This window comes from Ruegeria sp. SAZD013 (genome assembly GCF_059612525.1).
The window spans coordinates 170,060-395,247 of record NZ_JBXWQT010000020.1 but is presented as its reverse complement, the minus strand read 5'-3'; the positions used below and the strand labels follow the sequence as shown (position 1 = coordinate 395,247).

The 225,188-nt window shown below is 56.5% G+C and carries 225 protein-coding genes, 5 tRNA genes, 1 other RNA gene and 1 pseudogene (1 of these 232 cut by a window edge); 108 read left to right on the top strand and 124 right to left on the bottom strand.

What is annotated here, in order from left to right; genetic code table 11:
- The 3 genes from AC2FLU_RS08220 to AC2FLU_RS08210 form a co-directional block, all read left to right on the top strand.
- Positions 1-988, top strand: the 3' portion of a protein-coding gene (locus tag AC2FLU_RS08220; RefSeq protein ID WP_496808509.1) for an NADPH:quinone oxidoreductase family protein. It extends 14 nt beyond the left edge of the window; the window shows 988 of its 1,002 coding nt (coding positions 15-1,002); the start codon falls outside the window, past its left edge; it ends in the stop codon at positions 986-988.
- A gap of 123 nt (positions 989-1,111) precedes the next feature.
- Entirely contained in the window at positions 1,112-1,561 is a 450-nt protein-coding gene (aroQ, locus tag AC2FLU_RS08215; protein WP_496808510.1) for a type II 3-dehydroquinate dehydratase, read from the top strand.
- Complete coding sequence (locus tag AC2FLU_RS08210; protein ID WP_480493168.1) at positions 1,558-2,313, top strand: autoinducer binding domain-containing protein; 756 nt, start codon at positions 1,558-1,560, stop codon at positions 2,311-2,313. The genes aroQ and AC2FLU_RS08210 overlap by 4 nt, the downstream gene beginning before the upstream one ends.
- Before the next feature lie 354 nt (positions 2,314-2,667).
- Here AC2FLU_RS08210 and tsf read toward each other — a convergent pair whose 3' ends face one another.
- The 5 genes from tsf to AC2FLU_RS08185 all read right to left on the bottom strand — a co-directional run bounded on the left by tsf (position 2,668) and on the right by AC2FLU_RS08185 (position 6,453).
- The gene (gene tsf / locus AC2FLU_RS08205) at positions 2,668-3,543 is read right to left on the bottom strand and encodes a translation elongation factor Ts (protein ID WP_480517012.1); all 876 of its coding nucleotides are present in this window, start codon (positions 3,541-3,543) and stop codon (positions 2,668-2,670) included.
- 77 nt (positions 3,544-3,620) lie between these two features.
- Positions 3,621-4,403: a 30S ribosomal protein S2 gene (gene rpsB, locus AC2FLU_RS08200; RefSeq protein ID WP_480553493.1), complete on the bottom strand. Its 783-nt coding sequence runs from the start codon at positions 4,401-4,403 to the stop codon at positions 3,621-3,623.
- Between the two features lie 168 nt (positions 4,404-4,571).
- Positions 4,572-5,447 (bottom strand): lyso-ornithine lipid O-acyltransferase, encoded by an 876-nt coding sequence (gene olsA, locus AC2FLU_RS08195; RefSeq protein ID WP_480517010.1) that lies wholly within the window; start codon positions 5,445-5,447, stop codon positions 4,572-4,574.
- A complete protein-coding gene (gene olsB / locus AC2FLU_RS08190) occupies positions 5,413-6,168 on the bottom strand; it encodes an L-ornithine N(alpha)-acyltransferase (RefSeq protein ID WP_480517008.1) in 756 nt (251 codons plus the stop codon). The genes olsA and olsB overlap by 35 nt, the downstream gene beginning before the upstream one ends.
- Before the next feature lie 102 nt (positions 6,169-6,270).
- On the bottom strand, positions 6,271-6,453 hold the full coding sequence (locus tag AC2FLU_RS08185) for a DUF3553 domain-containing protein (RefSeq protein WP_050602459.1): 183 nt from the start codon (positions 6,451-6,453) through the stop codon (positions 6,271-6,273).
- Positions 6,454-6,495: 42 nt separating this feature from the next.
- On the opposite strand from AC2FLU_RS08185, the gene AC2FLU_RS08180 reads away from it, so the two are divergent.
- Complete coding sequence (locus AC2FLU_RS08180; protein ID WP_496714215.1) at positions 6,496-7,092, top strand: histidine phosphotransferase family protein; 597 nt, start codon at positions 6,496-6,498, stop codon at positions 7,090-7,092.
- Here the strand turns inward: AC2FLU_RS08180 and AC2FLU_RS08175 are convergent.
- From AC2FLU_RS08175 to AC2FLU_RS08135, 9 genes are all read right to left on the bottom strand, one after another.
- Entirely contained in the window at positions 7,089-8,351 is a 1,263-nt protein-coding gene (locus AC2FLU_RS08175; protein WP_496808511.1) for a glutamate-5-semialdehyde dehydrogenase, read from the bottom strand. The genes AC2FLU_RS08180 and AC2FLU_RS08175 overlap by 4 nt on opposite strands.
- Before the next feature lie 32 nt (positions 8,352-8,383).
- A complete protein-coding gene (gene proB / locus AC2FLU_RS08170) occupies positions 8,384-9,490 on the bottom strand; it encodes a glutamate 5-kinase (protein WP_480472734.1) in 1,107 nt (368 codons plus the stop codon).
- Entirely contained in the window at positions 9,478-10,512 is a 1,035-nt protein-coding gene (obgE, locus tag AC2FLU_RS08165; protein ID WP_496808512.1) for a GTPase ObgE, read from the bottom strand. The genes proB and obgE overlap by 13 nt, the downstream gene beginning before the upstream one ends.
- Before the next feature lie 37 nt (positions 10,513-10,549).
- Positions 10,550-11,086 (bottom strand): GNAT family N-acetyltransferase, encoded by a 537-nt coding sequence (locus AC2FLU_RS08160; protein ID WP_480472732.1) that lies wholly within the window; start codon positions 11,084-11,086, stop codon positions 10,550-10,552.
- Positions 11,083-11,691: a LysE family translocator gene (locus AC2FLU_RS08155; RefSeq protein WP_480472730.1), complete on the bottom strand. Its 609-nt coding sequence runs from the start codon at positions 11,689-11,691 to the stop codon at positions 11,083-11,085. The genes AC2FLU_RS08160 and AC2FLU_RS08155 overlap by 4 nt, the downstream gene beginning before the upstream one ends.
- Positions 11,692-11,787: 96 nt before the next feature.
- On the bottom strand, positions 11,788-12,057 hold the full coding sequence (gene rpmA / locus AC2FLU_RS08150) for a 50S ribosomal protein L27 (protein WP_050602452.1): 270 nt from the start codon (positions 12,055-12,057) through the stop codon (positions 11,788-11,790).
- A gap of 11 nt (positions 12,058-12,068) precedes the next feature.
- Positions 12,069-12,680 (bottom strand): 50S ribosomal protein L21, encoded by a 612-nt coding sequence (locus tag AC2FLU_RS08145; RefSeq protein WP_480517002.1) that lies wholly within the window; start codon positions 12,678-12,680, stop codon positions 12,069-12,071.
- 220 nt (positions 12,681-12,900) lie between these two features.
- Complete coding sequence (locus tag AC2FLU_RS08140) at positions 12,901-13,704, bottom strand: DUF2059 domain-containing protein (RefSeq protein ID WP_496811929.1); 804 nt, start codon at positions 13,702-13,704, stop codon at positions 12,901-12,903.
- Positions 13,704-14,546 carry a DUF2059 domain-containing protein gene (locus AC2FLU_RS08135; RefSeq protein ID WP_480517740.1) on the bottom strand — a complete coding sequence of 281 codons (843 nt, stop codon included), beginning with the start codon at positions 14,544-14,546 and terminating at the stop codon, positions 13,704-13,706. Before AC2FLU_RS08135 ends, AC2FLU_RS08140 begins: the two co-directional genes overlap by 1 nt.
- A 123-nt stretch (positions 14,547-14,669) precedes the next feature.
- Here AC2FLU_RS08135 and AC2FLU_RS08130 point away from each other — a divergent pair.
- From AC2FLU_RS08130 to AC2FLU_RS08090, 9 genes are all read left to right on the top strand, one after another.
- Positions 14,670-14,759, top strand: a tRNA-Ser gene (locus tag AC2FLU_RS08130).
- Between the two features lie 249 nt (positions 14,760-15,008).
- Positions 15,009-15,563, top strand: coding sequence for a hypothetical protein (locus AC2FLU_RS08125; RefSeq protein ID WP_480553481.1), 555 nt, complete (start codon positions 15,009-15,011; stop codon positions 15,561-15,563).
- A 208-nt stretch (positions 15,564-15,771) separates the two neighbouring features.
- Positions 15,772-16,800: an alcohol dehydrogenase catalytic domain-containing protein gene (locus AC2FLU_RS08120; protein ID WP_480603636.1), complete on the top strand. Its 1,029-nt coding sequence runs from the start codon at positions 15,772-15,774 to the stop codon at positions 16,798-16,800.
- A 75-nt stretch (positions 16,801-16,875) separates the two neighbouring features.
- Complete coding sequence (locus AC2FLU_RS08115) at positions 16,876-17,751, top strand: branched-chain amino acid ABC transporter permease (protein ID WP_480603638.1); 876 nt, start codon at positions 16,876-16,878, stop codon at positions 17,749-17,751.
- A 3-nt stretch (positions 17,752-17,754) separates the two neighbouring features.
- The gene (locus tag AC2FLU_RS08110) at positions 17,755-18,852 is read left to right on the top strand and encodes a branched-chain amino acid ABC transporter permease (RefSeq protein WP_496811928.1); all 1,098 of its coding nucleotides are present in this window, start codon (positions 17,755-17,757) and stop codon (positions 18,850-18,852) included.
- A complete protein-coding gene (locus tag AC2FLU_RS08105) occupies positions 18,849-19,613 on the top strand; it encodes an ABC transporter ATP-binding protein (protein WP_496808514.1) in 765 nt (254 codons plus the stop codon). Before AC2FLU_RS08110 ends, AC2FLU_RS08105 begins: the two co-directional genes overlap by 4 nt.
- Positions 19,610-20,383, top strand: a complete 774-nt coding sequence (locus AC2FLU_RS08100; protein ID WP_496808515.1) for an ABC transporter ATP-binding protein — start codon at positions 19,610-19,612, stop codon at positions 20,381-20,383. The genes AC2FLU_RS08105 and AC2FLU_RS08100 overlap by 4 nt, the downstream gene beginning before the upstream one ends.
- Positions 20,384-20,388: 5 nt before the next feature.
- Positions 20,389-22,275, top strand: coding sequence for an AMP-dependent synthetase/ligase (locus AC2FLU_RS08095; protein ID WP_496808516.1), 1,887 nt, complete (start codon positions 20,389-20,391; stop codon positions 22,273-22,275).
- Positions 22,276-22,300: 25 nt separating this feature from the next.
- Positions 22,301-23,461 (top strand): ABC transporter substrate-binding protein, encoded by a 1,161-nt coding sequence (locus tag AC2FLU_RS08090; protein ID WP_480472708.1) that lies wholly within the window; start codon positions 22,301-22,303, stop codon positions 23,459-23,461.
- Positions 23,462-23,529: 68 nt separating this feature from the next.
- Here AC2FLU_RS08090 and rpsI read toward each other — a convergent pair whose 3' ends face one another.
- From rpsI to AC2FLU_RS08075, 3 genes are all read right to left on the bottom strand, one after another.
- Positions 23,530-24,015, bottom strand: coding sequence for a 30S ribosomal protein S9 (gene rpsI, locus AC2FLU_RS08085; protein WP_209503959.1), 486 nt, complete (start codon positions 24,013-24,015; stop codon positions 23,530-23,532).
- A gap of 6 nt (positions 24,016-24,021) precedes the next feature.
- On the bottom strand, positions 24,022-24,480 hold the full coding sequence (gene rplM, locus AC2FLU_RS08080) for a 50S ribosomal protein L13 (protein WP_480472706.1): 459 nt from the start codon (positions 24,478-24,480) through the stop codon (positions 24,022-24,024).
- A 161-nt stretch (positions 24,481-24,641) separates the two neighbouring features.
- Positions 24,642-26,045, bottom strand: a complete 1,404-nt coding sequence (locus AC2FLU_RS08075; RefSeq protein WP_480472704.1) for an aminotransferase-like domain-containing protein — start codon at positions 26,043-26,045, stop codon at positions 24,642-24,644.
- Positions 26,046-26,143: 98 nt separating this feature from the next.
- Here AC2FLU_RS08075 and AC2FLU_RS08070 point away from each other — a divergent pair, with 98 nt between their 5' ends.
- The gene (locus tag AC2FLU_RS08070) at positions 26,144-26,371 is read left to right on the top strand and encodes a DUF1127 domain-containing protein (RefSeq protein WP_480472702.1); all 228 of its coding nucleotides are present in this window, start codon (positions 26,144-26,146) and stop codon (positions 26,369-26,371) included.
- Between the two features lie 60 nt (positions 26,372-26,431).
- On the opposite strand, the gene AC2FLU_RS08065 is transcribed toward AC2FLU_RS08070, so the two are convergent.
- Positions 26,432-26,875 (bottom strand): PaaI family thioesterase, encoded by a 444-nt coding sequence (locus AC2FLU_RS08065; RefSeq protein ID WP_496808517.1) that lies wholly within the window; start codon positions 26,873-26,875, stop codon positions 26,432-26,434.
- A gap of 58 nt (positions 26,876-26,933) precedes the next feature.
- Between AC2FLU_RS08065 and AC2FLU_RS08060 the strand changes: the two genes are divergently transcribed.
- The 4 genes from AC2FLU_RS08060 (at position 26,934) to gluQRS (ending at position 30,845) form a co-directional block, all read left to right on the top strand.
- Entirely contained in the window at positions 26,934-27,719 is a 786-nt protein-coding gene (locus tag AC2FLU_RS08060) for an enoyl-CoA hydratase (RefSeq protein WP_496808518.1), read from the top strand.
- Positions 27,720-27,974: 255 nt separating this feature from the next.
- The gene (gene trmFO, locus AC2FLU_RS08055) at positions 27,975-29,327 is read left to right on the top strand and encodes a methylenetetrahydrofolate--tRNA-(uracil(54)-C(5))-methyltransferase (FADH(2)-oxidizing) TrmFO (protein ID WP_496714511.1); all 1,353 of its coding nucleotides are present in this window, start codon (positions 27,975-27,977) and stop codon (positions 29,325-29,327) included.
- A 25-nt stretch (positions 29,328-29,352) separates the two neighbouring features.
- Entirely contained in the window at positions 29,353-29,967 is a 615-nt protein-coding gene (locus AC2FLU_RS08050) for a class I SAM-dependent DNA methyltransferase (RefSeq protein WP_480505215.1), read from the top strand.
- On the top strand, positions 29,964-30,845 hold the full coding sequence (gene gluQRS, locus AC2FLU_RS08045) for a tRNA glutamyl-Q(34) synthetase GluQRS (protein ID WP_496808519.1): 882 nt from the start codon (positions 29,964-29,966) through the stop codon (positions 30,843-30,845). Before AC2FLU_RS08050 ends, gluQRS begins: the two co-directional genes overlap by 4 nt.
- A gap of 3 nt (positions 30,846-30,848) precedes the next feature.
- Here gluQRS and hisI read toward each other — a convergent pair whose 3' ends face one another.
- Positions 30,849-31,238 (bottom strand): phosphoribosyl-AMP cyclohydrolase, encoded by a 390-nt coding sequence (gene hisI, locus AC2FLU_RS08040; RefSeq protein WP_480516981.1) that lies wholly within the window; start codon positions 31,236-31,238, stop codon positions 30,849-30,851.
- A gap of 48 nt (positions 31,239-31,286) precedes the next feature.
- Here hisI and AC2FLU_RS08035 point away from each other — a divergent pair, with 48 nt between their 5' ends.
- Positions 31,287-31,739 (top strand): iron-sulfur cluster assembly scaffold protein, encoded by a 453-nt coding sequence (locus AC2FLU_RS08035; RefSeq protein ID WP_496808520.1) that lies wholly within the window; start codon positions 31,287-31,289, stop codon positions 31,737-31,739.
- A gap of 58 nt (positions 31,740-31,797) precedes the next feature.
- The gene (locus tag AC2FLU_RS08030; protein WP_209596212.1) at positions 31,798-32,436 is read left to right on the top strand and encodes a MarC family protein; all 639 of its coding nucleotides are present in this window, start codon (positions 31,798-31,800) and stop codon (positions 32,434-32,436) included.
- A 184-nt stretch (positions 32,437-32,620) separates the two neighbouring features.
- On the opposite strand, the gene AC2FLU_RS08025 is transcribed toward AC2FLU_RS08030, so the two are convergent.
- The 5 genes from AC2FLU_RS08025 to sciP all read right to left on the bottom strand — a co-directional run bounded on the left by AC2FLU_RS08025 (position 32,621) and on the right by sciP (position 38,414).
- Entirely contained in the window at positions 32,621-32,743 is a 123-nt protein-coding gene (locus tag AC2FLU_RS08025; protein WP_267366389.1) for a hypothetical protein, read from the bottom strand.
- A 112-nt stretch (positions 32,744-32,855) separates the two neighbouring features.
- Positions 32,856-34,946: an ATP-dependent DNA helicase RecG gene (gene recG / locus AC2FLU_RS08020; protein ID WP_496714509.1), complete on the bottom strand. Its 2,091-nt coding sequence runs from the start codon at positions 34,944-34,946 to the stop codon at positions 32,856-32,858.
- The gene (ligA, locus tag AC2FLU_RS08015) at positions 34,943-37,195 is read right to left on the bottom strand and encodes an NAD-dependent DNA ligase LigA (protein WP_496808521.1); all 2,253 of its coding nucleotides are present in this window, start codon (positions 37,193-37,195) and stop codon (positions 34,943-34,945) included. Before ligA ends, recG begins: the two co-directional genes overlap by 4 nt.
- Before the next feature lie 123 nt (positions 37,196-37,318).
- A complete protein-coding gene (ctrA, locus tag AC2FLU_RS08010; protein WP_267364745.1) occupies positions 37,319-38,035 on the bottom strand; it encodes a response regulator transcription factor CtrA in 717 nt (238 codons plus the stop codon).
- A gap of 85 nt (positions 38,036-38,120) precedes the next feature.
- Positions 38,121-38,414 carry a CtrA inhibitor SciP gene (gene sciP, locus AC2FLU_RS08005; RefSeq protein WP_480624924.1) on the bottom strand — a complete coding sequence of 98 codons (294 nt, stop codon included), beginning with the start codon at positions 38,412-38,414 and terminating at the stop codon, positions 38,121-38,123.
- 128 nt (positions 38,415-38,542) lie between these two features.
- Here sciP and mnmA point away from each other — a divergent pair, with 128 nt between their 5' ends.
- Positions 38,543-39,688, top strand: a complete 1,146-nt coding sequence (gene mnmA / locus AC2FLU_RS08000; RefSeq protein ID WP_496808522.1) for a tRNA 2-thiouridine(34) synthase MnmA — start codon at positions 38,543-38,545, stop codon at positions 39,686-39,688.
- Here mnmA and AC2FLU_RS07995 read toward each other — a convergent pair.
- The 19 genes from AC2FLU_RS07995 to AC2FLU_RS07905 form a co-directional block, all read right to left on the bottom strand.
- Positions 39,685-40,230, bottom strand: coding sequence for a carboxymuconolactone decarboxylase family protein (locus AC2FLU_RS07995; protein ID WP_480516969.1), 546 nt, complete (start codon positions 40,228-40,230; stop codon positions 39,685-39,687). The two genes, mnmA and AC2FLU_RS07995, sit on opposite strands and share 4 nt — an antisense overlap.
- A gap of 99 nt (positions 40,231-40,329) precedes the next feature.
- Entirely contained in the window at positions 40,330-40,905 is a 576-nt protein-coding gene (locus AC2FLU_RS07990) for a hypothetical protein (RefSeq protein WP_496714505.1), read from the bottom strand.
- Entirely contained in the window at positions 40,898-42,064 is a 1,167-nt protein-coding gene (gene lpxB / locus AC2FLU_RS07985) for a lipid-A-disaccharide synthase (RefSeq protein ID WP_480516965.1), read from the bottom strand. Before lpxB ends, AC2FLU_RS07990 begins: the two co-directional genes overlap by 8 nt.
- Positions 42,064-42,858 (bottom strand): LpxI family protein, encoded by a 795-nt coding sequence (locus AC2FLU_RS07980; protein ID WP_480553451.1) that lies wholly within the window; start codon positions 42,856-42,858, stop codon positions 42,064-42,066. The genes lpxB and AC2FLU_RS07980 overlap by 1 nt, the downstream gene beginning before the upstream one ends.
- A gap of 4 nt (positions 42,859-42,862) precedes the next feature.
- Positions 42,863-43,648, bottom strand: a complete 786-nt coding sequence (lpxA, locus tag AC2FLU_RS07975; RefSeq protein ID WP_496714503.1) for an acyl-ACP--UDP-N-acetylglucosamine O-acyltransferase — start codon at positions 43,646-43,648, stop codon at positions 42,863-42,865.
- Positions 43,645-44,118: a 3-hydroxyacyl-ACP dehydratase FabZ gene (fabZ, locus tag AC2FLU_RS07970; RefSeq protein ID WP_267364735.1), complete on the bottom strand. Its 474-nt coding sequence runs from the start codon at positions 44,116-44,118 to the stop codon at positions 43,645-43,647. Before fabZ ends, lpxA begins: the two co-directional genes overlap by 4 nt.
- A 73-nt stretch (positions 44,119-44,191) precedes the next feature.
- Positions 44,192-44,770 (bottom strand): OmpH/Skp family outer membrane protein, encoded by a 579-nt coding sequence (locus tag AC2FLU_RS07965; RefSeq protein WP_496714502.1) that lies wholly within the window; start codon positions 44,768-44,770, stop codon positions 44,192-44,194.
- 6 nt (positions 44,771-44,776) lie between these two features.
- Positions 44,777-47,137, bottom strand: a complete 2,361-nt coding sequence (gene bamA, locus AC2FLU_RS07960) for an outer membrane protein assembly factor BamA (protein ID WP_496808523.1) — start codon at positions 47,135-47,137, stop codon at positions 44,777-44,779.
- Positions 47,138-47,265: 128 nt separating this feature from the next.
- Entirely contained in the window at positions 47,266-47,394 is a 129-nt protein-coding gene (locus tag AC2FLU_RS07955) for a hypothetical protein (protein WP_267364732.1), read from the bottom strand.
- 79 nt (positions 47,395-47,473) lie between these two features.
- Positions 47,474-48,826, bottom strand: a complete 1,353-nt coding sequence (gene rseP, locus AC2FLU_RS07950) for an RIP metalloprotease RseP (RefSeq protein ID WP_496808524.1) — start codon at positions 48,824-48,826, stop codon at positions 47,474-47,476.
- A 4-nt stretch (positions 48,827-48,830) separates the two neighbouring features.
- Positions 48,831-50,003, bottom strand: a complete 1,173-nt coding sequence (dxr, locus tag AC2FLU_RS07945; RefSeq protein ID WP_480603673.1) for a 1-deoxy-D-xylulose-5-phosphate reductoisomerase — start codon at positions 50,001-50,003, stop codon at positions 48,831-48,833.
- Positions 50,003-50,785 carry a phosphatidate cytidylyltransferase gene (locus AC2FLU_RS07940; protein WP_480545597.1) on the bottom strand — a complete coding sequence of 261 codons (783 nt, stop codon included), beginning with the start codon at positions 50,783-50,785 and terminating at the stop codon, positions 50,003-50,005. Before AC2FLU_RS07940 ends, dxr begins: the two co-directional genes overlap by 1 nt.
- Positions 50,782-51,513: an undecaprenyl pyrophosphate synthase gene (gene uppS, locus AC2FLU_RS07935; RefSeq protein WP_480472659.1), complete on the bottom strand. Its 732-nt coding sequence runs from the start codon at positions 51,511-51,513 to the stop codon at positions 50,782-50,784. The genes AC2FLU_RS07940 and uppS overlap by 4 nt, the downstream gene beginning before the upstream one ends.
- Before the next feature lie 9 nt (positions 51,514-51,522).
- Positions 51,523-52,086: a ribosome recycling factor gene (gene frr, locus AC2FLU_RS07930; protein WP_480472657.1), complete on the bottom strand. Its 564-nt coding sequence runs from the start codon at positions 52,084-52,086 to the stop codon at positions 51,523-51,525.
- A gap of 181 nt (positions 52,087-52,267) precedes the next feature.
- Positions 52,268-53,263, bottom strand: coding sequence for an acryloyl-CoA reductase (gene acuI, locus AC2FLU_RS07925; RefSeq protein WP_480553443.1), 996 nt, complete (start codon positions 53,261-53,263; stop codon positions 52,268-52,270).
- Positions 53,264-53,369: 106 nt separating this feature from the next.
- Entirely contained in the window at positions 53,370-54,473 is a 1,104-nt protein-coding gene (locus AC2FLU_RS07920) for a dimethylsulfoniopropionate demethylase (protein ID WP_496811927.1), read from the bottom strand.
- Positions 54,474-54,608, bottom strand: coding sequence for a DinB family protein (locus AC2FLU_RS07915; protein ID WP_480623060.1), 135 nt, complete (start codon positions 54,606-54,608; stop codon positions 54,474-54,476). It abuts the gene before it with no gap.
- A gap of 153 nt (positions 54,609-54,761) precedes the next feature.
- Positions 54,762-55,466, bottom strand: a complete 705-nt coding sequence (locus tag AC2FLU_RS07910) for a DUF1326 domain-containing protein (protein WP_480553439.1) — start codon at positions 55,464-55,466, stop codon at positions 54,762-54,764.
- 4 nt (positions 55,467-55,470) lie between these two features.
- Positions 55,471-56,235, bottom strand: a complete 765-nt coding sequence (locus AC2FLU_RS07905; RefSeq protein WP_496808541.1) for a DUF2182 domain-containing protein — start codon at positions 56,233-56,235, stop codon at positions 55,471-55,473.
- Between the two features lie 115 nt (positions 56,236-56,350).
- On the opposite strand from AC2FLU_RS07905, the gene AC2FLU_RS07900 reads away from it, so the two are divergent.
- The 8 genes from AC2FLU_RS07900 to AC2FLU_RS07865 all read left to right on the top strand — a co-directional run bounded on the left by AC2FLU_RS07900 (position 56,351) and on the right by AC2FLU_RS07865 (position 63,094).
- Positions 56,351-57,082 carry a FadR/GntR family transcriptional regulator gene (locus tag AC2FLU_RS07900; RefSeq protein ID WP_496808526.1) on the top strand — a complete coding sequence of 244 codons (732 nt, stop codon included), beginning with the start codon at positions 56,351-56,353 and terminating at the stop codon, positions 57,080-57,082.
- Between the two features lie 117 nt (positions 57,083-57,199).
- Complete coding sequence (locus AC2FLU_RS07895) at positions 57,200-58,600, top strand: selenium-binding protein SBP56-related protein (RefSeq protein WP_480516949.1); 1,401 nt, start codon at positions 57,200-57,202, stop codon at positions 58,598-58,600.
- Positions 58,601-58,613: 13 nt separating this feature from the next.
- On the top strand, positions 58,614-59,264 hold the full coding sequence (locus AC2FLU_RS07890; protein ID WP_480472643.1) for a hypothetical protein: 651 nt from the start codon (positions 58,614-58,616) through the stop codon (positions 59,262-59,264).
- 217 nt (positions 59,265-59,481) lie between these two features.
- Positions 59,482-59,828, top strand: a transfer-messenger RNA (tmRNA) gene (ssrA, locus tag AC2FLU_RS07885).
- A gap of 99 nt (positions 59,829-59,927) precedes the next feature.
- The gene (locus AC2FLU_RS07880; RefSeq protein WP_480472641.1) at positions 59,928-60,359 is read left to right on the top strand and encodes an ester cyclase; all 432 of its coding nucleotides are present in this window, start codon (positions 59,928-59,930) and stop codon (positions 60,357-60,359) included.
- A gap of 131 nt (positions 60,360-60,490) precedes the next feature.
- On the top strand, positions 60,491-61,306 hold the full coding sequence (locus AC2FLU_RS07875; RefSeq protein ID WP_480516947.1) for a chromate resistance protein ChrB domain-containing protein: 816 nt from the start codon (positions 60,491-60,493) through the stop codon (positions 61,304-61,306).
- Positions 61,303-62,556, top strand: a complete 1,254-nt coding sequence (chrA, locus tag AC2FLU_RS07870; protein ID WP_480553436.1) for a chromate efflux transporter — start codon at positions 61,303-61,305, stop codon at positions 62,554-62,556. The genes AC2FLU_RS07875 and chrA overlap by 4 nt, the downstream gene beginning before the upstream one ends.
- A gap of 76 nt (positions 62,557-62,632) precedes the next feature.
- On the top strand, positions 62,633-63,094 hold the full coding sequence (locus AC2FLU_RS07865; protein ID WP_480472635.1) for an SspB family protein: 462 nt from the start codon (positions 62,633-62,635) through the stop codon (positions 63,092-63,094).
- A 27-nt stretch (positions 63,095-63,121) separates the two neighbouring features.
- Here the strand turns inward: AC2FLU_RS07865 and AC2FLU_RS07860 are convergent, their stop codons facing one another.
- A complete protein-coding gene (locus tag AC2FLU_RS07860; protein ID WP_480472633.1) occupies positions 63,122-63,685 on the bottom strand; it encodes a hypothetical protein in 564 nt (187 codons plus the stop codon).
- Positions 63,686-63,891: 206 nt separating this feature from the next.
- On the opposite strand from AC2FLU_RS07860, the gene fumC reads away from it, so the two are divergent.
- Genes fumC through AC2FLU_RS07840 form a run of 4 tightly spaced genes read left to right on the top strand, consistent with a single transcriptional unit; the run spans position 63,892 to position 66,342 of the window.
- Complete coding sequence (fumC, locus tag AC2FLU_RS07855) at positions 63,892-65,286, top strand: class II fumarate hydratase (protein WP_480472631.1); 1,395 nt, start codon at positions 63,892-63,894, stop codon at positions 65,284-65,286.
- Positions 65,286-65,462 carry a DUF4169 family protein gene (locus AC2FLU_RS07850; RefSeq protein ID WP_480472629.1) on the top strand — a complete coding sequence of 59 codons (177 nt, stop codon included), beginning with the start codon at positions 65,286-65,288 and terminating at the stop codon, positions 65,460-65,462. The genes fumC and AC2FLU_RS07850 overlap by 1 nt, the downstream gene beginning before the upstream one ends.
- On the top strand, positions 65,459-65,680 hold the full coding sequence (locus AC2FLU_RS07845) for a ribbon-helix-helix domain-containing protein (RefSeq protein WP_209504003.1): 222 nt from the start codon (positions 65,459-65,461) through the stop codon (positions 65,678-65,680). Before AC2FLU_RS07850 ends, AC2FLU_RS07845 begins: the two co-directional genes overlap by 4 nt.
- Before the next feature lie 59 nt (positions 65,681-65,739).
- Positions 65,740-66,342 carry a DNA-3-methyladenine glycosylase I gene (locus tag AC2FLU_RS07840; protein WP_496811926.1) on the top strand — a complete coding sequence of 201 codons (603 nt, stop codon included), beginning with the start codon at positions 65,740-65,742 and terminating at the stop codon, positions 66,340-66,342.
- A gap of 3 nt (positions 66,343-66,345) precedes the next feature.
- Here AC2FLU_RS07840 and AC2FLU_RS07835 read toward each other — a convergent pair whose 3' ends face one another.
- The 4 genes from AC2FLU_RS07835 to AC2FLU_RS07820 all read right to left on the bottom strand — a co-directional run bounded on the left by AC2FLU_RS07835 (position 66,346) and on the right by AC2FLU_RS07820 (position 70,664).
- On the bottom strand, positions 66,346-67,227 hold the full coding sequence (locus AC2FLU_RS07835) for a fructose bisphosphate aldolase (RefSeq protein ID WP_496714495.1): 882 nt from the start codon (positions 67,225-67,227) through the stop codon (positions 66,346-66,348).
- A 73-nt stretch (positions 67,228-67,300) separates the two neighbouring features.
- Positions 67,301-68,650 (bottom strand): cytochrome P450, encoded by a 1,350-nt coding sequence (locus AC2FLU_RS07830; RefSeq protein ID WP_496811925.1) that lies wholly within the window; start codon positions 68,648-68,650, stop codon positions 67,301-67,303.
- Positions 68,647-69,849 carry a hypothetical protein gene (locus AC2FLU_RS07825; RefSeq protein WP_480516935.1) on the bottom strand — a complete coding sequence of 401 codons (1,203 nt, stop codon included), beginning with the start codon at positions 69,847-69,849 and terminating at the stop codon, positions 68,647-68,649. The genes AC2FLU_RS07830 and AC2FLU_RS07825 overlap by 4 nt, the downstream gene beginning before the upstream one ends.
- Positions 69,850-69,911: 62 nt before the next feature.
- The gene (locus tag AC2FLU_RS07820; RefSeq protein ID WP_480493245.1) at positions 69,912-70,664 is read right to left on the bottom strand and encodes a cytochrome c biogenesis CcdA family protein; all 753 of its coding nucleotides are present in this window, start codon (positions 70,662-70,664) and stop codon (positions 69,912-69,914) included.
- 106 nt (positions 70,665-70,770) lie between these two features.
- Between AC2FLU_RS07820 and AC2FLU_RS07815 the strand changes: the two genes are divergently transcribed.
- Positions 70,771-71,004 carry a sulfurtransferase TusA family protein gene (locus AC2FLU_RS07815; RefSeq protein WP_480472617.1) on the top strand — a complete coding sequence of 78 codons (234 nt, stop codon included), beginning with the start codon at positions 70,771-70,773 and terminating at the stop codon, positions 71,002-71,004.
- Between the two features lie 43 nt (positions 71,005-71,047).
- Here AC2FLU_RS07815 and AC2FLU_RS07810 read toward each other — a convergent pair whose 3' ends face one another.
- From AC2FLU_RS07810 to purC, 7 genes are all read right to left on the bottom strand, one after another.
- The gene (locus tag AC2FLU_RS07810; RefSeq protein WP_496808532.1) at positions 71,048-73,831 is read right to left on the bottom strand and encodes an Rne/Rng family ribonuclease; all 2,784 of its coding nucleotides are present in this window, start codon (positions 73,829-73,831) and stop codon (positions 71,048-71,050) included.
- A 505-nt stretch (positions 73,832-74,336) separates the two neighbouring features.
- The gene (locus AC2FLU_RS07805) at positions 74,337-75,671 is read right to left on the bottom strand and encodes a sigma-54-dependent transcriptional regulator (protein ID WP_480553879.1); all 1,335 of its coding nucleotides are present in this window, start codon (positions 75,669-75,671) and stop codon (positions 74,337-74,339) included.
- 12 nt (positions 75,672-75,683) lie between these two features.
- On the bottom strand, positions 75,684-77,429 hold the full coding sequence (locus AC2FLU_RS07800; protein ID WP_480481076.1) for a sensor histidine kinase: 1,746 nt from the start codon (positions 77,427-77,429) through the stop codon (positions 75,684-75,686).
- A 69-nt stretch (positions 77,430-77,498) separates the two neighbouring features.
- Complete coding sequence (gene purQ, locus AC2FLU_RS07795) at positions 77,499-78,167, bottom strand: phosphoribosylformylglycinamidine synthase subunit PurQ (RefSeq protein ID WP_480493251.1); 669 nt, start codon at positions 78,165-78,167, stop codon at positions 77,499-77,501.
- An 11-nt stretch (positions 78,168-78,178) separates the two neighbouring features.
- The gene (locus AC2FLU_RS07790; RefSeq protein WP_496808533.1) at positions 78,179-79,222 is read right to left on the bottom strand and encodes a zinc-dependent alcohol dehydrogenase family protein; all 1,044 of its coding nucleotides are present in this window, start codon (positions 79,220-79,222) and stop codon (positions 78,179-78,181) included.
- Positions 79,223-79,225: 3 nt separating this feature from the next.
- The gene (purS, locus tag AC2FLU_RS07785) at positions 79,226-79,456 is read right to left on the bottom strand and encodes a phosphoribosylformylglycinamidine synthase subunit PurS (protein ID WP_117872765.1); all 231 of its coding nucleotides are present in this window, start codon (positions 79,454-79,456) and stop codon (positions 79,226-79,228) included.
- A 285-nt stretch (positions 79,457-79,741) separates the two neighbouring features.
- Positions 79,742-80,497 carry a phosphoribosylaminoimidazolesuccinocarboxamide synthase gene (gene purC / locus AC2FLU_RS07780; protein WP_209504015.1) on the bottom strand — a complete coding sequence of 252 codons (756 nt, stop codon included), beginning with the start codon at positions 80,495-80,497 and terminating at the stop codon, positions 79,742-79,744.
- Between the two features lie 186 nt (positions 80,498-80,683).
- Between purC and AC2FLU_RS07775 the strand changes: the two genes are divergently transcribed.
- Positions 80,684-81,004, top strand: a complete 321-nt coding sequence (locus AC2FLU_RS07775; protein WP_496714490.1) for a DUF1476 domain-containing protein — start codon at positions 80,684-80,686, stop codon at positions 81,002-81,004.
- A gap of 124 nt (positions 81,005-81,128) precedes the next feature.
- Complete coding sequence (gene bmt, locus AC2FLU_RS07770; protein WP_480472607.1) at positions 81,129-82,142, top strand: betaine--homocysteine S-methyltransferase; 1,014 nt, start codon at positions 81,129-81,131, stop codon at positions 82,140-82,142.
- A 6-nt stretch (positions 82,143-82,148) separates the two neighbouring features.
- On the opposite strand, the gene AC2FLU_RS07765 is transcribed toward bmt, so the two are convergent.
- From AC2FLU_RS07765 to AC2FLU_RS07720, 10 genes are all read right to left on the bottom strand, one after another.
- Positions 82,149-82,925, bottom strand: coding sequence for an enoyl-CoA hydratase-related protein (locus tag AC2FLU_RS07765; RefSeq protein WP_480472605.1), 777 nt, complete (start codon positions 82,923-82,925; stop codon positions 82,149-82,151).
- Between the two features lie 75 nt (positions 82,926-83,000).
- Entirely contained in the window at positions 83,001-83,456 is a 456-nt protein-coding gene (locus AC2FLU_RS07760; RefSeq protein WP_480472603.1) for a cytochrome c-type biogenesis protein, read from the bottom strand.
- A complete protein-coding gene (locus AC2FLU_RS07755) occupies positions 83,453-85,417 on the bottom strand; it encodes a heme lyase CcmF/NrfE family subunit (RefSeq protein WP_480472601.1) in 1,965 nt (654 codons plus the stop codon). The genes AC2FLU_RS07760 and AC2FLU_RS07755 overlap by 4 nt, the downstream gene beginning before the upstream one ends.
- Positions 85,418-85,492: 75 nt before the next feature.
- Complete coding sequence (locus AC2FLU_RS07750; RefSeq protein WP_496808534.1) at positions 85,493-86,071, bottom strand: holin family protein; 579 nt, start codon at positions 86,069-86,071, stop codon at positions 85,493-85,495.
- Positions 86,062-86,673 (bottom strand): holin-associated N-acetylmuramidase, encoded by a 612-nt coding sequence (locus AC2FLU_RS07745; protein ID WP_496808535.1) that lies wholly within the window; start codon positions 86,671-86,673, stop codon positions 86,062-86,064. The genes AC2FLU_RS07750 and AC2FLU_RS07745 overlap by 10 nt, the downstream gene beginning before the upstream one ends.
- A 117-nt stretch (positions 86,674-86,790) precedes the next feature.
- Positions 86,791-87,237: a cytochrome c maturation protein CcmE gene (gene ccmE / locus AC2FLU_RS07740; RefSeq protein WP_209504023.1), complete on the bottom strand. Its 447-nt coding sequence runs from the start codon at positions 87,235-87,237 to the stop codon at positions 86,791-86,793.
- A gap of 7 nt (positions 87,238-87,244) precedes the next feature.
- The gene (gene argC, locus AC2FLU_RS07735) at positions 87,245-88,273 is read right to left on the bottom strand and encodes an N-acetyl-gamma-glutamyl-phosphate reductase (RefSeq protein WP_480553420.1); all 1,029 of its coding nucleotides are present in this window, start codon (positions 88,271-88,273) and stop codon (positions 87,245-87,247) included.
- Between the two features lie 94 nt (positions 88,274-88,367).
- Positions 88,368-89,177 (bottom strand): glutamate racemase, encoded by an 810-nt coding sequence (locus tag AC2FLU_RS07730; protein WP_480472593.1) that lies wholly within the window; start codon positions 89,175-89,177, stop codon positions 88,368-88,370.
- Positions 89,178-89,185: 8 nt separating this feature from the next.
- Positions 89,186-90,064, bottom strand: a complete 879-nt coding sequence (locus tag AC2FLU_RS07725; protein ID WP_480553418.1) for a lysophospholipid acyltransferase family protein — start codon at positions 90,062-90,064, stop codon at positions 89,186-89,188.
- A 78-nt stretch (positions 90,065-90,142) separates the two neighbouring features.
- Entirely contained in the window at positions 90,143-93,562 is a 3,420-nt protein-coding gene (locus tag AC2FLU_RS07720) for an indolepyruvate ferredoxin oxidoreductase family protein (RefSeq protein WP_496808536.1), read from the bottom strand.
- Positions 93,563-93,731: 169 nt separating this feature from the next.
- Here AC2FLU_RS07720 and AC2FLU_RS07715 point away from each other — a divergent pair, with 169 nt between their 5' ends.
- From AC2FLU_RS07715 to grxD, 6 genes are all read left to right on the top strand, one after another.
- On the top strand, positions 93,732-94,640 hold the full coding sequence (locus AC2FLU_RS07715) for a LysR family transcriptional regulator (protein WP_480472587.1): 909 nt from the start codon (positions 93,732-93,734) through the stop codon (positions 94,638-94,640).
- Between the two features lie 271 nt (positions 94,641-94,911).
- Complete coding sequence (locus tag AC2FLU_RS07710; protein ID WP_480623079.1) at positions 94,912-97,158, top strand: mechanosensitive ion channel family protein; 2,247 nt, start codon at positions 94,912-94,914, stop codon at positions 97,156-97,158.
- Between the two features lie 180 nt (positions 97,159-97,338).
- Complete coding sequence (gene purL, locus AC2FLU_RS07705) at positions 97,339-99,498, top strand: phosphoribosylformylglycinamidine synthase subunit PurL (RefSeq protein ID WP_480493260.1); 2,160 nt, start codon at positions 97,339-97,341, stop codon at positions 99,496-99,498.
- Between the two features lie 135 nt (positions 99,499-99,633).
- Positions 99,634-99,870: a BolA/IbaG family iron-sulfur metabolism protein gene (locus tag AC2FLU_RS07700; RefSeq protein ID WP_480472581.1), complete on the top strand. Its 237-nt coding sequence runs from the start codon at positions 99,634-99,636 to the stop codon at positions 99,868-99,870.
- Between the two features lie 185 nt (positions 99,871-100,055).
- The gene (locus AC2FLU_RS07695) at positions 100,056-100,346 is read left to right on the top strand and encodes a hypothetical protein (protein ID WP_480553410.1); all 291 of its coding nucleotides are present in this window, start codon (positions 100,056-100,058) and stop codon (positions 100,344-100,346) included.
- Entirely contained in the window at positions 100,333-100,695 is a 363-nt protein-coding gene (gene grxD, locus AC2FLU_RS07690; protein ID WP_496714477.1) for a Grx4 family monothiol glutaredoxin, read from the top strand. Before AC2FLU_RS07695 ends, grxD begins: the two co-directional genes overlap by 14 nt.
- 6 nt (positions 100,696-100,701) lie before the next feature.
- Here the strand turns inward: grxD and AC2FLU_RS07685 are convergent, their stop codons facing one another.
- From AC2FLU_RS07685 to AC2FLU_RS07675, 3 genes are read right to left on the bottom strand one after another with little or no spacing between them, the layout of a single operon-like run.
- Positions 100,702-101,049 carry an MliC family protein gene (locus AC2FLU_RS07685; protein WP_480553408.1) on the bottom strand — a complete coding sequence of 116 codons (348 nt, stop codon included), beginning with the start codon at positions 101,047-101,049 and terminating at the stop codon, positions 100,702-100,704.
- Entirely contained in the window at positions 101,046-101,441 is a 396-nt protein-coding gene (locus AC2FLU_RS07680; protein WP_480472573.1) for a cell division protein ZapA, read from the bottom strand. The genes AC2FLU_RS07685 and AC2FLU_RS07680 overlap by 4 nt, the downstream gene beginning before the upstream one ends.
- Entirely contained in the window at positions 101,441-102,184 is a 744-nt protein-coding gene (locus tag AC2FLU_RS07675; RefSeq protein ID WP_480553407.1) for a hypothetical protein, read from the bottom strand. The genes AC2FLU_RS07680 and AC2FLU_RS07675 overlap by 1 nt, the downstream gene beginning before the upstream one ends.
- A 236-nt stretch (positions 102,185-102,420) precedes the next feature.
- On the opposite strand from AC2FLU_RS07675, the gene tkt reads away from it, so the two are divergent.
- Entirely contained in the window at positions 102,421-104,445 is a 2,025-nt protein-coding gene (gene tkt, locus AC2FLU_RS07670; protein WP_480553405.1) for a transketolase, read from the top strand.
- Positions 104,446-104,490: 45 nt separating this feature from the next.
- Here tkt and AC2FLU_RS07665 read toward each other — a convergent pair whose 3' ends face one another.
- Positions 104,491-104,913, bottom strand: a complete 423-nt coding sequence (locus AC2FLU_RS07665) for a hypothetical protein (RefSeq protein ID WP_480516907.1) — start codon at positions 104,911-104,913, stop codon at positions 104,491-104,493.
- Entirely contained in the window at positions 104,900-105,859 is a 960-nt protein-coding gene (locus AC2FLU_RS07660) for a DUF808 domain-containing protein (protein WP_480553404.1), read from the bottom strand. The genes AC2FLU_RS07665 and AC2FLU_RS07660 overlap by 14 nt, the downstream gene beginning before the upstream one ends.
- Positions 105,860-106,040: 181 nt before the next feature.
- On the opposite strand from AC2FLU_RS07660, the gene gap (AC2FLU_RS07655) reads away from it, so the two are divergent.
- From gap (AC2FLU_RS07655) to gap (AC2FLU_RS07645), 3 genes are all read left to right on the top strand, one after another.
- Positions 106,041-107,042 (top strand): type I glyceraldehyde-3-phosphate dehydrogenase, encoded by a 1,002-nt coding sequence (gene gap / locus AC2FLU_RS07655; protein WP_480493266.1) that lies wholly within the window; start codon positions 106,041-106,043, stop codon positions 107,040-107,042.
- 71 nt (positions 107,043-107,113) lie between these two features.
- Positions 107,114-107,257, top strand: coding sequence for a hypothetical protein (locus AC2FLU_RS07650; protein WP_480493268.1), 144 nt, complete (start codon positions 107,114-107,116; stop codon positions 107,255-107,257).
- 82 nt (positions 107,258-107,339) lie between these two features.
- Positions 107,340-108,344, top strand: a complete 1,005-nt coding sequence (gene gap / locus AC2FLU_RS07645) for a type I glyceraldehyde-3-phosphate dehydrogenase (RefSeq protein WP_480493270.1) — start codon at positions 107,340-107,342, stop codon at positions 108,342-108,344.
- Here gap (AC2FLU_RS07645) and coaD read toward each other — a convergent pair.
- The 3 genes from coaD to AC2FLU_RS07630 all read right to left on the bottom strand — a co-directional run bounded on the left by coaD (position 108,336) and on the right by AC2FLU_RS07630 (position 110,292).
- On the bottom strand, positions 108,336-108,827 hold the full coding sequence (gene coaD / locus AC2FLU_RS07640; protein WP_209596116.1) for a pantetheine-phosphate adenylyltransferase: 492 nt from the start codon (positions 108,825-108,827) through the stop codon (positions 108,336-108,338). The genes gap (AC2FLU_RS07645) and coaD overlap by 9 nt on opposite strands.
- 85 nt (positions 108,828-108,912) lie before the next feature.
- Entirely contained in the window at positions 108,913-109,350 is a 438-nt protein-coding gene (locus AC2FLU_RS07635; protein ID WP_496808538.1) for a CBS domain-containing protein, read from the bottom strand.
- Between the two features lie 60 nt (positions 109,351-109,410).
- Positions 109,411-110,292 carry a LysR family transcriptional regulator gene (locus AC2FLU_RS07630; protein WP_496808542.1) on the bottom strand — a complete coding sequence of 294 codons (882 nt, stop codon included), beginning with the start codon at positions 110,290-110,292 and terminating at the stop codon, positions 109,411-109,413.
- A gap of 125 nt (positions 110,293-110,417) precedes the next feature.
- Here AC2FLU_RS07630 and AC2FLU_RS07625 point away from each other — a divergent pair, with 125 nt between their 5' ends.
- Positions 110,418-111,917: a CoA-acylating methylmalonate-semialdehyde dehydrogenase gene (locus AC2FLU_RS07625; protein ID WP_209596112.1), complete on the top strand. Its 1,500-nt coding sequence runs from the start codon at positions 110,418-110,420 to the stop codon at positions 111,915-111,917.
- 239 nt (positions 111,918-112,156) lie between these two features.
- Positions 112,157-112,702: a L,D-transpeptidase gene (locus AC2FLU_RS07620; protein WP_480517736.1), complete on the top strand. Its 546-nt coding sequence runs from the start codon at positions 112,157-112,159 to the stop codon at positions 112,700-112,702.
- Between the two features lie 68 nt (positions 112,703-112,770).
- On the opposite strand, the gene AC2FLU_RS07615 is transcribed toward AC2FLU_RS07620, so the two are convergent.
- Both AC2FLU_RS07615 and AC2FLU_RS07610 read right to left on the bottom strand, forming a co-directional pair.
- The gene (locus AC2FLU_RS07615) at positions 112,771-113,247 is read right to left on the bottom strand and encodes a fasciclin domain-containing protein (RefSeq protein WP_480516897.1); all 477 of its coding nucleotides are present in this window, start codon (positions 113,245-113,247) and stop codon (positions 112,771-112,773) included.
- A gap of 71 nt (positions 113,248-113,318) precedes the next feature.
- Positions 113,319-114,170, bottom strand: coding sequence for a class I SAM-dependent methyltransferase (locus AC2FLU_RS07610; protein ID WP_496811924.1), 852 nt, complete (start codon positions 114,168-114,170; stop codon positions 113,319-113,321).
- A 137-nt stretch (positions 114,171-114,307) separates the two neighbouring features.
- On the opposite strand from AC2FLU_RS07610, the gene AC2FLU_RS07605 reads away from it, so the two are divergent.
- The 5 genes from AC2FLU_RS07605 (at position 114,308) to AC2FLU_RS07585 (ending at position 119,031) form a co-directional block, all read left to right on the top strand.
- Positions 114,308-115,423, top strand: a complete 1,116-nt coding sequence (locus tag AC2FLU_RS07605) for a carboxylate-amine ligase (RefSeq protein ID WP_480472551.1) — start codon at positions 114,308-114,310, stop codon at positions 115,421-115,423.
- A 110-nt stretch (positions 115,424-115,533) separates the two neighbouring features.
- Positions 115,534-116,676, top strand: coding sequence for an acyl-CoA dehydrogenase family protein (locus AC2FLU_RS07600; RefSeq protein WP_480493274.1), 1,143 nt, complete (start codon positions 115,534-115,536; stop codon positions 116,674-116,676).
- A 7-nt stretch (positions 116,677-116,683) separates the two neighbouring features.
- Positions 116,684-117,724 carry an enoyl-CoA hydratase/isomerase family protein gene (locus tag AC2FLU_RS07595; RefSeq protein ID WP_480553388.1) on the top strand — a complete coding sequence of 347 codons (1,041 nt, stop codon included), beginning with the start codon at positions 116,684-116,686 and terminating at the stop codon, positions 117,722-117,724.
- Between the two features lie 3 nt (positions 117,725-117,727).
- The gene (mmsB, locus tag AC2FLU_RS07590; RefSeq protein ID WP_480493278.1) at positions 117,728-118,600 is read left to right on the top strand and encodes a 3-hydroxyisobutyrate dehydrogenase; all 873 of its coding nucleotides are present in this window, start codon (positions 117,728-117,730) and stop codon (positions 118,598-118,600) included.
- 107 nt (positions 118,601-118,707) lie between these two features.
- The gene (locus AC2FLU_RS07585; protein ID WP_496808539.1) at positions 118,708-119,031 is read left to right on the top strand and encodes a hypothetical protein; all 324 of its coding nucleotides are present in this window, start codon (positions 118,708-118,710) and stop codon (positions 119,029-119,031) included.
- 16 nt (positions 119,032-119,047) lie between these two features.
- Here AC2FLU_RS07585 and uvrA read toward each other — a convergent pair whose 3' ends face one another.
- The 3 genes from uvrA to AC2FLU_RS07570 all read right to left on the bottom strand — a co-directional run bounded on the left by uvrA (position 119,048) and on the right by AC2FLU_RS07570 (position 122,282).
- Positions 119,048-121,906, bottom strand: a complete 2,859-nt coding sequence (uvrA, locus tag AC2FLU_RS07580) for an excinuclease ABC subunit UvrA (protein ID WP_496808540.1) — start codon at positions 121,904-121,906, stop codon at positions 119,048-119,050.
- A 177-nt stretch (positions 121,907-122,083) separates the two neighbouring features.
- Positions 122,084-122,160: transfer RNA gene (locus AC2FLU_RS07575), tRNA-Asp, on the bottom strand.
- A 45-nt stretch (positions 122,161-122,205) separates the two neighbouring features.
- Positions 122,206-122,282, bottom strand: a tRNA-Asp gene (locus AC2FLU_RS07570).
- Positions 122,283-122,463: 181 nt separating this feature from the next.
- On the opposite strand from AC2FLU_RS07570, the gene AC2FLU_RS07565 reads away from it, so the two are divergent.
- Positions 122,464-122,538, top strand: a tRNA-Val gene (locus AC2FLU_RS07565).
- Positions 122,539-122,676: 138 nt separating this feature from the next.
- On the opposite strand, the gene lon is transcribed toward AC2FLU_RS07565, so the two are convergent.
- The 3 genes from lon to AC2FLU_RS07550 all read right to left on the bottom strand — a co-directional run bounded on the left by lon (position 122,677) and on the right by AC2FLU_RS07550 (position 127,469).
- Positions 122,677-125,085, bottom strand: coding sequence for an endopeptidase La (gene lon, locus AC2FLU_RS07560; protein ID WP_480472539.1), 2,409 nt, complete (start codon positions 125,083-125,085; stop codon positions 122,677-122,679).
- Positions 125,086-125,364: 279 nt separating this feature from the next.
- On the bottom strand, positions 125,365-126,495 hold the full coding sequence (gene tgt / locus AC2FLU_RS07555; RefSeq protein WP_496808543.1) for a tRNA guanosine(34) transglycosylase Tgt: 1,131 nt from the start codon (positions 126,493-126,495) through the stop codon (positions 125,365-125,367).
- 62 nt (positions 126,496-126,557) lie between these two features.
- Complete coding sequence (locus AC2FLU_RS07550) at positions 126,558-127,469, bottom strand: nucleoside hydrolase (RefSeq protein WP_496714457.1); 912 nt, start codon at positions 127,467-127,469, stop codon at positions 126,558-126,560.
- A 175-nt stretch (positions 127,470-127,644) separates the two neighbouring features.
- Here AC2FLU_RS07550 and AC2FLU_RS07545 point away from each other — a divergent pair, with 175 nt between their 5' ends.
- The 3 genes from AC2FLU_RS07545 to AC2FLU_RS07535 all read left to right on the top strand — a co-directional run bounded on the left by AC2FLU_RS07545 (position 127,645) and on the right by AC2FLU_RS07535 (position 129,270).
- Positions 127,645-128,535, top strand: a complete 891-nt coding sequence (locus tag AC2FLU_RS07545; protein WP_480472533.1) for an SPFH domain-containing protein — start codon at positions 127,645-127,647, stop codon at positions 128,533-128,535.
- Positions 128,535-128,813, top strand: a complete 279-nt coding sequence (locus AC2FLU_RS07540) for an NfeD family protein (protein ID WP_496808544.1) — start codon at positions 128,535-128,537, stop codon at positions 128,811-128,813. The genes AC2FLU_RS07545 and AC2FLU_RS07540 overlap by 1 nt, the downstream gene beginning before the upstream one ends.
- A 94-nt stretch (positions 128,814-128,907) precedes the next feature.
- Positions 128,908-129,270, top strand: a complete 363-nt coding sequence (locus AC2FLU_RS07535) for an SUF system Fe-S cluster assembly protein (protein ID WP_209504059.1) — start codon at positions 128,908-128,910, stop codon at positions 129,268-129,270.
- 230 nt (positions 129,271-129,500) lie between these two features.
- On the opposite strand, the gene AC2FLU_RS07530 is transcribed toward AC2FLU_RS07535, so the two are convergent.
- On the bottom strand, positions 129,501-129,917 hold the full coding sequence (locus tag AC2FLU_RS07530; protein ID WP_480516876.1) for a hypothetical protein: 417 nt from the start codon (positions 129,915-129,917) through the stop codon (positions 129,501-129,503).
- A 142-nt stretch (positions 129,918-130,059) separates the two neighbouring features.
- On the opposite strand from AC2FLU_RS07530, the gene AC2FLU_RS07525 reads away from it, so the two are divergent.
- A complete protein-coding gene (locus tag AC2FLU_RS07525; protein WP_480476725.1) occupies positions 130,060-130,425 on the top strand; it encodes a HesB/IscA family protein in 366 nt (121 codons plus the stop codon).
- 148 nt (positions 130,426-130,573) lie between these two features.
- Positions 130,574-131,323, top strand: coding sequence for a triose-phosphate isomerase (gene tpiA / locus AC2FLU_RS07520; protein ID WP_480472529.1), 750 nt, complete (start codon positions 130,574-130,576; stop codon positions 131,321-131,323).
- 9 nt (positions 131,324-131,332) lie between these two features.
- Here the strand turns inward: tpiA and AC2FLU_RS07515 are convergent, their stop codons facing one another.
- The 7 genes from AC2FLU_RS07515 to AC2FLU_RS07485 all read right to left on the bottom strand — a co-directional run bounded on the left by AC2FLU_RS07515 (position 131,333) and on the right by AC2FLU_RS07485 (position 138,776).
- Positions 131,333-131,779 (bottom strand): nucleoside deaminase, encoded by a 447-nt coding sequence (locus AC2FLU_RS07515; RefSeq protein ID WP_480516872.1) that lies wholly within the window; start codon positions 131,777-131,779, stop codon positions 131,333-131,335.
- A gap of 65 nt (positions 131,780-131,844) precedes the next feature.
- Positions 131,845-132,156 (bottom strand): DMT family transporter, encoded by a 312-nt coding sequence (locus AC2FLU_RS07510; protein ID WP_480516870.1) that lies wholly within the window; start codon positions 132,154-132,156, stop codon positions 131,845-131,847.
- A 153-nt stretch (positions 132,157-132,309) separates the two neighbouring features.
- A complete protein-coding gene (locus AC2FLU_RS07505; protein ID WP_480516868.1) occupies positions 132,310-133,686 on the bottom strand; it encodes a TRAP transporter large permease in 1,377 nt (458 codons plus the stop codon).
- Positions 133,686-134,363 (bottom strand): TRAP transporter small permease, encoded by a 678-nt coding sequence (locus AC2FLU_RS07500; protein ID WP_209504065.1) that lies wholly within the window; start codon positions 134,361-134,363, stop codon positions 133,686-133,688. Before AC2FLU_RS07500 ends, AC2FLU_RS07505 begins: the two co-directional genes overlap by 1 nt.
- A gap of 116 nt (positions 134,364-134,479) precedes the next feature.
- Positions 134,480-135,481: a DctP family TRAP transporter solute-binding subunit gene (locus AC2FLU_RS07495; RefSeq protein WP_209504066.1), complete on the bottom strand. Its 1,002-nt coding sequence runs from the start codon at positions 135,479-135,481 to the stop codon at positions 134,480-134,482.
- Between the two features lie 287 nt (positions 135,482-135,768).
- Positions 135,769-136,998 carry a sigma-54-dependent transcriptional regulator gene (locus tag AC2FLU_RS07490; protein WP_480553379.1) on the bottom strand — a complete coding sequence of 410 codons (1,230 nt, stop codon included), beginning with the start codon at positions 136,996-136,998 and terminating at the stop codon, positions 135,769-135,771.
- Positions 136,995-138,776 (bottom strand): sensor histidine kinase, encoded by a 1,782-nt coding sequence (locus tag AC2FLU_RS07485; RefSeq protein WP_496811923.1) that lies wholly within the window; start codon positions 138,774-138,776, stop codon positions 136,995-136,997. The genes AC2FLU_RS07490 and AC2FLU_RS07485 overlap by 4 nt, the downstream gene beginning before the upstream one ends.
- Between AC2FLU_RS07485 and AC2FLU_RS07480 the strand changes: the two genes are divergently transcribed.
- Positions 138,775-139,956, top strand: coding sequence for a cytochrome P450 (locus AC2FLU_RS07480; RefSeq protein WP_496808545.1), 1,182 nt, complete (start codon positions 138,775-138,777; stop codon positions 139,954-139,956). The genes AC2FLU_RS07485 and AC2FLU_RS07480 overlap by 2 nt on opposite strands.
- A 45-nt stretch (positions 139,957-140,001) precedes the next feature.
- Here the strand turns inward: AC2FLU_RS07480 and AC2FLU_RS07475 are convergent, their stop codons facing one another.
- Positions 140,002-140,484, bottom strand: coding sequence for an Lrp/AsnC family transcriptional regulator (locus AC2FLU_RS07475; protein ID WP_480472511.1), 483 nt, complete (start codon positions 140,482-140,484; stop codon positions 140,002-140,004).
- Positions 140,485-140,658: 174 nt separating this feature from the next.
- Here AC2FLU_RS07475 and cobA point away from each other — a divergent pair.
- The 7 genes and pseudogenes from cobA to infC form a co-directional block, all read left to right on the top strand.
- Positions 140,659-141,405, top strand: a pseudogene (gene cobA / locus AC2FLU_RS07470) (uroporphyrinogen-III C-methyltransferase); the annotation flags it as partial.
- The gene (locus AC2FLU_RS07465; protein ID WP_480472509.1) at positions 141,405-141,719 is read left to right on the top strand and encodes a DUF2849 domain-containing protein; all 315 of its coding nucleotides are present in this window, start codon (positions 141,405-141,407) and stop codon (positions 141,717-141,719) included. The pseudogene cobA and the gene AC2FLU_RS07465, both read left to right, overlap by 1 nt.
- Positions 141,720-141,784: 65 nt before the next feature.
- Positions 141,785-143,449, top strand: a complete 1,665-nt coding sequence (locus tag AC2FLU_RS07460) for a nitrite/sulfite reductase (protein ID WP_480516860.1) — start codon at positions 141,785-141,787, stop codon at positions 143,447-143,449.
- Positions 143,439-144,200, top strand: a complete 762-nt coding sequence (locus AC2FLU_RS07455; RefSeq protein ID WP_480909271.1) for a phosphoadenylyl-sulfate reductase — start codon at positions 143,439-143,441, stop codon at positions 144,198-144,200. Before AC2FLU_RS07460 ends, AC2FLU_RS07455 begins: the two co-directional genes overlap by 11 nt.
- Positions 144,197-144,604, top strand: a complete 408-nt coding sequence (locus tag AC2FLU_RS07450; protein WP_267365587.1) for a DUF934 domain-containing protein — start codon at positions 144,197-144,199, stop codon at positions 144,602-144,604. Before AC2FLU_RS07455 ends, AC2FLU_RS07450 begins: the two co-directional genes overlap by 4 nt.
- A gap of 107 nt (positions 144,605-144,711) precedes the next feature.
- On the top strand, positions 144,712-145,545 hold the full coding sequence (locus AC2FLU_RS07445; protein ID WP_209504075.1) for a ferredoxin--NADP reductase: 834 nt from the start codon (positions 144,712-144,714) through the stop codon (positions 145,543-145,545).
- Positions 145,546-145,661: 116 nt separating this feature from the next.
- Entirely contained in the window at positions 145,662-146,252 is a 591-nt protein-coding gene (gene infC, locus AC2FLU_RS07440; RefSeq protein ID WP_480476723.1) for a translation initiation factor IF-3, read from the top strand.
- Positions 146,253-146,310: 58 nt separating this feature from the next.
- Here infC and AC2FLU_RS07435 read toward each other — a convergent pair whose 3' ends face one another.
- The 3 genes from AC2FLU_RS07435 to AC2FLU_RS07425 form a co-directional block, all read right to left on the bottom strand.
- The gene (locus AC2FLU_RS07435) at positions 146,311-146,700 is read right to left on the bottom strand and encodes a hypothetical protein (protein WP_496808546.1); all 390 of its coding nucleotides are present in this window, start codon (positions 146,698-146,700) and stop codon (positions 146,311-146,313) included.
- Positions 146,701-146,776: 76 nt separating this feature from the next.
- On the bottom strand, positions 146,777-148,093 hold the full coding sequence (locus tag AC2FLU_RS07430) for an aspartate aminotransferase family protein (protein ID WP_496808547.1): 1,317 nt from the start codon (positions 148,091-148,093) through the stop codon (positions 146,777-146,779).
- Positions 148,090-148,863, bottom strand: coding sequence for a beta-keto acid cleavage family enzyme (locus AC2FLU_RS07425; protein WP_496808548.1), 774 nt, complete (start codon positions 148,861-148,863; stop codon positions 148,090-148,092). The genes AC2FLU_RS07430 and AC2FLU_RS07425 overlap by 4 nt, the downstream gene beginning before the upstream one ends.
- Positions 148,864-148,950: 87 nt before the next feature.
- Between AC2FLU_RS07425 and AC2FLU_RS07420 the strand changes: the two genes are divergently transcribed.
- The gene (locus tag AC2FLU_RS07420; RefSeq protein WP_496811922.1) at positions 148,951-149,850 is read left to right on the top strand and encodes a MurR/RpiR family transcriptional regulator; all 900 of its coding nucleotides are present in this window, start codon (positions 148,951-148,953) and stop codon (positions 149,848-149,850) included.
- A gap of 64 nt (positions 149,851-149,914) precedes the next feature.
- Here the strand turns inward: AC2FLU_RS07420 and AC2FLU_RS07415 are convergent, their stop codons facing one another.
- Both AC2FLU_RS07415 and AC2FLU_RS07410 read right to left on the bottom strand, forming a co-directional pair.
- Positions 149,915-150,916, bottom strand: a complete 1,002-nt coding sequence (locus tag AC2FLU_RS07415; RefSeq protein WP_480603802.1) for a molybdopterin-binding protein — start codon at positions 150,914-150,916, stop codon at positions 149,915-149,917.
- Positions 150,913-151,881, bottom strand: a complete 969-nt coding sequence (locus AC2FLU_RS07410; protein ID WP_480516848.1) for an XdhC family protein — start codon at positions 151,879-151,881, stop codon at positions 150,913-150,915. The genes AC2FLU_RS07415 and AC2FLU_RS07410 overlap by 4 nt, the downstream gene beginning before the upstream one ends.
- A gap of 224 nt (positions 151,882-152,105) precedes the next feature.
- On the opposite strand from AC2FLU_RS07410, the gene AC2FLU_RS07405 reads away from it, so the two are divergent.
- Positions 152,106-152,612 (top strand): hypothetical protein, encoded by a 507-nt coding sequence (locus AC2FLU_RS07405; RefSeq protein WP_480472487.1) that lies wholly within the window; start codon positions 152,106-152,108, stop codon positions 152,610-152,612.
- 4 nt (positions 152,613-152,616) lie between these two features.
- On the opposite strand, the gene AC2FLU_RS07400 is transcribed toward AC2FLU_RS07405, so the two are convergent.
- Positions 152,617-153,876: a vWA domain-containing protein gene (locus tag AC2FLU_RS07400; RefSeq protein WP_496808552.1), complete on the bottom strand. Its 1,260-nt coding sequence runs from the start codon at positions 153,874-153,876 to the stop codon at positions 152,617-152,619.
- A gap of 58 nt (positions 153,877-153,934) precedes the next feature.
- Entirely contained in the window at positions 153,935-154,843 is a 909-nt protein-coding gene (locus tag AC2FLU_RS07395) for an AAA family ATPase (RefSeq protein ID WP_496808553.1), read from the bottom strand.
- Between the two features lie 163 nt (positions 154,844-155,006).
- Between AC2FLU_RS07395 and pyrC the strand changes: the two genes are divergently transcribed.
- Positions 155,007-156,044, top strand: a complete 1,038-nt coding sequence (pyrC, locus tag AC2FLU_RS07390) for a dihydroorotase (protein WP_496808554.1) — start codon at positions 155,007-155,009, stop codon at positions 156,042-156,044.
- Here the strand turns inward: pyrC and AC2FLU_RS07385 are convergent.
- Together AC2FLU_RS07385 and AC2FLU_RS07380 are read right to left on the bottom strand one after the other, a co-directional pair.
- Positions 156,041-157,333 carry an MmgE/PrpD family protein gene (locus AC2FLU_RS07385; RefSeq protein WP_480553361.1) on the bottom strand — a complete coding sequence of 431 codons (1,293 nt, stop codon included), beginning with the start codon at positions 157,331-157,333 and terminating at the stop codon, positions 156,041-156,043. The genes pyrC and AC2FLU_RS07385 overlap by 4 nt on opposite strands.
- 37 nt (positions 157,334-157,370) lie before the next feature.
- Entirely contained in the window at positions 157,371-157,817 is a 447-nt protein-coding gene (locus AC2FLU_RS07380) for a type II toxin-antitoxin system RatA family toxin (RefSeq protein ID WP_480553360.1), read from the bottom strand.
- A gap of 72 nt (positions 157,818-157,889) precedes the next feature.
- On the opposite strand from AC2FLU_RS07380, the gene hpt reads away from it, so the two are divergent.
- Positions 157,890-158,432, top strand: coding sequence for a hypoxanthine phosphoribosyltransferase (gene hpt, locus AC2FLU_RS07375; protein ID WP_480516838.1), 543 nt, complete (start codon positions 157,890-157,892; stop codon positions 158,430-158,432).
- 120 nt (positions 158,433-158,552) lie between these two features.
- Positions 158,553-158,909 carry a hypothetical protein gene (locus tag AC2FLU_RS07370; RefSeq protein WP_480553359.1) on the top strand — a complete coding sequence of 119 codons (357 nt, stop codon included), beginning with the start codon at positions 158,553-158,555 and terminating at the stop codon, positions 158,907-158,909.
- An 11-nt stretch (positions 158,910-158,920) separates the two neighbouring features.
- Here AC2FLU_RS07370 and AC2FLU_RS07365 read toward each other — a convergent pair whose 3' ends face one another.
- On the bottom strand, positions 158,921-160,072 hold the full coding sequence (locus tag AC2FLU_RS07365) for an amidohydrolase (protein WP_496808555.1): 1,152 nt from the start codon (positions 160,070-160,072) through the stop codon (positions 158,921-158,923).
- A complete protein-coding gene (gene lipA / locus AC2FLU_RS07360; protein ID WP_480472469.1) occupies positions 160,069-161,019 on the bottom strand; it encodes a lipoyl synthase in 951 nt (316 codons plus the stop codon). The genes AC2FLU_RS07365 and lipA overlap by 4 nt, the downstream gene beginning before the upstream one ends.
- 261 nt (positions 161,020-161,280) lie before the next feature.
- Here lipA and AC2FLU_RS07355 point away from each other — a divergent pair, with 261 nt between their 5' ends.
- The gene (locus tag AC2FLU_RS07355; protein ID WP_496808556.1) at positions 161,281-161,829 is read left to right on the top strand and encodes a peroxiredoxin; all 549 of its coding nucleotides are present in this window, start codon (positions 161,281-161,283) and stop codon (positions 161,827-161,829) included.
- A gap of 51 nt (positions 161,830-161,880) precedes the next feature.
- On the opposite strand, the gene AC2FLU_RS07350 is transcribed toward AC2FLU_RS07355, so the two are convergent.
- Complete coding sequence (locus AC2FLU_RS07350; protein ID WP_480472465.1) at positions 161,881-162,963, bottom strand: DUF6456 domain-containing protein; 1,083 nt, start codon at positions 162,961-162,963, stop codon at positions 161,881-161,883.
- Between the two features lie 241 nt (positions 162,964-163,204).
- Between AC2FLU_RS07350 and AC2FLU_RS07345 the strand changes: the two genes are divergently transcribed.
- Complete coding sequence (locus AC2FLU_RS07345) at positions 163,205-163,504, top strand: DUF6477 family protein (protein ID WP_480472463.1); 300 nt, start codon at positions 163,205-163,207, stop codon at positions 163,502-163,504.
- Here the strand turns inward: AC2FLU_RS07345 and AC2FLU_RS07340 are convergent, their stop codons facing one another.
- Positions 163,505-165,049 (bottom strand): trimethylamine methyltransferase family protein, encoded by a 1,545-nt coding sequence (locus AC2FLU_RS07340; RefSeq protein ID WP_480472461.1) that lies wholly within the window; start codon positions 165,047-165,049, stop codon positions 163,505-163,507.
- Between the two features lie 301 nt (positions 165,050-165,350).
- On the opposite strand from AC2FLU_RS07340, the gene guaA reads away from it, so the two are divergent.
- The 9 genes from guaA to AC2FLU_RS07295 all read left to right on the top strand — a co-directional run bounded on the left by guaA (position 165,351) and on the right by AC2FLU_RS07295 (position 174,752).
- Positions 165,351-166,910 carry a glutamine-hydrolyzing GMP synthase gene (gene guaA / locus AC2FLU_RS07335; RefSeq protein WP_480553353.1) on the top strand — a complete coding sequence of 520 codons (1,560 nt, stop codon included), beginning with the start codon at positions 165,351-165,353 and terminating at the stop codon, positions 166,908-166,910.
- A gap of 211 nt (positions 166,911-167,121) precedes the next feature.
- Complete coding sequence (locus tag AC2FLU_RS07330; RefSeq protein ID WP_480553352.1) at positions 167,122-168,027, top strand: DMT family transporter; 906 nt, start codon at positions 167,122-167,124, stop codon at positions 168,025-168,027.
- A gap of 124 nt (positions 168,028-168,151) precedes the next feature.
- The gene (locus tag AC2FLU_RS07325) at positions 168,152-169,291 is read left to right on the top strand and encodes an OmpP1/FadL family transporter (RefSeq protein WP_496808558.1); all 1,140 of its coding nucleotides are present in this window, start codon (positions 168,152-168,154) and stop codon (positions 169,289-169,291) included.
- Between the two features lie 100 nt (positions 169,292-169,391).
- Positions 169,392-170,288 (top strand): DMT family transporter, encoded by an 897-nt coding sequence (locus tag AC2FLU_RS07320; RefSeq protein ID WP_496714418.1) that lies wholly within the window; start codon positions 169,392-169,394, stop codon positions 170,286-170,288.
- 47 nt (positions 170,289-170,335) lie between these two features.
- Entirely contained in the window at positions 170,336-171,208 is an 873-nt protein-coding gene (locus AC2FLU_RS07315) for an ATPase (protein WP_480516818.1), read from the top strand.
- Positions 171,209-171,244: 36 nt separating this feature from the next.
- Positions 171,245-172,162 (top strand): homoserine O-acetyltransferase MetA, encoded by a 918-nt coding sequence (gene metA / locus AC2FLU_RS07310; RefSeq protein WP_480516816.1) that lies wholly within the window; start codon positions 171,245-171,247, stop codon positions 172,160-172,162.
- On the top strand, positions 172,152-173,105 hold the full coding sequence (locus AC2FLU_RS07305) for an alpha/beta fold hydrolase (RefSeq protein WP_480516814.1): 954 nt from the start codon (positions 172,152-172,154) through the stop codon (positions 173,103-173,105). The genes metA and AC2FLU_RS07305 overlap by 11 nt, the downstream gene beginning before the upstream one ends.
- Before the next feature lie 49 nt (positions 173,106-173,154).
- Positions 173,155-174,024, top strand: a complete 870-nt coding sequence (gene ppk2 / locus AC2FLU_RS07300) for a polyphosphate kinase 2 (RefSeq protein ID WP_480553346.1) — start codon at positions 173,155-173,157, stop codon at positions 174,022-174,024.
- 113 nt (positions 174,025-174,137) lie between these two features.
- On the top strand, positions 174,138-174,752 hold the full coding sequence (locus AC2FLU_RS07295; RefSeq protein ID WP_480476721.1) for a TetR/AcrR family transcriptional regulator: 615 nt from the start codon (positions 174,138-174,140) through the stop codon (positions 174,750-174,752).
- Positions 174,753-174,758: 6 nt separating this feature from the next.
- Here the strand turns inward: AC2FLU_RS07295 and AC2FLU_RS07290 are convergent, their stop codons facing one another.
- From AC2FLU_RS07290 to pyrH, 11 genes are all read right to left on the bottom strand, one after another.
- A complete protein-coding gene (locus tag AC2FLU_RS07290; protein WP_480472441.1) occupies positions 174,759-175,817 on the bottom strand; it encodes an adenylate/guanylate cyclase domain-containing protein in 1,059 nt (352 codons plus the stop codon).
- Entirely contained in the window at positions 175,814-176,182 is a 369-nt protein-coding gene (locus tag AC2FLU_RS07285; protein ID WP_480493317.1) for a group I truncated hemoglobin, read from the bottom strand. The genes AC2FLU_RS07290 and AC2FLU_RS07285 overlap by 4 nt, the downstream gene beginning before the upstream one ends.
- 232 nt (positions 176,183-176,414) lie before the next feature.
- Positions 176,415-176,504, bottom strand: a tRNA-Ser gene (locus AC2FLU_RS07280).
- Positions 176,505-176,646: 142 nt separating this feature from the next.
- Complete coding sequence (locus tag AC2FLU_RS07275) at positions 176,647-179,073, bottom strand: DUF3772 domain-containing protein (RefSeq protein ID WP_480553344.1); 2,427 nt, start codon at positions 179,071-179,073, stop codon at positions 176,647-176,649.
- On the bottom strand, positions 179,073-180,107 hold the full coding sequence (locus AC2FLU_RS07270; RefSeq protein WP_496808559.1) for a cysteine synthase A: 1,035 nt from the start codon (positions 180,105-180,107) through the stop codon (positions 179,073-179,075). The genes AC2FLU_RS07275 and AC2FLU_RS07270 overlap by 1 nt, the downstream gene beginning before the upstream one ends.
- A 68-nt stretch (positions 180,108-180,175) precedes the next feature.
- Positions 180,176-181,282: an NUDIX domain-containing protein gene (locus AC2FLU_RS07265; protein WP_496811984.1), complete on the bottom strand. Its 1,107-nt coding sequence runs from the start codon at positions 181,280-181,282 to the stop codon at positions 180,176-180,178.
- 36 nt (positions 181,283-181,318) lie between these two features.
- Entirely contained in the window at positions 181,319-181,759 is a 441-nt protein-coding gene (locus AC2FLU_RS07260) for a TrgA family protein (RefSeq protein ID WP_480493323.1), read from the bottom strand.
- Between the two features lie 11 nt (positions 181,760-181,770).
- Positions 181,771-182,982: a class I SAM-dependent methyltransferase gene (locus AC2FLU_RS07255; protein ID WP_480472431.1), complete on the bottom strand. Its 1,212-nt coding sequence runs from the start codon at positions 182,980-182,982 to the stop codon at positions 181,771-181,773.
- A gap of 69 nt (positions 182,983-183,051) precedes the next feature.
- Complete coding sequence (locus tag AC2FLU_RS07250) at positions 183,052-184,476, bottom strand: cryptochrome/photolyase family protein (protein WP_496808561.1); 1,425 nt, start codon at positions 184,474-184,476, stop codon at positions 183,052-183,054.
- Positions 184,477-184,524: 48 nt separating this feature from the next.
- The gene (locus tag AC2FLU_RS07245; RefSeq protein ID WP_496808562.1) at positions 184,525-185,751 is read right to left on the bottom strand and encodes an aminotransferase class V-fold PLP-dependent enzyme; all 1,227 of its coding nucleotides are present in this window, start codon (positions 185,749-185,751) and stop codon (positions 184,525-184,527) included.
- 263 nt (positions 185,752-186,014) lie between these two features.
- On the bottom strand, positions 186,015-186,767 hold the full coding sequence (gene pyrH / locus AC2FLU_RS07240; protein ID WP_209504110.1) for a UMP kinase: 753 nt from the start codon (positions 186,765-186,767) through the stop codon (positions 186,015-186,017).
- A 97-nt stretch (positions 186,768-186,864) separates the two neighbouring features.
- Here pyrH and miaA point away from each other — a divergent pair, with 97 nt between their 5' ends.
- The 5 genes from miaA (at position 186,865) to AC2FLU_RS07215 (ending at position 194,609) form a co-directional block, all read left to right on the top strand.
- The gene (gene miaA / locus AC2FLU_RS07235) at positions 186,865-187,758 is read left to right on the top strand and encodes a tRNA (adenosine(37)-N6)-dimethylallyltransferase MiaA (RefSeq protein WP_496808563.1); all 894 of its coding nucleotides are present in this window, start codon (positions 186,865-186,867) and stop codon (positions 187,756-187,758) included.
- Between the two features lie 352 nt (positions 187,759-188,110).
- Positions 188,111-189,781 (top strand): ABC transporter substrate-binding protein, encoded by a 1,671-nt coding sequence (locus AC2FLU_RS07230; protein ID WP_480472425.1) that lies wholly within the window; start codon positions 188,111-188,113, stop codon positions 189,779-189,781.
- Between the two features lie 123 nt (positions 189,782-189,904).
- The gene (locus tag AC2FLU_RS07225) at positions 189,905-190,951 is read left to right on the top strand and encodes an ABC transporter permease (protein WP_480472422.1); all 1,047 of its coding nucleotides are present in this window, start codon (positions 189,905-189,907) and stop codon (positions 190,949-190,951) included.
- Positions 190,952-190,964: 13 nt separating this feature from the next.
- Positions 190,965-192,428 carry an ABC transporter permease gene (locus AC2FLU_RS07220; protein WP_480472420.1) on the top strand — a complete coding sequence of 488 codons (1,464 nt, stop codon included), beginning with the start codon at positions 190,965-190,967 and terminating at the stop codon, positions 192,426-192,428.
- 93 nt (positions 192,429-192,521) lie between these two features.
- Positions 192,522-194,609: a dipeptide ABC transporter ATP-binding protein gene (locus AC2FLU_RS07215; RefSeq protein ID WP_480472418.1), complete on the top strand. Its 2,088-nt coding sequence runs from the start codon at positions 192,522-192,524 to the stop codon at positions 194,607-194,609.
- 111 nt (positions 194,610-194,720) lie between these two features.
- On the opposite strand, the gene AC2FLU_RS07210 is transcribed toward AC2FLU_RS07215, so the two are convergent.
- The 3 genes from AC2FLU_RS07210 to AC2FLU_RS07200 all read right to left on the bottom strand — a co-directional run bounded on the left by AC2FLU_RS07210 (position 194,721) and on the right by AC2FLU_RS07200 (position 197,475).
- The gene (locus AC2FLU_RS07210; RefSeq protein WP_480516796.1) at positions 194,721-195,707 is read right to left on the bottom strand and encodes an MBL fold metallo-hydrolase; all 987 of its coding nucleotides are present in this window, start codon (positions 195,705-195,707) and stop codon (positions 194,721-194,723) included.
- A 130-nt stretch (positions 195,708-195,837) separates the two neighbouring features.
- On the bottom strand, positions 195,838-196,800 hold the full coding sequence (locus tag AC2FLU_RS07205) for a LuxR C-terminal-related transcriptional regulator (protein ID WP_480516794.1): 963 nt from the start codon (positions 196,798-196,800) through the stop codon (positions 195,838-195,840).
- 96 nt (positions 196,801-196,896) lie between these two features.
- A complete protein-coding gene (locus AC2FLU_RS07200) occupies positions 196,897-197,475 on the bottom strand; it encodes a lytic transglycosylase domain-containing protein (RefSeq protein WP_267363904.1) in 579 nt (192 codons plus the stop codon).
- A 201-nt stretch (positions 197,476-197,676) separates the two neighbouring features.
- Between AC2FLU_RS07200 and ssb the strand changes: the two genes are divergently transcribed.
- Both ssb and AC2FLU_RS07190 read left to right on the top strand, forming a co-directional pair.
- Positions 197,677-198,165, top strand: a complete 489-nt coding sequence (ssb, locus tag AC2FLU_RS07195) for a single-stranded DNA-binding protein (protein ID WP_480472412.1) — start codon at positions 197,677-197,679, stop codon at positions 198,163-198,165.
- Between the two features lie 18 nt (positions 198,166-198,183).
- The gene (locus AC2FLU_RS07190) at positions 198,184-199,254 is read left to right on the top strand and encodes a site-2 protease family protein (protein ID WP_480516792.1); all 1,071 of its coding nucleotides are present in this window, start codon (positions 198,184-198,186) and stop codon (positions 199,252-199,254) included.
- A gap of 8 nt (positions 199,255-199,262) precedes the next feature.
- On the opposite strand, the gene aroB is transcribed toward AC2FLU_RS07190, so the two are convergent.
- Together aroB and AC2FLU_RS07180 are read right to left on the bottom strand one after the other, a co-directional pair.
- Complete coding sequence (gene aroB, locus AC2FLU_RS07185) at positions 199,263-200,375, bottom strand: 3-dehydroquinate synthase (protein WP_496808564.1); 1,113 nt, start codon at positions 200,373-200,375, stop codon at positions 199,263-199,265.
- Complete coding sequence (locus AC2FLU_RS07180; RefSeq protein ID WP_480472406.1) at positions 200,375-200,962, bottom strand: shikimate kinase; 588 nt, start codon at positions 200,960-200,962, stop codon at positions 200,375-200,377. Before AC2FLU_RS07180 ends, aroB begins: the two co-directional genes overlap by 1 nt.
- A 79-nt stretch (positions 200,963-201,041) precedes the next feature.
- Here AC2FLU_RS07180 and AC2FLU_RS07175 point away from each other — a divergent pair, with 79 nt between their 5' ends.
- The 9 genes from AC2FLU_RS07175 (at position 201,042) to AC2FLU_RS07135 (ending at position 212,586) form a co-directional block, all read left to right on the top strand.
- Positions 201,042-201,191, top strand: coding sequence for a hypothetical protein (locus tag AC2FLU_RS07175; protein ID WP_480472404.1), 150 nt, complete (start codon positions 201,042-201,044; stop codon positions 201,189-201,191).
- Positions 201,181-202,701 carry a hypothetical protein gene (locus AC2FLU_RS07170; protein ID WP_496808565.1) on the top strand — a complete coding sequence of 507 codons (1,521 nt, stop codon included), beginning with the start codon at positions 201,181-201,183 and terminating at the stop codon, positions 202,699-202,701. The genes AC2FLU_RS07175 and AC2FLU_RS07170 overlap by 11 nt, the downstream gene beginning before the upstream one ends.
- Before the next feature lie 2 nt (positions 202,702-202,703).
- The gene (locus AC2FLU_RS07165) at positions 202,704-203,660 is read left to right on the top strand and encodes a site-specific tyrosine recombinase XerD (protein ID WP_480553326.1); all 957 of its coding nucleotides are present in this window, start codon (positions 202,704-202,706) and stop codon (positions 203,658-203,660) included.
- Positions 203,661-203,723: 63 nt separating this feature from the next.
- Positions 203,724-205,031, top strand: coding sequence for an HlyC/CorC family transporter (locus AC2FLU_RS07160; RefSeq protein WP_480493337.1), 1,308 nt, complete (start codon positions 203,724-203,726; stop codon positions 205,029-205,031).
- Positions 205,032-205,127: 96 nt separating this feature from the next.
- Entirely contained in the window at positions 205,128-207,545 is a 2,418-nt protein-coding gene (locus tag AC2FLU_RS07155; RefSeq protein WP_496811921.1) for a GcvT family protein, read from the top strand.
- Between the two features lie 31 nt (positions 207,546-207,576).
- Positions 207,577-208,176, top strand: coding sequence for a nucleotidyltransferase family protein (locus AC2FLU_RS07150; RefSeq protein ID WP_480472395.1), 600 nt, complete (start codon positions 207,577-207,579; stop codon positions 208,174-208,176).
- A 749-nt stretch (positions 208,177-208,925) separates the two neighbouring features.
- Entirely contained in the window at positions 208,926-210,362 is a 1,437-nt protein-coding gene (locus AC2FLU_RS07145; protein WP_480516778.1) for a DegQ family serine endoprotease, read from the top strand.
- Positions 210,363-210,542: 180 nt separating this feature from the next.
- Positions 210,543-211,223, top strand: coding sequence for a response regulator transcription factor (locus AC2FLU_RS07140; protein ID WP_209504130.1), 681 nt, complete (start codon positions 210,543-210,545; stop codon positions 211,221-211,223).
- Positions 211,216-212,586 carry a sensor histidine kinase gene (locus AC2FLU_RS07135; RefSeq protein ID WP_496811920.1) on the top strand — a complete coding sequence of 457 codons (1,371 nt, stop codon included), beginning with the start codon at positions 211,216-211,218 and terminating at the stop codon, positions 212,584-212,586. Before AC2FLU_RS07140 ends, AC2FLU_RS07135 begins: the two co-directional genes overlap by 8 nt.
- On the opposite strand, the gene AC2FLU_RS07130 is transcribed toward AC2FLU_RS07135, so the two are convergent.
- From AC2FLU_RS07130 to AC2FLU_RS07120, 3 genes are read right to left on the bottom strand one after another with little or no spacing between them, the layout of a single operon-like run.
- Entirely contained in the window at positions 212,583-213,050 is a 468-nt protein-coding gene (locus AC2FLU_RS07130) for a CYTH domain-containing protein (protein WP_496808569.1), read from the bottom strand. The genes AC2FLU_RS07135 and AC2FLU_RS07130 overlap by 4 nt on opposite strands.
- Positions 213,050-213,802, bottom strand: coding sequence for a ParA family protein (locus AC2FLU_RS07125; protein WP_480472387.1), 753 nt, complete (start codon positions 213,800-213,802; stop codon positions 213,050-213,052). The genes AC2FLU_RS07130 and AC2FLU_RS07125 overlap by 1 nt, the downstream gene beginning before the upstream one ends.
- 3 nt (positions 213,803-213,805) lie before the next feature.
- On the bottom strand, positions 213,806-215,326 hold the full coding sequence (locus AC2FLU_RS07120; RefSeq protein ID WP_496808570.1) for a CHAD domain-containing protein: 1,521 nt from the start codon (positions 215,324-215,326) through the stop codon (positions 213,806-213,808).
- A 211-nt stretch (positions 215,327-215,537) separates the two neighbouring features.
- Between AC2FLU_RS07120 and AC2FLU_RS07115 the strand changes: the two genes are divergently transcribed.
- Positions 215,538-215,885, top strand: a complete 348-nt coding sequence (locus tag AC2FLU_RS07115) for a TfoX/Sxy family protein (RefSeq protein ID WP_480472383.1) — start codon at positions 215,538-215,540, stop codon at positions 215,883-215,885.
- Positions 215,886-215,944: 59 nt separating this feature from the next.
- Here the strand turns inward: AC2FLU_RS07115 and ndk are convergent, their stop codons facing one another.
- Complete coding sequence (ndk, locus tag AC2FLU_RS07110) at positions 215,945-216,367, bottom strand: nucleoside-diphosphate kinase (protein WP_008757405.1); 423 nt, start codon at positions 216,365-216,367, stop codon at positions 215,945-215,947.
- A gap of 115 nt (positions 216,368-216,482) precedes the next feature.
- On the bottom strand, positions 216,483-217,685 hold the full coding sequence (locus tag AC2FLU_RS07105; protein WP_496808571.1) for a multidrug effflux MFS transporter: 1,203 nt from the start codon (positions 217,683-217,685) through the stop codon (positions 216,483-216,485).
- Between the two features lie 107 nt (positions 217,686-217,792).
- On the opposite strand from AC2FLU_RS07105, the gene AC2FLU_RS07100 reads away from it, so the two are divergent.
- From AC2FLU_RS07100 to AC2FLU_RS07065, 8 genes are all read left to right on the top strand, one after another.
- Positions 217,793-219,643, top strand: a complete 1,851-nt coding sequence (locus tag AC2FLU_RS07100; protein ID WP_480553312.1) for an ABC-F family ATP-binding cassette domain-containing protein — start codon at positions 217,793-217,795, stop codon at positions 219,641-219,643.
- A complete protein-coding gene (locus tag AC2FLU_RS07095) occupies positions 219,640-220,032 on the top strand; it encodes an ACT domain-containing protein (RefSeq protein WP_496714390.1) in 393 nt (130 codons plus the stop codon). Before AC2FLU_RS07100 ends, AC2FLU_RS07095 begins: the two co-directional genes overlap by 4 nt.
- A complete protein-coding gene (locus AC2FLU_RS07090; protein WP_480472375.1) occupies positions 220,029-220,649 on the top strand; it encodes a MarC family protein in 621 nt (206 codons plus the stop codon). Before AC2FLU_RS07095 ends, AC2FLU_RS07090 begins: the two co-directional genes overlap by 4 nt.
- 42 nt (positions 220,650-220,691) lie before the next feature.
- Complete coding sequence (locus AC2FLU_RS07085; RefSeq protein ID WP_480472373.1) at positions 220,692-221,273, top strand: retropepsin-like aspartic protease family protein; 582 nt, start codon at positions 220,692-220,694, stop codon at positions 221,271-221,273.
- A gap of 48 nt (positions 221,274-221,321) precedes the next feature.
- The gene (locus tag AC2FLU_RS07080; protein ID WP_480553311.1) at positions 221,322-221,942 is read left to right on the top strand and encodes an ImuA family protein; all 621 of its coding nucleotides are present in this window, start codon (positions 221,322-221,324) and stop codon (positions 221,940-221,942) included.
- A 62-nt stretch (positions 221,943-222,004) separates the two neighbouring features.
- On the top strand, positions 222,005-223,219 hold the full coding sequence (locus AC2FLU_RS07075) for an MFS transporter (RefSeq protein ID WP_496808572.1): 1,215 nt from the start codon (positions 222,005-222,007) through the stop codon (positions 223,217-223,219).
- A complete protein-coding gene (locus tag AC2FLU_RS07070) occupies positions 223,216-223,851 on the top strand; it encodes a YceI family protein (protein ID WP_496808573.1) in 636 nt (211 codons plus the stop codon). Before AC2FLU_RS07075 ends, AC2FLU_RS07070 begins: the two co-directional genes overlap by 4 nt.
- A 41-nt stretch (positions 223,852-223,892) precedes the next feature.
- Positions 223,893-225,113: an MFS transporter gene (locus tag AC2FLU_RS07065; protein ID WP_480472365.1), complete on the top strand. Its 1,221-nt coding sequence runs from the start codon at positions 223,893-223,895 to the stop codon at positions 225,111-225,113.
- Positions 225,114-225,188: the final 75 nt, after the last annotated feature.

The window sequence follows — 225,188 nt, the reverse complement described above, 5'->3', positions numbered from 1 at the left end:
CAGCGTCGCACCGGGTGGTCCCGAAACCCTGGAGCTTACGACCCTACCCGACCCGAAACCGGGCAAAGGTCAGCTTTTGATCGGTGTGAAAGCAGCGGGCGTGAATTTTCCGGACACGTTGATTATCCGCGATCTGTACCAGATGAAGCCGCCACGGCCCTTTGCTCCGGGCGGTGAAATTGCGGGTGAAGTTCTGGCTGTGGGCGAAGGCGTCAATGGATTTAAGCCAGGCGACCGTGTTTTGGCCCTAACCGGGCATGGTGGGTTTTCGACCCATGTCACACTCAAGGCGGACACTGCAATCCGAATTCCTGATGCGATGCCCTATGAAGATGCCGCCTGTTTCATTTTCACCTACGGCACGTCCTACCACGCGTTGAAGGATCGGGCGGAGATTCAACCCGGTGAAACCCTGTTGGTACTGGGTGCCGCCGGAGGTGTGGGGTCAGCCGCCATTGAACTGGGCAAAGCCATGGGTGCCAGGGTGATCGCAGCCGTTTCATCACCTGAAAAGGCCGAATTCTGTAGCCAGATTGGTGCCGATGACGTGGTGATTTACCCGCGCGACATGGACAGGGATGCACAAAGAGCCTTCTCAACCGAAGTTAAGAAACTCGCAGGTTCTGACGGCGTTGACGTCGTCTACGACGCCGTTGGGGGTGCGCTGGCCGAACCGTCCCTGCGCAGCATGGCTTGGAACGGTCGTTACCTTGTCGTCGGTTTCCCAGCGGGCATTCCGCGGATTCCCTTGAATCTGGCCCTTTTGAAAGGATGTCAGATCGTTGGTGTGTTTTGGGGCGCGTCAGTATTCCGCGACCCGATCGGCCATGCTGACAACGTCAAGAACCTGTTCGATCTGAACACAGCCGGGAAAATCAAACCGCGGATTAGCGCCCGGTTCCCGCTTGCCCGCGCGCACGAGGCGCTTGAACAATTGTCGCAACGATCCGTTCTGGGAAAAATCGTTGTCACCATGGAGGAAAATTGAGGCCGGGAACAAAATGGCGGCCCGATTCCCACACCGGTTTTTCGACTGTACTCGATCCGGCAAAGGCAGGTAGACAACCCAACCTCAAGGCGTCTATGTACCATTAATGGGGATCGTGAAGACATGCACAACGTTTTGGTATTGAATGGCCCAAACCTCAACCTGCTTGGCACACGGCAGCCCGAGGTTTACGGCAGCACCACTCTGAAGATGATCGAGGACGAGTGCCAGCGACATGGCGCGTCCATTGGCCTAGAAGTCTCGCATCTGCAATCCAACCATGAGGGTGTGTTAATTGATGCGATCCACGGCGCACGCGGTGTGCAGGATGGCCTTGTGATCAATGCGGGGGCGTTCACACACACGTCGGTTGCGCTGATGGATGCCATCGCGTCAGTTGAACTGCCGGTTGTCGAAGTTCACCTATCCAACATCCATGCAAGGGAAGCATTCCGTCACAAGTCCTATATCGCGCCTGTCGCTCTGGGGCAGATCTGTGGATTTGGCGCCCAAGGTTATGTTCTTGCACTGAACGCACTGGCCGCCCATCTGAAAGCAGGTGATACGGCATGACCCTCAGGGAATATCTGCGATTTGTCAGCTATGCCAAAACCCTGGAAGACCTGTGGGATGCGCATTGCCGACAAATGGCGGAATACGGGCTTGATCGTTTAATCTACGGCCATACGCAATACAGGACGGCAACCTCATTGGGCGATCCAGAGGATTTTGTCATCCTGACCAATCATAACCGCGCCTATGTGGACGGTTTCATCAAGGACGGTTTGTATTTTCACGCCCCCATGTTGAAATGGGCGCTGGACAATGAAGGCGCCGCCAGCTGGAGAATGTTGCTGGACATGCACTCTCGCGGGTCGATGACCGATAAAGAGCGCGAGGTTTTCGAGTTCAACAAGTCCATGGGTGTTGTTTCTGGTTACACCATCAGCTTCAACTCAGTCTCGGTGCGCTCCAAAGGGGCGATTTCCTTGTCCGCCAAGGAAGGGATGAGCCAGGAAGACATTGACGCAATCTGGCAGGAGCACGGCGAAGACATTCTTTTGATGAACAACGTTGCGCATCTGAAGATCCTGACGTTGCCTTTCAACCCTCCGAACCGGGCCCTGACAAAGCGTCAGCGCGAGGCTTTGCAATGGGTCGGTGACGGCAAAACCACGCAGGACATAGCCCTGCTGATGGGCCTGACAGCGGCAACTGTCGAAAAGCATCTTCGACTCGCCCGTGAGGCGTTGTCGGTCGAAACGACGGCTCAGGCTGTTTTAAAGGCATCTTTGCATAATCAGATGTTCATTATGGAAGTTTAGGAGTGTTTTTGTGATGCCATCCAGCGTCAGTTTACCCTAGGTAAGGAAATCACTACTTTTCAAATCTAACCTAAAAGTTGCAAAGTGAGAGTGTTCCGTGAGTGGTGGCTTTAGCCAGGGAACATTCGATTGGATCTTTGCGATTTCAAAGCTCTCCAATCACTCTGACAAGGGGGCGCCTATTCGTCCGCGTACCTGTGTCGGAATTTTGGGGGGCCTCGACCATCCCCATCATGCGGGGCCCTCCAATCCTTCACTTCTTTGCGAATTCTATGATGTGCCACTAACAAAAAAGGGCTACGCAATGCGTAACCCTTTCATTTTGTTCAGCAAGGCCCCAGTCGGAGCCGTTCTTTAGCCCTGAGCGGCTTTTGCGACTTCGGCAGCGAAGTCTTCTTTTTCCACAACGATGCCTTCGCCAACCTCCAAGCGAACGAAGCCGGTGATGGTTGCGCCTGCTTCTTTTGCAGCGGCTTCAACGGTCAGATCAGGGTTCACAACGAATTGCTGGCTCAGCAATGTCGATTCGGCGACGAATTTCTTCATGCGGCCTTCGATCATCTTCTCGATCACCTGCTCCGGCTTGCCGGATTCGCGGGCGATGTCCATCTGAACCTGCTTCTCCTTCTCGACAATTGCCGGGTCCATGTCGGCCTCAGATAGGGCAGCCGGGTTCACAGCGGCGATGTGCATCGCAACCTGCTTGCCGATAGCCTCATCACCACCCGACAGTGCAACCAGCACACCGATTTTGCCCATGCCGTTGGTCGCAGCGTTGTGCACATAAGACACAACAGTGTCGCCAGACAGTTTGGCCATTCGGCGCACCGACATGTTTTCGCCAATGGTGGCGATCTTGTCGGTCAGGGTATCGGCAACGCTTTTGCCGCCCAGATCAGCCGCCATCAGCGTGTCAATACCGTCCACGCCTTCAGCCGCGTTTGCGATCTTGCCGACCATTTCCTGAAACTCAGCGTTTTTCGCAACGAAGTCGGTTTCCGAATTCACTTCGACAGCAACGCCGTTGCCACCGCTGACGTGAACAGCAACCAAACCCTCTGCCGCGGTACGACCAGATTTTTTGGCTGCTTTGGCCAGGCCTTTGGTACGCAGCCAGTCAACGGCGTCGTCCATGTTGCCGCCGGTTTCGGTCAGCGCTTTTTTTGCGTCCATCATGCCTGCGCCGGTCGAGTCGCGCAGTTCTTTAACCATTGCTGCTGTGATTGCCATCTTTTGGCTCTCCTCAATTCAAACGGAATTGGGGCAGGTCATACCCTGCCCCATATGTCATTTACGTGACGGGCAGCTTACGCTTCGGCAGGGGCTTCTGCGGCTTCTTGCGCAAGAGCTTCTTCAACCGGAGCTTCTTCGAATGCGCCTAGGTCTACGCCTGCTGCGCCCATCTGTGCGGTCATGCCGTCCAGAGCGGCGCGTGCGACCAGATCGCAGTACAGAGCGATTGCGCGTGCTGCGTCGTCGTTGCCGGGGATGATGTAGTCAACGCCATCGGGCGAGCAGTTGGTGTCGACAACAGCCACAACCGGAATACCCAGTTTGTTGGCTTCTGCGATGGCCAATGCTTCTTTCTTGACGTCGATGACGAACAGCAGGTCCGGAACGCCGCCCATTTCGCGGATACCACCTAGCGACGCCTGAAGTTTGCCCTGGTCACGTTCCATGCCCAGACGCTCTTTCTTGGTCAGGCCTTCTGCGCCCGATTCCATGGCTTCGTCGATCTGGTTCAGACGGTTGATCGACTGGGAAACGGTTTTCCAGTTGGTCAGCGTGCCGCCCAGCCAACGGTGGTTCATGTAGTACTGAGCCGACTTTTCAGCCGCTTCAGCGATCGGGCCAGCGGCCTGACGCTTGGTACCAACAAACAGAATGCGGCCACCCTTTGCGACGGTGTCACGAACAGCCTGCAAAGCCTGATCCAGCATCGGAACGGTCTGGGTCAGGTCCATGATGTGGATACCATTGCGCGAGCCGTAGATGAACGGGCCCATGCGGGGGTTCCAACGCTGTGTCTGGTGACCAAAGTGAACGCCAGCTTCCAGCAGCTGACGCATGGTGAACTCGGGAAGAGCCATGCTATGTTTTCCTTTTCCGGTTTACGCCTGGGCGGGGGTGAAAGAAGCGAACGCTCCAACCGGCGGTCTTGATGAGGATGTCTCCCTCAAAAAGGCCAAACCCCGCCTGCGGGTTTGAATGGCGCGCGTATAAGGCAGGTTTGCGCGCTACGCAAGGCCCAATCGCCCTTATTTTTCAAGCTGCGCCAATGCGTGCGCATGCCTGACAGCGTCTTCACAATGGGCGGCCAGAGCCTTGCGGTTTTCAAAGTCGCTGACCCGCGCTGGCGCATGATAGATTAGTTCAACAGTTCCTTGCCGACGTGCGCCAAGGGTCTTCAGCAAATGCGGCCCGAACTCCATATCCCCCCACCAGCCATAAAAGCGTTTTGGCTGGCCTTTGGGCGCGTGAAACACCACGGAAACGGGTTGGATATACATGAAATCACGCAATTCATCCGCGAAGAACGCAGCGAAAAGCGTTGTTTTAAAAGGTAAAATTCGAAGTCCATCTGTTGAGGTGCCTTCGGGGAAGAACAACAGTTTGTGACCCACCTTCAGGCGGGTTTCAAAAAGTTTGGTTTGTTCCTTGGCTTTCTTGCGATCCCGTTCGATGAACAGGGTTCCGGTCGCACGGGCCAGCCAGCCGATACCGGGCCATTTGGCGACTTCTGCCTTGGAAACAAAATAGACCCTCTTGCGCGCGTTCAGAGCAAAAATATCCAGCCAGGATGTGTGGTTTGCCACCACTGCCCCCCTCTCTTTCATCAGCGCGCCTGATGTGCGAAACCCGATGCCAAGAATTCGAAACGCGTTGCGGCAGACAAACTGCGTGATGAACGGCGTGACAGGTCGCCGGACGCCGAAAAACGGATACTCTATCAAGCGAACAGTCAGAAGGATGATCAGGCCACCAAAGACAAGGGCCGCTAGCGGTACTCCACGCAGAATGGCCAGAACCCATCCAATAAAGCCCAGCTCGATCGGGTCGGGCGCGTCTTCACTATTCCAGAGCGGGTCGTTCACAGCGTCACGCCCCGCCATAAATTCGACGCTGCCGTTCATTCATGCGCGTCGTGTCGAGGATCAGGCAAACATCCGTTGTGTTGAAGGTGTGGTCGATAAAGGCACCCTCGCCCACGAAACCACCCAAGCGCAGGTAGGCTTTGATCAATGCTGGCACCTGAACCATGGCGGCGCGGCGGTCCAAAGCCTCTGGTTTCACAAGGTCCATCGACTGAAAAACATCGGGCTGCGCCCGTACGCGCAACTCTGGCGGAGCCAGATGGTTGTGGTGAAGCATCGACAAGGGTTGCGCCAATGTGGCCACGTTTGTTCCGTGAAAACTCGCAACGCCGAACAAGACTTCAATTTCACGTTCCGCTACATAAGCGGCCAAACCGTTCCACAGGTGGTACATTGCCGTACCCCCACGGTAGTCGGGATGCAGGCACGACCGTCCCAACTCCAACAGTTTGCGCCCACTGTTCTTGAGAACGGTCAGATCATATTCATCTTCGGAATAGAATTGCCCCAGTTCCGCAGCACGTTCGCCCGGTAACATCCTGTAGACGCCAATAATTTCGCCGGTGTGATCATCATACGCCAACATATGATCGAAATACGGGTCGAAACGGTCTTTCTCGAGGCCAGCATCGTGATCAACCATCTCTCCGCCGCCCCCCAACTCACGCACGAAGACGTCATAGCGCAGGCGTTGAGCTGCTTGCAGGTCGGCTTCGGTCTCGGCCAGTTTTACGGTGAAAGAAGGGCCAGTATCCGGCATATGGGGTGATCCGTGTTCTATTGGCTGCTGATACCGCAGTTATTCGGCCAAAGGCAACAAGCCCCGCTTCGGTCAGCGCTGTTAACATTTCCTAAACCACTTTCACGGATCAAAGACCGGCATCAGGGCGATGCGCGTACCGTCGATCACCACTTTCCCCTGCTCGCGAAAGTTCACGGTGATCTTGCCTGCAATGTTGGACTGAACCTGTCCGACGCCCCATTCGGGAAAATCCGGGTGGCGGACGAACATGCCCGGTGCAAGTATAGCATTCATGTCTGTCATAGGGGCCTCCGGGACGTGCGGCAGATACAGTCGGAGGTACGCATGGGCGAGAGCAACGTCAACCTGGCCGAATTGATCGGTTCGCGGATTTGCCATGATCTGATCAGCCCGATCGGGGCGATCACCAACGGGCTTGAGCTGTTGGATATGGTGGGCTCCGTACAGGGGCCCGAGATGGAGCTGATCTCGGGCAGCGTCGGAAGTGCCGGGGCACGTATTCGCTTTTTCCGTGTTGCCTTTGGCTCGAGCAGTGATCACCCGCTTGGTCGGGCCGAAGTAACCGAACTGCTGAAAGATATCGAGCGTGCGGGGCGGATACGGGTCAATTGGAACCTGACCGGGCCAGTGCCCCGTAATCAGGTCAAACTGGCCTTTCTGGCGCTTATGTGCTGTGAAAGCGCCATGCCGCTTGGCGGCGCGGTCGAGATCGTTAATCAGGGCAACAAGTGGATCGTGACCGGGGTTGCAGACAGGTTGAATGTCGATGGTGATCTTTGGAAGAACGTCGTGACAGGTCGTTTTCCCACCAAAATCACGCCCGCGCACGTTCAATTCGCGTTGCTGCCTGAAACGGCGGCTGCGATGGGTCGGCGGATTGCCGTTGAAACCTCGGCAACCCGCGTGTCACTTCGGTTTTAAGCCCGGATCGTTCCGTTCCCGCGTACGAGATATTTGAAACTGGTCAATTGCGCCGCCCCGACCGGCCCGCGCGCGTGCATCTTGCCCGTCGCGATTCCGATTTCTGCCCCCATGCCAAATTCACCGCCATCCGCAAACTGGGTCGAGGCATTATGCATCAGGATTGCGCTGTCGAGACGCTCAAAGAAACGGGCTGCTGCTGCGTCATCCTCGGTCATGATGCAATCAGTGTGGTTTGAGCCGTATTGCTGAATATGAGCAATCGCAGCGTCGATATCGGCAACGGGCTTCGCAGCGATCACGTTGTCGAGGAACTCTTTTCCCCAGTCATCCGCCGTAGCAGCAACTGTACTCTCTCCAGCGAGAACACCATCGGCGTGAACCTCGACACCTGACTGGACCAGTGCCGCAACGACGTCACGCCCCAGTGTGTCGGCGATATCCTGATGAACCAGCAAGCATTCAGCGGCTCCGCAAATACCAGTGCGGCGGGTCTTGGCATTCAGTACCACTTCCAGCGTTTTCTGCGGATCAGCAGCCTTGTCGACGTAAATGTGCACGATGCCTTCGAGATGAGCAAAGACCGGCACACGGGCCTTTCGTTGTACAAGGCCCACCAGTCCCTTGCCACCGCGTGGAACGATGACGTCGACATAGTCGGTCAGCGTCAGCAACTCCTGCACTGCAGCGCGGTCGCGTGTGGGCACCAGTTGGATGGCGTCTTCGGGCAGGTTCGCGGCCTTCAGCCCTTCGACCAGACAGGCATGGATCGCGGCTGAGGAATGAAAGCTCTCGGATCCGCCGCGCAGGATTACCGCATTGCCCGATTTCAGACACAGCGCCCCGGCATCCGCAGTCACGTTGGGTCGGCTTTCGTAGATCACGCCAATAACCCCTAACGGTGTCCGGACGCGTTGGATGTTAAGGCCCGTGGGCATATTCCATTCTGACAAAACCTCACCCACCGGGTCGGCCTGATCTGCGACGGTTCTCAGCCCGTCGACCATGCCCTGAATACGCGCCTCATCAAGCATCAGGCGATCCATCATTGCGGGGCTCAGACCCTTGTCGCGGCCGAATTCCAGATCTTTTTGATTGGCTGCGATGATCCGTGCCCGATTGGCCCAAACCGCATCTGCGGCTGCAATCAGCGCTGCGTGCTTTCGTTCAGCTGTTGCGAAAGCCAGTTCACGCGAAGCGGCTTTGGCACGTTTCCCAAGATCTTCCATCAGAGCAGGAATGCTGTCGAAGTCTTTCATATCGCGTGCCTTTCAGATCATCTTATTGAAAGTTAAAGGGCCAGGTCGTCCCGGTGGATGAGGGCTGCGCGGCCTGGATAGCCCAGCGTCGCTTCAATCTCAGAAGACTTACGCCCCTTGATCGCATCGGCTTCCTGCGCCGTATACCGGCTGATCCCCTGAGCCAGACGACGGGACTCCAGATCAAGGATGGCGACAGGATCGCCACGACCGAAATCTCCGGTCACTTCCACAATCCCGGCAGGTAGCAGGCTTTTGCCATTGGCCAGTGCCTTGGCCGCCCCCTCGTCCACTGTGATCTCACCCCGAGGTTTCATTGCCGAAATCCAGCGTTTGCGGGCTGCATGTGGATCCAATGTCGCAGTAAACCATGTGGAATTGGCACCGTTTTCGAGCATTTTCAAAGGGTTAAGAACCGACCCTTCAGTAATTGCCATGGCGCAACCACCAGCGGTTGCCATCTTGGCCGCCAACAGCTTTGTCTTCATCCCACCTTTGGATAGGCCCGATCCCGCATCACCAGCCATGGCTTCAATCTCGGGTGTGATCCTGTCGATTGTCTCGAAGCGCGTCGCGGAGGAATCTTCTTTTGGATTACCGGAATAGAAACCATCCACATCCGACAGCAGAATCAGTTGGTCGGCCCCTACTGTCACGGCGATTTGCGCGGCCAGGCGGTCATTGTCGCCATAACGGATTTCGTCCGTTGCAACCGTGTCGTTTTCATTGACGATCGGTACGACGCCTAACCCCAGCAGAGTTTCCAAGGTCGCGCGTGAGTTCAGATACCTGCGGCGATCTTCGCTGTCTTCAAGCGTCACCAGAACCTGCGCTGTAGTGATCCCATGGGGTGCCAACGCCTCTTCGTAGGCGCGTGCAAGCCGGATTTGCCCAACCGCAGCAGCAGCCTGCGACTGTTCCAAAGGCAGTGCCGCCATCGGCAGGCCCAATACTCCGCGGCCAAGTGCAATCGAACCGGATGAAACAAGGATCACATCTTTCCCCTGCCCCTTGAGCCAGGAAACATCTTGCGCCAACGACAGCAGCCAGTCAGACCGCAGCAGGCCAGTATCGCGATCAACCAGCAAAGCCGACCCGATTTTTACCACCAGACGGCGTGCCGAGGTCAGGGTAGCCAAGGCTGTGCCTCCTCAGCGGGTTTCTGACGCACACGGTTGTCGTCAATCTGGCTGCGCAGCGCCCGCAGAACTTCGGTTACACCCAGATGCGCCACACCGGACATCGTCATGACGGGGCCGCCCACGGCCTCCTCAAGCTCTGCGACGGCAAGGGCACGTTCTTCGTCATCCAGCGCGTCAATCTTGTTCAGAACAGTGATCCTGGGCTTTTCAGCCAGCTCGCCGCCATAGGCTTCCAACTCGTGAATGATCGTGCGGTAATCATCGGCGACCGTTGCAGAGGTGCCGTCGACCAGATGCAACAACACGGCACAGCGTTCCACGTGACCCAGAAAACGGTCACCAATGCCACGGCCTTCATGAGCACCTTCGATCAGGCCCGGGATATCGGCCACAACAAATTCGACGTTGTCCACGCCGACAACGCCAAGATTGGGGTGCAGCGTGGTAAACGGATAGTCGGCAATCTTGGGCCGCGCATTCGACGTGGCCGCCAGAAAGGTCGACTTGCCTGCATTCGGCATACCCAAAAGACCCACATCGGCGATCAGCTTGAGCCGCAGCCAGATTGTGCGGTCAATCCCCGCCTGCCCCGAATTGGCGCGGCGCGGGGCCTGATTTGTGGCAGATTTGAAATGCAGGTTGCCAAACCCGCCATTGCCGCCCTTGGCCAGCAGAACACGTTGCCCGACTTCGGTCAGGTCGCAGATGACGGTTTCTTCGTCTTCGTCCAGGATTTCAGTGCCAACCGGCACACGCAGAACGATATCGTCCCCATCCTTGCCGGTGCGTTGCTGCCCCCGGCCCGGTTGCCCGTTTTTGGCGAAGAAGTGCTGCTGATAGCGGAAGTCGATTAGGGTGTTTAGCCCATCCACAACTTCGGCCCAAACAGACCCGCCTTTGCCGCCGTCCCCGCCATCGGGGCCGCCGTATTCTATAAACTTTTCGCGTCTGAAGCTGACGCAGCCGCTACCGCCGGCCCCGGACCGGATGTAGACCTTTGCGAGATCGAGAAATTTCATGTGTGTCCCCTACTGCAAAGGCCCCATCGGCCACAAGTCAGAGTTTTTTACTGTAAGTCCAGGTGGGCACATTCGCATCGCGCGCCACCGAATAGCTTTCCGCATCGCCCAGATACTGGAACCCGCAATGGGTCAGGACCCGGGCCGAGGCCGGATTATCCTGAAACACACTGGCGAACATCGTCGCGTTCTCCAGCGGGTTGGCGTTAACAAGTGCTTCGACAGCCATCGAGGCAATGCCCGTGTTCCAATAGATCGGCGCGACCCAATAGCCGACTTCAGACTGATTCCGATCAAGCCGTTTCAGCGAAATCACACCGATCAGTTCCGGGCCACCGTCCTTGGTGGCATCCATGACCCAGACGTCCTCGTCCCGGTTGTCAGCCATCGAACGGGTTACAAAGGCTTCGATCGATCCGGGGGCCAGTGGATGTGCGATACTGGTGGTCATCCGCGCCACGCGCTCATCACCTGCATAATGCTCGATAAGGCCCATGTCCGACCGGCGCAGGGGGCGCAGATCGAACCGCTCGGTTTCAATGACCGGCTGATTAATTATTGTCTCAAGCTTCATTGGTGTGTTCCTCCTCCGAACAACACGAATAGTACGGACGCGACCGTAAGACCCGCCAACGTCCACATCAGATATTTTTCCGCCGGGCGACCTTCAACCGCATGCGCGATTCTATCCCCGGCAAAAGTCCAGATCGGGTGCAAAACGATCTGGCAGATCAACAAACTAAGAGCGATCGTGAGCGTTGCATCAAAGCTGGACGTCCCCGCCGCGACAAAGCCGGTAAAACCCGCAACAATCATGGCCCAGGCTTTTGGGTTCAGCGGATGCACGATCAACCCCGCCCAGAATCCCGGAACATCACCGACCGCATTTTCGCGCGACAATCGCAAATTCGCGATCTTCCACGCCAGCCAGCAAATATATGCAGCCGAAGCATATTTCAGCGCCGCGAAGACTGTCGGAACCTGTTCCGCCAGTTGCAGCAGGCCAAAGCCCACGGGCCAGATAATCAGCTGCTTGCCAAGCACGACACCGGCCACAAAAGGCAATGCGGCGCGAAACCCATAGCGCGCACCTGTTCCCAGCAGGACCATGTTGGCCGGCCCTGGCGTGCCGACCTGAGAGGCGGCAAATATCAGGAAACTGGTGGTTGCGACTGTCATTGGTTCTTTCGATCACGACTGCGTTAAAACGAGAAAGGGGACCGGCACTTTGTGCCGGTCCCCCATGAATTTTTCTTAAACCTTCTGGGTCTCGGCTTACTCTGCGGCCTCCGCCACTGGCAGGACCGAAATAAAGGTGCGGTTTTTAAGTCCCTTGTGGAACTTCACGGCGCCATCGACAGTTGCAAAGATGGTGTGATCTTTGCCAATGCCTACGCCTTCGCCCGGCCAGAACTTGGTGCCGCGCTGACGCACGATGATGTTGCCTGCGATAGCGGCCTGGCCACCATACAGTTTTACGCCAAGGCGACGACCAGCTGAGTCGCGACCGTTACGGGAGGAACCGCCAGCTTTTTTATGTGCCATTCTCTCTCTCCTTAGCCTTTAGCCAATTCTTTGGCTTGCTCAACCCATTCGGGTTTCACTTTGACCGTTTCGATAGCAGCAATCTGCTCATCCGACAAGGCGGCCAGAGCGGCAAAGCTCGCGATACCGGCCTCAACCAGCTTCTTGGCGGCGGCAGGGCCGACACCGTTCAGTTGGGTCAGATCGTCAGCAGCGGCAGCAGCGGGTGCTTCAGCCTTGGCTACTGCTTTCTTGGCAGGCTTTGCAGCAGGTACCGCTTCGCCAGCCGGAGCTGAACCGATTGCAGCTTTGATGCCCGATTTGTCAGCGCCCGACGCCAGAATGTCGGTGATTTTGACCAGTGTCAGTTTCTGACGGTGGCCAACGGTACGCTTCGAGCTGTGCTTACGACGGCGCTTGACGAACTTGATGACCTTGTCACCTTTGATCTGTTCGATCACTTCGGCCTGAACGCCTGCGCCTGCAACGAATGGTGCGCCAACAACCGGAGCGTCACCCCCCAGCATCAGAACATCGTTGAATTGAACTTTTTCACCTGCGTCGGCAGCCAGCTTTTCAACGCGGAGGATATCGCCCGCCTGAACCTTGTACTGCTTGCCGCCAGTCTTGAGGACCGCAAACATGCGTTTTTCCTTTTCTAACCCGCGTTCTGTGGTCCCCTTTGCGGGTGTTTTGGCCCCAAGAAACTTGAATGCCACCTCGAACAGCGCGCCCTTTTCGGGCTGTGTGAATGACCCCTGACAATGTCATGCAGGCCAAATAATAACGATACCCGGCGCGGAAAACCGGCCGGGATGCGCGCTTATCCATAGAATGCAGGTAAAAGTCAACACCAAAGCGGCGTTAAAGATCGGACGCCCTCAGCGCCTGTGCAACCGCCTGCCCCAGGCGATAGGAAATATCATTGAACATGCGGTCAAAGCCGTCAAACACGGCGTCATTCAGGGCCCGTCCCGTTTCGGTTCTGGAAAACGCGATATTTTCGCGCATCTGAGCCTCGTCCAACGGGCGGTAGGCCATAAGAAGAAACGAGAAAAGCCACTCTTCGGTGTCCTCGCTCCGACTGTCCTTCTGCAACAAAAGCTCGGCCAGCAGTTCCTGATCGTCGGTCCGCGCATCAACATCAAGACCCCGAAAGAAGCTGTAGTCTGACGTCAATGCCCCCTGAACATTCTTTTCAATCAGGTTATTTGCCTCGATATATTCCTTGACCAAAGCGAACTGAGCGGTGCTGCGTTCTGCGGATTTATAGGCTTCTCGGGCCATGTCTTCGATTGCCTGATCCGACATGGCGCGCCGGGCCGAATTTTCCAGCGTTACGATGGTCTGGCCAAGATCGCTTTCAAAAAACAAGATGGCCTGATCAAGCTGAACATCGGACATGCCCGCCACGAAGGCGTCCGTCAAATGTTTCCGCATCCAAAGGGGATCGTAGATACGATTGACCTGCGCCTCGAAATAAGCGCCGCCCTTGTTGTCCAAAAAGGTATCATCAAGAGTCTCGCGATGGCCCTGCCCCTCGTGAACAAGGATTTCCATCACCTGCGTCAGACGCATGGCTTTTGCCAGTCGGTCGACTTTTCCATCGGCATACAGCGGCAGTGCCCAACTCAGAGTGACCACAAATGCCAGAACTACGCGCTGCATCAAATGTCCTGTGCCGGGTGCAATTCGGCCATCCGTGCGGCAAGAACCTCGAACCTCATGGCCATGATCTCATATTGGATGGCGTTCAACAGCTCGTAGACTTCCTGCATCAGCGGCTGTTCCAGCGCGTCAACATATGTATCCAAATCAGCGTCGGAAAAACCTTGATAGGTGTAAGCCGCACCGGCCAGATTAGACAGTTGCAGCGACTGGCGCATTGCCGGTTCATTTTGCTTCATCAATTCGCGCAGTTCATCCCCGCCCAACTGCAGCTCGATGACCCCCGATGCGCTGGCCGCCAGAAGGAAACGCACCTGAATTTCCTGCAAGGCACGCAGTGCCGTGCCTGTGGAATCAATCGCGTTGTTCATGCGTTTAAAACTTTCGACCCGTTTCGAACCGCTCTTGATCAGGTCAGAGATAATCCTTTGACCTGCCAATTGCTTGACGTCATCGTCTTCTTGCATGTGTGAGGCATTCTCGGCCTCGACCAGACGTTGCCCCAGATCAGACGCGTAAAACTCGACAGCGTGTGCCAGGGCCTCGTCGCTTAGGGTCTGCTCCAGAATGGAAACAGCGGTGTCGTGCATTGCATCGACTTCAAAAACCTCGTCCGTCAAACGGGTCCAGTCCGAGCCGAACCCCTCTGGGTCAACACCCAACATCTGCGGTGCGGATCGTGAGCTCAGGGCGATGCTTTCAAGAGCCACGTCAAACCCGGTTGTGGTCAGAAAGGCCTCGATCCGATCTCGGTTCGCTGCGGAAAGCTCCAGAGGAACTAGAACAAGTGCCAGAAACGGGGCGAGAAACCAAATGGCGATGCGGTGTGCAAACTGTGTCATAGCAATCAGAGTAGGTGTTTTACGCTGGCAGGCAACGGAAAATCCCGGCATTCACGATTTCCGGAATTTTCTGCTTGCACCCCCGTTCGTTCCTGACTAAATCCCCCCCTCACAGACCCCCGCGGAGAGGTGCCGGAGTGGTCGAACGGGGCGGTCTCGAAAACCGTTGTGGGTGCAAGCCCACCCAGGGTTCGAATCCCTGTCTCTCCGCCACAATTCCAATATCGAAAGCCGTTAGAAAACGTCTTCCGGTCGGATCTGGGTTCTCAGCAAAATTGCAAGTGGTCCGTTGTCAGAAACTGTAGTGGCTTAGGTCACCCGGCGTGTTCTTGCCGTGAAATCGGGTGCAATCAGCGTAGCCCGGCTCAAACCTCTATTCTGCTGAGAATTCACAGGAATTCCCCTTTGTATATCCGCTACATTTAACGCATCCCGGCGACACATTTTCCAAAGGAGACACACATGTCGCGTATTCTCATCCTCCTCATCATCGCCGCTGTCGGTGTTGGTGGTTACTACTATCTCAACCAGTCCGAACAAACCCCGGCTGAACAAGTGCAATCCGCAACGCAGGAGGCGGGCGATGCAGTGGCTGATGCCGCGGCAACCGCTCAGGAAGCTGCGACTGACGCGCTTGAAGACGCAACAGAACAGGCCAGCGAGGCAGCTTCATCCTTGACCGAACAGGCTCAGGAAGCCGCGTCGTCGGTTGCCGATCAAGCCAGCGAGGCGGCTTCTTCTGTCGCGGAACAAGCATCCGAGGCAGCACAGCAAGCCGGTGATCAGGTGGCGGCGCTGGCGGGTCAGGGACAGGAATTGCTGAACTCCTGGATTCAGGAAGGCAAGCTGGATCCCACCAATTTCGACTATGAAGGCATCATGACCTCGATTCAGGACAGCACATTGGCCACGGATCTGAAAGAACAGGCGATCAAGATCGTAGATGACATTAAAGAGTCGCCTGAAACCATCGCCTTGAAGATTCAGGAACTGACCGCGCTGTTGACGCAGCAATAACAAAGAAGGGGCCGGTAGCCCGTTCCCGGCCCCTACCCCTCACGCCTATTTTTCGGGCGTGCCCTTACGTTATCGTTTCTCTGAATTGACCCAGTGTGCGGCATTTGATTGGCTGCTCCGACACGATATCCGCGCTCAATGTCACCAGTCGGCAGTTTCCTGTTTAGACAAGTGTGCGCTTTGAACACGCCATCTAGAGGATGATCCCATGACTGACCTGCCCAAAACAATGAAAGCTGCTATCCTGAAACACGGCGGGTACTCGGACACTTCGACCGGACCAGTCATCGAGGATGCGGCTGATTGGCTTGAAGCAGCGGAACTGCCCGTTCCCAATCCCGGCCCCGGTCAGGTATTGATCCGCCTGCGCGCGTCGTCGGTCAATCCGTCCGACCTCCACTTTATCAAGGGTGAATATGGCCAGCCGCGTGTCAAAGGTGCCGCGGCCGGATTCGAAGGCTGTGGCGACGTCGTTGCAACCGGAAAAGGTGCCGAGGCGCTGAAGGGGCTGCGTGTCGCTTTCGTGGCCGCTGGATCCGGTGCCTGGGCGGAATACATAGTGACGCAGATGCAAATGTGCATCCCCTTGCGTCCGGATATTTCAGATGATGACGGGGCCGCGCAAATCGTCAACCCGCTTACCGCGATGGCGATGGTGGACATGGCAAGGGAAGACGGCGATGCATTTGTGATATCCGCTGCGTCCAGCCAGTTGGGAAAACTGATGTGCAGCCTCGGGCGTGATCTGGGGTTGAAACCCATCGCGCTGGTGCGCCGGGCCGAGACAGTCGAAATGCTGAAAAGTCTTGGAGCAGCCGAAGTGCTTGTGACGTCCGATCCTGAAGTCGTCGAGAAGTTTGCCGCGATAAGCGCCACGCTGAAACCTCGGGTCTTCCTTGATGCGGTGACGGATCAACTGTCCGAGAAACTGTTCTGCACCATGCCAAACCGGGCGCGCTGGGTCAGCTACGGCAAACTTTCGACCCAAGCGCCAACGCTTTCTCAGACAGGTCAGCTGATCTTCATGGGCAAACGGATCGAAGGTTTCTGGCTGACGCAATGGATGATGTCGACGCCGCCCGCTGACCAGGTGCGGGTTGTGGCCGAAGTTCAGGCCCGCTTTGCCGATGGTCGCTGGAAAACGGATGTTTCCGAACACCTTACGCTTGAAAATCTTGTGCCGAATCTGGCTGACGCGCTGAAAAAGAGTGACGGAAAGGTGATTATCACCCCATAGTAGAACTCACCTGCGTTACCGGAGGATATACGCGGGCGGAACAAGACGCTGGAACACCGGTGGAGGGAGGACAGTGTGGATAACGCGCAGCTGCTGATTAGCGGGCTGGCGAACGGGTGTGTCTACGGCCTGATCGCGCTTGGCTTTGTTCTGATCTACAAGGCTTCCGAAGCGGTTAACTTTGCGCAGGGCGATTTCATGATGCTGGGCGCATTTGTGACCATCGGCCTGACAAATACCGAATATATGGGGTTGCCGTTCTGGCTCGCTCTGCCGGTATCATTGGGAATAATGGCCGCGCTCGGTTATCTTCTGGATCGCCTGATCATTCGCCGCCTGTTTGGTGAAAGCCAGACCGCCGTTGTCATACTGACCATTGCTTTGGGCTTTGTGATCCGTTTCATTGCCGGTTTGATCTGGGGGCACGAGCCGCAAACGCTGCAAAACCCGCTTGCGGGCAAAGAAGTGCGTATGGGCGGTCTTGTTCTGGGGATGGAAGATGTCGCGATAATCGTCGTCACGGTGCTGCTGACATGGGCACTCTATGTTTTCTTTAGCCGCACCAAAATGGGGCTGGCGATGCAGGGCGCCTCGCAAAACCAGCTGGCAGCATATTACATGGGCATTCCCGTCAGGCGTGTTCAGGGATGGGTCTGGGCTCTGGCCGGAAGTGTTGCGGGAATTGCCGGAATTCTCTTTGCTGCAAAAGGTGCTGTGGATCCGACAACCGGATTGCTGGGTATCAAGGCGTTTGCCGCCGCCGTTATCGGCGGGTTCGGCAGTTTGCCGGGTGCATTGGCCGGAGGGCTGATTGTCGGTGTTATCGAACCCTTCGCCAGCCGGTACATTGCGGCAGGTTATAGCCAGGTCGCGCCATACGCTTTGCTGCTTGCCGTCCTGATCTTCCGACCAAACGGGCTGTTCAGTCAGGTCCGGGTCAAGAAAGTCTGAGCCATGCGTATCGTTTTCAAAACCGACTACATGCAGGATATCCGCCCGTGGAAAGACGGGTTCCAGTTGCGCCTTTATCTGCTTCTTCTGTTTGTCGTCGCGGCTGCGCCTCTCGTGCTGGACGATTTCTATCTGGGTGAACTGACAAACGTTCTGATCTGGACCATTGCCGGTCTGGGTCTGATGATCCTGACTGGACATACAGGGCAAGTCAGTCTGGGCCATGCGGCCTTTCTGGCCTTCGGCTGTTACGCCAACGTGGCCCTGATTGAGGCAGGCGCGCCTTTTCTGGTCGCTTTTCCGCTGGCCGGAATTCTGACCGGGATCGCGGGCGTGACCGTCGCAGTCCCTGCCCTGAGGCTTCATGGTATCTACCTGGCGATCTTTACCATGGCGCTGTCCATCCTGATGGATGACATCATTGTTCTGTCCGAGCCGATCACTGGTGGTGTCGCGGGTAAATATATCGGCGGGGTCGAGGTCTTTGGCCTTACGGTTGACCGCTGGGGGACGCCTGATCTTTTTTTTTGGCTGGTTCTGTCTGTCACCATTCTGGTCACGTTGGGTTACGTAAACCTGCTGCGTGCCCCTTTGGGACGCAGCTTCATCGCCGTGCGCGACTCCGAGGTTTCGGCGCAGGCAATGGGTATCGATATCGCGCGAACAAAGATGATTTCGTTTGCCCTGTCCTGTGCGGTTACAGGTTGGGCCGGCGCGTTGATGGGGCTGTTTGCTGGTGCGTTTAACAATGAAACCTTCAGCGTCCTGATCTCGATCCAATTGCTGATGATGATCGTCATAGGCGGGCTGGGCTCGATTCATGGCGCGTTTCTGGGCGCGATTGTTATCGGATTTTTGCCGCAGTTTCTATCGATTTCAAAGGAATATGTCGGCGCGATCATCGGCGGAAACACCGTTGCCATTCCGGGGCTGGAGTTCGGCATCTTTGGCATGATCCTGATCGGTTTCATCCTTTTCGAACCCATGGGCATCTATGGCCGTTGGCTGAAAATCCGCACCTGGTTCGAACTGTTTCCCTTCTATCGCAAGGACATGTTCAAACGGCAGAAATCCTATCTCAAGACGGAGCGTCTGAGATGAACTTGCTGGAATTTGAAAACGTTACCCTGAAATTTGGTGGTCTGACAGCCGTGGACAACTTGTCCTTCGAGGTTCAGCAGGGCGAAGTCTTTGCCATAGTCGGGCCGAATGGCGCGGGCAAATCGACGGTCTTCAATCTGATCTCGCGCTTTTACGAACCGTTTTCAGGGTCGATCCGGTTTGATGGTCACGATCTGCTTCAGGTCAAACCGTCTGGCGTGGCTGCCTTTGGGGTGGCGCGGACGTTCCAGAATATCGAGTTGTTCGAACACGCAACTGTCCTGCAAAATTTACTGGTCGGAAGACACAGGCATCGGACAACGAACCTGATTTCAGAACTTTTGTTCACCCCTGCGGTCCGACGGCAAGAGTTGGAGAGCCGGGAAAAAGTCGAACAGATCATCGATTTCCTCGACCTGCAGGCCTATCGCGACAAGATGATTTCAGGGCTGCCTTATGGCGTACGCAAAGTGGTCGAAGTAGCACGTGCCCTGGCGACCGATCCCAAGCTGCTGTTGATGGATGAACCAGCCTCGGGACTGTCGGTGGAAGAGACGACCGATATGCGCTGGTGGATCGACGATATCCGGCGCCAAATGGGAATTACCGTGCTGATGGTCGAACACGACATGGGATTGGTATCGGGCGTGTCCAACCGGGTCCTGGCCATGGCAGATGGGGCAAAGCTGGCCCTCGGGTCTCCGGCAGACGTGCAATCGCATCCAGCCGTGATCGAGGCATATCTGGGGAAAGCCTCATGAACGCCCCGATCTTGCAAGTCCGCAATATCGAAAGTTTTTATGGCCCAATCATGGCCATTCGGGGCGTTTCGCTGGATGTTCACGAAGGAAAAATCGTGTCGATCCTTGGCGCTAACGGCGCGGGCAAGACCACATTGATGAAAACCATCTCTGGCGTGATGGACCCGGAAAAGGGAACAATCACCTTTGATGGCGGCGACATTCAGGGCTGGGAACCGCACAAGGTTGTCCAGCGCGGGTTGGTTCACATCCCGGAAGGGCGCGAAGTTTTTCCACTGCTGACGGTTGATGAAAACCTAAGCCTCGGCGCCTACACCCGCAAAGACAAAGACCAGATCGAACAGGATCGTGAGCTGGTCTTCCGTTATTTTCCGGTTCTGAAAAACCGTCGGTCGCAAGAGGCCGGAACCCTTTCGGGCGGACAGCAACAGATGCTGGCCATAGGGCGCGGATTGATGGCCCGGCCTCGTATCATGTTGCTGGATGAGCCGTCTTTGGGCCTGTCCCCTCTGCTGGTGCAAGAGATCTTCGGCATTCTCAAGCGCTTGAACGAAGAGCAGAATATGACGATGTTGCTGGTTGAACAAAATGCCAATGCGGCGTTGGAACTGGCGCATCACGGCTATGTCATGGAGGTGGGTCGCATCGTCATGGACGGTGCCGCGGATGCGCTTTTGCGATCCGAGGATATTCAAAGCTTCTATCTTGGAAAACAAGAAGAAGGCGCGCGCGAAAGCCGCCGCTGGAAGCGGAAAAAGACGTGGAGGTAAAACGGATGGACGCCACGCCCCTCCCCCCTCAGGTCGTGATAAACGGCGTTCAGTTCAACGCAACGGCAGGACAGCGCCCGGTACGCGTTGATGGCTGCATCACAATTGCTGAGTTGTTCCAACGCCGATGTGCCGAACTGGGCAGCCGAACGGCGCATCGCGAAAAAGACCTGGGTATCTGGAAATCCTATTCCTGGGCCGATTACTGGCAGCATGCCAAATGGATCGGGCTGGCCTTGCGCAAGCTGGGACTGGAACGCGGCGACGTGGTCTCAATCCTGTCCGAGGACCGCAAGGAATGGGCATGGCTCGACATGGGCATTCAGGGCGTTGGCGGTATCGCTTCCGGCGTCTATACCACGGATTCCGCCAGTCAGTTGCAATACCTGGTCAACGACAGCGGCACCAGGTTTCTGATTGTCGAGGATGAAGAGCATCTGGACAAGTTTCTGGGAATTGAGGCCGAGGTTCCTGATCTGATCAAGGTGATCATCCTCGAGGACGAAGGGCTGCATGACCTGAACCATCCGCGCTGCATGATGATCGACGAGCTGTTCGCCTTGGGCCAAGAGGCGGAACTGGCCGAGCCCGGGCGCTTCGAAGCGGAAATCGCATTGGCCAAACCGCAGGACATTGCCTTGCTGGTCTATACGTCGGGTACAACCGGTCAGCCGAAAGGCGCAATGCTTAGCAATGAAAACATCCTGGCCGCCATCGAATCCGCTGCACGGGTGCTGCCAGCGCTGCCCAGCGATGAACAGCTGTGTTTCCTGCCTCTGTGTCACATTCTGGAACGTAATGTCTCGGTCTATTTCCCCTTGGCGGCCCGCTGCACTGTCAATTTTGCCGAAAGCCCTGAAACTGTTTTCGCAAACCTTCAGGAGGTTTCGCCCTCAACCTTCACAGCGGTGCCAAGGGTTTGGGAAAAGATCTACTCACACGTCCAGATCCTGACACAGGAAGCCACGCCTTTGGGGCGGCTGGCATTCGGCCTGGCATTAAAAACTGGTGCGCGCCGTGCCGGATATCTGAGCGCAGGCCAACCAGTTCCATCCGGCGTCGCCACCAGATTCTGGTTCTGGGATCAGCTGGTTTTGAAAAACCTGCGCCGAATGTTGGGTCTGGACAAACTGCGACGAGGCGGAACAGGCGCCGCGCCAATCTCGACCGATCTGCTAAAATGGTACTGGTCCATCGGCGTGCCGTTGGTGGAAGGGTTCGGGATGACCGAAACTTCGGGCCTCGCCACGCTCAACACCACAGACAGCAATAAGATCGGAACCATAGGCAAAGTTGTCGAAGGGTGCGACATTCGCATCTCGGACGATGGCGAAATCCAACTAAAGGGCCTGAACATTTTTCAGGGATACTGGCGCAACAACGCGAAGACAGCAGAAACCTTCACCGCCGATGGCTGGCTGCGTACCGGGGATATGGGGTCAATAGATAAGGATGGCTATGTCACCATCACGGGCCGCCTGAAGGATATCATCATCACCGCAGGTGGTAAGAACATCACCCCAGCCGAGATCGAAAGCCGCCTTAAGTTCAGTCATTATGTCGCGGACGCAATCATCATCGGGGACAGGCGCAAATTTCTGACGGCACTGATCATGATTGATCAGGAAAATGTCGAAAAATACGCGCAGGGCCATAAAATCCCCTTCTCGAATTTTGCCTCGCTATGCGCGGCACCGGAAATCAGGCAGTTGATCAGTTCGGAAATTGCCGCTGTTAATGCAGAATTTGCGCGGGTCGAACAGATCAAGGATTTCCGTCTGATCGACGTCCTGCTGACCGCTGAAGACGACGAACTGACTGCGACGATGAAGCTGAAACGCGGACTGGTTGAAAAGAAACACGGGCATCTGATCGAAGACATGTACACTTGACCAAAAGATTAACGGGAGGAAAGAGATGAAGAAATTACGCAACAGTCTGGCGGCTGCATCACTGCTGACAGCATCGGCAACACTTGGTTGGGCGCAAACACAGGGCGTGACCGATGATGAGATTGTAATTGGTTCTGTCAACGACCTGAGCGGGATATTCGCCGCAGTGGGTGTTCCGGCAACCAAAGGTGCAAATGTCGTCTTTGATCGGGTGAATGCAGCCGGTGGCGTGCACGGGCGAAAAATTCGTTACGTGGTCGAAGACAACGGCTATCAGATGCCACGTGCGATGCAGGGCTATAACAAACTGCTCAATCGCGACAAGGTATTTGCCATGCTGCAATCGCTTGGCACGCCGATGAACATGGCAGGGTTCAAGCTGTTGGATCCCAAAGGCATTCCCAACGTAGCGCCTCTTACAGCTGCGCGTCAGATGTTGCAGGAACCCATGCGGAACAAGTTCACCTCCTTCTCGACCTATTTCGATCAGGCGCGTGTCGGTGTGAACTATCTGGCTGGCGAGTTTGGCTCAAAGACGGTCTGCACCATGTACCTGCCGACAGATTTTGGTGAGGAAATTCTAGAAGGCAGCAAGGCCGGAGCCGAAGAAGCCGGGCTCACTTTTGGATCAGAAACCACCCATAAACCGGATGAGACAGATTTCGTCGGATCGCTGAGCAAGCTCAAGGAAGAGGGTTGTGATATCGTCACCATGGCGCTTGGGGTGCGGCAGGCGATCACTGTCGTGGGCACCGCTAAGAAAATGGGCCTGACCGATATGAAATTTCTCGGCACATCAGCCAGTTTCCTGACGGTCGTGGCGCAGGTTCCTGGTGGCGTGACCGATGGATTCTACGCGGCAGCCTCATGGCAGGACCTTTGGGCACGCGCGGATCAACCTGCCCCGGCCGCATTTATCGAGGAATACAAGGCAGCTACAGGCGAAGATCCGGTCGGATTTGCCATGCTGGGTTATTCGGCGGCTGAAATGATGGTTAAGGCGTTGGAGGCCGCAGGCCCTGATCTGACGCAGGACAGTTTCATCGCAGCGATGGAAACGCTGGATTATCAGGACGATCTGGTTGGCAACCACATAACCTATGGTCCTGAAGACCATCAGGGCGCGGATACTGTGTTCGTCAACGTTGTTGAAAACGGTGCGTGGAAACTCGTTTACGAAGAATGAATCCCTGACCCGCGCAAAGCAAAAGGGCTCGCAAGTGCGAGCCCTTTCTTTTGGGTATTCCCGGCGAATTAACGCTTCGAGAACTGGAACGAACGGCGGGCTTTGCGCTTACCGAATTTCTTACGTTCCACAACGCGGCTGTCGCGGGTCAGGAAGCCAGCGGCTTTCAGTGCGCCACGCAGGTTCGGATCATAGAGTTGCAGCGCTTTCGAGATGCCGTGCTTAACCGCACCGGCCTGACCGGTCAGGCCACCGCCTTTGACGGTTGCAACAACGTCGAATTCACCTTCTACGCCGGCAACCTGGAACGGCTGGCGCAGGATCAGCTGCAGAACGGGGCGTGCAAAATAGACGTCCTGATCTTTGCCGTTTACGGTGACTTTGCCGGAACCCGGCTTGATCCAAACGCGGGCAACAGCATCTTTACGCTTGCCAGTGGCATAGGAGCGGCCCAACTCGTCACGTACGGGTTCACGTACGATGACTTCTTCGGCCACGGTTTCAACGCCTGCGACGGCGCTCAGCTCTTCGAGAGTATTGATCTGATCAACCATCGGTCATTAGCTCCGGGTGTTTTTCTTGTTCATGGACTTGACGTCCAGAACTTCGGGGGCCTGGGCCTCGTGCGGGTGCTCGGCACCGGCATAGATACGCAGGTTGGTCATCTGCTGGCGCGACAGGCGGTTGCCTGGCAGCATACGCTTGACGGCCTGGAAGACAACACGCTCGGGGTGTGCGCCATCCAGGATCTGCTGTTTGGTGCGCGACTTGATGCCGCCCGGGTGGCCAGTGTGCCAGTAGAAGTTTTCTTCGCGCTTCTTGCCGGTCATCTGGATTTTGTCAGCGTTGATCACGATGACATTGTCGCCCATGTCCATGTTCGGAGTAAACGACGCTTTGTGCTTGCCACGCAGGCGCATGGCGACGATCGAAGCAAGACGGCCCAGAACAACGCCTTCAGCGTCGATCAGGATCCACTTCTTGTCGATGTCTGCAGGTGTTGCAGAAAAGGTTTTCATGGCAGGATAGTCCTGTTTGATGTGAAAGACCGCCCCAGCGGAGCGGCCCGAATTCGATGGACGGGTTTTATGAGGTGCCTGCACGCAGGTCAAGCGGCATTAGTCTTATTTATGCATGTAAAACCAAATACTTAGAAAATAGGTATTATAATACCCCATATTCAAACGCTGATTTGTTCAGGCGGATTGTCCAATAGAACACGCAGGCGCTGCATCGCGTCCTCGAACCGTTCCAGTGACACATGACCATTCATGGCAATACGTACCGCGTTCGGCGCGCGTCCATCGCGCAGCGCGAACTCGTCGGCGGATCGGAGTTGTATCCCTTCCCGCTCGGCCGCGCGACTGAATGCAGCCGACCGCCAGCCAGACGGAAGGCTCAGCCAGACAAAGGGAACGTCCGGGGCCCAGTTCAGATCAAACCCACCCAGGGTATTGACGGCAACGCGTAGATAATCCCCCATCCGCGTGCGCACATCCTTGGCGATCTGACGCGTACGCGGATCGGACAGCAGAAGGCGGGTCAATTCCGCCAAGGGCTGGGCCAATCCGAAATATCCGTATTCAGCGGACCGGCGCAGATCCACACTTTTTTCTCTGGGGGCGATAGCAAAACCCACACGCAATGCCGGTGTCAGAATCTTCGAGATTGATGACACATGCCATCCCCGTTCAGGCGCCAGTGCCCGAAAGCTGGGCTCTCGGGCATCGCCCATGCGATAGCAATCATCTTCAATGATCTGCAAATCAAAGCGACGGGCAATCTCAACGATCTCTTTCCTCCGCTCCAACGGTGTGTGTGCGCCCGTTGGGTTTTGAACTTCTGGCGACACGCAGACGGCCTGCGCTGTCGTGTGGCGCAGAACATGTTCTAACGCTGCCGGATCGACACCCCATCTGTCCATCTTCACACCGACCACTTCCGCGCGCATCAGTTCGCCTGCGCGACGGAACCCGGCATAAGACAGGTCCTCGACCAGTACGACAGGTTTGGGCCCGCGCAGGATCGTCTGAAACACAACGCAAAGCCCGTTCTGGCCGCCATGTGTCAACACAATATCATCATGGGTCAGTGCGCCCAGCGGAAGGTCTGACAACCAGTCCACAACCGCCTGTCGCACGGGCTGGTACGCGTCACGCGTCGGGTAATTCAGAAACAAACCCGGATCGGCTTGCGACACTTTTTTCAGACATTCACGGATCAGGGACACCTGCCCCATATCTGCCAACCTAGGGCTGAACAGACTTACATTGGCATTGTATTTGTCGTCCCGAAGATGCAGTTGCCGCGCCCAAACGTCGTCAAGAATGGGCGATTTTGGCGGCGCAACAAATGTACCACGCCCGACTTCGGCTTGTAACAACCCCTCATCTGTCAGGATTGTATAGGCGCGCGCGACTGTACCAGGCGTTATTTGCAGGCGATACGCCAGTTCGCGCACCGGAGGAAGTTTGACGCCCACTTCCAAAGATTTGTTATCTATGGCTTTTCGAATTGTGTCAGCAACCAGAGTGTATTTCGGTCCTTTGGATTTCGGTAGCGCCTCTGGCCAAATTGTATCCATTACAATTCTTCCTTTGCTTTTGACACAATTTCAAATGTATCAGTCACGTGTACCAAGTACAACTGATTTGTGTCAATACAATTGAAAGGAATTCCGAGATGACACGCACAATGCACACCCCCGCCCTTCTGCTGCTGACCGACAGCCCCCGGCTGCCTCTGGCCGCTGCACTGGCCGTGCGGTTTGCGGCAGCGGTCACTCAATGGGAGCGTCGTCGCCGTAGCCGCGTCAATCTTAGTTATCTGGATGACCGCTTGCTGAAAGACGTCGGTCTGACACGCCATGATGCGCGCCGCGAGGTAAAGCGCCATTTTTGGCAGATTTAACTGATCCCCAGTCCCATTATTGGGACCTCTTCCTGGGCCGGGGCTTGTCCCCGGTCTTTTTTATCCGAATTTCGCGGCCGCGGACCCTGCAGGTGGCAGGGAATAGGTCATCGTCGCTCTGGCAACAGGGTCTTCCGCGCCATCGGAATACATAAGTACGTCACCGACGGCCAAAGTCCGGCCCAGTTTCAGCAGGCGACATATAGCAATCATGTCCGTGTTGCCTGCTGGTTTGCTTAGAAAATCCAGGGAACTGTTCGTTGTGACCGCCAGGGATTGACGCCCTTTTCGCGCCAGAACCATCGCGTATACACAAACATCAGCCAGCCCAAACATGGATGGTCCCGAAACCGTACCGCCCGGCCGCAGATGCTGATCCTTCACAACAAGGCGCATGGTGATTGTATCTTCGGTCAGGTCCTCGACGACAAAGTCTTTATGCACCTGCGGGAAAACCTCCTTTAGGTATTGTGACAGTTCGTCCCGGTTCATTGCCAAAGCCATGCTTTCCCTCCTGCTCATACCGACCTAGAGTTGGCCCAACATGGGATCGGAGGGCAAGATGGCAATTCTGGAACGTAACGACACCGGCGCTGTTGCACGGCTTACAATGAACGCCCCAGAGCGGCTGAACGCGCTGAGTGACGAGATGCTGTCGGCGTTTCAGGCTGAACTGGACACGTTGCGTGAAGACACGTCGATCCGGGCTGTGATCCTGGCGGGTCAGGGTAAGGTTTTTTGCGCCGGGCACGACCTGAAACAGATGACGGCCGGACGCCAGTCCGAAGATGGTGGCAAAGCTTATTTCAATGACCTGTTTTCGCGCTGCGCGAAAGTGATGATGTCGATCCAGTCCCTACCCCAGCCCGTCATCGCACAGGTCCACGGCATTGCAACCGCCGCCGGGTGTCAGCTGGTAGCCACCTGTGACATGGCCGTCGCCGCGGAAGGCACAAGGTTTGGGGTGAACGGCGTCAATATCGGTTTGTTCTGCTCGACACCAATGGTGGCCCTCAGCCGCAATATCCCCAGAAAGCAGGCATTTGAAATGCTGACGACTGGTGAATTCATATCAGCCGAACGTGCTGCCGATTTGGGTTTGGTCAACCGCGTTGTCCCCGAGACGCGTCTTGAACACGAAACCAATGCGCTGGCAGAACTGGTTGCTTCCAAGCTGGGAGCCGCTGTCAAAATCGGTAAAGAGGCGTTTTATCAACAGCTTCTTATGCCGCTGGATCAGGCTTATGCCTATGCCGGTGACGTAATGGCGCAGAACATGCTGTACCGGGATACAGAAGAAGGCATTTCAGCCTTTATCGAAAAACGTCCCCCAAATTGGTCCCAATAATGCAATTGTTTTGCACATTTTTCGCCACTGTTTTGAATTTAGCACTTTCCAAAAGGGCGACACTGTGGCAAAGCTGGGTCGAGGCCAAGGCCTCAGGACACTTTTGGGTCGCCGTGGGCGGAAGGTCCCTCCAGCTGGTCTCTCTCACCAGCGCTGACAATCCCGCAGCGGCGACCCCAAGACCCCTTCCATAAAATTCGTGAAACCGCTTTGCCTCAGTTGCGCCCGATTGTGGTCTGCCCTATGTGGCATCGCATGACACAAGTTTTGCATATTGTAGGCGGCGGCATGGCCGGGTCAGAGGCGGCCTGGCAAGCTGCTGAAATGGGCGTGGATGTTGTGATTCACGAAATGCGTCCGATCATCGGCACCTTTGCACATCAGACCGGCAATCTGGCGGAAATGGTGTGCTCGAACTCGTTCCGCTCGGATGATGATGAGCAGAACGCAGTGGGTCTGCTGCATTGGGAAATGCGTGCCGCCAATGGGTTGATCATGACAACAGCCGATGAACACCGCCTGCCAGCCGGTGGCGCGCTGGCTGTGGACCGTGACCCGTTTGCAGAAAGTGTGACCACAAAACTTCGCGCCCACCCACGCGTGACGGTAACCGACGAAGAAGTGACGACCCTGCCCAGCGATGGCCAGTGGATCTTTGCGACCGGCCCCCTGACGTCGCCCGCGCTGGGTCAGTCCATCCAGGCCGAGACAGGGTCTGACGCACTTGCCTTTTTCGACGCCATCGCACCGATCGTCTATGCCGAAAGCATCGACATGAGCAAAGCGTGGATGCAATCACGCTACGACAAGGGCGAGACCGAAGAAGAGCGGACGGCCTATCTGAACTGCCCGATGGACCGGGATCAGTACGAGGCCTTCATAGACGCGCTTCTGGCAGCAGAAAAAACCGAATTTCACGAAGGCGAGGCAACAGGTTACTTCGACGGCTGTCTACCCATCGAGGTTATGGCCGAACGCGGTCGCGAAACGCTGCGCCATGGTCCGATGAAACCGGTCGGGCTGACCAACCCGCATGAGCCCGGCGTGAAACCACATGCAGTGGTGCAGTTGCGCCGCGATAACGCATTGGGCACCTTGTTTAACATCGTGGGTTTCCAGACAAAGATGAAATACGGCGCCCAGACCGACGTGTTCCGTATGATCCCTGGCTTGGAAAATGCCAGCTTTGCCCGGTTGGGCGGCATTCACCGCAATACGTTCATCAACTCTCCCACGCTTCTGGATTCGCAAATGCGGTTGAAATCCAAACCCAACATTCGGTTTGCTGGACAGATCACGGGTGTGGAAGGCTATGTAGAAAGCGCCGCGATGGGGTTGCTGGCTGGTCGGTTTGCCGCTGCTCAGATTTTGGGGCGTGACCTGCCCGCTGTTCCGCAAGACAGCGCAATGGGTGCTTTGATTCACCACATTACGGGTGGTGCCGAGGCTAAGACCTTTCAGCCGATGAACGTGAATTTCGGCCTGTTTCGCCCCGTGGATGGCCTGAAAGGCGGGCGTCGGGGTCGTAAAGACCGGTACAAGGCCTATACCGACCGGGCCAAAGCTGAATGGAGTACTTGGTTGGAACATTGCTGTCTGGACGCGTAATGCGGACTCGGCCTAGCATGCTGGAATGAACGACACGTTTCTGAACAGCACATACAACCTCGGCACGCCTGAAGCGACTGAAGCGCACTATCAGAACTGGGCTGCAACCTATGAAAAGGAAGTCGGTGAACACGGTTACGCCACGCCGGGCCGTGTAGCAGCGGCTTTGTGGTCTTTCGCACCGAAGCCGCAGACCCCAATTCTGGACTACGGCTGCGGCACCGGGTTGTCGGGGCTTGCCCTGCGCGCTGTTGGCTTTGAAGTCATCGATGGGATGGACCCAACAGAGAACATGCTTCAGGAAGCCGCCAGCAAGGGCGTTTATCGAACACTGACCGGATTCGATATCGCCAAGCCCGCGCCGTTGAAGCGTGGGGAGTACACGATGATTACTGCCATAGGAGTGATCGGAAAAGGTGCTGCCCCGCCCGAGACACTGGATTTGTTGATGCACGCGTTGCCCAAGGGTGGTTTGCTTGGCTTTTCGCTGAACGATCATGCGTTGGCGGACCATAAATTCACCTGCCGTCTGACGGATTGGGTCGACATGGGGGCCGCACGTTTGTTATTTCGTGAACACGGCCCCCACCTGCCCGGTATCAACCTTAACTCTGACGTGTATGTATTAGAAAAAGCGTGACTCTCGTAACGCGCTTTGCGCCATCCCCAACAGGCCCCCTTCACCTTGGGCACGCATATTCTGCGCTGGTTGCCAGCGATCGGGCTGCTTCTGAAAGCGGCCGGTTCCTGCTGCGAATTGAGGATATCGATCAATCCCGCTCGCGACAGCTATGGGAGGATCAGATTTACCACGACCTCAGATGGTTGGGGCTGACATGGCCGGAGCCCGTGATGCGCCAATCGGATCGTTTGGGCTTTTACCACAAGGCGCTGGATCAGCTATGGGCGCAGGGTCTTTTGTATCCATGCACGTGTAATCGCAAAGATATCGCCGCTGCAACCAGTGCGCCGCAGGAAGGCGCACCTATGCTTGGACCCGACGGGCTTGTTTACCCTGGGACTTGTGGAAAAAGGTTTGTTGGCAAAGATTTATCGGAACTTCCTCGTCCAACTCAGGACCCATTGCGATTGGACGTGGTCAAGGCGTGTCAGGCGGTCCGCAACCCCGACAGGTATCAGTTTCTTGAGCTGGGTTCGGGTCCGGGCGGCGAAACCGGCATTGTCACCTTTTCGCCTGATGAGTTGATTGCCACCATAGGTGATGTTGTTCTGTCCCGCCGTGACATGGGGACGTCGTATCATTTGTCCGTCGTACTTGACGACGCGGGTCAGGGTATAACACAGGTGGTACGGGGACGGGACTTGTTTGACGCGACCCGCATCCACGTTCTGTTGCAGGTGTTACTGAACCTGCCGACACCCGAGTATTTCCACCACGACCTGATCCGCGATGATGCAGGCAAACGGCTGGCCAAACGCGATGATGCCCGCGCGATCTCAAAATACCGGGCCGAAGGGGCTAGCCCGGGCGACATACGCCGAATGGTTGGGCTTTGACCCCTACTCCATTGGCGCCATCAGTTCAGCCTCGACCCCATCCCGAACGGCGGTAAAAAAACAGGTTCGTCGGTTGGTATGGCAGGCTGCACCGGTTTGACGGACCAGAACCAATAGACAATCCCGGTCGCAATCGATCCGGAAATCCACCAGTTCCTGCACATGGCCCGAGGTTTCGCCCTTGATCCAGAAGGCCTGCCGGGAGCGCGACCAATAGGTTACCCGCCCGGTTTCGAGGGTCTTTTCAACCGCCTGCACGTTCATCCAGGCCATCATCAGAACCTCGCCTGATGCTTCATCCTGCGCAATCGCCGGGATCAGACCCGCCTCATTAAATCTCAATTTGGAGGGGTCAAACACGACTGGGTCAGACATCTGAAAAACCTTTTGCATCCGGTGGGCTGGCCACTATGTATGGGTAACACACGACGAGGGAAAGCCATGAGCGGCGAGAACGACCTGATTAAGCTGTATTCCGGGCGCATTCTGGCGCTGGCTGCGGATATTCCGCATCTTGAACGACTGGAAGATCCCGATGCAACCGTCAAGAAACGCTCACCTTTATGCGGATCGACTGTAACTGTCGACATCAAGGTTCGCGACGGTCAGATCAGTGCCTTTGGTCAGGACGTCAAGGCCTGTGCTTTGGGGCAAGCGTCTGCCTCGGTCGTTGGGGATGTAATAATTGGAGCGTCGCGGGCGCAGGTCGAAGCTGCGCGCGATCAGTTGGCGGCCATGCTCAAGAATGGCGGTCCTGCACCCGATGCACCTTTTGACGGGCTTGAGGTGCTGATGCCCGCTCGGGATTATAAGAACCGCCATGCGTCGATCTTGCTGGTACTGGATGCCACGGCTGAGGCCATGGCGAAGGCTGAACAGGCAAACTGCGCCTGATTATAGCTATTTGGCGGAAACCCGTTTACCCTCTGCCAAGATTTCAGGAGGGATGGGTTTGAATAATTTGCTCGAGCATTTCGTGACGCTTTGGGTCGTTATCGACCCGATTGGAACAATTCCCGTGTTCATCGCCGTTACTGCGGGATTGGACGCGGCAGGCCGGCGGCGGACAGCGCTGTTAGCAGCCGTGATAAGTGCTGCCGTATTGCTGTTTTTCCTTGTATTTGGTCAGGTGCTGATCGAAGCGCTGGATATCGGGCTGAATTCGTTTCAGGTCGCTGGCGGCATTATCCTGTTTCTGTTTGCCCTGACGATGATCTTTGGTGAAAGCAAACAAGAGGTCGAACAACGGCAAGCCGAAGAAGATCGTGAAGACGCGTATCACCAGCAGAACCCGGCGATATTCCCGCTGGCCGTGCCTTCATTGGCATCCCCTGGCGCGATGCTGGCAATCGTTATCCTGACCGACAACCACCGTTACAGTATCGCTGATCAGGGTATCACAGCGCTTGTCATGCTTTCTGTATTGCTGGTTGCGTTTGTACTGATGCTATTGGCCGAGCCCATCATTCGGCTGATCGGCCATTCAGGCGCGGCGATCATCAGCCGTGTAATGGGGATGATTTTGGCCTCGGTTGCTGCCAACTCAGTCCTGTCCGCACTGTTGGAAATCTTCAAAACCGGCCAATTGTAAAAAAAGCCGCCGCGCTTTCCGGGCGAAAGGGCGGCGGCAGGTATTGCGTGTCTCGCGTGGGGTCCGGTGTACCGCGCGGGGCCGAGGCATGGCCCCTCAAGGGGTTTGGGACAGGCAGGTCACCCTTGACTGAAATGGGGATGACAGCGCGGATATTTCGGCACGAGATCGCAGGCAGAAAGGCTTAGAAACCAACTGGCAGGTGAAGGGCCACCATCAGCATCACGACCAAGGACAACACGCCAACGGCATCTTGCAGGATGGTCGATTGCGCGCGGCTGAAAGCGGTCTTGATCTGGGTCAGCATAGGGTCCCCTCCGGTCAGAGTTTTAATCCTTTGTTGACCTTTTGTTCTCATATTTCCAAGCGCAGGTAAAGAACTTTTAGAGAACAGTTGTGAACCTTAGAGAACATTACAGCTAACCCACTGAAATCAAACGGATCGCCTGATCCTGTTTCATCAACCACAACAGTACGCGTGCGGCCCGTCCCCTGTCCGAGGTCAGTTTGGGATCGGTCGTTAGCAGCGCCCGCGCATCGGATTGGGCGACGGCCATCAATCCTGCCTGACGTTCCAGGTCCGCGATATGGAATTTTGGCAACCCGGATTGCGCAGTCCCGATCAGATCGCCCGCGCCTCGCATGTCAAGGTCAGTTTCCGAGATTCGGAAGCCATCTTCTGTCTCGCGCAGAACCTCCAGCCGCTTGCGCCCTCCCTCGCTGAGCGGTGGTTGATACATCAGCAAACAAGTGGATTCCGCATCCCCGCGCCCGACGCGCCCCCGCAACTGGTGCAATTGCGCCAGCCCAAAGATCTCGGCCCGTTCAATGACCATGATCGTTGCGTTGGGTACGTTCACGCCGACCTCGATCACCGTCGTGGCAACAAGGACCTTTGTTTGCCCGTTCTGAAACGCGCTCATCGCGGCGTCTTTGTCGGCGGGTGGCATCTGTCCGTGAACCAGTCCCACCACTCCCTCGCCTAAAATGGCCCGCAAACGTTTGAAGCGTTCCTCGGCCGCCGTCAGGTCCGAAACTTCGGATTCGTCGACCAGAGGGCACACCCAGTAACACTGTCGCCCTTCATCAATCGCTCGCCGCAGGTGGGCGATGACTTCGTCCATGCGCTGTGTGTTGACAATCGCCGTTTTGATCGGTTTTCGCCCCGGAGGCTTTTCATCCAGCACCGAAACATCCATGTCGCCATATTGCGCCAGCGCAAGACTACGTGGGATCGGAGTGGCGGTCATTACCAGAACATCGGCCCCCTTGCCTTTTTCCGACAATTCCATTCTCTGCCGCACGCCAAACCGGTGCTGTTCGTCGACGATGGCCAATCTCAGCGCCTTGAATTCAACATCACTTTGAAACACTGCATGTGTGCCAACCAGAATGTGAATATCGCCTTGTTTAAGTGCCTCAAGCTTGGCACGCCGCTCCGCGCCCTTATCACGTCCGGTAAGCAGTTCCAGAACCACTCCGGCCTGCTCGGCCAGTGGGCGCAACCCTTCCAGATGCTGGCGTGCCAGAATTTCGGTCGGGGCCATCATCACGCCCTGCCCGCCTGCCTCAACGGCGATCAGAAGCGCCATGATGGCCACCAGCGTCTTACCGGCGCCGACGTCGCCCTGTAACAGTCGGTTCATTCGGGCGTCAGACGCCATATCAGCCGAAATCTCATCAATAGCGCGCGTTTGTGCATCAGTCGGGCGATAGGGAAGGCTTGCCAGCACTTTAGATTGCAGTGCCCCGGTTCCCACGCTGACTATCCCCCGCGACTTGCGCTCTCGCTGCCGGGCCAGAGCGAGCGTCAGCTGATGCGCAAACAATTCGTCATACGCCAATCTCTGACGCGCAGGGGCAAACGGCGCGACATCATCAGCGCCGCGCGGATTGTGACCGGCGTGAATGGCCGCACACCAGCTCGGCCAGTTTTGCTGTGACACCTGCGCCGGATCGATCCATTCCTCTAGCTTGGGTGCGCGTGCCAATGCGCTGCGGCTGGCCTTGAACGCTGTTTTCTGGGTCAGCCCTTGCGTCAGGTGGTAGACCGGTTCGAATTCCGGGATATCGCCGGCTTGTTCAACGGGCAGCATGTGGTCAGGGTGCACCATCTGCGCCATGCCGTCGAACAGTTCCAACTTGCCGGAAACCACGCGGCGAGATCCTTGCGGCAAAACTTTTTTCAGATATTCACCACGTGCGTGGAAAAAGACCAGCTGGAAATCGGCCTGACTGTCTTCGACATGAACGCGATAAGCCCCTCCCTTGTTGTGAGGCGGCCTGTGCGGGCCGACTGTCACTTCCACGGTCAGAGTGGCTGGCAGGTCCACCCCCTGAATTGTATCCCGCCTGCGCCGGTCCACCACGGCATAAGGCAGGCTGAACAGAACATCGCGCGGGGATTCCACCCCGGTCTGCGCCATGGCCTGTGCCGTCTTGGGACCGACGCCATCCAACGTTTCCAGCCCTGCAAATAGCGGGAAAAGCTGTTCGGGGCGTCCGCTCATGCGCCTTCTATCAGCTGAAGCCAGCCATCCTCGTCCAAAGTTTCGATCCCAAGTTCCGCCGCCTTTTTCGCCTTTGACCCGGCCCCGGGACCCGCGACCAGAATATCGGTTTTCTTGCTGACAGATCCGGAAACCCTCGCGCCCAACGCCTCGGCTCGCGCTTTGGCTTCGGCGCGGGTCATCTTTTCCAGCGTTCCGGTGAACACTACGGTTTTACCCGCCACCGGACTGTCCGAGGCTGGCGCGTCGGGGGCGATAACCGTCAATTCGCTGCGCAGCGTGTCGAAAGCCCGTCGTTCCTCTACATTGGCAAATGCGTCCGACAGTGAAAGGCCAAGCGTTGCGCCAATTCCGTCGATCCCGATCAGCTCTGCCCAGGCGGCATTGGCATCGGCTGCGACATTGGCCTCCGCGATGGCTGCGTCCCGCACTTCTTTCACGCGCGCTCGACGCCCTTCAAGCTGCGCTGCCGCACGCTCTGCATCTTCCACCTCATCGGCCTGCCGTTGGGCCAGCGCGGCCGGGCGCGCAGTGTCCAACGCGAGTGCCATCGCATCCCAGTCGCGGTAAAAAAGCGCCAGATCGCGCGCACCCACTTCGCCAACATGCCGAATGCCCAGTGCGAACAACAAGCGCGCAAAGGGAATTTTCCGCTTTTCATCAATGGCTTCGAACAGGTTCCTGGCGGATGTTTCGCCCCACCCGTCCCGGTTTTTTAACCGCGTCAGACTGGCTGCGTCCCGTTGTTCCAGCGTGAAGATATCAGCTGGCGCATTGATCGGAAGGGTTGGATCCCCATAGAATATTTCAATCTGTTTTGCACCCAGCCCTTCTATATCAAAGGCTTTGCGCGACACGAAATGTTTTAGTTTTTCAACGGCCTGCGCGGGACAGATCAGGCCGCCGGTGCATCGTCGAACCGCGTCGCCTTCTTCGCGGATCGCATCACTCCCGCATTCGGGGCAATGTGTCGGAAAGGCAAAGCGGCGTGCATCGGCGGGGCGTTTGGACAAGTCGACATCCGACAGTTTGGGGATCACATCGCCAGCGCGATAAACCTGAACCCAATCGCCCACTCGGATATCTTTTCCTTCACGAATCGCGCCGCCCTTGGCATCGCGCCCTGCGATGTAATCTTCGTTGTGCAATGTGGCATTGGAGACGACCACTCCGCCAACCGTTACAGGATGCAACCGTGCCACGGGGCTAAGCGCCCCTGTTCGACCAACCTGAATGTCGATCGCCTCCAATCTGGTCCAGGCCAGTTCGGCTGGGAACTTATGCGCAATTGCCCATCTTGGCGTCGTTGAGCGGAAACCCAGACGTGCCTGCAAAGACAGATCGTTTACCTTGTAGACGACCCCATCGATGTCATACCCCAAGGTCGCACGCTGCGCTTCGATATCCCGGTAATGAGCGATCATGTCCTCAGTCGTGGCACATAGGCGCGTCAAGGAATTCGTGGGAAAGCCAAGGGTCGCAAGACGCTCAATTGCTCCAATCTGAGTATCTGCCAAAGGTTCTGACAGTTCACCCCATGCATAGGCGAAGAAGCGCAATGGGCGGGAACGGGTAATTTCCGAATCCAGCTGGCGCAGTGACCCTGCCGCTGCATTGCGCGGGTTGGCAAAGGGTTTGCCCCCCCGTTCAGCCTGCCGCTCATTCAACGCTTCAAAATCGGAATGAGACATGTAAATCTCGCCCCGGACCTCAAGAATTTGGGGCGCGTTCTCGATCAGCTGTGGAATATCAGAGACTGTGCAGGCGTTGGCCGTCACGTTCTCGCCAACTTCACCGTCACCCCGCGTCGCGGCCTGAACCAGCTGTCCGTTCTCATATCGCAAGGACAAAGACAGGCCGTCAATCTTGGGTTCAGCTGTGAAAGCCAGTGGCGCGCCTGCATCAAAGCCCAGATATTTTCGAATCGAGATGTCGAAATCGGCAATGTCCCCATCGTCGAACGCATTTCCCAGTGACATCATTCGGACGGCATGAGTAACTTTTGAAAACCCGTCCGCCGGTTTGGCCCCGACTTGCTCTGTCGGGCTGTCAGCACGTTTCAGGTGGGGGAAACGCGCCTCGATCTCGGCGTTTCTGCGTTTGAGGGCATCATAATCCGCATCCGACAACTCGGGCGCATCTTCTGCGTGATACAGAGTGTTGGCTCGCGACAGGATGTCCGCCAACCGCGCCAGTTCGGCACGCGCCTCATCATCCGTCAGGTCTGATATGGGAATGGAATTGCTCATGGCCTCGCCCTGTCACGCGTTCTTGGACCTCAGTGATAGGGCGAGGCCATGGCCAGGTCCAGATGTGCTGAGCCGTGAGTGCAAAGTGCCGCCCTGGACTACCAGCGACACAAACGGTTCAAATCAGAGGCCGACCGCCATTCGCGTCTCGTCCAATGTGTTGCTTTGCGGGTCGCGCAACACGTAGCCCCGCCCCCAAACGGTTTCGATATAATTCTCACCACCAGTTGCGTTGCTGAGCTTTTTGCGCAGTTTGCAGATGAAGACGTCGATGATCTTCAGCTCGGGTTCGTCCATGCCGCCATATAGGTGGTTCAGAAACATTTCCTTGGTCAGAGTCGTACCCTTGCGCAAGCTGAGCAATTCCAGCATCTGGTACTCTTTTCCTGTCAGGTGCACGGTTTTTCCGTCCACCTCGACGGTTTTGGCGTCCAGGTTAACGGCCACGCGACCTGTGTGGATGATGGACTGCGAATGCCCTTTCGACCGGCGGATGATGGCATGGATACGGGCCACCAGTTCTTCACGGTGGAAGGGCTTGGTCAGGTAGTCATCCGCGCCAAACCCGAAGCCTTTGATCTTGCTGTCCGTATCATCTGCACCCGATAGAATCAGGATCGGTGTTTCCACCCTGGCAATCCGCAACTGGCGCAACACTTCATGCCCGTTCATGTCCGGCAGATTTAGGTCCAGCAAGATCAGGTCGTAATCGTAGAGCTTTGCCAGATCGATACCTTCTTCGCCAAGATCCGTTGCATAGACGTTAAGGTTCGCATGCGTCAGCATCAGTTCGATGCTTTTGGACGTGGTCGGATCATCCTCGACAAGAAGTATACGCATTTTCACTGCTCCAATTCGGGTCAATAATTCCAATTAAAATTAAACCTGACCAAGAATGGTTAATCTGACGTTACCGTTGAATCATTTATTCTCGCTCTCCTATAGGTTGTCGATACTTTTTTAAGGCCGTGGCTTTCAAAGCCTCGACACCGTGTTCCGCGACCAGGGAAACCCAGCCGTTGAATTCTTCGTCGCTGATCCCGTATTTCTGTTTTGCCTCAGACAGGCTGATCAGCCCGTAAAGTACCCCACGCACGACCAGAATCTTGCGCGAGGCCACCCACCGCCGTGTGCTTGTCGGCGGCAGATCGGCGCGTGTCAGTATGGACCCATCCGGCAGAGAAACAGACCTTGGCCCTTCCACTTTGTGCAAATACATCGCTTTACCCTCTTTGCTGCATCAAAGCTGGCACCAGCCTACTTAAGGTCGTATGAAACCGCCCCTTGAGAGTGTGTAGAATTTTCCTATATTCTGCCGGTCTTTCTTAACCCGGACAGGAACCGCCAATGGCCCTCGACACCGAGACCCCGCTGAACTCGCTTGGCTTTGCCAAACCGCCCTCGGAAACGCGGGTGGTTGTGGCCATGTCGGGGGGCGTCGATAGCTCTGTTGTCGCAGCCTATCTGGCCGATCAGGGCTATGACGTGGTCGGTGTGACACTGCAACTCTATGATCATGGAGCGGCTCTGGCCAAGAAAGGGGCGTGCTGTGCCGGGATCGATATCCACGATGCGCGCCGCGTGGCAGAAGAGCGTGGGTTTCCCCACTATGTTCTGGACTACGAAAACATCTTCAAGGACGCGGTGATCGATGAGTTTGCAGAAAGCTATCTGGCAGGCGCAACACCCGTACCCTGCATTCGCTGCAACGAGCGGGTAAAATTCAAGGACCTGCTGGAAACCGCCAAGGATCTTGAGGCCGACTGTATGGCCACCGGACACTATATCCAGCGCAAGATGGGGCCAAACGGCCCGGAACTGCACAGCGCCGAAGATGCCAACCGGGATCAATCCTATTTCCTGTTCTCGACAACGCCGGAACAGCTTGATTTCCTGCGCTTCCCGCTTGGCCACCTGCCCTCAAAAGACGCGACCCGCGAAATGGCGGCTCAATATGGGTTGTCTGTGGCGGACAAGCCTGACAGTCAGGACATCTGCTTTGTGCCCAACGGCAATTATGCCAGCGTCATTGAAAAGCTGCGCCCCGGTGCTGCGGAGCCGGGCGAGATTGTTCATGCCGATGGCCGCGTTCTGGCACAGCATAACGGGGTGATACATTACACGATCGGCCAAAGGCGCGGCTTGGGCATCGGCGGTCTGAGCGAACCGCTTTATGTGGTCAAGCTGGACGTGGACAAGAAACAGGTCGTTGTCGGCCCCAAAGAGATGCTGGCAACGCGTGTCGTCCCCGTGCGTGAGATCAACTGGCTGGGCGATGAACCCTTCACTTCTCGCGAAGAATGGCACCTGTCAGTCAAGGTCCGTTCGACCCGCCCCCAGCGTGAAGCCATTATTCGACCGCTGTCCGACACCACTGCCGAGGTTGAATTGCTGACACCCGAAGAAGGCATCTCGCCCGGTCAGGCCTGCGTCTTCTATGCCTCAGAAGGCAGCCGCATCTTTGGCGGCGGTTGGATCTGGCGCGGGTACTAGGCTGAAACCGGTTCAACCTCCGGTTCGATCTGGATCTGAAGCGCATCGTTGAACCGGTTGAATGCACCGCACAAAGCGATGCGCCAGGTTAACTCGACAATCTGGGCATCGCTGAACCAATCCCGCAAGTTGGAAACCTCGGCGTCGCGCATGCGGCCTGATCGTGTCGTTACCGCCTCGGCGTATCGCACGACGGCCTTGTCGCACGCGTCCAGCTCGGGGTGGTTGTCAACATCTGGCAAACGCGCCGCGCCTTCGGGGCTGAGACCAGCAACTGTCAACAGCGGAGTATGATGCGAGACGCAGTAGTCACAGGCGTTCAGTTTGGAAACCGTCACCATGGCCAGTTCCAGCGCACGACGCGGCAAGGTCTGCTGTTCCCGTAACGCTGTTAGCATCCCTGCGACATGTTCCAGAACCGGTGGACAATGTGCGGCGACCCGGGCCCAATTGTCGAACGGACCATAAGCGCCCAAAGCCGCATGAGACGCGCGTGTCTCGTCTGCCATCTCGGCGTCTGACAAAGGGGGAATGCGGGTCATGATGAAAGCTCCTTTTTTAGAGAGGATACTTTAAGTCCGCACCGCTGCAACAGATGGTCGCGGATCACAAACCCGAGACGGAACGCCGGAACAAATTTCTTACAGGGCGTCCGTAGGCGAATTGAAGAGGATATAGAGCCCAACGCAGACCATGATATATGGGGCGACCCTATCCATTCGGGCGACGCGTGGCCCCAGGCTTTTGGCCCGAGGGGCGCCCCAGGCGGCGGTAAGGACCAGCACGGAAGCGGCCAGTGCTGCGCCAATCAAGGCGGCAACGCGGTATGAGGGGGTAGAATCCGCCAATAACGGTGTCATGACCGCGAAACTGTCAATCGACAGGCTCAGGAACAGGGTAACCACCGAGGTCACGGCCCCTTTTGCCTCGGTTCCTTCAGAATTGGCCCCGAAAAGCTGCCTCCAGATACCGCGCAGACCAAAGGCCAGTGGCACAAGACCCAGAAACCCGATCCAAAACGGCGCGCCGCTCTGGTCAACGCCCAAAGCGACGGTCATGGCCAATGTCAGAACAATTGTTTGCGCGACGGCAAAGCCAATGATGGCGCGGCGCTGCTCGATCACCAGTATCAAACCCAGCAAGACGGCCAGATTGTCCAGATTGGTGGAAATCATGGCAATCCCGGCTGAAGCGGCGAACAGCGTGTGATCAAGCATGCTCAATCTGCATTCTGTCCAGCACAGCTCGTGCCGCCCGCAATCCCGGAGCTTCTCCTCCGCGCCCCAACCTTTCCATTGTCAGGTTCATCGCAAGTTGCTGAGCGTCGGGGGCATTGGTCACATCATGCAGGGCCTTGGCGATCTTTTCTGGCTGGCAATCGTTCAGCAGGCATTCAGGCACGGCGCGTGTTTCAGATACCAGGTTGACCAATGTAACAGTGTCCAGCTTGACCATGCGTTCAGCCATTTTCTGGGTCAGCCAATTGAGCTTGTAGGCGATCACCATGGGTGTATTCTGCGCGGCCAGTTCCAAAGAAACCGTACCCGAAGCGGCCAGCGCAATACGTGCTGTGCCAAAGGCCGCGCGTTTTTCGATGGTGGCTTGCCCGGCCCCGATTTGGCGCGGGTCGAGCACTATTGGTGCGCCCGGCCAGTTTTGCGTCATATCGTTGACCAGATCAGTTGTTGCACCTACGGTTGGAACCACGACGCGATAACTGGGATGATCCGTCAAAAACAGCCGCAATGCCTCACCAAACGTGTCTGCCAGACGCTCGATCTCACCCCGGCGCGATCCGGGCAGAGCCAGCAGGACTGGTGCATCCCCTAGGTCGTACCTGCTCCGGATTGCTGCAATCTCAGCCTGTGTTGCCGTCGGTTCGCTGGCAACTGGATGGCCAACAAAGTCACACTCCATCCCTGCCCGCTCCATGTATGGCGGCTCGAACGGAAGCAGTGCCAGCACATGGTCGATGACCTTTGCCATTTTATCCGCTCGCCCCGGACGCCAGGCCCAGACACTGGGCGCGACGTAATGCACGGTGCGGATATCACTGGCGGCTTTGACGATTTTGGCGACACGCAGGCTGAAATCGGGGCTGTCGATGGTTATCAGAACGTCCGGCCGCGTGTCCAACACTGCTTGCGCGGTCTCCGAGATTCGACGCTTGAGGTGGAAAAACTTCGGCAGAACCTCGATCAAACCCATCACCGAAAGTTCCGACATCGGAAACCGGCTGGTCAGCCCCTGAACCGCCATCAAAGGTCCGCCCACCCCGTCGAATTCAATATCGGGGATCAGGGTCTTCAGCCCCTCCATCAACGCGGCGCCCAGCCGGTCGCCCGAAGGTTCACCGGCGACCAGAAAAACACGCATCAGACCGCTCGCTCGCGAATATACAGGAACAGCCCAAGACGGTTACATTCGGCGATGACCTGTTCTTTTTCCAAAACCAGCACACCGCCCTTTTCCAGAACGATGCCAGACAAACCTGCCGCGACCGCATCCGTGATGGTATCCGGTCCTATGACGGGCAGGTCGGCACGACGGTCCTGATCGGGTTTTGGACCTTTGAACAGTATGCCGCCCCCCGCATCCGGGCGTTGTGTCAGGGACTGAAGCATCCAGGCGGTTCCAAAGATGCCTTCGATTGCCAACACCTGCCCTTTTAAAACGGCACAGGCCTGACCTATATCCGCAGTTCCCATGGCCCGTAGAATTCCGGCAGCGCGGTCTGCATCTGCCATATCACTCTCGGATGGGTGCACATCAGTCAGACAGCCCAAAGGCGGCAACAGGCCAGGGGCGATTTCATGCGCGGCAGACACCCGCAATCCTGCGCCTTCCAACAGGCCAATGACAGCCCGCAATGCTCCGTCATCACCCGACAGCATGGCCTGCTGGATCACCGGAACCAATGGCATCGTTGCCGCGTCAATACGTTTAGGATCAACCTTCGGGCGCCGAACTGCGCCGGCCATGCAGATCTCGGTCACGCCCTTCGCCTGAAGCCCGGCGATAAAACTGCCAAGCTGTTCAAGCGGAAACACGATATCTGCGACCAGATCATCCGGCAGGAAACCTTCCATCGCGCAGATCAGCGGACGTTCCGCCAATTGGGCAACCAATTCGGTCGGCAGCGCCCCGGTTCCCGCAATCAACGCAAGCATGTTCCTATTTCCTCGGTGTCAGGAACGACCGATCGCTGTGTCCGGTGACAAAATCAACGATCCGCTGCACATAGTCGCTGTCGTTACCCTGACCAAGACGGTTGGCGCGATCCATGAACGTTCCTTCGCCTTCAGACAACTCCTTGAACGCGGCACGCAATGCCGAGATGTCTTCGCGCGAAACACCTTTACGCTTGAGACCCACGAGGTTCAGACCTTCAAGCTCACCCCTGGATGCTTGTACCAGTCCGTAGGGAATGACGTCTTTGGGCACCATGGTGAGCGCACCGATGATCGCCCCACGTCCAACGCGCACCCACTGGTGCAGGCCCGAAATGCCACCGATGATTACTTCATCCTCGACGATACAGTGACCGGCTGCGCCCGCGTGGTTCACCATGATTACCCGGTTGCCGATCTGCACGTCATGGGCCACATGAACACCTGCCATCAGCAGGCAATCATCCCCGATCCGGGTTACGCCACCGCCGCCTTCGGTTCCGGTGTTGATCGTTACATGCTCGCGAATGCGGTTGCGCTGACCGATTTCAAGGCGCGTATTTTCACCGCCGAATTTCAGGTCCTGAGGAATCTCACCGATCACCGAAAAATTAAAGATCACGGTGTCTTCGCCAATCGATGTATCACCGGTCACAACGACATGAGACTTCAACTCGACCCGATCAGCCAGTTTTACATTGGCGCCCACATAGCTGAAAGGACCGATGATGCAATCCTGCCCGATCTGCGCCCCATCTTCGATAATCGCGCTGGGATGGATACCGCTCATGTTGTTTTTTCCATATCCCAATCGACATAGGCCGAGAATTCTGCCTCGGCGGCTACTTCACCATCAACAGTTGCGCGGCCGTTGAATTTGAAAAGCTTCCCACCCTTCTTGCCGCGAACCGTTTCGACATGCATTTCTAGCACGTCGCCAGGAACAACTTTCCGGCGGAATTTACACTTGTCGATGCTCATGAAATAGATCAGCAACTCGGTGTCGATGACATCCATACCCACGCCCAGCATCACGCCTGCGGTCTGCGCCATCGCCTCAACGATGGTAACACCTGGCATGATCGGAGTTCCCGGAAAATGCCCCTGGAAATGCGGCTCGTTCATGGTGACGTTCTTGATACCGCGGGCCGATTGATAGCCAGAGATGTCAACCACCTTATCGACCAGCAAAAACGGATAACGATGCGGCAGGATCCTTTGGATCAACTGAATATCGGCGCTTTTGGGTTCCGTTGTCATGATGCAGGTATCCCGTTCTGAATGTTTCTTTTTCAGCGTGGTTAGCAATACAGCCTCGTAAGGGCAAGCGAACCTATTCGCTCTTGTCTTTTTGCAGCCCGCTGCCATCGCCAATTGCCGTGTTTACACGGGTTATCGCAGCTTCTGTGATATCTGACGTGCTTACAACGACATTGGAACGTTCGATGATCACGCTGGCCCCAAATTCGCGCAGCAAATCAACAAGGATCGGTCGAACTATTTCAAAGAACGTCTGTTGCGCCTCTTCGCTGCGACGCGCCAACGCGTCAAGCTTTGCTCTTTGCCCGTCACGGTGGGACTGCACCTTGACATCGAACGCTTCGGCCAGAGGTCGAAACTCTTCGGCTGGCATGGTTGCACGCTTTTCAGTCAGGTCTTTTTCCTCGCGGCTGAGTTCCGCGACGATCCGCTCATTTTCTTCCGCAAGCATCGCGCTTTCTTTTTCGATCTCGCGCAGCACGCGCTGCCCGAATGCCGAGTTCTTGAACAGCTGCTCGCCGGACAATGTGACCACGCTGGCTTGCGGAACACCCAGTTGCTGTGCTTCAGCCGAAGGGGCCTGAAACAGCATCAGAAATGCACACAGGGCCCAAAGCGGGCCCTGTATCAAGGTAAAGAACCTGTTCGTCATCGCAGATCAGAACCGAGCCTGAATGGTCAGGTCAAAGTTCTGTTCCTTGTCGAACGTTTCCTTTTTCAGAGCCTTCGAGAAGTTGAACTGCAAAGGTCCAAACGGTGTTTCCCATAGGACCGAGATGCCGATTACGTGACGAATGGACCCGTCTGCACCAACGATATTTGCCCCTGCGGTGTTCACATCGTTGATGTTGTATAGGTTTCCAACATCATAGAACAGACCGCCCCGCAGGCCCAGCTCCTCGGGCAGACCCAAGGGGAAATCGGTTTCAAAACGCGCGACCCAGTAATAGTTGCCACCGATGGCATCATCCTGGCCATTGGACAAATCACGCGGGCCAATACCGGCCGGTTCAAACCCGCGGAAGGTACGAGGCCCCAAAACAAAGCGGTCAACAGCGCGGCTGAAACCATCGCCAGTCCAATTAAACGCACCCAGTTCCAGTGTTGCACGCAGAACGACTTCTTCGTTCCAGACCCGTGTTTGGGCGATCCCGCGAGCGGTGGTTTTGAAGTATTTGTTATCGCCACCAAGACCCGCCGCGTCGACGCCAACCTCGAACAGAACGCCTGAATTCGGGTCCAGACCACCGATCCGGCTGTCATAGATGTATGACAGTCCCAGCGAGCTGGATGTCCGTTTCCCCTGCGCAATCTCAGACGCAATCACCGCACCGTTGACCTGATCGCTCTGCTGGGTCATCTCGCTGCGGTCCCAGTCATAGCGCAACCGAAGAGCAGAAAGTTCGCCGATTGCATAGGTCAGTTGAGGTGTGAAAAACAACGAGCTCGTGTCGTAACTTGCAAAGCCGGAATTGGTTGCCGACAGACCCAGTCCAAGGTCGAAACGCAGCTTTCGGCCCAGCAAATAGGGCTCGGTAAAGTTAATCGTGTACTGTTCTGAATCCTGTGCTGTCGAGATGGACACACCAAGATTCTGACCGCGTCCCAGGAAGTTCGCCTCGTTCAGGCCGATTGCAATCCCGAAGCCGTCTGTGACCGAGTAGCTGCCGCCAAGGCTCAGAGAGCCTGTAGGCTGTTCTTCGACATCAACATCCAGAATGACCTGGCTGGGTGACGACCCTTCCCGAGGCTCAACTTCCGCAACCGCAAAGAACCCAAGCGCATTGATGCGTTCCGCGGCCTGACGGATTTCACGCGGGTTGAACGGGTCACCTTCGACGGTGTCGAACTGACGGCGGATCACACGGTCCAGCGTGGTGGTGTTGCCTTCGATATCGATCCGCTCAACAAAAATACGCGGACCCTTCGTCAGAACAAATTCGACGTCCAGGGTAAGATCTCGGTCATTGCGCGTCACACGCGGTTCAACACGCAGGAAATCAACGCCCTGCTTCAACCCAAGGCGCTCTTGCCGCGCGATCGAGTTTTCCACCAGCGTCGGCGTATAGGTCACGCCAGGTTTGATTTTCAGCGCATCCTGATACGGCGCCGCATCGACCCCGGGGATTTCGCTAACCGTCGTTATCTTTCCAAACGAGAACTTTTGGCCTTCGGTGACGTTCATCACCAGAAAGAAGGCATCCCGTTCGCGGGTAAATTCGACGTTGGCGCTGTTCACACGGAAATCGATATAGCCCCGCGACAGGTAGAAATCACGAATGACTTGTTTGTCGAATTCGATGCGGTCGCCGATAAACGTGTCGTTGCGGAAGAATGTCCGCAGAAACGTTGCCTGTTTGGTTTCCAGTACCCGGCGCAGCCTCCGGTCCGAAAAGGCGCGGTTGCCGACAAAGCTGACGCGCTCGACCTCAATGGTCGTGCCTTCTGCCACTTCAAAGACCAGATCGACCCGGTTGTCGCTGCGACGGATGATGCGAGGAATGACAGTTGCCGCGACACGACCCTGGGCCGAATACACTTCGGCGATCGTGTCAGCATCCGCTTCGGCCGCCTGAGGCGTAAAAACCCGGCGTGGTTGCGACGAGATCACGTCCAGAAGAACGTCGTCTTTGACGCGAGCATTCCCTTCAATGCTGATCTGGTTGATCGTTGGGTATTCCTGAACCTGAATGACCAGAGTCGTGCCGCGCGGTGTCAGTTCGACTGTTTCAAATACACCACTGTCAAGCAAACGCTGATAGGCATCGTTAAGCTGTCCGGCCGTTACGGTCTGGCCCGGTTCTATTCCGGTACGAGCGATGATTGTCCCGGTTTCGATCCGGCGATTCCCCTCAACATCAAACGAGTTGATCGTGTAGCTTTGCGCCGATGCCGCATGTGGAAACGCCAGTAAGCTTACCGCAACAAAAAGGAAAAAAACCGTTAGCGCCTGCCACAAAATATTGTTTATCGGCTTATGCCCCCCGCAGGATGTGCCTGCGTCTCGCCTGTCAGTCATTTTATGCTCTACCCAGAATTTTGAGACTTTAATGCTGAGTAACGGGATTGAATGAGCTTGTCAAAAGGCGATATCGAAGCAGTCAGGCAGACAGCCACGGGACAACAGACCTACGATTTAGCCGAGAATCACATTCCCGCCAGATAGGCGGCCCCAGCCATTGCCAACGCTGTAACGGCAAAGCTCAGCATAACGTCCCAATTCAACATGAACAGGAAGCTAAAGCTTTGATACGATTTTTTCAGCGTTTTGGACATGACTGTTCCCTTTTGACGGAAATACTCTAGCGCTGAAATATGGCGGGAATGCGGCTGGAATTTGCTCCAGCCGCCACATTCAGCAGAACAGGTCGTTGCTGACCGAAAACAGCATCAGCGTCAGAATGATCGCAATTCCAATGCCCATGAGTATGCGCAACGCCCGGTCGCTGGGTGGTTTCCCGGCAATGGCCTCGTAGGCGTAGAAAATCAGATGCCCGCCATCCAGCGCCGGAATGGGAAACAGGTTCAACAAGCCTACGGCCGTCGAAAGGACAGCAATGAAGAAGATAAAGTTCTGCGCCCCCTGGCTGGCCATCGCCCCCGAGGTTTCGGCAATTCCGATTGGCCCCGAGATGTTGCAGGTGCTGATTGCGCCCGTCACCATGTGCCACATGCCGGACAAGGACCCTTCGATGACGCGGCCTGTCTGGATGACACCGCCCTTTAGGGAATCGAAAAGACCAGCCGGTACCGTAGCAGGCTCCAGCATCATGCCACCGACGATTCCGATGCGCCAATGGGTGACAAAACCACCATCAGGCTGCGGTTCATCCGTGCGCCGGGGCGCTAGGGCAAATTCCAACTCGGACCCATCCCGCCAGACTTCAAGCAGCAAGACGCGGCCGTCCGATCCTTCGACATGATCCTTTAGCTGTTCGAAGGCAAAGATCGGTTCACCATTGACCGAGGTGATGACATCCCCTTGCTTCAGTTGGATATCCATAGCCGCGCTACGCGGAGCAACCTGACGGATCAGCGGCGGAAGCATCCAGGGGGCCTGAACCTCAAGGGGGTGGCCATCGCGGATCACGGAATAATCCAGAACCGGTTGAACAGGCAGTTGGTCGATGAATTCCTTCCATGCGACTTCTTCGTCATAGTCCGGTGTCGGACGACCGGCGATAGCCGTAATCACATCTCCCTCGCGCAATTCCTGCACGGTGCCTGGCAAAGGCTGCAACGCGCCAACGGTCAGGGGTTCACGCGAAACGCCCTGTGACCAGAAGATCAGGCCAAAAACCAGAATGGACATGGCGAAATTAAAGACCGGGCCAGCCGCGACAGTTGCTGCCCGTGCCCATAGCGGGGCGCCGTGCATGGTGCGGCGCAACTCCTCAGGATTTTGGGTCGCGATGTCTTCCATCGCCTCTTCATCCTTGCCCGAGGCCGCATTGGCATCGCCCAGAAACTTTACATATCCACCAAAAGGCAATGCTGCGATCTGCCACTTGGTTCCGCGCTTATCCTTGCGGCTCCAGAGCACCGGCCCGAACCCGAGCGAGAAGACTTCGGCATGGATACCCGACCACCTGCCCACAATGTAGTGGCCATATTCATGAACGGCCACAATGACCGACAGCGCAATAACAAAGGCAACAATCGTCCACAGCAGATTGCCGAATTGCGGGATCAGGGAAAGTACGTCCAAAATTCTATCCTGCTCGTTCCATCACAGTGTTATCGACCCACTGACGTGCCAGATGGTCGGTTTGCTGTACGTTATCAAGTGTCATCGGGGCATCAATAAGGCCACCCGTTGCGTCAAACCTGTCCAATACGGCAGAAACGGTGTCCGCCATATCAAGAAAGCCGATCCGGCGCGCAATGAAGTGATCCAGCGCGCGTTCCTTGGCGGCATTGAATACCGCGCCGGCCAGCCCACCGCGCTCCATAACGTCCCAAGCAAGTTTTAGGGCTGGATAGCGTGTGAGATCCGGTTCGTTAAAGCGCAGCTGAGCCAGCTTTGCCAGGTCCAGCCGCTGAACCGGCAGCTTCTGCCTTTCCGGCCAGTGCAACGCATACCCTATGGCATGGCGCATATCGGGGGCGCCCATATGTGCCATCATTGCGCCATCTCGAAACCCGACCATTGCATGGACAATGGATTCGGGATGAACCAAAACTTCGATTTGATCCGGAGATACTCCGAAATATTCTTTTGTTTCTATTACTTCCAACGCCTTGTTGAACATCGAGGCACTGTCGATTGTGATCCGCTGTCCCATATCCCAATTCGGATGGCTGGACGCTTGTTCGACGGTGGCGTTTGCCAGATCCTTCAGCGGCCAGTCGCGGAACGCTCCGCCACTTGCGGTGATAATCACGCGTTCGACCGTTTTGATATCTTCGCCAACCAGCGCCTGAAACACGGCAGAATGCTCACTGTCGACCGGAAGCAAACGCGCGTCATGGTTTTTTGCAGTTTCCAGAACCAGTGATCCGGCGCAGACCAGTGTTTCCTTGTTGGCCAAGGCCAGTGTCGTCCCTTGTTTCAGGGCTTCGATCCCAGGCGCAAGGCCCGCTGCCCCGACGATTGCTGACATGACCCAATCCGCCGGACGCGCGGCAGCCTCGGCAATTGCGTGCGGCCCGGCCGCCACTTCGACCCCACTGCCTGCCAAGGCGACGCGCAGGTCCTCCAACCTGTCTTCGTGTGCCGTGACAGCCAGATCGGCGCGCAACCGACGAGCGTCATCGGCAAGTTGTTGAATATTCGCACCGCCGGTAAGCGCCACCACATCATAGCCTTCGGGATTACGCGAAATCAGATCAAGCGTGTTTTGCCCGATCGAACCCGTGGCGCCAAGAACGGAAATCCGTCGCATTACATCTCACCCGGCGTGTACAGAAGCCCTGCGATCAGAACAAACACCGCAGCCCCCATCATGCCGTCGAACCGATCCAGAAAGCCGCCATGGCCGGGGATCAGGTTCGAACTGTCCTTGACCCCGAACTTACGTTTGATCGCGCTTTCGATTATGTCACCCGCCTGGCTGGCCATTGATGCGAAAACGGAAACAACAACAAAGGCAAATCCGAAACCCGCGTGGCTTGCGAAGGCGATACCGACACAGGCCGCGGCAGCCCATCCGCCTGCCGTTCCAGACCATGTTTTCTTGGGGCTGACCTTTGGCCAGAACTTGGGCCCTCCGACCATTTTGCCCACAAAATAGCCCGCCACATCCGTGGCCACCACCACCGCTATCAGCCAGACCATCCAGCCAAATCCCGAGTTTTCGCGAATGGAAATGAATCCCAGACCAGCCGCAACAATCCAGACCGCGAACAAGCCGTATAAGGTTTTCGAACGACCGATCTGTCCCATACCCACCAAAGCTGGCGCAAGCACGACAGGGAGCGTGTATAGCGCCGGCAGGTGGTAGCTGAGGATAACGGCAAACGCAGTCAGAACGCCCAACTGCACGGCCACACCCTGGCTTTCAGGGTCAATCATCCGGACCAGTTCCCAGGTCATCAGGCCACAAGCAGCTGCAATGAAGACCTCGAACCAGAGACCGCCAAGCCAGACTTCGATCGCCCCTATCGCAACCAGAACGGCGGCAGAAAGGACCCGGCTCGTCAGATCAGACCACCGGCCATCACTCATGCCAGAACCGCCCCGTACCGGCGCTCTCTGGCCCCATAGTTGCGACATAGCCTTTCGAGTTCTGCTGCGGTGAAATCCGGCCACAACGTATCTATAAATTCATACTCGGAATAGGCGGACTGCCACAGCAGAAAATTTGAAATCCGTGCTTCGCCACTGGTTCGAATGACAAGGTCGGGATCCGGAAGAACGCGTGTATCCAGATACTTAGGCAACGTTTCTTCATCCACATCCTCGGGTTTAAGCCGCCCGTCGGCCACATCCCGCGCGAGACGTTTGGTGGCGCGCGCTACCTCGTCCCGACCGCCATAATTCAGGGCGACCGTCAGATGAACAAGGTCGTTGTCCTTGGTTTCTTCTTCCAGTGAATCCATCAATTCGATCAGTTTTGAATCCAACCTTACCCGATCACCTATGAACCGAACCCGGATGCCATTATCCGCCAGGGTCCGTGTCTCCTTGATGATGTAGCGCCGAAACAGGCTCATCAACCCGGCCACCTCAACCTGCGTTCGCTTCCAGTTCTCAGTCGAGAATGCAAACACAGTCAGATACTTGATCCCCAGATGTGGGCAGGCCTCAACAACCTCGCGAACACGGCGCGCACCGGCATGGTGCCCAAACAGCCTGGGGCGACCACGCGCCTGTGCCCAGCGGCCATTGCCATCCATGATGATAGCGACATGGCGCGGGCCGCAGACCGGATCGGTTTGGGGATCTTTCGGCATCAGACCAGATCAGACCTGCATGATTTCAGTTTGCTTGGTTTCAAGCGCCGCATCTACAGCCTTGATCATCGCATCCGTCAGATCCTGCACTTCGCTTTCCCACAGCTTCTGGTCGTCTTCAGACATACCGTCCGCTTTTGCCTTCTTGATCTGATCCATGCCGTCCCGGCGCACATTGCGGATCGCGATCCGGGCGCTTTCCGCATATTGGCCAGCGACCTTGCCCAGTTCACGGCGACGCTCTTCGTTCAACTCGGGAATCGGCAGCATTATGATTGTGCCGTTCAGCTGCGGGTTGATGCCCAGTCCGCTTTCGCGAATGGCCTTTTCAACCTTTCCTACCAATGACTTATCCCACACATTTATAGTGACCATGCGCGGCTCTGGGACGTTGACGGTGCCCACCTGGTTGATCGGTGTCGTCGAGCCGTAAGCGTCTACCATAATAGGCTCAAGCATCGAAGCCGATGCGCGCCCGGTTCTCAGCGAGGCAAATTCGGTTCTCAGATTGGCCATTGCGCCATCCATGCGGCGTTTCAGGTCATCGGTGTCCAGTTCGAAGTCGTCAGACATGCTGCTCACTCCCCGTATTCAGGTACTCTTTGGATGGGTCTTACGCCATCACATTTGGGATGTATAGCAATCATGAGGCGGTTTTGTACCAATGGCCAGAGGTGTTGCGATCAATTTGTACCAAACGCACCTTCGCAAAACCCGACACGGCATCGTATCGGGTTTAGGCTGTCATCTGCGCTCAGGCATTCAAATCGACAACAACGCGCCCTTTGACCTGCCCTTTCAGGATATCGGCACCCAGTTGCGGAAGATCAGACAAGGCCGCCGGTTGAACCATCGACTCGAGCTTGTCCATGGGCAGGTCGGTTGCGATCCTTTGCCAGGCACGAACCCGGTTTTCATAGGGTTGCATGACACTGTCGATGCCAAGAAGGTTCACACCGCGCAGCAGGAAAGGAATCACCGTTGCAGGCAACGCCGCACCGCCCGCCAGACCCACGGCCGCGACCGAGCAGCCGTATTTCATTTGCCCAAGCACACGCGCCAGCATCGCACCGCCCACGGCATCCACGCAACCCGCCCAGGTTTCACTTTCCAACGGGCGCTTGGTAGTCTCATTCAGCTCATCGCGGGGCACTATTGTCGTTGCACCCAGCGATTTCAGATAATCTCCGGTTTCGGGTCGCCCGGTCACGGCAGCCACCTGATAGCCGAGATGACCCAGAATGGCAGTGGCCACCGACCCGACACCACCGGCCGCCCCGGTTACCAGAACCGGGCCGCGATCGGGGGTCAGCCCGTGATCCTCCAACGCCATCACGGCCAGCATCGCGGTAAACCCGGCGGTACCAACAGCCATCGCCTGCCGGGTATCAAGCCCATCCGGCAGAGGAACCAGCCAGTCCGCCTTGGCACTGGCTTTCTGCGAATAACCACCCCAATGCGCCTCGCCTACCCGCCACCCGGTCAGAACAACCTTGTCACCCGGCTTGTAACGCGCATCGGTCGATGCCTCGACAGTACCGGCATAATCAATTCCGGGGACATGCGGATACGCCCGCACCAAACCGCCCCCCTTGGGGGACAGACACAGACCGTCCTTGTAGTTCACTGTGGAATATTCAACCGCGACCGTGACGTCGCCATGCGGCAGATCATCCAGCGTGAGTTGCCTGACCGACGCGCTCGCCAAACCGCTTTCTTCGTCCTTGTCCATCACAAGTGCATTGAACATCTCTCAATTCCTTTCGTGTTTCTGTAACCGGCCCGTTGTTTCACCTGGCCCCAAATATCCCGGGGGAGTCGCGCAGCGACGGGGGCAGCGCCCCCAAAACCCCCCTTTAAATCCAGAAATGCGGCTGCACGGTCGCGCGGCGCATTCCATCTGGTGTTTCTACGTCCAGCTCCGTTCCCGCATCCCAATGGCTCAGGCGTACCATGCCAATGGCGACGTTGGTGTTGAAATCGGGTGACCACGCGGCCGAGGTCACCTGCCCCACACGCTTGCCGTCCGCGTAAAGGCCCCATGGGCGGTCGCAGCCCGGTACAGGATCGCCGGCAATGGCGACGGGGCGGATTTGCTGAACAGGCCCTTCCTTGGCCACACGCAGCAACGCGTCCCGACCGATACAGCCAATCGCAGTATGTGTGTTGCAGAACTTGCCCAAACCGCACTCATGCGGGGTGTTGTCGTCGGTCATGTCATTGCCATAAGACAGCAGACCACCTTCAATCCGTTCGATCAAGTTCGGGCATCCGGCGCGCACCTGCAAATCTTCCCCTGCTGCAAACAGGGCGTTCCACAGGGGCATGCCGATATCGCTGCCTTCCACATAAATCTCGAACCCGCCCTGTTTGGAATAACCGGATCGCGCCACAGCCAGATCGCGACCTTCAAACTGGAACATATCGAATTTGAAGAACCGGATGTCGCGCACCCGGTCGCCAAAGACACGCGCCATCAGGTCGTCGGCTTTGGGACCCTGAACAGCAAGAGGTGACACATCCGGTTCGTCCACCAGCACATCCAGACGATATCCAACGGCGATTCCCTTGACCCACAACAACAGGTCGCTGTCAGCGATTGAAATCCACCAGCGGTCTTCGGACAGTTTTACCGCAACCGGGTCATTCAGCATGCCTCCGGTTTCGTCCACGATGGGGACATAGAAACATTGCCCCGGCAACATCCCCCGTAAATCGCGCGGGGTCAGCATCTGCATCAGACGCGCGGCGTCCGGTCCGCGTAGCTCGATCTGCCGCTCGCATGCGACATCCCAGACCTGCACGTGGGATTTCAGGTGCCGGTAATCGGCTTCGACGCTGTCGAAGACCGTGGGCAACAGCATACGGTTATAAACCGTGTATCCCTTGACCCCTGCGGCCTCGACCCCTTCTGAAAACGGTGTGCGCCGCAAGCGGCGAGAGGCGGAAATCTGCGGCATTCAAACCTCCTTGGGCATAAAGACGATGTCGCTGACGGGCGTTTGCGAACCAACTTCGGTCAGCATTTTGTGCAATTGATCCCGGTGGTGGGTCTGATGGTTGAAGAAATGGATGACACAGTTTTCGTAAGACATTGTGATGTCGACCTCTTTTACGACTAAGCACCTTTTGATTGGCCCAAGCAACAGACAGTTTCTGATGCGACAACTATTGCAGAAACTCGGCCAACTGCGAGTTTTGCCAGTGATTTTACCGCGCCATCTCTTGCGCAAGTGCGCCTGAGATCATCACTTGGGCCCGTGCCAATCAATCGGACAGATTTCAGCGGACTTGCCGCCAAAATCCCAAACGCGCCCGTAGTCGCGCACTTTCGACTTGGTGCCGCGGGCCACGATGATGTCAGGACCCATCCAGTATTTTGAGTTTGAAACCATCACGGGATGTTCGGGGTCTTTGCCCGCCAGCATCTCGATCTCACCCTGAATCTTGCGGCCGATCATGATGCGGCGCTTGGTGCCGTCACGCTCGATCTGAACCGGCGCCCGTTCGGCCCCGATGATTTCGCTGACGAGCATGGTGAACAGACCGGTGGTACCGCCCGCCTGCCCGCTGAAGATTTGCAGCAGCCCGTTATAGGCTTTGCCGCTGGCGCGCTCATCTACGTAAGCCGCCACTTTCCACTGGCCTTCGCCCATCCGGCCGGGAATATCGACCAGCAGGCCGACATTCAGACCCGACAGGTCCTCGCCCTCGTAATGGCCCTCATCAACGACAATACCCATCCAGGCATGACAATGCCCTTCGGTCGGAGGGTGCGCGCCCAGTGAAACGACGCAGGGACAGAACACATCGCACGAGCAGTTCAGGATCAACTCCCCCTTGATGGCCCAGTCCGTCGGGCTCATCTCGCGACGTTTGGGATTGGGCATCCGGCTGTCGATACGCTGGCTGACGGGCAACCGGTCGGCATCCGGTTTTCTGTTCTTTGCCATTGGCTTATCCTCCGTAGTTAATAGGGTAAACGAGCAGGACAAGACCGCCCGCAATCAATACAAATCCCACCGGTCGGGTTACAGCATGACCGATCTGGGGAAGTTTCTCCAAAACCATGAATAGGGTCGCAAGACCCATCCACAAAAGGCTCATGACACCGCCCACAAAACCAAGCGCCATGAAACCCCAGCAGCATCCGACGCAGAAGGCACCAAGGTCCAGCCCCATGCGGACGCCGCCCGCAAATCCAGTTCTCCAATGGCCCAGGAAATAGGCCATAGGGGCGTGGCACACACCATGGCAGACCTCTTTGACGCGCGAGAACTGAAACGCGCCAACTACGATCATCAACCCGCCCGCAACCCAGCCGGACCTGGCAATGCCCAGCATATCAATCACGCCACCAAACAGCAGGGCCCGCTGCGTTCCCGCGATCACAGCCGCAAACCCGACCCAAACCAACGAATACCCTGCAAGTACACCCAGCCAACCGGCACGGGTGCCATTGGCACCGCGGATCAGGTCGTCATAGCTGCGCAGGGTTGGCACAAGTGTCGGCAGCATCATGGCCGCCATCATGATCGCCCACATCCAGAACAGCGTGCCAAACTCGGCCATCGGCATGTACATATCCATGCGCGGGTCCATCGCAGCCATCGCCTGCCCCATGGGCCCCGGACGACCAATCAGGTCAAGGTCCATGTCGCGGCCCATCGCGAACATGACCCACCACGCCCACAGGATCAGGACATAAAAGCCCAGCCACATTCCGCTGCGCAGCCAAGTACGACTCACTTCGGCCTCCCGACTCAACTCTCTTGCTTTTCAAATGTCAGACTTTTAAATGTCAGACAAATAAAAATTTGCTCAGGGTCTTCTGAACATGAAAACCGCACCTCGGAAAACCGCCGACCTGTCTGCCCAGATTGCGCAAGCCTTCCGGGACGCGATTGTTTCAGGCGAGTTGATCGTGGATGCGCGCCTGCCCTCGGAAGCGGAACTTTCCGAGCAATTTCAGGTCTCGCGCCCAACGGTGCGTGAGGCTTTGAAACGACTGGCGGCGCAGTCCCTGATCCGCACGCAGCGTGGCGCTACCGGAGGTGCGTTCGTGAACCGCCTGAGTTTCGAAGATGCCTATTCGCAGCAGATCACAACCTCGACCCTGCTGCTGTCGATGAACGCGGTCAGCTTTGATACGGCCTGCGAGGCCCGCTATGCGCTGGAGCGCGCCTGTGCCCCCCTGTCTGCCCAAAGACGAACGGCGGATCAGCTTGCCACGATGCGGGCGGAAATTTTTCGCCAGTCCCAGCCCGGCCTGACGGATGAGGCATTTTGTGCCTCAGACGTCACGTTCCACAGGGCCCTGGTGGACGGGGCCGACAACCCGGTCCTGTCCTATCAACTGGCTGGCGCGGTCGAGGCGATGCAGCCTTTGATGAACATGATTACCTTCACGGCACGTTCGCGCGAAGAAATCATCGCATTGCACACCAGAATTGCAGACGCGCTTGAGGCCAGAGACGCAGATACCGTCGACGCCGCGCTGGTCGATCTGGAACATTACACACAGCAACTGGCCCACGATGTGGCCGAACGCAAACGGAAACCGGCCTGAGGGCTTAAACGGAAACAAACTTTCAAAGGCAAAGGTACGAGCAGGCAGAATGTCATCCGGCGTCAAGACCGGAACTCTCAATATGAATTGAATGACAATGACTTACGGGAGGACGTTATGAACAAAAGACCGGACCCAACCTTTTATCCGTCAGCCAAGCTGGCAATGGAAGGCCCTGCTGAAACGCTTGCTTTCACGCTGATGCTCAGCCCCGATTTTTCGCAACCTGACGGGCTGGCAGTTGTGAATGTCGATCCAACCTCGGCCGATTTCGGGAAGATCGTGCATCAGGTGATCATGCCCGAAAAAGGCGACGAGTTTCACCATTTCGGCTGGAATGCCTGTTCCTCATCGCTGTCACCGCTCAGCGGTCATGCGTTTCTGGAACGTCGCTATCTGATCATCCCCGGTATCCGTTCTAGCCGGATATACATCATCGATGTAAAGAACCCGCTTGAGGCGAAGATTCACAAGATCATCGAACCCGAGGAAGTCTTTGATAAAACCGGGTATTCACGACCGCACACGATCCATTGCGGGCCGGAAGGCATCTATGTCAGCACGCTGGGCGGCGGCGGCGAGGACGGCACGGATGGTCCTCCGGGTATTTTCATCATGGATTGTGAAAGCTTCGAGATCATCGGGCGCTATGAGATCGAGCGCGGCGTGCAGGACAAGCATTATGATTTCTGGTGGAATCTGCCGCGCGATTACATGGTCAGTTCCGAATGGGGCCTTCCCCCACAATTTGAAAACGGGCTGGTGGCAGAGGATCTGCTTTCGAACAAATACGGTCATCGCATCCATTTCTGGAACCTGCGCAACCGGACCAATATTCAGACCATCGATCTGGGCGAAAACCACCAGATGGCGTTGGAAATCCGGCCCGCGCATGACCCGGTCAAACAACACGGGTTCTGCGGCGTTGTCGTTGATACCACCAACCTTCAAGGCGCAATCTTTACGTGGTGGCGCAATGACGACGGCACGTTCGAAGCCAAGAAAACGATCACCATCGACCCGCAACCCGCTGATCCAGATGATCTTCCTGATCTTCTCAAGGGGTTTGCCGCCGTACCACCACTGGTCACCGATATCGACCTGAGTCTGGATGACAAATACCTATATGTCGCCTGCTGGGGCACCGGCGAGATGCATCAATATGATGTGTCCGATCCGATGAACCCGACCCTTGCCGGGAAGGTCGAAATCGGAGGGATTGTCAAAAAGACCAAACATCCGAACGGTCAGACTTTTGGCTATGGGCCGCAAATGGTCGAGATCAGCCGCGATGGTAAACGCGTCTATTGGACCAATTCGCTTTATTCCACGTGGGACGATCAGTTCTATCCCGAAGAAGGCGGCGCGGCCATGGTCAAGGCGGATGTGGGCGAGAATGGCGGGCTGGTTTTGGACCCGAAATTCTGGGTCGATTTCCCCAAAGGATATCGCAGCCACCAAATCCGGCTGGAGGGCGGAGATTGTTCAACCGACAGTTTCTGTTACCCCTCGGTCTGAATTGGAAACCCTGATGACATCAACGGCTGGCCTTTGGCTGGCCGTTGTTCTGAGCGGCGCGTATCACGGGCTGAACCCCGGGATGGGCTGGCCGCTGGCGGTTTCCTCTGCCCTGATGGAGCAGCGCCAATCCGCCCTGTGGCGCGCACTGGCGGCCTTGGCCGGTGGGCATTTCGTTGCCATGCTGGGTGTCCTTCTGCCCTTTGCGCTGATGGCCGTTCTGGTCGATTATCAAAAGGAAATCCGCATCTGGGCTGCGTTGATTGTCATCGCGATGGGGCTTTACATTGCAATCACCCGCCGCCATCCCCGTTTTCTGTCGCGTATACCACCCAGCAAACTGGCTCTGTGGTCGTTTCTCGTGGCTCTTGCGCACGGGGCCGCCCTTATGCTGGTTCCGATCTATCTGGGCCTGTGCCAGCTGGATGAACTGGATGCCGGTCATCAGGCGATTTCCAAAATCATGACAACAAACGGTCTGCTGGTTCTGGGAGTTGCGGCCTTGCATACCGCCGCCATGGTTCTGGGCGGAGGGTTTCTGGCCTTCGCCGTTTATCGTTGGCTGGGGCTGCGTTTCCTGTCCCGCAGCTGGTTCAACCTTGAACTCATCTGGGCGCTGAGCCTTGTTTTGGTTGGTCTTTTGGGGCTGTGGTCGGCGGTTTGATCGCTTTCCTTTGAGCCGGAACACACTGTCCTTGGGCGTAATCAATGCCGGTGCCGCGCTAGACCAGTTCCTGCCATTGGCGCTGGATAACCCGCCTTTCTTGAAGGCAGCTACTTTCGGTGGAATCGAACGGGTGCTGGTGATATGGTTGATCGCTGGAAACTTCAATAGGGTCGCGTAACGCTCTGTAATTAAAGACAACAAAGATGTGCAATCCGGGTTTGCATCCGCCGCTCACCTCACCTATATATGAGATGTCCTTCGGGACTATGGACATAAACGCGCTCGTAATAAGCGGATCGGACCCGGGGGCGGTACCCGGCGGCTCCACCAAAATCCTTCGTTTGAGGATCATGGGGCCGAAACAGGATCGACGAACGTCTAAAGGGGTAAGCTTTGTCTCGGCTGTCTGCCACCGTTACCGGCGAAAACAGTACAATTGCAAACGACAATCGTGCTCCGGTTGCAGTTGCTGCGTAAGCAGTAACAAGACCGAAACTTAAGTCCTTGCGCCTAGCCGCGTAAGGCGGGGTTCGCAGGTACCTGGCAACAGAAACCTGCACTTCCCCCCAATATGTCTGATATTTATGCCGCCTTTGCGCAGATTCAGAGTTTGTTCATTCCTTTTTGCCATCGTGTTCGCAGTTGGACAGGAGCGTTGGGATGACGAATTCAGAGATACTCAGATCCTGGTATTCTGAGGTTTGGGAAAACGGAAACACCGAGGCGATCGATCAGTTCTTTGCACCCGAAACCATGGCCGAGGGGCTGATCCCCGAAATGCAGGTGGGTGCGGACGATTTTCGGGACCTCGTCACGGCGTTTCGTCATGTCTTAGGGGATATCAAGGTGGATTTGCCCAAGATCATCGAGAATGGCGATTGGGTATCCGCAATCCTGCATGTGCAGACGTGCCGGGCCGATAACGGTGCCCCTTTGGAGGTGACCGGTCAGGTCATGGCCCGGTTCAAAGACAATAAGATGGTCGAAGCGTATAATCATTTCGATTTCATCTCGTTTTTTGAAGAGATGGGTCAGTTTCCCGCCGATACCCTTCCCGTGTGCATGACCGGTCAGCGGCTCGACTGGTCCTGACGGTTCAAACCGCAATCTTGACCCCCTATGTTCTTGCGCGGTAGCACTGACTCAGGGGGTCAGCTTGCGAACACCCCGTGAGGCGTCAGCCCAAGCTTCGCATGGATCCGAATGACTAAAGGAGACATGCTATGGCTGCTCTTAACGCCATTACACCGACCCAATTGAGCCGGTTAATCGGAACGCCTCAGGCGCCTGTTCTGATCGATATACGCACTGATGCGGATTTCAGTAAGGATCCGCGGCTGATTCCGGGATCAATTCGCTGTCCGCACACGGAAATCGACGCGATGAGTCGTCTGATTGGTAACGACCCTTGTGTAATAATCTGCCACAAGGGCAAAAAGCTCAGTCAGGGGGTAGCGTCCTGGCTACGAGGGGCGGGCAAAAACGCCGAACATCTGGAAGGTGGGTTTGAAGGGTGGCACGAACAGCGTGAGGCGCCGTTGATCCCCCAGTCGGTATTACCGGCGCGCGTTAATGGCAGCACATTGTGGGTTACGCGCCAAAGACCCAAAATTGACCGCATCGCCTGCCCCTGGCTGATCCGCCGGTTTGTTGACCGCAAGGCACGGTTCCTTTTCGTCGCGTCGGAAGAAGTTCAGGGAGTCGTTGATCATTTTGATGCCACCCCCTTTGACGTTCCGAGTACATTTTGGACGCATCAGGACAGCGGCTGCACATTTGACACGATGATCCGGGCATTTGACCTGCGAACCGAGGCGCTTGAGCGTATGGCCCGGATCATTCGCGCTGCGGATACCGACCAGCATGATCTGGCCCCGGAAGCCGCTGGGTTGCTGGCGTTCTCGGTAGGTTTGTCCCGCCAGTATCGCGATGACCATGCTCAACTTGAAGCCGGATTGCACCTTTATGATGCTCTGTTCCGCTGGGCACGCGACGGGTTTGATGAAAAGCATGACTGGCCATCGGGTCATGGCGCATGAGACCTTCGGCACTGGACCTTTTCAAGGTATTCGGACGGATCGGCCTGTTGTCATTTGGCGGCCCCGCCGCCCAGATCTCGCTGATGCATCAAGAACTGGTCGAGCGCAGGCCCTGGCTGGATGAACAGACCTATCTGCGCGCGCTTTCCTTGTGCATGTTGCTGCCCGGTCCAGAGGCAATGCAATTGGCAACCTATGCTGGCTGGCGCTTGCGCGGTGTCGTGGGCGGGCTGATTGCGGGCAGCCTGTTCGTTTTGCCAGGGGCGTTTGTGATTGCTGTTCTAGTCGCGCTTTATTCAGCATTTGGCGACGTTCCACTGGTGCAATCCGCATTTACCGGCATCAAGGCGACCGTCATCGTGATCGTCCTGCAAGCCCTGCGCAAGCTGTCAGGTAAGGCGCTGACGGATATGGAACATCGTGTCATCGCGGGCCTGTCGTTTCTGTCGATCTTTCTGTTCAACCTGCCCTTCCCGCTGATCATTCTGATCGCGGCCCTGTGGGGGTATTTGCGTCATCAAGGACCCGCTGAGGCAGCCACGGCTCAGGACACGCCGCACCTTGCCCGCTCGGCCCGGACGATAGCGATCTGGTTGCCGCTTTGGCTGGGGCCGCTTGTTGCGTTGACACTCAGCGGGCATCAATTGCTCAGCGATTTGGGGTGGTTCTTTGCCCGTCTGGCCGTTGTGACCTTTGGTGGTGCCTATGCCGTTCTGGCCTATATGTCGCAAACCGTTGTGGATCGGTACCACTGGATCAGTGCAGACCAGATGATCGACGGATTGGGGCTGGCGGAAACCACCCCCGGACCATTGATACTGGTTACGCAGTTCGTCGCCATGCTGGCGGGGCAGATCAACGGTGGATTCTCACTGGCGCTTGCTGCGGGCGCTGTCGCACTATGGGCAACGTTCGTGCCCTGCTTTTTGTGGATTTTCCTGACGGCCCCCTATCTTGACCGTCTGGCCACGCGTCCGCGCCTGTCTGCCGCCCTTCACGGCATCACCGCCGCTGTTGTCGGAGTGATTCTCAACCTTTCCGTGTGGTTTGCCCTGAATGTTCTTTTCGAATCGGTGCCAGATATGAATTTGGGTCCGGCGGCAATACCCGTGCCCCGACTGTCCTCGCTCGATATCCCGGCGCTTGCGTTAACCTTTATTGCTGGAATATTGATATTTAGACTAAAATTGGGGATCGGTACGGTGCTGGTTCTGATGTCAATGGCAGGGCTGGCTGCGCATAATATCTGATCAATCCGATCATACCTGCCCTTTCGTTTCCGAACAAAACCCCTATGCTGAGCTTAACCACTTTTGAGGATGACACATGTCGCAAGGCATCGACTATGGCAACCTGATGCACACCGCCATGCGCGGGCTTATCAAGACTGTGCTGACGGATGTATCGAAATCCGGTCTGCCCGGAGCGCATCACTTTTTCATTACCTTCGACACACGCGAAGATGGCGTGGACATCGCGGATTGGCTGCGCGACCGGTATCCGGAAGAAATGACAATCGTCATGCAGCACTGGTTTGAAAACCTCGAAGTCGGAGAGAACGGGTTCGCCATTACTCTCAATTTCGGGGACGCGCCGGAACCGCTCTATATTCCTTATGGCGCGATCAAGACCTTTGTCGATCCATCGGTGGAATTTGGACTGCGGTTCGAAAGCCCGGACGACGAAGATGATGACGATTATGTTGCAGATGACTTGATCGAGGTCGAAGAGGAAGAAGAGGCACATCACGACGCCGATGTCGTGTCGCTGGACAGCTTCCGCAAATAAGCCTTTGAGCCCCGCCCGGCGCGGGGTTCAGCGTTTCATCAGAAATGTTTCGACTGATCGGGATTTCTGGCCGTCTATGAAGCGTGAAAATGACAGGTTCAGCCCGTCTTCGGCTAGTGTTCGGTCGAACTGCTGCAATTCATATCCGCCGTCCACGTCGATGAACAACGAAAACACGGTCAGTGTGTCGCCAACGATACGTCCCCATACGAAGGGTTCACCTTTCATCGGGTCCAGCGGAACCTCATGACCGAACACATTGCGTTTCATCGCGGCCGAGAACACATCCGGGCGGTCCGAGGGCACGAAGTCAATCGAGAACTGCTGTTCTTTTACCCGCCCGTCTAGCTTGTAGGTGGTGGTTTGCCAGCTGACGTTGAACCCGTTTTTGGTCTCGAAAATTGAAACGCTCATATCCCTTGGAGTTGAGGTTCCGTCCGCATCCACGACATTTGCCGAGCCCACATAATCCCCCAGGAACGGGGTAATGTCCGCGGCGCGCGCAGATGCGCCCAAAACGGACAGCCACAAAGCACAGACAGCAAATAACACGATCGCTTTTTCAAGCGTAATGCGATGGAAATTCGACATCTTGTCCTCCAAGGCGGCTACTAACCTATTGTAGCTGAGAGGGGGCCGCGCACAATGGCACATTCCCCGACGATAACAATAAAAGTGACGCACCCCGCGCCTATACCTTTGACGCCCTTGGGTTTAAGGTGCGCGCAACTGGCCGATTGCGTCACGGCTTAGCTGCGGCTAAACGGCATACAACAGCATACCAGACGGAGTGACAGATGTCTCAGACCCGCACCGAATCCGACAGCTTTGGCCCGCTCGAGGTTCCTGCCGACAAGTATTGGGGCGCGCAAACGCAGCGTTCGATCATGAACTTTCCGATCGGTTGGGAAAAACAACCCATTGCCATTGTGCGTGCGCTGGGCGTGATCAAGCAAGCCTGCGCGATGGAGAACAAGGCAACCGGCAAGCTGGATGCCAGAATTGCCGATGCCATCATTCAGGCTGCGGGTGAGGTGATCGACGGCCAGTTTGACGACAACTTTCCGCTGGTCGTCTGGCAGACGGGTTCCGGCACCCAGTCGAACATGAACTCGAACGAGGTCATCGCGAACCGCGCCATCGAAATTCTGGGCGGTGTCATCGGTTCAAAAGACCCCGTGCATCCGAACGATCACTGCAACATGGGTCAGTCGTCGAATGACACCTTTCCAACTGCGATGCACATTGCCACGGCGATGAGTGTTCGTGACGTCCTTCTGCCCGGGCTTGAAAAGCTGGCCTCTGGTCTTGAGCAGAAGGCTGATGAGTTCAAGGACATCATCAAGATTGGCCGGACCCATACACAGGATGCAACGCCTCTGACACTGGGGCAGGAATTCAGCGGTTATGCCCACCAGATCCGTCAGGGGATTGCACGCGTTCACGCAGCGCTTCCCGGCATCTATGAGCTGGCGCAGGGCGGCACTGCCGTAGGCACCGGCCTGAACACCCAAAACGGTTGGAGCGAAGCTGTGGCGGGCCATATGGCGCAGATCACCGGCTTGCCCTTTGTGACCGCGCCAAACAAGTTCGAAGCGCTGGCTGCTCATGACGCCATGGTCTTTATGTCCGGGGCTTTGGCGACCATCGCGGGCAGCTGCTATAAGATCGCCAACGACATCCGTTTCCTGGGCTCTGGCCCGCGTTCGGGGCTTGGCGAACTGATCCTGCCCGAGAACGAGCCCGGCTCGTCCATCATGCCCGGCAAGGTGAACCCGACCCAGGCCGAGGCGCTGACACAGGTTGCTGCGCATGTAATGGGCAACAACGCCGCGATGAATTTTGCAGGCAGTCAGGGCCATTTCGAGCTGAACGTCTATAACCCGATGATGTCCTACAACCTGTTGCAATCGATCCAGCTGCTGGGCGACGCCGCCGACAGCTTTACCGAGCGGATGTTGCTGGGCATCAAGGCCAATGAGCCGCGCATCGACAAGCTGATGAAGGAATCGCTGATGCTGGTGACGGCGCTGGCCCCGACCATCGGCTATGACAATGCCACCACGGTCGCCAAGACCGCGCATAAGAACGGCACAACCCTCAAGGAAGAAGCCATTGCGCTGGGATTTGTGGACGAGGCAACCTTTGATGCCGTTGTACGCCCCGAACAGATGATCGGCCCGAAAGACTAATGGGCAAGCCGGTCAACCTGAACCGGTATCGAAAAGAAAAGGCGCGGGCCGAGAAGAAGGCCCGCGCAGATGAGAATGCCGTCGCCTTTGGGCGCACCAAGTCCGAGAAAGCAATCGTCAGGCTTCAGCAGGACAAGCAGAAGCGTGAACTCGACAATCACGAGCTGGATGAATGAGCGGTCGCCCGGTAAAACGTTCATTGACCCTCAAGGGCCACCGGACATCTGTCTCGCTTGAAGATGAATTCTGGCGCGCATTTCGCGACATTGCGAAAGAAAAAGATCAGCCAATCAATGCACTGGCCGCGCAAATTGATGTTGACCGCGACCCGGAAACCGGATTGGCCTCGGCTATTCGCGTGTTTATTCTGAACTGGTACCGAGACAAGGTTTAACACTTGTCAGATCTTGGTCGTTGGGTGTAACGTCCCCGAGGAACAAAAGGGGTACATTCATGAGCAACACAGTATTGGGGCCAGACGGTCAACCTCGGTGTTCCTGGTGCCAGGCCGCGCCGGAATTCTTTGACTATCATGACAACGAATGGGGCTTTCCGGTCTCGGATGATCAGCGGTTATTCGAGAAACTGTGCCTGGAAAGTTTTCAGTCGGGTCTTAGCTGGCGCACGATCCTGAACAAGCGCGAGAATTTCCGAGAAGCGTTTTACGGTTTTGATTTCAACAAGATGGCCGAATTCTCTGAAGTTGATGTTGAACGTCTGCAGCAAAATGATGGGATCATTCGCCACCGAGGCAAGATCGAGGCGGTGATCAATAACGCCCGCCGCGCGCAGGAACTGGTGGCGTCGGAAGGATCGCTGGCAGCTTATGTCTGGCGGTATGAGGCGGAAACCCCGCCGCCCCCGCAATCGGCATCCACATCGCCCGAGTCGGTGGCGATGTCGAAGGACCTCAAGAAACGGGGCTGGAAATTTGTTGGCCCCACGACGGTGTTTGCGTTCATGCAGGCCATGGGACTGGTCAATGACCATGCCGAGGGCTGTATCAGCAGAAAAAAAGCGGCACAGTTGCGCCGCTCTTTCACGAAACCCGTCTGAGGATCAGACAGAGGCTTTGAAAATCTTGTCGATATTGCCGCCCAAAGCGGCGTTGAATTCGGCGTCCGATTGCTGTTTCGAGAGACCTTCGGTTAGTGCGCGAGAGAAAGACGCGATCATTTTGCCGTTTTGAATCAGCAGGTTACAGGCCTCTTCGGTCGAATACCCGCCTGACAGCGCGACAACGCGCAGAACGCGCGGATGGTCGGCCAGTTCGTCATACAGGTTTGCCTGTGTCGGGATCGTCAGCTTCAGCATGACCTCCTGCCCTTCGACCAGCTGGTCGAGGTTCTTCAGGATTTCAGCTTTCAGAATCTCCTCGGCCTCGGCCTTAGTTTCTGAATGAATGTTGACCTCCGGTTCGACGATTGGAACCATCCCGGCGTCAGTCACTTCACGGGCTACGTCGAATTGCTGGGCGACCACGGCCGCGATGCCTTCGGCATTAGCCTCGTGGATGACCGAACGTTCCTTGGTGCCGAATACGCCTTCTGCCTTTGCCAGCGTGTCGGCCAGACCGGGGATCGGCTTCATCAGCTGAACGCCGTTGGCCTGATCCTCGAGGCCCTTGTCGATTTTCAGAAAAGGCACGATGCCTTTGACCGACCAAAGGTAATCTGCGACCTTGCGGCCCTCGATCTCTTCCCCGAGGGTGCGTTCGAACAGGATCGCACCGATGACTTTGTCCTTGGTGAAGTCATTTGCCAGAATGATCCGCGCGCGCATCTTTTGTATTTCACCGAACATCTCAGCGTCCGAACTGTAGGTCGACGCGTCAACGCCGTACAACGCCAAAGCTTTCGGGGTCGAGCCGCCGCTTTGATCCAATGCCGCGATAAAGCCTGCTCCGTTGATCATCTGCGCGCGCTGTTCTGCTTTGGCCATAGTGTTTTCCCGTTCAATGATGATTCCGATGTCTCCCCCCGCATACATCACAGTCAGGACCGATGGTAGTTTGTTAGCGCTCAATCAGCCGCAACCATATGCCATCCCTGGATCGAACGGTCAGGTGGGCCACCGGAACCGGCGTTTTGCCGCTGATTGTTTCGAATTTGAAATTTCGCACCAGCATCGACAGGATCAGCGGCCCTTCGACCATGGCAAACCCGGCCCCGGTACAAACGCGGGGACCTGCGGAGAAAGGGATATATGCTTCGCGCTGGCATGTCTTGCCGTTTTCACTGTTCCAGCGATTCGGGTCAAAGCCGTCGGGATTGTCCCATAACCGTTCGTGACGGTGCAGGTGCCAAGGGCTGATGACGATTTGTGACCCGTTGGGAACGTCCCTGTTTCGGAAACGGTGTGGGCCCGTGGCCTCTCGCACCATCATGGGAACCGGTGGGTAAAGGCGCAGTGCCTCGCGAAACACGTCGCGGCTGATCTTGAGTTTGGAAACCGAGGCAAATGTCGGATCGTCCAGAGTGGCAGCTTCGTCAGCAATCCTTTCCTGCCATTCGGGATAAATTGCCAGCAGATAAACTGTCCACGCCAGAGCCGATGCGCTGGTCTCATGGCCTGCCAGAAAGAAGATCGCAACCTGATCAACCATCTCCTCGGGCCCGAAAAACTGGCCGGTTTCAGGATCAGCGGTCGTCATGATCTTGGTTGCCAGATCATCGGGGGCGGTTCCGGCCTTGATCGCCTCAGCCCGCTCATGGGTCAGGTCAGTGATCAGGTTACGAATGTCTTCGGCGTTTTTCCGTGTCGTCCGGGAGTGAAACCGAGGCATCCATTTGGGCAGCGGAACGAAGGCTGCAAGGTTCAGCAGAGGTTGTTCGCGCTGGTAGTTGCGGAACTTTTCAAACACCTTGCTGGCTATGGCGTGGTCAATTGGCACCGAAAACAAGGTGCGAAAAATCACATCCGCTGCGGCGTGGCTTGTTTGTTCTTCGACTTCGATCTGTTTGCCGACATGGGGCCGCAACCGCTCAACACATGCGTCTGCCGCGGCCAGCATGGCGGGAAACGTGTCTTTCAGCCGCCCGCCCTCAAATGCCGGGTCAATGATGCGCCGCTGACGTTTCCACGTCTCTCCATTGGTTAGAAACACCGAATTTCCAAGCAAGGGGCGCAGGCCTTCGCTGATCCGGCCCGATTTAGGGAAATCTTCGGGGCGTTTCCTGAGGACGGTGTCAATCAGGTCCGGTTGATTGATCAGGAAAGATCGAAAGAAGGGTGTCCTGAATTCGGCCATCCACGCGCGATAAAGGCGCGCTGGCTGCGCAGACAGCAGATCCTGACGAAACAGTTTCAGATAGCGCAGTAGGGAAACCTTGTCTGCGCGTGGCTGGGGCTTGGGCGGGGTCATGGGCGCACCGACGTGTATTTGGACACTGGCGTCTCAATCCGGCTGCGCGAAGGTGTGCGCCCAAGGAACCGCTGCTTTAGCGTCAAAGGGCCTGCCGTTATCCGAAAATAGTCGTACAGACCCGGCTTATCGAAGGCGCAAAGGTACTGAAAATGCAGCCGGAAAAACCGCCAGCGCAAGGCTTTCCAACGTTCAGGTAACAGGGTTTGGGTAAAGGCCGCCGACAGGACAAGCGGCCAGCGTTTCTCTGGTCCGGCCACCCCTGTAACGGCCACCGGATCACACAGCGCAAATGCACAGCCATCCCCGGGGGCCGAGACATCGACCCACGTGATGTCTGAACTGGAGGACAGGAATTGAAGGTCGGACCGAAGGCCATGCGCATTTGGCAGAAAGGATACCATAGGCATCACCTGCCCCAGGCTTAGGAACGACAACTCTGCCCCCTGTTTCGGCACAGCCCTGTCGCGGATCAGGTCGGCCAGAACAGACACCCCCATATGCGCGCCCGAACTGTGGCCCACGACCAGTACCTCATCCACACCGGATATCAGAGCGGCTTCAATCGCCTTGCGGAATACGGCCAGTCTGTCCTTCAGTTTAAGCGGAGTTTCCCCCTTCAGCTGCGCGGAATAGGCGTAATCATGCATCAGGTAATAGGCAAACAGCCGGTTGTCGATCTTGCGGAACCACAGCATCAGCGCAACCGCAACGGCGATACCCGGAAACAGACCCCACCAGCCAGCCATCGCCACACATGCCCACACGACTGCAAACGCAACCAGCAGCTGAGACACCAACATCGCCACCGGATAGAGCGCCGCAATCACCGGGCCCTTGCGCAACCGCATCAGGCGCCACAAAGCGCCGGTCGAAATGTATATCCACGCCGTGTGGGCCAACTGCGCGTAGGTTGCAGGGATCGACGCGGACATGCTGTCGCGCACGATGTCTGACCAGACCAGAACTTCGATTTCTGTCTCAACAGACGCACCGTCCTGCAATGATGTCACGGACCAGCCGAACAGACCTTTTGCGGACTTGGGGGCCATGGCGATCTCATATCCCGAGATCCGGGCCTGCGCCTGCGACTCGGTTCGGTAAAGCTCGCGATATCGTCGCGGCGGCATCGGGTCATAACCGGGGATGTAGAACACCCGGCGTTTGCGAACCTGTGACTGATTTCTCTGACTGCTCATGCCTTTACCTTCTGCCGCGCAGGTTAACGCAGGCTTTAGGTCAAGGTAAGGGGGGCAGACGCTCAGCCGAAATTCGCAAGCGCCGGGAAGGTTTCAAGCAACCACCAGCTGAAGCGGGTGAACAGGCCTGTGATCAGCATGATGCCCACGAACAGCAGCAGCCCTCCCATGACCTTTTCGATCACGCCCATATAGGGCTTGATCCGGTTCATCACGGTCATAGAGCGGTTGAGAAACATGGCTGCCAGCAGAAACGGAATACCCAATCCGGCTGCATAAACACCCAGCAACAGCGTGCCGCGCGCCACCGAGGCCTCGGTTGCCGCAAGGGACAGGATCGCGCCCAGCTGGGGGCCGATACAGGGCGTCCAGCCGAAAGCAAAGGCCAACCCAAGAATATAAGCACCAAAGACCGAGCCACCGGAATCGCCGGTTTCGATCCGCGCTTCGCGGTCCAGAAAGGGGATGCGGAAGACATTCAGGAAATGCAGACCAAAGACAATGACAACGGCACCGGACAGTTTGGCAAAAAGAACCTGATTTTGCAGCACGAACACTCCAAAGGCAGATGCGGTAAATCCCAACAGCAGAAAAACCGTCGACAGGCCCAGCACAAAGAACAGCGCTGACATGGTTGCCTTGCGCCGGGCGCGGGCCTCATCCTGCATTTCGTTGATCGTGACGCCGCTCATATATGCCAGATAGGGCGGCACGATGGGCAGCACACAAGGCGACAGAAAGCTAATCAGGCCACCCAGCAGGGCAACAAACATGGCGGGCAGCAGCCCCGCGTCTATGATTTCTATTCCGAACATGTCTAAGCACATAAGTGATGAATGGCGGTCCGTCACGGGGCCAATGAGTCACATCCTCGTGCTTGGAATCTGGACAATATTACAACTTCGCCCTATCCCGAAAATCATGTCAGAGATTACAGATACGCTGGATGCGCTGGGCCTTCTTTGCCCCCTGCCCGTCCTCAAGGCCCGCAAACGGCTGAAATCCATGCCGCAAGGTTCTGTGTTGCGTGTACTGGCTGATGACCCGGCAGCCATCATCGATGTCCCGCATTTTTGCGCCGAAGCTGGCCACACATTGCTGTCTCAGGATTTGGATGGCGAACATCAGGTCTATCTGATCCGAAAAACCGACTGACTTTGTGATATAAAAAAGGCGGGCAAATCTGCCCGCCCATTCATCAGTTGCCCAGCGACCACCATCCGCGCCGTTTGGGCCTGTCGGATTCTGGCTCAGGTTCATCTGCCACAGTTTCAAGCACCGGTTCAGGTTCTGCTGCCATGGGTGTTTCTTCCACCGGTGCGTCTTCGACCGGCTCATCGGCAGATTGAACTTCAGGTTCTTCCATCGCAACGACCGCTTCTGCTTGTGCGACTTCGTCAGTCTGCTCGGCTACGTCTTTTGCTTCCGGCGCAGCGTCAGCAGTCTCATCGGCTTCGCTTTGCTCGGCGACAGCCGCCTCGGCAGGTTCGGCTTCTGCGTCTGAGGCCGCCTCTTCAACCGCCGGTGCATCGGCCCCGGCATCGGTGTCCGGTGCTTCCGACTGTTCCGCACCCTCTTCTGCTACCGCATCTTTCTTACGACGACGCGGAGCGCGCTTACGCTTGGGCTTGGCGGGTTTTTCCTCTTCCGTTGCTTCGGCTTCGGTTGTCTCGACAGCGGTTTCCGTTTCAGCGGATTCGCCTACGGCATCCTCCTGCTCTGACCCTTCGCCGTCATCCGCGCCCTGTTCCGCCGCGTCACCGTTGCCCGCGCCTTTCTTGCGACGACGACGGCGGCGCTTGCGCTTGGGTTTGGTATCATCTTCAATCGACGCGATATCCTCTTCGGCTTCCTCCTCTTCCGAAGAATCCACCAGATCCATCAGCGAGGCATCGACCGACACGACAGGAGCTGTCGCTTCGGGAACAATGCGGCTGGCGGTCTTGAATTTCTCCATCGAGAAATCCGGGCTGACCAGATGCACATCGCCTTCGATCCGTACAGACAGACCATAGCGCGATTCGATCTGGGCAATATGCTCGCGCTTCTGGTTCATCAGGAAGTTCGCGATACTGACCGGGCAGCGCACCAGAACCTCGCGCGAGCGGCGGCGCGTGCCTTCTTCTTCGATCTGACGCAGGATCGACAGCGCCATGTTGTCGTCCGAACGGATCAGGCCGGTGCCATGGCATGCCGGGCATGGCTGCGTGGTCGCCTCGATCATACCCGGGCGCAGCCTCTGACGGCTCATCTCGAGCAGGCCAAAACCCGAAATCCGGCCGACCTGAATGCGGGCACGGTCGGTTTTCAGCTTGTCCTTAAGACGCTTTTCAACCGACGCATTGTTCTTGCGCTCGTCCATGTCGATGAAATCGATGACAATCAGACCGGCAAGGTCACGCAGACGCAACTGACGCGCCACTTCTTCCGCGGCTTCCAGATTGGTTTTCAGCGCCGTTTCCTCGATCGAGCCTTCTTTCGTGGCCCGGCCCGAGTTCACGTCGATTGCCACCAGCGCTTCGGTCACGCCGATCACGATATACCCGCCAGATTTCAGCTGAACGGTCGGGTTGAACATCCCCGCCAGATAGCTTTCCACCTGATAGCGCGCAAACAGCGGCAGCGCGTCCTCGTACCGTTTCACATTCTTGGCATGGGACGGCATGATCATCTTCATGAAGTCCTTGGCGATGCGGTATCCGCCCTCGCCCTCGACCAGAACCTCGTCGATATCGCGGTTATAAAGGTCCCGGATCGACCGTTTGATCAGATCGCCTTCTTCATAGATCTTCGCAGGTGCAATGGATTCCAGGGTCAATGCCCGGATCTGCTCCCACAGGCGTTGCAGGTATTCATAGTCGCGCTTGATTTCCGATTTTGTGCGCTTGGCGCCTGCAGTCCGGATAATCAAACCCGCCCCTGTCGGAACATCAATATCCGCGGCGATCTCTTTCAGCTTTTTGCGGTCAACTGCGTTGGTGATCTTGCGGCTGATCCCACCGCCACGCGCGGTGTTCGGCATCAAAACACAATAGCGACCTGCCAGCGACAGATAGGTCGTCAGGGCTGCCCCCTTGTTGCCGCGTTCTTCCTTGACGACCTGCACCAGCAGCACCTGGCGCACTTTGATCACTTCCTGAATCTTATACCGGCGTGGGCGTGGCTTGCGCTGAGGGCGGATGTCCTCGCTGTCGTCTTCCTCGGCTACGGTTTCAATCGTGTCATCTTTCGCGGCTGCGTCAGCGTGTTCCTCATCCGCATCGCCATCATCTGCGTCCGGGTCATCCTCAGACAATTCAGACGCTTCATCGCCATCGTCAGCGATTGAAGCATCCGCCGAGTCATCAGAATCCCCTGCTGCATCGTCTTGTGAAGACACAACCGTTTCAGCCTGAGCCTCGTCTTCCGAAGCCGTTTCCTCAGCAGTGTCATCTGACACAGCTTCCGGCGCTTCGTTGTCCGCAGGCTCCTCAACAGGTGTTTCACCGACGATTTCCATAGGCGATGTCCCCTCGGGCACCTCCATGTCGGCATCGTCAAGGTCGATGGTTTCCATACCGGTCGGCTCGGTCGAAACTTCCATCGTTTCGACCAGATCGTCCGATTTAAGATCCGCGGCCTTTGATCGGGCGCGCGAACGCCGCTTTTTCGGCTTGCCCTCGTCGGCCTCATCCCGCGCCTTCATGGCCTCGGCATAGGCGCGATCTTCCTCCATCAGCGCCTCGCGGTCGGCGATGGGGATCTGGTAATAGTCCGGGTGAATTTCCGAAAACGCCAGGAAGCCGTGCCGGTTCCCGCCATAATCCACAAAGGCCGCCTGGAGCGACGGCTCAACCCGTGTTACTTTTGCAAGATAGATGTTGCCAGCAAGCTGGCGCTTGTTTTCGGATTCAAAATCGAACTCCTCGACCTTGTTTCCGTCGACCACCACGACGCGGGTTTCCTCCGCGTGGGTGGCATCGATAAGCATTTTCTTAGCCATGAGTCCTTGGTGCACCGCGCCAAACGCGTTGTCCTGACCCGTCCAGGTGGACAGGCACATTTGGGGAGGTGTCTTGTCAGGGCGATATCGGACGGCGCGCGGCAGGGTCTGGCGCTGTGGCCCCCTGCCCGGTCACTCAATCGTTGCGCGCGCGTCATCGCGGTTCTTCTCCGACAGGCGCGTTAGCCGCAGCCTGCCCATTTATTCCTTTCGCCCAGACGTTCCGGGCTCAGGTACTACATTGCCCCGAAAGGGGCACAATCGGTCTGCTTTGCGGCGAATAATATGTCATCACCTTCAGCAAAGCAGCGAAACTCAATGATTCGGGGCTTATGGACACAAAACTGGCCCGGCCCGTCCGGACACAATAAAAGCAGTCCTGTGGAAAAGACAATGGGCAAACTGCACCGCCCCCAACCGTGGCATGCGGGATCGCCTTCATCTGGCCAAAAATATCCCGGGGGAGTCGCCAAAGGCGACGGGGGCAGAGCCCCCGTCACAAAGTTTACAGATAGTCCGACCGCTGGAGGCCGTATTTGGCCATCTTTTCATTCAGCGTTCGGCGCGGCAGGCACAGTTCATCCATCACAGACGCGATAGATCCTTTGTGCCGCCGCATCGTGTTGTCGATCAGCATCCGTTCAAAGGCTTCGACATATTCCTTCAGCGGCTTGCCTTCGGTGGTCATGACCGGCTGCATTTCCTCGTGATCCGACATCAACAGCGAGGCGATCGTTCCGGACCCACGGCGCGATTGCAGTACCGCGCGTTCGGCAATGTTGATCAACTGGCGCACGTTCCCCGGCCAGGGCGCCTGCAACAGCTGCGCGGCTTCCTGAGCGCTTACCTGAGGCGCATCACAACCGTATTCTTCGGCGAACTGCTCGCTCAGACGGGTAAACAGGGTCAGGATGTCCTCGCCCCTCTGGCGCAGGGGCGGCATGGTGATGCGCAAGGCGGCCAATCGATAGAACAGATCAGGCCGCAAGACATCTTCGGAGGTTTTTCCGGCCTCTTGCAGGTTCGAGATCGCTACGATGCGTGTCTCGGCCGGCGTGCCCTGCTCGTTCATCACGCTGAGCAGCTTGGCTTGCAGGGAATCGCTGAGCGCTTCGACATCTTCCAAAACCAGCGTTCCGCCCCGCGCCTCTTCGATGGCGGGCAATTGGGCGTCTTCAGGCATCATCGGCCCAAACAGACGTTTGGCCAACGCGTCTTCCTCGTGCGCCGCGCAGGACACCAGCACGAATTTCTTGCCGGCACGGCTTCCAACCGCGTGCAGGGCGTGTGCGACAAGCGTCTTTCCGGTCCCTGTCTCTCCGTCGATCAGCACATGGCCATCCGCCTGACCTAGATCGAGGATATCCTCGCGCAGGCGTTCCATAACCGGGCTGGCACCGATCAGTTTGTTCATGATCTGGGTGCCGCCGGACAATTCCCGGCGCAGCGCGCGGTTGTCCAATGTCAGACGCCGCGCATTGCTGGCCCGTTTGGCCAGTTCAGACATGCGGTCGGGGTTGAAGGGTTTTTCAAGGAAATCGAATGCACCGACACGCATCGCCTCGACAGCCATCGGAACATCGCCGTGACCGGTGATCATGATCACGGGCAAGGTGCTGTCAGCGCCCATCAGCTTTTTGAGAAGCTGAATGCCGTCCATTCCGGGCATCTTGATGTCCGAAATCACTATCCCCGGATAATCCGGACCCAACACCTTGAGCGCATCTTCCGCGCTGGCGAAGGTTTCCGTGTCATAGCCGGACAAAGCGAGCCACTGGCTGATCGATTGGCGCATGTCCTGTTCATCGTCAACAATGGCAATTTTCATGGCTTGTGCCATAGTCATTCCTCGTTATTCCGCGGCTTCAAGGCCGTCGCTTCCCAGTGCAGGCAACTGCATTTCAAACACCGCACCGCCATATTGGCCGTTGCGTGCAGTCAGCCGTCCCCCATGGTCGTTCACGATCCCCGACGAGATGGCAAGCCCCAGACCAACACCGTCTCCGGGCTGTTTGGTTGTGTAGAACGGCTCGAACAGGTTTTCGATATCCTCGATTCCGTGCCCGTTGTCGCGTACGGTCAGCACAGCCGTGTCACCAGCTGCCAGGATGATTTCCACATCCGGCTCCGCCACTGATTTGGTGGCGTCCAGCGCGTTTCGCAAGAGGTTGACCATGACCTGTTCGATGCGCATTCGGTCCCCCATCACGATCACGGGTTCCTCTGGTACGATCTGTGTGATCTTCACGTGTCGCTGACGCAATTGCGGCTCCATCATCGACAGGGACGAGGCCAGCGCTTCACCAAGATTTACTGGTGAAAACGCATCCGCACCCTTGCGCGCATAAGACTTGAGCTGCCGGGTAATTGCCCCCATCCGTTCGATCAGACCATCGATGCGGCCAAAGCTGGCAAGGGCCTCTTCCGGGCGGTTGCGGCGCAGCAACAGGCGGGCCCCGGCCAGATAGGTTTTCATTGCCGCCAGAGGCTGGTTCAACTCGTGACTGACCGCTGCCGACATCTCGCCCAGGGCAGCCAGTTTCGAGCTTTGCGCAAGAGTCTGTTCTGCCAAATCCAGCGTCTTTTCAACCCGTTCACGTTCAGCGATTTCCCGCTGCAGCCGCGCGTTCAATGCGCGAAGCTCTGCCGACTCGCGCTGGAACAGGGTCATGCGCAACGTGGCACGGCGGCTCAACGCATAGAACGCGAGCGCCAGAAGAATCGCAAACCCCATGATTTCCAGCGCCAGAACGCTGTTCACCTTTTCCCGGATCGAGGCATAGGTCGTGAACGAGGTCATCTGCCAGCCGCGGAACGGAATGCGCGTCTCGATCCGCATCACCGCTTCGCCCTGAAGATAGGCATCAGGCGGCAGCGCGGTCCAATCGGTTGTTGCCCGGATGGCGCGCTGGATCGCCCCTTGTGGCGGTTGGCGCAGCATCGCCGTGTTCTCATCCAGCCCGCGCCAGCGGGGTTCCGTGGACAAAATGATGTTGCCGGTGCTGTCGGTAACCATCACCGCATCCGAGATACCTGCCCAAGCGCGTTCGAACTTTTGCAGGTCAACCTCGACGACGATTACGCCCAGGAACTCGGCCCCGTTCTCCAACCGGCGCGAATACACAAAGCTGTACCCGCCTGCGTCCTTGGGAATAACAGAGAAGATCGTCGCGTTCGAGCGGATCGCATCCACAAAATATGGCGTGTTCCGATGTCCTTCGCCCAACCTGTTTCGGTCGGTCGCGGCAACTGTGCGCCCGTCGCTGTCCAGCAAAACCAGTGAGGCCGCGCCGATCTCTTCCACGAATGAAATAAGGCGTTGGGTAGACAGGGTGTAATCGCCTGACTGCAATGCCGAAATCAACGTCGGGTCGCGGGCCAGCAATTGCGGAACAATCGAGTTGCGGCGCAATTCACTCAGCAAGTTGCCCGAATACAGCGTCAGTCGCAGCTCTGCCCGGTTGCGCGTGGATTCGGTGAACCTGTCAGTCAACAGCCGGTTCGTCACCCAGACCGTTGCAATTGTCGCGACCAGCAGAACAAGAACCGCCAGCCGCAACCGCCAGCCCAGCGGCGCACCACGAAACGGTTTCAACATATTTGACCAGCCAGATCGAACTTCTGTGTTCATGGCAAAAGGTTACGCCCCGGCGGGCGAGACCTCAAGTCACGCCGCTTCAAACACACCTGACAATGCGCGGAACAACGCCACCCCGTCTGTGCCGCCATGACCCTGATCGGCTGCGCGTTCGGGGTGCGGCATCATTCCAAGAACGCGGCGGTTTTCCGACAGGATTCCGGCGATATCCCCGATCGAGCCGTTCGGGTTTTCGGCATAGGTAAAAGCGATCCGGTCCTGATCTTTCAGCGCGGCCAGCGTCGCGTCATCCGCAAAATAGTTGCCATCGTGGTGCGCAATCGGAATACCGATCACATCGCCTGCGTTGTAGCCGCTGGTAAACGCGCAGTCGCTGGTCTCAACCCTTAGGCCAACGGTCTTGCAGATGTATTTCAGCCCAGCATTGCGCAGCAATGCGCCCGGCAAAATGCCGGTTTCGGTCAGAACCTGAAAACCGTTGCAAATGCCTACGGCATAACCGCCGCGCTGCGTGTGTTCGACGACGGCCTTGCAAATCGGCGATTGGGCCGCGATTGCGCCGCAACGCAGGTAATCTCCATAAGAGAACCCGCCCGGCACGCCCACGATATCAATACCTTCGGGCAAAGCCGCGTCTTTGTGCCAGACCATATCGACCTGAAAACCGGCCTGCTCAAAGGCGACGGCAAGATCTCGGTCACAGTTGGATCCGGGGAAAACGATTACGGCTGCACGCATGGCGGGCCCTCCTACGAGACAAAATCTGTGACAACCGCAACACCCGGAGGCGTTGGATGGTCAAAAGCGGCAAGCTCGGCGCTTACCTGGTTTAGGGTTATTTTCCGGGTCACCAGCGGGCTCAGGTCGACCCCTTGACCCGCGATCAGCGACAACAGCGACGGATAGCGCCAGCTTGGCATCCCACGGGTGCCAAATACGGAGAGCTGACCAGAATAGAGCACATCCATCGGCAACGACATCTGTGCATGGTCCCCCGTGGGCATTCCGATTTGCACCATGCGCCCCATTTTGCGCAGGGATCGCATGGCGGAAACGGTCGTGGCTTCGACGCCAAGCGCCTCGATCGCAACATCGGCGCCGCCACCGGTGATGTCTTTCACCGCCTGTGGGGCATCACATGTCGCGGCATTGACCACCGCGTCGGCGCCCAGAGTTTTGGCATAGGCCAGCTTGTCCTCGGTGATATCGACAACGATTACACGCGTGCCGAGCGCCTTGCCAAGAAGAAGCGTTGATATTCCGACACCGCCGCCGCCAAATACAGCGATCCACTCGCCACCCTGCACCTGCGCCCGGCCAACAAGCGCCTGCCATGCTGTGGTTACGCGGCACCCCAATGCGGCGGCGATTTCAGGCGCGATACTGTCGGGCAAAGATGTCAGGTTGGCATCGGCATGAGCCACGACAACATATTCAGCAAAAGCCCCGTCACAGGTAAAGCCGGGCACGACCTGGTTCGGACAGATTGTCTGATGACCCTTTGCGCAGTCCGGGCAATGCCCACAGGCAAGGATAAAGGGCGCAATCACCCGGTCCCCAACACGCCACCGTTTAACGCGCGCACCGACCGAGACCACCTCGCCGCAAAACTCGTGACCGGGTGTCATGGGCAGGACAACGTCCGGGTCTGAGCCCGACCACGCGTGCCAGTCGGACCGGCACACACCGCAGGCCAGCACTCGCACCACAACACCGTCTTCGGCGGGAACCGGATCGGGGATCGTCGACACCTCAAGCGGTTGACGATAGGTGATCAGACGCGCGGCCCGCATCAATCAGACCAGTTCGATCTCATAGCGTTCGATGACGGTGTTGGCCAAAAGCTTTTCGCACATCTCGGTCACGTCTGCCTCGGTTGCGCCATCGGCAAGCTCAAGATCGATGACTTTGCCCTGACGTACGCCTTCGACCTGATCAAAGCCCATTGCACCCAATGCGTGCCGTACTGCTTCGCCCTGCGGGTCCAGCACCCCGTTCTTGAGCATCACATGAACCCGTGCTTTCATTTTGGCAACTCCACCTGAGGGCCGCATACAAGGCCCATTTCGTTGCGCGGGGGATAGCGCGCCTGATGGGTTTCGACAACCCTGTTTCAAACGCAGTTTGCCGCAGGTAGGTGACGATCCTGCGCCGTCAGTTGGACCCGAGTAGTTTTGCCGGCACAGCAGCTGGAAGCTTCGGAATGGTCATCTGATCAAACGGCCCGGCCACACGCAAACACCCTGCTCTACCAACAACTTGGCAAAGACAAAACGCCGCCCTGAGGGGGCGGCGCTGCTAAGGCGTGGTATTTAGTTGATCAGCGTCGGCTTGGTGACGTTGCTGGCAGGCAGCACACCCAGTCTTCGGGCGACCTCGGAATAGGCATCTGTCAGGCTGCCCAGATCGCGGCGGAATACATCCTTGTCCAGTTTCTGACCGGTCTTGATATCCCACAGGCGGCAGCTGTCCGGGCTGATTTCATCCGCAACGACCAGCCGCTGATAGTCGCCTTCAAACACGCGCCCGATTTCGATCTTGAAGTCAACCAGACGAATACCCACCGCCAGCATCACGCCGCTCAGGAAATCGTTCACGCGCAGTGCAAGGCTGAGGATGTCGTCCATGTCCTGCTGGCTGGCCCAGCCAAACGCGGCGATGTGTTCCTCGGTGACAAGAGGATCGCCCAAAGCATCATCCTTGAAGCAATATTCAACGATCGGACGTGGCAATTGCGTCCCTTCTGCGATGCCAAGACGTTTCGACATCGAACCGGCCGCGTAATTGCGCACGATCACTTCCAGTGGAATGATCTCGCAATTGCGCACCAGCTGTTCGCGCATATTCAGGCGCCGGATGAAGTGGTTCGGAATGCCAATCTGGGTCAGCCCGGTCATGAAGAACTCGGACAAACGGTTGTTCAGCACGCCTTTGCCGTCAATCACGTCTTTCTTCTCGGCATTGAACGCGGTGGCGTCATCCTTGAAATACTGTACGATGGTGCCCGGCTCTGGGCCTTCATACAGAATTTTGGCCTTGCCTTCGTAGATTTTCTTGCGACGCGCCATAAGCGACCTTTCCAGACTGGCGAAAGGGAATGAGTCCCTTCACGTTGGCGTCCTCATAGTGCAAGCCCTGCGTTCCCGCAAGTTCGCTGCCCCGAGGGCCTTTGACGCAGCGCAAATACCTTGCACCCAGAGTGTCCTATTGTCATATCATCAGTGAGAAACGGTAATCCAAGGGGTCCCCAACCAATGACCACATTCGACGAACGTGAAGCCGCGTTTGAAAGCAAATTCGCCCATGACGAAAAGATGCAGTTCATCGCTCGGATGCGCCGCAACCGCTTTATGGCTGTCTGGGCGTCTGCGCTGAAGGGCGAAACTGTTGAACAGGCACGGAAATACGGCCAGGAACTGGTTCATACCGACCTACAGCATGTCGGCGAAGACGATGTTGTCGAGGCGGTCAAAACCTACTTGGGTGATCTTGCGGATGAAGCCACGATCCGTTCGAAAATGGCCGAGCTTCTGGTTGAAGCCAAAGAACAGGTGATGGTGGAAGGCGAGCACTGATTGCCTGAAATGCAAAATTCATGATCTTCATGAGTTTTATGAAATTGATTTGACGCCCTGGTCATGAGACACGGGGCGTCTCTGTTTTTTTGCAGCGTTTATACGCTTTTTCTGGAATAACCCTATGACAAACGCGCTGAGCAAACTTCTGGACACCAAAGACGCCATCCTTGCGGACGGTGCAACGGGGACCAATTTATTTAACATGGGTCTGCAATCAGGTGACGCGCCTGAGCTGTGGAATGTGGATGCTCCGGACAAGATCAGGGCGCTTTACCAGGGTTCCGTCGACGCGGGCAGCGACCTGTTTCTGACCAACACGTTTGGAGGCACTGCGGCGCGTCTGAAACTGCATGATGCGCAGAACCGCGTGGGCGAGCTAAACCGTATCGGCGCAGAACTTGGACGTGAAATCGCGGACAAAGCCGGGCGGCCTATTGTCGTGGCCGGATCGGTTGGACCCACCGGCGAGATTATGGAACCGGTCGGCAGCCTATCGCATTCCGACGCGGTTGAAATGTTCCATGAACAGGCCGAGGCTTTGAAAGCGGGCGGAGTTGACGTTCTTTGGGTGGAAACCATCAGCGCGCCAGAGGAATTCCGCGCGGCAGCCGAGGCCTTTGCGCTGGCCGACATGCCCTGGTGCGGCACGATGAGCTTTGACACGGCCGGGCGCACGATGATGGGTGTCACCTCGGCCGATCTTGCGCTTTTGGTTGAAACCTTGCCAAACCCACCGATCGCTTTTGGGGCCAATTGTGGCACCGGTGCGTCTGATATCCTGCGCACGGTTCTGGGTTTTGCAGCGCAAGGCACCGAGCGTCCGCTGATCTCAAAGGGCAATGCGGGCATTCCGAAATACGTGGATGGCCATATCCATTATGACGGGACACCCGAACTGATGGGTCGGTATGCTGCCATGGCACGGGATTCGGGCGCAACAATCATCGGCGGGTGCTGCGGGACCATGCCTGATCATCTGCGCAAAATGCGCGAAGCGCTGGATACCACTTCGCGCGGCGAGCGCCCGACACTGGATCAGATCACCGAGGCACTGGGGCCGTTCTCGTCGGCTTCGGACGGAACCGAGGACGACGCAGGCCCCGAACGCCGCACGCGTCGCCGTCGCCGCGCCTAACGCTTATCAACGCCCTTCGAATTTCGGAGGGCGTTTTTCCATGAACGCCACCACACCTTCTGCAAAATCCCGCGACCGGCCACATTCACCTTGAAGATGCGCCTCGGTTGCAAGCTGCTGCTGCAATGTGTTTTCGTAGGTCCCGCGGATGGCACGCTTGATCGCGCCATAGGCGGCGGTTGGACCTTTGGCCAGATATTCTGCCCTTTTGTGCCAATGTGCGGCAAACGCATCATCGGGGACAGCTTCCCAGATCATGCCCCATTCTTCGGCCTGCCGGGCGCTGATCTTGTCAGCAAACAAGGCGGCCCCCATTGCTTTGGCCAAGCCCATCTGACGCGGCATGAACCAAGTGCCCCCGGCATCGGGCAGCAAGCCGATACGTGCAAAAGCCTGCAGGAAATACGCACTCTCCGTTGCAATAACCACGTCCGCACACAGCGCAAGGTTGGCCCCTGCCCCCGCAGCAGGTCCGTTTACAGCCGCGATCGTCGGAACAGGACAGCTGTGGATGGCTTCCAGCATCGGCTCGTACTCGTCGCGCAATGATCGTTCCAGATCGATCTTGCCGGTCGATGATGCATCTCCCAGATCCTGCCCGGAACAAAACGCCGGCCCCGCGCCGGTGATAACGATACAGCGCGCTTTAACCGCGGCATCTTTCATCGCGTGGGTAATCTCTGCCCGCATCCGAGTGGTCAGCGCGTTCATCTTGTCCGGTCTGTTCAGGGTCAGAACCGCCAGACCATCCGATATGTCCAATAGAACCGTTTCGTAATTCATGAAAACTTTTCCCTCGCGCCACGTGTTTCAGCACACTTACTTGTCCGGGCAGGATGGGAAAAGCAGAACCAAACGTCAGTCTTCAAGAATTTGGCGAAGGCGTTCCTGTTCTTCCGCACTTAGAGCTTCGGTTTCACCCGAAACCTGCGCCCTTGCGCGTGTGCGAAGAAAGTTCAGCCCGACTGCGGCAGCGATCAGCAGCATGATCGGCCCGGCAAGCCACAACAGCAGGTTCGAACCACTGGTGGTGGGCTTGAGCAGGACATATTCGCCGTAGCGGTCAACGATAAACGAGATGGCCTCTTCGTCGCTGTCACCCGCAACCAAACGTTCGCGCAAAAGCAGACGCAGATCGCGCGCCAGATCGGCGTTGCTTTCGTCAATGCTTTCATTGCGACACACCAGGCACCGCAATCCAACACTCAGGTCGCGCGCCCGCTGCTCCAGAACCGGGTCGTCCAGAACTTCATCAGGTTGTACCGCAAACACGGGTGCTGCAAGCAGCAGCAGGATCAGAACAAGGCGCTTCATTCTGCGGGTACTCCGCCAGCGGGGGATTTACGCGCGCCTGCGGCGACGCGGAAGCGCCTGTCGCTCAGGCTGAGGACACCGCCGAGCGCCATCAGGATACATCCACCCCAGATCCAGTTCGCCAGCGGTTTGATATAGGTTCTCATGACCCAGCCACCGTCTGCCTGCTGATCCCCGATGACGACGTAAAGGTCACCAAGAAAACGATAGTCAATCGCGGCCTCGGTCGTCGGCATGCGTGCGACGGGATAATCCCGTTTCTCGGGATGCAGCGTTCCGATGGCGCGACCGCCCTTTTCCACCAAAACATCAGCCGTGGTTGAAAAATAGTTCGGCCCCTGTACCCGTCGCACGTCCTGCAACGTCAGTGTAAACTGACCTACTTCGAACGGCTGGTTCAGCTGCGCCACACGGATATCTTCTGCCTCCCACGCGGTCAGACCGGCAATCGCAAAGATCGTCACGCCAAGGCCGGTATGGGCAACTGCCTTACCCCAATCGGCGCCCGGAAGTCGGATCAGACGTTTGAAGCTGCCATTGCGGCCTGTCCGGCTCCACAAATCAATGGCGGCACCGAAAGTGATCCATGCCCCCAGAAACAGGCCTACGGGCCCTAGCGCGCTGCGACCGGTCTGCATTGCCCAAACCAACAACGCAATCGCCAGCGCCAGACCAAAGGCATAGCGCAGGGACCAGGCCGTTTTGCCCAACCGACCGCGTTTCCACGGCAGCATGGCCCCGATCGGCAGGATCAGACCCAGCAAAACCATGAACGGTGAAAAGGCCGCGTTGAAAAACGGCGCCCCGACCGAGAGTTTGCGGTCGAACATCATCTCGGCCACCATCGGCCACATCGTCCCGACAAAGACAACGAAACAACTGACCGCAAGAAGGACATTGTTCACGATCAGCGCGCTTTCGCGGCTGACCATGCCAAAAACGCCCTTGGCCTCCATCGCCTGCGCCCGCGCGGCAAACAAGGTAAGCGCGCCACCGATGAAGAAGACCAGAATGATCAGGATGAACACACCGCGTTCAGGATCATTGGCAAAAGCATGTACCGAGGTCAGCAGACCTGAACGCACGATAAACGTGCCGATCAGGGAAAATCCAAACGCAATAATTGCCAGCAGAATGGTCCAGCTTTTCAATGCTTCGCGCTTTTCCACGACAATTGCCGAGTGCAACAGCGCCGCCGCTAGCAGCCAGGGCATGAAGGATGCGTTTTCCACCGGGTCCCAGAACCAGAAACCGCCCCAGCCCAGTTCGTAATAAGCCCACCAGGATCCCAACGCGATTCCGATAGTCAGGAAAACCCATGCCGCCAGCGTCCAGGGGCGCACCCACCGGCCCCATGCTGCATCGATACGCCCTTCGATCAGGGCAGCAATCGCAAAGCTGAATGCCATGCTCAGCCCGACATAGCCGAGGTACAAAAACGGCGGGTGGAAGGCCAGCCCAGGATCTTGCAGCAGTGGGTTCAGGTCACGCCCGTCAAACGGAGCGATGGCAAGCCTGTCAAACGGGTTCGACGTGAACAGGATGAAACCGAAAAACGCCACGGCAATGGCCGACTGAACGGCCAGAACACGGGCCTTGAGTGTCGGTGGCAAGCCGCCACCAAAGAAAGCCGCCATCGCTCCAAACAGGGTGACGATCAGCACCCACAGCAGCATGGATCCTTCGTGGTTGCCCCATGTTCCGCTGATCTTGTACAGCATCGGCTTTGCCGTGTGGCTGTTCTCGACCACAATCCTGAGGGAAAAGTCAGACGTTACAAACGCCCAGATCAAAGCACCAAATGCAAACGCCGTCAGCAGGAACTGGACGATCGCGGCGGGCTCTGCAAAGGCCATCCAGCCGGTCCAGCGTTTTGAGGCGCCGATAAGTGGAACAACGCTTTGCACTATGGCGACAAAGAACGCGAGGATCAGGGTGAAGTGGCCAAGTTCTGTAATCATGCCCCGGAATATACGCCGGTGCGGAACCGGGGGCCATGACCTTTAGCTAGTTCTGCACGCACAAAGTGTCGCGGGTCAGATACCGCGAAGCTTTCGCCAATCGTTCAGAGCCTGGTTTTCTTCGGGAAGTACGACATCGCGGGTCAGTACAGCATCCGGACCGGGATCGGCAGCACCGGGGCTGTCGCTCTGCATGGTGCGCAAGGCCTGGATATTGCTCATGACCGTTGGCAGTTGCGTCATGGTTGAGCGGATATCCCGCTGAAAATCCTGAATTTTACTCTGGTGACGCGCGCCAAAGTAAAACGACACGATCACGCCCAGCAACCACCACAGCGGCTCTGGTACCAAGGCTATGCCCTGCATCCGTGCGGCAAACCATATTGGGTCGACCATGGCGGCAACGAACAAGCCAAGCGTACCCAATGCCAGCGCCGGGCGCGGCAACCTGTTCACGCCGTCCATGACACGGTCAAACAGAACCTTCTGAGGCGCCTGAAATTCGGAACCAAACTGTAACATGGCCTGAGTTTGAACCTCATTTGCGCGCACCGCGCTTGCTTCTGTGTTTTCACGATAGAGTTCTGCGGTTTCCTGCAAGACGTTGCGGCCGTTTCCAAACAGCAGCGCCAGCACACCTGAAATCAGCCCCATGCCGCGATCCTTTTGTTAAAATCGCTGTCCGAAAGGTGATAACGCGGCGAAAGAAACTCTTCGGCCCGTATTATCCAGCCGCCTTTGCCGCCTGATCGGCTACGCGCGTATTTTCTGGATGCAGCCCGCCGATCAGCAAGGCGAAAATAGTAGTTTCGCCGCGCTATTCCGTAAGCGTCGCGCAGAACATCGGGCTCTGGCTGCGCCGCGCTTTCGCAGGCCGCCACGGTTTGCGGGCCGATTATGCCATCGGCAGTGACGTTAAACCCCATTTCCTTTAGCAGCCGCTGAAGAATCTTCACCGCCTGCGCACCGGCATTCACATACATGTCGAAAACAGAGGCATGCAGGGTTTCGGGCAGCTCACCAATGCGCGGCTTGTCGAAATAATGCTGCACAAAGATGTCGACCGCTTGCCGAGGGGACAAAGCGCGCACATCCGCCTCGTCAATCCGGCCGTCGCCGGTCAGATCCAAGCCCAGCCTGCGCAGGGTGTGAATCGTGACCCCGAACTTGGTTGCTCCGCCCGGATCGTCGGGGTCATAAACAAAGCCCCCTTCACGGGCCACAATATCTTTGGCAATTTGGTGTACCGTTTGCATACCACCCTCGTAACGTTAGGTGGCCACACCGTTTCCGACAGACATTAACGATTCAAAACGAAACGGAGCGCTGCATGCACCATGCACGCAACGTTCCGAAGCAGGTTCAGAGTTTTTTTAGCTTTCTTCCGCGCCTTTATAGACACCTTGCTCTTTCAGAGCGTCCATGACCTCTTTCGGCATGTAGGTTTCATCATGTTTGGCAAGAATTTCCGTCGCTTCAAAGACGCCGTTCACGTAACTGCCTGTGCCGATCATTCCCTGATTTTCCGAGAAAAGGTCAGGCAGAACACCTGTGAATGAGACAGGAACGCTTTCGCCGCCATCCGTTACAACAAAACGAATGGTTTCGCCCTGTCCGCGGATGATCGAACCTTCTTCGACCAAGCCGCCAATCCGGAACACCTCGGTTGGTTTCGGCGGCTCAGCAATCACCTCACTGGGTGAGCGGAAAAAGTTGATCCCGTCCTGCAATGCCCAGCCAATCAACGCTGTTGCCGCCACCAAGGCAACAACTGCCACCAGAATGACTTGTACGCGCCGACGTTTCTTGAGCGTTTTCATACCATCCTCACGGGAAAAGCGGGGCCATCATCAGGCCCAGAGTTTCATCTTCACCTAACATCAGGTTCGCGTTCTGCAAGGCTTGCCCACTGCTACCTTTTGTCAGGTTATCCAGCGCCGCAATCACAATTGAGCGCCGCTCAATCCTATCCGCCACAACACCGATATGACAGAAATTCGACCCCCGCACATGGTGGGTTGAAGGAGTCTCACCTATCGGCAGCATCTGGATGAACGGCTCGTCCGCGTAGGCTTTGGCAAGCGTTTCGTAGATGCTGTGCGGGTCGCCCTTCACATAGGTTGTGGCCAGAATACCCCTGTTTGCAGGGATAAGGTGGGGCGTGAACTGCACATGCACAGCCCGACCGGCAAGTTTCGAAAACTCCTGATCAAACTCGCCAAGATGTCTGTGCGTCCCTCCAACGGAATAGGCGTTGCTGCCTTCGCTCAGTTCAGCGTGCAGCAGGTTTTCCTTCAATGACCGCCCTGCCCCTGACACGGCGCATTTCAGGTCCAGAACGATATCGTCCAGATCAATGACCCCGGCAGATATCAGCGGCCGCAGAACATATTGCCCGGTCGCCGCATTGCACCCGGTGCCCGCAACAAGCCGTGCCCCCTTGATGTCTTCGCGGTAGAACTCGGTCAGACCATAGATCGCCTCTTCCTGCTGTTTTAGCGCGGTATGCGGATTGCCGTACCATTTTTCGTACTCGTCAGGGTCGGCCAGCCGGAAGTCGGCAGACAGGTCAATGATTTTCAGATCTTTCGGCAAGTCCCGGATCACTTCCTGACTGGTTTTGTGCGGCAAAGCGCAAAAACACAGGTCAACCTGCGAAAAGTCGATCTCGGAGATTTTGCACAGATCAGGCAGATCCATGTGGCGCAGATGCGGGAAAACCTGCGCCATGGTCATGCCAGCCTTACGTTCGGCGGCCAGCGCGACGATATCCATGTTCGGGTGCTCGGCGATCAGCCGCACCAGTTCAGCGCCGGTATAGCCCGAAGCGCCCAGAATTGCGATTTTATGGGTCATGTCAGACCTCTTTCACTTGAGTGTCACATGTTTCGACCGACGATGTGACGGCCTTGAAATAAGGGAAGCAAAGTGGCTGCGTCCTTGACCTAAGTCAGGCAGCCTGGAACGTGATTTGTCGTCGGAGGAACTGCGTCGCCCGGTCGCTGACTACATTGGGTTTGCCAGTTGTCAGAAAACCACTCGGGCCCTCGCCCAACATGTTGGGGTGACGTTGCAGGTAATCTGCCAGACTGTCAGCAACAAGCGCACCCTGGCTGTAAACCTGCACATCATCACCCAACGCCGCCTGGAATGCTTCGGCCATCAACGGGTAATGCGTGCAGCCCAGAATAGCAGCCTGAGGTTCTGGCATTTTGCGTTTCAGCGCATCCACATGGCTGCGCACCAAGGCTTCGGCCAGGATCATGTCACCGTCTTCTATGGCATCCACAACGCCGCCACAGGCCTGTGCCTCGACATCTACTCCGATGGCCCGAAATGCCAGTTCCCGCTGAAAGGCCCTGCTGGACACGGTGGCAGGCGTTGCAAACAACGCCACATGTTTGACGGCCACTTCGCGCGGCGGGGAATTGTCGCCCCATTGCCGTTCGGTCAGTGCTTCGATCAACGGGACAAAAACGCCAAGAACGCGTTTGCCGCTGGGCACGCCTTCTTCCTGCATCCGCCGCAACGCTGCGGCGCTGGCGGTGTTGCAGGCCAGAATCACCAGATTGCAGCCACGCGACCACAGATCCTGAACCGCCTTGCGGGTCAGCTGATAGATATCCTCGGCATCACGCACACCGTATGGCGCGTGTGCACTGTCTGCAAAATACAGGAAATCAACGTCCGGCAGACGTTGCTGTGCGGCACTCAGGACGGTCAGACCGCCCAAACCGGAATCAAAGATACCTACTGCCATTAGATCATTCAGGCGCGATGCCGTTCCTCAAACTCATAGCCGTAATCATAGGACTTCAACGGCGTTGGAGACAGCTCATACGTGGCTTTGCGCAGGAAATCCATCATCTTGCGCGTATCCTTGCTGAGCGGGTCCAGAATGTCGCGCCTGATCGGCTCTCCGACTACGGCCTTCACCGGTGTATCAACGCGTTTCTTGAACTCTTTGATCAGCAGGCCCATCCGCAAAGTACTGTGCAGATGGCTGGCGATCTGAAACAGACGAGACGTGTGGCCATCAAAGAAAACCGGAACAACTGTGGCATTAGATTTCGCCACCATCCGCGCGGTAAACCCGCGCCAACCCGGATCCATGGGGTGGGAAAACGGCTTAACCCCGGTGCTGACCGTCCCGCCGGGAAAAATGCCGATCGCCCCGCCTTCGCCCAGATATGTGAGTGCGGTTTTGCGGGTCTCAAGGTTCAGCTGCATCGCCTCTTTCGTTTCATCAAACGAAATTGGCAGAATGATGCGATTCAGGTCTTCGGCCTTGCGAAACACCCGATGGGCCAGAATGCGGAAATCACCCCGCGTCTCGGACAGGATATGTCCCATCATCAGGCCATCCAGAATTCCGTAGGGATGATTGGCAATCAGGATCAGAGGACCGTCTTTCGGGATATTCGAAAGCGATCCCCCCGCCACGTCCAGTGTAAGCCCATAGCGTTCGACCATCACAGCCCAAAAGTCGCGCCCATTGGCAACGTCTTTCTCGTACCCGTCCGCGCGTTTGATCAGGCGCATACGGCCCGTCGTGTTCTCCATCAGCTTGATGACCATCCGCCCACCTTTGGTTTCGGCGGAATGCGCATAGGAAATGTCGCGAACGGCATGACGACGGGAAGGCATATGGGTCTCCGGTTTGCTGCCTGCAAAATAAGTGCAAGTAACGATTTTGCCTAGCTATCGTGACACGCTTGTGACGTTTTATTCCGCCGCAGCCTGCAACCCTGTCCCTCCGCCGCGAATGACGGTCAGCAACTCCTCGCGCCGTTTGGCTGCTTTGGCCTCGTTCTCGCGCAATACGGGGCCAAACCCACGGATATCCAGCGGCAAACGAGCCAGGGCGGCAATCGCATCGCGTGTTATCTGCGATACAAGCGGCAGAACCTCGCGCATGTCCTTTTCATATTGACGGATCAACGCACGTTCCATCCTGCGTTCCGACGAATAGCCGAAGATATCCAGTGGCGTACCGCGCAGTGCCTTCAACCGGGTCAAAAGCTTCAGTGGGCCAAGGATGGCTTCGCCAAACGCACGTTTGCGGGGTCTGCCGTTGTTGCCCGATCCCCCCAAAAAAGGTGGGGCCAGATGGAACGTCATCTTGAAATCGCCATCGAACTCGGCAGCGGCTTTGTCACGGCTTGTCAGAAGAAGGCGCGCGACTTCGTATTCATCCTTGTAGGACAAAAGCTTGTGATAGCCTTTTGCCACCGCCTCGCGGATATCCGCATCCTCAACACTGTCGACCAGCTTGCGATACCGTTTGGCCAGCCGCGCACTTTGGTAATCGGTCAGATGGCTTGCGCGGAATTCGATCTTCTGATCCAGCGATCTGGGCATCTCGGTCACGGTCGGGGACAGAATGGACTGCACTTCAGCGGGATGCAGAACCGCCCAACGCCCGATATCGAACGCACGCTTGTTCCGTTCAATCGTAGTTCCGTTCAATTCGATGGCATCAAAGATCGCCTGATGGCGGACGGGCAACAACCCCCGCTGCCACGCCGCGCCAAAGATCATCATGTTGGAATAGATCGAGTCGCCCATCACGGCGCGTGCCAACTCGGTCGCGTCAAACAGCGAGACACCTTCTTTTAACCGTGCCTGGAGGGCCAGTTCCAGCTGATCGACAGGAATGCGGAACTCGGTATTGCGCGTAAAGTCGCCTGTTACCGTCTCATGGCTGTTCACAACGGCGCCTGTACGGCCTGTGCGCGTCAGGCCCAAAGTTTTGGCTCCAGCGGACACCACCAGATCACCGCCGATCAGCGCATGGGCTTCGCCGGTTGCGACACGGATGGCGCTGATGTCTTCGGGTGCGTTGGCCAGACGGCAATGGATGTGAACCGCGCCGCCCTTCTGCGCCAAGCCCGCCATTTCCATCATGCCCGCGCCTTTGCCGTCAATCTGGGCAGCCTGCGCAAGAATCGCGCCCAGCGTGACAACACCGGTTCCCCCGACACCCGTGATCACCACGTTATGGGTGCCGCTGATCTTGGGCAACACCGGCATCGGCAGGTCCGGCAAGTCGATTTCGGTCGTTGCCTCTTTACGGATCTTCGCCCCCTCAAGCGTGACAAAGGATGGGCAAAAGCCGTTCAGGCAGGAATAGTCCTTGTTGCAGCTTGACTGATCGATGGCGCGCTTACGCCCAAGTTCTGTTTCCTTGGGCACAATCGACACACAGTTCGACTGCACCCCGCAATCGCCGCAGCCTTCGCACACATCGGTATTGATAAACACACGCTTGTCAGGGTCCGGGAACGTGCCGCGTTTGCGGCGACGGCGTTTTTCGGCCGCACAGGTCTGAACATAAACGATGACCGAGACGCCCTCGATCTCGCGAAATTTCTCCTGCACCTGCATCAGTTCCGCACGCTCGAACGTCTGAACACTCGACGGCAAAGCCTTGAAGTTCACGTCTTCCTTTTCGTCATAGACCAGAGCAACCTCACAGACACCCATGGCCTTGACCTCGGCAACGATCCGTTCTGCGGTCAGATCGCCTTCATTCTCCTGCCCGCCCGTCATGGCGACGGCATCGTTGAACAGGATCTTGAAGGTGATGTTCGTGCCCGCTGACAACGCTGCGCGGATCGCCTGAACGCCCGAGTGGTTATAGGTGCCATCGCCAAGGTTCTGGAACACGTGTTTGGTGGTCGAAAACGGTGCCTCACCGATCCAGTTCGCGCCTTCACCGCCCATCTGGGTAAAGCCGGTGGTGTTCCGGTCCATCCACTGAACCATGTAATGACAACCGATCCCTGCATAGGCACGGCTGCCATCGGGGACTTTGGTCGAACTGTTATGCGGGCAGCCCGAGCAGAAATACGGAAGCCGCGTTGCAATTTCCTGTGCGTTGTCAGCCCGGCGTGCTTCGGATAATGAGGCCAGACCCGCACGAATACCATCGGTTTCGCGCCCTTCTTCGATCAGGATCTCACCCAGCTTTTCGGCAATCATGATCGGGTCCAGCGCGCCGCGGGTCGGGAACAGTTCATCGCGATGCAACGTACCGGCGCCGCCCTTGTACCACCCATAAACCCGGCGGCCGCGACGGTCGTCAAAGATAGCTTCTTTGACCTGAACTTCGATCAGCTTGCGCTTTTCCTCGACGATCACGATCAGGTCCAGTCCTTCGGCCCAGTCGTGGAACCCGACCATGTCCAGCGGGAAGGTTTGTCCCACCTTGTAGGTCGTGATCCCCAGCCGCTCGGCTTCGGACTCGTCGATGTTCAAAAGCGAGAGCGCATGGGTCAGGTCCAGCCAGTTCTTACCGGCCGCAACAAACCCGATCTTTGCACCCGGTTTGCCCCATATCCGCTTGTCCAGCTTGTTGGCATGTGAAAACGTCTCGGCTGCAAACCTCTTGTAATCGATGACGCGCGTTTCTTGCAGGTGCGGCGTGTCCCCAAGGCGGATATTCAAACCGCCTTCCGGCATATCGAAATCAGGTACGACAACCTGCATTCGGTCGGGGCGACCATCCACAACCGAAGTAACCTCGATTGTGTCCTTCATGGTCTTTAGCCCAACCCAAACCCCGGCAAAACGGCTGAGGGCATAGCCGTAAATTCCGTAGTCGAGGATTTCCTGCACGCCCGCCGGGCTGACGACAGGCATATACATATCCACCAGTGACCATTCGGACTGATGCAACACGGTCGAGCTTTCGCCAGTATGGTCATCACCCATCGCCATAAGCACACCGCCATGCTTGGCGGTACCGGCCATATTCGCGTGGCGCATGACGTCACCGGACCGATCTACGCCCGGCCCCTTGCCGTACCAAAGACCGAAAACCCCATCGAACTTACCGTCGCCGCGCAAGCCGGCCTGTTGGCTGCCCCACAGCGCTGTTGCCGCCAGATCTTCGTTCAATCCAAACTGAAACGTAACATCGCTTTCGGACAACGGCTTTTGCGCCCGCATCATCTGCTGATCAACAGCGCCCAGTGGCGAGCCACGATATCCAGTCACCAGCCCCGCAGTGTTCAGTCCCGCCTGCCGGTCTCTGGCCTTTTGCATCAGCATCAACCGGACAAGCGCCTGTGTTCCGTTCAGAAGAACGGGGCTTTTCTCAAGATCGAACCGGTCGTTTAACGTAATCTGTGGCTGACTCATCAGACGTCTCCCCTCGCCAGATCAGTGTGCATGTACTCAGCGCATTTTAGGTCATAATTTCTGACCTGTATAGGTTTTATGCACTGAACCGTAACGATTTCGGCCTTTGATTGTAGAACTTGTTACCTGTTTCATATAGGCGTTCGAAAAGATAACGAAAGTTGCGGCGATGGATTGGGACAAGCTTAGAATATTTCACGCGGTGGCCGATGCGGGCAGCCTCACACATGCCGGGGACAAGCTCAATTTGTCTCAATCCGCCGTGAGCAGACAGATCCGCGCGCTGGAAGAGTCATTGGATGCCACCCTTTTTCACCGTCACGCCCGGGGGTTGATTCTCACCGAGCAGGGTGAACTGTTGTTCGACGCCACATCCGCCATGTCAAAACGGCTGGACGCAGCAGCCGCGCGCATTCGCGACAGCGAGGAAGAGGTTTTTGGCGTTCTTCGGGTCACGACGACCTTTGGATTTGGCACGCTTTGGCTCGCCCCGCGCCTGCCCAAGCTTTATGAACAATTCCCTGATCTCAACATCGACCTGATGCTGGAAGAACGTGTTCTGGACCTCCCCATGCGAGAAGCGGATGTCGCCATTCGCATGAAGGAACCCAGTCAGGCAGATCTGGTGCGCAAACGCCTGATGACGGTTCAGATGGCGCTTTACGCTACGCAAAACTATATCGAAGCCCATGGTGGAATGCTGAAATCACTGGAGGATATCCAAAATCACCGGCTGATCTGTCAGACACCCGCGGCACCCCAAGTAGGTGCCAGTGCGGCCATGGTACGCCATCTTATGACCTACAATCCTGCTTCGCTGTTGACGGTGAACAACTACTTTGGCGTTCTTCAGGGTGTGTTGCACAATCTCGGGATTGGGGTTCTACCAGATTACGTCACACAGGATTTCCCGCATCTTGTGCCGGTTCTGTCGGATATCGAAACCGCTGACGTGCCGGTGTATCTGGCCTATCCCGAAGAACTTCGACATTCAAAACGTGTCGGGGCGTTCCGTGACTTTGTGCAGGACGAGATTATCGCACAGCGCAAACAGCTGAAAAAGATGGGGAAACTATAGCTATGCACACAAAGCATAGCGGGCATGAGGTCATTTCAGGGTTAATTTCCTTGAACGTTCACAAACTGACCCCTAAATGAGCACTCGAAGACGGTGATGCTGAAACGCTCATCATCTTCATACCTCCCTGTTGGACTATGGCCGAGCTTATTGCTCGGCCTTTTTTTTGCTCAAGGTGTTGTATCAAGTCAGCGAAAGCTCTGGGAAAAATACACGCATAGGCATATGATCCCAAAAAAAACGAAACAATTTCGTGTTCGAGGGAAAATCCATGTTCCACCTATTCCGCCTTGTGTTGGCGATTGTCTCCGCTTTATTTTTGGCGGTTCCGCTATATGCGCAAGACACCGGCTCAACATCCACAGTGACCATTCCAGACGATTTAACGCCTGAACAGGTCGACGGTCTTGTTGCCCGCATGTCAGATGATCAGGTGCGCGCAATTCTTTTGGAACGCCTAGATGCGGTTGCCGAAAAACAGGCTGCCGAGAAGGCGAACGTGGAAGACCCGCTAACCGAAATAAGCGAAATATGGGCCGAGATGGTGTCGTCCTGGACACACGTTCTGACCACGCTTCCAAATATCGTCACAGCACAGATAACTGCGTTTGGCAATTTCAGCGACACGTTTGGAACGAACGGTGTCTTTACCCTGTTTGGGCTTATTCTTTCTGTGTTGATTGCTGGTTTAATAGCCGAGAAGCTGTTCATTTTCCTGACCCGTCGCTGGCATGAAGCGACCGAAGTTGGGGAGGAGGCTGATCTCAAGGGAGCTGTCAGTTATCTGTTCCGCAGGTTCTGTCGCGAAATTGCCGGGCTGATCGTGTTCTATGTCGTCATTCGCGCGATTGGTCGCGGGATTCTGACACCCGAACAGATCACCTATGCCGGTCCGTTTGTGTTCTATCTGATCTGGATCCCGCGCCTGGGGGCTGCGGCCTCACGTTTTGTTCTGGCACCGGAGAAGCCCAAATATCGGTTGGTGAGTATTGACGATCATTGGGCAAAGTATCTGCATCGCAATCTGATCGGGTTGTTGATCCTGATCGGGTTCACGCTGTTTGTTGTGCGCTTCAACGCTCTTAATGGCGTGACAGGCGACGATACACGCATCGGCTTCTGGCTGAACGCGGCAACCCATGTCTACATCGCTATCATCGCATGGACCGCGCGCGAAGGGCTGTCTCAGATGATGCTGGGAACAGATCCGGATCACACGAAATTCGATGAAGAAGTTGCGCATTATTATCCCTACTTCGCCATTGGCGTTTCGGTGACAATCTGGCTGCTGGTCGAATTCCTGGTCGCGCAACGCGATCCATCGACGCTGAGATTGTTGGGTCGTGGTGCGCATTTCACAACCATGTTCTGGTTGCTGATTGCCCCTGCTCTCGACACGTTGATCCGCGGGCTGGTACGCCATTTGCAGCCGCCGATGTCTGGCGAAGGCCCGCTGGCCGAACGCGCTCATCGCGCGGCCAAGCGCAGCTACATCCGGATTGGGCGGGTCATTGCCGGGCTGATCATTGTCTTCATGATCGCCCGCACCTGGCATCTTGACCTACGCAATGTCGCCTCGGCCGGTGTCAGTGCCGAAGTTGGCGGTGCTGTCATTGAATTCCTTCTGATCATCGCAGTCGGCTACATCCTGAACGAGGTCGTCTCACTATGGATCAACCGCAGGCTGGCCAAAGAGCAGACCGCGGCTGAAGCGGTCGACGAGGAAGCAAGCGGTGAAGGCGGCGGTGCCGGGGGCTCTCGTCTGGCGACGGTTCTGCCGCTGATGCGGATTACGGCCCAGATCACCATCTCGGTTATCTTCGGTCTGCTGGCACTGGGTGCGCTGGGTATCAACATCACACCGCTTCTGGCCGGTGCCGGTGTTCTGGGTCTGGCCATCGGCTTTGGTGCTCAGAAACTGGTGGCGGATATCGTCGGTGGTGTTTTCTTCCTGATCGATGATGCCTTCCGCGTCGGCGAATATGTCGATGTGGGCGGAACCACAGGAACGGTCGAAAAAATCTCGATCCGTTCGATGCAACTGCGCCATCACAGGGGGCCTGTGCACACAATCCCTTATGGTGAAATCCAGAAGCTGACGAATTACAGCCGTGACTGGGTGATCATGAAGCTGAAATTCACCGTGCCCTTTGATACCGATCCCAACAAGGTCAAGAAAATCTTCAAAAAGATCGGGGCCGAGATGATGGAGGACGAAACCCACAAAGAAGGCTTTCTGCAACCGTTCAAATCGCAGGGCGTGTTCGACTTCGACGATGTCGGCATGATCATTCGCGGTAAGTTCATGGCAAAGCCCGGCAAGCAGTTCACCTTGCGCAAGGAGATCTTCAACAAGGTCAAGGCCGAGTTCAAGGCCAACGGCATTGACTTTGCCCGCCGCGAGGTGCGCGTTGCAATTCCCGGGCTGGAAGAGGTCGAGCATCTGACGCCCGAACAGAAGACTGCTGTCGGCGCCGCAGCTGCTGCCGAGGTCAACAAAGACCAGGGATCGGCGTAATCTTCAGGGTTTACGTCGGCGATTTGCAGCAGGACTGCTGTGCGGTTTAACGGAACCGGCCGTGATGCCGGTTCCGTTTTTCTTTGAAAGACGCGACCTGCGCCGTCTTGACCCTTTCCACACGCGCGCGCTTGCCCTACAAGGCGCGCAATCTCGGCCCACTTGGACACAGGACAGAAGATGCAAGAGCCCGCTATCACACCCGATCTGATTGCAGCACATGGGCTCAAGCCCGAGGAATATGACATGATCCTCGAGATCATCGGGCGTGAACCGACCTTTACCGAGCTTGGTATTTTCTCGGCGATGTGGAACGAACATTGTTCTTACAAGTCGTCGAAGAAATGGTTGCGCACTCTTCCAACCTCGGGGCCTCAAGTCATTTGCGGCCCGGGCGAGAATGCCGGTGTCGTGGATATCGGGGACGGTCAGGCCGTGGTTTTCAAGATGGAAAGCCACAATCACCCGTCCTACATCGAACCCTACCAAGGTGCGGCAACGGGTGTCGGCGGCATCCTTCGGGACGTGTTCACAATGGGCGCGCGCCCGATCGCTTCGATGAATGCGCTGTCCTTCGGTGAACCCGGCCACCACAAAACCCGCCAGCTGGTCAACGGCGTGGTCGAAGGTATTGGCGGCTATGGCAACTGTTTCGGTGTTCCCTGCGTTGGGGGCGAGGTCCGCTTTCACCCGGCTTACAACGGCAACTGCCTTGTGAACGCCTTTGCCGCCGGTTTGGCCGACAGTGACAAGATCTTCTACTCTGCCGCGTCGGGCGTGGGCATGCCGGTGGTCTATCTTGGTGCAAAAACTGGTCGCGACGGTGTTGGTGGCGCAACGATGGCCTCGGCCGAATTTGACGACACCATCGAGGAAAAACGCCCCACTGTTCAGGTGGGTGATCCCTTCACCGAAAAGCGCCTGATGGAAGCAACACTGGAGCTGATGCAGACCGGCGCCGTGATCTCGATTCAAGACATGGGTGCTGCGGGCCTGACCTGTTCCGCCGTTGAGATGGGCGACAAGGGTGGTCTGGGCGTGCGCCTGGATCTGGAAAACGTCCCCCAGCGCGAAGAGAATATGACAGCCTATGAGATGATGCTGTCCGAATCTCAGGAACGCATGCTGATGGTTCTCAAGCCCGAGCTTGAGGCCGAAGCCCGCGCCGTGTTCGAGAAATGGGACCTGGACTTTGCCATCGTCGGTGAAACGATTGCCGAGGATCGCTTCCTGATCATGCATAACGGTGAGGTCAAGGCCGATCTCGTCCTGTCCAAACTGTCTTCGACCGCGCCCGAATATGATCGCCCTTGGGTGCCGACGCCCGAAGCCGAAGACCTTGCCGAAGTGCCTCAGATCGACCCGATTGACGGCCTGCGTGCCCTGCTGTCGTCGCCCAATTACGCGGGCAAGCAGTGGGTTTATGAGCAGTACGACACGATGGTGATGGCGGATACAAACCGGACACCGGGCCTGGGTGCGGGTATGGTGCGTGTTCACGGCACCGACAAGGTGCTGGCGTTCACCTCTGACGTGACCCCGCGCTACGTCCGCGCCAACCCGGTTGAAGGCGGCAAACAGGCGGTGGCCGAAGCCTACCGTAACCTGACGGCTGTTGGGGCCAAACCGCTGGCCACAACAGACAACCTGAACTTCGGCAACCCGGAAAAGCCCGAAATCATGGGTCAGTTTGTCGGCGCCGTTCAGGGCATCGGCGCCGCAGTCGGCGCGCTGGACATGCCGATCGTATCCGGCAACGTGTCGCTGTATAATGAAACCGACGGTCAGGCGATCCTGCCAACGCCCACAATCGGCGCTGTCGGGCTGCTGAATCACAGCGATGAAATCATCGGCAACGAGGTGCGCGAGGGCCACGTGGCTTTGGTGATCGGCGAAACCAAAGGTCATCTGGGCCAGTCCGCCCTTCTGGCCGAGGTCTTCAACCGAGAAGATGGCGACGCGCCGCATGTGAATCTGGACGCTGAAAAACGCAACGGCGATTTCATTCGCGCCAATCGTGGAATGATCAAGGCCTGCACAGACCTGAGTGATGGGGGCCTTGCGCTTGCGGCCTTCGAACTGGCCGAGGCCGCCGGGGTTGGCGTGTGTCTGGATGATGCACCGACGGAATTTCTGTTCGGGGAAGATCAGGCACGGTATCTGGTCGCTTGCAACTTTGATCAGGCCGAGGCGTTGATGATCGCGGCGGGTCAGGCAGGTGTACCGCTGGTCTCGGTAGGTCGGTTTACTGGCGATACCGTCAGGATCGGCGGCTCGGAGGCCTCGTTAGAAGACCTGACGGCCGTTTTCCGCAACAGCTTTGCCGACGCCGTCGCCTGATCAGGCTGTTTAAATATCGCTCGAAACCTGCGCCCTGAATAAGCGCAGGTTTCGTCGTTTTGGCACATTCATGTGCCCTTGCGCGCCAGGTTCAAGCGCTCTACATCTTTGGAAAGACCTTCAGGAGTTACCTACATGCCGATGAGCGCCCATCAAATAGAACACCTGCTGCGAGAAGCCTTTCCTGATGCGGTCATTCAGGTTGGCGGCAACGACGGTGTTCATATGTCCGCCATGGTGGTGGACGAAAGCTTTCGCGGCAAAAACCGAGTTCAACAACAGCGCGCCGTCTATGCGGCCCTGAAGGGCAAGATGGATGGCCCGGATGGAGAGCTGCACGCACTGGCATTGACCACGAAAGTGCCTGAATAGTGGACGAACCGATAGGATGGGCTCTACTGAGACTAACCTTTCTGTTCTTAGACGTTATCAGCTCCTTGGCGATCCTGTTTTGTGATCTACCGAAGCTACTGAAACATGGGCCCAGATATTGGCGCGTCACAAGGAATATGAGACGGCGAAAACTCACACAGCGCGAAGGTTGAGAGTGCCCAATTATGAATGGCTTGTTGTTCTGGATAGGTTTATTTGCAGCATTGATAGTTGCCGCCGCGCTGATCGAAGCCTATGTCAAACGCAACCGAAAAAGAAAACTGTCCGATATGCGTCCGGATCCGGGTGAACTCAGCAAAATGGGCGGCCTTGAGAGATATGGGCTTGATCCGGTGAAAATGGCGCAGGCTGAACACCGGCAGCTTGAAACGGAAGGATGGGCACCCAGTTTGCCCAGTGATGGAACAATCCCCGCAGATGCGGATGAAAAGGGAAAACAAGATGACCGACGTTAAGACCCGGATCGACGAAACCGTCAAAGAAAACGATGTGGTGCTGTATATGAAAGGCACCAAGGAAATGCCGCAATGCGGGTTCTCCTCGCGCGTGGCTGGCGTGCTGAACTATATGGGCGTCGAGTACACGGATGTGAATGTTCTGGCCGACGAAGAAGTGCGTCAGGGGATCAAGGATTATTCCGACTGGCCAACTGTGCCCCAGCTTTATGTCAAAGGCGAGTTTGTTGGCGGTTGCGATATCATCACCGAGATGACCCTGTCGGGTGAACTGGATGCGTTGTTCGACGAAAATAATGTCGGCTACAACAAGGAAGCAGCCGACAAAATCCGCGAAGCAAACGCGTAATCCGGCCTACCGGCTGGAACAACCCCGATAGATCTCCTGCTCATTGGCGGCGCCCGCCGCCAAATAGCTAACCGACGCGTCCCACCCTTTCGAGCGCAGGATGTAGGTTCCACCTTCACCAAAGGACTCGTAGCGGATACCTGATCCGCTTTCGACCTGACGCATCACAACCAGAGAATTGTCTACCAAGGTTGCCGCTGCCCCTGTACTATCCGGTGCGTTGAAATAGGTGACAGGCAGCGGTATTCCGTTTTCGCAGGTGAAGGTGACAGACAGAATATCGATTTCGGCCAGTGCCGTTGTTGCGGGCATGACCAGCGCCGCAACACAGATGAATTTGCGCAGGACCTTCATCGTGCCTTTTTCTCCTCAACTACCGCGGCCAGCGCTTCGGCTCGTGCGGCCAGTTCGGCCAGCGTATCTGTAACAGATGGCGGAACCACAGCCACTTCGATGCGCTCAGGTTCGGGCGCCGGGGCGCTTCGCAGCGCCTGAAGCTCGGCTTCGGCTTCGGCCAGTTTCCCTTCGAGCGATTTGACCTTGTCCTCTGTTGCCGCAGTCTTGTCGGCCAGCATCAAGCCGGCCATCAGCAACATGCGGGATTCCGGCATACGACCGATCTGATCGGACAGCACCTGTGCCTCGTCGTCCAACACTTTGGCGGCAGCGTGCAGAAAGGGCTCTTCCCCGTCCCGGCAGGATACCTCAAAACCGCGCCCGCCGATATGAATGGTCACTTCGGGCATCACTCTACCTCACCTTCAACAAGTTTCGCCTGCGACAGCAGAGGTTCCAACCTTGCAAGAACTGCCTGCGCTTCGGCGGCGTCTGACGCCTGTGCTGCGCGCGTTGCTTCCAGTTCCGCGACGGTGGCCCGGTTCAGCAGCTCGGCATCTGCGACACCTTCGGCGGCGGCGGCGCGCAATTCCTCTATCGCAGTGCGCAACTGCTCGTTTGCCTTGCGCATCCGTTGCAGATCGTCGTCCAGTCGCGACATTGCAGCGCCGTGACTGGTCCGTTCAGCGCGCAGCATCTCAAGCTCGGCGCTCAGGTCGTCGACGCGGACTGTATCTGACAGTTCGTCCTTTAGACGGCTGTTTTCCGCTTTCAGCGCCTCCAGCTCGGTGCTGTTGTCCAATGCGGCCTTGGCTTCGGCCAATTCAGCGCGCGCGGCTTCGACCGTCGCGATTTTCGCACGGGCTTCTTCCAGCTCGGATCGCAGAGCGTCTGTTTCGGCTGTATTGGTCGGAGCGCTTCGCAACTCCTCAAGATCGGCTCTCAGCCCGTCCACTTCCTGTTCGTGCTGTTCCTTTAGGGTTCTCAGACGTTCCTGAAGCTGCGCGTTCGCAACTTTTTCATCTTCAAGCGCTGCCTGGAGGCCGTCATCCGGCCGGGCATCTACGGACGCGCCGCCCAATGCGTCGACGCCCGCTCCGATACGGTCCATCGCCGCAATAATGCGGTGCTGTAATTCCTCAAGTTGGCTCATGCCCCTGTCACCTCTTTATCAAGGTTCATTCTGTTGCGAAGCGATCCGAATCAAAATCGAATCCCGCCTGCCGCTAGTCTAACGGAATGCGACAGAAAATACCCACTGTTTGCTTTCAACTACTTGGACCACGCAGTTCACGCAATCCAAGCGGATAAACCCTGGTTCTGCTTGCACTTTGAGTGCTGAGTGGTATTGAGCCCGCAATCTGCTTTTTATCCAAAGGAACAACGCCCGTGGACCTGACTGCGCTGCGCAATGCCAACCCCGAACACTGGGACAAAGCTGCGGCCATCCGCACATTGACCCTTGATGCCGTCGCCGCTGCAAACTCCGGACATTCTGGTATGCCCATGGGCATGGCGGATGTCGCGACCGTCCTGTTCGAAAAGCATCTGAAGTTTGACGCCTCGGCCCCGAACTGGCCGGATCGTGACCGCTTCATCCTGTCCGCAGGCCATGGTTCGATGCTGGTCTATTCGTTGCTGTACCTTACGGGATATGAAGATGTAACGCTGGAGGAGATCAAGAATTTCCGCCAGCTGGGCGCAAAAACCGCAGGCCACCCAGAAAACTTTCTGGTCGCTGGTGTTGAAACCACGACCGGACCGCTGGGTCAGGGTATCTCGAACGCCGTGGGCTTTGCGATGGCCGAGGAAATCCAGCGCGCGCATTATGGCAAGAAGGTTGTAGACCACTATACCTATGTCATCGCGGGCGACGGCTGCCTTATGGAAGGCGTAAGCCAGGAGGCAATCACCCTGGCCGGTCGTCACGAGCTGAGCAAGCTGATCGTCTTCTGGGACAACAACAACATCACCATCGACGGCACCGTCGACATCGCCGACCGCACCGATCAGGTTCGTCGCTTTGCGGCCTCGGGCTGGCATGTGATCGAAATCGACGGTCATGACCCCAAGGCCATCGACGCGGCCATCGTTCAGGCGAAGAAGTCGAAAAAGCCGACCATGATCGCGTGTAAAACCCACATTGCTCTGGGCCACGCGGCGCAGGACACGTCAAAAGGGCACGGCGCGCTTACCGATGCGGATCAGCTGAAGGCCGCCAAGAAGGCTTATGGCTGGGTGCATGACGCGTTTGACGTGCCTGCCAATGTCAAATCCGCATGGGAAGCTATCGGTGCGCGTGGCGCTGCCGAGCGTTCGGAATGGGAAGCGCGTTTCGCACAACTGTCCGAGCGTAAGCAGGCTGAGTTCACCCGCGCCTATGCGTTCGAGGCCCCCAAGCGTCTGGCCGGAGCCATTCGCGCCTTCAAAAAGCAGATGTCCGAAGACCAGCCGAAACTGGCCACCCGTTCGTCGTCGGAGAAGGTCCTGAACGTTGTAAACCCGATCATGACCGAAACCGTTGGCGGTTCGGCGGACCTGACCGGGTCAAATAACACAAAATCGGCCGATATGGGCGTGTTCCTTCCGGAAAACCGCAAGGGTCGCTATATCCATTATGGTATCCGTGAACACGGCATGGCGGCGGCGATGAACGGCATGGCGCTGCATGGTGGTATCCGCCCCTATGGCGGTACATTCATGGCCTTCACCGATTATGCCCGCCCGTCCATGCGTCTGGCGGCGCTGATGAAGATCCCTTCGGTTTTCGTGATGACCCATGACTCGATCGGTCTGGGCGAAGACGGCCCGACCCACCAGCCTGTCGAGCATCTGGCGATCTCGCGTGCAACCCCCAACACTTTTGTCTTCCGCCCGGCTGACACCATTGAAACGGCCGAGGCATGGGAACTGGCGCTGACCTTCAAGGACAGCCCCTCTGTCCTGTCGCTGACCCGTCAGGGTGTTCCAACGGTACGTACCGAGCACAAGACCAAGAACCTGACCGCACAAGGTGCTTACGTTCTGGCCGAAGCAGAAGGTAAGCGTCAGGCAATCCTGATCGCCACAGGTTCCGAAGTGTCGCTGGCCATGGAAGCCAAAGCGATGCTCGAGGCCGAGGGCATCGGCACCCGCGTCGTCTCGATGCCGTGCATGGAGCTGTTCGCACAGCAGGATGAAGCCTACCGCAAGCGCGTCCTTCCGGCGGGTCCGGTCCGCGTTGGTATCGAAGCCGCGGTTCGCGCTGGTGGCTGGGATCGTTGGTTGCTGGGTGAACGTGGCCGCGAAGCCAAAGCCGGATTCATCGGCATGTCCAGCTTTGGTGCCTCGGCCCCTGCGGGAGAACTGTACAAGCATTTCGGCATCACCGCCGAAGCAACCGTTGCAAAGGTCAAGGAATTGTTGGGGCTGTAAATCAGTCCCACCTGATCGAGCAAAGGGCGGCCTTGGCCGCCCTTTTCATTTGGGTTCAGCCTTAACCCGAAGTGCAAGTTCTTCATAGGCTTTCAGAGCGTAATCCAATCGCAACTCATACCGTCCTTGCACCACCACTTTCTCAGGTTCTTGCAGGCCGAGACAATACAACGCTTGGCGAAGATGGGTTCCAGACAGCGGAACATAAGTAGCCGATTGACCCACTAAAGCGTTGTAAAAGCGTCCCCCGAACCAACGGCTACGCTCCTGCGCCCTGAAAGCGGTATCAACACGAAAATGCAAGAAACTGTACAGCTCGGATTCATCGAATGGGACTTCGTCGGCCGCAACACTCAAAGCCGATAGAATTGAGGATCTGCCGTTTAATCCGCGCGTGCCCACTTTTCGAATAAGCGGGCCATCGATCGTCGTGCCTAGACGGTAACGGGTCAATTCAGTGTTTCGCATTCTTACTTAACATTGGTGCTATGATCCGGGTTGCAACAGGGATCAAAACCAACCCCCAAGCTAAACCAAATACGCCATCCATCGTGGCCTTGGACACCCACTCAACCACACCAACCCATTGATCAGAGACAGAATGCCCAATGGTATAGGCCCACTCATGGATATGATGGCCCAACCATCCAAAGCCCAACACCTCCATCCCGTGGATGACGATCGAGCCCCCCACCCACAGCATCGCCGCTGTTCCGACAATGGACAGTGTTTTCATCACCCCGGGCATTGCCTTGACCAACCCTCGGCCCAGACCGCGACCGATAGGTGTCGGCGCGTTCTGCGCCAGATAAAGCCCAACATCATCCATTTTCACGATCAGAGCCACCGACCCATAGACGGCCACCGTCACGCCGATCCCCACAACGGCCAGCGTCGCGGCCTGCATCCATAGGTTCGGGGCTTCGATCGCCGCCAGTGCAATGGTCATAATCTCGGCAGACAGAATAAAATCGGTCTTGATTGCGCCCTTGACCTTCTGCTCTTCCAGATGGCCCGGGTCCCGGTTTTTCATATCCTCTTCAATTACATGGCTACCATGAGGAAACAGGACGTGAAAAATCTTCTCGGCGCCTTCAAAACACAAATATGATCCACCCAGCATCAACAGTGGGGTGATCAGCCACGGGGCGAAATTGGCCAGCAACAAGGCCACCGGCAACAGGAGTATGATTTTGTTGAAAACCGAACCGCGCGCGATACGCCAGATGATCGGCAATTCGCGCGCCGGGGCAAAGCCCTGAACGTATTTTGGTGTTACCGCAGCGTCGTCAATGATTACGCCTGCAGTCTTGGCCCCTGCCTTGCCTGCCGCTGCCACGACATCATCCACCGATGTCGCCGCGACCTTGGCGATCCCGGCCACATCGTCCAACAAGGCCAAAAGACCACTCATCGCGTTTCCTTTCCCGTTCGCTGCCGCATCCGGACCCTACCTGATCCAACGGCTAGCGCAAGCGTTAGCGCAACCGTCGCAGGTTTGCGCTAACACCTTAAAAATATGCCGTTTTTGCCCTTTTGAGATTCCCATTTCGCCGCTATATGGCCCTCAACGCAAGCGCATCAGGAGACGTCACATGACCATCAAGGTCGGTATCAATGGTTTTGGCCGTATTGGCCGCTGCACCCTGTCGCACATCGCCGCGTCGGGGCGTAACGACATCGAAGTGATCAAAGTCAACGCAACCGGCCCATTGGAAACCTCTGCGCATCTGCTGAAATATGACAGCGTTCATGGGCGTTTCCCGCGCGAAGTTTCAATCGAAGGCAACACGATGGATCTGGGTCGTGGCCCAATGCAGATGTTTTCGACCTACGATATGAACGAACTGGACTGGGACGGCTGTGACGTCGTTCTGGAGTGCACCGGTAAATTCAATGATGGCACCAAGGCCAAAACACATCTGGATCGCGGTGCGGGCAAGGTGCTGCTGTCCGCCCCCGGCAAAAATGTGAACAAGACCATCGTTTTTGGTGTGAACCACAACACCCTGACCGCAAATGACAACATGGTGTCGAACGGCTCTTGCACAACAAACTGCCTGGCCCCGCTGGCCAAGGTGCTGGACGAGGGTGTCGGCATTGAACATGGCATCATGACCACCATTCACGCCTATACCGGAGACCAGCCCACGCTGGACCGTCGCCACAGCGACCTCTATCGCGCCCGCGCTGCCGCAATGTCGATGATCCCGACCTCAACCGGTGCTGCCAAAGCTTTGGGTGAAGTTCTGCCAAACCTGAAAGGCCGTCTGGACGGGTCTGCCATCCGGGTTCCTACCCCGAATGTTTCTGCAGTTGACCTGACCTTCCGCGCGTCGCGTGACACCTCGGTGACCGAAATCAACGCTATCGTCGAAGAAGCAGCCAAAGGCCCGATGCAGCGTGTTCTGGGATATGAGCCCGCGCCTCTGGTATCAACCGATTTCAACCACACCGAAGAAAGCTCGATCTTCGCACCCGACCAGACCCGCGTCGTCAATGATCGCTTGGTGCGCGTGCTGGCCTGGTATGACAACGAGTGGGGCTTTTCGGTTCGCATGGCAGACGTAGCCGTCGCCATGGGCCGCCTTAACTGACCCTTCGGACTTCGCTTGTACGTTGGTGCCCGCTCAGGTTATCTGAGCGGGCATTTTCATTCGGAACCGACATGAACAATCAAATTGCTATGTGGCTTGGCGTCCTATTGCTTGGGGGCATGATGCTGGACGTGGCCTTGTATGGTACCGAGCACATGTTGTTCCTCGGTAAGAAGCTTTACGACTTTCTGGACTGGCTCGCTTTTTGGCGATGACAGAGGTTTTTCTTGACATTTCTCTTGATCTGTAATTGTTAGCGCTAACTCATATAACTGAGATATTTGTACGGAGCGAACCATGACCCTGAAACTAGCGATCAACGGATTTGGACGGATCGGGCGCGGGGTTCTGCGCGCGGTGATGGAAAGCGGACGTACAGACGTTGAGATCGTCGCGATCAACGACTTGGGCAAACCCAACATGAACGCGCATCTATTCGAGTTTGACAGTGTTCATGGCCGTTATCCCAACCCTGTCACGCTTACAGACGCCGGCATGGATGTGGGGCGCGGCCCGATCCGCCTGAGTAGTGAGCGTAATCCCGAAGACCTGCCTTGGTCTGATATCGACGTTGTTCTGGAATGCACCGGGGTTTTCCGCACCCGCGAAGCAGCGGAACGTCACTTCAAGAACGGATCGCGGAAAGTCCTGATCTCAGCCCCTGCACGGGGTGACGGCGGTGTGAAAACCATCGTCTTTGGTGTCAACGATAACGAACTGACCGCCGACGATCTGATCGTATCGAACGCATCCTGCACCACGAATTGTCTTTCTCCGGTTGCCGCAGCTTTGGACGCTGGTCTTGGCATCAAACATGGCAACATGACCACCGTTCACGCCTATACCGCCAGCCAGCCGGTGCATGACACAGTTGGAAAAGACCCCTACCTGTCGCGCGCCGCAGCCCTGTCGATGATCCCCACCACAACCGGTGCAGCCGCCGCTGTGGGGCTGGTACTGCCGCAACTCAAGGGCAAATTGACCGGTCAGGCCATCCGGGTACCCACCCCGAACGTTTCGGTCGTTGATCTGGTTGCCGAGGTTTCGCGCCCAACGACCGAAGATGAGGTCAATCAACTTTTCATTGACGCCGCAGCAAAGATCCCTGGTGTTCTGGCGGCGGAAAGCCGTCCTCTGGTCTCGGTCGATTTCAACCACGACTCGCACAGCTCGACGGTGTCACTGGCAGAAACCAAAGTCACCGACGGCACGCTGGTTCGCGTGCTGGCCTGGTATGACAACGAATGGGGCTTTTCGAACCGGATGCTGGATACGGCCGCCTCGATGGGTGCCCTAGCCTAACCGCTCGCGCAGTGCGGCATTGACACGGGGCGTGACAAACTTTGACACGTCCCCGTTCAAGCGGGCAATTTCTTTCACCAGTTTTGAAGCAATCGCCTGATGGCGTGCTTCGGCCATCAAAAAAACAGTCTCGATCGAGTCGTCCAGTGCGCGGTTCATACCAACCATCTGGAACTCATACTCGAAATCCGCGACAGCGCGCAAACCGCGCACAATGATCTGTGCACCTACATCCCTCGCACAATCGATCAATAGATTTTCGAAGGGATGAGCGATGATTTCCGTGCCGGTTTGTTCGGTCAGTTCGGCACATTCGGCCTCGATCATGGCGACGCGCTCTTCCAGCGAGAACAACGGGCCTTTGTCCCGGTTGATGGCGACGCCAATGACCAGTTTATCCACCAATGCCGCCGCCCGGCGAATGATATCGATGTGCCCTATGGTGATAGGGTCAAAGGTTCCCGGATACAAACCAACCCGCATCGCGCCCTCCTGCGCAACAAAATTTCTGCGCAAGCAAACACAACTTTGCTGCAGGTGCAAGTGATTGCTTTGGCACCCCTTGCTGTTAGTGCCCCATTATCATGCCTTCCAGAGCGTCTTTTTCCATCGCCAGTTCGGCCAGTTGGGCCTTTACCACGTCACCAAGTGTGACGATGCCGATCAGTTTACCGTCTTCGACAACCGGCATATGGCGAAAGCGCCCTTCTGTCATGCGGGCCATGATATCCTGAACCGAGGCCTGACGCGTCGTCGTGATCAGGTCCTGCGTCATGTAGGATTTTACAGGCTGGTCGAGACAGCCACTACCGCTGGCGGCAAGCTCGCGGACGATGTCGCGTTCAGACAGAATTCCAATCGCGGTTTTTCCGCCATCGTCAGAAACAACAACCGTCCCGATCCGCTTTTCCGCAAGAATCTTCGAGGCTTCTGAAACTGTCGCCATTGGCGCCACCGTTACAACGCCGTCTGTCGCTTTGGACGTCAGGATAGCCTGTACCAACATGAAGAATTCCTCCGGAATAATAACACTTATTCCAAAGCGTTGCGCGATTGTGGCGACCTGTCAAGCACCGGCATCTGCTTCCAATCGAAGCACTTCCTCGCGAATGCCGCGCGTCAGGGCATCGGCAAAGCGGTTCAACCGTTCGTTGCGCTGATCTCCTTCATGCCGAACCAGATAGAAACTGCGCGTCAGACTCACTTGATCCGTCAGGATTTTCCGAAGCCCCGGATGGAACGGCAACGTAAAGTCATGCGCCACGCAAACGCCAGTTCCCAAACTGACCTGCCGCAATTGCACCGAGACCGAGTTCGATGCAAGCGCGACACGGTCAACCCCAATATCGTTCAGGTAATCCAGTTCGCGGTCAAAGATCATGTCGGGAATGTAACCGATCAACCGGTGCCCCTTGAGGTCAGCGACCGAGTGGATTGGTTCGTGACGTTTCAAATATTCATCGGTCGCGACCATATGCAGTTTGTAATCACTGACTTTCTTGACCAAAAGCTGCCCTGCGGTTGGCGCGCTGACAGTCACGGCCATATCGGCCTCGCGACGGGACAGGTTGATCACCCTCGGCAGAGCCAGAATCTGAATATCCAGTTCCGGGTTTGAATCACTGATCTTGGCGCAGACCTGGGGCAATAGGTAATTTGCGCTGCCATCTGGCGCGCCGATCCGGATTTGCCCGCTGAGTGATTTCGTGGATCCCGCCACGGCTCCGGCCGCTGCGCGCATCGCCTCTTCTGCATGCAACCCATGCTCCAACAGGCGCTGCCCTGCCGGTGTCAGGACATATCCCTGCTGCGACTTTGTGAACAACGCAGAATCCAGCGTCGTTTCCAATCGCGCAACACGTCGCCCCACGGTGGCGGGATCGATTTTCAGGATACGACCAGCGGAGGAAAGACTTTCCTCGCGCGCCACGGCCAGAAAGATCCGCATATCGTCCCAGTTTGGAGTCACACCGTTTCCTTTTGCATTTTTGCAAAACTCTTTTGAGACATTGCCTCTGTTCGCGGGATTTCTGCAAGCCTATTGTGTGCACAAATCTATCGGAGGAGTTATTGATGCAAGATCTGACCCATTTCCTGAACGGCGAAATGGTCGCCGGTACATCCGGTCGTTTCGACAACGTCTACAACCCGGCTACGGGCGAGGTTCAATACAAGTGTCCGATGGCAAGTGCTGCGGAAACCACGGCGGCGATTGAGGCCGCAGCCGCTGCCCAGCCGGAATGGGGCGCAACCAACCCTCAGAAACGTGCACGTGTCATGATGGCAATGGTCGGCCTGATGAACCGCGACATGGACAAACTGGCCGAGGCACTAAGCCGCGAGCACGGCAAAACCATCCCCGATGCCAAGGGCGACTTGCAGCGTGGTCTGGAAGTGATCGAATACTGCATCGGTGCACCGCAGATGCTGAAGGGTGAGTTTACAGACAGCGCAGGCCCCGGCATCGACATGTATTCCATGCGCCAACCGCTAGGTGTCGTAGGGTCGATCATGCCCTTCAACTTCCCTGCGATGATGCCTCTGTGGCATGTCGGTCCTGCACTGGCCTGCGGTAACGCCGTTGTTCTGAAACCGTCCGAGCGTGACCCCTCGGTTCCGCTGATGCTGGCCGAACTATTTGTCGAAGCCGGTCTGCCCAAAGGCGTGTTCCAGGTCGTGAATGGCGACAAAGAGGCCGTTGATACGATCCTCGACAGCGAGATCATTCAGGGCGTCAGCTTTGTGGGGTCTACCCCAATCGCGCAGTATATCTATAGCCGCGCCACAGCAAACGGCAAACGCGCCCAGTGTTTTGGTGGTGCCAAGAACCACATGATCGTCATGCCGGACGCCGATCTGGATCAGGCCGCCGACGCGCTGGTCGGTGCCGGGTTTGGCGCAGCTGGCGAACGCTGCATGGCAATCTCTGTTGCGGTTCCCGTTGGTGAAGAAACCGCGGACAAGCTGATCGAAAAGCTGATCCCACGCGTCGAAAAGCTGAAAGTAGGCCCCTACACCGCTGGTGACGATGTCGACATGGGCCCTGTTGTAACCGCCGCCGCGAAAGAACGTATCCTTGGCCTGATCAATTCGGGTGTCGAGCAAGGCGCAAAGCTGGTTGTCGATAACCGCGACTTCAGCCTGCAAGGTTATGAGGACGGTTTCTTTGTCGGCCCGCACCTGTTTGACCATGTCACTCCGGACATGGACATCTACAAACAAGAGATCTTTGGCCCGGTTCTGTCGACCGTCCGTGCTGGTTCCTACGAAGAGGCGATTGGCCTGGCGATGGACCACGAATACGGCAACGGCACAGCGATCTTTACCCGCGACGGTGACACAGCGCGCGACTTTGCAAGCCGGATCAATATCGGCATGGTGGGCATCAACGTTCCGATCCCCGTTCCGCTGGCTTATCACACTTTTGGTGGTTGGAAAAAATCCATGTTTGGTGATCTGAACCAGCATGGCCCGGACAGCTTCAAGTTCTACACCCGCACTAAAACAGTGACCGCACGTTGGCCGTCCGGCATCAAGGAAGGTGGCGAGTTCAACTTCAAAGCCATGGACTGATTTCAGCCTGCACGACCATGGAACCCGGCCCCATTCAGGGCCGGGTTTTCGCATCTTTCCGCCGACCAGCGTTCAAATTCCCCACGCTCACAAGAAATTCAGGTGCGTCGCTCTGGAAAATTGCGTCCAATGGAAATATCTTGCCGCCAAATACACAGCGAGCAGTGAACTTACCGGAGGCAACCTTGTCCCAATCCCGAATAACCCGTCGTTCCGCCCTACTGGGCGTTGCATCTCTGATGGCGACCCCCGCCCTTGTTCGGGCACAAAGCACTGATGCTTTCCCGCAAACCGAAGACGCGATCAGCACACAGTTGCCGGTACGGCGCAATGTGTCGTCCTTCTCGCAGCAAAACTGGCAGGACCATTTTGATGAGCTGGGCGTAGGCTGCCTGTTGGCCGACATTACCAGCCGCGCGGTTCACTATTGGGCGCCGGATGGCACCTATAAGCTGTACCCCAGCTCTGTGCCCATGAGCGAAGAGCTTACAAAACGCGGCTACACAAAAGTTGTGCGCAAGACCGAGTTTCCAAGCTGGACACCGACTGCCTCGATGCGCGAGCGTGACCCCAGCCTGCCTATTCGGATCGATGGCGGTGATCCCGGAAACCCGCTGGGCACCCGTGCAATGTATTTGGACTGGCCCGCTTACCTGGTTCATGGCACGCATGACACCCGCAAGATCGGCCGGCAGAGTTCGTCTGGCTGTATCGGCCTTTACAACCAGCATGTCGAAGAACTGTATCCGCTGGTTAAGGTCGGCACACAGGTTCGTTTGATCTAATCTACCAGCTCAGAAAAGCAAAAGCCCCGGTCATACGCCGGGGCTTTGATCTCTTTAGGAACAGAGCGTCATTCCGGCAGGATAACAGCGTCGACCACGTGGATCACGCCATTGCTGGCTTCAATATCTGCCTGTATGACCTTGGCGTCATTCACTTTGACGCCGTTTTTGGCATTCACGCTAAGCCGATCACCCTGAACAGTCAGAACCTTGGCGCGCTTGCCAGCAATGTCGCCGGACATCACTTTGGCTGGTACTACATGGTATGTCAGGATCGATACGAGTTGATCCTTGTTCTCCGGCAACAACAACGTTTCCACCGTGCCTTCGGGTAGTGCGGCAAAGGCTTCGTCTGTTGGGGCAAAGACGGTGAATGGACCTTTTCCTTTCAAGGTATCTACCAAACCTGCGGCTTGAACTGCGGCCACCAACGTGTTGAACGATCCGGCTGCTACAGCGGTATCAACGATATCTGCAGCCTGCGCTTTGAGCGGCATGGCAAATGCAAATGCGGCGGCGGCACCCATAAAAGTACGACGAAACATGGCTGTCTTCTCCTCTCCAGCTTGTTATGGAAAGGGATACGGGGCTTTCGTCACGCCGGATCAGTCTGAGATCATTTTTCTTTTAGCTGCACCCACATGCTTTGCGTGCGACCTTCAGCCAAAAAGGGCAAATCGGCGACGGCATCGGGTCGATCCTGTTGCAAGTAATATCCCGGCCAAAGCATTGAATACGCGCCAGATTGCAGCAAAGCGTGCAGCATGTACTGCTCACCCCAACCCGGGCAATCATAGAAGAACCGCTTGGGGTATTCGTAGGGCAGAAAAACATCGTGCACATGGATCACCACTCCGGGCTTCAGTGTTGGAATGATGCGGCAAAAAAGATGAGCTACGTCGTTGCTCATCCGCACGACGTGGCTGGAATCAATAAACAGGATGTCGCCGGCTTCCAGCTCTGAAAACAGCGCCGGGTCGGCCTCCTCCAGCCGTTTTTGTTCGAACCGATCAACAACATGGGCAATGTCAGCGCGGGGATACGGATCGATTGCCGTAATTGTGGTGTTAAACCCGCCATCGATGACCGCCTGCCGGGTTACTCGGGTCGAGTTACCGCATCCAACCTCGATCACCCGCCGGGGCTGAAAGCGGCGGATCATCAGATACAAGGCATCCGCGTCCGGGCTGTCGTAATAGCCGTTTCCGGTACGATAGCCAGTCTGATTGCGCTCTGGATCCTTCAGCGCCTCTAGCGCATTCTTGTGCATGGCGTATTCACTGGCCAGCTGCGAAATATCAAACCCATCCATCCCCGGGGACAAAGCATAGACGGGGCGCGTCAGACCTCCGGCAGCCTCAAAAGCTTCCAACCGTGTGCGCTCATCCTGTTCGGTGACCTTGTCGACCAGTTTCACACCCAGCTCATCCAGGGCGGCGTTGATCTGCGGGAATTTTCTGGGTTTCAAGTCGCTGGCTCCGTAGTCTTTGCTGCGATGTTCCTTACCTTTGCTAGTCGTTCCTCTGCAAGGACAAGCCGGGCAAACTCTTGGCAAAAAGAAAATTTCCGTATTCACTGATCGAAATAACTACCGCGAGGGCCGCCATGCAGCAGGAATTCACGATCGGGATCGAAGAAGAATACCTTCTTGTAGACCGCGACAGCCTCCAATTGTCCGAAGCCCCCGAAGCGCTGATGGAAGCCTGTCAGAATGATTTCGAAGGTCAGGTCAGCCCCGAATTCCTGCAATGCCAGATTGAAGTCGGCACCCGCCCGCATGCAACCGTTGCTTCGGCGCGCGAGGACCTGAAACGCCTGCGGTCCTGTGTATCAGAACGGGCAGCGGATTATAATCTGTCGCCAATTGCCGTGTCGTGCCACCCTTTCGCAAACTGGAAGGATCAGCATCACACCCGCAAAGAACGCTATGATGCGCTGCAACATGCGCTGGGGGGCGTGGCCCGCCGGATGCTGATCTGCGGAATGCATGTTCATGTCGGGGTTGAAAGCCAAGCATTGCGTTCTGATCTGATGCCGCAATTGTCTTACTTCCTGCCGCATCTTCTGGCGTTGTCCACGTCCTCGCCTTTCTGGAATGGCGAGGATACGGGCCTGTCTTCGTACCGCCTGACTGTCTTTGACAATTTGCCGCGCACTGGTCTGCCGCCGGTCTTTGCAAGCTGGGGCGAATATGAACGCACGACAGGTATTTTGATTGAACTGGGGGTCATTGAAGATACCACTAAGATCTGGTGGGACCTGCGCCCCTCGCATCGCTTTCCAACGCTTGAAACGCGGATTATGGATGTCCAGCCAAGGTTGGAGCACACGCTTTCACTTGCCGCCCTTATTCAGGCGTTGACCAGAATGTTGTGCCGCTTGAAAGATCGCAACTTGCGCTGGCGGCAATATGATCGCTTTCTTATAGGTGAAAACCGCTGGCGCGCACAGCGATATGGTGTGGGCGAAGGATTGATCGACTTCGGCGATCGCTCGATCAAACCCATGTCCGATTTGATCGGTGATCTGATGGGATTGCTGGCCGAAGATGCCGAGGCACTGGGCACAATGTCGGAACTGGCCCGCCTGCGGCAGATTGCCGAAAACGGCACCTCGGCCACACGCCAGCGCCGCGTTCACGCCGAGGCTGCCGCACGAGGAGAAGATCCCGGCAAGGCCGTCGTACGCCACCTGATCGAAGAGTTCCATGCGGATCTTTAGGCACTAACGACAACAGCCCCGTGCCCAGAGCCATTGTTGAACCTGCAAAATTTCTGTAAGAATTCAGAAATAAACAACTGTTCAATTCATTGCCGATGGGAGGGAGCGCCATGGATTTCGCACTCAGCGAGGAACAAACAGCCATTTTCGATATGGCACATGCCTTTGGGCAGGAACATATCGCCCCTTTTGCCCGGCAATGGGAGGCTGATGGAACGATCCCCAAAACCTTGTGGCCCCAAATCGGAGAGCTTGGCTTCGGTGCCCTTTACGTGTCAGAGGCTAGCGGTGGGTCAAACCTGACCCGTCTGGATGCAACCCTGGTTTTTGAGGCCTTATCGATGGCCTGCCCGTCGGTCGCAGCCTTCCTGTCGATCCATAACATGTGCGCCAAGATGCTCGACAATTTTGCCGACGATGACCTCAAGGCGCGCATTATGCCCGATGTTCTGAGCTTGAAAACTGTGCTGAGTTATTGCTTGACCGAGCCCGGCTCTGGATCGGATGCGGCGGCGCTGAAAACACGTGCCGAACGAACCAATGAAGGCTATACGCTGAACGGAACAAAAGCCTTCATTTCAGGCGGCGGATATTCCGACGCTTACGTCTGCATGGTGCGTACCGGTCAGGATGGACCCAAAGGGATATCGACCGTTTACGTTGAAGACGGCACGCCCGGACTCAGCTTCGGCGCGCTCGAGCAGAAGATGGGCTGGAAAAGCCAACCCACCGCGCAAGTTCAGTTCGACGATTGCAAGATACCGGCCGGAAACCTTGTGGGCACGGAAGGAGACGGGTTCAAATATGCGATGATGGGGCTGGATGGCGGGCGGCTTAACATTTCGGCCTGTTCCCTTGGGGCCGCTCAGGCGGGGCTGGACATGACGCTGCAATACATGTCTGAACGTAAGGCTTTTGGCCAATCCATCGACCAGTTTCAGGCCCTTCAGTTCCGTCTGGCGGATATGGAGATCGAATTGCAGGCCGCGCGTACGTTCCTTCGGCAGGCAGCCTGGAAGCTGGATCAGGGCGCATCCGATGCCACGAAGTTCTGCGCTATGGCCAAGAAATTCGTCACTGAGACCGGATCGAAAGTGGTGGATCAGTGCCTGCAATTGCATGGTGGTTATGGCTACCTTGCTGATTACGGCATCGAAAAGCTTGTGCGTGATCTTCGTGTGCACCAGATATTGGAAGGCACGAATGAGATCATGCGTGTGATCGTATCGCGCCAGTTGCTTGCCAATCGCTGAGGCATCCATGTCAGATATCGATATCCGCACCACAGGCCGTGCCGGGCGTATCACCCTGACCCGTCCTCATGCGCTGAACGCGATGACCTATGACATGTGCATGGCCATCGACACAGCGCTGCGCAACTGGCGCGAGGACGATGAGATTGACCTGATCATCCTGGACGCCGAAGGGGAAAAAGCCTTCTGCTCGGGCGGTGATATTGCTGAACTTTATGAAACCGGCACCAAGGGCGATTTCTCTTACGGTCAGAAATTCTGGCGTGACGAATACCGTCTGAATGCCCTGATCTTCGAATATCCAAAGCCGGTCATCAGCTTTCTTCAGGGGTTCGCGATGGGCGGCGGTGTTGGCATCGGATGCCATGGCAGCCATCGCGTTGTAGGTGAAAGTGCAAAGATAGCCATGCCAGAATGCTCCATCGGACTGGTGCCGGATGTCGGCGGCTCTTTGATGCTGGCCCTTGCACCCGGACGCACGGGTGAGTTTCTGGGGACAACGGGCTATCGGATGGGGCCTGCGGATGCGATCTATGCAGGGTTTGCCGATCTTTTCATCCCACAATCACAATGGTCCGATCTGATCGAGCTGCTCGAAGCCTCTGGAAACGCTGAACTATTGGCTGACCATGCTGATACACCGCCTGTTGGTGAATTGGCGAACTTGCAGGCCCAGATCGATCAGCATTTTTCCGGTGAAACCCTTGGCGACGTTCTGAACAGTCTGCACAGCGACGACAGTGAGTTTTCGGAAAAAACTCTGGGCATACTGAGGAAGAACGCGCCGCTTTCCGTGGCCTGCACGATCGAGATTCTTCACCGCCTGCGCACCCCTTCTCTGACCATACGCCGAGCTCTGGAGATGGAGTATCGTTTCACCTACCGCGCGATGGAGCATGGAGATTTTCTGGAAGGTATCCGCGCGCAGATCATCGACAAGGATCGCAATCCGAACTGGCAGTTTCCTGACATGAACGTCCCTCTGGTTGCCGTGTCGAAAATGCTTCAGCCCCTGGGTGCGGACGCCCTGACTTTCGAAGAGGATTAAGAGATGCAAATCGGTTTCATCGGACTGGGAAACATGGGCGCGCCAATGGCGGCCAATCTGGCAAAAGCCGGTCATAAGGTACTTGGCTTTGACACAGCGGGCGTGACGGTTGACGGAGTTACTCCGGCCGAAACCGCTTCGGAAGCCGTCGCAGCGGCCGATGCTGTCATCACGATGCTGCCAAACGGTGCGATTCTGAGGGCCGTTGCCGATCAAATCATTCCCGCAATGGCACAAGGTGCCGTGTTAATCGATTGCTCGACGGTTGATGTGGAAAGCGCGCGGGCAGTTGCGGATCAGGCCATCAACGCCGGACTGTTGTCCGTAGACGCGCCGGTTTCAGGCGGCATCGGTGGTGCTGCGGCTGGCACGCTGACCTTCATGGCTGGCGGATCAGAGGCCGCGTTTGCCAAGGCATCTCCCCTGTTCGACATCATGGGGCAGAAAGCTGTTCACTGTGGTGAGGCCGGTGCCGGCCAGGCCGCCAAAATCTGCAATAACATGATCCTTGGTGTCACCATGATCGCAACCTGTGAAGCCTTCGCCCTAGCCGACAAGCTTGGTCTGGACCGGCAGAAGATGTTTGACGTGGTAAGTACGTCGTCCGGATACAGTTGGACGATGAACGCCTATTGCCCTGCCCCCGGTGTCGGTCCGCAAAGCCCGGCGGACAATGGGTACGCCCCCGGTTTCGCGGCCGAGCTTATGTTGAAGGACCTGCGCCTGAGCCAGCAGGCGGCAGAGAGTGCAGATGCAGATACACCGATGGGTCAGGTTGCCACCGCGCTTTATGAGCAATTTGTCGAGAATGAAGATGGCAAGGGACGCGATTTCAGTGCCATGCTGCCACGGTTCGAAAAGCGCGGGCGTGAATAAGACAACTGGCGGCATCTTGCCCAACGATTTGACAGATGTTGGGCAAGCGACCATCTAGGCAGTCATGAACAAAAGGCCCGGCTGGCCAAATCGCAAAGGACGGCGACATGACGAGATTTTTGGTGACGACGGCAACTCTGGCGGCTTTGGCCCTTTCCCCGGTTGCCGCGATTGCAAAGAATAAGGCCGGTCATTGCCCTCCGGGTCTGGCCAAGAAATCCGTTCCCTGCGTGCCGCCTGGTCAGGCAAAGAAAATCTATCGCGATGGTGACTTCATTACCAACGACTACCGTTGGATCAATGACCCCTATCGCTATGGGTTGAACCGAAACTACTCATATGTCCGTGCGGGTGATTACGTGTACCGGGTCGACCCCGAGACACGCAAAGTCCTGAACCTGATCGGCGCGATCGCAGATATCCTGAACTGAGGCCGCGTCTAGGCACTTATTCTGCCGCGACGCGCGCCCCTTTCAGCATCGGCTTCAGGTATCGCCCGGTGTGGCTGCGTTCAACATCGGCTATGTCTTCTGGTGTTCCGGTGGCGACGATTTCGCCACCGCCATCACCACCTTCAGGTCCAATGTCGATGATATGATCCGCAGTTTTGACCACATCCAGATTATGTTCAATCACCACCACAGTATTGCCCTGATCGACAAGTTCGTGCAGCACTTCCAACAGCTTGCGCACATCTTCGAAATGCAGACCTGTTGTCGGTTCGTCGAGAATATAGAGCGTTCGCCCGGTTGAACGCTTCGACAGTTCCTTAGACAGCTTTACCCGCTGCGCCTCGCCACCTGACAACGTTGTGGCTTGTTGACCCACCTTGATATAGCCAAGACCCACACGAGCAAGGGCGTCCATCCTGTCCCGGATTGACGGCACGGCCTTGAAGAACTCCTGCGCATCTTCCACTGTCATATCAAGCACATCCGCGATGGATTTGCCCTTGAACTTGATCTCAAGCGTCTCGCGGTTATACCGCGCGCCTTTGCAGGTTTCGCAAGTCACGTAGACATCCGGCAGAAAGTGCATCTCGATCTTGATGACACCGTCACCCTGACATGCCTCGCACCGCCCGCCTTTGACGTTAAAGCTGAAGCGACCCGGTTTGTATCCGCGTGCCTTAGCCTCGGGCAGACCGGCAAACCAATCTCGGATCGGGGTGAAGGCGCCAGTATAAGTCGCCGGGTTTGAACGCGGCGTTCGCCCAATGGGTCGCTGGTCGATGTCGATGACCTTATCGAGGTGTTCCAGCCCCTTGATGGTTTCACAGGGTGCTGGTGTCTGACGTGCTCCGTTCAGCCGCATTGACGCGGTTTTGAACAATGTCTCGATGGTGAGGGTGGATTTACCCCCGCCAGACACTCCGGTGACACAAACGAATTTGCCCAAGGGGAATTCGGCTGTGACATTCTTCAGGTTGTTGCCTGTGGCCTTGACCACCGTGACTTTCTGCTTCTTGCCTTTACGGCGCTGTACCGGAACTGCGATTTCACGCGTTCCTGCAAGGTACTGCCCGGTAATGGAGGCCGCATCCGCCGCGATTTGCGCAGGCGTTCCATGACTGACCACCTGCCCGCCATGTACACCTGCTCCCGGACCGATATCGAAAACATAGTCAGCTTCACGGATGGCTTCCTCGTCATGTTCTACAACGATCACCGTATTGCCCTGATCCCTCAGGTTCTTGAGCGTACCCAGAAGCCGGTCATTGTCTCGCTGATGCAGCCCGATCGAAGGCTCATCCAAAACATAGAGAACCCCGGTCAGCCCCGAGCCGATCTGACTGGCCAGACGAATACGCTGGCTCTCGCCACCTGACAGTGTTCCGCTTGAACGGGACAGCGTAAGATATTCCAAACCAACGTTATTCAGGAAACCGAGTCGCTCGCGAATCTCCTTGAGAATGGCGCGGGCAATTTCGTTTTTCTGGGCGCTCAGGTGGTTGGGCGCGTCTTCGATCCACGCCAAAGCCTCACGGATCGACATCTGCACCACCTGCCCCACATGCAGCCCGGCGATCTTTACCGCCAGCGCTTCGGCCCGAAGCCTGTAACCTTCGCAGGCGCCGCAGGGACGATTGTTTTGATATCGTTCAAATTCCTCACGAATCCATGCGCTGTCGGTTTCGCGGTACCGGCGTTCCATATTCGGGATCACGCCTTCAAAACTGCGGGTCACCTGATAGACGCGCCCACCTTCATCGTACCGGAACTGAATTTCATCATCCCCGGACCCACGCAGAAAGACCTCCTGCACATTATAAGGCAGGTCTTTCCAGGGCGTGTTCTTGTCAAACTCGTAATGGCGCGCAATGGCCTCGATTGTTTGTAGGAAATAAGGGGATTTACCCTTGCGCCACGGTGCCAAAGCACCATCGTAGAGTTTCAGCGTCTGGTCCGGCACCACCAGGCGTTCATCGAAAAACAACTCAACTCCAAGACCGTCACAATCCGGGCAGGCACCGAAGGGCGCGTTGAACGAAAACAGGCGTGGTTCGATTTCGGGAATGGTGAAACCGCTGACCGGGCAGGCAAAATTCTCGCTGAATGTGATGCGTTCCTGATCACCTTCACGCGGGGCAGTTTCCAAAATGGCAATCCCGTCCGCTAAGTCCAGAGCGGTGCGCAGGCTGTCGGCCAGGCGCGTTTCCATTCCTTCCCGCACAACCAGTCTATCAACAACCACGTCGATATCGTGACGGAATTTCTTATCCAATACAGGCGGTTGATCCAGTTCGTAGAACTCTCCGTCCACCTTGACGCGTTGGAAACCCTGTTTGCGCAGCTCCAGGAATTCTTTTTTGTACTCACCCTTCCGGTCGCGCACGATGGGGGCCAGAAGATAACCGCGCGTACCGTCTTCCATTGTCATGATCCGGTCGACCATGTCCTGCACCTGCTGCGCCTCAATCGGTTGCCCGGTGGCTGGGCTGTAGGGCGTTCCGGCGCGGGCAAACAGCAGACGCAGATAGTCATAGATCTCGGTCACCGTGCCCACAGTTGAACGCGGATTCTTGGACGTCGTCTTTTGTTCAATCGAAATTGCCGGAGACAGGCCGCTGATATGATCGACATCCGGCTTTTCCATCATATCCAGGAATTGCCGGGCATAGGCCGAAAGGCTTTCGACATACCGGCGCTGGCCTTCTGCATAGATGGTGTCAAACGCCAATGAGGACTTCCCCGAACCCGACAGTCCAGTTATGACCACCAACTGATCCCGAGGGATATCAACGTCTATACCTTTGAGGTTATGTTCGCGCGCGCCGCGCACCTCGATATTCTTCAGCTCAGCCATATGCGGCCCCCAACAAACAAGTGGTTAAGAGATAGGCGAGCCAGACCAAGACTCCAACAGAAAAGTTAGAACATTTAGTGAACAGTCGAATTTTCGCCGATCAAAACCTGCAATGAACACAGGATTGACTAAAGGTGCCTAAAAAGGCGCAACCCTTGATCTGTTAGAGGAGGAAAATGGCGCGGTTGACGGGGCTCGAACCCGCGACCCCCGGCGTGACAGGCCGGTACTCTAACCAACTGAGCTACAACCGCGCATCTATTTTCGTGGCCTTTAACCTGGACCAAGGATGGCAGCGATGGCGCGGTTGACGGGGCTCGAACCCGCGACCCCCGGCGTGACAGGCCGGTACTCTAACCAACTGAGCTACAACCGCCCGCTGCAAGTTCATTGCTGAACGTTTGGGTGTATTATGGCTACGCTCGGGCAGCGTCAAGCGGCGTTTTCAAGTTTTTTGTCAAATTCCAGGTTTTTGTATACGGCGCGATTTTTTGCGGATGCCGCGGGTTCTATTTCCCTTGCAGCCAACCTTCGGGAAAGATATCACCCCGTCCCATGGGTGATTAGCTCAGTGGTAGAGCGCTTCGTTCACATCGAAGATGTCAGCGGTTCAAATCCGTTATCACCCACCATTTTCAAAGCTCGCCGATGCCCAAAATGATACACTGGTTTCATCCAGCGTTTTGGCGCTGCATGTTGCAGTTTTCACTACATCCCTCGACAAATAAAGGCGAAGCTATTGCTTCGCCTTTATTTGATTTTCCAAAGACTTAATGCGCGGTTGCGGAAGGTCCGGTATTACCGGTTGACGCGGCCGCCGCTGCTGCGGCCTCTTCCGCGGCTTCATCCCACTCGATCGGTTCAGGTTTGCGCACCAATGCGTGTTCCAGAACTTCCGAGACATGTTTGACCGGGATGATCTTCAGCCCTTCTTTGACGTTGTCCGGGATATCCGCGAGATCCTTTTCATTCTCTTCCGGGATCAGAACGGTCTTTATCCCACCACGCAGCGCGGCCAGTAGTTTTTCTTTCAATCCACCAATCGGCATCGCATTCCCGCGCAGTGAGACTTCGCCGGTCATCGCGATGTCTTTCCGAACCGGAATACCGGTCAGAACCGAGACAATCGACGTGACCATGGCCAGACCTGCCGATGGGCCATCCTTGGGTGTCGCGCCATCCGGCACGTGAACGTGAATGTCGATCTTGTCAAACTGCGGCGGCTTTACCCCGATCTGAGGTGAAATCGAACGCACATAGGACGAAGCGGCGTCGATGGATTCCTTCATCACATCGCCCAGCTTACCGGTCGTCTTCATCCGCCCTTTGCCGGGCAGTTTCAACGCTTCGATATGCAGCAGGTCGCCACCCACTGACGTCCAGGCAAGACCGGTGACAACACCAACCTGATCGTCCTGCTCGGCCAGACCGTAACGGAATTTCGGCACGCCCAGGAAATCTTGCAGGTTTTCGGGTGTAACCTTAACGGTTTCTGCATCCTTCTTGATGATCTTGGTCAGCGACTTGCGCGCGACCTTGGCGATTTCACGTTCAAGGTTCCGTACACCCGCCTCGCGGGTATAGGTGCGGATGATCTTTTGCAGCGCCTCATCGGTCAGTTCGAATTCCTTGGCTTTCAAACCATGGTTCTTGACCTGTTTGCTGATCAGGTGCTGCTTGGCGATCTCACGCTTTTCGTCCTCTGTGTAACCGGCCAACGGGATGATCTCCATCCGGTCAAGCAAAGGCCCGGGCATGTTGTAGCTGTTCGATGTGGTCAGGAACATCACGTTGGACAGGTCATATTCAACCTCAAGATAATGGTCCATGAACGTGTTGTTCTGTTCCGGGTCCAGCACCTCAAGCATCGCGGATGCTGGGTCGCCCCGGAAATCCTGTCCCATCTTGTCGATTTCATCCAACAAAATCAGCGGGTTCGTGGTCTTCGCCTTTTTCAACGCCTGAATGATTTTGCCGGGCATGGAGCCGATATAGGTCCGACGATGGCCCCGGATCTCGGATTCGTCTCGAACACCACCCAGTGAGATGCGAATGAACTCACGCCCGGTAGCTTTGGCAACCGACTTACCCAGCGAGGTCTTGCCCACGCCCGGAGGGCCGACAAGGCAAAGAATCGGCCCTTTCAGCTTTTTCGAGCGCTGCTGAACCGCGAGGTATTCAACGATCCGTTCCTTGACCTTCTCAAGCCCATAGTGGTCCGCGTCCAGAATCTCCTGCGCGCGGCCCAGATCCTTTTTGACACGGGATTTAGTGCCCCAAGGCAGAGCAAGAATCCAATCCAGATAGTTGCGCACAACTGTGGCTTCGGCCGACATAGGTGACATGTTCTTGAGCTTCTTAAGCTCACCCTCGGCCTTTTCCCGCGCTTCTTTCGACAGCTTGGTTTCGGCGATTTTGGCTTCCAGTTCAGCAACTTCGTTGCTGCCGTCCTCGCCATCGCCAAGTTCCCTCTGAATGGCCTTCATCTGCTCATTCAGATAATACTCACGCTGCGTCTTCTCCATCTGGGATTTGACACGGGTCTTGATCTTCTTCTCGACCTGCAGAACAGACATCTCGCCCTGCATCAGGCCATAGACCTTCTCAAGCCGCTCGCTGACGCTGAGGGTTTCCAGAAGCTCCTGCTTTTGTTCGACTTCTATGCCCAGATGCCCGGACACAAGGTCGGCCAGCTTCGCAGGCTCGGTGGTATCGCCTACTGCGGTCAGTGCCTCTTCGGGGATGTTCTTGCGCACTTTGGCGTAACGCTCGAACTCGTCCGCGACAGTGCGCAACAGCGCTTCGGTCGTGGTGACGTCGCCGGGAATTTCGGTCAGGTATTCCGCGCGGGCTTCGAAGAACTCTTCGTTCTCCAGAAACTCGGTGATCTGAACGCGCGCCTGCCCCTCGACCAGCACTTTCACCGTGCCATCGGGCAGCTTCAGAAGTTGCAGCACATTGGCCAAAACGCCGGTGCGGTAGATGCCTTCTTCATCCGGATCGTCAACGCCGGGATCGATCTGGCTGGACAACAGAATTTGCTTGTCATCCTGCATCACCTCTTCCAGCGCGCGGACCGATTTGTCACGGCCTACGAAAAGCGGCACGATCATATGTGGGAACACCACAATATCGCGCAGCGGCAGGACGGGGTAGGAGGAATTCAGAGGCTCTTGCATGCTCTATCCTTATCGTTGGCAAGACGGAACTTGTCCCTCATCGAGGCAACATTTGTCCGTCTCCTGTCTTGGACGATAAAGGTGGGGCCTCATCGCCCATTTTCAACCTTACCGCCATGTATCACCAATCAGAATGAACCGAGGTTTGGCGGACTGCAAGGCGTGCCGGGAACATATCCACCAAAATAGTAGAATACGCCCCGGTCTTGCGCGATCAGTCGCCAGAAAACAGCCCGGCTGCGCAGAACTGCCAGTTTTAGCCTCGGAGGGGGCGAAACATCACAGCGGTTCGTTATCCCCCTGCGCGCGTAGCGCGTGGAAATCAGCCTGCCAGGCTTCGAACGCACCATCCGCAATCGCGTCGCGCATTCCGGCCATGATCTCCTGAAAATAATGCAGATTATGCCATGTCAGCAACATGCCGGAAATCATCTCATTCGCGCGGAACACGTGGTGCAGGTAGGCGCGGGAATAATTCGAACAAGCCGGGCAAGTGCAGTGTTCGTCCAGCGGCCGCGGATCGTCTGCGTGACGGGCATTCTTGATGTTCACCACGCCGTAGCGGGTGAAAACCTGCCCTGTACGCCCAGACCGCGAGGGCAACACGCAGTCCATCATGTCGATCCCGCGGGCAACAGCACCGACGATATCGTCGGGCTTGCCGACGCCCATCAGATAGCGCGGCTTGTCCGATGGTAGGAAATCGGGGGCATAATCGAGGCAAGAAAACATGGCCTCCTGCCCTTCGCCTACCGCCAAACCCCCAACTGCATAGCCCTCGAAACCGATAGATTTCAACGCCTCGGCGCTTTCTTCGCGCAGGTCTTTTTCCAGCCCACCTTGCATGATGCCAAAAAGCGCATGCCCCGGACGATCGCCAAACGCATCGCGCGACCGTTCGGCCCATCGCATCGACAGGCGCATTGACTCGGCAATGCGGTCACGATCCGCTGGCAGCGCAGGGCATTCATCGAAACACATGACAATGTCCGAGCCCAACAGGCGCTGGATCTCCATCGACCGTTCCGGCGTCAATTCGTGCTTTGATCCGTCGATATGAGATTTGAAGGTCACGCCCTTTTCAGTCAGCTTGCGCAAACCGGCCAGCGACATGACCTGAAATCCGCCGGAATCTGTCAGAATGGGCCGATCCCAGTTCATGAACTTATGCAGTCCACCCAGTCGATCAATACGCTCAGCGGTCGGGCGCAGCATCAGGTGATAGGTGTTCCCCAGCAGGATGTCTGCCCCCGTCGCGCGAACGCTTTCCGGCATCATCGCCTTGACCGTTGCCGCAGTGCCAACCGGCATAAAGGCAGGCGTTCGCACGTCGCCGCGCGGTGTGCTGATCACTCCGGTCCTGGCTTTGCCGTCTGTTGCCTTCAGATCAAAAGAAAACTGTTGGGTCATGTCATCCCTCGGGTCGCCGAACCGGGCAGGCTTTGCCCGATCCGTTTGGTCTTTGCAACCCGTCAGGGTAGCAAGGCAACACGGTCTGTAAACAGTTGAACAACCCCTGCCCCGTCGACGTCGCGGCAGACCCGAACTGAGGGACGTTCCGGATCAGGTCGCGTCGCCCCCTTCTGGTCGCCTTCGGTGACAACCCGCAGACCCGTTTCGACCATGTCAAACATGGCACCATGAGAACAAGCGATCACAGCCGTCGAATCGTGCAGGCCGCAGCCTTCCAGACCCCCGACATCCTTGTAGAACTTCAGGTAAAAGCGAGAGATATCGCGCAGAAAGGACCCCATGTCAGGTGATCGCATTGCCAGGCTTTCGAAATCCGCAGTCTCGTAGAGCGTTTTCAGCGTGACATCCAAGCCGACAAGTACCGTATCCGGCGGTGTGGCAAAGACCTCTTCAGCCGCAATAGCATCATGGTAGATGTTTGCCTCGGCATGGTTGGTTATATTGCCCGGGCAGTACACAGCGCCGCCCATGATAACCAAACGCCCCAGATTGTCGGCGAATTCCGGATCCAGACGAATGGCGTTGGCGACGTTGGTTAGAGGGCCCACGGCGCAAACCACCAGTTCTTTCTTATGGGTTCGTGCCATGTCGACCAGAAATTCAGCAGCTGGCAGGGCGTGGTTACTTCCAATCTCGGGAATGTCAGTCAGGTCACCGAATCCTTCGGGACCATGCACATGTTCGGATGGCGAATGCGCATCGGCACCCAATGCAACGGCAGCCCCTTCAGCGACAGGCAGATCCAGACCCAGTTTATCAAGCAGGAACCGGGCATTGCGGCTGGATTGATGTACATGCGTGTTTCCAAACACCGTGGTCAGGCCGATCAGCTCGATCTCGGGTGCTGCAGCGGCATAGGCGATTGCCATGGCATCATCGATGCCAGGATCTGTATCGATTATCAGTTTCATCCCCGCCCGATACCGCAAACAATTAGGGATGCAAAGCGGTCACAGCACGATTTTTCGATACTGCGTTTCATTATCGAGGCATTTGCATGGGACTGCTTTCCCCTCATACCAGAGTTGAAATCGAGCGACTCAATCGCCACATGTATACTATAGTACACAAAAACAAGAGGACAGTATGACCGAAGACCAAATCATCGGATTGCTTTCGTCAAACATCATTTACCTGCTGGCCGCGGTGCTGGTAATTGTTATCATTTTCAAGGGCATCAAGATTGTGCCTCAGTCCGAAAAATATGTGGTTGAACGGTTTGGGCGCCTGCATTCCGTGCTTGGCCCCGGCATCAACTTTATCGTTCCGCTGCTGGACATTGCGCGCCACAAGATCTCGATCCTGGAACGCCAACTGCCAAACGCGACGCAGGACGCAATCACCAAGGACAACGTTTTGGTGCAGATCGATACATCGGTCTTCTACCGTATTCTCGAACCTGAAAAGACGGTCTACCGAATCCGCGACGTTGATGGCGCGATTGCTACCACTGTCGCCGGGATCGTTCGCGCCGAGATTGGTAAAATGGATTTGGATGAGGTCCAGTCGAACCGGTCCCAACTGATCACGCGTATTCAGGAAAGCGTTGAAACCGCTGTCGATGACTGGGGCATCGAAGTCACCCGCGCCGAGATTCTGGACGTAAATCTGGATCAGGCCACCCGTGACGCCATGCTGCAACAGCTGAACGCCGAACGCGCCCGTCGTGCGCAGGTGACAGAAGCCGAGGGCAAAAAGCGCGCAGTCGAGCTGCATGCCGACGCCGAGCTTTATGCGGCGGAACAAACCGCCAAGGCGCGGCGCATTCAGGCCGAAGCCGAAGCTTATGCCACAGGTGTGGTCGCCAAGGCCATTCAGGATAACGGCATTGAAGCGGCCCAGTATCAGGTTGCCTTGAAGCAGGTTGAAGCCCTGAATGCGCTTGGAAACGGTACTGGCAAGCAAACTATTGTTGTGCCTGCCAACGCACTGGAAGCCTTTGGTGATGCATTCAAAATGCTAAAAGGAGGAAAATGATGGCAGACCCCTTCTGGTTGACCTGGTGGATCTGGCTCGCCGCCGCATTGGCGCTGGGTATCCTTGAGATTGTCCTGCCAGGGTTCATTTTTCTGGGCTTTGCAATCGGGGCCGCAGTCACGGGCCTTATCCTTGCCGTATCCGGAATGGCTCTGTCTTTGAATGTGTTGGCGTTGATCTTCGCAGTGATGTCACTGACTGCGTGGCTTGTTTTGCGGAAACTGTTTGCATTGCCGCAAGGTCAGGTCAAAACCTTCAACCACGACATCAACGACTAAATTGCCGCGGCGCCCCTATCGGCGCCGCCGCCCTACTGGACGCTGTTGCGGCTATTCCCTATATAATCACTCAGGCAACAGACCCGAGGCAAAGATGACCCACCCGAGCGAACAGTTTGAAGGCACACCGCTGATTGCGCCGTCAACCATTGAGCACCCCCTGTACGAGCCCGTGGTTGAGGCGTGCCGCACGGTCTATGACCCGGAAATCCCCGTGAATATCTATGACCTCGGCCTGATCTACACGATCGACATTTCCACGGACAACGCGGTGAAGGTGATCATGACGCTGACAGCCCCCGGATGCCCGGTTGCCGGCGACATGCCCGGATGGATCATGGAAGCGATCGAGCCTGTTGCAGGCGTCAAAGAGGTCGACGTGGAACTGACCTGGGAGCCACCCTGGGGTATGGAGATGATGTCAGACGAAGCACGTCTGGAACTGGGATTTATGTAGGCACCGACCACAGTTTCCCGGCTATTTGTCACAAAACATTGGTGTTTTTGTTACCTGTTCGTGCTGTCCCTGTCACAATGATACGGGAAAAGACCTGCGGACGGCACCAATCGGTATCGTACCTCGGGCCAGACATGATTTGACCGCCCCCCGAATTCCGGCCCAGAAACACGGACCGTTCTTGCCCGAGAACGGTCCTTTTCATATCCAGATCACCTAACGACGGGTGATCAGTTCAAATTGCAGGTCTTTTTGATTTCCGCAGATCTGGCATCCAGTTGATTGATGTAGTCCCCCGATAGCATTTGCAGCCTTTTGTGTTCCGTTCCTGTGACCAGCCCCAAAAGTGCCCCGGCAGGAGTAATGGCGGCAACACTTTCCAACTGTTGGTCCTGCGCGTGCTTTTTCTCAGTCGCGATGGCGCGCAGATCGCCCTCGGCGGTCGCGCAGTTTACCGGATGCCTCTCTCCATCATTGGCGGCCACCGCATCATCCGGAACAAACAAAAGAACTGCAATGGTAAGTACCGCTCCCAACAAGACTGGATTAAAAATTGCATTTAATCTCTTCACAATATTATCCTTTCCGATGATTTCACAATGCGAACCGTTTTGGCGATCAACCAGCTTAAACCTATTCAGCTCCACGGTTTAACGGTCGGGTGTTTTCAGCGAACCCATACTGTATGCCGGGTTGTTTCATCCTGATAAAACTCTTTATAACACACCGTCTTGAGCCTTGGCCCCCTGAGCCCTAGATTAAATGCAACGCGCGACAACGGAGACTTACATGTTCGGCATTCCCGGCAAACAGGCTGTGACCATGACGCCCAAAGCCGCAGAGCAAATTACCCGCCTGATGAACTCGGGTGGCCACGTCGGCTTGCGCATTGGCGTAAAGAAAGGCGGCTGTGCGGGCATGGAATATACCATGGAATATGTCGATCAGGCCGATCCACACGACGAAGTCGTTGAACAGGATGGTGCACGCGTCATGATCGCACCAATGGCGCAGATGTTTCTGTTCGGGACTGAAATCGATTACGAGGTGTCGTTGCTGGAATCAGGTTTCAAGTTCAGGAACCCGAATGTCGTCGACGCTTGCGGTTGCGGTGAATCCATCAAATTCGATGAGAGCATCGTGCAGAAATCCTAGTTTGCGCCGGGTAATCCTGTGACTCGGGCCCGACCGAACGCCGTGCGTCGATCAAAGCGCGCGAACCCACCCGATCAGTGGAATTGTAAGATCGTGCCGACAATGCTATCCGCATCTTAAATCATCGAATGATCAGGGAGATACGGGTATGCGGCGCAAGCTTGCGGCAGGAAACTGGAAAATGAACGGAACCGGTGCTGCGCTGAGCGAGCTTGAAGCACTGTGCAAGTCCCACCCAGACGCTTCTGTCGATATCCTGATCTGCCCTCCGGCAACATTGCTCAGCCGCGCGGCAGACACCGTACGCGGGTCAGCAGTTACTGTTGGCGGGCAGGATTGCCACGCGGCAAGCGCAGGCGCGTATACAGGCGATATCAGCGCTGAGATGCTGCTGGACGCGGGCGCGACATCAGTCATCCTGGGTCATTCCGAACGGCGCGTGGACCATGAAGAGCATGACGAGGATATACGCGCCAAGGCCCGTGCAGCGATGGACGCGGGGTTAAAAGCGATCATTTGCGTAGGCGAAAGTCTGGAGCAACGAGAGGCGGCCAATACACTCGACATTATCGGCGGTCAGATGTCGGGGTCGATCCCGGATCAGGCAACCGGCGAGAACCTGATCATTGCATATGAACCGATCTGGGCCATCGGCACTGGCAAGGTTCCAACGCTTGATGAGATCGGAGAGGTTCACGACTTCATCCGCGCCCGGTTAGAGCGTCGTTTTGGCGAAGGTGTGGGTCGCTCTGTCCGTTTGCTTTATGGCGGGTCGGTAAAACCCTCCAACGCGGCGGAGATCTTTGCGGTTTCAAATGTCGATGGTGCGCTTGTGGGCGGCGCCAGCCTGAAGGCCGGGGATTTCACGGGCATTATTCAGGCGCTGGAGAGCGTCTAGGTTTCGCCTTTACTCGGCAATATCTTCCGCCCAAAGCTCTGGCTTTTCTTCGATGAACCGCTGCATCAGTGCGATGCAGTCGGGATCGTTGGCTATCACCACCTCGACGCCGCGGTCGCGCAGGAAGTCTTCGTTGCCACCAAAGTTCTGGGTATCGCCGACCACCACGCGCGGGATACCAAACTGAACGATAGTGCCGGAACACATCATGCAAGGTGACAAAGACGTGTAAAGAACCGTGTCGCGATAGGTTTTCTGACGCCCGGCTTTGCGCAAAGCATCCATTTCCCCATGTGCGATCGGATCCCCGCCCTGTACACGTTGATTGCGCCCTTGTGAAACAATTTCGCCACCCCGCGCCAGAACTGATCCGATAGGGCATCCACCTTCATCAAACCCGGCTTTTGCCTCGTCATAAGCCACGCGCAGCAGGCGCTTGTCGGTCTCGGTCAGCATTCCAGTCTCCAATTCCCGTGTTTTCCGAACCCTGCCCAAGCAAAATGGCTTGGTCAATAAAACGCTCACGCCAGCTTCATCAGGATGAGACCTGACACGATCAGAAGAGCCGCCAGAATCCGCGCAGGGCTAAGGGCTTCGCCCAGAAACAGGATACCTACACAGAACGCCCCCACAGCCCCGATACCGGTCCAGATGGTATAAGCCGTGCCCAACGGCAGGTCGCGCATCGCCAGCGCCAGAAGACCGAAAGACCCGATCATCGAAAGCCCCATCAAGGCCGTAGGCAACAATCGGGTGAAACCAGCCGATTGCTTCATCGCTACGGCCCAGACGATTTCCAACAGGCCAGCAAATAGAAGGAATACCCAGGGCATAAGACAACCTCGTATCCGTTCGGGTCGTCCCGAATAATGTCCCGATATGGGGAGGTCGTCCTCTGGACCCGAGATATGAACCCGGTGCGCGGTTTCAAGATACGAAAAAGCCGGGCGGTCGAAACCGCCCGGCTACGTACATCGTCAAACAACCTAATTGGTTATGATTTCCGGCCCCATGAAGGTGTTGGGCAGGAAGGTCGAGATCCACGGAATATACGTCACCATAATCAGGAAGACGAACAGGACAGCAAGGAACGGCAGCGCCGCCCTCACAACGCTCATCATCGGCATACCCGCAACACCCGAGGTTACGAACAGGTTCAAACCGACCGGGGGCGTGATCATCCCGATCTCCATGTTCACCACCATGATGATGCCCAGATGGATCGGATCGATACCCAACTCGATGGCAATCGGGAACACCAGCGGTGCAACGATCACCAGCAGGCCCGACGGCTCCATAAACTGACCACCGATCAGCAGGATTACGTTGACCACGATCAGGAAGGTTACCGGTCCAAGACCCGCTGAAAGCATGGCGCTAGCAATGTGCTGCGGCACCTGTTCGTCCGTTAGAACATGTTTGAGGATCAGCGCGTTGGCGATCACGAACAACAGCGTCACCGTCAGCTTTCCTGCCTCGAACAGAGTATGCTTGGTGTCGGGGTGAAAGAACGCTGTGACCAAAGCGTAGGGTTTTTTCAGCAGTGGCAGGTTCTGTGCGTCCCCTTCCGTACTCAGCGGACCCATGTCCTTGTAGACGAAACTGGCTATGAAGAAGGCATAGACGGCAGCAACCGCGGCAGCCTCGGTCGGGGTAAAGATACCCCCATAAATGCCACCCAGAATGATAACGATCAGGAACAGGCCCCAACCGGCCTCGCGGGCCGAGGTAAAGACCTCACCCCACCCCTTCCATTCACCCTTGGGCAGGTTCTTGACCTTTGCCATGACATAGATGGTGATCATCAGCATGAAGCCAGCCATCAGACCGGGAATAACGCCAGCCAGGAACATGCGCCCAACTGAAACTTCGACGGCGGCGGCATACACAACCATCACGATGGACGGTGGGATCAGGATGCCCAGCGTACCCGCGTTACAGATCACACCGGCGGCAAACTCTTTGGAATACCCAACCTGGCGCATACCTGCGATGACGATCGAACCGATAGCTACAACCGTGGCCGGGGACGATCCTGAAAGCGCGGCAAACAGCATACAAGCAAACACACCCGCAATCGCCAGACCGCCGGGCAGATGCCCCACGCAAGCAATCGAGAATCGGATGATCCGACGCGCTACGCCGCCTGTCGTCATGAAGGACGAGGCGAGAATAAAGAACGGGATCGCCAAAAGGGTGAAATGCCCCTCGAACGCCTCGAACAGCGTGCCTGCGACAGAAGCCAGCGAACTGTCGGAATAGATCAGCAGGAACAGGGTCGAGCTGAGGCCAAGTGCAACCGCAATCGGAACCCCGATCAGCAGCAGGCCGATGACCATCGAGAAAAGAAGGATAACGTCCATCAGTCATGCACCCCTTGTTGTGCGCGGACTTCCTCAATCTCGTCCTCGACTTCGTGGCTGGCGACAAGGCGATCGGTCTCACCACGCCAGATTTGAACGGCGACCTGCGTAAACCGGATCACCAGCAGCAGCATGGATACAGGCAGAACCAGGTAAGGTACGACCTTGGGCAGTTTTTCATACCCCTCGCCATAGTTGATCAGGTCTTCCAGAAAGCGCAGCGGCGCAACCATGGGGATGTCGTCCACCTCGTAGAAACTCTGGCTGCGTGCGCCGAAATCAAACCCAGTCGGGAACCAGCGGCCCGATGTTGGCGGCAGATCTGCAAAGACGGCCCAATAATCATATGCCCCCTTGAGCATCAGCAGCGAAAACACCAGACAGCATCCGACCGAGACTAACGCCATTAGACGCCTCGGTGCTGGCGCTAGCATGTTTAGGATTGCATCCACGCCCAGATGAGCATGTTTCTTGACCGCGTAAGACGCGCCCAGCAGCACCAGCCAGCCAAACGTGAACACTGTCAACTCAAGCGCCCATAGGATATTGGAATTAAAGACAAACCGCGCGATCACGTTGGCAAATGTAACGACCGTCATAAGGCCCAAAAGCAACGCGATCAGGGTTTCTTCGATATGGTCGATCAGCCCGCCCTGGCCGGAGTTCGCACCAGACATCTTTCAGTCCCCGCATTTTATTGAAGAGAGAGTTGAGAATGGGGCGGGCCATTTCAGCCCGCCCGGCCTGCGCGTCGAATACTCCCCAGTCCCCGGACGCGCGGTCTTTGACCGGATCAGAAGCCGGCGTTGATGGCCTGTGCCGCGTCGATCTTGTCCTGACCCACGTCACCGGCGAATTTGTCCCAAACCGGTTTCATCGCGTCGACCCAGGCCTGACGCTGTTCAGGGGTCAGTTCACGGATGACGCCGCCCGCATCGATGATCGACGCTTTGGCCGCTTCGTTCACAGCAAAGGCTTCTTTGTTCCGGGTCTCGGTAACTTCGGCCAGAATGGTCAGGAACTGATCCCGCACCGCCGGATCAAGACTGTCCAGCCAATCCACCGATGTCACGACCAGATAGTCGATGATGCCGTGGTTGGTTTCGGTGATACCGTCCTGCACCTCAAAGAACTTCTTGCCGTAGATGTTCGACCAGGTGTTCTCCTGCCCGTCCACCACGCCCTGTTGCAGCGCGCCATACACTTCCGAGAACGCCATTTTTTGCGGGCTGCCACCAATGGCCTCCATCTGAGCCACCAGCACATCTGACGACTGCACGCGGAATTTCAAACCGTTTGCATCCGACGGATCAACCAAAGCCTTGTTGGCCGACATCTGCTTCATGCCGTTGTGCCAGAACGCCAGCCCTTGCAGGCCGCGGCGCTGCATGCTGTCTTTCATCGCCTGCCCCTCGGCCGAGGCCTGGAACGCGTCTACAGCGTCGACGTTCTTGAACATGAACGGCAGGTCAAACAGGCGGAACTGTTTGGTGAACTTCTCGAACTTCGACAGCGAGGGCGCTGCCAGTTGCACGTCGCCCTGCAACATCGCTTCGAGAACTTTGTCGTCGTTGTAGAGCGTCGAGTTCGGGTAGACCTCGACACACATCGTGCCGTTCATTTCGTCGTTGACCCGCTGCTCCAGCAGCGATGCCGCGATGCCCTTGGGGTGTTTGTCGGTGTTCGTCACATGCGCGAACTTAACGACGATTTCACCTTCGTCGCATGCAGCCATACCAGCCGTTGCGGTTACAGTCAGAGCAAGCGCAGTTGCTGCCGTTGTCAGAAGCTTCATCTGATATCCTCCCAGAGTTCCTTGAAACTTGCAGTCGACGCCGGGTAAGCGCCGTATGTCGTGCAGTGAAGCGACTCAGGGTAAAGCACACAACTTTTGACTGCGATTGCGGAAAGTGTCTGATTACATGTTTAATACCAAAGTGTTACAGCTTTGTTGGTTCGGGTTCTGCGCTTCACAGTCCCGAGCCGTGCGAAAACTCGCACATCCTCAGTGCGGCTTGTGCGGAATTCCGCACATATTCCGAATCACTTCATTCGAATCAGAAGTGCCAATCCAGTTCCCGCTCATCTGCGGTAATCCTCGGGACGAATCTGATAGCGCGCCAGCTTGTCGTAAAAGGTCTTGCGCGGCAGCTTCAGCGCCTTGGCCGCATCTGACGCTTTTCCATTGTGGCGGCCCAAAGCTGCAATCAACAAAGATCGTTCCACACGCGCCATCTGTTCGCTCAACCCCAGATCCGTTGCTTGTGTAACCTCCTCGGGCATTCCAAGAACAAACCGCATTGCTGCCGACATCAGCGAACGGGCGTTGCCCGGCCAGTCGCTGGCCATCAAGGCGGCCAGATGTTCGGACGAAATCTCGGGAATTGCGATGCCTGCCTGTTCGGCCGCTTGCGCCACATAGTGGCGAAAAATCACCGGAATGTCGTCGGGGCGTTCCGCCAATGATGGAACACGCACCCGCATCACATCCAAACGATAGAACAGATCTGCGTTAAACCGCCCTTCCGAACATAAAGCGGACAGATCAGCGGTTGTCCCTGCAATAATACGCCCCCCCGGACCGCGCTCGATGATCTCCAACGCCGCAAACTGCGTGGCTTGGGGCATGGCGGACACTTCGTCCAGAAACAGGGATCCACCCACTGCATCGCCGCAGCTTTGGGCAAGATCATCGGGGCTTAGGCTTGAAGCCGGACGTTTGACAAAAGGCCCCTGACCAGCGGGCGACATCAGGTGAACCACTTCGGCAACTTTGGATATGCCGCTGCCCGGCGGGCCGGTAACAAGAACTTCGGCCCCAGTCGGTGCAACAGTTCGCACACGATCCCGCAGTGCCTCGGCTTGCGGCGACAGACCAAACAGCAAACGTGCGGCCGGATCCCCCCTTTCAAGTTCAGATTTCAGGGCGCGCTGTTCCAAAACCTGAGTGCGGGCCGCGAATGCGCGTTCAAGAACGTCCATCAGGTCAGACGCAGCGCATGGTTTCTCCAGAAAATCGAACGCGCCTTTTCCCATGGCTTCCACGGCCATTGGGATATCGCCTTCTCCGGTCAAAAGGATCACCGGAAGCTCGGGGTCGATATCCCGAGCATAGGTCAGCAGATGGAAACCATCCCGCCCGGGCATTCGGATGTCCGAAATAATCACACCGGGGAAATCCCGCCGAATATGATCCTTGGCCGCCACAAAAGATCCGGCTGTTGTCGGTGCATAGTCCGCCAGTTCAATGGTTTGCGCCAGTGCCTCGCGAACAGCTGCGTCATCATCGACCAACAGAACCCTGCGCATCATGCTGCCTCTTCTTTTCCATAGGGTTCCAGTTCGACGGTAAACACTGCGCCATCAGTCGTGTTTGCCCCACGGATTTCACCCCCAAAGCTTTGAACCAGACCATATGATATTGAAAGGCCGAGCCCCAGACCTTCAGAGGATCCTACGCTTTTTGTCGAATAAAACGGCTCGAACACACGGTCGGGGTCTTCAATCCCCGGGCCGGTATCCCGCACAGAAACGCGCAACCGGTCTTCTTCGTGCATCACAATCGAAATGTGCCGTTTGGGTCGCCCCAGCATCGCATCCGCCGCGTTATTAATCAGATTAACAAAGACCTGCACCAATCGGACTTCACCCCCCCAAACATAAACCGCAGACTGTCCCGGCTCCCATTCCAGCGTCACATCATCGTCACGCAAACGGGTTTCGGTCAACTCGACGGCGGTTTTCAGAACCTGCACCAGATCGACCCGGCCCATTGGTTCGCTTTCGTTGCGGGCAAACGCGCGCAGATTCTTGATGATCCGGGCCATGCGGGCGGCCATTTCCGAAATACGCCCAAGGTTTTCGCTGGCCCTGTCGCCTTTGCCGCGTTCAAGAAAGGCCGTGCCATTGTCGGCGAATTGCTGGATTGCCATCAAGGGTTGGTTGAGTTCGTGGCTGATCCCCGCCGACATTTGCCCCAATGCGCTGAGTTTACCTGCCTGCACCAGTTCGGCCTGCGCTTTTTTCAGGGCTGCTTCGGCCTCCTGACGTTCTGCAACTTCGCGGCGTAACGCAGTGTTCGCTTGGGTCAATGCACGGGTACGCTGCGCCACCCGGCTTTCCAGAACCATGTTGGCATTAGCCAGCGTCCGTCGTCGCTCCATGGCAAGATACAGCATGGCACCAAACGCCAGACAGATCGCTGCGACCGCCGCCGCCTGCAACCCCGCAAGTCGCCGGGCCGGAGCCACGTCCACCAAAACCTCGGCGGTCATATCGATCACAGGCAGTTCAAGCGTTAGGTGCAACGCGTCGCGTGGCAAATACCGCCCCCAGTTCAGCCGCCACAATTCATGCTGGCCGACCCGCGTCGCTGCAAAATCCACCGACGCACCTTCTGGCGGTGTCAGCCCGGACTGGCCAGCCTCGCGGCTCCAGAACAGCAAGTCTGATCGGTTCGAGATGAAGACGACACCGTCAGAATCAACAAAGAACACGGCTTCGGTACTGCCCCGCCAGGTTTGTTCAATGTCCTGGACGTCGGCAACCACCATCACTGCACCTTCGACTTGCCCAGACGGAGCAAAAGTCGGAGCGGCATAGGAATATATCCGGTCGCCACTCTCTGGAACCACCTCATGCGCGGTACCCACCGCACCCTGCATGGCGCGCCTGAACGCTGGATGTGCGGACATGTCTCGCTGTGCCACTGGCTGTGCGGTGACCAGAACCCGACCGCTGCGATCCAGATACATCATGTTGACGGCCGCTGTCTTGTCGGCGACGTCCAGCAACATCGCTTGCGCGTCATGTACGTGTGTTGGTGTATCCAACGCGTGCAAAGCGGGATGTGTCGCCATCAGAACCGCCAGTTCCTGATAGACCTGCATCTGGGTGCTGAGCCGATCCGCCGCCAGTTCAAGGTCTGCTTCGGCCTTGTCGCTTAGCTGAGACAGCGCCTGACGATAACCATAAGACCAAACAAAACCTGACAGCAGCCCGACAGCGGACAAAAAACCGACAATGATCCAAACTCTCTGCATAGACAGGGTCTTGCATTCAACGCGGCTCGTGGCAAGTGTGCGTCGCATGAAGTCATTCTCGCAATCCCCGACAGACCCGTGTTTCGTTCAGAACCCCTACCCTTTCTATGATCATGCCCGCACTGCTGGAGATCTATTCTATTGGCGCGACTACAATATGGTTGCTGCAACGTCTTGTCAGGCGGTGCGGACACTTCTTCGCGACCGCCGGTTTGGGCGGGAAGTTCCGCCTGAATGCGCGACACAGGGCCCTGCCCATCTGGCCCCCTGGCTGGCTATCGAAGCCCACTCGCTGCTTGAAGCTGAACCCCCGCGACATACCCGCCTGAGAGCGCTTGTCATGCGCGCTTTCACGTCGCGGGAAATTTCTGCATTGCAGCCTTCCATTGAATCGCTATGCCACAGTCTTATCGAGACGTTTCCGAATACACCTTTCGACCTGTTGAGTGCCTATTGCACGCAGGTCCCGGTGATAACCATCTGCCGACTGCTGGGCGTTCCCGAAGACATGGCACCCAACCTGTTGCAGTGGTCGCATGACATGGTCGCCATGTATCAGGCCAACCGGACGCAGGCGACCGAGGATAAGGCGGCCAAGTCGTCTCAGGAGTTCACGGATTTCCTGTTGGGATACATTAACCAGCGACGCAATGATCCCCGTGACGATTTGATCACTCGGCTTATCAGCGCCGAGGAAGAAGGTGAAAAGCTGACCATCGACGAGTTGGTCGCAACATGCATCTTGCTGCTGAATGCAGGTCACGAAGCAACTGTGCATTCGCTGGCAAACGGTGTGAAAACCCTGTTGCAAACCCATACCAGCCCCGGCGTTCTGGCACCGGACCAGATCGACGCAACGATTGAAGAAATTCTGCGCTATGACCCGCCTTTGCACATGTTCACACGTTATGCGTATGAAGACGTTGACATATTTGGGCATTCGTTCAGGCGCGGTGATCAGGTCGCACTATTGCTTGGCGCTGCAAACCGCGACCCTGCTGTCTGGGATGAACCCGAAAGGTTTATTCCGACGCGCTCGATTGAGGTCAACACAAGTTTTGGCGGAGGCATCCACTTCTGCGTCGGCGCCCCTTTGGCAAGGTTGGAAATGCGCATAGCCCTGCCCATTCTGTTCAATAGCTGCCCGAACCTGCGGCTCGCTACAGAGCCAACCTATTCAGACAGCTATCACTTCCATGGTTTGGAACGGTTAATGGTTCAGGTCTGACCTGTATAAGGCGCGGCTCGATTCGGCGTTGGAAGCACCTGCCTTTTACGCCCCTTCAACCAATGCGTTGAGGGGAAGCATCGTTGTGGACTTGATTTCTTCCATCGACAAAAGCGCGGTCACGTTGTGCACCCGTACCTCCGAAATCAGCGACTGGTAGAATTGATCATAGGCGCGCGCGTTCTTGACCCGAACCTTGAGTATATAATCAATGTCACCTGCCAGCCGATGCGCCTCTTGCACCTCGGGGTGATCACGCAACGCCTTAAGGAACTTGCGCTGCCACTCAGCCTCGTGTTCCGATGTGCGGATCAAAACAAAGAAAGTCGCTTCAAACCCGAGCGCTTCGGCATCCAGCAAAACCGTTTGCTGACCTATTATTCCTGCACTCTTGAGCTTGCGTATACGATTCCAGACAGGCGTCTTTGAACTGCCGACCCGAGCCGCTATTTCGTCCAGTGACTGCCCTGCATCGCGTTGCAGCTCGGCCAGAATTTTCCGATCCGTATCATCTATCCGCACCGACATTCCAATTTCCCTTCCACATCGAAGCTTTCGTTCCATGTTTTCGCAGAGATGGAACGTTTATCCTTATTTGAGCGCCCATATGGCGCTTTGGTGGGAATATTTCCTATATTGAGGGTCAAGTCAAACCACACCCGAGATGATCCGATGCAGGACGTTCGCACAACAGGCCCCAAAGGACATGTCGACTTTGTCGGCGCAGGTCCGGGCGACCCCGAGTTGCTGACGCTCAAGGCGCTGACCGCGTTTGAGCGGGCTGATGTTGTGCTGCATGACCGCCTTATCAGTGAACCCGTTCTGGACATAGCCGGTCAAAGCGCCGCCTTGGTTGATGTCGGCAAAGCCGGGTTCGGCCCATCCTGGAAGCAAAGTGATATTGACGCGCTTTTGGTCGAATATGCCCTGAATGGTAACCGCGTGGTCCGCCTGAAGTCCGGTGATCCCACTGTCTTTGGCCGTCTGGATGAAGAGATCGAGGCCGTCGAGGCGGCTGGCATTTCGTGGCAGATCGTTCCTGGTATCACAGCGGCCTCTGCCGCGGTGGCTGGCATTGGCCAAAGCCTGACTCAACGCGGTCGAAATTCCTCGGTGCGGTTCCTGACTGGGCACGACATGAAAGGTTTTGCCGATCATGACTGGAATGCCCTGGCACGGGCTGGTTCGGTTGCTGCGATTTATATGGGCAAGAAATCTGCCCGCTTTATCCAGGGTCGCCTGATCATGCATGGCGCCGATCGCGTCACCCCTGTCACGCTGGTCGAAAACGCCTCGCGCCCGAACCAACGGATACTGTCCACCACACTGGATCAACTGCCCGCCGACCTGGCCGCCGCCGAATTGGACGGACCGGCCCTGACATTCTATGGCCTTGCCCCGCGCGAAGCGGCGCAGGCCGTAACCGAATTCAATAAGGAGCTTGCCTGATGGCCCGCGCTTTTACCCCCAAAGTCGTCACCGCAAATGATTTGCTGGTAGGTGACGTCATTTACCAGACCGAAGATGACAGTTGGACGCGTGATCTGTCCCAAGCGGAACTGATCACTGACGAAGCACATGCACAGGTGCGTCTGCTGGATGCGGCGCGTCAGGCAAATAAAGTCGTTGGCGCCTATCTGGCCGATGCCGTTGCTGGCAAGAACGGCCCCGAGCCCACCCATTTTCGGGAAGATTTCCGCCGGACTGGTCCGTCCAACTATGCCCACGGCAAACAGGAAACTTCCCCGCAGCCCCGGGCCTGACCTCTGGCCATATCTCTCCCCTTCAAGGCCCCTAGGTTCGGGGCTGCAAACAAGGACAGCTAGACATGTATCGCTACTCCGAGTTCGACACAGCATTTTTGGCAGAACGTAACGCGCAGTTCCGCGCCCAGGTCGAACGTCGCATTGACGGCTCGTTGACCGAAGACGAATTCAAGCCGCTGCGCCTGATGAATGGGCTGTACCTGCAACTGCACGCCTACATGCTGCGTGTCGCCATTCCCTATGGCACGCTGAACAGTGCGCAAATGCGTCAACTGGCGCTGCTGGCCGAGAAGTGGGACAAAGGCTATGGCCATTTCACCACGCGTCAGAACATCCAGTACAACTGGCCAAAGCTGAGCGACGTGCCGGATATGCTGGACGCGCTGGCCGAGGTTGGCATGCACGCCATACAGACCTCGGGCAACACTATTCGCAACGTGACCGCCGACCACTTTGCTGGCGCCGCAGCGGATGAGGTCGCTGATCCCCGCCCTTACGCCGAATTGCTGCGCCAGTGGTCGACCGACCACCCGGAATTCCAGTTTATGCCGCGCAAATTCAAGATCGCCATCACTGGTAGTGAAAACGACCGCGCCGTGATCAAGGCACATGACATCGGCCTGCAACTGGTTGAGCGTGACGGCGTTCTTGGCGCGCGCGTCATTGTTGGCGGTGGCCTTGGCCGTACGCCCATGATCGGCAAGGAATTGTCCGAATTCGTCGCCTTTGATGACCTGCTGGCCTATCTGGAAGCCACCGTTTCCGTATGGAACCAGATTGGTCGCCGCGACAACAAGTACAAAGCACGTATTAAGATCACCGTGCACGAGCATGGCATCGACGCTATCCGCGCCAAGGTTAACGAACGCTTCCTGAAGGTCCGCCCGCAGTTCAAAGGCGCGGACATGAACCTGCTGGAAGAGATCAAGGGCCACTTTGCACCGCCTGCCTTCCGCCAAGCTTCGGTCGCGTCGTTTGAAAGCTCCTATACCAACGATCCGGTTTTCCGCTCGTGGGTCGATACCAACATCGCGCCGCACAAGGACGCGGACCATGCGATTGTCACGATCTCGATCAAGAAGCATGGGGCAACGCCGGGCGATGCAACTGCCGAGCAAATGCGCGTGATGGCCGATCTGGCCGAAGAGTTCGCCTATGACGAGCTGCGCATCAGCCACGAGCAGAACGTGATCCTGCCGCATGTCCATAAATCGGACCTGCCCGCGATCCACGCCAAGCTGAAGGAATACGAACTGGCAACCGCCAATATCGGTCTGATCAGCGATATCATCGCCTGCCCCGGCATGGATTATTGCGCGCTGGCGACGGCGCGTTCGATCCCGGTTGCTCAGGAAATTGCGACGCGGTTCGAGGACCTGAAGCTCGAGCATGACATCGGCCACCTGAAGATCAAGATCTCAGGCTGCATCAACGCCTGCGGTCACCACCATGTCGGCCATATCGGCATTCTGGGTCTGGACCGCGCAGGCGTGGAAAACTACCAGATCACTTTGGGTGGCGATGCGACCGAAACTGCGGCAATTGGTGATCGCACCGGTCCGGGCTTTGCCTATGACGAAATCGTTCCTGCCGTTGAGCGCATTGTCGACACCTATCTGAACCAGCGTGCAGGCGCAGAGGAGACATTCCTGGAAACATATCGCCGGGTGGGCATGGCGCCGTTCAAAGACGCCCTCTACCCCGAGGCCCGAGCAAATGCCGCTTGACCTGATCCAGACGGAACTGGGCCGGGACAGACGCGAACTGACTGAACGTGTCGAAGACCTGAATGCCCGGTTCCGGCACCACAGCGCTCATGATGTCATGCATGGGGCGATTGATGAGATCGATGAGCTTGCTCTGGTCTCGAGCTTTGGTGCGGAATCCGTCGTGCTGTTGCATATGGCGGCGGTGGTGAACAAGGCAACGCCCGTTCTTTTCGTGGACACGCAAATGCTGTTCACCGAAACGCTGGAGTACCAGCAGGAGGTGAGCGAGCGTCTGGGGCTTACCAACATTCGCATCATCCGGGCCGAGGATGCAGAAGTTGAGCGCGAAGACCCATACGGTGCGTTGCGCCTGCGCGACACGGACGCGTGCTGCAACCTGCGCAAGACGTTCCCGCTGCAAAAAGCACTGGTGGGGTTCGATGGCTGGATAACCGGACGCAAGCGATTTCAGGCCGGCACGCGCGCCGCGCTGGAATTCTTCGAGGTCGAAGATGGTACAGGCCGGATCAAGGTCAACCCGCTCGCCCATTGGGCGCCCGAGGATGTGCGGGCCTATATGGAAGAAAACAACCTGCCCCGGCACCCGCTGGTGGCCAAAGGATACCCTTCGATCGGCTGTGCGCCCTGCACCTCGCCGGTCAAAGAGGGCGAAGACCCCCGCGCCGGACGCTGGCGCGACCAAAACAAGGAAGAATGCGGCATCCATTTTGTCGATGGCAAGATGATGCGCGTCGGAGAGAAAACATGAACGTAATCGTAACGGATGAAGGTTTTTCGCCTGATGACTGGACCGACGGCTTTGTCACTCTGGATGACGCCGCCAATGACGTGGTCGCGCTGGACGTCAGCTCCGAGACAGACCCGGACGAACTGTTTGACCGGCTGGGCGGCACCAGGCTGGTTCGGGTAGACTTCCCCTCCTTCGCAGATGGTCGCGGCTTTACCATCGCCCGCACATTGCGCCTGAAGGGCTACAAAGGCCGGTTGCGCGCCAAAGGGCATGTGCTTGCCGATCAATACGCCATGGCGCGCCGCAGCGGCTTTGACGAGGTCGAGATCGACGGAGAATTGGCAGATCGCCAACCCGAGGATCAGTGGCTGGCCCGCGCGAACTGGAAAGAGAATAACTATCAGGCCCGCCTGCGCGGCTAATCCCGCACTTGCCAGCTTGTGACGCAAAGGGGGCAATCTGTCCCCTTTTCCTGACTTGGATCAAAGATTAAACGGAGATGTCGGTTTAGCAGACCGGCAGGTAAACGATGACAGAGATGAAGCCCGTGAGCGAAGCAACCGCAGTAAAAGTCCCCGTCCTTCCGGACGCGCAAACCGTAACCGACGTCAAACACTGGACCGACAGCCTGTTTTCTTTCAAGGTGTCGCGCCCGGCCTCGTTGCGGTTCCGCTCGGGCGAATTTGTGATGATTGGTCTGCTGGGTGACAACGGCAAGCCGTTGCTGCGCGCCTATTCCATCGCCTCGCCCTCGTGGGATGAAGAGCTGGAGTTTTATTCGATCAAAGTTCAGAACGGCCCGCTGACGTCGAAATTGCAACATATCAAACCGGGTGATCAGATCATCTTGCGTCCCAAACCGGTTGGCACATTGGTGCATGACGCCCTGCTGCCCGGCAAACGCCTGTGGTTTTTTGCAACCGGCACCGGCTTTGCACCTTTTGCCTCGCTGCTGCGTGAACCACAGACCTATGAGGATTATGACGAGGTCATCATCACCCACACCTGCCGCGAAGTGGCAGAGCTGGAATATGGCCGTCAGCTGATCGACAGCATCCGCCAGGACGAACTGTTGGCCGAACTGATCGGTGAAGGATTTGCCGACAAGATCCGCTATTACCCGACCACCACACGGGAAGAGAGCCCCAAGATGGGCCGCATCACCACCCTTCTTCAGGATGGCACCGTATTTTCCGATCTGGGTATTGATGGCGGCATCAAGCCTGAAACCGACCGTGCAATGGTCTGCGGTTCGCTGGCTTTCAACCTGGATATCAAGGAAATTCTCGAGGGGTTTGGTTTGCGTGAAGGCGCTAACTCGGAACCCAAGGAGTTCGTGATCGAAAAAGCCTTTGTCGGCTAAAGCAACCCTGCGTTCAGGGCTTTGCCGCCTTGAACGCGAAAAACACCGGCAGAAAACAAGTTTTTTCGCATTACCCTGTATTTATGCCGCTTGAAGTGCGGTCTCGCCCGGTTTAAATTCCGGGCTCGAAATTCTGCAATCATCAAAGGAATGAACCCATAGCTCGCAGACCTCACAACGCGCCGCCTCAACGTGAAACCGGCCCGCGCGTAAATGAAAGAATCCGTGCCCCCGAAATTCGGCTGATTGGTGCCGAAGGTGAAAACGTCGGGGTGGTTCATCCCGCCAAAGCCATGCAGATGGCCGCAGATGCAGGTCTTGATCTAGTCGAAATCTCGCCTAATGCGAACCCACCGGTCTGCAAGATCATGGATTTCGGCAAGTACAAGTACGAAACGCAAAAACGCGAAAACGAAGCGCGCAAAAAACAAAAAGTCATCGAAGTGAAAGAGGTCAAATTCCGACCCAACACCGATACGCATGACTATGACGTCAAAATGAAGAACGTCTTTAAGTTTCTGGAAAAGGGCGACAAAGTCAAAGTCACCCTGCGCTTTCGTGGCCGTGAAATGGCACACCAGAACCTGGGTCGCGAATTGCTGGAGCGTGTGGCCGAAGACATCAAAGAGGTCGGCAAGATCGAGAACATGCCGAAGATGGAAGGCCGTCAGATGGTCATGATGATCGGTCCGCTTCCGCATAAGTAATCTGCTTCAAAGACCAAAACGATCAAAGCCCCTTCGCTGCCGAAGGGGCTTTTTTTGTTCAGGTCGCGCGTCTGCTTCGTAACCAGTTGACCGCATCCCTGAAATCGAAAAGCAGGGAAATTACGTCAACGATCAGAAGCACCCAAAGAAACTTGGCAAAAGCAGCGCTCAGGGTCGCATCGGAGAACAATAATAGCGCGACAATGACAACTAGTGGAACCCAGCACAGAATGTGCGGCAAGGCCATCGCGCCACTCATCCCACGCGCAACCGCCATGATGGGTATGTTCAGCGCCATACCGGTAATCGCCAGAACAGCGATGAGCATCCCTTGTGGCTGATCCAGGAAAGCAAGCGGAACCAGATTAACCGGCACCAATATTACGGCCACCCAGATCTGCACCCAAAGGGGAAGCGCGCGGAAACTGCGCCAAATATCCAGCACCATTGATTTCGCCTTTTCAGATACTTCTCCCGTGACACTAACAAATAAGCTGCGGGCGAACAGTGCGCTCACGGTAATGTCAAAGCACGGCGGAAATGGCGCGTTCCAGTTTGCTGACGAGTTCGCCTATCTGTTCCTCTTCGATGATAAAAGGTGGCGCCAGCAGGACATGATCACCATTCCGGCCATCCCGCGTGCCTGCCATGGGATAGCAAATCAACCCTTCAGCCAGTGCTGCCTTTTTCACCTTACCTGCGATGCCGCGTGATGGATCAAAAGGTTCCTTGGTGTCACGGTCAACGACCAGTTCAATACCTCGGAACAACCCACGACCACGGATATCTCCCACGTTCGGGTGCTGTCCGAATGCTGCCTCAAGGGCGGATTGCAGCTTGTTGCCCATGACCCCGGCACGCGCAGGTAAATCCCGTTCGGTCAACTCACGGACCACCGCCAATGCGGCGGCTGTGGCGACCGGATGACCGACATAGGTGTGCCCATGCTGGAAAAACCCTGATCCGTCGCGGATCGCGTCATAGATCTTGCCGGTGCACAGCATGGCCCCGATTGGTTGATATCCAGCTCCCAACCCCTTGGCGATACACAAAATATCTGGCGCGATGCCGTCATGATCGCAGGCAAACAGGTGACCGGTTCGGCCCATACCGCACATCACCTCATCCAAGATCAGCAACACACCATAGTGGTCGCAAATCTCGCGAATACGCTTGAAATATCCTTCAACCGCAGGAACTGCGCCAAGGGTGGCCCCGACCACTGGTTCGGCCATAAATGCCATGACCGTATCGGGACCCAGCCGCAGAATTTCGGTTTCCAGTTCATTCGCCACACGCTGGCCGTAGTCAAAACTGCTCTCGTCTTCCGGTTTTTCAGCATATTCGTAGCAGGCAGAGATATGGGTCATCTCGATCAGCATCGGGGCGAATTGTGCCCGTCTCCATGCGTTACCCCCTGCGGACAAAGCCCCCAAAGTGTTGCCGTGATAGCTTTGCTTTCGCGCGATAACGTGACGGCGTTCAGGTTGTCCGATTTCAAGGAAATATTGGCGCGCCAGTTTGATTGCCGCTTCGGTCGCTTCGGACCCGCCCGAAACAAAATACACACGGTCCAGATCCCCCGGTGCATGCCGGATCAACAATTCGGCCAAAGCCTCGGCCGGTTCCGATGTCATGAACCCGGTATGTGCAAAGGCGATCTGTTCCACCTGCTGCTGTACCGCTTGGATCACGGCCTGATTCGAATGACCCAGACATGATACTGCGGCATCACCGCAATCCAGGTATCGCTTGCCCTCTGTATCAATCAGATAACAGCCATCGCCGCCAACCGCGACGGGGAGGTCCGATTTCGTGTGACGTGGGAAAACATGACTCATTTCTTTGCCCTTCCAAGCATTTCAACTAATGCTGCGACCGAAGCCGCGTTATCTGCCCACGGTCTGCCATCCGGCCCGGTCAGACTGTTTTCAAACCCAACCCGCACGTCACCACCGCGTCGCGCAGCCTCGGCCAGACAGGCATGTTCTTGCGCACCAAAGGCGCACACCATCCAACGGGCCGGGCTTTCTGGGAAGGCACCCAGATCGGATGGCATAGATTTCTGGCCATCCCTGTATCGCCCCAGAACAAGCAAACGGTCTGTCTGATCCGCCTGTACGATGCCCTGAACGTGCCAACGGTCCAGTAATCGTGCGTCCTCTGCATCATACAAAATGTGCTGAACCCGTGTGCCCTGATCCGCGCATTGTGCATAGACCCTGGGTGCAAGGTTAAGGTCGCGGGCGATTTCACGCACCGAGATTGAGGCCCATTCAGGTCGCACCTTTTGCAAACAGTCCAGTTGCGATGCCACGTCAAACCGCCCAACGGCTTCGGTCGTGATCTGTAGCTCCATTTTTGGAACCTCGCGCTGCAATTCCGCAAGCGTTTCCCGGTACAATCCGGCGTCCAGTGAATGCCGTCCGTCTGCATCCCGAATATGAAGATGCAACCCATCCGCACCTGCGGCATGGCAATCCCGCGCAGATATGACGATCTGATCAATCCTGAGTGGCAAGGCTGGATGATCCAACGCGTTCCGCCGGGCACCGTTTGGCGCAACCAGAATGTAGGGCCTGTCCGAGCTGTCAGTTGTTTTTGATGTCATAGCACCACCCAAGTCTTTGCCTTCAGTTTGAGTCGCTGGATGACGTTTTCAATTTACACAAAAGAAAACATATGTTTCTTTTTTGGTATGACACCCTCCCTTACAGCCTTGACCAGCCAAATTCGACGCGAGATCGATGAGATGCCAGCGCAGATGCAAGTCGCGGCGAAATATATCATCGACCATCCCGGTGATTTCGGCCTGAACCCGGTCCGAGCGACCGCCGACCGGATCGGCATCAGCACCAGTGTTCTTGTTCGACTGGCGCAGCGTATGGGTTTCGACAGTTTTGACGCCTTTCGCCACCCATTTCGCCTTGCTCTCACAACCGACAGTGAAGACAGGATTGGTCAGGAATGGTTAACCACGTCACCCAGACAAGACCCTTTCAATGACGCACAGGCCAGATTTGCGCGCAATGAGATGAATGTTGTGTCCCGATCCCTGCGCCTGATGGAGCCGCAATTGGCCAAGCGTGCCGTTGAATACATGGTGTCTGCACGTCGTTGTTATGTGACCGCCACAAGGTCCAGTCATGCGCTGGCCTATTATTTTCACTACGCCGGCCGCATGGCCCATCCCGGATTACAGCTGATACCAAGACACATGGGCTCGGCTGTCGATGACCTGGTCGAGGCCACGTCCGAGGATTGTTTGTTTGCCATCACCGTCCATCCCTATTCCGCAGATACGATCCAGTCGATGCGCTTTGCCCGCGACCGGGCCATGAAGATTGTGTTGCTGTCGGATAGCGAGGTGATTGCACCCGGCGTCAACCCGGATGTCGTTCTGCCCGTCAGCACCCGCACTTTACATCCGTTTTCTAGCTTTTCTGGCGCGATGGCGGTTCTGGAATGCCTGCTCGGACATCTCTTTGATGCAGGAGGAGACGCCGCACGGGATAGGGTCGAACAGTTTCAAAAAGCCCGGGAGGACACCGGCGCGTATTGGCGGCCCGGCGTATTGCCAAGGATGAGAAAACCCTAGAATATCAATAATACATTGGCCGCAAGTACGGTGTGATACGCCATATCGCGGACCTTGGCGGCGGTCAGTCGTTTCTTTTCGCCCGCGGCTGAGGTCTGGTCGGGATTTCCTTCAACAATCCGCCAACCCCCATTCCGGCAATATCTGCACCTGTTGTTTCAATCCCGCATGCGACACGCGACAGCACCCAATCGGCCCCGTTCAACGCCGGAGAGCGCGCGCATCCCGGCAAGCCGATCACAGGTCGGCCCTGCAAGTCCCCAAGAAACAGCAGGTTTCCCGGATCAACCGGCATACCAAAGCGATCAATCGTCCCGCCAGCCAGCCGAACGGCCGACGGTGCGACATCGTTGGGATCCGAGGTGGCCGATCCCGTCAATATCATCAGAAGATCGCCTTTCCCCATAGAAATCGCGCTGGTCAAGGAATCTGTTCGATGCGGAACAATCTGCACCTCCGCAAGCTCCATTCCCAATGCCTCGACCCGTCCCCGAATGGCCGCAATCCCCTTTTCGTTCGGTGGACCACCGGGAATTTCCGTTACAACAAGACCGGCTGTCCGATGAACAGGCCGCGCCAGACGCACAGCTCCTTGTGCCAGCCCGGCGGCGCGCTGAACATCAGCCTCTGGCACGGCATATGAGATGACCTTAATGGTCGCCACCATGCCGTTCGCACCCATTTGCTGGTACTGCGGAACGGTCGCAACGGTAATCATTGGATTGACCAGATTGAACAATTCAAGTGCACGAACATCGAGCACGGCAACCCCAGGCCCGTCGGCCAAAAGGTTTACCCGCCCGGTAAATGCCTCGGTAACCCGCAAGTTGGCTGATGCCGGATCAGGTGCCAGCGCAGACGCCAGCTTACGTGCCGCCTGATCTTCATGGCAATCGCCGGAATCCAGTCGGGCAACAATGACCTCGCTTAGACCAGCCTTTTCCAGTTGCGCCACATGTTCCGAGCGCAATTCAAGCCCCTTGCGAAGCTTTCGCCCATCCGCTGTAACCGAATGCGCCAGAATGGCCCCCTCTGCCTGGGACACCGGCACAGGCCCAAATTTCATGCTTTCCCTCGCAGAACTGCAGTGATCTGCGCCAGTATCGCAACCGCGATTTCCGAGGGACCGGCGGCCCCGATATCCAGGCCAATGGGCCCATGAATGCCTGAGATTTGCGCATCGGTAAAACCCGCCGCTTTCATACGCTCAATGCGCTTGGCATGGGTGCGTGTTGACCCCAATGCACCGATATAGAACACATCGGCGGCCAACGCGGCTTGTAGCGCCGGATCGTCAAGTTTTGGGTCATGTGTCAGCAGGACAATAGCGGTCCGCGCGTCCAGTCCCAGCTTCGCAACGGCTTCATCCGGCCAATCCGTCAGGATCGTTTCACCGGGAAAACGTGCTCTGGACGCAAAGGCGTCACGCGGGTCGATAATGGTTGGATCATAGCCCGCAATCCGCGCCATCGGCACCAGAGCCTGCGCGATGTGAACCGCCCCAACGACCAGCAACCTCAGCGGTGGGTTATGTACTGCGACAAAGGTCTGGCCATCCTCTTCGAACCCTGACCGATCCATACGCAGCCTGTCGGCATAAGCATTGCGGCGCAACGCCCTGCGCCCGGTCTCGACATTGACTTCGTAGGCAACGGGCTCACGAGCGGCCCGAGCGGCAACCAGTTCCGCCAACATAGATTCGGGCAGGACTTCTCCTATGGGTTCGACAAGAATGCGTATAGTCCCCCCACAGGCCAAACCAACCGCGAAAGCATCGTCGTCACTGATCCCGAATTCAAGCAAACGCGCTTCGCCTTCATCAATGGCTTCAAGCGCCTCGACGATAACAGCACCTTCGACACATCCACCAGAAACGGAACCTTCTATCCGACCATCGCCACCAATCACCAATTGGGATCCCACCCGCCGCGGTGCACTGCCCCAGGTTTCGACAACTGTAGCGAGCGCCGCGCCGCGCCCGCTGCGGTGCCAGTCAAGCGCCGTTTCAGGACTGTTGTCGAATCGTTCCATCGGAACCTCCGGATGACCTATGACACCAACATAAGCGGGAATTGCGTGATGAAAAGCGCATCAGGCTTACCAAAAGGTCTATATTGAACCCCATAAGGCAACGCCATTGCCCGAGCCATATTCAACAAATCATAGCATTGATTGTTTGTGACCCGAGTTCTAGCCTGTGCAGGCAACCGACTTCAGGTCTGGCTTGCATACCATACAAATCATAGATCGGAGACATGCAGTTGAAACGTATTCTTGCATTGGGCGCGGCAGTTGGTCTTTTGACTTCAACCGCAGCGTGGGCTGACACATTCCAACGCTATGGAGAGGTTGAAGGCTGGAAAGTCTTCATCGACACTGAAAAGAAATCCTGCCTGATCGAGGCGGTGGATGATGCGGAAAACGTCGTTCAGATGGGCCTGACCGAAGATCGTGGCGTGGGATATGTCGGCATCTTCACCAAGGCTGAAACCGATATCAAACGTGGCGAGACGCAAGAAGTCGCCATCCTGCTGGGCGACAACATATATCTGGGTGAAGCGACCGGCATGAAAGGTAACATCACCAAAGGCTATTCCGGTGGTTATGTTCTGTCGGACAGCCCACAGTTCGCGGATGATCTGGCCAAGAAGAAGGTCATGATCGTGTTTCCCGAGACATCCTACGCCTTCACCGTCGATCTGACAGGCACTTACAAAGCCATGGAGATGGCCCGCAAGTGCAATGAAGAACAGCTGTCGTAAGCTGCTAGTCGGAAAGCGCGGCCATCAGCCGTGCTTTCTGCCCCTCATCGTCGGGTTGTGAAATCGCTGCGGCCAAGTCTTCGAGTGAGGCAATCGAATGCCCTGCGCGAAAACTGTCAACATGCGGTAGCATCGCGGCAACCCCTTGCGCCCTGGGCGCGAACCCGTCCCAACGCAACAAGGGATTCAACCAGATCAGGCGTTTTGAGGACAGGTGCAGACGCTCGATCTCTTTCCTGAGGAGCTCGGGATCACCCCGCTCGAGCCCGTCTGTGATCAACAGAACAACCGCCCCCTGCCCCATCACCCGGCGTGACCAGTCCCTATTGAATTGATGCAGGCACTCTCCGATACGCGTGCCGCCCTCCCAATCCTGCGCCTCGGCCCCTGCTGCGGCAAGTGCCGCGTCTACATCCCGTTGGTGCAGGTGGCGCGTTATGTTGGTGAGGCGTGTGCCGAATGTGAAGGCATGGACCTTGGCCCAACCCGCTCCCTTGGCGTTGGACACTGAATGCAGGAAATGCAGGATGATCCGACTGTACTGGCTCATCGAGCCGGAAATATCGCAAAGTGCGACAAGATTTGGCCAGCGTAGTTTGGGCTGTAGCCTGGCAATTTCGCGCAACTCACCCCCTTGCCGCATGGCCGCGCGCAATGTGCGGGCACGGTCGATGCGGTGCCCCAAATGACTTGTCTGCCCGCGGCGTGATTCAATTGGCTTTACCGGCAGTGTCATCCGCGCCAATACGCGCTTGGCCTGCGCGATTTCGGCCGTGCTCATCTGCTCGAAGTCCAGATTGCGCAGCCGTTCCTCGGATGAGGCGGTCTGGGTCGCGTCGATTTCGATCTCGGTTTCGCCTTCCTCTTGCCCGGCAGCGTCCGGCAAATCACGCTCAACCCCGTCCAGCAGTGCCTCAGCCGCGCGCTTTTCACCGGCGTCGGCCTTGCGCTCCTCCTGAACGCCGCGAATTGCAGGAAGCATCATCGCCATCATGTGTTCCATGTAACGCGGGTCTCGCCAGTACATTCGGAAGACTTGCGCAAAAATCACGCGGTGTTCCGGGCGGTTCACGAAACAGGCGTGTAAGGTCCAGTAGAAATCCCGTTTCTCGGAAAAACCTGCCGCCTGCACGGCACGAATAGCGTCGATCACACGACCGGGTCCGATCGGCAGCCCAGCCTTTCTGAGCGCGCGGGCAAAATGGGTGATGTTGTGCGCCAGCTTTGGGTTGTCGGGTATATCCAGCGGAAGTTGTTCGGCCATCAGACGTTACGGGGGCTCTGCCCCCATACCCCCGGAGTATTTGGAAAAAGATAAAACATCAGACCGGTTCGAGCGTGGCCTTGGCCTCGTCGAGGATGCGTTTTGCCTCGGACCCTTGAAGTTTTTGAATGTCGTCCTGATATTTCAGGATTGCACCCAGCGTATCCCCGATCACCTCGGGGCTGAGGTTCATCACATCCAGCGCCAACAGGCATTTCGCCCAGTCGATGGTCTCAGCCACGCCGGGTTTCTTGAACAGATCCTCGGTGCGCAAACGCTGAACAAAGGCTACAACCTCGCGACTGAGTGCTTCCGCAGCTTCAGGCGCACGGGCGTGCAGGATTTCGATCTCACGCTCGAAGTCGGGGTAATCGACCCAGTGATAGAGGCAACGGCGCTTGAGAGCATCATGCACTTCCCGCGTCCGGTTCGAGGTGACAATCACGATGGGTGGTTCAGGTGCTTTTACAGTGCCAATTTCTGGGATGGTGACCTGAAAGTCACCGAGCGCTTCGAGCAGAAACGCTTCAAACGGTTCGTCGGTCCGGTCCAATTCGTCGATCAGCAGAACTGGCGCTCCGTTTTCGTCCGGGCGCATCGCCTGCAACAAGGGGCGTTCGATCAGGTATTCGTCCGAGAACAGTTCAGTCTGCAACGCGCCCCGGTCGGCCCCACCCGCGGCCTCAGCCGTTCGGATCGCGACCATCTGCGCCGGAAAGTTCCATTCGTAAACAGCTGACGACGCATCCAGCCCTTCGTAGCATTGCAACCGGATCAGGCGCCGGTTCAACCCGGATGCCAGAGCCTTGGCGATCTCGGTCTTTCCAACCCCTGCTTCGCCTTCCAAAAACAACGGGCGTCCAAGCTTCAGCGACAGGAACACAACCGTCGCAAGGGCACGACCGCAGACATAGCCCTGACGACCCAGCATCTGCTGCACGGCATCGATGGAATCTGGCTGTGTCATGGAACCCCTCTCTGCTTTAGGGATAAACAGGTCATGCAAGTGTCTGGGCGTCAAGGCCTCAACCTTGGACAGAGCTACGACGTTCAGGTCGGTTGACAAGATTTTTTTTGTGCCTTGCGCGGACGCAGTTGGTCTTTCGCAACAGCTATGCTAGCGGAAGGCCATGACCGACACCCTTACGCTCCGCCGCCCCGACGACTGGCATCTGCATCTGCGCGATGGCGCGATGCTACAGGCCGTCCTGCCCGAAACCGCGCGCCATTTCGCCCGTGCGATCATTATGCCGAACCTTGTACCGCCGGTTGTGCGCGGCGATCAGGCCGCCGCCTATCGAGACCGCATTATGGCGGCTCTGCCCGATGGTATGACTTTCGAGCCGTTGATGACCCTGTATCTGACCGAAGATACAGATGCCGCAGATGTCGCAGCGGCCCATGCCAGCGGTCTGATCAAAGCCGTCAAGCTGTATCCTGCCGGGGCTACCACCAACTCCGCCTCGGGTGTGCGCGACTTCGACAAAGTGCGCCCGGTGCTTGAGAAGATGGCCGAAATTGGCCTGCCCATGTGTGTGCATGGCGAGGTGACGGATCCCGAGATCGACATATTTGACCGCGAAGCCGTATTCATCGACCGTGTTCTGGATCCGATCCGCAGATCGACTCCGGGCCTGCGTGTTGTGATGGAACATATCACCACGTCCAATGGTGTGGATTATGTCAAAGCCAACGCGGTTGATCTGGGTGCAACGATCACGGCGCATCACTTGATTATCAACCGCAACCATATCCTAGTTGGTGGCATCAAACCGCATTACTATTGCCTTCCTGTTGCCAAGCGCGAGGAACACCGTCTGGCCCTGCTATCCGCCGCAACATCGGGCGATGCGCGGTTTTTTCTGGGCACGGACAGTGCCCCGCACACGGATGCAAACAAGGAAATGGCTTGTGGCTGTGCGGGCTGTTTTACGGCGACCAACACCATGTCTCTGGTGGCTGAAATGTTTGACCGGGAAGGTGCATTGGAAAAGCTGGAAGGCTTCGTGTCGCTCAACGGGCCGGGTTTCTATCGCTTACCGGTGAACCAGGATATGATTACCCTGACCAAGGGTGAGCCCGTTTCGTATCCCTCAAAGATTGAAACAGGCGATGGACCAGTGACTGTATTTGACCCGGGCTTTCCGTTGCACTGGTGCGTGGCTTAACCCGCCATACGTTCGGCCAGATCGCGGGCACGTCCCCCAGTGCGCAGCATCGACCAGATCGTGTCCGCCTCATCCGCACCGATCAGCTTGGTCGCTTTGTCGCGCACGCGATCCTCACGGTCCGACAACGACACTGTGTTCAGCAGATCATGCGTCGCTTCGCGGCGAATGCCATCGCGACGCAGCAGGGACAGATGCGCCTGCGTTTCTGACAGGCTGTCATCTGCCTCGACCGTGATGCGGTCGCGCAAAGACGTTATACGCGGGTCGACGCAGACCTTGTCGGTGAAACTACCTGGCAAAGCCGTATCATATCCCAGCGCCTGCATCGCGATCACTGTCCGATAGGAAAACTTGGCCCCCAGTCCGGTTGTCGGTGACAGTTGATTGCACACACTCATCCAGCGCGGATGAGTCTTAATCTGGATCTCGGCGACCTCTGGCTCCGCTATGTCCAACTCCCGCGCGGCTTCCAGCGCGGCGTGAAGACCGTGGCAACAGGCGTGAAACTTGTGGCTGACCGTTTCAAACAGCCATTCATCGCCCAACCCATCCAGAGCAGTTTGATCCGCTGCACCTTGATGCGTTGCCCCAAATCCATAAGGACCCTCCAGCGCGTCGGCGTTGGCCTGAAAACCGCGCTGTACCAGCAAGGCCGTCTCGACCCCTGCTGAAGCGGCAAGTCCGGCGTTATACGGCTTGCCCATGGTTCCGAACTGCGCCTTCAGCCCCGCCGCACGCGTCGCCGTCAGACCCAGAACCATTCGCATCTGGTTTGCGTCAAAACCCAGCAAACGGCCAACAGCGACTGCCGCCCCAAAGGCACCGGATGTCGCCGTCTGGTGAAACCCTGCCTGATAGTGACCGCGCCCCAGCCACAAGCCAATTCGGATTGAGGTTTCCATACCCACCAAAGCGGCTTCGAGAAAGTCGACAAGAATACGGTCATCCCATTCGGCCACCGCAAGGGCTGCAGGCAAAATGGCGACGGAAGGATGCCCGATATGGGCGAAATGCGTGTCATCGTAATCCAGCGCGTGAGACACCGTGCCATTCACCAACGCCGCACCACGTAGCGGCGCCGGGCCGCCGCCAAAGAGATGCGACTGAGGGTTCCCGCCCTCGGAAAGTATCATGTCGCGAACCGTGGTTGAGACGGGTTCGCGCGCGCCTGCCCGGCCCACAGCGACCCAGTCAAGAACAGATAGCGATGTGACGATTCGCGCCTGAGACGACGTAGAAATCGGCCCTGCCGCAAAAGCGGCCAATGATACTGTAAATTCCGTCATACGCGTAGTCTAGCGTGCGCCTGACAAGGGTAAAGACCTAGCTGTAGAGTTCTTGCGCGCGCGCCTCGAACGCGCGCACGATCCGATGCATGGCTTCGTTGAAAACCACACCGATAATCCCTTGCAGGATGGCGTTCTTGAATTCGAAATCCACATGGAACGAGACGTTGCAGCCCCCATCAGGCGCGTCCTCGAACTGCCAGTCGGATTTCATGTATTTGAAGGGGCCGTCCAGGTATTCGGTGTCGATTTTCTTTTGATCCGCAAACAGGGTTACCTTGCTGCCAAATCGTTCCCGGAAAACCTTGAACGAGATGATCAGATCGGCCTCCATCACCTCAGCCTCTTCCATCGCATAGGTCTTGCGAATGCGGGCAGCAGCGCACCACGGCAGAAATTGGGGGTACTTGGCCACATCGGCAACCAGGTCGTACATCTGCTGGGCTGTATACGGCAGGTGGCGGGTTTCCGAATGGATAGGCATGAGGTCCGGTATTTGCAGGTGACAATGGCGCGTCATGTCGTATGTTGCGCGCCAAAGATCAAGGGGGCTGCGATGACTGACCGCGCATATGTGATAGATGAGATGATCTCGGCAAAGGCCATCGCCGCTCGAATCGAGGAGCTGTGTCGCGACATTTCGGCAGAGTTCAAAGAAACAGACAAGCTGGTGGTCGTGGGTCTGCTGCGCGGCAGCTTTGTTTTCATCGCCGACCTTGTGCGCGAACTTGACCTTCCGATCGAGGTGGATTTCCTTGAAGCATCTTCTTACGGAGACGCGATGGAAAGCAGCAGGGAAGTTCGCATTCTCAAAGACTTACGCGGCGCAATTGAAGGGCGCGACGTGCTGGTTGTCGAGGATATCGTTGACACAGGCCATACGTTGAACCATGTCACCAAGTTGCTGCAAAGCCGTAACCCCGCGCGCCTGAAATCCATTGCCTTGCTGGACAAGCCGAGCCGCCGCGAAGTGGATTTTCGATCAGACTGGATCGGTTTTGAGATACCCGACGAATTTGTCGTGGGTTATGGAATTGACTATGCTCAACGCAATCGCAACCTGCCCTATATTGGCAAAGTCCGCTTTACGGACGAATAGCCCGAGCGGGCCTTTTCCGGCCTCGTACTCAGACCCGATTAAAAATTCATTATTTAGAATATCAATGGACAACCATCGCCTCGTTGCTTTACCTTTCAGGTAGTCACAGGAGGATTTTTGATGAAGCGTCTTATCTCGATAGCGGGCGTCTTTTTGGTGATCGTCTCCCTTGCAAGCGCGTCATATGCAAAAGACAACAAGGGCAAAGGACAAGGTGCCAACAAAACCAAAGTAGAGAAATCCATTAAGTCAAACGGCAAGGCTGTTCCGCCCGGTCAAATCAAACGATACACCCGAGGTCAGAAATTACCGGACGACCTGCGTTTTGACTATGTTGACGACCTCGACAACTGGAAGCTCAAACCGCTGAAGCCGGGGCAACGGTATATTCGGGTCGACGACGAAATAATCTCGATATCAGATGATACGAAGACTGTAATAGAAGCTGTTGGAATCGTTGGCGATCTGATGAATTGAAAGCCTCGGTCCTAGCAGTCGCGGCCTAACACAGCTTCGATGGCCCTCAGAAATATCCCGGTCCCAATCGGAATAAGCGCATCCGGGAAATCATAGTCCGGGTTGTGCAACTGGGGTTGGTCACTTCCCGACCCCAACCAGAACATGGCGGTTTTCGCGCTTTTTCCAAACTGGCCGAAATCTTCTGAAAACCGCTGTGGCTGATCGACCAATCTGCAAAAAACGCCCTGCTCCGTGCAGGCCTTGGACAGGATCGAAACTGCTTCCGGGTGATTGGCACAAGCCTCAAACACTTCGTCATAACTGATTTCGACCGCCAGCCCTTCGGCTTTGGCCGTTTCGTGGACCAACGATTCAGCGTCGCTGATCAGCTGCGCCATTCGCGCGTCCGTGACTGTGCGAAGCGTCACCCACAGCTCGGCCTGCCCCGGTGCTACTCCGACCGTGCGCTCACCCAACGTGGCATGTGTGACGGTGGTCAATGCGTAGTCGTCATTCAGATCCCCTCCGCCACCTAACGCGGTCAAAGCCGGCATCAGACTTGCCAGCGCACTGGCAGGTGACACCCCATCTTGCGGAGCAGCGGCATGCGACGTCTTTCCAGTCAAAACAATCTGCATCCCGCGTGAGGCACAGTTAGAAGGACCGTCACAAATTTCGACCCTGCCCAACTCCAATCCTGGTAAGTTGTGCAAAGACAGCACGAGGTCGGGCGCAACCCCGGCGAACTGGGGATCAGCCCGGAAAGCGATTGCACCATGGCCGGTCTCTTCTGCTGGCTGGAAGATCAATACGACGCGGCCCTTCTTGGGGCGGTGATGTTTCAACCCGTCTGCTACGCCCAGAACCATTGTCATATGCCCGTCGTGGCCGCATAAATGACCTTTGCCCGCGACCTGTGATACATAGGAATGGTCCGCCAACTCCTGGATCGGCAACCCATCCAGTTCGCAGCGAATGCCCAGGGTGGGACCAGGTTGGCCACTTTCGAAAACGGCGGCAATCCCGTGCCCACCTATTCCGGTCAGGACATGGTCAGCGCCTGCGTCACGCAGAAGTTCAGCCAACCGTGCTGCGGTATTCTTTTCCTGTCCCGAAAGTTCAGGCTGTTGATGCAGCTCGTGGCGCAGACATGTCAGTCGCGCGATCTGATCCGGTGTCACGCGTGTTGCAGCTTTTCTAGACGCGCCGCGCGCAGCCGGGCAAAATCATCACCAGCGTGATAGGAAGACCGGGTCAACGGCGACGCAGATACCATCAGAAAGCCTTTGCCGTAAGCTGCCTTTTCGTATGACGCGAACTCGTCGGGTGTTACGAAACGATCAACACCGTGGTGTTTCGGTGTTGGTTGCAGATACTGGCCAATCGTCAGAAAATCGATATCCGCCGCGCGCATGTCATCCATGACCTGACGCACCTGCTGTTCGTTTTCGCCAAGCCCAACCATGATGCCAGACTTGGTAAAGATCGACGGATCAAGTTCTTTCACCCGCTGCAAAAGACGCAGTGAATGGAAGTACCGCGCGCCGGGGCGAACTTCGGGGTACAAACCCGGTACGGTTTCCAGATTATGATTGAAGACGTCCGGCTTTGCCTGAACCACAATTTCCAGAACGTCAGCATCGCATTTCAGAAAATCGGGCGTCAGAATCTCGATCGTGGTTTTGGGAGAGCGGTGCCGCACCGCGCGGATGGTCTGAGCAAAATGCTCGGCACCGCCATCACTCAGATCATCCCGATCAACGGAGGTGATAACCACATGGTTCAGGCCAAGTTTTTCGACCGCATGTGCCACCCGGCCGGGTTCAAAGGCGTCAAGGTCGTCTGGGCGGCCAGTAGCGATATTGCAGAATGTGCAGCCACGGGTACAGATCTCGCCCATGATCATCATGGTGGCGTGGCCCTGGCTCCAGCATTCGCCGACATTGGGGCATCCCGCCTCTTCGCAGACTGTGACCAGATTATTGTCGCGCATGATCCGGCGCGTATCTGCATAACCTTTGCCGCCGGGTGCCTTGACCCTGATCCAGTTCGGTTTCTTGGGCTGCGCATTATCCGGGCGGTGCGCTTTTTCCGGATGGCGCTGTTCGGGGATCTTCAGATCTCGCACGGGCAATATTCCTGACTTTAGGTCAATCTTGTCGCTCATAACATAAACAGATGTGCAGTGTTACACCAGCGGCGCATAGCCGCTATGCAACGCCGCCGCGCATGAGCGAAAACGAGATTGTAAAAATCCGTTTCACCGCATGTTTTCAATGAGTAATGAGAAGAGGTTATTAATTCAAAATGCGGCATATCGTCGATTGAAGGCAGTTTAGAACTGTTTTAAGTCACGGCAAAATCACAGGTGAATCACAGGAGCTTGAACATGAAATCCGGCGCAATACTGCCCAACGTGACCTTTCACACCCGTGTCCGCGATGACTCAATCGAAGGACCAAACCCATTCCTTTGGGAAGACAAGACCACCGCTGACTATTTTGCCGGAAAACGCGTGATCCTGTTCTCATTGCCCGGCGCGTTCACGCCCACCTGTTCGACATATCAACTGCCCGGCTTTGAAAACGGATATGGCGATTTCATTGCCCAGGGTGTCGATGAAATCTACTGCATGTCTGTCAACGACAGCTTTGTGATGAACAAATGGGCGCAAGATCAGGGCCTGACCAACGTCAAGGTCATTCCGGATGGATCGGGCGAGTTCACCCGTAAAATGGGTATGTTGGTTGACAAGGACAATCTGGGCTTTGGCATGCGGTCATGGCGCTATGCTGCCATCGTAAACGACGGTGTTGTCGAAGCCTGGTTCGAAGAACCTGGCCTGATGGATAACTGCCCCGAAGATCCCTATGGCGTGTCTTCGCCCGAAAACCTGATGAAACATCTTCAGGCGATGGTAGAACCCGAACTGGCTTGAGTAATAACAAGACGAAAAAAGGCCCGTTTTAACGGGCCTTTTTTTGTACCTTCAGCCAATCATGCGGTCGCGTTCAGCCTGATCCCGATAGTGACGTTTCAGCCGTTGTAACGCGATCCGCAGAACAATCTTTCCGGATCGTGCCGACCAACCCATGCGTTTTTCCGCCAGTTCCAACCCTTCGAGATAGCAACAACACCGCAGGGCAACATCACTTAGTCCGGGGCCAAGGTCAGACAGGGCCCGCGCCACGCGGTCCCGCGCATCCGATGATCCCTTTCCTCCGTGGCTTTCACTGTCATAACTGCTGCGGCCACCAGCCGTTAGAAACCGCTCCCAGTTCTGTGAAACCTGAGGACCAATCTGCGCCAACTCGAAATCTTCGCGCAACCGCTCTCCTGCGCTGACAAGCGATTCATCCAGAAAAGGCTTGCCATCGCGGTCGCGTCTGCGTGCAAGGGCAACCAACGGGCTTTCCGTGGCGCTATAGCGAATGCGCCTGATCCGGTCAGTCGCCCCACCCGATGTTTTTGCCTGAAACAACGACTGAGCTTCGGCAAATCCGACTTCGGTCCCCACCCGCGCCTTGTTTTCCGCTTTTGCGATCAGGTGGCTCAGTGCCGTTCGGCCAGCCGCAGAAATTCTGTACCGTGAAATGCGACCGGGGTTATCGCAGGAAATCCAGTCCTTTAAGGCCAGAGCCTGAGCGATCTCGCAATCGACGACCGCGGTTCTGGTCGCTCCGGCGTTGCCGGTGTCACGAACGACTACCGCTTTGTCCATTTCTTCAGCCACGGCAAGAACCGAACCTGTCTCGCTCAGGCGGCGCAGAATGCGCAATGCCTCTCTTTCGAACGCCTCTTCCTGGGCAGCTTCATCCGCGATCACGACCGAGTCGCCTGCGTCGTCGGGCATGGAAAAATGTGTTTCTGCCAGCGACTGCAACGCCGCATCCACCAAAGGATCGTCACGGCGCATCTCGATACGCCGGATTTGCCGGAGGATGGTTGACGCATGGCAACCTGCCGATCTCGCGATATCGCGGATCGAGCGTCCGGTTTCGGTATGAGCAAGGTATCTTTGCGCCCCCTCTGGAACCCATGCCGGAATGGTGAAAGCCATGTTGTTTTCCATGATTATTTGCCCTCGTCGACAAAACAAAATGTCACTTTTCGCCCTCGGATAGCGGGTTAACCAAATCTAACTAGAGGTCCATTCGTTACTCGTTCGTTAACCGCACAAGGCACGAACCAGATTTGATTCAAAAAGATAAACAGTCGTGAAACCATCGTTCGGAGAGGCTGTCACGCAGGCAACAACCGCTTAGGTTGTGCATTAAATAGTCCGGTAAACCTTCAGACACAGGACACGTAAGATGCAGGACCTGATGACAATGATCTCAACGCTTCACCGCCCACGCATGTTGGCAAGAGCCGCCAATTTCGGAGCGAGAGAGTACAACCGGGACAGGCATTTGCAACGTATTCTGGGATACGGGTCATTGCCGGGTTCAGGTCAGGCCCTACTGCGACTGATGGAGATGGAAAAAGAGGTGAATGAACTGCGCAAAGAAGATGATGCCGCATACTCTCTGGTCCGGCATCTCGACATTCTTATCGCGCTGTTGGGTGAGGCGCGGCTGTATCAAGCCAACCGCGCCCCGGTCCTTCAATAATTAGGAAAACGCATCCGGCATGGAGGCCTTTTTCTCGGCGATATAGGCTTCCAGCGCTGCGGCTGTATCCGGCTCCATATGCGGTTGCTGATAATTCGCCAGCAGGTGTTCAACCCGCACAGAGGCTAGAGCCCGCGTATCACGCGCACCTTCTTCCTGCCAGGTTTCATATGGCTTGTAGTCCAGCAGATCGGACTTCCAGAACGATTCCTTGAAGTTCGCCTGCGTGTGGGCGCATCCTAGATAGTGCCCGCCGGGGCCAACTTCCCGGATCGCATCCATGGCCTGCGCGTTGTCATCATAGGCCACGCCCTTGGCCAACGAATGCAAAACGCCCAACTGGTCGGCATCCATAACAAATTTCTCGAAGTCGGCCACCAGGCCACCTTCCAGCCAGCCGCAGGCATGCAGCATGAAGTTCACGCCAGCCAACAGACCCATGTTAAGCGAGTTCGCTGTCTCATAAGCCGCCTGCGCATCCGGAAGTTTCGAGCCGCAGAACGACCCTGCGGACCGATACGGCAAGTTCAGACGCCGCGCCAGCTGACCCGCGCCATAGGTGATATGCGAAGCTTCCGGCGTACCGAAGGTCGGCGCGCCAGAATTCATGTCGATCGAGGTCACGAATGCCCCAAAGATCGCGGGAGCACCAGGACGGACGATCTGGCTGTACGCCACACCGGCAAGAACCTCGGCCAGAACCTGGGTCAAAGTACCGGCCACCGAGACCGGCGCCATCGCACCGCCCACAATAAAGGGCGAGATGATGCAGGCCTGATTGTTGCGGGCATAGACTTCCAGCGAGCCCATCATCACATCGTCGAATGTCATCGGCGAGTTTATGTTGGTCAGCGACGTCATCACCGTGTTTTGCTGGACGAATTCCTTACCGAACAGGATTTCGCACATTTCAACCGAATCCTGCGCCCGGCTGGGATCGGTCACCGAGCCCATGAAAGGCTTGTCCGACAGAGTCATATGCGCCTTCAGCATATCCAGATGGCGCTTGTTCACCGGAATGTCGGTCGGTTCACACACCGTACCGCCCGAATGGTGCAGCCACTTGGACATATAGGCAAGTTTCACGAACTTGTTGAAGTCGTCCATCGTCGCGTAACGACGGCCGCCTTGTGCATCGCGCACGAAAGGAGGGCCGTAAACCGGGGCCAGAACCATGTTCCGGCCACCAATCACGACCGACTTCTCGGGGTTGCGGGCATGTTGGGTGAACTCGCTGGGCGCTGTTTTAATCAGCTCACGAGCAAGGCCGCGCGGAATGCGCACGCGTTCACCGTCGATGTCCGCACCCGCGTCGCGCCAGCGTTCCAGAGCGGCAGGGTTATCAACAAAGTTAACACCGATCTCTTCCAACACGGTTTCCGCGTTGTTTTCAATGATCTCCAGTGCCTCTTCGTTGAGGATTTCAAAGTTCGGAATGTTGCGTTCGATGTATTTCGCGGTCTCGATACGAACTGCAGTCCGCTCGGCACGGCGGGCAGCGCCACCGCCACCTCTCGCCCTGCGCCGGGTGTTTGCCTCGGTCATGAGAAGATCCCGTGTTGTTGGTTAGATTGAGCGTTTGATACAGGTTTGCCGGGGCGCAAGCATAGGGATTGCGGCACGTTGGGGGGAAAAGCGACATTGCCGCGCGGCAATCCGGCGAACCGGCCGCCAAGGGTGAAATCTGGAATTGGAAAGCGTACCCTTCTGCCCTGTCCATGTGCGCCGACGGAGCCACCGGTGGAAACCCTCGTGTCAAAAATCATTGCAGTGATCTTTTTTGATTCCCGCGCTGGAATCGGACCTCGCTCTTGCGAAATGTGCGGGCTTGCCCTAAGGCGCTGACATGACCCAGACATCCCACGACCGCCTTCTGATCATCGACTTCGGCAGCCAGGTTACGCAGCTTATTGCCCGCCGCCTGCGTGAGCTGAATGTCTATTGCGAAATTCACCCTTACCAGAATGTCACGATGGATTTCGTGCGGGAAATGGCCCCGCGCGCGGTGATCTTCTCGGGCGGGCCGGACAGTGTGACGCGCGAGGGCTCGCCCCGTGCTCCGCAAGAGATTTTTGACTATGGCGTGCCGATTCTGGGCATCTGTTATGGCCAGCAAGTGATGATGCACCAGCTTGGCGGCAAGGTCGAAAGCGGCCATGGCACGGCCGAGTTTGGTCGGGCTTTTGTCACGCCAAAAGACAAACTGGCAATTCTGAACGGCTGGTTTGACGACGGGGATGAACAGGTCTGGATGAGCCACGGCGACCACGTCAGTGAAATCGCACCGGGGTTTCAGGTCTTCGGCACATCGCCTAACGCGCCCTTTGCGATCACAGCCGATCCGTCGCGTCACTTCTATGCCGTGCAATTCCACCCCGAGGTGCACCACACGCCCAAGGGCGCGAAGCTGTATGCGAACTTCGTCAAGCTGGCCGGTTTCAAGGGCGACTGGACCATGGGGGCCTATCGCGAAGAAATGATCCGCAAGATCCGCGAGCAGGTTGGCGACAAGAAGGTCATCTGCGGTTTGTCGGGCGGTGTTGACAGCTCGGTCGCGGCGATCCTGATCCACGAGGCGATTGGGAACCAGTTGACCTGCGTCTTCGTCGACCACGGGCTGTTGCGCAAGAACGAGGCGACAGAAGTCGTCGGCATGTTCCGCGACAACTACAACATCCAGTTGATCCACGCGGACGAATCCGAACTGTTCCTTGGCGAGCTTGAAGGGCAAAGCGACCCGGAAACCAAGCGCAAGATCATCGGTAAGCTGTTCATCGACGTCTTCCAAAAACACGCTGACACCATTGAAGGGGCCGAGTTCCTGGCGCAAGGGACGCTTTATCCGGATGTAATCGAATCGGTGTCATTTTCGGGCGGGCCTTCTGTAACCATCAAATCGCACCACAATGTCGGTGGCTTGCCGGAAAAGATGGGCCTGAAGCTGGTCGAGCCCCTGCGAGAGCTGTTCAAGGATGAGGTTCGCGCGCTTGGCCGCGAACTTGGCCTTCCACAGAGCTTCATCGGACGTCACCCTTTTCCCGGCCCTGGTCTGGCAATCCGCTGCCCCGGTGAAATCACCCGCGAAAAACTGGGCATCTTGCGTGAAGCTGATGCGATCTTTATCGACCAGATCCGTAAACACGGCCTCTATGACGACATCTGGCAGGCTTTTGTTGCCATCTTGCCAGTGCGGACCGTAGGTGTCATGGGCGACGGGCGCACCTATGACTACGCCTGCGCGCTGCGGGCCGTAACATCTGTCGATGGCATGACCGCGGACTACTACCCGTTCAGCCATGAATTCCTGGGCGAAACGGCAACGCGGATCATCAACGAAGTCAAAGGCATCAACCGGTGTACCTATGACATCACATCGAAACCCCCCGGCACCATCGAGTGGGAATGACCGGCGGGTGTCTGCGTAAAACTTAACTGATTGAGCGGCAAAACGCCCTACTCGTTCAAGCCTTTGTACCGGGCAGTCAACTATACGACCTTGAAACTGGCGCACCTTCGGCGTTTGAATAGCCGGACGAACCTAGTCTGCTTATCATAAGCGCTTGGCTTTGCGGTCTTTTGGCAGCGCGGCCCCGCGACGAACCTGAGGGACGCTCGAAATGAGCCATGCGCAGAAAGACGTAATCAAGGCCGGTCTATGGATGACCGGCGCGATCGCCTCATTCTCTTCCATGGCGGTTGCAGGGCGTGAACTGAGTTCTGCGCATGATACCTTTGAAATCATGATGTATCGCAGCATCGTTGGGTTCGTTGTTGTTGCAACTGTCCTGACTGTGACTCGCAACTGGCAGCAAGTTTCGACGGAACGGCTGGGATTGCACGCCTTACGAAACACCTTACATTTCACGGGGCAAAATCTCTGGTTCTACGCCGTGGCAGTGGCTCCCTTGGCGCAGGTATTCGCGCTGGAGTTCACACAGCCGCTTTGGGTAATCCTGCTCTCGCCGCTGTTTCTGAACGAACGGTTGACGCCGCTCAGGTTGATAGCGGCGCTTATCGGGTTTTCGGGCGTTCTGATCGTCACGCGCCCCGGCGCTGCCCCTTTGAGCCCCGGCCTTATGACAGCCGCCGCATCCGCAGTATTCTTTGCGTTTACAACGATTACCACCAAGAAGCTCACGCGATTTGCCAGCATTGGGTGTATTGTTTTCTGGCTGACTACAATGCAAGCAGTCCTTGGGGCCACAGCCGCTGGCATCGATGGTCAGATTGCGCTTCCGACAATGCAGACCGCTCCCTATCTGATTTTGGTTGGGCTGGCGGGTTTGCTGGCGCATTTCTGTATTACCAATGCCCTATCCATAGCCCCGGCAACCGTGGTCATTCCCTTTGATTTTGCACGTCTTCCGACAATCGCAGTAATCGGGATGCTCCTCTATCATGAACCCATCGACCATTGGGTACTGATCGGCGCTGCCGTCATCTTTACTGGCATTTTCCTGAACATCTGGTCCGAAAATCGTAACAGTTTGGCAACAGTTCAGAACTGTAGTGGCAACAAGTAACGCACCGTCACCAGTTGACCTTAAACTAACTGAAAAGAAAGTATCGCGCATTACACACGGGTAAGCGCTGGACTCACTCAATTCTTCGCCAGGCAAATACTCGAAAAAAGTTCGGGAGGACAGAATGAAAACAACACTACTCGCAACGTGCGCATTGTGCGTTGGAGCAACGGCTGGTTTTGCAGGCGGTCTGGACCGCAGCGGTCAGGGTATCAACCTGATCTTTGAAGAAGGCTCTGCAGTTCAGTTTCGGTTGGGGTATACCGACCCAAGCGTGACCGGCACGATGCCAGACATTTTTGGTACAAACGGCGGCCAACCCATTAGTTCAGGTGAAGTTGCGAACGCCTTTTTTACACCGCACCTTGGGTTCAAAACGGCGCTTACCGAAAAGCTTGATTTCGCACTGATCTATGATCAACCATACGGTGCCGATATTCAATATGCGGCCGCCTACCCGCTTTCGATCAACCCGGTTAATCCTACAGACCCCCGCGTGTTGCAGGCAACTGCTGACACTGATGCGATTACCGCTTTGCTACGGTACAAATTCGACGGTGGATTCAGTGCGATCGGCGGTATTCGCGCGCAGCGCGTCGAGGCTTCGATTACTGTTCCCATTACCGCAGGCTATCAGGTGAATACTGACGCAGATACCGCATTCGGGTATGTCGTGGGCGTCGCCTGGGAAAAACCTGAGATCGCCGCGCGCGTATCTCTGACCTATAACTCCAAGATCAGCCACGATCTTTCACAGACAGAATCCAGTGCTTTGACTGGAGGATTGCCTGTAAACACTTCGAGTGAGATTGAAACACCGCAGTCTGTGAATCTGGATTTTCAAACGGGCGTGGCGCCCAAGACATTGTTGTTTGGCTCGATCCGTTGGGTCGACTGGCCACAACTTGTGTATAATCCGCCAAACTATCCGCCGACCAGCAACCTGGTTGACTATGACGACGCCACGTTCACCTACTCGCTGGGTTTGGGTTATCAGTTCTCGGAAGAGTTTTCTGGTGCTGTGACACTGGGCTACGAAACTTCCCAAGGTACGCCGGTTTCGAACCTCGGTCCGACAGATGGGTTCTGGAGCATCGGTCTGGGTGGCACGTATTCGCTTGAGAAGGCAAAAATCTCGGGCGGTGTTCGTTATACCGACATCGGGGATGCCACCGCGAATGGTGCTGGTCCCGCGGCACGTGGTACGTTCACAGGCAACAGCGCCTGGAGCGTTGGTTTCCAGATCACATACGCTCTGAACTGATCTGAGTAATCTTATGTAACTGTAAAGCCCCGCAGTTTCTGCGGGGCTTATTCGCATGAACCGGGTCGCCGTTGGTTAACATCAATGAAACAGTGCCCGCATGAACGAACAAAAACACCTCTCTCTCCGCGCCTGGGCCGAGCTTTTGCTCCTTGGACTGATCTGGGGCGCCTCCTTTGTTTCCATCCGGGTCGCTCTGGACACGCTTCCCGTGATGACCTCGGTTTTGCATCGCACATTCTGGGCCATGCTGGTTTTGTGGCTGGTAACTTGGATCAGGCGGATCAAGGTGCCGCGCGCGCCCCGTATCTGGGGCACTTTTCTGGTCATGGGGCTGTTGAACAACGTCATCCCCTTCAGCCTGATGGCTTGGGGGCAGCTTTACATTGACACGGGTCTGACGGCGATCCTGAACGCGGCGACTGCGATCTTCGGCGTTTTGATAGCAGCACTGTTTTTTCGCGACGAGCGATTGACAAAAACCCGGCTACTGGGTGTCTGCCTGGGCTTTCTTGGTGTCTCAATCGCGATTGGAGTGCTGAACTTCTTGAGTTTCAGCCTGCAAAGCACCGCTCAGCTTGCAGTGTTGGCCGGAACAGTTTCCTACGCATGTGCCGCGGCTTGGGCGAGGCAGACTTTATCGCACCTTCCCCCGGTGATTGCCGCCGCCGGTATGCTGACGGCTTCGACAGTGCTGGTATTGCCAATAACACTAGCAGTTGATGGAGTACCCAGCTTGGCGTTACCCGCAATAACCTGGGTGGCCATCGGGTACTATGCGATTGTCGCAACGGCCGGCGCATATCTGCTTTACTACCGGGTTTTGGCAATGGCCGGCAGTGGCAATCTGATGCTGGTCACACTTGTCATACCTCCGGTCGCTATTGTTCTGGGTGCATTACTGCGCGAAGAGTCCCTGCCCCCAAATGCCTTTCTGGGCTTTGCCGTTCTGGCGATTGGCCTTTTGGTTCTCAATCGTTCGTCCCGGCCCAATTGACGCCGTGCGCTGCCCGATTTAGCTAGGGCAAAAAAGGACAGCGCAAAATGATCTACACCTCAGCCAATGACTGGCGCACGGCAAGCCGAAAGAAAGTGCTGTTCTTTGGCATGTCGGGGTTGGGCAAGACCTATGTATCCAACATCCTCAGAGATTCTGGGAACTGGTTCCACTACTCGATCGATTACCGGATTGGCACGCGCTATATGGGCGAGTACATCACCGACAATGCCAAGGCCGAGGCCATGAAAGTTCCGTTCTTGCGTGAACTGCTGTTGTCGGATTCGATCTATATCGGTTCGAATATTTCATTCGCCAACCTGACACCTGTTGCCGCTTATCTGGGCAAGCCGGGAAACCCCGATCTGGGCGGCTTGGACATGCCGGAGTACCGCCGCAGGCAGGAACAGTTTCGCTTGGCCGAAATTCATGCGCTGCTGGACACCGAATACTTCATCGACCGCGCCGAGCGTCTGTACAAATATCCTCACTTTATCTGCGATACGGGCGGATCCATCTGCGAGTGGGTAGATCCCGAAGACCCAAGGGATCAGGTTTTGTCCGAACTCGCGCGGCACACCCTCATGATCTGGCTGAAGGGTGACGAGGGTCACACAGCCGACCTTGTGCGCCGTTTCGACAAGGCCCCAAAACCCATGTCCTATCAGGCTGATTTCCTGACACGTTCCTGGACCGAGTATCTGGATCAACACGGCTGTGCAGAGGCCGAGGTCAACCCCGATGATTTTGTCCGCTGGACCTATGCGCAAGCCCTGGCCCATCGTCAGCCCCGATACGAGGCGATGGCAAAGAACTGGGGCGTGACGATTGATGCCAACGACATCGGCAAAATCCGCGATGCGGCCGATTTCGATGAGTTGATCGAACGCACCCTTGAGGCCAGACGCAATAACGCCTAACTACCAGTTTTCCCTAATCTCTTCGAAGTCAGACACATGCCCATCAAAATTCCCTCTGATCTGCCCGCCTTTGACGTCCTGAACAAAGAGGGCGTTATGGTCATGTCCGAGGATCAGGCAATGCGTCAGGATATTCGCCCCCTGCGCATCGGGCTGCTAAATCTGATGCCGAAGAAGATCCAGACGGAAAACCAGTTTGCGCGCCTGATCGGTGCAACCCCGTTGCAGATCGAACTGTCATTGATCCGTATGACGGAACATCAGACAAAAACCACTGCCGCCGAGCATATGTCCGAGTTCTATCAGCCTTTTCAGGAGGTCAAGGACCAGAAATTTGACGGCCTGATCATTACTGGCGCGCCGATCGAGCATCTGGAATTCGGTGATGTCACCTATTGGGATGAAATCAGCGAAATCTTCGACTGGACCCAAACCAACGTTCATTCAACCTTTGGTGTTTGCTGGGGAGGGATGGCGATGATCAACCATTTTCATGGTGTTCGAAAGCACATGCTGGATGCCAAGGCCTTTGGCTGTTTCCGCCACCGCAATCTGAACCCTGCATCACCTTTTTTACGTGGGTTCTCTGACGATTGCGTTATCCCGGTCAGCCGCTGGACGGAAATGAAACAAGATGAGATCGACGCCGCGCAGGGTTTGACGACCCTGCTGGGCAGCGATGATGTGGGCCCTTGTCTGGTCGAAGATCCCAGCCACCGCGCGCTGTATATCTTCAATCATTTTGAGTATGACAGCGACACGCTGAAACAGGAGTATGACCGCGACGTCGCCAATAACACGCCCATCAACGTGCCGATCAACTATTATCCGGATGATGACCCATCCAAGACACCTCAAAACCGTTGGCGCAGTCACGCGCATCTTCTTTACGGAAACTGGATAAACGAAATCTATCAGACGACGCCTTTTGATATGAGCAAAATTGGCCACTAAAACCTTGATATCCTTTAGCCTCATCATTCTGGGCCTTGTCGCTGTGACTGCGTGGCGCAGCGCCCGGAATGAAGCACATGCAGAAGCGGCTTTCCCACCCGAAGGCCAGATTCTTGATGTCGACGGAATCGCGGTTCATGCGGTTGTCATAGGGAATGGGCCGGATGTTGTCCTTCTTCACGGCTCAAGCGGCAACACCCGCGACATGACCTTTGCGCTGGCACCTATTCTGGCGGAAAACTACCGCGTCATCGTTTTTGACCGGCCCGGCCTGGGGTTTTCAGAAAGTTTCAACCCAGACGGTGAAACGATCACGGAACAAGCGGATATCCTGCAAAAAGCTGCTGCCCAGCTTGGGGCGGACAAGCCTGTCGTGGCGGGCCAAAGCTATGGTGGTTCAGTGGCGCTTGCATGGGCGGTCACCAGGACCGACGACCTCTCAGCACTTGTTCTGATCGCACCCGCCGCCATTCCGTGGGAAACGCCGCTGGATGGGTTTAACCAATTAGCGTCTACCACGCTCGGCAATACGCTCGCCCTGCCTCTGATTTCTTCCTTTGTGCCCGATTGGTACGTAACACGGGCATTGGACAGTGTATTTGCGCCCCAATCGGCCCCCGCTGGATATGCTGAACATTTTGGGCCCGGCCTGACCATCCGGCGCAGTTCCATGCATGCAAATGCCAAGCAACGGGCCAACCTATTGGATGAGATAACCCAATTGCAGCCGCGATACGGTGAGATTTCAGTGCCAACCGAAATCGTTCACGGCACCGCCGACGACACTGTCGGCCTTGAATGGCATTCGCAACGTCTGATCCAGCAAATCCCGCAGGCCGAACTGGTCGCGTTACCGGGGATCGGTCACATGCCGCAGGTTGTCGCAGCGCCCGAGGTTGCTGCCGCAATTGATCGTGCAGTGCAGCGTGCAGGTTTGCGTTAATCCAAGCTCTAATCCATAGTCGGATATGGGTTTTATCGCGAGGTGACATATGGCTCGGACCGAAAAAGGTTCTATCGAGAAGTATTTTCAGGATAGCGCGCCCAAAGCTGTGCGGGATGAGATCGAGAATTCGAAGAAAGGCGATATCCTGAACCCGACCTACCCATATAGCGAGAAGATGAAACCCAAGGACTATGATGAGCAGATGGAACTGCTCCAGATCGAGCTGGTCAAAATGCAGTCTTGGGTCAAGGACACGGCGCAACGGATCGCCATCATCTTCGAAGGCCGCGATGCTGCCGGTAAGGGCGGAACGATCAAACGGTTTCGCGAAAACCTGAACCCGCGCGGAGCGCGCAATGTGGCGCTCAGCAAACCCTCGGAAACTGAACGCAGTCAATGGTACTTTCAGCGCTACATCCCGCACCTGCCTGCAGCCGGCGAGATCGTGTTCTTTGACCGCAGCTGGTACAATCGCGGCGTGGTCGAAAACGTCTTTGGTTTCTGCACCCGGGAAGAGCGCGAGCGGTTCTTTCGTCAGGTTCTGCCGCTTGAAACGGGTCTGGTCAATGATGGCATCAAACTCTTCAAGTTCTGGCTCAATGTCGGGCGCGCTGAGCAACTGAACCGTTTTCTGGCCCGTGAAACCGACCCGTTAAAGCAATGGAAACTCAGCCCGATTGACGTGGCAGGGTTGGACAAGTGGGACGAATACACACAGTCGATTTCGGAAACTCTTACCCGGTCACACTCAGACATATCTCCTTGGACAATAGTCCGGTCCGACGACAAGAAACGCGCCCGTCTTGCAGCAATTCAATCGGTCCTGCACACGCTGGACTATGATGAGAAGGACGCAAAAAGCATTGGTGACATTGATCCCCTGATCTGCGGTGGTCCGGATGTCTGGGAAGCGTAGGTTGCGTTTTCGCCCTGCCCGGCCAAGGCTTTCAAGGGCAAGTGTTGGACGACCGGGTGTATTTGGTCTATCCCCTTGTCTTCCAATACCTAATCGAAGAACCTGAGGCCGGGATGTCGAAACGCGGTTATCATCACGGAAACCTAAAGCAAGCTCTGATCGAGGCAGCCTTGTCCCTGATCGAAGAAAAGGGGCCGACAGGTTTTACGTTATCTGAAGCCGCCAAAACCGCTGGCGTAACACCAGCCGCAGTCTATCGCCATTTTGAAGGGCGCGAAGACCTTATCGCCGAAGCCGCACGGCAGGGATTCGAGATGTTCGCGGACCTGATGCAATACGCTTATGACACAGGCCAACCCTCTGCCCTATCCGCCTTCGAGGCAACCGGGCGGGCCTATCTGGCTTTTGCCCGGAAGAACCCCGGCCACTACATCGCCATGTTTGAAAGCGGAATTTCGTTGAATCGCACCCCAGAATTATCCATGGCCGCCAATCGGGCCAAATCGGTTCTCGAGAAAGCAGCCGCTGACTTGTCGCAACATATTCCACCAGAAAAGCGCCCGCCCGCGTCGATGTTCAGCGCGCACATCTGGGCGATGAGCCATGGCGTGGTCGAATTATACGCGCGCAATACCGGGGCGACGTCTCCCTTCCCCCCGGAAGACCTGCTGGAAAGCGGCATTGGTATCTATCTGCGAGGGCTGGGTCTGATCCCGCAGGACGACTGACACCTTTCAAAAAGTTCGACTGCTTTGCGGTAAGCTCAGCCCGGACGTAACGTTGATAAGATTCATCTCGCCCATTCCCTTTATGTCGACACGTCCCAGGTCCGAGACCTGAAACTCATCAATCAGGGCGTATTTCATCTCTTCCGGCGCAACTATTTTCATAGGATTGGCGAAAATTTGCAGTCGGGACGCGATATTTACCGCCGGACCGAAAACGTCGTAGACGTATTTCTGAATGCCCACGACAGACCCGACTGCGGCCCCCATGCCCAAACCGATCCGGGCCTGCCATTTGTGCGGATGGCTTTCGTTACGGCGTTCGAGATAACGCAGGAAACGTACCGCGCAATGGGCCACTGCAGTCGCATGATCGGGTGTCGGGTCAGGCATGCCTGAGACCGCAAGATATGCGTCACCTATTGTTTTGATCCTTTCACACCCGAATTGTTCAACGATCCTGTCAAACGCCGTGAAAATGTCGTTCAACTCACTCAGGGTCACTGTCGGGTCGGTCTTGGCCGCGAAATCGGTGAAACCCACAAAGTCCAGCATGACCACAGACACCTGCTTGTAGAGCTGCGGAGTGACGACACCGAAGGTTTTGAACTCTTCATAAACAGCCCGTGGCATCAGGTTCAGAAGCAGGCGTTCAACCCGTTCTTTTTCGCGTTCCAGTTCTCGTGTGTTGCGTTCGACCATGGTGGAATAGCTGTCGATCATGCTTTCCAGCTCGCGAATGCGCGTGATGTTCTGGCATTCGACAATCAGAACCTGCTCGGACAATCCGCTTGCCAACGAAACTGCGACCGCAAAGATCAAGGTCCGCCGCTTTGGTTTGATCTGCAACTCAACCGAATATCTCAGGCCCGATTGCTTGACGTCTTCCAGTTCTTTGGGATCAAGGGCAGGCAGAATGTCCGTAAGAGTACTGCCGTTCTCGGGGGTTCCAAACCACTCTGCGAAAGGTCCGTTATGAAACACGAACTGAAGATCCGAGGCGCGCACCACGGCAATGCCGACACCGATGGCGCGTAACAGCTGTTCGTTTATCGCATGAATGCTCATGCCGCGTTTCGGGCGACGATAATTGAACGCTTCCCTTCAATTGCAGCCAGCGCGGTTTTGATATCCTGATCGGACATACCATGCACGCTCAGCGCTTCGCCAAACAGCTCAGCCATCACATCAAATTCGTCGTGTGAAATACCCAGATGCCTGTGAACGGCTTCGATCCTGTCATCACTGAATGACGCCGGTCCGCCAATCAGGGACGATACGAATTTCGTCTGATGATCAATCAGCCGAGGCATGTCGATATCTTCAAAATAATGGCCGATATCATCCGAATCCAACGCCATTTCATAGAAGGTCATCACGACACGGCTGATCGTTTTGAAGCCACCGTATTTGTCATAAAGCGTTTGTGTCACACGAAAACCCAAGCGATACAGAACAAAAACACTATAACTCTATATCAAATTGATATTTTTGTTAATGTTTATGGTGTTTTTTATTTTCCGGTTTACCGGGTATTCTTTTAAGGGAAAGCAATAGCGACCAGGGTACACGATCCTGGGCTTTCGGAAATCTGGCGTGGTTCACGAAACTGCGTTGCACAGCCAAGACGCCGGGGCAGACATAGTTCTCTGTAAAAAGGGGCAATGGCGGAGAGACAGGGATTCGAACCCTGGAGACGGTTCCCCGCCTACACACTTTCCAGGCGTGCGCCTTCGACCACTCGGCCACCTCTCCGTGCCGGCGATGTTTGGACCAATGTCATGGAATTTGCAAGGCCCCAATTCGGCGAAATCACGGGAAAGATCAATTAAATCCGGTCGCCTTTCCGGTGCGCCAAACCACCGGAAAGGCTACCCTTCAGCTTTCGGACAGGTCGTCAGAATTCATCGCCAGCGTCGGGGTCCAGATCAGATTCGGTCAGTTCAACTGGCTCTCTTGTCGTCGACTCATCTGCCTTCTGTTTGGACGCAGAACCAGCCGCTTTCACCTTGTTTGAGGTCTGCAAAGCTTCGGGATTACGCAACCAGATATCACGCTGTGCAAACGGCACCTCGATGCCTGCTTCAAGGAAGCGTCGGTTGATTTCGTGGTTCATGTCGGATTTGACGGACAGAACCCAGTTCACATCCCGCAGGATCGCCCTGATTTCAAAATCCAATGCATCCGCTCCAAACCCCTGAAACACCACACTGGGTGCCGGGTTGGCCAAAACCATCGGGTGGTTGTTCGCAACCTCACTCAGGATGGTCTCGACCAGACGCGTATCAGTGCCATATGCGACGCCGACCGGAACAATCACCCTGCCGATTGTATTGCCACGCGTATAGTTGGTGACAACACCGCTGATCAGGTCCGAGTTGGGAATGATCACATCCGATCTGTCGAACGTCTCGATACGGGTCGAGCGGACGGAAATGTCACGCACGTAGCCCATCATCCCGTTCACATCAATCCAGTCACCCTTGGAGATTGGCCGTTCCACCAGAAGGATGATGCCGGACACAAAGTTGGACACAATCGTCTGCAGGCCAAAGCCAATACCGACAGACAGTGCACCAGCAACAATTGCCAGCGATGACAGGTCGAACCCCGCGACCATGATCGCAGCCAACGCAGCCAGAAAGATCCCGATATACCCCGAGCCAGCGACAATCGCATTCTGCCCGCCCGGATCGATGCTGGTTTTGGGCAACAGCGAGTTGCGCAACCCGCTTTGCAACAACCGTGTCAGCGTATATCCGATTGCGAATACAGCGATAAATGTCAGGAAATTGCTGGGCGAGATCATGACACCGCCGATGTCAAAGCCAAGCAGCAGACGTGACCACACCTCTAGCAGGTCCGTTTCACGCGCACCCCAGTATATTGCCAGAACAGGCAGCGCGACGATGGCCAGTGCAAAGCCCACCAAGACTGAAAAAAGAGAGTCGCGCGCAGCGTCGCCCTGCCCTGTGATCCATCCGTATATCTGACTGACGAACCGTTGAAAAATTGCCAGTGCGGCAATCAGAACCAGCGTTTTTACCGCCGGAAACACGATCGCTTCGGCCGCATTGGTATACCCGGCGATTGCCAGAACGGGTGTTGCAATCCCCAGCAGGAACATGGCCTTGCGCAGGAATTCCAACAACTGGCTGAATCCGGCGGCCCGCGTAGACGCCGTCTGGTCCAGCAGGCGGTCGTTCGTTCGGGTCTGCCGCACGCGGAGCAAAAGCAATGCCGTTCCGACGATCACGGGAAAGCTAATAACCGCACGGGTCGCATCCGAGACGTTTTCGATCTGCTGAAACAGAAGCGCCAGTTCGTGCAGGATCAACATCAAAGCCAACAGATCAATGTATATCCGCAATTCGGTAATCCGAGCAGCAGACAGGCGCTTGAATCCTTGTGAAGCGCCAATCACGTAAATCTGTCGGCCAATCCAGTCGTAGAAGAAGGCAATTGCCGCCCAGTAGGGGATTTTTTCCAGCAACAAACTGCCCCGCAGACCCGGAATACCCGAAAGACTGATCGCGGCGATGGCGGCAACGACACCGATCCATGGCAACAGAATCCGCAACAGAGAAATGATGAAGGACCAAACACCAGTGCCCGCTCCGCCCAGCAACCTCAGATAGTCGCCGCCCCGCTCGGACCAACGTTTGCCGAAGATCAGTAAAACCGCGGCCAGGATCACCAGAAACAGGATTCCCAAGCCACGATCACGGATACGTTCTTTCACTACGTCCGAACGCAGGTTGGTAATTGTTTCATTTGTCAGGCTCTGAAGCGCCTCTTTTACGTCTTGCCATGCAGGTCCCCAATATACGGGGTTGATCGGTGACGGCCCGCGCTCAAAGAATTGTTTTGTCTGCCGCGTCCGGATGATCCGATCGATTTCACTGATCAATCCATTTGCGCGGGTATAAGCTTCTTCGGAAATGATGCGCGGCACCCGCAAACTGTTGAGCTGCTCATTAAGATGAGTTCGCAATTTAGCGATGTCTTCAGGTTCGGCCGCGTCCCCTTCGGGTTTCGGACCAAGCGCCTTGATCTGGCTTTCCAGCGTTGCGATACGGTCTGTGTTGGCGCTGCGTGCCTTGTTAAAGTCCTCTCGGTAACCGTTTATTTCAGAACGTAAATTCTCAAACGCAGCGTTTGACGCACGGTTCGCTTCAATCACGGACTCGGCACGGTCAGCCGTTTTTATCCAGCCCCGGTAATACTCACTTTGCCTGTCGGTCAGCTGCGCGACAGCACCGCCTGCGAGCCCGACAAGACACAGGAATACCAGTGTCAGAAACAGGCGAACGTGCCCAGGCATCACTCGTCCTCGAAAACGCCGGGAATGCTGCGCGGTGCTTCAGTCATCCAATCCGGCACCGGCAATTCTTTCTCGCGCAGGAAATCCGGGTTGAACAGCTTGGACTGATACCGCGTGCCATAGTCGCAAAGGACAGTCACAATCGTGTGGCCCGGCCCCATTTCCTTGGCCAGACGCACGGCGCCCGCCATGTTGATCGCGGTTGACCCGCCCATAACCAGCCCCTCTTCACGGAGCAGGTCAAAGATATAGGGCAACGCCTCGGTGTCAGTGATCTGATAGGAATGATCCGGCGTGAACCCTTCCAGGTTCTTTGTTATCCGCACCTGTCCGATACCTTCGGCAATCGATCCGCCCTCCATCGCGATTTCACCGGTGGTGTAGTAAGAGTAGAGACCCGCACCCATAGGATCGGCCAGACCGATTTTCACACCCTTGGGCTGCAACGCTTCGGCAACCCCGGCCAACGTACCGCCCGACCCGACAGCACAGATAAACCCGTCGACCTTACCTGCTGTTTGTTCCCAGATTTCGGGCCCTGTGGTTTCAACATGGGCCTGACGGTTCGCCACGTTGTCAAACTGGTTGGCCCAGATCGCCCCATTAGGTTCCGTCTGCGCCAATTCCTCGGCCAGACGGCGGGAATAATGCACGAAATTATTGGGGTTGCGATAAGGTGCGGCCGGAACTTGAACCAGTTGTGCACCTGCCAGCCGCAGCATGTCTTTCTTTTCTTCCGACTGGGTCTCCGGGATCACAATCACGGTCTTGAACCCCATTGACGCACCCACCAGCGCCAGGCCAATACCAGTATTGCCTGCGGTGCCTTCCACAATGGTGCCGCCGGGCTTCAAATCGCCCCGCGCAATGGCATCACGGATAATATAGAGTGCAGCACGGTCCTTGACCGATTGACCGGGGTTCATGAATTCGGCTTTGCCGAGAATTTCGCAACCAGTTTCTTCACTGATGCGGCGCAGCCGGATCAACGGTGTTTTTCCTACTGCGTCAGCAAGATCTCGTGCAATGCGCATGATGGCCCCTTGTCGTTTTGTACCATCGAAGATTTACAGCCGCACCGCCGCGACCACAAGCGGGATAGTCACCCGCGCAATCTGTCCCGATGGCGGGCCAGCCAATAAGCCAGAGACACCAATTGTAGATCCTTGAAAACATGACGATCCGTCAAGTCTATGAATTCATCGAACGGCAAGATTTGACTACGGATGTCTTCACCTTCTGTGTCCAGGCCGCCAGTGATTGTGGTGTGTGTCAACTCACCCAGGCCAACATAAAGATACATGAACCCGGTGGAAGATCCGCTCGAGGTATAGGCCCCGCCGGCATATTCCAGCCTGTCAAAACGAATACCCGCCTCCTCCATCGCCTCGCGATGCGCGGCCTGTTCGGGTGTCTCGCCCGGATCAATCATCCCGGCCACCGCTTCCCAAAGCCAGGGTTCCGGATCTTTGTTCAGGAAAACCGGCGGTCTGAACTGTTCCACGATCAAAACGGTATCACGGACCGGATCATAGGGCAGAACGCCGACCGCACTGCCCTGCAACAAGCTTCCACGGCGCAGCACCGGACCCATGCTGCCGTCATGCCGCCGGTGTTGCAGATCGATTTCCTCCATCCCGAAATAATCGAGATACACCCGGTCATGGCGATGCACGATCACGTCTTTTGCAATGTCCCGCGGATCACCGGTTCGCCGCTGCCCGGCCATAATCTTCGACCAGGCACGCGTTTGCGTGGCGCGAATACTGCGGGCCATGACCCGGGGGGCGACCTTCCCGAAATAGGCCATCTCTTCCTCAGCTGCGAGCGTTGTGAGTTCGCCCAATCTGTCCGCCCAGTTCTGAAGCGACCACAAATCACCCGGTCTCCATGCATCGGGTGCCGGAAAAAAGACCTGCGCTTCGGCCTCGGTCCCGTCTTCTAATTCGACTTTCAAAGGCTTCAGATCATAGTCGAAAGACCCTTCGTAATAATCCAGCCTGGCCAGATCCTCAGGCGACAAGTCCTGCACGAGCAACCCTTCGGCACTGGCGCCTTCCGTTTCCAGGATCATCGGGAAATCCTGCCCCTGGACAGAATGGACAGCATGGCCTCGAAGTCGGGCAGGCCGTGCTTTGCTTTCGCTCAGAGGATGACCAAGAACGCGTTCCAACAACGGCAAGTGCCGCAGCGTTCCATAAAAAAACAAATCAGACAAATTCGATCTCTCTTGTAAGGAAACGGATCAGCGCCACGAACGGTTGGCCTGTTCTGTGGCCAGCCCCGAGACAACGGCACCAATCAGGAATGCAATCAGGATTTCCGGATAAATCAGCAGCTTACTGTACTCAATCCCGATTTTGAAAATGGCCAGTATGGCCTCGAACGGGCCACCGTAACGATTGCGCATGGCAAGCCGGAACATTTCATAACAGCCCTGCACGAACAGCGCCCAGAAAATCATCGAGGCGACACCAGTCAGCCCATTGTTGATCGCAGCAGTCCAACCGCGCCCGGCCCGCTTACCCATGATGCCCCACCCGCAAACCGCACCAAGGGCCATGTTGACCACGGTAAAGTACCCATAATCCTTACCTTCTTCACCGTTTTCGATGATCATGCCAGAGACAATGAAGGCCAGCACGATGAGGCAAATGGCGGCTACGAGACGCGAGGCAGTGGGCATATAACGGTCCGTCAGTTAACTTGCTTTACTACGGTGATCTGTGTCACATCGCAATTGCGCGTGTCAAAGGCTGCGCCACAGGCAGTCAAATAATAATTCCACATGCGGCGAAAACGCTCATCAAACCCCAAATCTGCGATCTGTTCCCATTTTGCGTTGAACGTTTCATACCATCTCCGCAGTGTCAGATCATAACTTTTGCCGAATTCTTTCGACTTCACCACATTCAGACCGGCCTGATTGATCTGCTGCCGCAGGATCGAAGGTGATGGGAGCATTCCGCCCGGAAAGATGTATTTCTGAATGAAATCTACACCGTTCTTGTAGTAATCCCAGCGGTGGTCACCCACCGTTATGATTTGCAAGGTCGCTTGTGCCCCCGGCTTCAGTCTCTCACGAACGGTTTCAAAATAAACCGGCCAGTATTTTTGGCCCACCGCCTCGAACATCTCGATTGAGGCGATGCCATCATATTGTCCACGCTCGTCGCGATAGTCCTGCAACTTGAACGTCACTTGATCCGAAAGCCCTGCTTTTTCAATACGCTCTTTCGCATATTTAAATTGTTCCTCACTGATCGTAAGGCCGGTTACATGCAGGCCCCGTTCTTTCGCGGCATATTCGGCAAAACCGCCCCATCCGCATCCGATTTCCAGAATGTGGTCGCCGGGTTTGGCCCCCATCTCATCGACAAGGCTGGCGTATTTGGCAGTTTGCGCCTTCTCCAGACTTTCTTGCCCGGTCTCAAAAATGGCACTGGAATAGGTCATCGTGTCATCCAGCCACAAACCGTAGAAGTCGTTACCTAGATCATAGTGGTACGAGATATTCTTCTTCGCCTGCGTCCTGTTATTACGGTGAAGCCAGAACCGCAGCCGTTCATAGGCCTGAACAATAAATTTCCCAGTAAATCCGTCATAGACGGTCTCAGACCCCAAATGGACCAGATCCATGAATGAGCGGAGGTCTGGCGTGCTCCAATGTCCCTCAAGGTAGGCATCAGAAAAACCCAGTTCGCCTTCGCGGATCAGGCGGGCAAAAACATCTCCGTTGTGAATGTCGATCTGGGCGACGGGCCCTGCCTTGGGCCCTTCAGCGCGAAAAGTGCGGCCATCGGGCAATGTAATGTCCAACCGCCCCGACTCCATTCGGGTCAGCATCTTGAAGACCTGGGCGAAATACCTGGGCAGATCCGACTGCCCCTCTGTCGTCGTCAGCACCATCCGCTCTCCCCTCTGCGGTACAGTTATCAGGCTAGGGCGCGATTTTGTTTCTGGCAAGTTTTCAGTTCCTTAGTGGGATTTTCGGCTTTCATACGCACGCAAGGCGCGGTTTCGACCGTCCGCCAGTTTCACGACAGGTTCGGGATAATCCGCCTGCGGACACAGGTTCCATGACCGGGGAACCGCAGCAAAATAAGAAAGCGCAATGTCACTGGGTTTCGTCTGGCCTTCGGCGATCCAGCGCCGCAGGTAAGACCCCTGCGGATCAAACTTTTCCGCCTGCGTTTGAGGGTTGAATATGCGAAAGAAAGGTGCCGCGTCGGGGCCTGACCCAGCAACCCACTGCCAGCCCATGGTGTTACAGGCCGGGTCCCAGTCAATCAGGCAATCCTCGAACCAACTCATCCCGATTTTCCAGTGTGTCATCAGATGTTTGGTCAGGTAGCTGGCAACAATCATCCGGGCCCGATTATGCATACGGCCTGTCACATACATCTGTCGCAGGCCAGCATCGACGACAGGAATTCCGGTTCGGGCCTGCCTCCAGGCGGCAACTTCAGGATGGTGCGGATCGACGTTCCAGGGGAAATCATCCCATTCCGCTTTCCAGTTTTCGGTCAGCAGATGCGGTGAGTGATACATCAGGTGATAGGCAAACTCACGCCAGACCATCTGCCGCAGAAATGCCTCAGTGCCGGGGGTTCCCATCATCGCAGCCTGTTGAACCCTGTGCCAGACTGTACGTGGCCCGATCTCGCCCAATGAAAGGTATTCTGACAGGTTTGATGTTCCTTCCAAATCCAATCGGTCACGGTCAGTGGAATAACGGGGGACATGGTCGAGAAAGTGCTCAAGGCGATCGCGGGCGGCCTGCTCGCCGGGTTGGACATGGGGACGCACGATTGCAGCACCCCGATTCATGTCCGCACCCATCTGCCAGGTGTTAAGTCTGTCACTGGAAGGCCAAGTCGCTGGCGCTGCCAAGCGTGACACCAACGCATCCGGCGCGGGCACGTCCCGCCGCTGAACCGCGCGCCACATAGGGGTGTAGACACGAAACGGCTGGCCCTGTTTTGTTGATACCGTCCAGGGCTCAAAAAGCAAATGACCGGAAAAAGACTTTGCGCATACCCCCAGTTCGGTCAGAGCCGTTTTGATCTGTGTATCGCGTGTGATCGACGCCGGATCATAGGCCCGCGACCAAAAAACAGCCTTTGCGCCCGTCTCTTTAACAAGTGTCTGCAAATGCTCAAGCGCATCTCCACGCCGCAGGATCAGTCGGCTACCCAGCCTCGTCAGAGCGTCGCTAAAGACCTCCAGACCCAGCCCCAACCGCCATTTCGGGGCCGCGCCAAGGTGTCGCACAAGAGGGTCATGAACAAAAACTGGTATGATCGGACGACCGCTTGAGACAGCTGCAGTTAATGCCGGATGGTCCGACAGGCGCAGATCCCGTCGGAACCATAAGATGATCGGAGAATGCTCGTTTTCCATATCCGCCCTGTGGTTTTCTTCATTCTACGAATCCCGGCGGAAAGTGGATTACAAAACGCGTTCAAGCGCCTCCAAAAGCTGATCAACCTCCTGCTGCGAGGTATAATGCGTAAAGCTGACCCGCAAAACGCCCTGTGCCGGATCTACTCCCATCGCTTTCAAGGGGCGCACAGCATAAAAGTCGCCGCCTCCGGCCATAACGCCGTATTGCGCCAGTTCCGCTGCAACAGGTTCAGCCGGGCGGTTCAACGACAGCGCAACGGTCGGCGCGCGCCGGGTGGCGTCTGATGTGCCGATCAGACGCACCGCATTGCGATCCTTTACCGCATCCAGAACCGGTTGCAATAAGGACACCTCATGCGCTCTCATCAGATCATGGGCAAAGGCACCCTGCTCTGCCGCGTCCATGTCAGGCCCGCCGTGATGAGCACACAGGAGCTCGACGTAATCGGCCATACCTGCACTTGCCGCAATCTGGGCATGATCCGGGCCCGCCGGGGTAAAGCGTTTATACAGAACATCGGCGTTGAAATAATGCGCCTGGTTGGGCAACAACTCTCCTAATGTTCGGCGAATGACCATGCAGCCTTGATGAGGGCCGTAAGTTTTATAGGCCGAAAACAGATAGATATCCGGTCCCAGATCGCCAATATTCGGAAAACCATGTGGGGCATAAGATACGCCGTCCACACAGACAAATGCGCCTGCAGCGTGGGCAATCGCAGTGATCTCGGTGACCGGGTTAATTTCTCCCACGACATTGGAACAATGCGGGAAACAGACCAGACGCACTTTTTCGTCCAACATGTTTTCCAGATCCTGCGGGTTCAGTGATCCGGTCTCCGGATCGATCTGCCACTCCCGCACCTCAATCCCTGCCTCGGCCAGACGGCGCCAAGGGCCCGAATTTGCCTCGTGATCCTGATTGGTCACGACAATCGCCTCGCCAGGTTTCATCCACTGCCGGAATGCCTGCGCCAAAACATAGGTGTTTTGAGTTGTCGATGGGCCAAAGCTCAGCTCATCGGTTTCAACACCCAGTATGGCGGCCATGCGCGTGCGTGCCTCATCCATCTCTGCGCCTGCAAGACGGCTGGCCTCGTACGGGGCGTAGGGCTGAACCTTTCGCTGTGTATAGAACCGAGTCAGACGGTCGATCACCGGCTTGCAGGTATAAGACCCGCCCGCGTTCTCAAAAAACGCCTGTCCTTTCAGGCTGGGTTCGGAAAAAGCCGGAAACTGTGCCCGAACGAAATTGATATCCAGAGAGCTCATGCCTCATTGCTCCTTAGTTGTGCTGTCATATCAACAAGATGCCCGCTCATGTTTCCGGACATCTCAGAAATCATGGCAGGTCTTCCAGCCCAGCCTGTGCTTGCGTCATGGACTGACGAAACACCGGGCAGCCCTTCACCGCAGAAGGACACCGTTACTTAGACAGCGCCATCCGCGACCGTCAAGCTGAAGCAAAAGAAAAAGCCCCGGCGGGACTGCCAGGGCTGAGTTGCTCATACTCTGGGCCAAGTCTCGTTCGGGCCTCAACCCTGAACCTTGGTATACGTCCCCTCGCCTGCAAGAATACCACGGAAACCACCGGGCTCATCCAGACCGAAGACGATCAGAGGCAGGTTGTTGTCACGCGCCAGCGCGATGGCCGACGCATCCATGACCCGCAAGCGCTTGGCCAGAACGTCGTCATAGGTGACCGTGTCATAGCGCACCGCGTCGGCATGTTGCTTGGGATCCTTGTCGTAAACGCCGTCGACACCGTTCTTGCCCATGAAAATCGCCTCGCATGCCATTTCATTGGCGCGCAATGTCGCCGCGGTGTCGGTGGTGAAATACGGGTTACCGGTTCCGGCAGCAAAGATGCACACCCTTTTCTTTTCAAGGTGCCGCACGGCACGACGGCGGATATAGGGCTCGCACACCTCATCCATCCGAATGGCCGAGATAACCCGCGTGAACACCCCAATCTCTTCCAGGGCTGACTGCATACCCAGTGCGTTCATCACCGTGGCCAACATCCCCATATAGTCTGCTGTGGTCCGCTCCATACCCTGAGCAGACCCACTCAGGCCCCGGAAAATGTTTCCGCCACCGATAACCATGCAGATCTCAACACCCAGATCGTGAACCGATTTCACCTCTTGCGCGATGCGCTGAACGGTTGGAGGGTGCAGGCCAAAGCCCTGATCCCCCATCAATGCCTCTCCTGAAATTTTCAACATGACACGTTTGTATGTGGTTTTCGGGGTTTCGGCAGTTTCAGAAGACGGGGAAAGGCTCATGTTGCGCTCCGGGCTGGCACGGGGTTAATTTCCGGCGCAAAATGAAGCAAAAGCTCCGCAGGTTCAATGCGGTTGGTGAGGATTGAGGCAACCGCATATGACCCGGCGATCAACAGACGCGATATTTCGGCAATTGCCCCCTATTCCCGATGACAAGCCTGTCCTGATTGCAGGGCCCACAGCATCCGGGAAATCAGCGCTGGCACTGGAGATCGCCGAACGCCATGGCGGGGTCATCGTCAATGCCGATGCAAGTCAGGTTTATGATTGTTGGCGCGTGATTTCGGCCCGACCATCTGCCGAAGAAGAAGAACGCACACCGCATCTGCTCTATGGTCACATCGCCTATGATCAGGATTATTCAGCCGGTCACTGGCTGCGTGAAGTGGTGCCACTGCTGACCGGGAGCCAGCGGCCAATCATCGTCGGCGGCACAGGATTGTATTTCACGGCCCTGACCGAAGGCATGGCCGAGATCCCTGCTACCCCAGTGCAGGTGCGGGCCGAAGCAGACTTACTGACCCTTGCTGATCTTGTTGCCGGGGTTGACGAACAGACTCTGGCTGGTCTGGATATACAGAACCGCGCGCGCGTGCAGCGCGCTTGGGAAGTGCAGCGTGCCACGGGGCGCAGCCTGATGTCCTGGCAGGCCGATACTCCACCGCCAATCTTACGGCTGAAAGATGTGGTTCCAATCGTTTTCGACGTCGACAAAGCGTGGCTTCTGAACCGGATTGAACGCCGTTTTGACCAGATGCTGGAACTGGGCGCAATCGACGAAGTTCGCGCCATGCGGGATCGTTTCGACCCCGTTCTTCCCGCCTGCAAAGCCATTGGTGTGCCAGAGCTTATGGCCTATCTGGATGGAAAACTGACTTTGGATCAGGCCCGTGAAAGGGCCACAATCTCGACCAGGCAATTTGCCAAACGCCAACGCACGTGGTTCCGGGCCAGAATGAAAACATGGAATCACGTTGATTTCTCAAAGTGATATCTAGTGTTGTTCATTACACAAGATTTGACAACCAAAGTAAACGGATCAACGGAAACGAATTAGTTTTTCGTCTGTTATCAGTGATTTGACACAGAATCTCCGCAAGGATTTCTCCTGACGAAGCGCCACATGACAAAATCCGCGCCAAAGTATCAACACTGCGGGAACGTCGCTTTTGTGCATTTTATGTCGATTCCGAACGTTGACGTTAAGTGAATTCTGGTGCCGAATAGCGGCATGGGGATGCACAGAGTCCAAAAACCGGAACCCTTCTTTCTTTCGACAGGACAAGCCCGTGTCGCTTAGAACAATAACAAATCAACAAAATCAATGTCACAGGGAGACATTTATGACCAATACGGCAATCACCACAGACAAGGTGCACTGGGCGGCCGAGATGCACGCGCAGGAATACCGTGACGGCAAGCTTAGCCGCCGGGAATTTCTGGCCCGCGCGACGGCGCTGGGTGTCGCGGTACCGGCAGCCTATGGATTGATCGGTCTGCAGTCGCCTGCGGCGGCGCAAGAGCCGCAGCGCGGCGGCACCATCCGCTATCAGATGGAAGTGCGCGCGCTCAAAGATCCGCGGACTTATGACTGGACGCAAATTGCTACTTTCACAGCAGGCTGGCTGGAGTACCTCGTCGAATACAACAACGACGGCTCGTTCAAGCCGATGCTGCTGGAAAGCTGGGAAGCCAACGCCGATGCCACCGAATACACATTGAACGTTCGCAAGGGCGTAAAGTGGAACAATGGCGACGATTTCACAGCCGAAGACGTGGCCCGCAACATCGCAGGATGGTGTGACGCTGGTCTGGAAGGCAACTCGATGGCATCGCGTATGGCGTCGCTTATCGACGAAAGCACTCAGCAAGCTGCGGACGGTGCAATCACCGTTGTCGACTCCCATACTGTCAAACTGAAGTGCAACGCGCCTGACATCACGATCATCCCGGGCATGGCGGACTATCCCGCTCCTATCGTTCATAGCAGCTTTGATGCAAACGACATGCTTTCAAACCCGGTCGGCACAGGCTTCATGCTGCCCGACAGCCACGAAGTTGGCGTCAAAGGCGTACTGGTGCGCAACGAAGGCTTCGAATGGTGGGGTTATGAGGCCGGCAAAGGCGGCTATATAGACCGCATCGAGTTCATCGACTACGGCACTGACCCGGCTGCATTCCTTGCGGCTTATGAGGCCGAAGAGATCGACATGAACTGGGAGTCTGTTGGCGAATTCGTCGACATCTTCGACGGCATTGGGCTTGTGCGCTCGGAAATCCCGTCGGGCTTCACCATCGTTATCCGACCGAACCAGCTGGCGGAGGACGAAAACGGTAACAAAATCTACGGCGACAAGCGCGTTCGTCAGGCTTTAGCCATGGCGGTGGACAACGAAGTGTGTCTGGAACTGGGTATGTCGGGTTATGGCATTCCGGCTGACAACTGCCACGTCGGGCCAATGCACCCTGAACATGACTCGGCCGTAACTCGCATTCCGTATGATCCTGCCGGCGCGAAAGCCCTGATGGACGAAGCGGGTATGGGTGACTTTGAGCATGAAGTGCAATCGATCGACGATGACTGGCGTCGTAACACCACAGCTGCGGTTGTAGCGCAACTGAACGACGCTGGCATCAAGGCCAAGCACACAGTTCTGCCGGGATCAACTTTCTGGAACGACTGGACGAAATACGCCTTCTCGTCGACGAACTGGAACCACCGCCCATTGGGCACCCAGGTTCTGGCGCTGGCCTACAAGTCAGGTGTTGCCTGGAATGAATCAGGTTTCGCCAATGCAGAGTTCGACGCCTTGTTGTCTGAAGCAAACTCGATCGCGGACGTAGATAAGCGTCGCGAAGTGATGGCCAAACTGCAGGCGATCATGATCGACGAAGGTGTCACGATCCAACCTTATTGGCGGACTGCGATGCGCCATCATCGCGACAATTTGGTGGGTGTTGAAAAGCATATCGCTGACCTGCCGCAGCTTTATAAGTTCGGCTTTACGTCCTGAGCCAAAACACAAAAGGCCGCGCCACCTCGGCGCGGCTTCTTCGTCCTGAATGCGGCGAACAAATAATAACAGCTAAGCGTGGCGTTCCATGAAACCCGCGCTAGCCGACCCACAGGGGCAAATATGGGACTTTTCATTCTAAGGCGCGTTGGCATCATGCTGTTGACGGCATTGTGTCTGACATTCCTGGTTTTCTTCTTAACCAACCTCTATCCGAACCTCGAAAAGCTGGCGAAAACGCAGGGCAACTTTCGGATGTCGGATGAGCAGGTTGAGAGCTACCTGAACAAAAATGGTTACCTCCAATCCACTCCGATAAAATACGGCGAATGGCTGGGTGTCCTGCCCTCATATCGGTACACGAATGAAGACGGAACCGTTCAGGGAAGATGCATTCTGCCGGGCAAAACCGCCGAGGAATCTCCGAATTTTTGCGGAATCCTGCAAGGGTATTGGGGCTATTCGACCGTCTTCAAAGAAGAGGTTTCGACCGTTGTTGGCAACAGATTGGCTCTGACTGGCCGTCTGATGCTCTGGGTCATGCTGCTGATGGTTCCGTCTGCGTTGATCCTTGGTGTTTTGGCAGGAATGAAAGAAGGATCTGCCACCGACAGGACGTTGTCGACCTTCGCCATCACAACGACGGCGACACCGGAATACGTCTCGGGCGTGATCTTTATCGCCATCTTCACCTCTTCTGCAGTTGGATTGAAGTGGTTCAAGGGTACGGCCACGCAAGCGATGGAGAACCCGACCTTTGAAAACTTCTTCCTGCCGGTCCTGACCATTGCGCTTTATGGGATGGGTTATATTGCCCGGATGACCCGCGCCTCGATGACTGAAGTGATGACCGCCCAATATATCCGGACGGCGCGTCTGAAAGGTGTGTCCTTCCCCAATATCGTCATGAAACATGCGCTGCGTAATGCGCTGATCGCACCGTTCACCGTCATCATGCTGCAATTCCCCTGGCTGCTGAATGGCGTGGTGATCGTCGAGACCCTGTTCAACTACAAGGGCTTCGGCTGGGCGCTGGTTCAGGCCGCGGGCAATAACGACATTCAGCTGTTACTGGCAATTTCGGTCGTGTCGGTCTTTGTGGTGCTGGTGACCCAGCTGATCTCTGATATCGGCTATGTCTACCTCAACCCGCGCATCCGCATTTCTTAAGGAGGGTTAGATCATGGAACCACTTACCTGGACCGGCTCTATCGCCTTCCTGAACCCGCTTTTTGCACTTGGCCTTGCGCTGATGCTCTTGTCCATTGCCGTATGGATGCTGGCCAGCATCGTGCTGCCCGAAGACCAGATGACGGTGAACCCGGACGGTACGTTGAGCTCAAGCTCAGGCCTGCGGACACTGATACAATTGGCGCTGCGTTACAGTTTCCTGGCCAGTGTAGGAATCGCACTCGCCTATATTGTGCTAGGCGTTCTGATGGGCACCAGCGCCGGAATAATTGGCGCCATGTCCCAGCAGTTTTTGCCCGTATGGGTGTCTTTGATCATCCTTTATGCCATGTCGATCGCTTTCAAACGCAAGCTTGGCCTCTACGGCAAACTGTTTGACAGTCCAATCGGCATGATTGGCTTTGGCCTTGTGATGTTCTGGGTCTTCACCGGGATTTTCGGCGCGATGGATCTGATCGTCACGCATGATCCGCTGTCGCAGGTCTCGGGCATGAAGAACAAAGTGCCAGGGACGCCACTGTCCAATCTGGAGGACGGTCAATACGCCTGGTATCTGCTGGGTGGCGACAACCTGGCCCGCGACGTGTTCAGCCGCATGGTCAAAGGGGCTTGGATTGTTGTTCAGATCGCCCCGCTTGCCACGATATTTGCCTTCATGGTTGGCATCACGCTGGGTCTGCCGGCAGGCTACTACGGTGGTCGGCTGGATACTTTGCTGTCCTTCCTTGCAAACCTGATCCTGGCCTTCCCGGTGATCCTGCTGTTCTATCTGCTGGTCACACCTGAGATCGTTGCGACCGGTGTGCCGAACTACATGGCGGCTGTCTTGTTCGTATTCCCTATCATATTCCTCGGCGTGCTGCTGAACTCACGCTACTATACCAGACCGAACTTCCGAACACCGCTGCTGATCGGAGTTTTGGGGGTTGCAGGTTGGTTCTACCTGTCTCTGATTTCGACCGGTGGCTACATCATCAATACCGACGCCTATCGTATCTGGGGTCTGCCGACCTATCTGGATCTTTTCGATATTCCAGGCGGTATTCTGGTGGTCTTTGTCTCGGTGGTCTTTGTGAATTCGCCCACCGTGTTCCGCATCGTGCGCGGACTGGCGATGGACATCAAAACCCGTGACTATGTGGCGGCAGCACAAACCCGTGGCGAGGGTCCGTGGTACATCATGCTGTGGGAAATCCTGCCCAACGCGCGTGGCCCGCTGATCGTCGATTTCTGCCTGCGCATTGGCTATACCACCATTCTTCTGGGAACCTTAGGTTTCTTTGGGCTGGGCCTGCCGCCCGAAAGCCCTGACTGGGGGTCGACGATCAACGAGGGGCGCAAGCTTTTGTCGATCTACCTGCACCCTGCTCTGCCGCCCGCGCTGGCCTTGTTGACGCTGGTTCTGGGTCTGAACCTGCTGGCCGACGGTTTGCGCGAAGAAAGCCTGAAGGACTGATGTGAAAGCGCCCGGGGGGCCAGCCCCCCGGACCCCCCGAGATATTTTTAGCCAGATGAATGGGATCCCCTCGATCTGGTGAGGAGATACAAGATGAGCAAGATGGCGGATTATGACGGCCCGATCCTTGAGATCGACAAGCTGTCGATTTCCTTCTTTACCCGCCTGCGGGAAATTCCGGCTGTGATGGATTTCTCAGTCAGCGTCCAACCCGGTGAAGCTGTTGGTCTGGTCGGTGAATCTGGTTGCGGTAAATCCACGGTGGCGCTGGGCGTCATGCAGGACCTTGGTAAAAACGGTCGCATCGTTGGCGGTACGATCAAGTTCAAGGGTCGTGATCTGGCGGAAATGAGTTCAGATGAATTGCGCGACATACGCGGCAATGAGATCGCGATGATCTATCAGGAGCCGATGGCCTCGCTGAACCCGGCGATGAAGATCGGCAAGCAGCTGATGGAAGTGCCCATGATTCACGAGGGCGTCAGCGCAGAAGAAGCGTATTCGCGCGCTCTGGAAGTTGTCACCGATGTGCGCCTGCCGGACCCCGAGCGAATGCTCAACTCGTTCCCGCACCAGCTGTCAGGCGGTCAACAGCAGCGCATCGTGATCGCGATGGCCTTGATGTCGAAACCGGCGCTGCTGATCCTTGACGAACCAACAACGGCACTTGACGTGACGGTTGAGGCTGCCGTGGTCGAGCTGGTGAAGGATCTGGGCAAGAAATACGGCACCTCGATGCTGTTCATTTCGCACAACCTCGGTCTGGTTCTGGAAACCTGTGACCGGCTTTGCGTGATGTATTCAGGTGAGGCGGTCGAGCGCGGCTCGATCAAGGATGTGTTTGATGAGATGCAGCATCCTTATACGCAGGCCCTGTTCCGGTCGATCCCGCTGCCGGGGGCCGACAAGAATTCGCGCCCGCTGGTGGCTATACCGGGGAACTTTCCTCTACCCCATGAGCGGCCCCCTGGTTGTAATTTCGGCCCGCGCTGCGACTATTTCGAAGAGGGTCGCTGTGACGCCAAGGACATACTGATGGAGGCGGTTCCCGGAAATGACCGGCACCATACCCGTTGCCTGAAATTCAAAGAGATCGACTGGAACGCACCGATCACGGTGGGTGAACAGAAAGAGAAAGGTGAGATCGGCAGGGTCGTTCTGAAGATGGACAACCTCAAAAAATACTATGAGGTTGCGGCAAACGCCCTGTTCGGCGGTGGCGAAAAGAAGGTTGTGAAAGCAAACGAAACGCTCAGTTTCGAGGCGCATGAATCCGAGACGTTGGCCATTGTGGGCGAATCCGGTTGCGGCAAATCCACGTTCGCCAAAGTTTTGATGGGTCTTGAGACGGCCACGGACGGGCAGATCCTTCTGGACAACCGCAATATCGAACAAGTGCCCATAGAAGAGCGTGACGCAAAGACCGTTGGTGAAGTTCAGATGGTGTTTCAGAACCCGTTCGACACGCTGAACCCGTCGATGACCGTCGGGCGCCAGATCATCCGGGCATTGGAGATCTTCGGTGTTGGTAATTCCGAGGCCGATCGCAAGAAGCGGATGCTGGAACTGCTGGATCTGGTGAAACTTCCGCGCGCCTTTGCAGACAGGATGCCGCGTCAGCTGTCAGGTGGCCAGAAGCAACGCGTTGGTATCGCGCGCGCCTTTGCTGGTGATGCGCGCATCGTGGTGGCCGACGAGCCCGTATCAGCGCTGGACGTTTCCGTGCAAGCTGCGGTGACCGACCTGCTGATGGAAATTCAGCGCGTGCACAAAACCACGTTGCTGTTCATCAGCCATGACCTTTCCATCGTGCGATACCTCAGCGACCGGGTAATGGTGATGTATCTGGGCCACGTGGTCGAGCTGGGCACAACTGACCAGGTTTTTGCACCCCCCTACCACCCTTATACCGAAGCGCTGCTGAGTGCTGTTCCCATCGCCGATACATCGGTCGAAAAGCAGCACATCGTACTGGAGGGTGATATCCCTTCGGCCATGAACCCGCCACCGGGATGCCCGTTCCAGACACGGTGTCGCTGGAAGTCCGAAGTGCCTGACGGTCGCTGTGAGTCGCATGTACCGCCAGTGCAGACATTGGCCGAGGGTCATCAGGTAAAGTGCCACTTGTCCGAAGAGGTGCTGGCACGGATGCAACCCGTGATCAAAGTCGCGGCTGAATAGGTTTGCGGATCTTTACTGGAAAGGGCCGGTCGTTGACCGGCCCTTTCTGTGAGCGCCGCGTGTCACGAGGAGACCGGCGACGCTTGTGAGTGGTGGTTCCCTACAAGACTCTCAGCCGGTCATGACGTTGTTGCCGAAATGCATGAACTCCTGATCCATGCCTGAAATCTCTCCGGCCTCCAGTTTCAGGCTGGCACTGTCAAGCATCTGATAGCTTTTCTGCCCCTTTACCCACTCGTCCGCAGATTGCAGCGTGGTCAGCGTGTAAGACGTGACTTCATTCAGGTAATGGGTTGGGATAATGATCTTGGGCTTTAGCTTGGCCACGATGTCATTACCCTGATCGAAACTCAGGATATGTTGCGACCCGTCTACCGGCAGGGTCAGAACATCGACCTGTCCGACGGCGTCCCAAAACTCCTGCGGTGGGTTATGGCGATTGTCACCCCAGATCAGCGTACGAATGCCGCCTGTTTCCACCAGATAGACCACCATATCCATATGACCCACATTGTTCGGTGGGCAGGCATCGACCCCAAACTCGGCCAGTGCATTGGTCCAGTTGTACCACCCCGGCGCCACGCAGGCATGTTTATCAGCAAAACCAGTGATCTTGATATCGGCGAACTCGAAATTGCCCACCATCCTGTCCAGAACCATGGTCGAGCTTGGGCGTTCGATCGCGTCGTGATCAAAATGCGCGTGGGTCGACAGGGTAATGTCTACCGGAATCTGGGGGAATTCATTGCGGAACCAAAGCCCCCACGCGCCCGACGGGTCATCACGCCAGGGGTCAAGCAGGACCGTTGCGCCGTTGGGCGAAGTGATCTTGATGGCGCAATGGCCATAATAATCGATACCGACAACTCCGGCACTGGCCTGACCCGTCGATCCCTGCAGGTCAATCACATGGTTATTGTTCCCTGGCTGCAACCAGGCTTGCGATTGCGCTTCGGCCGGTTTCGCCCCCAGCACTGAAGCGGTCGCGCCAACACCGGCAGCACCTGCCGCCATGAAAAATGACCGCCGAGACAAACCCGGTGCCAGATGATCCCTGTCCCCTTTCAGGATGGTCGGCTTCAGATCCTTGCGATCCATATCTATGTACCTCTCTGTTGGACGTGCGCCTTTTTTCCGCACCTCATCCCAAAAGGTAACAAGCTAAAGCACATCGGCTCAGACCGAAAAAATAGGGGTGGAATATGGGGGCAATCCCCATATTCGACATTCACGAAATCGAGAGCAAGTGACTGCGCAGGTTTTTATCCCGGCCCTCAAGTCCAAGTTTTCGGCGAATGTTGTTGCGGTGAAAATCGATTGTCGACGTCTCTCGGGACAGGGCCTTGGCTATGTCCTTCGTGGTTCTCCCAAACATGACCATCTGAGCAATTTCCATTTCTGTCGGGGTCATTGCCGCAAAGGCATCCGTCAACTTGTCAGACAGCGAAGACGTGATCTCGTTCAGGTTCTTCTCGGCCAGCTCAAGATAGACAAACTGCGCCTCATCCCCTGAAAGCTGCGCCCGAACCTTTTCAAGATACGGCAAAACTCTGCTGCGAACCTGCTCGACGATTTCGTGATCCCGGTTCTTGCGGTCATCGTCGAGACTTGAGAGCAATACGCGCAACGCTGTGTTCGTCTCCTGCAGCTCTCGGGTTCGATCCGAAACACGCGTTTCAAGCTGGGCAAGTGTTTCGTTCAGTTTCTCTTCCAACGCGCGTCTCAGATAAACCTCTTGCAACAAAGCCAAATCCGACTCGACCATGCGCGCGAACTGCGCCAACCCCTCACGGAATAACAAGGCCCGCCGGTTCTGTTTACGGTCCAGAACACAGATTGTGCCGAACACCGATCCATCGGGCCATTTCAGCGGTAAGCCGATGTAAAAGGTCATTCCGTGTTCCAGGTCGTCGTTGTCCGCCCAAACCGGATCACATTTGGCGTCTTCGACCACCAACTCTCCGTCACGCTCCAGAACACCCTTACAGTATAGCTTGGGGTTCAACTGGAAACTCAGACCGACCGGATATGGATTCTCGGGGTGATCGGATGTGATCAAAACCGCATGATCCGGCGCGTCGGTTTTCATGATCAGGCTTGCGGGCACGTCGGCCAGTTCTGCGACCAGATCAACAAGTTGCTGCCAGTTTGCCAGCGTTTCTTTGGGAATCTGCGGATGATCAACAGGCATGAGGGGCCTCACCAGTTACTGGGCGATACCCTGTCAGGTTAGTTGGAGGCGTTGCACTGAATCAAGAATACGACACTCTGCAGCGCAGCATCAGTTTCAGCCGCCCCAGATAACCTTCACGTAGTTCTGGGTTTCCTTGTACGGCGGGATCCCACCGTGCTTTTCAACCGCATCAGGACCCGCGTTATAGGCCGCCAGCGCCAAAGGCCACGATTTGAACTTGCGGTACTGCCAAGACAGATATCTGGCACCGCCTTCGAGGTTCTGCTTGGGATCATGCGGGTTTACGCCCAAAAGCTCGGCCGTTTGTGGCATAAGCTGCGCCAATCCCAACGCACCTTTATGTGACTTCGCCTGTGGGTTCCATCCACTTTCCTGCTGCACCAGACGCAAAAAGAGATCTTCAGGGATGTTGTGAAGGCGAGCAACACGCCGTGCGATTTCCAGATATTCTCCACGATATTTTCCTGAATACCGTTTGCTGACCTGATCACGCGTTGTTTTGGGTTTCAGCCGGGCCGAGTCGCGGTACTGGGTTGCCGCACGAGAATCCAGAACCTTCGCCTGTTTCAGGAAGATATCCTTGCGGCTTTTGCTGGACAATGTTTGTGCCTGCACCGGCGCAACGGCCAATACAAGGCAGGCAACGGAAAACCCAGCAACCCAAGAACGCATCTTTGCTTATCCTGCTCGATCAAAACCAGTGGGAGTATAGGTATTCCCGCAAAAAATGAAAGCTTGGTAAATAGTACAGTAAGACTCTTATTCGACAGTGTTGTATCAACTGTTTTCAACCATGATGCAGGCCGTATAGGGTCTCACGAAACTCATTGCGTCAGATTCGGCGCATTTACGCAGAACAGAACGAGGATTTACATGGCGGGTTCAGTCAACAAGGTCATTCTGGTGGGAAATCTTGGCCGCGACCCCGAGGTCCGGTCGTTCCAGAACGGCGGCAAAGTGTGCAACCTGCGCATTGCCACCTCGGAGAACTGGAAAGACCGCAACACAGGTGAGCGGCGCGAACGGACAGAGTGGCATTCGGTTGCCATCTTCTCGGAACCGCTGGCCCGCATCGCCGAGCAATATCTGCGCAAGGGCAGCAAGGTTTATATCGAAGGCCAGCTGGAAACCCGCAAATGGCAGGATCAATCCGGTCAGGATCGGTATACGACCGAGGTTGTCCTACGCCCCTATCGCGGGGAACTGACCCTGCTGGACGGTCGTGGTGAAGGCGGTGGCGGCAGCGGCGGCGGTTATGGTGGTGGCCAGGCCGGTGGCGGTTACGATGACCCCTATGGCGGTCCTTCCAGCTCTGCGGCACCAGCCTCGGGCGGAATCGACGATGACGAGATTCCGTTCTAACCAAAGCGGAGTAACAATATGACATGGTCCTTCTCTCTCGGCCGATTGCTCGGTTCCGAACTGAGGGTCCATGTCACCTTTTTTCTGCTGCTGGCTTGGGTCGGTTTTGCCGCATTCTCGACCGGTGGCCTGCCAGCCGCGATTGAGAACCTTCTCTTTGTTCTGGCCCTGTTTGCCTGCGTTGTCGCGCATGAGTTCGGTCACGCTCTTATGGCGCGGCGCTATGGTATCAAAACCCCCGACATCACCCTTCTGCCCATCGGTGGCCTGGCCCGACTTGAGAGAATGCCGGAAAAACCGATGCAAGAGGTTCTGGTGGCGCTTGCGGGTCCGGCAGTGAATATCGCTATCTTCATAGGCCTTGCCGTGCTTGGTGCAGGGATGCCGCTTGAGACCCTCGCGCAATTGGAATCACCAAATGTGAGGATTTTGGACAAGCTGGCCTATATCAATCTGCTTTTGGCCATCTTCAACTTGATCCCGGCCTTCCCAATGGATGGAGGCCGCGTTTTTCGCGCCCTTCTGTGTTTGCGCATGAATCGCGTCAAAGCCACCCGAATTGCAGCGGTTGGTGGCCAGATTGTCGCTGTCGGGTTTGGATTTCTAGGGCTGAGCTCCGGCAATCCAATTCTGGTATTGATCGCCGTATTCGTGTTCTTTGCAGCGAATGCAGAAAGCCAGGATGTCGCTTTGCGATCCGCGGTCCGCCGTGTTCTGGCTCGTGACGCGATGATCACTGAATTTCATGCCCTGTCCCCCAGCGATACGCTAAGCACAGCTGCGCAAGCCGTCATTCACACCACACAGCACGAGTTTCCGGTACTGGACCCAAATCACACTTTGCTGGGCTTTGTGACACGCGATCGCCTGTTCACCGCTCTGGCAAGCGACCAGCCCAGAACTGCGCCCGCGACCTCGATCATGGATGCTGACGTTCCCACAGTCTTGCTGACAACCGGCCTTGAGGACGTACTGGAACACCTGCACAATGGTGCGCCGGCGATTGCAGTTCTGAGCCATGGCGGTCGTATGATCGGTTACATAACCCGCGAAAACATCGGCGAGCTGATGGTCATTCAGGGTCGTTAACCCCTGCGTCACACCGGGGCGAGAGCGTCCGACAGAACCGATAAGACCGCATCCTTCGGCACATCCGAGGTCACAAAAGCCTGACCAATTCCGCGGGCCAGGATAAACCGCAGCTGGCCGTCCACGACCTTTTTGTCCTGCCCCATCAGATCCACCAGTGACTCGGCACTTGGCAATTCGCCCGGAATATCAGCCAGATCCGTTTTCATACCCATTGCCCGCAGATGCGCGCGTACCCGGCTTGGGTCTTCTTGTGAACACAGCCCAAGGCGGGACGAAAGCTCGAACGCAAGTGCACAGCCGATGGCCACGCCCTCGCCATGCAAAAGACGGTCCGAATAACCAGTGGCAGCCTCCAAGGCATGACAGAAGGTGTGTCCCAGATTCAGCAGGGCGCGGTCACCTTGTTCGGTTTCGTCCCGGGCCACGATATCGGCTTTCGTCTGAACCGAGCGGGTTACCGCACGCACCCGCGCGGCCAAGTCACCCGAGGACACGCTTTGCCCGTTCGCCTCAAGCCATTCAAAGAAATCAGCATCCCCAAGCAAGCCGTATTTCACCACCTCGCCATACCCTGAAAGAAAGTCCCTCTGGGTCATGGTCTGCAACACAGATGTATCGGCCAGAACCAGCGATGGCTGATGAAAAGCGCCGATAAGGTTCTTCCCCTGAGGGGCGTTGATCCCTGTTTTCCCTCCGACGGAGCTGTCGACCTGCGCCAGCAAAGACGTGGGGATTTGCACGAACCGAACACCTCGGCGCAGGACGGCTGCGGCAAAGCCGGCAAGATCACCAATTACGCCGCCACCAAGGGCCACAACAACGTCGCTGCGTTCAACCTTTTCAGCCAACAGCCACTCAACCGCGCGTTCGAAATGAGGCCAGCTTTTGGTCGCCTCCCCGGCTGGCAAGGCCAGCGCGGACATTTCGATTCCGGCGGCTTTCAGACCCGCACGTAGTGCGTCCAGATGCAGGCCAGCTACGTTCTCATCTGTCAGGACGGCCACCTTGGGGCGCGCCAATAGCGGTGCAATCCAATCGCCTGCGCGCGCCAGAAGATCCGGACCGATCTCAACGTCATACGACCGGTCTCCAAGTTCAACGTGTACTCTTTGATGCATTATCTGATTTCCAAAACATCAGGGCGCGCCAATAAGGCGTCGACAACCCGGTCCACCATATTCTCGATCGAAGTTTCGCCATCCGAATCCACGATCAAATCTGCCTCGGCGTAAACCGGAACACGCGCCTCGTAGAGGGCTTTCAATGTCGCATAAGGATCAGCAGTGCGCAGCAGCGGGCGCGTGTCCTTGTGGCGAACTCGGTTCCACAAAACTCTCAGGTCTGCCCGCAGCCAGACAGACGCCCCGCGCAAGGTGATCATACGCCGGTTGTCGGGCTGAAGAAACGCCCCGCCACCCGTTGAAAGGATGCCTTTTTTCTCGTCCAGCAGACGGCTGATGACCTGTGTTTCCTTGGTGCGAAAAAACGGCTCCCCGTCCCGCTCAAAGATTTCGGGGATGGTCATGTTGGCGGCTGATTCGATTTCGGCATCACTATCCAGAAAGGGAACACCCAGACGCGCGGCCAAAGCGCGGCCCACGGCTGTCTTACCAGCCCCCATCATCCCCACCAGAACCACGGTTTTGTGCAGAGCAAATCGGGTCTGCGCGTCCGCTGAGTGCGTGTTATGCTTAATTTCGCTCATTTCACCGTGAATGACGTGATCTTGGGAAAAATGCCAGTTATAACTTGGTCAAAACCAAAAATTGAGGCAGCGTGACGCCATGAGCCGTCTGATCAAATTCCTGATATATGTTCTGTGCCTGGTATTTATCGGGCTGGTTGCCTATGCCTATGTCGGTCCATTCTTTGGTGTGGATTTCTCTGCGCCTCAAAGTGAAATTCGCGAGCCGGTTGTACTGGATGTCAACTAAGCAACTGCTTTTGGCAATCACACTGGCCGGGTCGGCACATGCGCAGGAACCCTTATCCGCCATCGAATGGCTGACAGACCCGCCGGAAAACCTGCCGGGAACCGTTCTGCTGGAACCACCGGTCACGCAAGATGGCGCTTTGCCAGAAATTGAAGTGACTTCGCTTGAGGCGCTGTCGCAGCCACTGGGCCTTGTTTCGTCCTCTGTCACTGGCCTGCCCGTCGACCTTTGGCAAGGCAGCGATGCGGATCGCTTGGCCGAACTGATCGCCGACGTCCACGTGCGTGACAACCCGGCGATGCAGCGATTGTTGTTCACGTTACTCTTGTCTGAAACACGCGCGCCGTCAGGGCCTCTGGCCGAAGAAACCCTTTTACTGGCGCGGCTGGATCGGTTGATGCAACTGGGTGCCGCTGATCCGGCGCAATCGCTTGTTCAACTGGCCGGACCTACTGACACGCAAGACCGTTTCAAGCGCTGGTTCGATGCGACGCTCTTGACCGGGGATGAGGATCGCAGTTGTACCGCCCTTATTGCCGAACCGCATCTTTCGCGGGACTATGCGGCTCAGATCTTCTGCAAGGCCCGCCGCGGGGATTGGGCTTCAGCCGCGCTGACCCTTGAGGCAGCGCATGCGCTTGAAATCCTTCCACCCGAGGATCTGGCAGTTCTGGACCGTTTCCTCAGCCCGGAACTGTATGAAGGCGCAGCTTACCTGCCGCAGCCTGAGAACCCTGATCCCCTGACGTTCCGTTTGTTTGAGGCAATTGGCGAACGACTTCCCTCCGCTCCGCTGCCACGGGCGTTTGCCAATGCGGATCTGCGCGATGTCGCAGGTTGGAAGGCACAGATCGAAGCAGCGGAACGGCTTACCCGCATTGGCGCATTAACCCCCAATCAGCTGCTGGGCCTTTATACTGAGCGTGACCCGGCGGCCTCAGGTGCTGTCTGGGATCGGGTGGCCGCCGTTCAGCGTTTTGAGAGCGCGTTAGACACCGGGAACGCGGAAGCGATCGGAAAGACCTTGCAGCCGGTCTGGCAACAGATGCGCGGTGTCGGGCTTGAGGTTCCGTTTGCCGAACTGTTTGCCGAGCGCTTGTCGACTGTCACATTACCGGTTGCTGCCACCGAAAACCTGCGCTGGCGTATTCTGATGCTGTCCGGGCTTTACGAACAGGCCGCCTTGTCAACACCTGACACATCGAACGAAACCCGGTTTCTTGCCGCTTTGGCACAAGGCGATCCCGAGCGCGCGGTGTCCCCGTCCCCTTTGGCTGATGCCGTCGCTCAGGGGTTCGAATGGGCAGCGCCTGTGCCAGGCGACATTGATGCGTTGCTGACCAACGGTCAGTTGGGCGAAGCCATAATTGAAGCCATGCAATTGTTTGCACATGGCGCGCGGGGCAATCTGGTGGACCTGACAGCGGCAATTGCAACATTTCGGCGCGTTGGGCTGGAAGACACCGCGCGACGTGCGGCCCTGTCCCTTTTGATCCTGCAAAAACGTTGATCATGGGCTCTCCGGCATCAGATGCACTGTGGATTTCAACGTTCTTGCAGGCGCAGGCGGCAGAGCTTGGCGCTGCGACCAATACGCTGCTGGCTTATGGGCGCGACCTGAAAGATTTTGCCGAATGGCTGGACCGCAAGAAATCCGGATTTGATCAGGCAGATCGCGACCTGATCGAAGCCTACCTGATCGACTGCGATGCACAGGGCTTGTCACGTTCGACCCGCGCGCGGCGTTTGTCTGCAATAAAGCAGCTGTACCGGTTTGCCTTCGAGGAAGGCTGGCGCGCAGCCAATCCTGCCATTCAGATCAAAGGTCCCGGCCGGCAGAAACGGCTGCCCAAGACACTGGATGTGCCCGAAGTTGATCGTTTATTGGAGGCCGCCCGAAAAACCGGGAGAACCGAAGCTGACAGGCTAAGAAACACCTGCCTGATGGAGGTTTTGTACGCCACCGGAATGCGGGTGACTGAACTTGTCTCCCTGCCAGTCTCCTCGGCCCGTGGCGATCCCCGGATGCTGCTGGTGCTGGGCAAAGGGGGGAAGGAGCGAATGGTCCCCCTGTCGCCCCCGGCCCGGGATGCGCTGGCCGCGTGGCTGACCGCGCGGGACGAGGCCGAGGATTTGGCCGTGGAAAAAGGCGCTCAACGCTCGCGCTTTCTGTTCCCATCACGCGGTAAGTCCGGTCATCTGACACGGCACAGGTTCTTTTTGCTGGTGAAAGAGCTGGCTGTACGCGGCGGTGTTTCTTCTGAAAAAGTCACACCACACACGCTGCGCCATGCATTCGCTACGCATCTGCTGGCCAATGGTGCTGATCTGAGATCGATCCAGACGTTATTGGGTCATGCAGACGTGGCGACGACCGAAATCTATACGCATGTTCTGGATGAACGTCTGGCGGAACTGGTGTTGCAACATCACCCGCTGAGCAAAGACCGCAATGAGGACAAAGGCTAAGACCTTGATCCAGCGGAGCGACGTCCCCATAACGGATGCAGTACACTAACCTATCAAGGACCAATGGAACCCTTACCTTCTATGATCGACGGCGCATTCTGGTTTACGACCGGCGCTATCCTGTTTCTGCTTATCCTGTCCGGATTTTTCTCGGGCTCGGAAACGGCGCTGACCGCCTCATCAAGGGGGAAACTGCGCGCTCAGGCCGACAAGGGATCGCGCGGGGCTAAAAAGGCGCTGGAAATCACCGACGACAACGAACGTCTGATCGGGTCGGTTCTGCTGGGCAACAACCTCGTCAACATTCTGGCTGCGTCACTGGCGACGGCGTTGTTCACACGTCTTTTTGGCGAAAGCGGCGTGGCATTGGCGACACTGGTCATGACCTTTTTGGTGCTGATCTTTGCCGAAGTTCTGCCCAAGACATACGCCATCACCAATTCCGAAAAGGCCGCTGCGGCCGTTGCGCCGATCATCAGCGTGGTCGTGACGGTGTTTTCGCCTGTCGTCGCAGCCGTGCGGTTGCTGGTGCGTGGCGTATTGCGCTTGTTCGGAGTTCAGATCGATCCTGACAGCAACATTCTGGCCGTGCGCGAAGAAATCGCAGGCGCCCTGCAACTGGGCCATTCAGAAGGTGTTGTTGAAAAAGAAGATCGCGACCGCATCCTCGGCGCGCTGGATCTGGGCGACCGCACGGTGGAAGAGATCATGCTCCACCGTTCCAACATCGAGATGATCGATGCGAACGCCCCACCCGAAGCTATCCTGAGGCAATGCCTTGAAAGCCCTCACACTCGTCTGCCTGTTTTCAGGGACGAGCAGGAGAACATTGTTGGCGTTGTTCACGCCAAGGATTTGTTCCGCGCGATGTATGCGCAGGCTGGCAGCAGTGACGGCGGCACCGACCGTCTGGCCAGCTTTGACATCGGCAAAGTCGCGAATGCCCCTTATTTCGTTCCAGAGACCACAACTCTGGATGACCAGATGCGCGAGTTTCTGCGAATGCACGCTCATTTTGCGCTGGTCGTAGACGAATATGGCTCATTGCGTGGCCTGATCACGCTTGAGGATATTCTCGAAGAAATTGTGGGCGAAATCGCCGATGAATTCGATATCGCCGAAGAGGTGCCGGTCGTGCGGACGGATGATGGCCAATTCCTTGTCGAAGGCGCGATGACCATTCGTGACGCCAATCGTGCGCTGGACTGGTCGCTACCGGATGAAGAGGCCAACACTCTTGCTGGTCTGGTCATCCACGAAGCCCAGATGATCCCGGTTGTTGGGCAAGTATTTTCGTTCCATGGCTTCCGGTTCGAGGTAACAGCACGCGAAGGCAATCGTATCACAGCCCTGAAAGTGCGGCCCTTATAGGGTTTGGACGCAAGACAAAAACGACGCGCTCTGTCGCTCGTATGACAGAATGCTTTTTCGTTGATCTGCACCGTCCTACCAGAAAAGGAGGAGCGGATGAAAAACACATGCCAGGTGGCCGTCATTGGTGGCGGCGTTGTCGGATGTTCGGTTCTTTATCACCTGACCAAGCTTGGGTGGTCGGACGTCATGTTGCTGGAACGGTCCGAACTGACCAGCGGCTCGACCTGGCATGCAGCAGGCGGGTTTCACACCCTCAACGGCGACACCAACATGGCGGCGCTACAGGGCTACACGATCAGGCTGTATAAAGAACTGGAACAGATCACCGGCATGTCCTGTGGCCTGCACCACGTGGGCGGTGTGACACTGGCCGACAATCAGGACCGGTTTGATATGCTGCTGGCCGAACGCGCCAAGCATCGGTTCATGGGGCTTGAGACAGAAATCGTCGGCCCGGAAGAAATCAAAAAGATCGCGCCCATTACGAACATCGACCGAATTATCGGTGCTCTTTACGATCCGCTGGATGGTCATTTGGACCCGTCAGGTACAACCCATGCCTATGCCAAGGCCGCGCGAATGGGCGGTGCTACGATTGAAACCCATTGCATGGTGCGTGAAACCAACCAGCGCCCCGATGGAAGCTGGGATGTCGTCACCGACAAAGGCACAATCCATGCCGAACACATTGTTAATGCGGGCGGGCTTTGGGCACGCGAAGTTGGTGCCATGGCAGGTGTCTATTTTCCCCTGCACCCGATGGAGCATCAATACCTTGTCACAGACGCGATCCCCCAGATCGAAGCGATCATTGATGCGGGTGGCGAGCATCCGCATGTCATGGATCCGGCGGGTGAAAGCTATTTAAGGCAGGAAGGGCGTGGTCTGTGCATCGGGTTCTACGAACAACCCTGCAAGCCTTGGGCAGTAGACGGCACCCCGTGGGACTTCGGGCACGAGTTGCTGCCCGATGACTATGACAAGATCACCGACAGTATCGAATTCGCCTATCGCCGCTTTCCCGTGCTGGCTGAGGCCGGGATAAAATCGGTCATCCATGGGCCGTTTACCTTTGCCCCTGATGGAAACCCGCTGGTCGGTCCTGTACCTGGAATGCGCAACTACTGGTCGGCCTGTGGTGTTATGGCAGGGTTCAGCCAGGGTGGCGGCGTTGGCCTGACGCTGGCGCAGTGGATGATCGAAGGCGAGCCAGAGCGCGATGTGTTTGCCATGGATGTTGCCCGCTTCGGCGACTGGATCAGCCCAGGTTATACCCCCCCCAAAGTCATCGAGAATTATCAGAAACGCTTCAGCGTTGCCTATCCGAACGAAGAACTGCCCGCCGCACGCCCCAACCGCACAACACCAATGTATGACATCTTCAGCGATCTTGGCGCGGTTTGGGGGCAGCAATACGGCCTTGAAGTGCCAAACTATTTTGCGCAGGAAGACGAGCCGGGATTTGAAACGCCATCCTTCCGCCGCTCGAACGCGTTCGAGGCGACGGGGCGCGAAGTGCGGGCGGTGCGTGAAGCAGTAGGTATCAACGAGGTCCACAATTTCGGCAAATACCGCATCACCGGACCCAATGCTCGGAACTGGCTGGACCAGATCATGGCTGGTCGCATTCCGAAACCCGGTCGGCTGTCTTTGACCCCGATGCTGTCGCACAAGGGCAAGCTTATCGGCGATTTCACGGTTTCCTGCCTGAGTGACATTGAATTCCAGCTTACGGCGTCCTATGGCAGTCAGGCTTTCCACATGCGGTGGTTCCAGCAAACCGCTCAGGACGACGTGGGGATAGAAAACATCAGCGACCGGTTGAACGGCTTCCAGATTGCCGGCCCAAAGGCAACGCAGGTTCTGGCGGCCTGCACCCGCGACGACCTGACGGATTTCAACTTCCTCGACGTGCGTCGGATGACTGTCGGCATGACCGACTGTATCGTTCAGCGTGTCAGCTATACGGGCGATCTTGGTTATGAAATCTATTGCTACCCGTTAGCGCAGCGTCAGCTTTGGTGGACACTGTGGGAGGCCGGACAACCCCACGGAATTGTTCCGTTCGGAATGCGCGCAATGATGAGCCTGCGGCTGGACAAGTTTTTTGGCTCATGGATGCGAGAGTATTCGCCGGATTACACCGCCGCTGAAACGGGATTGGATCGGTTCATTGCATTCCGCAAAAACACCCGTTTCATCGGCCGCGATACAGCGGAATTTGAACGGGCCAACGGAACCATCCGCCAGTTGGCAGCCTTCGAGGTTGAAACAGACGATGCGGACGTCAACGCCTATGAACCGATCTGGCTGGATGGTTCGGTTGTTGGGTTCTGTACCTCCGGCGGCTACTCTCATTTTGCGCAGAAATCTGTCGCCATGGGCTTTCTGCCGTCCGGGCGCATAGAAGATGGTCTGGAGGTTGAAATCGAGATTCTGGGGCAGATGCGCAAAGCGAAGGTTATCTCGACACCTTTGTTTGACCCAGATGGCACACGCATGAGGGGATGACAGCACACATGACTGACAGCAGTGTGGCGCAATGACCGAAATCCCCATCATCCTGCTTGCTGCCGGTCATTCCAGCCGTATGGGCGGGCTGGACAAGCTTATGCAGCAAATTGATGGCATTCCACTGCTGACCCGTACGGCGACCCTAGCGCGTGGCGTGGCACCTGTCCTTGTCGCCCTGCCACCGCGCCCGCATCCAAGATACGATGCTCTTGCAGGAATGGACGTACAGACCGTTCCCGTACCGGACGCGGCCGAGGGAATGAATGCCAGTTTGCGCACCGCCATAAAACACCTTCCTGTTGATGCACCCGCGGTCATGGTTTTGCTGGCCGACTTACCCGACCTGACCCAGACCGATCTGAGAACGATCTTGAAAGCACGCCAGTTGCATCCCGACAATGTAATCTGGCGCGGAACAACCACAGATGGAAAGCCCGGGCACCCGGTGATCTTCGATCGGACGCTTTTCAGTAAGCTTTCGGCATTACACGGCGATCACGGCGCGCAGACGGTGGTCCGGTCACAACAAGGTGGCGTATTCCTGCAACCCCTGCCCGGTCAAAACGCGGTTTTGGATCTGGATACGCCGGAAGATTGGGCAGCTTGGTGCAAGAAACGCACCGTTTAAATAAACACGGCCCGGTCGATATCGACCGGGCCGGTGCCCAATACAGGACTACCACTTTCCACAATTCCAAAAGTTTGACCAATAGGTCTTAAAGACACTCTGGTTCCCTAGCCGCTAAACCTAAACAAGACCCCCTCGTTAACACGCCGCTAAAACTTCCGGTAACTGAGTTAGCCGCCAGCGCCCCCTAGCGCTTTTGGCTTCCCCTCACTTGGGCAATTTCATCCTCACTTATCCGATCCTTAGAAACAACGTAAAATTGGAAGAATAGGTTAATTTCGCGTGCCTCGATTTGGCTTTTAGGCAACATAGCACCAAGGCTTGCTCAACCTATAGGCGATCCAAGTCCGGTGCACGTATCATCGATTCGGGATTAAGCGCAAACTTATGCACCCATTCAGCTGCCTATCGGCAAAGTTACAGCGTCAAGCCCGAAGTTTCCCGGACTCGCCCACAACCATTGGAAGAGCAGCATTTTTCCCCACTGTTCAGTGAAAGCATTGTCAACAAAACAATGAAAATTCAACTTTTTTGAAAGTTTGACGTCTGTTTTGGCAACAATCCTCCGATTCGCCTTCGACCTCCTCGGTTAAATCAGCGAATCCTGATCAACGTCCTTCACCACAAAACACCCGCTTTGTGGCAAAATTAAGATTTATTAATTGATCAGTCAGGAAACCCCAATCCTGACAGTGCATCTCATGTCTCAACGCGCAACGGAAATTGCGTGATCAAACCAGGAGACAGAAATGAGCATCCGAAAATCTTCGCTTTTACTTCCCCGCACATCCAACTGGATGGGGGTCAGCGCATTGGGCGCAGCCATGCTGGCCACAACCGCTATACCTTCGATGGCGGATGAAGCGCTTGCCGATCTTGTCGAAACCGTTTCCCCTTCGGTTGTAACCATCATTGCCGAGCAAAAGACCGCCCCAAGCCCCACACAGGGTCAGAATTTTGACTTTGACGGTCACCCGTTTGGGGAATTCTTCAAACGATTTGGTGGGCCTGAAGGGTTCAACATGCCTCAACGCGGTCCGGCACAAGGGCTCGGGTCAGGGTTTGTACTGGATGAAGCCGGTTATATCGTCACCAATCACCATGTGGTGGACAATGCCGCGACTGTAACCGTTCGCCTAAGTGATGACCGGACATTTGAGGCCGAGGTGGTTGGCACCGACCCGCTGACAGACATTGCAGTCTTGAAGATCGATGCAGTCCCGGGCCTGCAAGCCGTCGAACTGGGTGACAGCGATGCAATCCGTGTTGGCGAAGATGTCGTAGCGATCGGCAACCCGTTTGGTTTGAGCTCCACGGTCACTACCGGCATTGTATCGGCTAAAGGTCGCAATATCTCGGACGGGCCATATGCCGAGTTCATTCAAACGGACGCAGCTATCAACAAGGGCAACTCTGGTGGCCCGCTTTTCAACATGGACGGCGAAGTGATTGGTGTAAACTCGGCCATTTATTCCCCCAGTGGCGGATCTGTCGGGCTGGGATTTGCCGTAACCTCGAACATCGTTGAACATATTGCAGCCGATCTACAGGATGACGGGCAGGTCAGCCGTGGGTGGCTGGGTGTTTCGATCCAGAATATCAGCCCGCAGCTTGCGGCGGCGCTGGGTATTGATGCCTCCTCGGGTGCACTGGTGGCAGATGTTGTCGCCGACAGCCCTGCAGATGGCGTCCTGGAACAAGGCGATGTTATCCTGTCTTTCAATGGCGAAGCCGTAGACTCCAGTGGTGACCTGCCTATTCTGGTGGGCACAACCAAGGTCGGCACCGCCAGTAATTTGACCATTCTGCGCGATGGCAAACAGGAAACGGTCACTTTGACCGTTGGCCAGCATCAGGCAGCGGCGGCTCAGTCCGACAGCCCTGTCGAATCTGATGCAGCAGGCACGTCGCTTGGTGTCACAGTGGCCCCGCTGACCGAAACGGTGCGGGCTGAAGCGGGTATTGCTAAAACCGTCGAAGGTGTGGTCGTCACAGACTTGCAACCGGACAGCCCTGCGGCCCGGGCGGGTCTGCAACGCGGTGACGTGATCGTCAAACTGGGCAACCAGGACACGTTCACACCCGAAGCGCTGAAGGCCGCACTGGACAGCGAAAAGACAGACCCGGCACTGGTATTGATCAATCGGGCCGGCAGCCAGATTTTCGTTGCTGTCGAACTGGTCTGACTAACACCATGCGCGCGCCGCTTGATGGGGAGATCCGGCGCGTGCCTCACCCGGCGGACCTGAGTTGTCCGCTGTCCGTCGGGCTTGCCGGGTGCGTGCCCAGCACCCGGCAAGATCGTCAGCAAACCATATGCTTTGTTTGAATTTTGTGTTTAAATCCTTAGGGAAAGGAACCACATCATGAGCCGCCGTCTGTTGATCGTCGAAGATGACGCTGACACCAGGGATTTCATTGCCAAAGGGTTTGGCGAAGAAGGCTATGTGGTCGAAACGGCTGCTGATGGCCGCGAGGGATTGTACCACGCTACGGACGGCGGTTTTGACGCCATTGTGTTGGACAGGATGTTGCCCGGTCTGGACGGTCTGTCCCTGATCAAATCCCTGCGTGCAGCGGGGTTGAAAACACCGGTCTTGATGTTGACGGCCATGAGCGCAGTGGATGAGCGCGTCAAAGGATTGCGATCAGGCGCCGACGATTATCTGGTCAAGCCCTTCTCGTTTCAGGAACTTCATGCGCGGATCGAAGCCTTGTTGCGGCGTCCGCAGGAATCCGAGGAAACGCCGACGCTGACCTGCAAGGATCTTGAAATGGATCTACTGACCCGCAAGGTTACGCGTGACGGCCATGAGATTACGCTGACGCCTCGTGAATTCCAGATCCTTGAGTTCTTTCTACGCCGCAAGAACCGTGTCGTGTCGCGTACCATGCTGCTTGAAGGCGTCTGGGATTATCATTTCGACCCGAACACAAACGTTGTGGATGTTCATATTTCAAAGCTGCGCCGCCAGTTGGATGAAGGCGGAGACATACCTTTGATTGAAACAGTTCGCGGTGCGGGTTACATGATGTCCGATGGATAACCTTCGGCTTTCCCTTAATAATTCAAGAACAAGACTTGTCGCCACCAGCATGGTGCTAAGCACGTTACTGACCGCGTCTGTGCTGGCATTGGTCTATGTGACAGCCAACCGGAGCATCGAATCCGAGACCCGATCGGTCGTGTCCGCCGAACTGACCGGGCTTGCCGATGAATATGAACGGCGCGGGCTGATCGGGCTGATTACAGCGATCGAGCGTCGTCTTCCAAGCGCGTCCGATCGAGACGCGCTGTATCTGCTGGCGGATCGGCAGGGCGTCAAGCTTGTGGGTAACCTGAAAACCTGGCCGGTCAATGTGACCGCCGGAAGCGGTTGGGTCGACCTCGAGTTGCGCAGGGCTGACAATGACCAACTGGTGCCCATCTCGGCCGCTTCGATCCGATTGCCCGGTGGTGAACGCCTTTTGGTGGGACGGGATGCGGCGGCCCGTCAACAATTCGACCGTGTATTGTTCCGATCTCTGGCACTGGCACTAGGAATAGCATTTGTTCTGAGCGTGATCACTGGCTGGCTGTTCACACGTCTGGTGTTTTCGCGCCTGTCAGACATCGCAAGCACAGCCGAAAACATCGTTTCCGGCGATCTTTCCAAGAGGATGCCCCTGCGCGGAACCGGGGACGAGTTCGATCAGGTCTCTGGCACGTTGAACAACATGCTCGACAGGATCGAAGAGCTGGTGAGCAATCTGCGCACCACGTCGAACTCTATCGCACATGATTTGCGCTCTCCTTTGTCCCGCCTTCGCCAAAGGGTCGAATCCCTTTCCGAGCCCGGCAAAAGCGATCTGGACCGCGAAATCGACATTGCGCGGGCTACGGGAGAAATCGACCATGTTTTGCGGGTCTTGGGGCAGCTTACCGAAATTTCGCGGGCCGAGGCCGGTCTAGGGCGCGAGCAATTCGAAGACATTGACTTGCAGCAACTGGTTGGAGATGTCGTGGAACTGTATGACCCGGTGGCCGCAGATCAGGACATCCGCCTTGAGGTTACAGGCTCTGCCCCGGCTATTCAGGGGCACCGGCCCCTACTCTCGCAGGCTCTTTCTAATTTGCTGGAAAACGCGATGCGTTATGCACCGGCGGATACCGCAATCACGATCTCAATCGGTACCCAAGGCGGATTTGCCCAATTGCGGGTTCGGGACCGTGGTCCGGGTGTTCCGCCCGGAGAGTTGGATCGCCTTCAGCTTCCCTTCGTCACGCTTGATCCGGCGCGGACGGAACGCAACGCGGGATTGGGGCTCGCACTGGTTGCCGCGATTTCCCATATGCATGGCGGAACATTCGCAGCCCGAAACTGCGACCCGGGTCTGGAAACCACGATCAATCTGGCAATTCAGAGTTAATCCGGCAGTCCGTTTACCGCCAATACCTTGTTTTTGTACCGTTTATCGCCTGTGACTTCCGCACCGAACCAATCCGGTGGGACATAAGCATTTGCGGCTTCACTGGTATGGAATTCAACCTCAACCAAACGCAGGGGTTCCAGGCCGCCTGAGAAAACATCCAGCTCGAACTGGTGGCCGTCTGGCATTAGATCCGTGTAACGCACCTTCTCGACCCGGCGACCTTTGGTTTCCGGCCAGAAAGTTTCGAACTGGTCTCGGGTTATCTCTGTCTCACGCTCAACACGTACAAGATCACCTCCCCTTTTCAAGGTCAGGAAAAACACATCGTTCCTTTGCCGCAGACGCAATTCGGTCGAATCATCCGGAGAGGTAAGATAACCCTGACGCACCACTGCTTTTTTTGCGCGGCTCAAGTCCGGTAAATTTGCCACCAGAAACTTGCGCTCTATTTCTGTGCTCATCAGGGTGCCCCCGCTCTTTCTTCCAGCTCATCAAACAGCGCCCGATATGCCGCACCAGCAGCGCTACGACCTGCGTAAGTACAGACAGGGCCCCGATATTGCCCCATCTTTTCGACATCCGCAGCGAAAGGCACAACCGCGTGTAAAATGCGCTTGGGATGCTGGGCGCGCATTGAAACCATCGTTTCCCGATGCAACAACTTCCGGTTCTGCACCATCGAAAAGAACGCCCGCAGCTTCTTCTTACGCAGCCCGTGTTTGTCGAAAAAGCCAACCAGCTGATCGAATGACCGCTCGGACAGGGTTGTGGGAATGATCGGAACAACGATTTCATCAGCGGCCCGAAAGATATTCTCGGACAATGTGGAAAAATTGGGCGGACAATCCAGAAGAACCAGATCATAGTCACTGCCAGCCGCCGACAATGCCCTTTTCAAACGCGAGCGTTTGTTCCGCATGCGCGACAGGAAGATATCAAAGTCGCGGAAAGTCAGGTTTGCGGGCAGAACGTCCAACCCGTCAAAATCACTTGCCCGGATGGCTTTGGTAAACCGCTCCACATCCTCAAAAAAACGGGCATCCGTCAGTTTTTTTGACGGCTTCACCCGAAAATAGAACCCGGACGCCCCCTGAGGATCGAGATCGCATAGCAAAACTTTTTGGCCAGCCTGCGCATAGGCATAGGCCAGGTTCACCGAAGTAGCGGTTTTTCCGACACCGCCCTTATTGCTGTAACAGGCAATGATCTTCATTCCCTACTCCTTTTTGTGGTGAAACAGACTGCGGAACATGTGCCGGATTTCTTGCCCGTCGAACTGAAGGAAGCTTGCGACAACGCGTTTTCTTTCGGTCTTCTGACGTTGATCAAGCACAGCGATTAGGCCGCCCACGGACAAACCGATCTGCGCGTTTACGTGGCCTTGCGTATCGGCGTGCGACGCTACAAAGGTCAGCAACGCGTCTTGCTGCACAGAATAGTCGTTGAACAAACCAAGATTATCCTGAAGTTTTTTCAACGGTTTAAGGATCGTTCTCAATCCGTTCGCATCGAAGAGCGGGGCAAACAATTCCATCAGATATCTTAGTTTTTTGCATTCGATACGAAGCTCATGCACCGTCTTGTCTGGCGTATCATCGCTTATGCCGCGCGCCAGTTTGCACATCTTGCGATAATGCTTCCAGATCAGCGCGCAGGCATAGTCATACGTGCCGCGATGCGCGTTTGGTCCGAGGTCCAAGTGATCAGTACTGGTGAACATTGCGGTCAGGTCGGTCATGGACGTCGTGTAGTCGGCGCTGCGCAACCAGCGAGATAGGCGCAGTTGCTCTTGTGTACGTTCCGTTTGAAACTGATCAAACATCTCGGACAGTCCTGCGTGAAGGCTCGGCGGGATAAGATTGAAATACTTGTCTTTTTTCAGAAGGTAGACATCCAAATCACGCAGAGGTCCCGTGGGGGCCATAAGATCGGAAAAGAGCCGCTTCAGTTCGGCCGTCTGGGCCTCGGACAACACACCCTTGAACAGGCTGATCACTGACCTGATCTTGCGCAACGAAACCCGGTAATCGTGCAAAAACTCGGTGTCGATATCAGCGATCATGCCCTCCTCGTTTTGCCGTGTAACCCTCAGATATATTTGAACGATTTTCGCAGCGACTTCGCTGCAAGGATCTGCTTGACCGAACTTTATTTCAGGCTTGGCCTGATAGGGAACCATGTCTGGAAACAGACTGGGATAGACCGTTTCAACGTCACGAACACCGCCCGAAACGCGATCGAGAGCGGAACGGACCAACTGATAGGCCTTCTTATACCCGCGCAACTGCTGAATTCGTACAATGGTTGCCTGCCCTGATGGCGTCGACATGTACGTTAAAGTTCCCCTGACTTTTGTCTTTTGCAGATCATCAAGCACGGCGAAGGTCTTTGCCTCGATCTCTCCAACACCAATCTGCGTCAGCGCCCGTAGTTCAGGAAAGTCGCTCAGCGCCTTCTGAACCGGCCCTTCTGGCAAGTCCCGTGCAAACCGCAGATTCCCCGAGTGCTGCTGAGACAAAGGGCCGTGGTCCTTCCGCAGCAGGTGCAACACCCCGCCAGTATCGATCAAAGCACGACCCGAGGCGCGCAGTGACTGATCGTGACAATCCAGCAATGCGAAAGCTGCGACGGGGCTATCGGGTGAAACTTTTTGGGAAAACCCGGCAATGGCATTTGCCAGAGCCGTTTCGTCAATCCTCGCTGGGAAAATGAACTGATCGCTTGACGATCTGGTCATGATACGCCTTTCCAGTTCAACTTCAGAAACCCCTTTACAGGTTTCTCAACGATCATATGCGCGCGCCCCTTGTTTGGTTTGGTTGCTCCAACGCCATCCAAGGTTCTCCTTTTCAGTCTCGGCTGAACCCGAAAGGACATCAAGGCATTATGCCTGCGACCGAGTGTAATCACGGGGTGACAGGCCTCGGGTGCCGAAGTAAGACACCGCTATGAGCGAACCAGTATCTTCGATCCGAAACCTTGGCCCCGCCTTTGAACAGGCCTGCGCACGTGCTGGTATTCATTCGGCTGAGGCGCTGCGAGAACTGGGGCCGGACGAAGCCTATGCCCGCCTGTTGCGCGCCGGCACCAGGGCGCATTTCATCGGATATTATGTTCTGGTGATGGGATTGCAGGGCCGCCCGTGGAACGATTGCAAGGGCGACGAGAAGAAAGCCCTGCGCGAAAGGTTCGACGCAATCAAAGCTGGTAACGGTGCTGCTCCGGAAAACCAGATGATTGCAGATCTGGACGCCATCGGAGTTCGTGTTGCACCAAAGGACTTAAAGCAGCTCTGAACGAATAAGGCCGCACCCAACCAAGGATGCGGCCCCTGTTTGTCACCAATGGCTGTGGCTTAACCGACCAGTTCAATGCCCGAGAAGAAGTATGCGATTTCAACCGCTGCGGTTTCCGGTGCGTCCGAACCGTGGACCGAGTTTTCACCGACCGATTCCGCGAATTCAGCGCGGATGGTGCCGGGGGCTGCGTCCGCAGGGTTCGTTGCGCCCATGACTTCACGGTTCTTTGCAATGGCGCCTTCGCCTTCCAGAACCTGAACAACAACCGGAGCCGACGACATGAATTCGCACAGTTCGTCATAGAACGGACGTTCGGCATGAACGTCATAGAACTTGCCAGCCTGAGCTTTGGTCATGTGAATGCGCTTTTGCGCCACGATGCGCAGGCCTGCTTCTTCGAACTTGGCGTTGATCTTGCCGGTCAGGTTGCGGCGGGTTGCATCGGGTTTGATGATCGAGAATGTGCGTTCCAGTGCCATATCGGCCTCTCCTTATAATGTGACGCGGGATCCGCGCCGAAATCCATCGCGCGCCGGGTATCACGGTCTTTGATCCATGAAAAGTGTAATGATGCCTTGCCGGTGGCTTTGCAGTTCAGATTGTTTCTGGCAAAGGGTCGACACGGTCCAGTCGACGAACGTAAAGCACCGCCATCAAGCCGGCAAAGCTACAGGCCCACATCATGCCCAGTACCAGATACGGCCCGTTTTCGGGGCTGACGAACGCGCCGGTCATTGAGGTCAGAACAGCTCCCAAAGCCACGATCATTGCCCCCGACAGCCCTGCCGCGCTACCTGCCAGCCCGGGGCGTACCGACATGACACCGGCCGCGGCATTGGCATTGGTCAAACCGTTGCCAAAGCCGACACAGATTGCCGAACCGAAGAAGACCCAGACCGATCCCAGATCAGCGAGAAACAGCATCAATCCGCAGAACGGGCCAGTTGAGGCCACGATCCGCCCCGACAATATCATTGTCGCCAGGCGCGTCCGGGCCGCAATCCGACCGGTGACAAAATTGCCAACCATGAACCCGCCGGTGATGATGCCAATCCCCAGCCCCAGCGTTGCTGGGCTCAGGTCGAACCACGCTGCGGCAACCAGCGGCGCACCGGTGATAAAGCTGTAGAACCCCCCAATCGAAAACGCCGCGCATAGGGCATAACCCCAGAACCTGCGGGCACGGAACAGGTGTGGGTATTCGCGCAGTTGGGCACCAAATGTGGACGAGCGGTTCGTGTTGGTTTCGCCCAGGTCGAACCAAAGCAGCACCAGCAACCCTGCTCCAAGCAACGAGTACAGGACAAACCCCGAACGCCAACCGAAAAGCATATCCAGCGCCCCACCCAACATCGGCCCAAGCATCGGGGCTAAGGCCATGGCCATCGCGACGTAACCGAGTTTGCTTGCCGCCTCATTCGGTGCGTAACGGTCTCTGATCGACGCGCTGGACAGGACCGAGCCGGCGACAACAGCAGCCTGAAGCAGGCGGAAGCCAAGAAAAACCCAGATCGATCCGGCCAGTGTGCATCCGATCGACGCAAGGACAAATATTGATATACAAATCAAAAGGATAGGTCTGCGCCCAAAGCGATCCGATAACGGGCCCATGATCAGTTGCAACACTGCCGAAACCGCCAGATACCCCGCGACCGACAGGTTCATCAGGCCGTAATCCACCGTGAAGTCTTCACTCATATGCGCCAGCGACGGCAGGAACATGTTGAGCGTCAGCACAGACAGCGCCGTAGCAAAGATCAATGTGATCAGGGATGGAGGTGTCCGGGCCGCGCGCATGTGAAAAACCGCTTCAAAAAGCAAACGAGACAGCGCTAACACATTGCTTGATGCTTGAAAATGCCAAGCCGCTGGCGGCGGCATCACACCTCTGCTAAGAGCGCCTCATGTTACGGATCGAAGACATCACCTATGCCGTTGAAGGCCGCCCATTGTTTGATGGCGCCAGCGCAACCGTACCAGACGGTCACAAGGTTGGCCTTGTGGGCCGGAATGGCACGGGAAAGACCACGCTTTTTCGCCTGATCCGCGGGGAACTGGCGCTGGAATCGGGGAATATTGCGGTCCCCAAGCGCGCCCGCATTGGCGGGGTCGCGCAGGAGGTCCCATCATCCAACGTTTCGCTGATCGACACTGTTCTAGCCGCTGATACCGAACGCAGCGCCCTGATGACCGAGGCTGGCGACGCAACGGATCCCACGCGAATTGCCGAAATCCAGACCCGGCTGGCCGATATCGACGCCTGGTCGGCCGAGGCCCGCGCGGCCTCAATCCTCAAGGGGTTGGGGTTTGACGACGCAGACCAATTGCGCCCCTGTTCGGATTTTTCGGGTGGCTGGCGGATGCGCGTGGCCTTGGCGGCGGTTCTGTTCTCACAACCGGATTTGTTGCTGTTGGACGAACCGACCAACTATCTGGACCTTGAAGGCGCGTTGTGGCTCGAAAGCTATCTGGCCAGGTATCCACATACGGTCATAATCATCAGCCATGACCGGGGCCTGCTGAACCGTGCCGTAGGGTCGATCCTGCATCTGGAGGATCGCAAACTCACCTATTACGCCGTGCCATATGACAAATTCGCTGAACGGAGGGCGGAACGTCTGGCACAGGCAGAATCCGAAAACGCCAAAGCCAAGGCGCGCATCGCTCATTTGCAGAGCTTCGTGGATCGGTTTCGATATAAGGCATCCAAGGCCGTTCAGGCCCAATCGCGCCTGAAAATGATCGAACGCATCCAGTTGGTCTCAACCCCGCAAGAGGCCGCGCTGCGTGCGTTTTCCTTCCCCGAACCCGAGGAACTGTCGCCACCGATCATCCAGATTGAAGGCGGTGTGACCGGTTATGGCGAAACCGAAGTACTGCGCCGCCTGAACCTGCGCATCGATCAGGATGACCGTATTGCGCTGTTGGGCAAGAACGGTCAGGGCAAATCTACCCTGTCCAAACTGTTGTCAGACCGGCTGCCCTTGATGGCTGGCAAGATGACCCGCAGCAACAAGCTGCGCATCGGGTATTTCGCTCAGCATCAGGTGGACGAGCTTTATGTGAACGAAACGCCACTGGACCACCTGCGCCGCCTGCGCCCGGACGAGGCGCCGGGCAAGTGGCGCTCGCGTCTGGCGGGGTTCGGCCTGAACGCGGCTCAGGCGGAAACCGAGGTTGGCCGCCTGTCGGGTGGGCAGAAGGCGCGCCTGTCGCTGCTGCTGGCAACCATCGACGCACCACATATGCTGATCCTCGACGAGCCGACGAACCATCTGGATATCGAAAGCCGTGAGGCGCTGGTCGAAGCGCTAACCGCCTATTCGGGTGCTGTCGTGCTGGTCAGCCACGACATGCACCTGCTGTCGCTTGTTGCCGATCGGTTGTGGCTGGTCTCGGACGGTACGGTCAAATCTTATGACAGTGACCTTGAATCCTATCGTGCCCTATTGCTGGCGCGTGACAAACCGGTGAAAGAAAAGCCACAAACAGAGAAGCCCAAACGCGCCTCGCGCGATACCATGCTGGCATTGCGGGCGGACCTGCGCAAATGCGAGGACCGGGTCGAGAAACTGACAGAGATGCACGACAAGCTCGCGGCAAAACTGGCCGACCCGACGCTTTACGAAGACGACAAGATCAACGATCTGGAAATCTGGAATCGCAAATTCGCCGAGGTGGTCGAGGCTATGCAAAAAGCAGAAGCGCTTTGGATCGCCGCTGCTGAGCGACTGGAACAGGCAGAAACGGTATGAGCGATCCTGTCGTTGAAACCAAAGCAATGATCGCGGGAATGCATCCCGAAATTCAACCCGGAGAATTCGCATTTGTAGTCTGGCCCGAAGATATGGACTGGCCCGACGGGACACGCGCCAGTTACGTCGAGGCCGAAGGGCTGTCTTTAGTCGTTCCGATCAATTGCGCACAAAAAGAGGCGGTCGCTATGCGCTGTATCACGCTTCAGGTGCACTCCTCGCTGGAAGGCGTGGGTCTGACCGCTGCAGTCTCGGGGGCGTTGGCACAGGCCGGAATTCCGGCAAACATGGTCGCGGGCTATCACCACGATCATGTTTATGTTCCCTCCGGACTGGCCGAAGACGCCCTGAGAATTTTGAAACATCTGCAACAGAGTAGCAAAGAGTGATTGACACCGCATTTCTGATCACCGCGTTCACAACGCTTTTCGTGGTTCTTGATCCACCGGCGCAAACGCCGATTTTTGTGGCCCTGACCCAGAACATGGATTGGCACACGCGCCGCTCTGTCGCTGTTCGCGCGTGCCTGACTGCTGGCGGCATTCTGGCGATGTTCGCGGCCTTCGGCGAAGCGCTGCTGGGATTTGTCGGCATCTCGATGGAGGCGTTTCGTGTTGCGGGGGGTGTTTTGCTGTTTCTGACCGCGCTCGATATGCTGTTTGAACGCCGGACCAAACGTCGTGAAAACAGCGCCGAAGAGGAAGAACATCCGGACCCGTCTGTGTTTCCACTGGGTATCCCACTGATTGCAGGGCCCGGTGCGATTGCCACTATGATCCTGCTGGCCGGTCAACATCCCGGCATTCAGGGCCTGGCCGTGGTCATCGGCGTTATGCTGGTCGTTCTGGCAATGGTTTTTGTGATGTATCTTTCATCAGGGGCCGTGGCACGGCTTTTGGGGAAAACCGGATTGAACGTGTTGACCCGGCTTCTTGGGATGCTGCTGGCTGCATTGTCTGTTCAGTTCATTCTCGATGGCCTCAAGGCCTTTGGATTTGCATCTTAAATCCCCATATTCACAAGGTTAGAGGGATTTCCGGGTAACCGCATGGACAGTTTCGACATTGGACGCCTGATCTATCTGGCCCTGCTGGGGGCGGCGCTGCTGATGTGGTTTGTCACGCATAATCGGCAGTCGCTTAGCAAGACATTCCAGCAGGTTATGGCATGGGTGTTCATATTCGTCGGGGTCATCGCACTGGTCGGCCTGTGGGAGGATATTCGCTCCTCGGTCGGTCCCGCACCGCAGATGAGTGTCACCGGAAACTCGGTTGAGGTTCCCCGCGCCTATGACGGCCATTATTACCTTCCGGTTCTGGTGAATGGTGAGCTGATTACCTTTCTTGTCGACACCGGTGCCAGCCAGATCGTGTTGAACGCGCAGGATGCCAAACGGGCAGGCATTGATCCCGATCAGCTGAGTTATTTCGGGCGCGCCTTGACTGCAAACGGTGAGGTGCGTACCGCGCCGGTGCGGCTTGAGACCCTGACGATAGGACCCATTACGGATCAGAACGTTTCGGCCTGGGTCAACGAGGGTGAGCTGGATAAATCGCTTTTGGGGATGGAATATCTGCACCGTTTTTCAAGCATTCAGTTTGCGGATGGCAAGCTGATCTTGTCTCGTTAATGCTCCTCACCTCTTGAGAACAAAAGTGGAACATGATAGCTTGCAGGCATGTCTGCTCAGCTTCTTGGCCACAAACCTGCGCGTCAGGTACCGGGGGTAAATCTCCATTCGCAGATCACCCTGCAACCGGGCCGCATGCACGAGGCTTGCGGCCCCGCCCGGCGCAGCTTTGCCATCTGGCTGGCCGGTCAGACACAGGGGCCCGTGCTGTGGATTTCCCCCGCGTGGGAGCCCGCCCAACTGAATCCCGACGGAATGATGGCCTTTGCTGATCCGGCGCGTTTTCTGTTCGTCCATCCCACCCGCGCCGAAGATCTGCTATGGTGTATTGAAGAGGCGCTGCGCAGCGGAGCCATCCCGCTGATCATAGGCGACCTGCCCGGCGCGCCGGGGCTGACACCAGTGCGGCGGATGCATCTGGCCGCAGAACAAGGCGGCACGATGGGCCATGCCCCGCTTGGCCTGCTGCTGACGCCCGGTGATGGCGGCGCACAAGGGGTTGAGACACGCTGGCACATAGCCGCCGCCCATCAGGGGGATGCCAGGCACTGGACCCTGACCCGCCGCCGCGCCCGCGCCCTGCCCCCGGTCAGCTGGCAAGCCACTCAGACCGCTGCCCGCACCGGTCTGCACCTGAAACGCATTGAAACAGAGGACATTCTGACGTGAAGCCGCAAGGATCACGCAAGATGTGACTGGCCAAACTCCGGATCGCACCCTAGCGTCGCCGCATGAGCCATCCGATCCATGACAGCCGCTATTCCTGGATACGCCTTCTGATCACGCTCGCCATCGCAACTGTGGCGAATGTGGGAATGTGGGCTGTAATCGTGGTCATGCCCGCCGTCGAAGCAGAATTCAGCGCCGGTCGCGCCGAAGCCTCGATGCCATATACACTTACGATGATTGGATTTGCGCTGGGCAATATGTGGCTGGGGCAACTGGTGGACCGGCTGGGTGTGACACGCGCCCTGATCGGCGCTGCTGTTTTAAGCGCCTTCAGTTATCTATTGGCAACGCTGGCCCCGAATATAACGCTACTATCCGCGGCGCATCTGCTGGTCGGGCTGGGAACATCGATCGGATTTGGGCCCTTGATCGCCGATATCTCGCACTGGTTCATGAAACGGCGTGGAATCGCCGTCGCACTGGTGGCCAGCGGGAATTACCTGTCTGGGGCAATCTGGCCTACTCTGCTGTCCGGTATTCTGGCACGCGACGGCTGGCAACAGGTCTATCTGACATTGGCGGCTCTGACGTTGCTGGTTGTCATCCCCCTGTCCTTGTTGTTGCGCCGCAAGGTCCCAATCGAAGCGCACAACACAGCCGCGGCCACAGCCCGGATCAACGCACACAGTGTCGGTGTTTCACCACGCGTGTTACAGTACATTCTTGGTCTGGCCGGCATTGGATGTTGCGTAGCGATGTCCATGCCACAGGTCCATATCGTGTCGTATTGCGTCGGGCTGGGATACGGCCCCGCAGTGGGGGCTGAGATGCTATCGCTGATGCTACTGGGCGGCGTCGCCAGCCGTATCGTCTCGGGCCTGTTGGCCGACCGTCTCGGTGGCGTCATGACACTTCTGATCGGCTCTGTATTGCAGTGCATCGCGCTGTTCCTGTTCCTGCCGTATGACGGGATGGTCTCACTTTATGTGATCAGCTTGCTATTTGGTCTGGCGCAGGGTGGCATCGTGCCCAGCTACGCTTTGGTTGTCCGCGAATACATGCCGCCGCAAGAAGCCGGCGCGCGAGTCGGATTCGTCATGATGATGACAATTCTTGGCATGGCGCTTGGTGGCTGGATGTCAGGCTGGATTTACGATGTCACCGGAAGTTACCAACTGGCTTTCGTCAACGGAATTCTTTGGAACGGCTTGAACATTGCCATCGTTCTGATGTTGATCAAAAGATCCCGCCCCAGACGGGACACGGTCATGGCATGACACACCTGACCCGTCGCTTCGTACTTACGGGGATGGCGGCTCTGCCTTTGGCGAATACGGTGCAGGCCGCCTTGAAGCCATACAATTTGTCACCGAACGGCACCCGGGTCGGTTTTACCTATGACCTCTCCGGCATTCCCCAGACCGGATCAATGCTGATCCGGGACGCGAACGTGGAAATTGACACGCAACGCCTGCAAAACAGCCGGGTCACGGTGGTGCTGGACGTTACCAAGGCCAGAACCCGCTTGCCCTTTGCCCGCATGCCGATGCTCGGCCCCAGTGTATTGGACGCCGAAACCTATCCGACAATTCAGTTCGTATCGACTGACATTCAATTGGGGGCGGATGGGCGCATATCGGATGGTGCCCGCATCACAGGTGAACTGACAGTTCGCGGTATCACGCGCCCGGTCACCTTGGAGGCCAACCTGTACCGCCAGCCTGGTACAGCCGCGAACGACCTGAGCCGCCTGTCCATAGGTTTGATCGGGACTTTGAACCGGCACGATTTCGGTGCCTCGGGTTATCCCGATCTGGTAGGACAACATGTTGGGCTGGACATTCGTGCCGAGATCATTCGAGCAACCTGGCTGACAAAAAGCAAAAAACGACTGGATAAAGTCGAATAGTTGCGCGCATTGTCCGGTGACGCCGCCTATCTGAGAAAACCATGCGCACGATCATTTCATTTGCCGCCCTGTTTCTGTCGGTCATTCTGCTTCAGCTATCAACAGGCGGCGTCGGGCCACTGGATGCCATTTCCGGGATCACGTTAAGCTTTTCGACCGAACAGATCGGTATGCTGGGTTCGGCGCATTTTCTTGGCTTTTTCATAGGTTGCTGGTGGGCGCCGCGACTGATGGGCAGCGTCGGGCATTCCCGCGCATTTGCCGTATGCACAGCGCTGGGCGCGATGGGGTTGATCGGCCACACCCTGACAGACAATCCTTATGTATGGGCGGCGCTGCGCATCGCCTCGGGCACATGTGTGGCAGGCTGTTATACCGTCATCGAAGCCTGGCTGAATGCAAAAGTAACCAATGAGACACGTGGACGAGCCATGGGCACCTATCGCATCGTCGATATGGGTGCCTCGCTGAGTGCTCAGTTGATCATCGCTGTCCTGCCACCCGCCTCGTATGTATCCTACAACCTCTTGGCGATCCTGTGCTGCGCCTCGTTGCTGCCGCTGACGCTGACACGCGCAAGTCAACCGAAGACGCCTGACGCCCCCCGCCTGCGCCCGAAACTGGCGTGGCACAGTTCGCCGTTGGCCGTTGCGGGCGTCATTGTTTCGGCACTCAGCTCAGCATCTTTCCGAATGGTCGGGCCCGTCTACGGTCAGGAAGTCGGGCTGGGAGTGGATCAAATCGCCTTCTTCCTAGCTTCTTTCGTTCTGGGCGGGGCACTGGCGCAGTATCCGATGGGGTGGCTCGCTGACAAGTACGACCGGCGCTGGGTCTTGATCTGGCTTTCGGTCGCGGCGGTACTAAGCTGCGGGGTCACAATGGCGGCAAGCGACACGGGAACTGTCGGTGTCATGCTGGCAGCAGGGCTTTTTGGGTTTACGACATTCCCGATCTTTTCGGTGTCATCCGCACATGCCAACGATTTTGCGACAACCGAGCAGAGGGTCGAGTTGTCTGCCGCCCTGATGTTCTGGTACGCGCTGGGGGCAATTGCGTCACCCTATATCACATCAACACTGATCCAGGATTTTGGACCCAGCGCGCTGTTTGCATTTGTCGCGGTCGGCCACGTATTCCTGATCGGCTTCGGCCTGGCCCGAATGCGGTCGCGTCCAACACCCGCGGAAAGAACCAATTACGTCTACGCACCGCGTACATCCTTTACGGTCGGAAGGTTGCTGAAACGCGCCCGCGAGGAATGAAAAGCGAGCCCGCAGCCCTGCATTGCGGAGAGTCTGCGAATTGGCTGACTACAATCTGACCGTATTGTAACGGCC

What these genes read in the sequence shown, in the direction of transcription:
- AC2FLU_RS07350 (WP_480472465.1), bottom strand. Translation starts at nt 162,963, where the DNA reads ATGGAAAACAACATGGCTTTCACCATTCCGGCATGGGTTCCAGAGGGG.
- AC2FLU_RS07115 (WP_480472383.1), top strand. Translation starts at nt 215,538, where the DNA reads ATGAGCGAACCAGTATCTTCGATCCGAAACCTTGGCCCCGCCTTTGAA.
- ligA (WP_496808521.1), bottom strand. Translation starts at nt 37,195, where the DNA reads ATGAGCAATTCCATTCCCATATCAGACCTGACGGATGATGAGGCGCGT.
- sciP (WP_480624924.1), bottom strand. Translation starts at nt 38,414, where the DNA reads ATGTATTTGCACAAAGTGGAAGGGCCAAGGTCTGTTTCTCTGCCGGAT.
- AC2FLU_RS08070 (WP_480472702.1), top strand. Translation starts at nt 26,144, where the DNA reads ATGACACGCACAATGCACACCCCCGCCCTTCTGCTGCTGACCGACAGC.
- AC2FLU_RS07225 (WP_480472422.1), top strand. Translation starts at nt 189,905, where the DNA reads ATGGGACTTTTCATTCTAAGGCGCGTTGGCATCATGCTGTTGACGGCA.
- AC2FLU_RS07135 (WP_496811920.1), top strand. Translation starts at nt 211,216, where the DNA reads ATGGATAACCTTCGGCTTTCCCTTAATAATTCAAGAACAAGACTTGTC.
- AC2FLU_RS07155 (WP_496811921.1), top strand. Translation starts at nt 205,128, where the DNA reads ATGAAAAACACATGCCAGGTGGCCGTCATTGGTGGCGGCGTTGTCGGA.
- AC2FLU_RS07805 (WP_480553879.1), bottom strand. Translation starts at nt 75,671, where the DNA reads ATGGCACAAGCCATGAAAATTGCCATTGTTGACGATGAACAGGACATG.
- tsf (WP_480517012.1), bottom strand. Translation starts at nt 3,543, where the DNA reads ATGGCAATCACAGCAGCAATGGTTAAAGAACTGCGCGACTCGACCGGC.
- AC2FLU_RS07380 (WP_480553360.1), bottom strand. Translation starts at nt 157,817, where the DNA reads ATGCCTATCCATTCGGAAACCCGCCACCTGCCGTATACAGCCCAGCAG.
- AC2FLU_RS08145 (WP_480517002.1), bottom strand. Translation starts at nt 12,680, where the DNA reads ATGTTTGCGGTCCTCAAGACTGGCGGCAAGCAGTACAAGGTTCAGGCG.
- AC2FLU_RS07890 (WP_480472643.1), top strand. Translation starts at nt 58,614, where the DNA reads ATGACATCAACGGCTGGCCTTTGGCTGGCCGTTGTTCTGAGCGGCGCG.
- AC2FLU_RS08050 (WP_480505215.1), top strand. Translation starts at nt 29,353, where the DNA reads ATGAACGACACGTTTCTGAACAGCACATACAACCTCGGCACGCCTGAA.
- obgE (WP_496808512.1), bottom strand. Translation starts at nt 10,512, where the DNA reads ATGAAATTTCTCGATCTCGCAAAGGTCTACATCCGGTCCGGGGCCGGC.
- ndk (WP_008757405.1), bottom strand. Translation starts at nt 216,367, where the DNA reads ATGGCACTGGAACGCACATTCTCGATCATCAAACCCGATGCAACCCGC.
- AC2FLU_RS07710 (WP_480623079.1), top strand. Translation starts at nt 94,912, where the DNA reads ATGTTCCACCTATTCCGCCTTGTGTTGGCGATTGTCTCCGCTTTATTT.
- ssb (WP_480472412.1), top strand. Translation starts at nt 197,677, where the DNA reads ATGGCGGGTTCAGTCAACAAGGTCATTCTGGTGGGAAATCTTGGCCGC.
- AC2FLU_RS07395 (WP_496808553.1), bottom strand. Translation starts at nt 154,843, where the DNA reads ATGACACAGCCAGATTCCATCGATGCCGTGCAGCAGATGCTGGGTCGT.
- AC2FLU_RS08125 (WP_480553481.1), top strand. Translation starts at nt 15,009, where the DNA reads ATGTCGCGTATTCTCATCCTCCTCATCATCGCCGCTGTCGGTGTTGGT.
- AC2FLU_RS07485 (WP_496811923.1), bottom strand. Translation starts at nt 138,776, where the DNA reads ATGCGACGCACACTTGCCACGAGCCGCGTTGAATGCAAGACCCTGTCT.
- uppS (WP_480472659.1), bottom strand. Translation starts at nt 51,513, where the DNA reads ATGCCGAAAGATCCCCAAACCGATCCGGTCTGCGGCCCGCGCCATGTC.
- AC2FLU_RS08185 (WP_050602459.1), bottom strand. Translation starts at nt 6,453, where the DNA reads ATGACAGACATGAATGCTATACTTGCACCGGGCATGTTCGTCCGCCAC.
- AC2FLU_RS08060 (WP_496808518.1), top strand. Translation starts at nt 26,934, where the DNA reads ATGGCAATTCTGGAACGTAACGACACCGGCGCTGTTGCACGGCTTACA.
- AC2FLU_RS07515 (WP_480516872.1), bottom strand. Translation starts at nt 131,779, where the DNA reads ATGCTGACCGAGACCGACAAGCGCCTGCTGCGCGTGGCTTATGACGAG.
- AC2FLU_RS08140 (WP_496811929.1), bottom strand. Translation starts at nt 13,704, where the DNA reads ATGCAGCGCGTAGTTCTGGCATTTGTGGTCACTCTGAGTTGGGCACTG.
- AC2FLU_RS07865 (WP_480472635.1), top strand. Translation starts at nt 62,633, where the DNA reads ATGTCGCAAGGCATCGACTATGGCAACCTGATGCACACCGCCATGCGC.
- AC2FLU_RS07480 (WP_496808545.1), top strand. Translation starts at nt 138,775, where the DNA reads ATGAAGTCATTCTCGCAATCCCCGACAGACCCGTGTTTCGTTCAGAAC.
- AC2FLU_RS07345 (WP_480472463.1), top strand. Translation starts at nt 163,205, where the DNA reads ATGCAGGACCTGATGACAATGATCTCAACGCTTCACCGCCCACGCATG.
- fumC (WP_480472631.1), top strand. Translation starts at nt 63,892, where the DNA reads ATGTCTCAGACCCGCACCGAATCCGACAGCTTTGGCCCGCTCGAGGTT.
- AC2FLU_RS08135 (WP_480517740.1), bottom strand. Translation starts at nt 14,546, where the DNA reads ATGACACAGTTTGCACACCGCATCGCCATTTGGTTTCTCGCCCCGTTT.
- AC2FLU_RS07450 (WP_267365587.1), top strand. Translation starts at nt 144,197, where the DNA reads ATGAACGTAATCGTAACGGATGAAGGTTTTTCGCCTGATGACTGGACC.
- AC2FLU_RS07725 (WP_480553418.1), bottom strand. Translation starts at nt 90,064, where the DNA reads ATGCCTTCCCGTCGTCATGCCGTTCGCGACATTTCCTATGCGCATTCC.
- AC2FLU_RS07425 (WP_496808548.1), bottom strand. Translation starts at nt 148,863, where the DNA reads ATGACATCAAAAACAACTGACAGCTCGGACAGGCCCTACATTCTGGTT.
- AC2FLU_RS08100 (WP_496808515.1), top strand. Translation starts at nt 19,610, where the DNA reads ATGAACGCCCCGATCTTGCAAGTCCGCAATATCGAAAGTTTTTATGGC.
- AC2FLU_RS07800 (WP_480481076.1), bottom strand. Translation starts at nt 77,429, where the DNA reads ATGTTGAAACCGTTTCGTGGTGCGCCGCTGGGCTGGCGGTTGCGGCTG.
- AC2FLU_RS07745 (WP_496808535.1), bottom strand. Translation starts at nt 86,673, where the DNA reads ATGCAAACGGTACACCAAATTGCCAAAGATATTGTGGCCCGTGAAGGG.
- AC2FLU_RS07825 (WP_480516935.1), bottom strand. Translation starts at nt 69,849, where the DNA reads ATGAGCAGTCAGAGAAATCAGTCACAGGTTCGCAAACGCCGGGTGTTC.
- AC2FLU_RS08095 (WP_496808516.1), top strand. Translation starts at nt 20,389, where the DNA reads ATGGACGCCACGCCCCTCCCCCCTCAGGTCGTGATAAACGGCGTTCAG.
- AC2FLU_RS07920 (WP_496811927.1), bottom strand. Translation starts at nt 54,473, where the DNA reads ATGCCGCAGATTTCCGCCTCTCGCCGCTTGCGGCGCACACCGTTTTCA.
- AC2FLU_RS07650 (WP_480493268.1), top strand. Translation starts at nt 107,114, where the DNA reads ATGAACAATCAAATTGCTATGTGGCTTGGCGTCCTATTGCTTGGGGGC.
- AC2FLU_RS07850 (WP_480472629.1), top strand. Translation starts at nt 65,286, where the DNA reads ATGGGCAAGCCGGTCAACCTGAACCGGTATCGAAAAGAAAAGGCGCGG.
- AC2FLU_RS07505 (WP_480516868.1), bottom strand. Translation starts at nt 133,686, where the DNA reads ATGGACGTTATCCTTCTTTTCTCGATGGTCATCGGCCTGCTGCTGATC.
- AC2FLU_RS07290 (WP_480472441.1), bottom strand. Translation starts at nt 175,817, where the DNA reads ATGAGCATTCATGCGATAAACGAACAGCTGTTACGCGCCATCGGTGTC.
- AC2FLU_RS07695 (WP_480553410.1), top strand. Translation starts at nt 100,056, where the DNA reads ATGAATGGCTTGTTGTTCTGGATAGGTTTATTTGCAGCATTGATAGTT.
- AC2FLU_RS07145 (WP_480516778.1), top strand. Translation starts at nt 208,926, where the DNA reads ATGAGCATCCGAAAATCTTCGCTTTTACTTCCCCGCACATCCAACTGG.
- AC2FLU_RS07840 (WP_496811926.1), top strand. Translation starts at nt 65,740, where the DNA reads ATGAGCAACACAGTATTGGGGCCAGACGGTCAACCTCGGTGTTCCTGG.
- AC2FLU_RS07980 (WP_480553451.1), bottom strand. Translation starts at nt 42,858, where the DNA reads ATGCTTGCGTTGATTGCGGGAACCGGGGCGCTGCCGACCGAATTGGTT.
- AC2FLU_RS07615 (WP_480516897.1), bottom strand. Translation starts at nt 113,247, where the DNA reads ATGTTTCGTCGTACTTTTATGGGTGCCGCCGCCGCATTTGCATTTGCC.
- AC2FLU_RS07315 (WP_480516818.1), top strand. Translation starts at nt 170,336, where the DNA reads ATGATCTACACCTCAGCCAATGACTGGCGCACGGCAAGCCGAAAGAAA.
- AC2FLU_RS08160 (WP_480472732.1), bottom strand. Translation starts at nt 11,086, where the DNA reads ATGAAGCTTGAGACAATAATTAATCAGCCGGTCATTGAAACCGAGCGG.
- rpsB (WP_480553493.1), bottom strand. Translation starts at nt 4,403, where the DNA reads ATGGCTCTTCCCGAGTTCACCATGCGTCAGCTGCTGGAAGCTGGCGTT.
- AC2FLU_RS07965 (WP_496714502.1), bottom strand. Translation starts at nt 44,770, where the DNA reads ATGACGAACAGGTTCTTTACCTTGATACAGGGCCCGCTTTGGGCCCTG.
- aroB (WP_496808564.1), bottom strand. Translation starts at nt 200,375, where the DNA reads ATGCATCAAAGAGTACACGTTGAACTTGGAGACCGGTCGTATGACGTT.
- AC2FLU_RS07165 (WP_480553326.1), top strand. Translation starts at nt 202,704, where the DNA reads ATGGGCTCTCCGGCATCAGATGCACTGTGGATTTCAACGTTCTTGCAG.
- AC2FLU_RS07820 (WP_480493245.1), bottom strand. Translation starts at nt 70,664, where the DNA reads ATGTTCGGAATAGAAATCATAGACGCGGGGCTGCTGCCCGCCATGTTT.
- tgt (WP_496808543.1), bottom strand. Translation starts at nt 126,495, where the DNA reads ATGACCCAACAGTTTTCTTTTGATCTGAAGGCAACAGACGGCAAAGCC.
- rpsI (WP_209503959.1), bottom strand. Translation starts at nt 24,015, where the DNA reads ATGGTTGATCAGATCAATACTCTCGAAGAGCTGAGCGCCGTCGCAGGC.
- AC2FLU_RS07765 (WP_480472605.1), bottom strand. Translation starts at nt 82,925, where the DNA reads ATGAATTACGAAACGGTTCTATTGGACATATCGGATGGTCTGGCGGTT.
- lpxB (WP_480516965.1), bottom strand. Translation starts at nt 42,064, where the DNA reads ATGCGTGTTTTTCTGGTCGCCGGTGAACCTTCGGGCGACCGGCTGGGC.
- AC2FLU_RS07500 (WP_209504065.1), bottom strand. Translation starts at nt 134,363, where the DNA reads ATGTCTGGTGCGAACTCCGGCCAGGGCGGGCTGATCGACCATATCGAA.
- AC2FLU_RS07125 (WP_480472387.1), bottom strand. Translation starts at nt 213,802, where the DNA reads ATGAAGATCATTGCCTGTTACAGCAATAAGGGCGGTGTCGGAAAAACC.
- AC2FLU_RS07080 (WP_480553311.1), top strand. Translation starts at nt 221,322, where the DNA reads ATGTCTGCTCAGCTTCTTGGCCACAAACCTGCGCGTCAGGTACCGGGG.
- chrA (WP_480553436.1), top strand. Translation starts at nt 61,303, where the DNA reads ATGAGACCTTCGGCACTGGACCTTTTCAAGGTATTCGGACGGATCGGC.
- rpmA (WP_050602452.1), bottom strand. Translation starts at nt 12,057, where the DNA reads ATGGCACATAAAAAAGCTGGCGGTTCCTCCCGTAACGGTCGCGACTCA.
- metA (WP_480516816.1), top strand. Translation starts at nt 171,245, where the DNA reads ATGCCCATCAAAATTCCCTCTGATCTGCCCGCCTTTGACGTCCTGAAC.
- AC2FLU_RS07420 (WP_496811922.1), top strand. Translation starts at nt 148,951, where the DNA reads ATGACACCCTCCCTTACAGCCTTGACCAGCCAAATTCGACGCGAGATC.
- AC2FLU_RS07700 (WP_480472581.1), top strand. Translation starts at nt 99,634, where the DNA reads ATGCCGATGAGCGCCCATCAAATAGAACACCTGCTGCGAGAAGCCTTT.
- mnmA (WP_496808522.1), top strand. Translation starts at nt 38,543, where the DNA reads ATGGCCCTCGACACCGAGACCCCGCTGAACTCGCTTGGCTTTGCCAAA.
- miaA (WP_496808563.1), top strand. Translation starts at nt 186,865, where the DNA reads ATGACCCGGCGATCAACAGACGCGATATTTCGGCAATTGCCCCCTATT.
- fabZ (WP_267364735.1), bottom strand. Translation starts at nt 44,118, where the DNA reads ATGACAACGGAACCCAAAAGCGCCGATATTCAGTTGATCCAAAGGATC.
- AC2FLU_RS07755 (WP_480472601.1), bottom strand. Translation starts at nt 85,417, where the DNA reads ATGATTACAGAACTTGGCCACTTCACCCTGATCCTCGCGTTCTTTGTC.
- AC2FLU_RS07880 (WP_480472641.1), top strand. Translation starts at nt 59,928, where the DNA reads ATGACGAATTCAGAGATACTCAGATCCTGGTATTCTGAGGTTTGGGAA.
- olsA (WP_480517010.1), bottom strand. Translation starts at nt 5,447, where the DNA reads ATGAACGGCAGCGTCGAATTTATGGCGGGGCGTGACGCTGTGAACGAC.
- pyrH (WP_209504110.1), bottom strand. Translation starts at nt 186,767, where the DNA reads ATGAGCCTTTCCCCGTCTTCTGAAACTGCCGAAACCCCGAAAACCACA.
- coaD (WP_209596116.1), bottom strand. Translation starts at nt 108,827, where the DNA reads ATGCGGGTTGGTTTGTATCCGGGAACCTTTGACCCTATCACCATAGGG.
- AC2FLU_RS07435 (WP_496808546.1), bottom strand. Translation starts at nt 146,700, where the DNA reads ATGGTGCTGGATATTTGGCGCAGTTTCCGCGCGCTTCCCCTTTGGGTG.
- AC2FLU_RS07455 (WP_480909271.1), top strand. Translation starts at nt 143,439, where the DNA reads ATGCCGCTTGACCTGATCCAGACGGAACTGGGCCGGGACAGACGCGAA.
- ppk2 (WP_480553346.1), top strand. Translation starts at nt 173,155, where the DNA reads ATGGCTCGGACCGAAAAAGGTTCTATCGAGAAGTATTTTCAGGATAGC.
- AC2FLU_RS07475 (WP_480472511.1), bottom strand. Translation starts at nt 140,484, where the DNA reads ATGTCGGTGCGGATAGATGATACGGATCGGAAAATTCTGGCCGAGCTG.
- AC2FLU_RS07955 (WP_267364732.1), bottom strand. Translation starts at nt 47,394, where the DNA reads ATGTCCAAAACGCTGAAAAAATCGTATCAAAGCTTTAGCTTCCTGTTC.
- AC2FLU_RS07170 (WP_496808565.1), top strand. Translation starts at nt 201,181, where the DNA reads ATGTCAACTAAGCAACTGCTTTTGGCAATCACACTGGCCGGGTCGGCA.
- AC2FLU_RS08090 (WP_480472708.1), top strand. Translation starts at nt 22,301, where the DNA reads ATGAAGAAATTACGCAACAGTCTGGCGGCTGCATCACTGCTGACAGCA.
- AC2FLU_RS07270 (WP_496808559.1), bottom strand. Translation starts at nt 180,107, where the DNA reads ATGCGCATTGCACGAGATCTTGCTGACGCAGTAGGAAAAACACCGTTG.
- AC2FLU_RS08175 (WP_496808511.1), bottom strand. Translation starts at nt 8,351, where the DNA reads ATGAAAGACTTCGACAGCATTCCTGCTCTGATGGAAGATCTTGGGAAA.
- hpt (WP_480516838.1), top strand. Translation starts at nt 157,890, where the DNA reads ATGACTGACCGCGCATATGTGATAGATGAGATGATCTCGGCAAAGGCC.
- AC2FLU_RS07625 (WP_209596112.1), top strand. Translation starts at nt 110,418, where the DNA reads ATGCAAGATCTGACCCATTTCCTGAACGGCGAAATGGTCGCCGGTACA.
- hisI (WP_480516981.1), bottom strand. Translation starts at nt 31,238, where the DNA reads ATGCAAAAGGTTTTTCAGATGTCTGACCCAGTCGTGTTTGACCCCTCC.
- AC2FLU_RS07120 (WP_496808570.1), bottom strand. Translation starts at nt 215,326, where the DNA reads ATGACCAGATCGTCAAGCGATCAGTTCATTTTCCCAGCGAGGATTGAC.
- AC2FLU_RS07405 (WP_480472487.1), top strand. Translation starts at nt 152,106, where the DNA reads ATGCAGTTGAAACGTATTCTTGCATTGGGCGCGGCAGTTGGTCTTTTG.
- AC2FLU_RS07810 (WP_496808532.1), bottom strand. Translation starts at nt 73,831, where the DNA reads ATGGCTAAGAAAATGCTTATCGATGCCACCCACGCGGAGGAAACCCGC.
- AC2FLU_RS07065 (WP_480472365.1), top strand. Translation starts at nt 223,893, where the DNA reads ATGCGCACGATCATTTCATTTGCCGCCCTGTTTCTGTCGGTCATTCTG.
- AC2FLU_RS07370 (WP_480553359.1), top strand. Translation starts at nt 158,553, where the DNA reads ATGAAGCGTCTTATCTCGATAGCGGGCGTCTTTTTGGTGATCGTCTCC.
- AC2FLU_RS07465 (WP_480472509.1), top strand. Translation starts at nt 141,405, where the DNA reads ATGGCCCGCGCTTTTACCCCCAAAGTCGTCACCGCAAATGATTTGCTG.
- AC2FLU_RS07665 (WP_480516907.1), bottom strand. Translation starts at nt 104,913, where the DNA reads ATGCGAAACACTGAATTGACCCGTTACCGTCTAGGCACGACGATCGAT.
- bmt (WP_480472607.1), top strand. Translation starts at nt 81,129, where the DNA reads ATGACAAACGCGCTGAGCAAACTTCTGGACACCAAAGACGCCATCCTT.
- argC (WP_480553420.1), bottom strand. Translation starts at nt 88,273, where the DNA reads ATGACCCATAAAATCGCAATTCTGGGCGCTTCGGGCTATACCGGCGCT.
- mmsB (WP_480493278.1), top strand. Translation starts at nt 117,728, where the DNA reads ATGCAAATCGGTTTCATCGGACTGGGAAACATGGGCGCGCCAATGGCG.
- AC2FLU_RS07815 (WP_480472617.1), top strand. Translation starts at nt 70,771, where the DNA reads ATGTCAGAGATTACAGATACGCTGGATGCGCTGGGCCTTCTTTGCCCC.
- AC2FLU_RS07685 (WP_480553408.1), bottom strand. Translation starts at nt 101,049, where the DNA reads ATGAAGGTCCTGCGCAAATTCATCTGTGTTGCGGCGCTGGTCATGCCC.
- AC2FLU_RS07245 (WP_496808562.1), bottom strand. Translation starts at nt 185,751, where the DNA reads ATGAGCTCTCTGGATATCAATTTCGTTCGGGCACAGTTTCCGGCTTTT.
- olsB (WP_480517008.1), bottom strand. Translation starts at nt 6,168, where the DNA reads ATGCCGGATACTGGCCCTTCTTTCACCGTAAAACTGGCCGAGACCGAA.
- rplM (WP_480472706.1), bottom strand. Translation starts at nt 24,480, where the DNA reads ATGAAAACCTTTTCTGCAACACCTGCAGACATCGACAAGAAGTGGATC.
- grxD (WP_496714477.1), top strand. Translation starts at nt 100,333, where the DNA reads ATGACCGACGTTAAGACCCGGATCGACGAAACCGTCAAAGAAAACGAT.
- AC2FLU_RS07215 (WP_480472418.1), top strand. Translation starts at nt 192,522, where the DNA reads ATGAGCAAGATGGCGGATTATGACGGCCCGATCCTTGAGATCGACAAG.
- gap (WP_480493266.1), top strand. Translation starts at nt 106,041, where the DNA reads ATGACCATCAAGGTCGGTATCAATGGTTTTGGCCGTATTGGCCGCTGC.
- AC2FLU_RS07085 (WP_480472373.1), top strand. Translation starts at nt 220,692, where the DNA reads ATGGACAGTTTCGACATTGGACGCCTGATCTATCTGGCCCTGCTGGGG.
- AC2FLU_RS07150 (WP_480472395.1), top strand. Translation starts at nt 207,577, where the DNA reads ATGACCGAAATCCCCATCATCCTGCTTGCTGCCGGTCATTCCAGCCGT.
- AC2FLU_RS07295 (WP_480476721.1), top strand. Translation starts at nt 174,138, where the DNA reads ATGTCGAAACGCGGTTATCATCACGGAAACCTAAAGCAAGCTCTGATC.
- bamA (WP_496808523.1), bottom strand. Translation starts at nt 47,137, where the DNA reads ATGACTGACAGGCGAGACGCAGGCACATCCTGCGGGGGGCATAAGCCG.
- AC2FLU_RS07545 (WP_480472533.1), top strand. Translation starts at nt 127,645, where the DNA reads ATGACCGAAGACCAAATCATCGGATTGCTTTCGTCAAACATCATTTAC.
- ccmE (WP_209504023.1), bottom strand. Translation starts at nt 87,237, where the DNA reads ATGAAAACGCTCAAGAAACGTCGGCGCGTACAAGTCATTCTGGTGGCA.
- AC2FLU_RS07230 (WP_480472425.1), top strand. Translation starts at nt 188,111, where the DNA reads ATGACCAATACGGCAATCACCACAGACAAGGTGCACTGGGCGGCCGAG.
- AC2FLU_RS08155 (WP_480472730.1), bottom strand. Translation starts at nt 11,691, where the DNA reads ATGACAGTCGCAACCACCAGTTTCCTGATATTTGCCGCCTCTCAGGTC.
- AC2FLU_RS07075 (WP_496808572.1), top strand. Translation starts at nt 222,005, where the DNA reads ATGAGCCATCCGATCCATGACAGCCGCTATTCCTGGATACGCCTTCTG.
- AC2FLU_RS07550 (WP_496714457.1), bottom strand. Translation starts at nt 127,469, where the DNA reads ATGAAACTGATAATCGATACAGATCCTGGCATCGATGATGCCATGGCA.
- aroQ (WP_496808510.1), top strand. Translation starts at nt 1,112, where the DNA reads ATGCACAACGTTTTGGTATTGAATGGCCCAAACCTCAACCTGCTTGGC.
- AC2FLU_RS07760 (WP_480472603.1), bottom strand. Translation starts at nt 83,456, where the DNA reads ATGAAGCGCCTTGTTCTGATCCTGCTGCTGCTTGCAGCACCCGTGTTT.
- AC2FLU_RS07220 (WP_480472420.1), top strand. Translation starts at nt 190,965, where the DNA reads ATGGAACCACTTACCTGGACCGGCTCTATCGCCTTCCTGAACCCGCTT.
- dxr (WP_480603673.1), bottom strand. Translation starts at nt 50,003, where the DNA reads ATGCGACGGATTTCCGTTCTTGGCGCCACGGGTTCGATCGGGCAAAAC.
- AC2FLU_RS07900 (WP_496808526.1), top strand. Translation starts at nt 56,351, where the DNA reads ATGAAAACCGCACCTCGGAAAACCGCCGACCTGTCTGCCCAGATTGCG.
- AC2FLU_RS07605 (WP_480472551.1), top strand. Translation starts at nt 114,308, where the DNA reads ATGCAGCAGGAATTCACGATCGGGATCGAAGAAGAATACCTTCTTGTA.
- AC2FLU_RS07210 (WP_480516796.1), bottom strand. Translation starts at nt 195,707, where the DNA reads ATGGATCGCAAGGATCTGAAGCCGACCATCCTGAAAGGGGACAGGGAT.
- AC2FLU_RS07675 (WP_480553407.1), bottom strand. Translation starts at nt 102,184, where the DNA reads ATGAGCCAACTTGAGGAATTACAGCACCGCATTATTGCGGCGATGGAC.
- AC2FLU_RS07200 (WP_267363904.1), bottom strand. Translation starts at nt 197,475, where the DNA reads ATGCGTTCTTGGGTTGCTGGGTTTTCCGTTGCCTGCCTTGTATTGGCC.
- AC2FLU_RS07330 (WP_480553352.1), top strand. Translation starts at nt 167,122, where the DNA reads ATGAGCCATGCGCAGAAAGACGTAATCAAGGCCGGTCTATGGATGACC.
- AC2FLU_RS07895 (WP_480516949.1), top strand. Translation starts at nt 57,200, where the DNA reads ATGAACAAAAGACCGGACCCAACCTTTTATCCGTCAGCCAAGCTGGCA.
- purL (WP_480493260.1), top strand. Translation starts at nt 97,339, where the DNA reads ATGCAAGAGCCCGCTATCACACCCGATCTGATTGCAGCACATGGGCTC.
- AC2FLU_RS07940 (WP_480545597.1), bottom strand. Translation starts at nt 50,785, where the DNA reads ATGAGTGATGGCCGGTGGTCTGATCTGACGAGCCGGGTCCTTTCTGCC.
- AC2FLU_RS08075 (WP_480472704.1), bottom strand. Translation starts at nt 26,045, where the DNA reads ATGGATACAATTTGGCCAGAGGCGCTACCGAAATCCAAAGGACCGAAA.
- AC2FLU_RS08180 (WP_496714215.1), top strand. Translation starts at nt 6,496, where the DNA reads ATGGGCGAGAGCAACGTCAACCTGGCCGAATTGATCGGTTCGCGGATT.
- AC2FLU_RS07490 (WP_480553379.1), bottom strand. Translation starts at nt 136,998, where the DNA reads ATGATGCGCAGGGTTCTGTTGGTCGATGATGACGCAGCTGTTCGCGAG.
- AC2FLU_RS07445 (WP_209504075.1), top strand. Translation starts at nt 144,712, where the DNA reads ATGACAGAGATGAAGCCCGTGAGCGAAGCAACCGCAGTAAAAGTCCCC.
- lon (WP_480472539.1), bottom strand. Translation starts at nt 125,085, where the DNA reads ATGCAAGAGCCTCTGAATTCCTCCTACCCCGTCCTGCCGCTGCGCGAT.
- tpiA (WP_480472529.1), top strand. Translation starts at nt 130,574, where the DNA reads ATGCGGCGCAAGCTTGCGGCAGGAAACTGGAAAATGAACGGAACCGGT.
- AC2FLU_RS07915 (WP_480623060.1), bottom strand. Translation starts at nt 54,608, where the DNA reads ATGTCTTACGAAAACTGTGTCATCCATTTCTTCAACCATCAGACCCAC.
- AC2FLU_RS07140 (WP_209504130.1), top strand. Translation starts at nt 210,543, where the DNA reads ATGAGCCGCCGTCTGTTGATCGTCGAAGATGACGCTGACACCAGGGAT.
- AC2FLU_RS08105 (WP_496808514.1), top strand. Translation starts at nt 18,849, where the DNA reads ATGAACTTGCTGGAATTTGAAAACGTTACCCTGAAATTTGGTGGTCTG.
- purS (WP_117872765.1), bottom strand. Translation starts at nt 79,456, where the DNA reads ATGAAAGCACGGGTTCATGTGATGCTCAAGAACGGGGTGCTGGACCCG.
- AC2FLU_RS08035 (WP_496808520.1), top strand. Translation starts at nt 31,287, where the DNA reads ATGAGCGGCGAGAACGACCTGATTAAGCTGTATTCCGGGCGCATTCTG.
- AC2FLU_RS07995 (WP_480516969.1), bottom strand. Translation starts at nt 40,230, where the DNA reads ATGACCCGCATTCCCCCTTTGTCAGACGCCGAGATGGCAGACGAGACA.
- AC2FLU_RS07180 (WP_480472406.1), bottom strand. Translation starts at nt 200,962, where the DNA reads ATGAGCGAAATTAAGCATAACACGCACTCAGCGGACGCGCAGACCCGA.
- AC2FLU_RS07600 (WP_480493274.1), top strand. Translation starts at nt 115,534, where the DNA reads ATGGATTTCGCACTCAGCGAGGAACAAACAGCCATTTTCGATATGGCA.
- AC2FLU_RS07275 (WP_480553344.1), bottom strand. Translation starts at nt 179,073, where the DNA reads ATGCCTGGGCACGTTCGCCTGTTTCTGACACTGGTATTCCTGTGTCTT.
- purC (WP_209504015.1), bottom strand. Translation starts at nt 80,497, where the DNA reads ATGGCGCGTCGCAAGAAAATCTACGAAGGCAAGGCCAAAATTCTGTAT.
- gap (WP_480493270.1), top strand. Translation starts at nt 107,340, where the DNA reads ATGACCCTGAAACTAGCGATCAACGGATTTGGACGGATCGGGCGCGGG.
- AC2FLU_RS08120 (WP_480603636.1), top strand. Translation starts at nt 15,772, where the DNA reads ATGACTGACCTGCCCAAAACAATGAAAGCTGCTATCCTGAAACACGGC.
- AC2FLU_RS08110 (WP_496811928.1), top strand. Translation starts at nt 17,755, where the DNA reads ATGCGTATCGTTTTCAAAACCGACTACATGCAGGATATCCGCCCGTGG.
- AC2FLU_RS07835 (WP_496714495.1), bottom strand. Translation starts at nt 67,227, where the DNA reads ATGGCCAAAGCAGAACAGCGCGCGCAGATGATCAACGGAGCAGGCTTT.
- AC2FLU_RS07720 (WP_496808536.1), bottom strand. Translation starts at nt 93,562, where the DNA reads ATGAGTCAGCCACAGATTACGTTAAACGACCGGTTCGATCTTGAGAAA.
- AC2FLU_RS07630 (WP_496808542.1), bottom strand. Translation starts at nt 110,292, where the DNA reads ATGCGGATCTTTCTGGCCGTGGCGCGCGAGGAAAGTCTTTCCTCCGCT.
- ctrA (WP_267364745.1), bottom strand. Translation starts at nt 38,035, where the DNA reads ATGCGTATACTTCTTGTCGAGGATGATCCGACCACGTCCAAAAGCATC.
- AC2FLU_RS07620 (WP_480517736.1), top strand. Translation starts at nt 112,157, where the DNA reads ATGGCGACCCCCGCCCTTGTTCGGGCACAAAGCACTGATGCTTTCCCG.
- AC2FLU_RS07095 (WP_496714390.1), top strand. Translation starts at nt 219,640, where the DNA reads ATGAGCGATCCTGTCGTTGAAACCAAAGCAATGATCGCGGGAATGCAT.
- AC2FLU_RS07400 (WP_496808552.1), bottom strand. Translation starts at nt 153,876, where the DNA reads ATGGCCGAACAACTTCCGCTGGATATACCCGACAACCCAAAGCTGGCG.
- uvrA (WP_496808540.1), bottom strand. Translation starts at nt 121,906, where the DNA reads ATGGCTGAGCTGAAGAATATCGAGGTGCGCGGCGCGCGCGAACATAAC.
- AC2FLU_RS07595 (WP_480553388.1), top strand. Translation starts at nt 116,684, where the DNA reads ATGTCAGATATCGATATCCGCACCACAGGCCGTGCCGGGCGTATCACC.
- AC2FLU_RS07205 (WP_480516794.1), bottom strand. Translation starts at nt 196,800, where the DNA reads ATGCCTGTTGATCATCCGCAGATTCCCAAAGAAACGCTGGCAAACTGG.
- lpxA (WP_496714503.1), bottom strand. Translation starts at nt 43,648, where the DNA reads ATGAGCGGTATCCATCCCAGCGCGATTATCGAAGATGGGGCGCAGATC.
- AC2FLU_RS07525 (WP_480476725.1), top strand. Translation starts at nt 130,060, where the DNA reads ATGTTCGGCATTCCCGGCAAACAGGCTGTGACCATGACGCCCAAAGCC.
- guaA (WP_480553353.1), top strand. Translation starts at nt 165,351, where the DNA reads ATGACCCAGACATCCCACGACCGCCTTCTGATCATCGACTTCGGCAGC.
- AC2FLU_RS07860 (WP_480472633.1), bottom strand. Translation starts at nt 63,685, where the DNA reads ATGTCGAATTTCCATCGCATTACGCTTGAAAAAGCGATCGTGTTATTT.
- AC2FLU_RS07990 (WP_496714505.1), bottom strand. Translation starts at nt 40,905, where the DNA reads ATGCTTGATCACACGCTGTTCGCCGCTTCAGCCGGGATTGCCATGATT.
- AC2FLU_RS07535 (WP_209504059.1), top strand. Translation starts at nt 128,908, where the DNA reads ATGACCCACCCGAGCGAACAGTTTGAAGGCACACCGCTGATTGCGCCG.
- AC2FLU_RS07750 (WP_496808534.1), bottom strand. Translation starts at nt 86,071, where the DNA reads ATGGGGCTGATTTCAGGTGTGCTGGCGCTGCTGTTTGGAAACGGCCGC.
- AC2FLU_RS07585 (WP_496808539.1), top strand. Translation starts at nt 118,708, where the DNA reads ATGACGAGATTTTTGGTGACGACGGCAACTCTGGCGGCTTTGGCCCTT.
- AC2FLU_RS07510 (WP_480516870.1), bottom strand. Translation starts at nt 132,156, where the DNA reads ATGCCCTGGGTATTCCTTCTATTTGCTGGCCTGTTGGAAATCGTCTGG.
- AC2FLU_RS07905 (WP_496808541.1), bottom strand. Translation starts at nt 56,235, where the DNA reads ATGTGGCTGGGCTTTTATGTCCTGATCCTGTGGGCGTGGTGGGTCATG.
- AC2FLU_RS07410 (WP_480516848.1), bottom strand. Translation starts at nt 151,881, where the DNA reads ATGGAACGATTCGACAACAGTCCTGAAACGGCGCTTGACTGGCACCGC.
- AC2FLU_RS07430 (WP_496808547.1), bottom strand. Translation starts at nt 148,093, where the DNA reads ATGAGTCATGTTTTCCCACGTCACACGAAATCGGACCTCCCCGTCGCG.
- AC2FLU_RS07495 (WP_209504066.1), bottom strand. Translation starts at nt 135,481, where the DNA reads ATGAAGCTTCTGACAACGGCAGCAACTGCGCTTGCTCTGACTGTAACC.
- AC2FLU_RS07385 (WP_480553361.1), bottom strand. Translation starts at nt 157,333, where the DNA reads ATGACGGAATTTACAGTATCATTGGCCGCTTTTGCGGCAGGGCCGATT.
- AC2FLU_RS07775 (WP_496714490.1), top strand. Translation starts at nt 80,684, where the DNA reads ATGACCACATTCGACGAACGTGAAGCCGCGTTTGAAAGCAAATTCGCC.
- AC2FLU_RS08065 (WP_496808517.1), bottom strand. Translation starts at nt 26,875, where the DNA reads ATGGCTTTGGCAATGAACCGGGACGAACTGTCACAATACCTAAAGGAG.
- frr (WP_480472657.1), bottom strand. Translation starts at nt 52,086, where the DNA reads ATGTCTGACGACTTCGAACTGGACACCGATGACCTGAAACGCCGCATG.
- AC2FLU_RS07460 (WP_480516860.1), top strand. Translation starts at nt 141,785, where the DNA reads ATGTATCGCTACTCCGAGTTCGACACAGCATTTTTGGCAGAACGTAAC.
- AC2FLU_RS07730 (WP_480472593.1), bottom strand. Translation starts at nt 89,177, where the DNA reads ATGGCAGTAGGTATCTTTGATTCCGGTTTGGGCGGTCTGACCGTCCTG.
- AC2FLU_RS07325 (WP_496808558.1), top strand. Translation starts at nt 168,152, where the DNA reads ATGAAAACAACACTACTCGCAACGTGCGCATTGTGCGTTGGAGCAACG.
- AC2FLU_RS07415 (WP_480603802.1), bottom strand. Translation starts at nt 150,916, where the DNA reads ATGAAATTTGGGCCTGTGCCGGTGTCCCAGGCAGAGGGGGCCATTCTG.
- AC2FLU_RS07255 (WP_480472431.1), bottom strand. Translation starts at nt 182,982, where the DNA reads ATGGTGCTGACGACGACAGAGGGGCAGTCGGATCTGCCCAGGTATTTC.
- AC2FLU_RS08025 (WP_267366389.1), bottom strand. Translation starts at nt 32,743, where the DNA reads ATGCTGACCCAGATCAAGACCGCTTTCAGCCGCGCGCAATCGACCATC.
- AC2FLU_RS07660 (WP_480553404.1), bottom strand. Translation starts at nt 105,859, where the DNA reads ATGAGTGGTCTTTTGGCCTTGTTGGACGATGTGGCCGGGATCGCCAAG.
- AC2FLU_RS07875 (WP_480516947.1), top strand. Translation starts at nt 60,491, where the DNA reads ATGGCTGCTCTTAACGCCATTACACCGACCCAATTGAGCCGGTTAATC.
- AC2FLU_RS07175 (WP_480472404.1), top strand. Translation starts at nt 201,042, where the DNA reads ATGAGCCGTCTGATCAAATTCCTGATATATGTTCTGTGCCTGGTATTT.
- AC2FLU_RS07070 (WP_496808573.1), top strand. Translation starts at nt 223,216, where the DNA reads ATGACACACCTGACCCGTCGCTTCGTACTTACGGGGATGGCGGCTCTG.
- trmFO (WP_496714511.1), top strand. Translation starts at nt 27,975, where the DNA reads ATGACACAAGTTTTGCATATTGTAGGCGGCGGCATGGCCGGGTCAGAG.
- AC2FLU_RS07160 (WP_480493337.1), top strand. Translation starts at nt 203,724, where the DNA reads ATGGAACCCTTACCTTCTATGATCGACGGCGCATTCTGGTTTACGACC.
- AC2FLU_RS07715 (WP_480472587.1), top strand. Translation starts at nt 93,732, where the DNA reads ATGGATTGGGACAAGCTTAGAATATTTCACGCGGTGGCCGATGCGGGC.
- AC2FLU_RS07845 (WP_209504003.1), top strand. Translation starts at nt 65,459, where the DNA reads ATGAGCGGTCGCCCGGTAAAACGTTCATTGACCCTCAAGGGCCACCGG.
- purQ (WP_480493251.1), bottom strand. Translation starts at nt 78,167, where the DNA reads ATGCGTGCAGCCGTAATCGTTTTCCCCGGATCCAACTGTGACCGAGAT.
- acuI (WP_480553443.1), bottom strand. Translation starts at nt 53,263, where the DNA reads ATGTTCAATGCACTTGTGATGGACAAGGACGAAGAAAGCGGTTTGGCG.
- AC2FLU_RS07320 (WP_496714418.1), top strand. Translation starts at nt 169,392, where the DNA reads ATGAACGAACAAAAACACCTCTCTCTCCGCGCCTGGGCCGAGCTTTTG.
- AC2FLU_RS07340 (WP_480472461.1), bottom strand. Translation starts at nt 165,049, where the DNA reads ATGACCGAGGCAAACACCCGGCGCAGGGCGAGAGGTGGCGGTGGCGCT.
- AC2FLU_RS07260 (WP_480493323.1), bottom strand. Translation starts at nt 181,759, where the DNA reads ATGCCCACTGCCTCGCGTCTCGTAGCCGCCATTTGCCTCATCGTGCTG.
- AC2FLU_RS07830 (WP_496811925.1), bottom strand. Translation starts at nt 68,650, where the DNA reads ATGACCCCGCCCAAGCCCCAGCCACGCGCAGACAAGGTTTCCCTACTG.
- AC2FLU_RS07680 (WP_480472573.1), bottom strand. Translation starts at nt 101,441, where the DNA reads ATGCCCGAAGTGACCATTCATATCGGCGGGCGCGGTTTTGAGGTATCC.
- AC2FLU_RS07790 (WP_496808533.1), bottom strand. Translation starts at nt 79,222, where the DNA reads ATGCGGGCCGCGCGTCTGATCACCTATCGTCAACCGCTTGAGGTGTCG.
- AC2FLU_RS07190 (WP_480516792.1), top strand. Translation starts at nt 198,184, where the DNA reads ATGACATGGTCCTTCTCTCTCGGCCGATTGCTCGGTTCCGAACTGAGG.
- AC2FLU_RS07130 (WP_496808569.1), bottom strand. Translation starts at nt 213,050, where the DNA reads ATGAGCACAGAAATAGAGCGCAAGTTTCTGGTGGCAAATTTACCGGAC.
- recG (WP_496714509.1), bottom strand. Translation starts at nt 34,946, where the DNA reads ATGAGCGGACGCCCCGAACAGCTTTTCCCGCTATTTGCAGGGCTGGAA.
- AC2FLU_RS07635 (WP_496808538.1), bottom strand. Translation starts at nt 109,350, where the DNA reads ATGTTGGTACAGGCTATCCTGACGTCCAAAGCGACAGACGGCGTTGTA.
- AC2FLU_RS07250 (WP_496808561.1), bottom strand. Translation starts at nt 184,476, where the DNA reads ATGGAAAACGAGCATTCTCCGATCATCTTATGGTTCCGACGGGATCTG.
- AC2FLU_RS07540 (WP_496808544.1), top strand. Translation starts at nt 128,535, where the DNA reads ATGGCAGACCCCTTCTGGTTGACCTGGTGGATCTGGCTCGCCGCCGCA.
- AC2FLU_RS08210 (WP_480493168.1), top strand. Translation starts at nt 1,558, where the DNA reads ATGACCCTCAGGGAATATCTGCGATTTGTCAGCTATGCCAAAACCCTG.
- AC2FLU_RS07910 (WP_480553439.1), bottom strand. Translation starts at nt 55,466, where the DNA reads ATGGCAAAGAACAGAAAACCGGATGCCGACCGGTTGCCCGTCAGCCAG.
- AC2FLU_RS07355 (WP_496808556.1), top strand. Translation starts at nt 161,281, where the DNA reads ATGAAATCCGGCGCAATACTGCCCAACGTGACCTTTCACACCCGTGTC.
- pyrC (WP_496808554.1), top strand. Translation starts at nt 155,007, where the DNA reads ATGACCGACACCCTTACGCTCCGCCGCCCCGACGACTGGCATCTGCAT.
- AC2FLU_RS07105 (WP_496808571.1), bottom strand. Translation starts at nt 217,685, where the DNA reads ATGCGCGCGGCCCGGACACCTCCATCCCTGATCACATTGATCTTTGCT.
- AC2FLU_RS07100 (WP_480553312.1), top strand. Translation starts at nt 217,793, where the DNA reads ATGTTACGGATCGAAGACATCACCTATGCCGTTGAAGGCCGCCCATTG.